At 40.8% G+C, this 230686-nt stretch carries 178 protein-coding genes, 4 tRNA genes and 1 pseudogene (2 of these 183 running past the window's edge); 117 read left to right on the top strand and 66 right to left on the bottom strand.

Annotated features, from left to right (window positions below; all coding sequences use genetic code 11):
* Positions 1-1130 carry the 3' portion of a SusC/RagA family TonB-linked outer membrane protein gene (locus ACZ41C_RS09965; protein ID WP_154917204.1) on the top strand. Its footprint begins 2068 nt before the window's first position, so only the last 1130 of its 3198 coding nucleotides appear in the window; the start codon falls outside the window, past its left edge; it ends in the stop codon at positions 1128-1130.
* Between the two features lie 25 nt (positions 1131-1155).
* Positions 1156-2910 carry a RagB/SusD family nutrient uptake outer membrane protein gene (locus tag ACZ41C_RS09970; protein ID WP_154917203.1) on the top strand — a complete coding sequence of 585 codons (1755 nt, stop codon included), beginning with the start codon at positions 1156-1158 and terminating at the stop codon, positions 2908-2910.
* A gap of 482 nt (positions 2911-3392) precedes the next feature.
* Here ACZ41C_RS09970 and ACZ41C_RS09975 read toward each other — a convergent pair whose 3' ends face one another.
* From ACZ41C_RS09975 to ACZ41C_RS09990, 4 genes are all read right to left on the bottom strand, one after another.
* Positions 3393-4289 carry a helix-turn-helix domain-containing protein gene (locus ACZ41C_RS09975; protein ID WP_464561110.1) on the bottom strand — a complete coding sequence of 299 codons (897 nt, stop codon included), beginning with the start codon at positions 4287-4289 and terminating at the stop codon, positions 3393-3395.
* Positions 4290-4313: 24 nt separating this feature from the next.
* The gene (locus ACZ41C_RS09980; RefSeq protein ID WP_464561112.1) at positions 4314-5276 is read right to left on the bottom strand and encodes a tetratricopeptide repeat protein; all 963 of its coding nucleotides are present in this window, start codon (positions 5274-5276) and stop codon (positions 4314-4316) included.
* Between the two features lie 543 nt (positions 5277-5819).
* Positions 5820-5990 carry a hypothetical protein gene (locus ACZ41C_RS09985; protein WP_161598196.1) on the bottom strand — a complete coding sequence of 57 codons (171 nt, stop codon included), beginning with the start codon at positions 5988-5990 and terminating at the stop codon, positions 5820-5822.
* A 455-nt stretch (positions 5991-6445) separates the two neighbouring features.
* Positions 6446-7684: a 3-deoxy-D-manno-octulosonic acid transferase gene (locus ACZ41C_RS09990; RefSeq protein ID WP_464561115.1), complete on the bottom strand. Its 1239-nt coding sequence runs from the start codon at positions 7682-7684 to the stop codon at positions 6446-6448.
* Positions 7685-7775: 91 nt separating this feature from the next.
* On the opposite strand from ACZ41C_RS09990, the gene ACZ41C_RS09995 reads away from it, so the two are divergent.
* The 4 genes from ACZ41C_RS09995 (at position 7776) to ACZ41C_RS10010 (ending at position 11711) form a co-directional block, all read left to right on the top strand.
* Complete coding sequence (locus tag ACZ41C_RS09995; RefSeq protein ID WP_464561117.1) at positions 7776-8930, top strand: DegT/DnrJ/EryC1/StrS family aminotransferase; 1155 nt, start codon at positions 7776-7778, stop codon at positions 8928-8930.
* A 41-nt stretch (positions 8931-8971) separates the two neighbouring features.
* Positions 8972-9988 (top strand): UDP-glucose 4-epimerase GalE, encoded by a 1017-nt coding sequence (galE, locus tag ACZ41C_RS10000; RefSeq protein WP_464561119.1) that lies wholly within the window; start codon positions 8972-8974, stop codon positions 9986-9988.
* A gap of 74 nt (positions 9989-10062) precedes the next feature.
* On the top strand, positions 10063-11343 hold the full coding sequence (locus ACZ41C_RS10005; protein ID WP_464561121.1) for a metal-dependent hydrolase family protein: 1281 nt from the start codon (positions 10063-10065) through the stop codon (positions 11341-11343).
* A 17-nt stretch (positions 11344-11360) separates the two neighbouring features.
* Positions 11361-11711: a hypothetical protein gene (locus ACZ41C_RS10010; RefSeq protein ID WP_464561123.1), complete on the top strand. Its 351-nt coding sequence runs from the start codon at positions 11361-11363 to the stop codon at positions 11709-11711.
* Positions 11712-11713: 2 nt separating this feature from the next.
* On the opposite strand, the gene ACZ41C_RS10015 is transcribed toward ACZ41C_RS10010, so the two are convergent.
* Complete coding sequence (locus ACZ41C_RS10015) at positions 11714-12226, bottom strand: alpha-ketoglutarate decarboxylase (RefSeq protein WP_464561125.1); 513 nt, start codon at positions 12224-12226, stop codon at positions 11714-11716.
* Between the two features lie 120 nt (positions 12227-12346).
* On the opposite strand from ACZ41C_RS10015, the gene ACZ41C_RS10020 reads away from it, so the two are divergent.
* A complete protein-coding gene (locus tag ACZ41C_RS10020) occupies positions 12347-15142 on the top strand; it encodes a 2-oxoglutarate dehydrogenase E1 component (RefSeq protein ID WP_464561127.1) in 2796 nt (931 codons plus the stop codon).
* 31 nt (positions 15143-15173) lie between these two features.
* Positions 15174-16451, top strand: coding sequence for a 2-oxoglutarate dehydrogenase complex dihydrolipoyllysine-residue succinyltransferase (odhB, locus tag ACZ41C_RS10025; protein WP_464561129.1), 1278 nt, complete (start codon positions 15174-15176; stop codon positions 16449-16451).
* 54 nt (positions 16452-16505) lie between these two features.
* Here odhB and ACZ41C_RS10030 read toward each other — a convergent pair whose 3' ends face one another.
* Positions 16506-16952 (bottom strand): retropepsin-like aspartic protease family protein, encoded by a 447-nt coding sequence (locus tag ACZ41C_RS10030; protein WP_464561131.1) that lies wholly within the window; start codon positions 16950-16952, stop codon positions 16506-16508.
* 81 nt (positions 16953-17033) lie between these two features.
* On the opposite strand from ACZ41C_RS10030, the gene ACZ41C_RS10035 reads away from it, so the two are divergent.
* From ACZ41C_RS10035 to ACZ41C_RS10070, 8 genes are all read left to right on the top strand, one after another.
* Positions 17034-17801, top strand: a complete 768-nt coding sequence (locus ACZ41C_RS10035) for a TatD family hydrolase (protein ID WP_464561133.1) — start codon at positions 17034-17036, stop codon at positions 17799-17801.
* 15 nt (positions 17802-17816) lie between these two features.
* A complete protein-coding gene (locus tag ACZ41C_RS10040; RefSeq protein ID WP_464561135.1) occupies positions 17817-18842 on the top strand; it encodes an asparaginase in 1026 nt (341 codons plus the stop codon).
* Positions 18843-18913: 71 nt separating this feature from the next.
* Positions 18914-19001, top strand: a tRNA-Ser gene (locus ACZ41C_RS10045).
* 76 nt (positions 19002-19077) lie between these two features.
* Positions 19078-19827, top strand: coding sequence for a MotA/TolQ/ExbB proton channel family protein (locus tag ACZ41C_RS10050; RefSeq protein WP_099545962.1), 750 nt, complete (start codon positions 19078-19080; stop codon positions 19825-19827).
* A 30-nt stretch (positions 19828-19857) separates the two neighbouring features.
* Positions 19858-20289 (top strand): hypothetical protein, encoded by a 432-nt coding sequence (locus ACZ41C_RS10055; RefSeq protein ID WP_138258813.1) that lies wholly within the window; start codon positions 19858-19860, stop codon positions 20287-20289.
* 10 nt (positions 20290-20299) lie between these two features.
* Positions 20300-20920 carry an ExbD/TolR family protein gene (locus tag ACZ41C_RS10060; protein ID WP_154917189.1) on the top strand — a complete coding sequence of 207 codons (621 nt, stop codon included), beginning with the start codon at positions 20300-20302 and terminating at the stop codon, positions 20918-20920.
* A gap of 23 nt (positions 20921-20943) precedes the next feature.
* Positions 20944-21426 carry an ExbD/TolR family protein gene (locus ACZ41C_RS10065; protein ID WP_125221272.1) on the top strand — a complete coding sequence of 161 codons (483 nt, stop codon included), beginning with the start codon at positions 20944-20946 and terminating at the stop codon, positions 21424-21426.
* A gap of 171 nt (positions 21427-21597) precedes the next feature.
* Positions 21598-22278, top strand: coding sequence for a porin family protein (locus ACZ41C_RS10070; protein WP_464561138.1), 681 nt, complete (start codon positions 21598-21600; stop codon positions 22276-22278).
* Here the strand turns inward: ACZ41C_RS10070 and ACZ41C_RS10075 are convergent.
* The 6 genes from ACZ41C_RS10075 to pyrH form a co-directional block, all read right to left on the bottom strand.
* On the bottom strand, positions 22273-22878 hold the full coding sequence (locus ACZ41C_RS10075; protein WP_464561140.1) for a hypothetical protein: 606 nt from the start codon (positions 22876-22878) through the stop codon (positions 22273-22275). The two genes, ACZ41C_RS10070 and ACZ41C_RS10075, sit on opposite strands and share 6 nt — an antisense overlap.
* A complete protein-coding gene (gene rpoN / locus ACZ41C_RS10080) occupies positions 22878-24335 on the bottom strand; it encodes an RNA polymerase factor sigma-54 (protein WP_464561142.1) in 1458 nt (485 codons plus the stop codon). The genes ACZ41C_RS10075 and rpoN overlap by 1 nt, the downstream gene beginning before the upstream one ends.
* Positions 24336-24373: 38 nt before the next feature.
* Entirely contained in the window at positions 24374-25807 is a 1434-nt protein-coding gene (asnS, locus tag ACZ41C_RS10085; RefSeq protein WP_464561144.1) for an asparagine--tRNA ligase, read from the bottom strand.
* A gap of 82 nt (positions 25808-25889) precedes the next feature.
* Positions 25890-28277 (bottom strand): efflux RND transporter permease subunit, encoded by a 2388-nt coding sequence (locus ACZ41C_RS10090; RefSeq protein WP_464561146.1) that lies wholly within the window; start codon positions 28275-28277, stop codon positions 25890-25892.
* Between the two features lie 211 nt (positions 28278-28488).
* Positions 28489-29043 (bottom strand): ribosome recycling factor, encoded by a 555-nt coding sequence (gene frr, locus ACZ41C_RS10095; protein WP_138258806.1) that lies wholly within the window; start codon positions 29041-29043, stop codon positions 28489-28491.
* Between the two features lie 39 nt (positions 29044-29082).
* On the bottom strand, positions 29083-29790 hold the full coding sequence (gene pyrH, locus ACZ41C_RS10100; protein WP_138258805.1) for a UMP kinase: 708 nt from the start codon (positions 29788-29790) through the stop codon (positions 29083-29085).
* Positions 29791-29964: 174 nt separating this feature from the next.
* Between pyrH and ACZ41C_RS10105 the strand changes: the two genes are divergently transcribed.
* Positions 29965-31836, top strand: coding sequence for a M61 family metallopeptidase (locus ACZ41C_RS10105; RefSeq protein ID WP_464561148.1), 1872 nt, complete (start codon positions 29965-29967; stop codon positions 31834-31836).
* 74 nt (positions 31837-31910) lie between these two features.
* On the opposite strand, the gene tsf is transcribed toward ACZ41C_RS10105, so the two are convergent.
* The 4 genes from tsf to rplM form a co-directional block, all read right to left on the bottom strand.
* The gene (tsf, locus tag ACZ41C_RS10110) at positions 31911-32735 is read right to left on the bottom strand and encodes a translation elongation factor Ts (protein ID WP_464561150.1); all 825 of its coding nucleotides are present in this window, start codon (positions 32733-32735) and stop codon (positions 31911-31913) included.
* Positions 32736-32797: 62 nt separating this feature from the next.
* On the bottom strand, positions 32798-33931 hold the full coding sequence (rpsB, locus tag ACZ41C_RS10115; protein ID WP_138258802.1) for a 30S ribosomal protein S2: 1134 nt from the start codon (positions 33929-33931) through the stop codon (positions 32798-32800).
* Between the two features lie 246 nt (positions 33932-34177).
* A complete protein-coding gene (gene rpsI / locus ACZ41C_RS10120; RefSeq protein WP_138258801.1) occupies positions 34178-34564 on the bottom strand; it encodes a 30S ribosomal protein S9 in 387 nt (128 codons plus the stop codon).
* On the bottom strand, positions 34564-35019 hold the full coding sequence (rplM, locus tag ACZ41C_RS10125; protein ID WP_138258800.1) for a 50S ribosomal protein L13: 456 nt from the start codon (positions 35017-35019) through the stop codon (positions 34564-34566). Before rplM ends, rpsI begins: the two co-directional genes overlap by 1 nt.
* A gap of 699 nt (positions 35020-35718) precedes the next feature.
* Between rplM and ACZ41C_RS10130 the strand changes: the two genes are divergently transcribed.
* The 3 genes from ACZ41C_RS10130 to ACZ41C_RS10140 all read left to right on the top strand — a co-directional run bounded on the left by ACZ41C_RS10130 (position 35719) and on the right by ACZ41C_RS10140 (position 39986).
* Positions 35719-36216, top strand: a complete 498-nt coding sequence (locus ACZ41C_RS10130) for a lipocalin family protein (protein WP_161595359.1) — start codon at positions 35719-35721, stop codon at positions 36214-36216.
* A 157-nt stretch (positions 36217-36373) separates the two neighbouring features.
* Entirely contained in the window at positions 36374-37564 is a 1191-nt protein-coding gene (locus tag ACZ41C_RS10135) for a DUF4249 domain-containing protein (protein ID WP_464561153.1), read from the top strand.
* Positions 37565-37574: 10 nt separating this feature from the next.
* Positions 37575-39986 (top strand): TonB-dependent receptor, encoded by a 2412-nt coding sequence (locus ACZ41C_RS10140; protein ID WP_464561155.1) that lies wholly within the window; start codon positions 37575-37577, stop codon positions 39984-39986.
* Here ACZ41C_RS10140 and ACZ41C_RS10145 read toward each other — a convergent pair whose 3' ends face one another.
* Positions 39987-40316: a T9SS type A sorting domain-containing protein gene (locus tag ACZ41C_RS10145; protein ID WP_464561157.1), complete on the bottom strand. Its 330-nt coding sequence runs from the start codon at positions 40314-40316 to the stop codon at positions 39987-39989. It lies immediately after the preceding gene.
* A 294-nt stretch (positions 40317-40610) separates the two neighbouring features.
* Here ACZ41C_RS10145 and ACZ41C_RS10150 point away from each other — a divergent pair, with 294 nt between their 5' ends.
* Entirely contained in the window at positions 40611-41171 is a 561-nt protein-coding gene (locus ACZ41C_RS10150) for a hypothetical protein (RefSeq protein ID WP_464561159.1), read from the top strand.
* A gap of 69 nt (positions 41172-41240) precedes the next feature.
* Here the strand turns inward: ACZ41C_RS10150 and polA are convergent, their stop codons facing one another.
* Positions 41241-44075 carry a DNA polymerase I gene (polA, locus tag ACZ41C_RS10155; RefSeq protein ID WP_464561161.1) on the bottom strand — a complete coding sequence of 945 codons (2835 nt, stop codon included), beginning with the start codon at positions 44073-44075 and terminating at the stop codon, positions 41241-41243.
* Between the two features lie 73 nt (positions 44076-44148).
* Entirely contained in the window at positions 44149-45144 is a 996-nt protein-coding gene (locus ACZ41C_RS10160) for an isoaspartyl peptidase/L-asparaginase family protein (RefSeq protein WP_464561163.1), read from the bottom strand.
* Between the two features lie 40 nt (positions 45145-45184).
* Here ACZ41C_RS10160 and ACZ41C_RS10165 point away from each other — a divergent pair, with 40 nt between their 5' ends.
* From ACZ41C_RS10165 to ACZ41C_RS10175, 3 genes are all read left to right on the top strand, one after another.
* Complete coding sequence (locus tag ACZ41C_RS10165; protein WP_464561165.1) at positions 45185-45907, top strand: copper homeostasis protein CutC; 723 nt, start codon at positions 45185-45187, stop codon at positions 45905-45907.
* A 57-nt stretch (positions 45908-45964) separates the two neighbouring features.
* Entirely contained in the window at positions 45965-47194 is a 1230-nt protein-coding gene (locus ACZ41C_RS10170; RefSeq protein WP_464561167.1) for a metallophosphoesterase, read from the top strand.
* A 92-nt stretch (positions 47195-47286) separates the two neighbouring features.
* Positions 47287-47583 (top strand): thioredoxin family protein, encoded by a 297-nt coding sequence (locus ACZ41C_RS10175; protein WP_138258789.1) that lies wholly within the window; start codon positions 47287-47289, stop codon positions 47581-47583.
* Positions 47584-47614: 31 nt separating this feature from the next.
* On the opposite strand, the gene ACZ41C_RS10180 is transcribed toward ACZ41C_RS10175, so the two are convergent.
* Positions 47615-50968, bottom strand: coding sequence for a glycosyltransferase family 117 protein (locus ACZ41C_RS10180; RefSeq protein ID WP_464561169.1), 3354 nt, complete (start codon positions 50966-50968; stop codon positions 47615-47617).
* Positions 50969-51136: 168 nt separating this feature from the next.
* Here ACZ41C_RS10180 and ACZ41C_RS10185 point away from each other — a divergent pair.
* The 8 genes from ACZ41C_RS10185 to ACZ41C_RS10220 all read left to right on the top strand — a co-directional run bounded on the left by ACZ41C_RS10185 (position 51137) and on the right by ACZ41C_RS10220 (position 66029).
* A tRNA-Gln gene (locus ACZ41C_RS10185) sits at positions 51137-51207 on the top strand.
* Between the two features lie 649 nt (positions 51208-51856).
* Positions 51857-54532: a substrate-binding domain-containing protein gene (locus tag ACZ41C_RS10190; RefSeq protein ID WP_464561171.1), complete on the top strand. Its 2676-nt coding sequence runs from the start codon at positions 51857-51859 to the stop codon at positions 54530-54532.
* A gap of 240 nt (positions 54533-54772) precedes the next feature.
* Positions 54773-56092: a sugar porter family MFS transporter gene (locus ACZ41C_RS10195; protein ID WP_464561173.1), complete on the top strand. Its 1320-nt coding sequence runs from the start codon at positions 54773-54775 to the stop codon at positions 56090-56092.
* Positions 56093-56157: 65 nt separating this feature from the next.
* Positions 56158-57762 carry a glycoside hydrolase family 32 protein gene (locus ACZ41C_RS10200; protein WP_464561175.1) on the top strand — a complete coding sequence of 535 codons (1605 nt, stop codon included), beginning with the start codon at positions 56158-56160 and terminating at the stop codon, positions 57760-57762.
* Between the two features lie 16 nt (positions 57763-57778).
* Complete coding sequence (locus ACZ41C_RS10205) at positions 57779-60937, top strand: SusC/RagA family TonB-linked outer membrane protein (protein WP_464561177.1); 3159 nt, start codon at positions 57779-57781, stop codon at positions 60935-60937.
* A 16-nt stretch (positions 60938-60953) separates the two neighbouring features.
* A complete protein-coding gene (locus ACZ41C_RS10210; RefSeq protein WP_464561179.1) occupies positions 60954-62699 on the top strand; it encodes a RagB/SusD family nutrient uptake outer membrane protein in 1746 nt (581 codons plus the stop codon).
* 643 nt (positions 62700-63342) lie between these two features.
* Positions 63343-63720, top strand: a complete 378-nt coding sequence (locus ACZ41C_RS10215; RefSeq protein ID WP_464561181.1) for a plasmid mobilization protein — start codon at positions 63343-63345, stop codon at positions 63718-63720.
* Between the two features lie 5 nt (positions 63721-63725).
* On the top strand, positions 63726-66029 hold the full coding sequence (locus tag ACZ41C_RS10220) for a relaxase/mobilization nuclease domain-containing protein (RefSeq protein ID WP_464561183.1): 2304 nt from the start codon (positions 63726-63728) through the stop codon (positions 66027-66029).
* An 86-nt stretch (positions 66030-66115) separates the two neighbouring features.
* On the opposite strand, the gene ACZ41C_RS10225 is transcribed toward ACZ41C_RS10220, so the two are convergent.
* On the bottom strand, positions 66116-66688 hold the full coding sequence (locus ACZ41C_RS10225; protein ID WP_464561185.1) for a tyrosine-type recombinase/integrase: 573 nt from the start codon (positions 66686-66688) through the stop codon (positions 66116-66118).
* Between the two features lie 46 nt (positions 66689-66734).
* Positions 66735-67340: a phage integrase SAM-like domain and Arm DNA-binding domain-containing protein gene (locus tag ACZ41C_RS10230; RefSeq protein WP_464561187.1), complete on the bottom strand. Its 606-nt coding sequence runs from the start codon at positions 67338-67340 to the stop codon at positions 66735-66737.
* A 363-nt stretch (positions 67341-67703) separates the two neighbouring features.
* Between ACZ41C_RS10230 and ACZ41C_RS10235 the strand changes: the two genes are divergently transcribed.
* The 5 genes from ACZ41C_RS10235 to infB all read left to right on the top strand — a co-directional run bounded on the left by ACZ41C_RS10235 (position 67704) and on the right by infB (position 73133).
* Positions 67704-68102: a response regulator gene (locus tag ACZ41C_RS10235; protein WP_464561189.1), complete on the top strand. Its 399-nt coding sequence runs from the start codon at positions 67704-67706 to the stop codon at positions 68100-68102.
* A 103-nt stretch (positions 68103-68205) separates the two neighbouring features.
* A complete protein-coding gene (locus ACZ41C_RS10240; RefSeq protein WP_138258786.1) occupies positions 68206-68535 on the top strand; it encodes a hypothetical protein in 330 nt (109 codons plus the stop codon).
* A gap of 167 nt (positions 68536-68702) precedes the next feature.
* Complete coding sequence (rimP, locus tag ACZ41C_RS10245) at positions 68703-69164, top strand: ribosome assembly cofactor RimP (protein ID WP_138258785.1); 462 nt, start codon at positions 68703-68705, stop codon at positions 69162-69164.
* 12 nt (positions 69165-69176) lie between these two features.
* Positions 69177-70409 carry a transcription termination factor NusA gene (gene nusA, locus ACZ41C_RS10250; protein WP_138258784.1) on the top strand — a complete coding sequence of 411 codons (1233 nt, stop codon included), beginning with the start codon at positions 69177-69179 and terminating at the stop codon, positions 70407-70409.
* A gap of 42 nt (positions 70410-70451) precedes the next feature.
* Positions 70452-73133 carry a translation initiation factor IF-2 gene (infB, locus tag ACZ41C_RS10255; RefSeq protein WP_464561192.1) on the top strand — a complete coding sequence of 894 codons (2682 nt, stop codon included), beginning with the start codon at positions 70452-70454 and terminating at the stop codon, positions 73131-73133.
* Positions 73134-73176: 43 nt separating this feature from the next.
* On the opposite strand, the gene ACZ41C_RS10260 is transcribed toward infB, so the two are convergent.
* Positions 73177-73548 (bottom strand): SPOR domain-containing protein, encoded by a 372-nt coding sequence (locus ACZ41C_RS10260; protein ID WP_138258782.1) that lies wholly within the window; start codon positions 73546-73548, stop codon positions 73177-73179.
* A 231-nt stretch (positions 73549-73779) separates the two neighbouring features.
* On the opposite strand from ACZ41C_RS10260, the gene ACZ41C_RS10265 reads away from it, so the two are divergent.
* The 9 genes from ACZ41C_RS10265 to ACZ41C_RS10305 all read left to right on the top strand — a co-directional run bounded on the left by ACZ41C_RS10265 (position 73780) and on the right by ACZ41C_RS10305 (position 86550).
* Positions 73780-75162: a cytochrome c3 family protein gene (locus ACZ41C_RS10265; protein WP_138258781.1), complete on the top strand. Its 1383-nt coding sequence runs from the start codon at positions 73780-73782 to the stop codon at positions 75160-75162.
* Positions 75163-75194: 32 nt separating this feature from the next.
* Positions 75195-78308, top strand: a complete 3114-nt coding sequence (locus ACZ41C_RS10270) for a TAT-variant-translocated molybdopterin oxidoreductase (protein ID WP_464561195.1) — start codon at positions 75195-75197, stop codon at positions 78306-78308.
* Between the two features lie 31 nt (positions 78309-78339).
* On the top strand, positions 78340-80088 hold the full coding sequence (gene nrfD / locus ACZ41C_RS10275) for an NrfD/PsrC family molybdoenzyme membrane anchor subunit (RefSeq protein WP_464561197.1): 1749 nt from the start codon (positions 78340-78342) through the stop codon (positions 80086-80088).
* A 3-nt stretch (positions 80089-80091) separates the two neighbouring features.
* Positions 80092-80622: a DUF3341 domain-containing protein gene (locus tag ACZ41C_RS10280; RefSeq protein ID WP_138258778.1), complete on the top strand. Its 531-nt coding sequence runs from the start codon at positions 80092-80094 to the stop codon at positions 80620-80622.
* A 2-nt stretch (positions 80623-80624) separates the two neighbouring features.
* Positions 80625-81185, top strand: coding sequence for a c-type cytochrome (locus tag ACZ41C_RS10285; RefSeq protein ID WP_272636273.1), 561 nt, complete (start codon positions 80625-80627; stop codon positions 81183-81185).
* A gap of 15 nt (positions 81186-81200) precedes the next feature.
* Positions 81201-82532, top strand: a complete 1332-nt coding sequence (locus tag ACZ41C_RS10290) for a quinol:cytochrome C oxidoreductase (protein WP_464565746.1) — start codon at positions 81201-81203, stop codon at positions 82530-82532.
* A 31-nt stretch (positions 82533-82563) separates the two neighbouring features.
* On the top strand, positions 82564-83625 hold the full coding sequence (locus tag ACZ41C_RS10295; protein ID WP_464561199.1) for a cytochrome c oxidase subunit II: 1062 nt from the start codon (positions 82564-82566) through the stop codon (positions 83623-83625).
* Positions 83626-83664: 39 nt separating this feature from the next.
* On the top strand, positions 83665-85497 hold the full coding sequence (locus ACZ41C_RS10300; protein WP_464561201.1) for a cytochrome c oxidase subunit I: 1833 nt from the start codon (positions 83665-83667) through the stop codon (positions 85495-85497).
* 225 nt (positions 85498-85722) lie between these two features.
* Positions 85723-86550 carry a GIN domain-containing protein gene (locus ACZ41C_RS10305; RefSeq protein WP_464561203.1) on the top strand — a complete coding sequence of 276 codons (828 nt, stop codon included), beginning with the start codon at positions 85723-85725 and terminating at the stop codon, positions 86548-86550.
* Here the strand turns inward: ACZ41C_RS10305 and ACZ41C_RS10310 are convergent.
* Positions 86547-88811 carry an acyl-CoA dehydrogenase family protein gene (locus ACZ41C_RS10310; RefSeq protein ID WP_464561205.1) on the bottom strand — a complete coding sequence of 755 codons (2265 nt, stop codon included), beginning with the start codon at positions 88809-88811 and terminating at the stop codon, positions 86547-86549. The genes ACZ41C_RS10305 and ACZ41C_RS10310 overlap by 4 nt on opposite strands.
* A 95-nt stretch (positions 88812-88906) precedes the next feature.
* Here ACZ41C_RS10310 and ruvB point away from each other — a divergent pair, with 95 nt between their 5' ends.
* The 29 genes from ruvB (at position 88907) to tsaB (ending at position 124638) form a co-directional block, all read left to right on the top strand.
* The gene (gene ruvB / locus ACZ41C_RS10315; RefSeq protein WP_138258772.1) at positions 88907-89929 is read left to right on the top strand and encodes a Holliday junction branch migration DNA helicase RuvB; all 1023 of its coding nucleotides are present in this window, start codon (positions 88907-88909) and stop codon (positions 89927-89929) included.
* 54 nt (positions 89930-89983) lie between these two features.
* Positions 89984-92842: a hybrid sensor histidine kinase/response regulator transcription factor gene (locus ACZ41C_RS10320; protein ID WP_464561208.1), complete on the top strand. Its 2859-nt coding sequence runs from the start codon at positions 89984-89986 to the stop codon at positions 92840-92842.
* 155 nt (positions 92843-92997) lie between these two features.
* The gene (locus tag ACZ41C_RS10325) at positions 92998-93564 is read left to right on the top strand and encodes a hypothetical protein (protein WP_138258770.1); all 567 of its coding nucleotides are present in this window, start codon (positions 92998-93000) and stop codon (positions 93562-93564) included.
* A 35-nt stretch (positions 93565-93599) separates the two neighbouring features.
* Complete coding sequence (locus ACZ41C_RS10330) at positions 93600-94181, top strand: c-type cytochrome (RefSeq protein WP_138258769.1); 582 nt, start codon at positions 93600-93602, stop codon at positions 94179-94181.
* Positions 94182-94219: 38 nt separating this feature from the next.
* Entirely contained in the window at positions 94220-95146 is a 927-nt protein-coding gene (queG, locus tag ACZ41C_RS10335) for a tRNA epoxyqueuosine(34) reductase QueG (protein WP_464561211.1), read from the top strand.
* Between the two features lie 172 nt (positions 95147-95318).
* The gene (locus ACZ41C_RS10340) at positions 95319-96638 is read left to right on the top strand and encodes an MFS transporter (protein WP_138258767.1); all 1320 of its coding nucleotides are present in this window, start codon (positions 95319-95321) and stop codon (positions 96636-96638) included.
* Between the two features lie 103 nt (positions 96639-96741).
* Positions 96742-99036 carry an NADP-dependent malic enzyme gene (locus ACZ41C_RS10345; RefSeq protein ID WP_138258766.1) on the top strand — a complete coding sequence of 765 codons (2295 nt, stop codon included), beginning with the start codon at positions 96742-96744 and terminating at the stop codon, positions 99034-99036.
* Positions 99037-99103: 67 nt separating this feature from the next.
* On the top strand, positions 99104-99685 hold the full coding sequence (gene ruvA, locus ACZ41C_RS10350) for a Holliday junction branch migration protein RuvA (RefSeq protein ID WP_138258765.1): 582 nt from the start codon (positions 99104-99106) through the stop codon (positions 99683-99685).
* 5 nt (positions 99686-99690) lie between these two features.
* Positions 99691-106908 carry a T9SS outer membrane translocon Sov/SprA gene (sov, locus tag ACZ41C_RS10355; protein WP_464561214.1) on the top strand — a complete coding sequence of 2406 codons (7218 nt, stop codon included), beginning with the start codon at positions 99691-99693 and terminating at the stop codon, positions 106906-106908.
* 88 nt (positions 106909-106996) lie between these two features.
* A complete protein-coding gene (gene gcvH / locus ACZ41C_RS10360; RefSeq protein WP_138258763.1) occupies positions 106997-107377 on the top strand; it encodes a glycine cleavage system protein GcvH in 381 nt (126 codons plus the stop codon).
* 34 nt (positions 107378-107411) lie between these two features.
* Positions 107412-107768, top strand: a complete 357-nt coding sequence (locus ACZ41C_RS10365) for a VanZ family protein (RefSeq protein ID WP_262710140.1) — start codon at positions 107412-107414, stop codon at positions 107766-107768.
* Positions 107769-107830: 62 nt separating this feature from the next.
* On the top strand, positions 107831-108535 hold the full coding sequence (locus ACZ41C_RS10370; protein ID WP_138258761.1) for an energy transducer TonB: 705 nt from the start codon (positions 107831-107833) through the stop codon (positions 108533-108535).
* 173 nt (positions 108536-108708) lie between these two features.
* Positions 108709-109608, top strand: coding sequence for a heme o synthase (cyoE, locus tag ACZ41C_RS10375; RefSeq protein WP_464561216.1), 900 nt, complete (start codon positions 108709-108711; stop codon positions 109606-109608).
* Positions 109609-109614: 6 nt separating this feature from the next.
* Positions 109615-110196 (top strand): cytochrome c oxidase subunit 3, encoded by a 582-nt coding sequence (locus ACZ41C_RS10380; protein ID WP_464561218.1) that lies wholly within the window; start codon positions 109615-109617, stop codon positions 110194-110196.
* A 99-nt stretch (positions 110197-110295) separates the two neighbouring features.
* Positions 110296-111270, top strand: coding sequence for a cytochrome c oxidase subunit 3 (locus tag ACZ41C_RS10385; protein WP_138258758.1), 975 nt, complete (start codon positions 110296-110298; stop codon positions 111268-111270).
* A gap of 30 nt (positions 111271-111300) precedes the next feature.
* Positions 111301-111684, top strand: coding sequence for a cytochrome C oxidase subunit IV family protein (locus tag ACZ41C_RS10390; RefSeq protein ID WP_154917149.1), 384 nt, complete (start codon positions 111301-111303; stop codon positions 111682-111684).
* A gap of 301 nt (positions 111685-111985) precedes the next feature.
* Entirely contained in the window at positions 111986-112618 is a 633-nt protein-coding gene (locus ACZ41C_RS10395) for a hypothetical protein (protein ID WP_138258756.1), read from the top strand.
* Complete coding sequence (locus ACZ41C_RS10400) at positions 112618-113343, top strand: SCO family protein (RefSeq protein WP_464561221.1); 726 nt, start codon at positions 112618-112620, stop codon at positions 113341-113343. Before ACZ41C_RS10395 ends, ACZ41C_RS10400 begins: the two co-directional genes overlap by 1 nt.
* Position 113344: 1 nt before the next feature.
* Complete coding sequence (locus tag ACZ41C_RS10405; protein WP_464561223.1) at positions 113345-113881, top strand: DUF420 domain-containing protein; 537 nt, start codon at positions 113345-113347, stop codon at positions 113879-113881.
* An 18-nt stretch (positions 113882-113899) separates the two neighbouring features.
* On the top strand, positions 113900-114151 hold the full coding sequence (locus tag ACZ41C_RS10410; protein WP_464561225.1) for a hypothetical protein: 252 nt from the start codon (positions 113900-113902) through the stop codon (positions 114149-114151).
* Between the two features lie 114 nt (positions 114152-114265).
* Positions 114266-115516 carry an ABC transporter permease gene (locus ACZ41C_RS10415; RefSeq protein WP_464561227.1) on the top strand — a complete coding sequence of 417 codons (1251 nt, stop codon included), beginning with the start codon at positions 114266-114268 and terminating at the stop codon, positions 115514-115516.
* 38 nt (positions 115517-115554) lie between these two features.
* Complete coding sequence (locus tag ACZ41C_RS10420; protein ID WP_464561229.1) at positions 115555-116811, top strand: ABC transporter permease; 1257 nt, start codon at positions 115555-115557, stop codon at positions 116809-116811.
* Between the two features lie 112 nt (positions 116812-116923).
* Entirely contained in the window at positions 116924-118039 is a 1116-nt protein-coding gene (locus ACZ41C_RS10425) for an efflux RND transporter periplasmic adaptor subunit (protein ID WP_138258751.1), read from the top strand.
* Positions 118040-118138: 99 nt separating this feature from the next.
* Positions 118139-118840 (top strand): ABC transporter ATP-binding protein, encoded by a 702-nt coding sequence (locus ACZ41C_RS10430; RefSeq protein WP_138258750.1) that lies wholly within the window; start codon positions 118139-118141, stop codon positions 118838-118840.
* Positions 118833-120062: an ABC transporter permease gene (locus tag ACZ41C_RS10435; protein ID WP_138258749.1), complete on the top strand. Its 1230-nt coding sequence runs from the start codon at positions 118833-118835 to the stop codon at positions 120060-120062. The genes ACZ41C_RS10430 and ACZ41C_RS10435 overlap by 8 nt, the downstream gene beginning before the upstream one ends.
* 1 nt (position 120063) lies before the next feature.
* A complete protein-coding gene (locus ACZ41C_RS10440) occupies positions 120064-121326 on the top strand; it encodes an ABC transporter permease (RefSeq protein ID WP_154917142.1) in 1263 nt (420 codons plus the stop codon).
* 25 nt (positions 121327-121351) lie between these two features.
* Entirely contained in the window at positions 121352-122488 is a 1137-nt protein-coding gene (locus tag ACZ41C_RS10445; protein WP_154917141.1) for an efflux RND transporter periplasmic adaptor subunit, read from the top strand.
* A gap of 29 nt (positions 122489-122517) precedes the next feature.
* Positions 122518-123885, top strand: coding sequence for a TolC family protein (locus ACZ41C_RS10450; RefSeq protein WP_464561232.1), 1368 nt, complete (start codon positions 122518-122520; stop codon positions 123883-123885).
* Between the two features lie 75 nt (positions 123886-123960).
* Entirely contained in the window at positions 123961-124638 is a 678-nt protein-coding gene (tsaB, locus tag ACZ41C_RS10455; protein ID WP_464561234.1) for a tRNA (adenosine(37)-N6)-threonylcarbamoyltransferase complex dimerization subunit type 1 TsaB, read from the top strand.
* 11 nt (positions 124639-124649) lie between these two features.
* Here tsaB and ACZ41C_RS10460 read toward each other — a convergent pair whose 3' ends face one another.
* The 4 genes from ACZ41C_RS10460 to ACZ41C_RS10475 all read right to left on the bottom strand — a co-directional run bounded on the left by ACZ41C_RS10460 (position 124650) and on the right by ACZ41C_RS10475 (position 127787).
* The gene (locus ACZ41C_RS10460; protein ID WP_464561236.1) at positions 124650-125309 is read right to left on the bottom strand and encodes a hypothetical protein; all 660 of its coding nucleotides are present in this window, start codon (positions 125307-125309) and stop codon (positions 124650-124652) included.
* 105 nt (positions 125310-125414) lie between these two features.
* A complete protein-coding gene (locus ACZ41C_RS10465) occupies positions 125415-126239 on the bottom strand; it encodes a mechanosensitive ion channel family protein (protein WP_464561238.1) in 825 nt (274 codons plus the stop codon).
* A gap of 366 nt (positions 126240-126605) precedes the next feature.
* Positions 126606-126806 (bottom strand): dodecin family protein, encoded by a 201-nt coding sequence (locus ACZ41C_RS10470; protein WP_138258742.1) that lies wholly within the window; start codon positions 126804-126806, stop codon positions 126606-126608.
* A 72-nt stretch (positions 126807-126878) separates the two neighbouring features.
* Entirely contained in the window at positions 126879-127787 is a 909-nt protein-coding gene (locus tag ACZ41C_RS10475) for a NifU family protein (RefSeq protein ID WP_464561240.1), read from the bottom strand.
* Between the two features lie 215 nt (positions 127788-128002).
* On the opposite strand from ACZ41C_RS10475, the gene ACZ41C_RS10480 reads away from it, so the two are divergent.
* The gene (locus tag ACZ41C_RS10480; protein WP_464561242.1) at positions 128003-129031 is read left to right on the top strand and encodes a PorP/SprF family type IX secretion system membrane protein; all 1029 of its coding nucleotides are present in this window, start codon (positions 128003-128005) and stop codon (positions 129029-129031) included.
* Between the two features lie 54 nt (positions 129032-129085).
* On the opposite strand, the gene ACZ41C_RS10485 is transcribed toward ACZ41C_RS10480, so the two are convergent.
* Positions 129086-130261 carry a vWA domain-containing protein gene (locus ACZ41C_RS10485; RefSeq protein WP_464561244.1) on the bottom strand — a complete coding sequence of 392 codons (1176 nt, stop codon included), beginning with the start codon at positions 130259-130261 and terminating at the stop codon, positions 129086-129088.
* Between the two features lie 305 nt (positions 130262-130566).
* Between ACZ41C_RS10485 and ACZ41C_RS10490 the strand changes: the two genes are divergently transcribed.
* From ACZ41C_RS10490 to ACZ41C_RS10520, 7 genes are all read left to right on the top strand, one after another.
* The gene (locus ACZ41C_RS10490) at positions 130567-132768 is read left to right on the top strand and encodes a tetratricopeptide repeat-containing sensor histidine kinase (protein WP_464561246.1); all 2202 of its coding nucleotides are present in this window, start codon (positions 130567-130569) and stop codon (positions 132766-132768) included.
* Positions 132765-133496 carry a LytR/AlgR family response regulator transcription factor gene (locus ACZ41C_RS10495; protein ID WP_138258737.1) on the top strand — a complete coding sequence of 244 codons (732 nt, stop codon included), beginning with the start codon at positions 132765-132767 and terminating at the stop codon, positions 133494-133496. Before ACZ41C_RS10490 ends, ACZ41C_RS10495 begins: the two co-directional genes overlap by 4 nt.
* 15 nt (positions 133497-133511) lie before the next feature.
* Positions 133512-134027: a gamma carbonic anhydrase family protein gene (locus tag ACZ41C_RS10500; RefSeq protein WP_138258736.1), complete on the top strand. Its 516-nt coding sequence runs from the start codon at positions 133512-133514 to the stop codon at positions 134025-134027.
* A gap of 68 nt (positions 134028-134095) precedes the next feature.
* Entirely contained in the window at positions 134096-134980 is an 885-nt protein-coding gene (fabD, locus tag ACZ41C_RS10505; protein WP_464561248.1) for an ACP S-malonyltransferase, read from the top strand.
* Between the two features lie 153 nt (positions 134981-135133).
* Positions 135134-139597 (top strand): Calx-beta domain-containing protein, encoded by a 4464-nt coding sequence (locus ACZ41C_RS10510; protein ID WP_464561250.1) that lies wholly within the window; start codon positions 135134-135136, stop codon positions 139595-139597.
* A 6-nt stretch (positions 139598-139603) separates the two neighbouring features.
* Complete coding sequence (locus tag ACZ41C_RS10515) at positions 139604-140590, top strand: PorP/SprF family type IX secretion system membrane protein (protein ID WP_464561252.1); 987 nt, start codon at positions 139604-139606, stop codon at positions 140588-140590.
* A 10-nt stretch (positions 140591-140600) separates the two neighbouring features.
* Positions 140601-142520, top strand: a complete 1920-nt coding sequence (locus ACZ41C_RS10520) for an OmpA family protein (RefSeq protein ID WP_464561254.1) — start codon at positions 140601-140603, stop codon at positions 142518-142520.
* Positions 142521-142523: 3 nt separating this feature from the next.
* On the opposite strand, the gene ACZ41C_RS10525 is transcribed toward ACZ41C_RS10520, so the two are convergent.
* The 10 genes from ACZ41C_RS10525 to ACZ41C_RS10570 all read right to left on the bottom strand — a co-directional run bounded on the left by ACZ41C_RS10525 (position 142524) and on the right by ACZ41C_RS10570 (position 155415).
* Complete coding sequence (locus tag ACZ41C_RS10525; RefSeq protein ID WP_138258731.1) at positions 142524-142715, bottom strand: hypothetical protein; 192 nt, start codon at positions 142713-142715, stop codon at positions 142524-142526.
* A 96-nt stretch (positions 142716-142811) separates the two neighbouring features.
* Complete coding sequence (locus tag ACZ41C_RS10530; RefSeq protein WP_464561256.1) at positions 142812-144005, bottom strand: NRAMP family divalent metal transporter; 1194 nt, start codon at positions 144003-144005, stop codon at positions 142812-142814.
* Positions 144006-144101: 96 nt separating this feature from the next.
* On the bottom strand, positions 144102-144680 hold the full coding sequence (locus ACZ41C_RS10535) for a SanA/YdcF family protein (protein WP_464561258.1): 579 nt from the start codon (positions 144678-144680) through the stop codon (positions 144102-144104).
* A gap of 300 nt (positions 144681-144980) precedes the next feature.
* Entirely contained in the window at positions 144981-146561 is a 1581-nt protein-coding gene (locus ACZ41C_RS10540; RefSeq protein ID WP_464561260.1) for a carboxylesterase/lipase family protein, read from the bottom strand.
* 235 nt (positions 146562-146796) lie between these two features.
* On the bottom strand, positions 146797-148206 hold the full coding sequence (locus tag ACZ41C_RS10545; RefSeq protein WP_464561262.1) for a purine-cytosine permease family protein: 1410 nt from the start codon (positions 148204-148206) through the stop codon (positions 146797-146799).
* Between the two features lie 19 nt (positions 148207-148225).
* Positions 148226-149377 carry an alpha-hydroxy acid oxidase gene (locus ACZ41C_RS10550; RefSeq protein ID WP_464561264.1) on the bottom strand — a complete coding sequence of 384 codons (1152 nt, stop codon included), beginning with the start codon at positions 149375-149377 and terminating at the stop codon, positions 148226-148228.
* Between the two features lie 6 nt (positions 149378-149383).
* On the bottom strand, positions 149384-150754 hold the full coding sequence (locus ACZ41C_RS10555; RefSeq protein ID WP_464561266.1) for an FGGY-family carbohydrate kinase: 1371 nt from the start codon (positions 150752-150754) through the stop codon (positions 149384-149386).
* A 3-nt stretch (positions 150755-150757) separates the two neighbouring features.
* Positions 150758-152038, bottom strand: coding sequence for a sugar isomerase (locus ACZ41C_RS10560; protein WP_464561268.1), 1281 nt, complete (start codon positions 152036-152038; stop codon positions 150758-150760).
* Positions 152039-152112: 74 nt separating this feature from the next.
* Complete coding sequence (locus ACZ41C_RS10565) at positions 152113-154218, bottom strand: bifunctional aldolase/short-chain dehydrogenase (RefSeq protein ID WP_464561270.1); 2106 nt, start codon at positions 154216-154218, stop codon at positions 152113-152115.
* A 174-nt stretch (positions 154219-154392) separates the two neighbouring features.
* Entirely contained in the window at positions 154393-155415 is a 1023-nt protein-coding gene (locus tag ACZ41C_RS10570) for a GntR family transcriptional regulator (protein WP_138258723.1), read from the bottom strand.
* 178 nt (positions 155416-155593) lie between these two features.
* On the opposite strand from ACZ41C_RS10570, the gene ACZ41C_RS10575 reads away from it, so the two are divergent.
* The 6 genes from ACZ41C_RS10575 to ACZ41C_RS10600 all read left to right on the top strand — a co-directional run bounded on the left by ACZ41C_RS10575 (position 155594) and on the right by ACZ41C_RS10600 (position 166361).
* On the top strand, positions 155594-159211 hold the full coding sequence (locus tag ACZ41C_RS10575; RefSeq protein WP_464561272.1) for an alpha-L-rhamnosidase: 3618 nt from the start codon (positions 155594-155596) through the stop codon (positions 159209-159211).
* 108 nt (positions 159212-159319) lie between these two features.
* Positions 159320-160021, top strand: a complete 702-nt coding sequence (locus ACZ41C_RS10580) for an NUDIX hydrolase (RefSeq protein ID WP_138258721.1) — start codon at positions 159320-159322, stop codon at positions 160019-160021.
* A gap of 46 nt (positions 160022-160067) precedes the next feature.
* Positions 160068-160985, top strand: coding sequence for a sugar phosphate isomerase/epimerase family protein (locus tag ACZ41C_RS10585; RefSeq protein ID WP_464561274.1), 918 nt, complete (start codon positions 160068-160070; stop codon positions 160983-160985).
* A gap of 9 nt (positions 160986-160994) precedes the next feature.
* Entirely contained in the window at positions 160995-162362 is a 1368-nt protein-coding gene (locus tag ACZ41C_RS10590) for an FAD-binding protein (RefSeq protein ID WP_464561276.1), read from the top strand.
* A gap of 52 nt (positions 162363-162414) precedes the next feature.
* On the top strand, positions 162415-164025 hold the full coding sequence (locus ACZ41C_RS10595) for a carboxylesterase/lipase family protein (RefSeq protein WP_138258718.1): 1611 nt from the start codon (positions 162415-162417) through the stop codon (positions 164023-164025).
* Between the two features lie 20 nt (positions 164026-164045).
* Complete coding sequence (locus tag ACZ41C_RS10600; RefSeq protein WP_464561278.1) at positions 164046-166361, top strand: glycoside hydrolase family 3 protein; 2316 nt, start codon at positions 164046-164048, stop codon at positions 166359-166361.
* A gap of 73 nt (positions 166362-166434) precedes the next feature.
* On the opposite strand, the gene ACZ41C_RS10605 is transcribed toward ACZ41C_RS10600, so the two are convergent.
* On the bottom strand, positions 166435-166944 hold the full coding sequence (locus ACZ41C_RS10605; RefSeq protein WP_138258717.1) for a PepSY-associated TM helix domain-containing protein: 510 nt from the start codon (positions 166942-166944) through the stop codon (positions 166435-166437).
* A gap of 384 nt (positions 166945-167328) precedes the next feature.
* Here ACZ41C_RS10605 and ACZ41C_RS10610 point away from each other — a divergent pair, with 384 nt between their 5' ends.
* The 3 genes from ACZ41C_RS10610 (at position 167329) to ACZ41C_RS10620 (ending at position 170610) form a co-directional block, all read left to right on the top strand.
* Positions 167329-168564, top strand: coding sequence for a tyrosine-type recombinase/integrase (locus ACZ41C_RS10610; RefSeq protein ID WP_464561280.1), 1236 nt, complete (start codon positions 167329-167331; stop codon positions 168562-168564).
* 117 nt (positions 168565-168681) lie between these two features.
* Positions 168682-170160, top strand: coding sequence for a hypothetical protein (locus tag ACZ41C_RS10615; protein ID WP_464561282.1), 1479 nt, complete (start codon positions 168682-168684; stop codon positions 170158-170160).
* 153 nt (positions 170161-170313) lie between these two features.
* Positions 170314-170610 (top strand): helix-turn-helix domain-containing protein, encoded by a 297-nt coding sequence (locus ACZ41C_RS10620; RefSeq protein ID WP_464561284.1) that lies wholly within the window; start codon positions 170314-170316, stop codon positions 170608-170610.
* A 66-nt stretch (positions 170611-170676) separates the two neighbouring features.
* Here ACZ41C_RS10620 and ACZ41C_RS10625 read toward each other — a convergent pair whose 3' ends face one another.
* Positions 170677-171603, bottom strand: a complete 927-nt coding sequence (locus ACZ41C_RS10625) for a hypothetical protein (RefSeq protein WP_464561286.1) — start codon at positions 171601-171603, stop codon at positions 170677-170679.
* A gap of 146 nt (positions 171604-171749) precedes the next feature.
* On the opposite strand from ACZ41C_RS10625, the pseudogene ACZ41C_RS10630 reads away from it, so the two are divergent.
* Positions 171750-171866 (top strand): annotated as a pseudogene (locus ACZ41C_RS10630) (IS3-like element ISLbl2 family transposase); the annotation flags it as partial.
* Positions 171867-172512: 646 nt separating this feature from the next.
* Here the strand turns inward: ACZ41C_RS10630 and ACZ41C_RS10635 are convergent.
* Entirely contained in the window at positions 172513-173163 is a 651-nt protein-coding gene (locus ACZ41C_RS10635) for a peptidylprolyl isomerase (RefSeq protein ID WP_464561288.1), read from the bottom strand.
* 186 nt (positions 173164-173349) lie between these two features.
* Here ACZ41C_RS10635 and ACZ41C_RS10640 point away from each other — a divergent pair, with 186 nt between their 5' ends.
* Positions 173350-174405 (top strand): IS110 family RNA-guided transposase, encoded by a 1056-nt coding sequence (locus ACZ41C_RS10640; RefSeq protein ID WP_138259787.1) that lies wholly within the window; start codon positions 173350-173352, stop codon positions 174403-174405.
* A gap of 346 nt (positions 174406-174751) precedes the next feature.
* Here the strand turns inward: ACZ41C_RS10640 and ACZ41C_RS10645 are convergent, their stop codons facing one another.
* Positions 174752-175444 (bottom strand): hypothetical protein, encoded by a 693-nt coding sequence (locus ACZ41C_RS10645; protein ID WP_464561291.1) that lies wholly within the window; start codon positions 175442-175444, stop codon positions 174752-174754.
* A 349-nt stretch (positions 175445-175793) separates the two neighbouring features.
* Here ACZ41C_RS10645 and ACZ41C_RS10650 point away from each other — a divergent pair, with 349 nt between their 5' ends.
* On the top strand, positions 175794-176756 hold the full coding sequence (locus tag ACZ41C_RS10650; protein WP_464561293.1) for an IS110 family RNA-guided transposase: 963 nt from the start codon (positions 175794-175796) through the stop codon (positions 176754-176756).
* Positions 176757-176799: 43 nt separating this feature from the next.
* Here the strand turns inward: ACZ41C_RS10650 and ACZ41C_RS10655 are convergent, their stop codons facing one another.
* Both ACZ41C_RS10655 and ACZ41C_RS10660 read right to left on the bottom strand, forming a co-directional pair.
* Positions 176800-177144, bottom strand: a complete 345-nt coding sequence (locus ACZ41C_RS10655) for a hypothetical protein (protein ID WP_464561295.1) — start codon at positions 177142-177144, stop codon at positions 176800-176802.
* A gap of 159 nt (positions 177145-177303) precedes the next feature.
* Complete coding sequence (locus ACZ41C_RS10660; protein ID WP_464561297.1) at positions 177304-177669, bottom strand: hypothetical protein; 366 nt, start codon at positions 177667-177669, stop codon at positions 177304-177306.
* Positions 177670-177862: 193 nt separating this feature from the next.
* On the opposite strand from ACZ41C_RS10660, the gene ACZ41C_RS10665 reads away from it, so the two are divergent.
* On the top strand, positions 177863-178918 hold the full coding sequence (locus ACZ41C_RS10665; RefSeq protein WP_138259787.1) for an IS110 family RNA-guided transposase: 1056 nt from the start codon (positions 177863-177865) through the stop codon (positions 178916-178918).
* A 386-nt stretch (positions 178919-179304) separates the two neighbouring features.
* On the opposite strand, the gene ACZ41C_RS10670 is transcribed toward ACZ41C_RS10665, so the two are convergent.
* Positions 179305-179796 (bottom strand): hypothetical protein, encoded by a 492-nt coding sequence (locus tag ACZ41C_RS10670; protein ID WP_464561299.1) that lies wholly within the window; start codon positions 179794-179796, stop codon positions 179305-179307.
* A 215-nt stretch (positions 179797-180011) separates the two neighbouring features.
* On the opposite strand from ACZ41C_RS10670, the gene ACZ41C_RS10675 reads away from it, so the two are divergent.
* Positions 180012-181067, top strand: coding sequence for an IS110 family RNA-guided transposase (locus ACZ41C_RS10675; protein WP_138259787.1), 1056 nt, complete (start codon positions 180012-180014; stop codon positions 181065-181067).
* A 342-nt stretch (positions 181068-181409) separates the two neighbouring features.
* Here ACZ41C_RS10675 and ACZ41C_RS10680 read toward each other — a convergent pair whose 3' ends face one another.
* The 4 genes from ACZ41C_RS10680 to ACZ41C_RS10695 form a co-directional block, all read right to left on the bottom strand.
* Positions 181410-181913, bottom strand: coding sequence for an Imm63 family immunity protein (locus ACZ41C_RS10680; protein ID WP_464561301.1), 504 nt, complete (start codon positions 181911-181913; stop codon positions 181410-181412).
* Positions 181914-182061: 148 nt separating this feature from the next.
* Positions 182062-182421, bottom strand: a complete 360-nt coding sequence (locus ACZ41C_RS10685; protein ID WP_464561303.1) for a hypothetical protein — start codon at positions 182419-182421, stop codon at positions 182062-182064.
* A 747-nt stretch (positions 182422-183168) separates the two neighbouring features.
* Positions 183169-183699, bottom strand: a complete 531-nt coding sequence (locus ACZ41C_RS10690; protein ID WP_464561305.1) for a hypothetical protein — start codon at positions 183697-183699, stop codon at positions 183169-183171.
* Positions 183700-183832: 133 nt separating this feature from the next.
* A complete protein-coding gene (locus ACZ41C_RS10695) occupies positions 183833-184651 on the bottom strand; it encodes a tetratricopeptide repeat protein (protein WP_464561307.1) in 819 nt (272 codons plus the stop codon).
* 375 nt (positions 184652-185026) lie between these two features.
* Between ACZ41C_RS10695 and ACZ41C_RS10700 the strand changes: the two genes are divergently transcribed.
* The gene (locus ACZ41C_RS10700) at positions 185027-185995 is read left to right on the top strand and encodes an IS110 family RNA-guided transposase (RefSeq protein WP_464561309.1); all 969 of its coding nucleotides are present in this window, start codon (positions 185027-185029) and stop codon (positions 185993-185995) included.
* Between the two features lie 130 nt (positions 185996-186125).
* Here the strand turns inward: ACZ41C_RS10700 and ACZ41C_RS10705 are convergent, their stop codons facing one another.
* Entirely contained in the window at positions 186126-186494 is a 369-nt protein-coding gene (locus tag ACZ41C_RS10705; protein WP_464561311.1) for a hypothetical protein, read from the bottom strand.
* A gap of 198 nt (positions 186495-186692) precedes the next feature.
* Here ACZ41C_RS10705 and ACZ41C_RS10710 point away from each other — a divergent pair, with 198 nt between their 5' ends.
* Positions 186693-187748 carry an IS110 family RNA-guided transposase gene (locus ACZ41C_RS10710; protein WP_138259787.1) on the top strand — a complete coding sequence of 352 codons (1056 nt, stop codon included), beginning with the start codon at positions 186693-186695 and terminating at the stop codon, positions 187746-187748.
* A gap of 342 nt (positions 187749-188090) precedes the next feature.
* Here ACZ41C_RS10710 and ACZ41C_RS10715 read toward each other — a convergent pair whose 3' ends face one another.
* From ACZ41C_RS10715 to ACZ41C_RS10740, 6 genes are all read right to left on the bottom strand, one after another.
* Complete coding sequence (locus ACZ41C_RS10715; protein WP_464561313.1) at positions 188091-188645, bottom strand: hypothetical protein; 555 nt, start codon at positions 188643-188645, stop codon at positions 188091-188093.
* Positions 188646-188793: 148 nt separating this feature from the next.
* Positions 188794-190146, bottom strand: a complete 1353-nt coding sequence (locus tag ACZ41C_RS10720; protein ID WP_464561315.1) for a TlpA family protein disulfide reductase — start codon at positions 190144-190146, stop codon at positions 188794-188796.
* Positions 190147-191489: 1343 nt separating this feature from the next.
* Entirely contained in the window at positions 191490-193238 is a 1749-nt protein-coding gene (locus tag ACZ41C_RS10725) for a S41 family peptidase (RefSeq protein WP_464561317.1), read from the bottom strand.
* A 157-nt stretch (positions 193239-193395) separates the two neighbouring features.
* Complete coding sequence (locus tag ACZ41C_RS10730) at positions 193396-193986, bottom strand: SUKH-4 family immunity protein (protein WP_464561319.1); 591 nt, start codon at positions 193984-193986, stop codon at positions 193396-193398.
* Between the two features lie 123 nt (positions 193987-194109).
* Complete coding sequence (locus tag ACZ41C_RS10735; protein ID WP_464561321.1) at positions 194110-194853, bottom strand: phytanoyl-CoA dioxygenase family protein; 744 nt, start codon at positions 194851-194853, stop codon at positions 194110-194112.
* A 152-nt stretch (positions 194854-195005) separates the two neighbouring features.
* Positions 195006-195455 (bottom strand): hypothetical protein, encoded by a 450-nt coding sequence (locus ACZ41C_RS10740; protein ID WP_464561323.1) that lies wholly within the window; start codon positions 195453-195455, stop codon positions 195006-195008.
* Positions 195456-195641: 186 nt separating this feature from the next.
* On the opposite strand from ACZ41C_RS10740, the gene ACZ41C_RS10745 reads away from it, so the two are divergent.
* A complete protein-coding gene (locus ACZ41C_RS10745; protein WP_138259787.1) occupies positions 195642-196697 on the top strand; it encodes an IS110 family RNA-guided transposase in 1056 nt (351 codons plus the stop codon).
* Between the two features lie 342 nt (positions 196698-197039).
* On the opposite strand, the gene ACZ41C_RS10750 is transcribed toward ACZ41C_RS10745, so the two are convergent.
* Both ACZ41C_RS10750 and xerA read right to left on the bottom strand, forming a co-directional pair.
* The gene (locus tag ACZ41C_RS10750) at positions 197040-197447 is read right to left on the bottom strand and encodes a hypothetical protein (RefSeq protein ID WP_464561325.1); all 408 of its coding nucleotides are present in this window, start codon (positions 197445-197447) and stop codon (positions 197040-197042) included.
* 238 nt (positions 197448-197685) lie between these two features.
* Entirely contained in the window at positions 197686-198813 is a 1128-nt protein-coding gene (xerA, locus tag ACZ41C_RS10755) for a site-specific tyrosine recombinase/integron integrase (RefSeq protein WP_464561327.1), read from the bottom strand.
* A gap of 64 nt (positions 198814-198877) precedes the next feature.
* Between xerA and ACZ41C_RS10760 the strand changes: the two genes are divergently transcribed.
* The 4 genes from ACZ41C_RS10760 to ACZ41C_RS10775 all read left to right on the top strand — a co-directional run bounded on the left by ACZ41C_RS10760 (position 198878) and on the right by ACZ41C_RS10775 (position 202572).
* A complete protein-coding gene (locus ACZ41C_RS10760; protein ID WP_464561329.1) occupies positions 198878-199258 on the top strand; it encodes a hypothetical protein in 381 nt (126 codons plus the stop codon).
* Between the two features lie 341 nt (positions 199259-199599).
* The gene (locus ACZ41C_RS10765; protein ID WP_464561331.1) at positions 199600-199956 is read left to right on the top strand and encodes a BfmA/BtgA family mobilization protein; all 357 of its coding nucleotides are present in this window, start codon (positions 199600-199602) and stop codon (positions 199954-199956) included.
* Complete coding sequence (locus ACZ41C_RS10770; protein ID WP_464561333.1) at positions 199953-200864, top strand: DUF5712 family protein; 912 nt, start codon at positions 199953-199955, stop codon at positions 200862-200864. The genes ACZ41C_RS10765 and ACZ41C_RS10770 overlap by 4 nt, the downstream gene beginning before the upstream one ends.
* 4 nt (positions 200865-200868) lie before the next feature.
* Positions 200869-202572 carry a type IV secretory system conjugative DNA transfer family protein gene (locus ACZ41C_RS10775; protein ID WP_464561335.1) on the top strand — a complete coding sequence of 568 codons (1704 nt, stop codon included), beginning with the start codon at positions 200869-200871 and terminating at the stop codon, positions 202570-202572.
* A 28-nt stretch (positions 202573-202600) separates the two neighbouring features.
* Here ACZ41C_RS10775 and ACZ41C_RS10780 read toward each other — a convergent pair whose 3' ends face one another.
* Together ACZ41C_RS10780 and ACZ41C_RS10785 are read right to left on the bottom strand one after the other, a co-directional pair.
* Complete coding sequence (locus ACZ41C_RS10780; RefSeq protein ID WP_464561337.1) at positions 202601-204145, bottom strand: Fic family protein; 1545 nt, start codon at positions 204143-204145, stop codon at positions 202601-202603.
* A 67-nt stretch (positions 204146-204212) separates the two neighbouring features.
* A complete protein-coding gene (locus ACZ41C_RS10785; protein WP_464561339.1) occupies positions 204213-204554 on the bottom strand; it encodes a hypothetical protein in 342 nt (113 codons plus the stop codon).
* A 40-nt stretch (positions 204555-204594) separates the two neighbouring features.
* Between ACZ41C_RS10785 and ACZ41C_RS10790 the strand changes: the two genes are divergently transcribed.
* The 5 genes from ACZ41C_RS10790 to ACZ41C_RS10810 all read left to right on the top strand — a co-directional run bounded on the left by ACZ41C_RS10790 (position 204595) and on the right by ACZ41C_RS10810 (position 213461).
* Complete coding sequence (locus ACZ41C_RS10790) at positions 204595-205038, top strand: JAB domain-containing protein (RefSeq protein WP_464561341.1); 444 nt, start codon at positions 204595-204597, stop codon at positions 205036-205038.
* A 116-nt stretch (positions 205039-205154) separates the two neighbouring features.
* Complete coding sequence (locus ACZ41C_RS10795; RefSeq protein WP_464561343.1) at positions 205155-205286, top strand: hypothetical protein; 132 nt, start codon at positions 205155-205157, stop codon at positions 205284-205286.
* A gap of 381 nt (positions 205287-205667) precedes the next feature.
* Positions 205668-211688, top strand: coding sequence for an AAA-like domain-containing protein (locus ACZ41C_RS10800; protein ID WP_464561345.1), 6021 nt, complete (start codon positions 205668-205670; stop codon positions 211686-211688).
* A gap of 319 nt (positions 211689-212007) precedes the next feature.
* Complete coding sequence (locus ACZ41C_RS10805) at positions 212008-212529, top strand: hypothetical protein (RefSeq protein WP_464561347.1); 522 nt, start codon at positions 212008-212010, stop codon at positions 212527-212529.
* Positions 212530-212531: 2 nt separating this feature from the next.
* Positions 212532-213461, top strand: coding sequence for a hypothetical protein (locus ACZ41C_RS10810; protein ID WP_464561349.1), 930 nt, complete (start codon positions 212532-212534; stop codon positions 213459-213461).
* Positions 213462-213908: 447 nt separating this feature from the next.
* Here the strand turns inward: ACZ41C_RS10810 and ACZ41C_RS10815 are convergent, their stop codons facing one another.
* Positions 213909-214430, bottom strand: coding sequence for a hypothetical protein (locus ACZ41C_RS10815; protein ID WP_464561351.1), 522 nt, complete (start codon positions 214428-214430; stop codon positions 213909-213911).
* Positions 214431-214724: 294 nt separating this feature from the next.
* On the opposite strand from ACZ41C_RS10815, the gene ACZ41C_RS10820 reads away from it, so the two are divergent.
* The 5 genes from ACZ41C_RS10820 (at position 214725) to ACZ41C_RS10840 (ending at position 222676) form a co-directional block, all read left to right on the top strand.
* Positions 214725-215669, top strand: a complete 945-nt coding sequence (locus tag ACZ41C_RS10820) for a HamA C-terminal domain-containing protein (protein WP_464561353.1) — start codon at positions 214725-214727, stop codon at positions 215667-215669.
* The gene (locus ACZ41C_RS10825) at positions 215662-218331 is read left to right on the top strand and encodes a DEAD/DEAH box helicase (protein ID WP_464561355.1); all 2670 of its coding nucleotides are present in this window, start codon (positions 215662-215664) and stop codon (positions 218329-218331) included. Before ACZ41C_RS10820 ends, ACZ41C_RS10825 begins: the two co-directional genes overlap by 8 nt.
* A 232-nt stretch (positions 218332-218563) precedes the next feature.
* Positions 218564-219376, top strand: a complete 813-nt coding sequence (locus ACZ41C_RS10830; RefSeq protein ID WP_464561357.1) for a toll/interleukin-1 receptor domain-containing protein — start codon at positions 218564-218566, stop codon at positions 219374-219376.
* A gap of 842 nt (positions 219377-220218) precedes the next feature.
* Positions 220219-221199 (top strand): hypothetical protein, encoded by a 981-nt coding sequence (locus tag ACZ41C_RS10835; protein WP_464561359.1) that lies wholly within the window; start codon positions 220219-220221, stop codon positions 221197-221199.
* A gap of 31 nt (positions 221200-221230) precedes the next feature.
* Positions 221231-222676: a DUF1573 domain-containing protein gene (locus tag ACZ41C_RS10840; RefSeq protein WP_464561361.1), complete on the top strand. Its 1446-nt coding sequence runs from the start codon at positions 221231-221233 to the stop codon at positions 222674-222676.
* A gap of 1147 nt (positions 222677-223823) precedes the next feature.
* Here ACZ41C_RS10840 and ACZ41C_RS10845 read toward each other — a convergent pair.
* The 3 genes from ACZ41C_RS10845 to mutS all read right to left on the bottom strand — a co-directional run bounded on the left by ACZ41C_RS10845 (position 223824) and on the right by mutS (position 226816).
* Positions 223824-223907: transfer RNA gene (locus ACZ41C_RS10845), tRNA-Leu, on the bottom strand.
* A 59-nt stretch (positions 223908-223966) separates the two neighbouring features.
* Positions 223967-224039 (bottom strand) — tRNA-Gly (locus ACZ41C_RS10850).
* A 194-nt stretch (positions 224040-224233) separates the two neighbouring features.
* Positions 224234-226816: a DNA mismatch repair protein MutS gene (gene mutS, locus ACZ41C_RS10855; RefSeq protein ID WP_464565748.1), complete on the bottom strand. Its 2583-nt coding sequence runs from the start codon at positions 226814-226816 to the stop codon at positions 224234-224236.
* A 141-nt stretch (positions 226817-226957) separates the two neighbouring features.
* Here mutS and ACZ41C_RS10860 point away from each other — a divergent pair, with 141 nt between their 5' ends.
* The gene (locus tag ACZ41C_RS10860; protein WP_464561363.1) at positions 226958-227488 is read left to right on the top strand and encodes an RNA methyltransferase; all 531 of its coding nucleotides are present in this window, start codon (positions 226958-226960) and stop codon (positions 227486-227488) included.
* A gap of 111 nt (positions 227489-227599) precedes the next feature.
* Here the strand turns inward: ACZ41C_RS10860 and folK are convergent, their stop codons facing one another.
* On the bottom strand, positions 227600-228745 hold the full coding sequence (gene folK, locus ACZ41C_RS10865) for a 2-amino-4-hydroxy-6-hydroxymethyldihydropteridine diphosphokinase (RefSeq protein ID WP_464561365.1): 1146 nt from the start codon (positions 228743-228745) through the stop codon (positions 227600-227602).
* Positions 228746-228816: 71 nt separating this feature from the next.
* On the opposite strand from folK, the gene sppA reads away from it, so the two are divergent.
* Both sppA and ACZ41C_RS10875 read left to right on the top strand, forming a co-directional pair.
* Complete coding sequence (gene sppA, locus ACZ41C_RS10870; protein ID WP_464561367.1) at positions 228817-230577, top strand: signal peptide peptidase SppA; 1761 nt, start codon at positions 228817-228819, stop codon at positions 230575-230577.
* A gap of 1 nt (position 230578) precedes the next feature.
* On the top strand, positions 230579-230686 hold the beginning of the coding sequence (locus ACZ41C_RS10875) for a queuosine precursor transporter (protein WP_272636321.1). It continues 603 nt past the right edge of the window; 108 of the gene's 711 nt are visible here — the first part of the coding sequence; the start codon lies at positions 230579-230581; the stop codon falls past the right edge of the window.

A 230686-nucleotide genomic window follows, 5' to 3' on the forward strand; every position in this document is an offset into this window, starting at 1 on the left:
ACGGCAACCCTTCATCCCCTGCGATTGGTTTTGCGCCCCAGGCCTTTGGTAACCCTAACGCAAAATGGGAAACTACGACGACCAATAACATTGGTTTGGATCTTACTGCTTTGGATAGCAGACTTTCCTTTGAAATTGATGTTTATAACAGGGTTACGACGGATATGTTGTTCCAGATTCCTCCAACCTATACAGCTGGACAAGCGGATGCTCCGCGTTTCAACGTAGGTGGTATTACCAATAATGGTGTAGACTTGGCTCTGGGCTTTAGTGACAAAAAAGGTGATTTTGGCTATAGTATCAATACAAATTTTTCACACTATACAAATAATGTTGACAAATTAGATGATAATCCTTCCACTAGATTCTTAGGGGGTTCCAGAAGGGTGCCATCGCTTACCGTTACTCAGGCAGGATCTCCACTTTCTTCCTTTTTCGGATTTAAAACTGTTGGTATTTTCCAATCACAGGCAGAGGCGGATGCTTGGCCGGAATACGGCACCTATAATGCTCCAGGTAAGTTAAAGATTGCGGATATAAATGGAGATGGCGTTATAAATGATGACGATAGAACAGTAATAGGTAATCCACATCCGGATTTTGTTTACGGTATCAATTTGGATTTCACCTATAAAAATCTGGCCTTGAACATTTTTGGAAACGGATCTCAAGGCAATGATATTTACAACTACGTACGGTACTTCGCTGATTTTAACACCTTCCAAGGTAACCGCTCAAGAAGGGCTTTATATGATGCTTGGCAGCCTACAAATCCTCAAGCAGATCCATCTACTTGGGTTGCTGCCAATCCAGGTGCCACCGTTCCCATAATGGATGCAAACGATCAAGTAAGTAGCCGCCCATCTTCTTATTTTGTTGAAGACGGTAGCTACTTTAGGATTAAGAACGTACAATTGACTTACAATTTCACGGACAATCTGTTGAATTCACTTCCGGGAGTTTCCAGGGCTTCAGTATACATTCAAGGACAAAACTTGGCTACTTGGACAAAATATTCAGGTCTAAATCCCGAAATTCAAACACCAAATAGTATAGATATTGGTTACGACGGAGGTTTCATGCCTGTAGCAAGGACTTTCTTATTGGGACTTAATGTAACTTTAAATTAAAAAAATTATGTTAGATATAATTAATATGAAAAAGAGAAATTTTATTCTTAGGGCCGTCATAGCCTTCCTGGTAATAGCGACAGGCTGTAGTGACGATTATTTGAACAGGGAACCGGAGGGTCGGTTCAGTGAAGGTGATGTTGCGACTCCAGAAGGGGTTGAGGGTCTTTTAATTGCTACATACACAATGGTTCCAGGCGGAGGACTTACTGGTCAGACCTGGCACAATGATATTCATAATTGGGTTTTCAACATTGCCTCAGATGACGCTTTGAAAGGTACTGACGCCGGTGACCAGCCGGAACAGTCCTTTATTGAGGCTTACGATTTTCAAGCCTTCAATGTGCATATTCGAGATAAATGGAGAGGACTTTATAAAGGAGTTGCTGGAGCCAATAATGTAATCAATACATTGGCACTTGTTGAAGAAGGAATAACAGATGAAAGAAGAGCACAAATTGTTGCAGAAGCAAGGTTTTTAAGGGGACTCTTTCATTTTGAGGCAAGAAAAATGTGGCGTATGCCCGTTTACATCAGTGAGGAAAACTTCGTCCTTAACGATTTAGAAAGCACCAAGATTCCTAATGATCGTGAAATATGGCCATTAATTGAGGCCGATTTTGAAGCGGCTGCTGCCGTATTGCCGGATACACAAGGTGATGTAGGTAGGCCAACTAGTTGGGCTGCTAAGGCATTTTTGGCAAAAGCAAAAATGTATCAGGGATGGGATGACAATGGTGTTGCAAACACTGCTAAATTGGGTGAAGCGAAAATAATTCTGGATGATATCATTGATAATGGGCCATTTCAGTTGGTGGATAAATTTGAAGACAACTTTTTGGTGGCCACACGAAACAATGCAGAATCTATCTTTGAAGTTCAATATGCTATAAATAGTGCTACTGGTGATGCTGCTAATAGAGGCATTGGTCTGGCGCACCCCTATACAGACCCATGGGGTTGTTGCGGTTTCTATCAAGTATCACAAAACTTGGTCAATGCCTACCAAACCGAGAATGGCTTGCCATTATTGGAAACATTTGATGATACAGATGTTTCACCAGATACTAATGCCGATGGTTCCTCAGTAGTGACCACTACATTAGACCCAAGAGTCGACCATACTGTTGGAAGGCCAGGGATTCTTTATAAAGGCTTTAAAATCTATCAAACCGATTTTGTACGTGATCTTTCCTATGCGGGCCCATGGTTTTCCATGAAACATGTTGCGGAGCCCGAGGCATTCGGTCAAGGTGGCTGGCAAAACCTTTCTGCCAATAACTATCGCATCATGAGGTTGAGCATGATTTATTTGTGGCTAGCTGAAGCAGAAGTTGAATTAGGTAACTTAGAGAGGGCGAGAGAATTGGTAAATGCTATAAGGAGTAGGGCTGCTAATCCGGAAGGTTTCGTACCTAATGCCATTCAAGGTGTAGAAAGAAACGATTTTACCATTGAAGAAGGTACGCCGGCCGCCAATTACGATATTGCAACCTATGACGACCCTTGGACCGATCAAGATTTGGCCCGACAGGCAGTACGTTTTGAGACGAGACTGGAGTTCGCAATGGAGGGTCATAGATTTTTTGATCTTCAACGATGGGGTGTGTCAGCCGAGGTATTAAACGCCTACATTGCAAGTGAGTCACAACATCGTGCCTACCTGCAAGGTCGTTCTTTTACCGCTGGAAAGCATGAGTTCTTTCCAATACCCTTGGAAGCTATAGATCGTTCCGCATTGGATGGGCAGCCAACATTGACCCAAGATCCAGCATATTAGAAAGTATTTTTTTAAGTTAATTGTTTAAAATGCCCGAAGAAACATTTCCTCGGGCATTTTTCTAGTTTTGGGTTACAGTATTAAGAGTAGGTATTAAAATTGTCCTTAACTATCTGTTTGATTGATTTCTGGATATTTCATGGAACGGATAGCCAATTTTATCGACTATTAAAGAGAATAAGTTTCTTTCTGAAAGATACTATTAGAATGTTTCTTTAAAACTCTTGTTCATACATAGGAAAAGCGTTTTATGCTGCTATGCCAATTGACTATTATTTTGGTCGTTCCTTTAATAATTCTTTTCTCTTTCTAAAATTCATGAATTTTACAGAATTGCCCTCTATTTTCAAGTTAAGTGACTGGTTTTTAACGTAAATTGTATATATGTAGTTTAGGGCTACAAAAATGTTAGAGTTAGTTTTTTTAATTTCAAAAAGGTAGTACTGGTTCCCGTACTACCTTTTTCTTTTTTTAAAATTGTCTTAACCTTTTTGTGTTTCTTCGTTTAACTGTTTTATGAAGAACGACGGTAATATGCCCTGTCTCTTTTTAAAGGCTGAATTAAAGGTGTTAAGATTATTATAACCTACTGAGGCTGCTATATAACTAAGTTTTCTATTACGGAATTCTTCGTCCTGTAAGAGTTTTGTTAGGAGATGATTAATCCTAAGTTCATTTATGTAATTGTTGAAGTTAGAGCCTTTTTCAATATTGATTACTTGAGATAAGTATTTGGGATTTGTCTTGAGCTTTTCAGACAATTGATGTAGATTACAATCAGAATCTATAAAGAAAAGCTCTTCTTCCAGCTTTTTTAATCTTTTTAGTATTATGTCTTTTATGTTATCGTCTATAGTTGTAACAGTTTTATCGTCGTTTTTTATCTCTGCAAGTTTAGTGGGAATCTTTTTATTTTCTGTTCTTAATTGCGCCTCAAGATTTTCAATTGTTCGTCTGTAAATTACCTTGTTTTTTTCCTTGAATTTAACGTAGACGATAACGACGAACAAACCAAATACCAGAATTAAGACCAAAGCTCTTATAATGGCGGTTAATTCAGCTCTTTGTGACATGTTCTCTAATTCCAATGCCTGCTGCTTTAAGCCAGCTTCCTTTATCTTCCTTCTAGCTTCCAAAATAACGATGCGTTGCTCCTTTTCATTGTTGAATAAAGAGTCTCGAATGGCATCATACATTGTCTTATTCTCAATTACTTTATCCGGTTCACCTACTTTATCATATAAATCCATTAGAACCAAGCTATTGGATTTTATAACATCGAAAGCATTTATGTTTTCTGCAGCATCCACACTCTTTTCATAGGTGAGAATGGCGCTGATTGTATCCTTCGTTTTAAGAAATAGCTCCGCCTGTATCATCAGTGCTCTAGGTAGTCTGAATCTCTAGTTGTTGGCGTTCACCATAGTTATTGCTTGTTCCAGGTAGTTTTTAGATCGTTCGTACTCCCCAGTTGATAGGTAAATGTCTGCCATGTTCATGTAGACCACGCTTTGAATATAACTGCCTGGGGAGTAGAGATTTTTTTCCAATTTTAAATAAAAGTCGTAAGCCTTTAGGGCAGCTTCTTTATTCCCGAGTTTTGCGCACATTCTTGCTATTTCATCTACTTTTTGAAAAATGTAGTGGGTGTCCTTCTGTTCAATAATATAATCTAGTCCTTTCAAACAGTGCTCCAAAGCTTTTTGATAGTTTTCCAAACGGAGATAATAATGGGACAAAGCTGCATGGGCTTTGGATAAGATGAATTTATTTTTGGTAGTTTCGGCTATATCTAAGAGTTTCAGTCCTGTTTCCAAAGCCTTATCATATTCCCCTCTTTCGGTATATATGTCGGCTTTTAGGTTTTCAAATTCAGCGTACGTTTGTGGATATCTGCTATAATTGATTACTTTTTGTAATCCATTGATGACTTCCATGGAACGATTGAAATTTCCTTGGACAAACATGAGATAGGCCATATTGTATTTGGCCTTATAAATTCCGTGTTGATAATTCAATTGCTCGGATACGGCCAGTGCTTCTTGGTTATAGTTGTTTGAGATTTCAATGTTACGGTATTTATAGAGGTGACATAATTGAAGAAGGATATCGGCTTTTTCCTTGCCAAAAGCATTGTCCTTCATCGCTGTTAATGTATTGATTTCCTTATATTTATTTTGATTTTTTGTTTCGGAAACCAATTTTTCAATTCGAGTAAAATACCCCGTAATACTGTCTATTCTTTGTTTTTGGGAAAATACTGATGCGTGTATTGTAATGAAAACAATAACGAATATTTTGGAGCTTCTGTTCAAACCGTCATTATCTATCTTAGAGAACTCTAAAATATTAAATTTACTGGTCAAATACTATTTCTGTTTTGCCCTATATTATTAAACTCATTTGATTTTCTGTAATTATTTAAAAGTTAGATAATTGAGAGATCAAGGGCTTTGTACTCTGAATAATGTAATAGAAGAACATAAAAAAACCCTCCATAAGGAGGGTGAATTAGAGATTGTAGATTTTAATCTATAATTGAAGGATTTAACGGTTTAAATTAGGCCAAACAAGGCCAATAAGGATCCTACTGCAACTACTGCCAAAAAAGCGTTCATCGCAATAATCAGAATTGACAAGTAAGCGTCAACCCCAGTTTTAAATGATAAATTGTTCATAACATTACCTACTTTAAAGTTATTTACAATAAATTACGCATAATTAAATCTTTAATTGTATTTGTTGTTGTCTAACAGTGGTTTAGCGTTGTGTAAGACATAAATTTTGTAGTTGGACATCTTGAAAATTAGGCCTTTTGTCGATAATCTCGAACGTTTCGCCGATGTTATAAACAAAAAAGGATGGGCCCCATCACGGTGCGCATCCCAAATTTACATTTACTGTAATTACTAATCGATAATGCCCAACCAATCCAAAATTAGAGCTATTGGAATGGCCACCAAAATTCCTATCAGGCAGGCAATCATAAATTTTAAAAAACCATTGAGGAGTTTCACCCCAAAAGATAGTTCCTGTTCCATATTCTTATTAGCGTTCTTTTCTCGATAATCGAGATTCATACAAGCCAACTTCACGGCGGTTGTATAAATTTAGTTTTAATATAATCTCTTAGTTACTTTACTCTGAAAGTCTTCTCAATATACCGATTTTAAAACAAAGTTTCTGAAAAACAGGGGCTTAATTCGATTAAGGGAGGAAAATGCTCTTTAAAAAACTATAACACTGCCATACCTTCAATTCAAAATTCAATCTTTGGTAAGCAGATGTATCATGGCAATTCCAGGTTTTAATGTGTCCAAAGCTTTGTTCCGTTTGGGCTTGATTTGTTTTTCAGGAGGTCGGGTTTTTAAAGAACTGGAATCAATTCTTATAGAGTCCATTTCCTGAGGGGCTTTCCTATTCTTGTTATCCCTCGAATTCACAAAGGAATCCCAACAAGAGCTAAAAATAAAGGGGATGAGAAGGAGTAAAGGATAGATGATTTTGGGGCATTTCATCTGTTCTATGACTTTGATTACTTTAAATATGTACGGATTCCTTCCATGATTTGGACGCTAGCCCCTTTATTATTTAAGATATATTGTGAATTTATCTGTCCTATTTTTTGGGAGGTTATTGCATCCTGAAGCAATTTGTCCGCAACACTTTTAAATCCTTTTTCATCCTTAATGGGAAGTATACCTCCCAGTTTTACCAAATCCTCTGCTTCCAAAAAACCCTTATAATTAGGGCCGATAATTACAGGAATCCCAAAAACGGCAGGTTCCAAGGTATTGTGCAGGCCCGTGGCAAATCCACCCCCCACGAAGGCCACTGTTGCATAGCTATAAATTTTTGTCAATACACCTATGGAATCTATAATCAATACCTGCGTGTCATCTTTGGTTTTTTGTGAAATACTGGAATATAGTTCGGCCTTTTTTTGAATGGATTGAAAGAGATGGTTAATAGGGCCTTTTTTTATAGTATGGGGCGCGATTATGAATTTTAGGTCCTTTGGTGCATGGTTGATGTAGTTTGTCAGTATCCGTTCATCATCGGGCCATGTACTGCCCGCAACAAGGCATTTATTTTGTCCGCAGAAATTCTCAATAATTTCCAAGGTATTGTCCCTTTTCAAGATTTTGGATACACGGTCCAAACGCGTATCCCCCGCAATACTCACATTTTTTATGTTAATTCCTTCAAGTAGCTCCAAGGATAGTTTGTCTTGTACATAAATGTGCGAAAACCTGTAAAGGGCCTTTCGCATGAATCTACCGTAGTTTTTAAAATAGATTTTATCGGCACTGAACCTAGCAGAAATCAGGAGAATTGGGATTCCCCTACTTTCCAGGGCAAAAAGATAATTGGGCCAAATTTCGTATTTGATAAAAATGGCCATCTCCGGTCTGGCGGCATCCAAAAATGAGCGCACGTTCCGTGGAGTGTCCAAAGGCAAATACGTGGTGAGGTCCGCTGGAGAAGCGTTCTTTTTCACTTCGTATCCAGAGGGTGAAAAAAAGGTCAGTAGTATTTTGTGCTGGGGATTTTCCTTTTTCAATTCTTCCAAAATGGGAAGTCCCTGTTCATACTCCCCCAAGGAGGCCGCATGTAACCAGATAATTCTATCGTTTTTGGTGAATTGAACTTTAAGCGACTTCACAACCTCTTTACGCCCATTTACGAATTTTGAGATCTTTGGATTTACAAAGCCTACCAATTTTAGGATTTGCCAAGTTAGTACGACTATAAAGGAGTAGAGATGGCGCAATTTGATTTGTTTGCGACTAAATTACGGTTCTTTCCAGAAAATCATTGTGGCACGTTTCGTATTTTTGCCCTGCTTCATATAATACCAAAACATGAAAAAGATACAAATGGTAGACCTTGGCGGTCAGTATCAGGAAATAAAGGAACAGGTCAATGCGTCCATTTCCCAGATATTTGAATCCACTTCCTTTATTAATGGTCCGGAAGTCCATGCGTTTCAAAAGGAACTGGAGGAGTATTTGGGAGTGAAGCATGTCATTCCTTGTGCGAACGGAACCGATGCCCTACAAATAGCCATGATGGGACTTGGCTTGAAACCAGGGGATGAGGTCATTACGGCCGATTTTACCTTCGCTGCTACCGTAGAGGTAATCGCCCTGTTGCAACTTACGCCGGTCTTGGTGGATGTAGATCCCGAAACCTTTAATATAGATATAAAGGCCGTTGAAAGGGCCATTACTCCAAAAACCAAGGCAATCGTTCCCGTGCATCTCTTTGGGCAATGTGCCAATATGGATGCCATCATGGCCTTGGCGGAAGAACATAATTTGTTCGTAATCGAGGATAATGCACAAGCCATAGGAGCGAAATATTTGTCGGCCGATGGAACAAGGAAAATGGCCGGAACCATTGGACACGTTGGGGCAACCTCATTTTTCCCTTCAAAGAATTTGGGCTGCTATGGGGATGGTGGGGCCATTTTCACCAATGATGACGATTTGGCGCATACCTTAAGGGGCATCGTAAACCATGGTATGTACGAGCGCTATCATCATGATGTAATTGGGGTAAACTCCAGGCTGGATTCCATTCAGGCCGCTGTGCTTCGGGCAAAGCTCCCAAAATTGAATCGGTATTGCAATGCCCGTAGAACGGCCGCCAGGAAATATAATGCGGCTTTAAAAGGCCATAAGGATATTGTACTCCCAAAAACGGTCAATTCCTGTGAGGGTATTTGCGAAACCTGTGATTGCCATGTGTTCCATCAGTACACAATACGGATAACCAATGGACAGCGTGATGGTCTGGTCAAGTTTTTGGCGGAAAACGATATTCCCTGTGGAATTTATTACCCTATTCCCTTACATCGCCAAAAGGCATATTTGGATACAAGATATAACGAGGCCGATTTTAAAGTGACCAACCAATTGGTGAATGAGGTTATTTCCCTACCGATGCATACGGAATTGGATGATGAACAAATCGCCTTCATTACCGGGAAGGTTATCGAGTTTATGAACGATTAAACAAAAACAAAGAGTACTTTTCGCACTTGTAAACTAAAATTATGAAAATACTCGTAACCGGAGGTCTAGGTTTTATTGGTTCCCATACGGTTGTGGAACTTCAGGCAAAAGGATTTGAGGTCGTCATCATCGATGATTGCTCCAATGCCGATGAAAAAGTGCTTGAAGGCATCGAAAAAATATCGGGGAAAAAACCAATCTTTGAGAAATTTGATTTAAAGGAACGGGAGAAGGTAAAGGACTTCTTTCAACGCTACCCAGATGTGGAGGGAGTTATCCACTTTGCGGCTTCCAAAGCCGTGGGCGAAAGCGTTGAAAAACCTTTGTTATATTATGAAAACAATATTGGCACCTTGGTCTACATTCTCAAGGAATTGAGCAAAAAGAACAAGGCCAGTTTTATATTCAGTTCTTCGTGTACGGTTTATGGGCAGGCGGATACAATGCCCATTACTGAAAACGCCCCTGTAAAGGAAGCGGAGTCACCTTATGGTAATACAAAGCAAATGGGCGAGGAAATCATTAGGGATACCTGCAAGGTAACCCCTAATTTAAATGCCATTGCGTTGCGCTATTTCAACCCCATGGGAGCACATCCCAGTGCCGAAATAGGGGAGTTGCCCATTGGGGTGCCACAAAATCTGGTGCCTTTCATTACCCAAACGGGTGTTGGGCTTAGAAAGGAACTTTCGGTTTTTGGGGACGATTATCCCACGGAGGACGGAACTTGTATCAGAGACTATATTTATGTCGTTGATTTGGCAAAGGCACACGTGGTAGCTTTGGAACGTTTGTTGGCCGGGAAGAATACCGATAATTATGAGGTCTTTAATGTAGGTACGGGAAAAGGAAGTTCGGTTTTAGAGGTTATTGGTAGTTTTGAACGAATTTCAGGCAAAAAATTGAACTATAAGATCGTAGGAAGAAGACCGGGCGATATCACAACGGCCTATGCCGATACCACTAAAGCCAATTCCGTGTTGGGTTGGAAATCACAATATACTTTGGACGAGGCTATGAAATCAGCCTGGGATTGGGAACAAAAAATCAGAAAATGATTTCCTGAGTAAGGAATCGGTTCTAAGGGGAAATATGGTTATATTTCCCCTTATTTATTTTAGACACGTATCGTATGAAGAATCTACTGGTATTTTTAATGTTTTTGATGGTAGGCCTGGTGAGCGCCCAGAACACCTACCTGCAATGTGGAAAAATTTTGGATGTAACATCCGGCAAGCTGCTTGAAGAAAGGACCATTGTTGTTTCCAACGGATTGATTAAAAGTATCCAAAATGGCTTTGTTTCAGGCACCAATGCCGATAAGGTAGTGGATTTGAAATCAAAGACCGTCCTACCCGGTTTTATTGATATGCACGTGCATATTGAAAGTGAATCCAGCCCTTCCCGATACTTGGAGCGATTTACCAAGAACGAAGCCGATGTTGCCTTCCAGTCCACCATCTATGCCAAGAAAACTTTGATGGCGGGATTCACCACCGTTCGTGATTTGGGTGGTTCTGGCGTGAACATCGCGCTAAGAAATGCCATCAATAAGGGCACAATCGTGGGGCCAAGAATATTTACGGCCGGTAAGTCCATTGCCACTACGGGTGGTCATGCAGATCCTACGAACGGCACTCGGGATGACCTTATGGGGGATCCGGGTCCAAAGGAAGGCGTCGTAAATTCCCCGGAAGATGGTAGAAAGGCAGTGCGCCAGCGCTATAAGAATGGCGCGGATGTCATCAAGATTACGGCAACAGGGGGCGTGCTGAGCGTCGCCAAAAATGGGCAGAACCCCCAGTTCACTGTTGAGGAGGTACGGGCGATTACGGAAACGGCCAAGGACTATGGAATGCTCACCGCCGCACACGCACATGGTGATGAGGGTATGCAACGGGCCATAAAAGGGGGAATCAAGACCATTGAGCATGGAACGTTAATGTCTGAGGAAACCATGGAATTGATGATTCAATACGATGCGTATTTGGTCCCAACAATTTCGGCAGGTCAGGAAGCGGCACGGTTGGCGAAGATACCGGGATACTTTCCGCCGGTGGTGGCCAAGAAAGCCTTGGAAATTGGCCCTTACTCGGAGAAGACCTTTGCCAAGGCCTATAAAAAGGGAGTTCCCATTGCCTTTGGTACGGATGCGGGTGTTTCGCCCCATGGGGATAACGGGAAGGAGTTTGGATATATGCATCGGGCTGGCATGCCCATACTTGAGACCTTGCAGGCGGCAACGATTACCAATGCCAAACTTTTGGGGATGGAGACTTTAGGACAGATAAAGGAAGGTTTTATTGCCGATATTGTCGGGGTCAACGAAAATCCATTGCAAAATGTGGGCACCTTGGAAGATGTCGTTTTTGTAATGAAAGAAGGTGAGATCTTCAAATCGGTATCTGAATAGGTAATTATACGGAGAAGGTGGAGGAAAAGAAGGTATTGGAATTATTGCAAAGCTCACAGGAAGAAGGGCTTTATCTGGATTTGTTACAGCAAGTACAGAAGGATTTTCTCTTGGCGAACTGCAATTTAAAACTGGAAGATGCTATTTCTCCCCAAAAACTGTCCCTCCTGATTAAGGAAAAATTGTACGTATTACTCATGGAGCGTTTTGATGAGTACCTAAACCTGCTGTATGTCATCGATGTCCCTGAACATACACTTCGACAAATAGATGCCATGGATGCCGTAGAGGTCGCGGAGCAAGTATCTTTTTTTGTTTTGGAAAGGGAATTGAAAAAGGTACGATCAAAAAGGCGTTACGGAAACTGACCTTAAAAAAACACACGAATGAAGGGCAATAAAGCATTGGCATAAATACTTCTATCCTCATCGAATAGGAGATTATACCTTAATCCTACCGTTACATTATACGTACTGTATCCAATTCCTAAAAATAATGCCGGGGACCAATAATTATCCTTTATAGTGTTGGGAAAGGCTTCAAAGGTTCTATTAATTCTCAATTGCTCCAATTCTGCGGAGAGCTGTATTTCCGGAATGGGATTGTAAAGGGAAAGAAGACTGCCTCCATAAGCCAGTAGTTCGTCATCGTCGAATTTCGCATAGTTGAAATTGAGACTCGTCCCGGCAGAAAACCGGTCGCTAAATGGATAAATAGCACTAGGCGATACGGAAGCATTGAAACCACCGCTAAAAAAGTTAAGTCCAAGACTTCCCCCGTACCTAACATCCCGCCAAAAATTGTTGGTTCTTTGGGTATTTTGGGAATAAATAAAAGACAGGGCGCACACTGAAAGACAAGTCAAAAGGATTTTTTTATCCATTGATTTTAAAAATTTGTTTGAAACCTTAAAATTTTCCAATAATACCAATCAGCATTCCGTTAGATATTGTAAATGTTGTATTTTTGTACAAATTTCTTCTAAAGATACAGAAAGTAATTCATGGATAAATATTCCTTTTTGAATGCTGTTCATACCTCCTATTTTTCCGAGTTATATGATAAGTATTTGATCAATCCGGATAGTATTGAACCAAGCTGGCGTGCCTTTTTTCAAGGTTTTGATTTCGGTATTGAAAGTTCGTTGGACGAATTGGATATCGACCCAGAAAACAGAAGTACTGTTACCATTAACGGCAACCAAGTGGAAATGCCAGAATCCTTGCAAAAGGAGTTTCAGGTCATTAGGTTGATAGACGGTTACAGGAGCAGGGGGCATTTGTTTACAAAAACGAACCCCGTTAGGGAAAGAAGGCAGTACGAGCCCACATTGGACATCGTGAACTTTGGTCTTACGGAGGCTGATTTGGATACGGTCTTCAATGCCGGCGATATTATTGGTATAGGGCCCAGTACGCTTCGCGAGATAATCGCCCATTTAACCAGTATTTATTGTGACTCCATAGGTGTGGAGTATATGTATATCAGAAAGCCGGAACGGATCAAATGGATTCAGAATTGGATAAATGTAAACGACAACCACCCCAATTTTAGTCCGGAGCGTAAAAAGCATATTCTAAAGAAATTGAATCAGGCCGTTTCCTTTGAGGGCTTTTTGCATACCAAGTACGTAGGCCAGAAACGATTTTCACTGGAGGGTAACGAATCCTTGATTCCCGCGTTGGATGTCATAGTGGAGCGTGCCGCGGAAATGGGCGTGAGACAATTTGTAATGGGAATGGCCCATAGGGGAAGATTGAACGTACTAACGAATATTTTCGGGAAATCCGCAAAGGATATTTTTAGCGAGTTCGATGGAAAGGATTATGAGCAGGAAATATTTGACGGGGACGTGAAATACCATCTGGGCTGGACTTCGGACCGCATGTCCGATAACGGAAACCAGATCCGTATGAACATCGCACCAAACCCATCGCATTTGGAAACAGTAGGTGCCGTAGTTGAGGGTATTGCCAGGGCGAAGCAGGATGCCCATTATCAGGACGATTTTTCAAAAGTGCTGCCTATTGTGGTGCACGGCGATGCCGCCATTGCAGGCCAAGGCTTGGTCTATGAAGTGGTCCAAATGGCCAATTTGGATGGCTATAGGACCGGAGGTACCATACATATTGTAGTAAACAATCAAATTGGTTTCACCACAAACTATTTGGATGCCAGAAGTTCCACCTATTGTACCGATGTTGGTAAGGTAACTTTAAGTCCCGTACTCCACGTTAATGCCGATGATGCGGAGGCCGTAGTCCATGCCGCTTTGTTTGCCCTGGAATATAGGATGCAGTTCGATCAGGACGTATTCTTGGATCTTTTGGGATATAGAAAATATGGCCACAACGAAGGTGACGAACCTCGGTTCACCCAGCCCAAACTATATAAGGCCATCGCCAAGCATATGAATCCACGGGATATTTATGCAGAACGATTGATCAAGGAAGGTGTTATAAACGAGGGTTATGTGGCCGAGCTTGAGAAACAGTATAAGGATAGTTTGGAGGTAAAACTGGAAGATTCCAGGAAAGAGGACAAGACCATTATTACGCCGTTTATGGCCGATGAATGGAAAGGTTTTGAGAATGTGCGCGAGTGGGAGATGATGGACCCTGTCGATACCACCTTTGAAAAGGAAAAACTGACTGAGATCGCCAAGGTCATAACCGAATTGCCAAAGGGTAAAAAGTTTTTACGCAAGGTGGAGAAGTTGGTGAAAGACCGACATAAAATGTACTTTGAGGACGACTCCTTGGACTGGGCAATGGGAGAACTATTGGCCTACGGGACCCTACTACAGGAAGGTTTTGGGGTCCGTATGTCCGGTCAGGATGTTGAGCGGGGAACTTTTTCGCACAGGCATGCGGTCATGAAAGTGGAGGAAAGTGAGGAGGAAGTGTTGCTTCTGAACAATATTTCAAAGGAACAAGGAAGGTTTCAAATATATAATTCGCTCCTATCAGAATATGGTGTGGTAGGCTTCGACTATGGGTACGCCATGGCAAGTCCCAATACCTTGACCATTTGGGAAGCCCAATTTGGAGACTTCAGTAACGGGGCCCAGATAATGATCGACCAATATATATCGGCGGCGGAGGATAAATGGAAGCTTCAGAACGGTCTGGTAATGTTGTTACCACACGGTTATGAAGGTCAAGGCGCGGAACACTCTTCGGCCCGTATGGAAAGATATCTCCAGCTATGTGCAAGGGACAATATGTATATCGCCGATGTAACCACCCCGGCCCAAATGTTCCATATCCTTAGGAGACAAATGAAAGCGAATTTTAGAAAACCGCTTATTATCTTTACTCCAAAGAGTTTGTTGAGACATCCAAAGGCGGTTTCTACGGTGGACGAGCTGGCGAATGGTAGTTTTAAGGAGGTGATAGACGATGCTACGGCAGATGTCAAGAAAGTAAAAAGCTTGGTTTTCTGTACCGGTAAGTTCTATTACGACCTTCTTGCCGTTAAGGAGGAATTGAATCGGGATGATGTGGCCTTGGTCCGTGTGGAGCAATTGTTCCCACTGCCAGACCAGCAGATGAAGGACATTATCGCAAAATATAAAAATGCGGACGATATTGTTTGGGCACAGGAAGAACCAAGAAATATGGGCGCATGGAGCCACTTGATGATGCATTTTAGCGATGTGGGTAAATTTAGGGTGGCCTCCAGAAGGTTTTATGCCGCCCCCGCCGCCGGTAGTGCCGTTAGGTCTAAAGCTAGGCATCAGCAAGTAATAGACTATGTTTTTGATAAGACCAAGGATAATATGTCCAAACCAAAATAACAAGAATTAAGAATAGCAAATAATAGAAAGAATGATTCTAGAAATGAAAGTTCCCTCACCTGGGGAATCCATAACGGAAGTTGAGATAGCGGAGTGGTTGGTTGAAGATGGCGATTATGTAGAGAAGGACCAAGCCATTGCCGAGGTCGATTCTGACAAGGCAACCTTGGAATTGCCGGCGGAGGCAAGTGGGACGATAACCTTAAAGGCAGAGGTTGGGGATGCTGTAGCCGTGGGTGCCGTTGTGTGTCTTATTGATACTAGCGCCGAAAAGCCGGATGGGGCAAGTAAAGCTGCAAGTTCCGCGTCGGGTGGGGACGAAGGCTCCTCAAGTAATGCCGCAAAGGATTTGGATAAACAACGAGAGGAAAAGGATACGAAAAAGGAAAGCGAAAAGGCGCCACAGCCCCCTCAGGCAAAGGAAACCTATGCTTCTGGAGTGGCTTCACCAGCTGCAAAGAAAATTTTGAACGAAAAGGGAGTTGAGGCTTCTAACGTTACAGGAACCGGAAAGGACGGAAGAATTACCAAGTCAGATGCCATGAACGCAAAGCCATCCATGGGCTCACCGGTTTCTGGAGGTAGTAGGGGCGAGACCCGATCTAAGCTATCCATGCTGCGAAGAAAAGTGGCGGAACGTTTGGTTTCGGCAAAAAATGAAACGGCCATGTTAACCACTTTCAACGAAGTGGATATGTCCCCAATATTCGAGTTGCGAAATAAATACAAGGATGATTTTAAAGAGAGACACGGTGTAAGTCTAGGGTTTATGTCCTTCTTTACCAAAGCAGTCGTAAGGGCATTGGAAATGTACCCTGCCGTTAACTCCATGATAGATGGTAAGGAAATGGTGTCCTACGATTTTTGTGATATAAGTATTGCGGTATCAGGTCCAAAAGGATTGATGGTTCCTGTAATCAGAAATGCGGAAAATCTTTCCTTTAGAGGTATTGAGGCCGAAGTAAAACGTTTGGCGATACGCGCAAGGGAAGGGGAGATAACGGTAGATGAAATGACAGGCGGTACCTTTACTATTACCAATGGTGGCGTGTTTGGTTCCATGTTGTCCACCCCTATTATCAACCCGCCACAAAGTGCCATTTTGGGAATGCATAACATCGTGGAGCGTCCCATTGCTAGGGATGGTGCCATTGCCATAGCCCCGATAATGTATGTAGCATTGTCTTATGACCACCGAATTATTGATGGTAAGGAATCCGTCGGGTTTTTGGTGGCTGTAAAAGAAGCCTTGGAGAGTCCGGAAGAATTATTGATGGGCAATGATGTTAAAAGGGCATTAGAAATGTAATTCCATATGTACCTAAAAATAAAAGCACCGAAATATCGGTGCTTTTTGCTTTTATCACTTTTTGACCTTTAGGTACAGTGCCTTCTTTTTGTAATCGATTATGGCTTTACCTTCGTTCAGCACATCGGCACCAATGATGCCATCAACAGGTTCCGCATCATGACTTATAAGGGCAGTATTGACGTGAACAAGATCGAACAACACTATTTTCAGCTTCTTGTGGCGCCATTTGCCAATATCTATAGTGTTTTTTTTGGAGGTGAGCGTTTCCATGTCGGTGGCCCCGGCTCCGGCCGCTTTTATTTTGGATTCTTTGGATTTCAAATTAAAAAAATCGATTTTGTCAAAGCCGATACACGTATTGGAAGCTCCTGTATCCAGAATAAATCTTCCCGGTGTACCATTGATAATGGCAGAAAACTCCAAATGATTTGTTTTGGTAAGGGTCAGGGGAATTTCGTCATATCCCTTTTTCTTTAGGTATTTTTTTAGGGAGTGCATAGAAGTATAGTTTACGTCAAATGATGGGGCGAATACTTGGATTAGGCTTAAAAAAGTCAAAGATAAACCTATTTTTGCGGTATGATTATAACGGACACCCATACACATTTGTATAGTGAAGCATTTGATGGAGATAGGGAAGGCATGATGCAAAGGGCCATGGACCAAGGAGTCAGCCGATTTTTTGTTCCGGCCATTGATTCCACGTATACGGAGCGAATGTTGCAATTAAAGGACCGCTTTCCTGAAAATGTTTTCTTGATGACGGGGCTTCATCCAACACATGTTAAAGAAAATTTTGAAGAGGAACTTCGCCATGTGGAAGAATCGGTAAAGATGCACCAATATTATGCAATTGGTGAGATCGGCATCGACCTGTATTGGGACAAGACCTATTTAAAGGAGCAACAAGAAGCTTTTGCCAGGCAGATACGACTCGCAAAAGCGATGGAGTTACCAATCGTTATTCATTGCAGGGATGCCTTCGATGAGGTTTTTGAAGTATTGGAGCAAGAAAAAGGAGAAGGGTTAAGAGGGATTTTTCACTGTTTTACCGGAAATTTGGAACAAGCGGAGCGGGCATTATCATACGATATGAAGTTGGGAATAGGCGGGGTTGTAACGTTTAAGAATGGAAAAATCGACACATTTCTACATCAGATCGACCTGAGGAACATCGTTCTTGAAACGGACGCACCTTATTTGGCGCCTGTGCCGTATAGGGGAAAGCGAAATGAAAGCGCCTATGTTGTGAACGTCCTAAAAAGGGTTGCCGAGATCTATGGTATGGAGGAAGCGGAAGTCGCCACTGTGACTACTGAGAATTCAAAAGAAGTATTCGGGATTTAATTTATAAGTTAAGGTTTGGACACAAGAAAAATTCTTTTGATGTATACGGGGGGAACCATAGGAATGGTAAAGGATTACCAAACCGGGGCCCTAAAATCCTTTGATTTTAATAAACTTTTAAAGCATGTTCCGGAACTGAACCAATTGGACTGCACCATAGAAACCATTTCCTTTGAAAATCCATTGGATAGTTCGAACATGAATCCAGCCGAGTGGATACGAATTGTCATCCTGATCGAGGAGCACTATGAAAATTATGACGGTTTTGTAATCCTGCACGGAAGCGATACGATGAGCTATACGGCATCGGCATTGAGTTTTTTATTGGAAAACCTGGATAAGCCTGTCATCCTTACCGGTTCGCAGTTGCCCATTGGGGATTTACGTACGGATGCCAAGGAGAACCTGATAACATCCGTCCAGATTGCCGCCCTTCAAAAAAATGGAACATCGGTCATTAGGGAGGTGGGCTTGTATTTTGAATATAAATTATATAGAGGGAACAGGACCACTAAGATTAATGCAGAAAACTTTAGGGCTTTTGCATCATTAAACTACCCGCACTTGGCGGAATCCGGAGTACATTTGAATGTGTTTTCGGAATATCTTTTGCCTTCGAAACGCAATAAAAATTTGATAGTTCATAAAAAAATGGACGAAAATGTGGCTTTGGTCAAATTATTTCCGGGAATGAACAGGTTCGTATTTGAAAATATATTAAAAACCGATGGGCTGAAGGCACTCGTCTTGGAAACCTATGGGTCCGGAAATGGTCCTACTGCAGATTGGTTTTTAGGTTCGCTAAAAAAATCTATAGCTGATGGCTTACATGTCATAAACGTTACGCAGTGTTCTGGGGGCAGTGTGTTGATGGGTAAATATGAGACCAGTTCCGCGCTAATGGACATGCAAGTAATTAATGGTAAGGATATTACCACGGAGGCGGCAATTTCAAAGGCAATGTACATGCTCGGGAGTGGGGTTTCAAACAAACACTTTAAGACAGTTTTCGAGACTTCATTACGTGGAGAAATGCACTAAAATTAACGGGTAATATTTTATTGTCTAATATTTTTTTTGTTATTTGCCCCACCTTAAAAAAGGCGAAAAATAGAGAGGTGGCCGAGTGGTCGAAGGCGCACGCCTGGAAAGTGTGTATACACCAAAAGTGTATCGAGGGTTCGAATCCCTTCCTCTCTGCGAATAAGTTTTACTTTTTTTATATTGATTTTTTTTATCTTTAACCCTATTAACTAACTAATTTAAGTTTGAAAAAATGAAAAAATTATTTCCAAGCCTAGCTGTTGCTGGGGCGTTTGTAGCAGGTACAAATATGGTAAGTGCAAAAGTGGCGGCGGTAGCTTTGCTTGTTCAAGACGCGGCTCCTGAAGCGGATAGAGGATTTACCCAAGTGTTGAAAGAGCAGTTCATCCAAGGTGGTGCTGGCTTCATGGGGATTGTACTTTTGTGTTTGATTCTTGGTTTGGCCGTTGCTATTGAAAGGATTATCTATTTGAATATGGCCAGTACTAATACTGCCAAATTAAAACAACAAGTTGAGGATGCATTGGCATCTGGTGGAGTTGAGGCCGCTAAAGAAGTTTGTAGAAATACAAAAGGACCAGTTGCTTCTATATATTACCAAGGTTTGGATAGGGCTGGAGAAAGTGTTGAATCTGCAGAAAAAGCTGTTGTGGCATATGGTGGTGTTCAAATGGGTCAGTTGGAGAAGAATGTATCTTGGTTGTCCTTATTTATCGCCATTGCACCGATGCTTGGTTTCATGGGTACGGTAATTGGTATGATTCAGGCCTTCCAAAAAATCGCTGCGGTTGGTAACTTGAGTGCCTCTCTTATTGCAGGTGATATTCAGGTGGCGTTATTGACTACGGTATTCGGTCTTATTACGGCTATCATACTTCAAATCTTTTATAACTATATTATCGCCAAGATTGATAGTATCGTAAATGATATGGAGGATTCATCGATCACTTTGATTGATATGTTGGTAGACCACAAAAAATAAGTTCCACATTCAATACCTAAAAATAGTATCATGCAAAAAATAATAAAAATAGCATTGATTGTCATAGGCTTACTAAGTGCGGTACTTTGGTATATGTTGCCAAGTAGTGACATGCCGGCAGCCGAGGCAGCTCAAAGCGGAGCAATGAACGGAATGTTCGTTATCACATATATTCTTTTAGGAATCGCTGTGGTAGCTGCATTGTTGTTCACCTTAAAAAATTTGTTTTCTAATCCTCAAGGCCTAAAAAAGACGCTATTTGTAGTTGTTGGGTTGGCAATAGTCGTTGGTATTTCATACGTACTTTCAAGTGGTACGGATGTAGCACCTGAGTACATGGCTATGTCCAGCGAGTCTACGGTGAAAAAAATAGGAATGGGATTGAACGTGTTTTTCATTTTGACTGCAGTTGCAGTTGTTTTGATGGTTCTTCCTGGGGTTAAGAAACTATTTGGTAAATAAAAAATAAGTTATGGCTAGAAGAGCAGGAGCACCAGAAGTAAATGCAGGTTCCATGGCGGACATAGCGTTTCTACTGCTCATCTTTTTCTTGGTAACTACTACTATAGAAACGGATGCAGGTTTGGACCGTATGTTGCCTCCAATTGAACCGCCTGATCAAGATGTTGTAATTAAGCAAAAGAATATCTTTCAGGTAAACATCAACAAAAATGGTCAGTTACTGGCTGATGATGAGTTGATAGAAATTTCGGATTTAAGGGAGAAGGCCATGGCGTTCTTGGACAACGGGGGAGCACCTCAAGGCAGTCCCGATTATTGTAGCTACTGCAAGGGGTCTAGAGACGCATCTTCATCTGACAGTCCGGCAAAAGCGATTATCTCCTTAAAGAACGATAGGGAAACAAAGTATTCTACCTATATCACCGTTCAGAATGAACTAGTGGGGGCCTACAATGATTTAAGGGATAGGGAAGCACAAAGATTATATGGTAAGAATTTCGTGGAGATGGAGGCAGAATACCTTAATCCTGAAACTTCGGACGAAGCGAAGGAGGAGCTTAAAGAAAAAGTGCAGCGTATTCAGGAGTTATTTCCTCAAAAATTATCCGAAGCTGAAACCACTACCAATTAATAAAGAAGAAAAACTGAAACACTATGTCTAAATTTGCAAAGAAAAAAGATGGTGAAGTACCTGCGGTCTCAACCGCATCGCTTCCTGACATTGTATTTATGCTTTTGTTTTTCTTTATGACGGTAACGGTTATGAAGGATAGTTCCCTAAAGGTCGAGAATGTGTTACCCAATGCCAATGAGGTCAAGAAATTGGAGAAAAAGGATAGGGTAATTTACATATACGTAGGTAAGCCAACCAGGGAGTACGAAAAGGTATATGGAACGGAGCCTCAAATACAATTGAATGATAAGTTTGCCAAGCCATCTGAGGTAGGTGACTATATCTTAATGGAAAGAGCCAAGAAACCTCAAGAATTACAGAACGTATTGACCACTGCTTTAAAAGTTGATAAAAATGCCAATATGGGTCTTATATCAGACATTAAGCAAGAGTTACGTAAAGTGAATGCATTAAAAGTAAACTATACAACGTATGAAGGGGACGCCTTTAGGAACCTTCAATAGTTTGTAATTTTTCAAACTTATAGAAAGCGCTTCAAATTTTTTTTGAAGCGTTTTTTATTCGTATCAACAAAGATATTAATACCATAAGGCACGAGCAGCTTGCAAAAAGCAGGTTTCTTTGTTACAATCTTAATTCTCATTTAAAGTATTTTTCGTGAATAATTTTGGAGTATGAGGCTTTTCATATTTGTGTTGACTTTCATTTTTGGCTTGGCATGTTTTGCCCAAGACACCTCTTCTGAAAACAGGGAGCGGTACTTTGAAGATCAATTTTATCTGGGTATTACGTACAACTTTATTCGGAATCGACCGCAGGGCTTTAATCAAAGAAACCTATCCTATGGACTCCAAGGTGGTATTATAAAGGACGTGCCATTGAATGAAAGAGGAACGAAAGCGCTTGGAATCGGCTTAGGTTTTGCCTTGAACACCTATTACTCCAATTTAGTGGTTTCAGAGCTTCTTGACGGCTTTTCCTATAATTTTGGAGGTACTATCCCGGGTTTTAAAAGAAGTAAGGTGGAGACGCATTTAATTGAGTTTCCTTTGGAGTTTAGATGGCGCAATTCCACCTTGGAGGATTACAAATTTTGGAGAATATATGCAGGAGTGAAATTTGGATACGTGGTTGGGGCCAGGTCTAAATTGGTAACTTCCGAATATAGGGATGGCTTTTTCAATACAGATGTAAATAGTTTTCAATACGGACCAACTTTTAATGTTGGTTATAATACCTTTAATGTACACATTTATTATTCGTTGACAGAATTATTGGGGGATAACGCAATTCTAAATAATGAGTCTATTGATATTAAGCCGTTAAGGGTCGGTTTAATTTTCTACATTCTATAACCAAAACTTTACCGTAAGAAGTTGGGACAAAAGTCCGATCAACAAACCTACAATAATTTCTAGTTTTGAATGTGCCTTAAGGTACAACCTAGCGGAAACAACAATACCTGTCATCAAGGTCATAAGGCCAATGGCGATAATGATGTTTATCTCAAAATGGATGCTAAGGTTGATTAGGTACATGAGTATACCCGCAATCCCAACCGCATGTAAACTAGTCTTAAAATTGAAATAAATCAGCAATAAGCATGCAAATGAGGCTCCCATAAGTCCCACGAAGTAATAGTACAGTTCCGCGATGTAGTTGTTGGGGATTACCTTGAACAATATCAATCCCAGTAAGATGATATGTATGAATAAAGGGTACCTTCTTTCGTTGACAGAGTTTAAAAAAATGGAATTGGTTACCCCCAGGTTTTTTAGGATTAAAAAGGTTATTATTGGGATAATAACCGTTAGGATAAATATGGGCAGGATATTGCCGCTTTGTATTTCTAGGGGACTGTACTTTGGGGTGGTCAAGAAATAGGCTGCAGTACCCGCAATCGGTACAAAAATTGGATGAAAAATATAGGATATTGTATGAAAGAAAAGTTTCATCAAATTTCCTTTCTCAATCTGGCAACCGGAATATCCAATTGTTCTCTATATTTTGCAACCGTCCTCCGGGCAATAGGATATCCTTTTTCCTTTAGGATAGCCGCAAGTTTGTCATCCGTCAGAGGTTTTCTTTTTTCCTCATTTTTGATGACCGTTTCCAATATTTTTTTGATTTCCTTGGTAGAAACGTCTTCCCCCTGATCATTTTTCATGGATTCTGAAAAGTATTCCTTGATCAATTTTGTTCCATAGGGGGTGTCTACGTACTTGCTATTGGCCACCCTGGAGACGGTACTCACGTCCATATCTATTTCATCGGCAATATCCTTTAGGATCATAGGGCGCAGGTTTCGCTCGTCCCCGGTTAGGAAATACTCCTTTTGATACTGCATAATGGCGTTCATGGTAATGAACAAGGTCTGTTGGCGCTGTCTGATAGCATCTATGAACCATTTGGCGGCATCCAATTTTTGTTTGATAAAAAGGACCGTATCCTTTTGGGATTTGGTTTTGTCTTTGGATTCCTTGTAGCCTTTGAGCATGTTGCTGTACTCCTTGGATACGTGCAATTCCGGTGCGTTACGTCCATTAAGACTAAGTTCGAGCTCCCCTTCCACTATGCGGATGGAAAAATCCGGCACTACATGTTCAATGATTCTAGTATTACCAGAATAGGATCCACCCGGTTTTGGGTTCAATTTTTCTATTTCAGAGATAGCATCCTTTAATTCTTCTTCGGTAACATTGTGCTTTTGGATAAGCTTTTTGTAATGTTTTTTGGTGAATTGATCAAATGACTTTTTAAGAATGGCCTTTGCCAACTCGATACTTGGGGTAAGCTCTTTCCGTTCCAATTGAATAATAAGGCATTCTTCCAAAGACCTGGCCGCTACCCCGGGAGGATCCAATTCCTGTACAATGGACAACACTTTTTTTATCGTTACCTCGTCCGTAAAGACATTTTGGGTAAAGGCAAGGTCATCCAAAATATCCGAAATTGGTCTTCTAATGTACCCGCTTTCATCCACACTGCCCACTAGAAATTCGGCAATCGCCCATTCCTCGTCGTTCAGGTACACCGTGTTCAGCTGATTGATCAAATATTGATTGAACGTTGTTCCGGCAGCATAGGGAACACTCTTTTCATCGTCGTCAGCACTATAATTATTGGATTGTGTCCTATAATCCGGGACTTCATCATCACTAAGATAGTCGTCTATGTTGATATCATCGGCAGCTATAGTCTCACTATCGGATTCGTTCTCGTACATGTCGTCATAATCGTCCGTAGCAATGTCCAGATCTTCCTTACCGCTTTCCAACGCGGGATTCTCCTCCAGCTCCTGTTTTAAGCGTTGCTCGAACGCCTGTGTGGGTAGCTGAATCAACTTCATCAACTGAATCTGTTGAGGAGATAACTTTTGGGAAAGCTTAAACTGTAAGTGCTGTTTTAACATCTCTTTTATTCACTATCTATAAAAATAACCAAATACGCTTAGAATTCGGCATTCTGTGGTGTTCTTGGGAAAGGAATGACATCCCTTATGTTACCCATTCCAGTTGCAAATAACACCAAACGTTCAAACCCCAAGCCAAAACCGCTATGAACCGCGGTACCGAATTTTCGTAAATCCAGATACCACCAAAGTTCTTCCTCGGGGATATCCAAGGCGGCCATTTTCTGCTTAAGAACATCCAAGCGCTCCTCCCTTTGCGAACCGCCAACGATTTCCCCAATACCGGGAAAAAGGATATCCATGGCCCTAACGGTCTTCCCGTCCTCGTTTAAACGCATATAAAAGGCCTTTATTTTTGCCGGATAATCAAAAAGGATGACAGGGCATTTAAAGTGTTTTTCAACTAGATAGCGCTCATGCTCGCTTTGTAGGTCAGCTCCCCATGCATCGATTAAATATTGGAATTTCTTCTTTTTGTTGGGACTGCTATTCCTTAAGATTTCGATGGCTTCCGTATAGGTAACACGTTTAAAATTGTTGTCCGTAATAAACTTCAATTTTTCGATCAGGGCCATTTCACTACGTTCCGCCTGTGGTTTTGTTTTCTCTTCATCCAGCAATCGGGTTTCCAGAAACTTCAGGTCCTCTTCACAATGATCTAGGACATAGCGAAGAACGTATTTGATAAAATCTTCGGCCAGATCCATATTGGCATCCAGGTCATAAAAGGCCATTTCCGGTTCGATCATCCAAAATTCCGCCAGATGCCTGGAGGTGTTCGAATTTTCTGCTCTAAAAGTAGGTCCAAAGGTGTACACCTTGCCCAATGCCATAGCGTATGCTTCGGCCTCCAATTGCCCTGAAACTGTGAGATTGGTTTCCTTTCCGAAGAAATCTTCCTTAAAGTCGACCGTTCCATCTTCTTTTAATGGGGGGTTCTTTTCGTCCAATGTGGTTACCCGGAACATCTCGCCTGCACCCTCGGCATCTGAGCCGGTAATAATAGGGGCATGAAAATAATAAAATCCATTATCCCTAAAATACTGGTGGATTGCGAAGGCTAGGGCAGAACGTACGCGCATCACCGCGCTGAACGTGTTGGTGCGAACCCTTAGATGTGCCTTCTCCCGTAGAAATTCCAAAGAGTGCTTTTTGGGCTGAATGGGATAAACCTCTGGATCGGCACCTCCATGAACGAAGATATCCCTTACCTGGATCTCAACACTTTGTCCCTTACCCTGACTTTCCACCAAGGTCCCTGTAATCTTTAGGGCGGCACCTGTATCAACTTGCTTTAATATGGCATCGTCGAACTTTTCAAAATCCACAACACATTGAATATTATGGAGTGTGGAACCATCATTTAGGGCGATAAACCGATTGCTTCTAAAAGTTCGTACCCATCCGTTCACGGTAATTTCCTGTAATAATTGCTTTCCTGTTAGGAGTTCTTTGATGCTTACTGAGCGCATTATAAATCGATTGAAAATTAAAAGCCAAAGATAGGTTTTTGACCCAAAAGAATAAATGAATAAGCATCGGTTTTAGCGGTACCTAATCGTTTTCCTCGTCCTGTGGCAGTATATCTATTTGTGGTTCCTTCAGGGTATTCTTGTTGGCGATGCTTTTCTCCAGGGAGAGCAGCAGGGAAGGTAGCAAAATCAAGTTGGCCAACATGGCGAACAATAAGGTGGCCGAAACAAGGGCCCCCAAAGCGACCGTTCCCCCAAAATTGGAGATGATGAACACTGAAAATCCAAAGAAAAGTACAATGGATGTGTAGAACATACTAACACCTGTTTCGCGTAAGGCCGCGTACACGGATTTTTTGATCTGCCATTTTTTGGCCTCCAGTTCCTGTCTATACTTGGCCAAGAAGTGTATGGTATCGTCTACGGAAATACCAAAGGCTATACTGAATACCAAAATGGTTGAAGGTTTAATAGGTACACCAATGAATCCCATGATGCCCGCGGTAACGATTAATGGCAACAAATTGGGTATGAGTGATATTACGATCATCCTAAAGGACCGGAATAGATAGGCCATAAAGAGGGCAATTAATCCAATGGCCAGCGCAAGTGACATTACCAAGTTTTTAACGAGGTACTTGGTTCCCTTCAAAAATAGGAGGGCACTACCGGTCATGTAGACGGAATAACGTTCTTCGGGAAATATTTTAGTGATATTCTCCAAAAGACGTTCCTCGATCTGTTCCATGCGGCTAGTCTTTACATCGCGCATGTAGGTAGTCATACGGGCCACTTGTCCTGTGCTGTCCACAAAACTATCCAGCAGATTGCTCTCATCCGATGATTTCCGGGCCACATCCATGATAAAGGTATTTTCCTGGCTGGTGGGTAATTGATAATACTTTGGGATTCCGTTGTAAAATGCCTGTTTGGAGTACTTCACCAGATTCACTACGGATAGGGATGGTGAAAGTTCCGGGATTTCGGCAATCACTTCACCAAATTGGTCCATTCTTCGTAGGGTGGCCGGCTTCATGACGCCTTTGGGATTCTTCGTGTCCACCACAATTTCAACAGGCATAATACCATCAAACTCATTTTCAAAAAAGCGTATATCCTTAAAAAATTCGGCCTTTTTGGGCATATCCTCAATGGGGCTTCCTGAAATATCTATTTGATAAATTCCGATGATGCTCACCACCAACAAGCAAATGGAAATGATATAAACGGCGATTCTTCTGTTACGGACGATATTTTCCATCCAATTTACGAAGGCATCGATCCATCTTTTGTTCAGGTGTTTTAAATGCCTGGTTTTAGGAAGGGACAGAAAGCTATAAACGATGGGTATAATCAAAAGTGACAATATGAAAATCCCGATAATATTGATGGAGGCCACAATACCAAATTCCTTCAGTAACTTACTATCGGTTATGATGAAGGTGGCAAAACCGGATGCCGTTGTAACATTGGTCATAAGGGTGGCATTTCCGATCTTGGAAATTACCCGTTGAAGTGATAAAGCCTGATTTCCATGTTTTTTGACTTCCTGTTGATATTTATTTATCAGGAAAATACAATTGGGGATGCCAATTACGATGATCAAGGGAGGAATCAATGCCGTAAGAACGGTTATCTCATATTGTAAAAGGCCTAATACCCCAAAGGCCCACATCACCCCAATTATAACAACACACATTGAAATGAAGGTAGCCCTGAAACTTCTAAAGAAAAAGAAGAAGATGAGTGAGGTCACCCCAAGCGCGGCCAAGATAAACTTGCCAATTTCGTCTATGATATTCTGGGAATTCATCGTACGCACGTATGGCATTCCAGAGATACGAACGTCAAAGTTGGTATCTTCCTCAAAGGTTTTGATCAGTCGGCTCAGGTCTTGTAAAATGAAATCCTTTCGGACACTGGTATTCACAATATCCTTGTCCAGATACATAACTGTTCTTATGGTGCCGGATTCTTTGTTGTAGATCAGGTTTTCGTAGAAAGGAAGTTCATTGAAAAGGTGCTGGGCGATACGATTGACCTCAGCCCTGGAATCCGGGGTTTCCTCGATCAAAGGGCGCATCACGAATTTCTGTTCAACGGTATCCTTGACAAGTTCTTTCAGGTTATCCGTAGAAAGGACAAAATCGACTTCGGGGAAAGCCTCCAATTGCTTGCTTAGTTTGTTCCACCGATTGAAATTTTCCGGAGTGAACAAGGCGGAATCCCTGATGGCGAACACTACGGCGTTGCCTTCCTCGCCAAACTGATCCAGAAACTCCTGGTATTCCAAATTTATGGGGTGGTCGTCCGGAAGAAGATTGGCCTGGGAATTGGAAAAACGCATGTTATCCCATTGCATGGCGAGAAATATGGTAATTCCAGCAACCAAACATAAAATAAGAATCCTATTCCTCAGTATTATCCTGGCCGTTATTGGCCAAAATCCTTTGGTAAGTTTAGCAACCATACTTGTTTTTAGGCGATTGCAAAGGTAACCATTGTGGTTAATTGAACCTAAAAAGTATTGGAAGAATATAAATACGAAAGAGAGCGGACCACTGGTCCGCTCTCTTTGCTTCATACTTTTAAAAATAGATTAATAACTGGATTCTTAATCAATTCTTTTTGTAGCGGCATTTAACTTACCATAAAAAATCCCTCGATGAAAGCAGGTTTAATTAAACCTTCATTATCTCGGCCTCTTTTGCGCTCAGAAAATCGTCGATTTTCTTAACGTATTTGTCCGTTAGTTCCTGCACATCTGCGGTAGCGTTTTTTTCAAGGTCTTCGGAAACGTCCAAATCCTTGATTTCCTTATTCGCATCCTGCCTAGCACTTCGTACGCCTACTTTTGCGTGTTCTGCTTCGGCCTTTGCCTGTTTGGTCAATTGGACCCTGCGTTCCTCAGTAAGTGGCGGCACGTTGATTATGATAAGGTCGCCATTGTTCATAGGGTTGAAGCCAAGGTTGGCGTTCATAATCGCCTTTTCTATTTCGGGTAGCATTCCTTTTTCCCAAGGTTGTACGGAAATCGTCCTACCATCCGGTGTATTGATGTTGGCTACCTGGGACAATGGTGTTTGTGATCCATAATACTCTACCAATACGGAAGATAGCATCGCAGGACTGGCCTTTCCTGCCCTGATTTTAACAAAAGCCCTCTCCAAATGGGCCACTGCGGCATCCATACTTTCCTTGGCGGAGTCCAAAACAAATTGTATTTCTTCGTTCATATCAAAATTTTGTATTCAAAAGCACAAATTATACCAAAATTACATGTTCACGGTAGTTCCCACCGCTTCACCATCTACAATTTTCAATAGGTTTCCTTTTTTGTTCATATCGAACACAACAATGGGAAGTTCGTTTTCCTGACTTAGGGTAAAAGCCGTGGTATCCATAACCTTTAGTCCTTTTTGAAGAACGTCCTTAAACGAGATGGTATCAAATTTGGTGGCATTTTTATCCTTTTCTGGGTCCGAGGTATAGATTCCGTCCACCCTGGTTCCTTTTAAAATGACATCGGCTTCAATTTCAATGGCCCGTAAAACAGCCGCGGAATCCGTTGTGAAATATGGGTTTCCAGTTCCGCCCCCAAAGATAACGACGCGTCCCTTTTCCAAATGACGCATCGCCCTTCTTCGTATAAAAGGTTCTGCGACCTCGTTGATTTTAATGGCAGATTGTAATCGGGTCTGAACCTTCTTCATTTCCAAGGCACTTTGTAATGCCAAACCGTTGATAACTGTGGCCAGCATACCCATATGGTCACCTTGTACCCTGTCCATTCCGGTAGCGGCTCCGGCCAGCCCTCTAAAGATGTTGCCCCCGCCAATAACAATGGCCACTTCGATACCTTTATCCACTACTTTTTTAATCTCTTCGGCATATTCATCCAATCTTTTGGCATCTATACCATACTGTTTTTCGCCCATCAGGGCTTCACCGCTAAGTTTTAAAAGTATCCTTTTGTATTGCATTGTTTGATTTGTTTCAGAGCAAAAATAATGAAAAAAATCTATGGTGGACATGGTGATAACGGGGCCCCTAAAACATAATTATTTACTAATCGAAACGGCTATCATTGGTATTTTTAATATCCTTGCAGGAGGATTTGATTTTTTGACTAATAATTTGTTTTAATGATAGAAAGAATGAAAAAAGTATTCTTTTATGTAATTGCAATAGCCTTTCTTTATGGTTGTGGTGCTGGTAAAAACTTAACGACCATTGATAAGGGGCCTGTCCAGGTCTTCATGGATTTGGTCAACGTTACCAATGATCAAGTGAAAGTAATAGTGGATCCCGGTGCCTTTACGGTAGATCAAATATCTTTTAGAATTCCTAAAACGGTTCCTGGTACCTACAGTGCCGATGATTACGGACAATATATAGAAGGTCTTGTTGCGTATGATTACTCAGGGAATCCTATGCAGGTATCAAAATTAGATGTAAACACGTGGAACATTTCCAACGCCACGATGTTGGACAAGATATCTTATTTTGTAAACGATACCTATGATACCGAAAACGAAGTGGAGGATGCCGTTTTCTCGCCGGCTGGAACGAACATAGAAAAGGACTCCAATTATATGCTGAATTTGCATGGATTCGTAGGTTATTTTGATGGATATAAGGAAATACCCTACCGATTAATCATCGAAAAACCTTTCGGTTTGGAAGCGGCTACTTCCTTGAACCAAGTTGTATTGGACGATGCTATCGAAAATGGGGATGTATTTATGGCAAATAGGTATTTTGAAATTATTGATAACCCAATTTTCTACACCAAACCGGATAAGGAGACATTCAAGGTAGGTGGGATTGAAGTTACTTTAAGTATATTTTCACCAACGGGAGCCTACCTAGCTAGTGATTTACGGAATCGAATGGAGGGCATGATGAGCGCACAAAAGGCATTTTTGGGAGATATTGATGCTACAAAAAGATATAATATTTTATTGTACCTGTCTACTATGGAGGATACGGATGCCAGGGGCTTCGGTGCCTTGGAACACCATACGTCTACTGTCGTGGTTTTACCTGAGGCGATACCTCAGGACAGATTGGAACAGGCCATGGTAGATGTGGTTTCCCATGAATTCTTTCACATTGTGACACCACTTTCCGTGCATTCCAATGAGATTCATTACTTCGACTACAATGACCCTAAAATGTCGCAACATTTATGGATGTACGAAGGAACTACAGAATATTTTGCCAACCTGTTTCAGGTGCATGAGGGGCTAATAGATGAAGCGGAATTTTATGAAAGGATGCGCACTAAAATGGATAATGCAAAAGGCTATGATGATGCCATGTCCTTTACCACCATGAGCATGAATATCTTGGAAACACCCTACGAAAGTAACTACGCGAATGTCTATGAAAAGGGAGCATTGATCAATATGGCTTTGGACATTTTAATCCGTGAAAAAAGTAATGGGGAAAAGGGAGTGCTTTGGTTGATGAAGGAACTTTCAAACAAGTATGGGGTAGATGCCCCTTTTGAGGACGACAAACTTATTGATGAGATTGTATCTATAACATACCCCGAAGTACGGGATTTTTTCAATAAGCACGTAATAGGGAACAAACCCATAGATTATTCCGTATACCTTGCTAAAATGGGATTGACCCTAAACGAAGTAGAGGAGAAATCAGGTTATTTTTTGCAAGGTGAAATACCTTATATCGATGTGGATCAATCCAATAATGACGCTATTTTCGTTCGAAAGGGAATCGAGTTAAATTCTTTCTTCAAAGGTTTGGGCGTTCAAGGAGGGGATGTTATCAAAAGCATTAACGGAACGGCCATAAACCTAGAGTCGATCAGACCAATTATAGGACAGAGTTTTGGATGGGGTCCTGATACGATGATAAAATTGGAATTGGAAAGGGATGGAGAAGTCGTAACGGTAGAAGGTGCCGTTGGAACCCCTACGATAGTTGTGAATAAGATTACCCCTATTGAAGATGTTTCAGATGAAATCAAAGCACTTAGAAACGCTTGGCTAAAAGGGTAGTGTCTGAAAAATTATGCAATAAAAAAATGCCGGACCAATGTCCGGCATTTTTTATTATTAGAGGGAATCGATGCTTATCCTAGCGCAACTCGCTTAAATCCGGTTACTTCTAAATTTGAGTCTACCGATTTTACATACTGGGCAACACTTTGCTTGCTGTCCTTGATGAAATCCTGGTTCACCAAGGTGTTATCCTTGAAGAACCTGTTCAATTTTCCTTTTGCGATGTTGTCCAACATAGCTTCAGGCTTACCTTCTTGACGAAGTTGATCCTTTGCGATTTCTATTTCTTTGTCGATAATGGACTGATTAACACCTGCCTCGTTCAATGCAACAGGGTTCATTGCCGCTGCCTGCATGGACACATCCTTGGCAACAACGTCTGCACCTTCAACTGCCGCTGAAAGACCTGTTAGGACGGCAATCTTGTTACCGGCATGTATGTATGATCCAACAAAAGGAGCGCTTAACCTTTCAAAACCTCCTATTTCGATTTTTTCGCCAATGACGCCAGTTTGCTCTGTCAATTTATCCTGAACGGTCATTCCTTTAAAGTCCGCAGCTAAGAAAGCTTCTTTGGTATCATAGCTTATAGCCAAATCAGCTAATTCGTTGGCCAAAGTAACGAAAGAATCATTTTTGGCCACAAAGTCGGTTTCACAGTTAAGCGATATGATTACACCGCTTGTGTTGTCATCGTTTACTTTGGCGATGGCGGCACCCTCTGAGGAATCCCTGTCGGCTCTATTTGCAGCGACCTTTTGTCCCTTTTTACGAAGAATTTCGATGGCTTTGTCAAAATCACCTTCGGCTTCAACCAAGGCTTTTTTGCAGTCCATCATACCAGCACCTGTTGTTTGTCTTAATCTGTTTACTTCTGCGGCTGTAATCTTTGCCATTTTCTATGTTTTTTGTTCCCTTTAAAGGGAGGTTTAATTATCAATTATTTATAAGAGTGCCTTTATTCAATACCACCTTTAACACTATCCTGCCATTCCTTAAGCTCGTCCCATTGACCGTCCGCGGCCATTTGAGCCTGCTTTGGCCATGAAGTTGGGTCTAAATGCGCCATTCTGGAACTTGCTTCTGTCAAGATTTCTTTCATTTCATCAGCATCGGCTTTGGCAACTTTTGCATAGGTATCCAAACCGGCATTTACAAGAGCCTCGGCAGCTTTTGGTCCCACACCTTCAATTTTGGTAAGGTCATCGGCCTCGGCCTTTTTATCCTTCTTTACCGCTTCCTTTGTCGCCTCAACGTCAACAGTTACGTTAGGAACCTTGTCTACAACAGGGGTTGGTTTGGTGTCCACGTTGTCTGGAGTTGGCTCTAGTTTTTCCTTAGCTTCTTTCTCTTTCTTTTTGGAGCTTTTCTCTTTCTTTTCTTCTGAACCTTCCGCTTTTTCAGATTTGCGTTCGGCTAGACCTCCGGCAACGGCCTCGGTTACCTGGGCCATAATGATTTCAATGGATTTTGAAGCATCGTCATTGGATGGAATAACGAAATCCACATCCCTGGGGTCCGAATTCGTATCGACCATGGCAAAAATTGGAATGTTCAATTTTTGGGCTTCTTTCACTGCAATGTGTTCCCTCATGGTATCCACGATGAACAACGCACCTGGTAAACGGGTCATTTCAGAAATGGAACCAAGGTTCTTTTCCAATTTAGCCCTTAAACGGTCTACTTGTAGACGCTCTTTCTTGGATAGGGTGTTGAACGTGCCATCTTTTTTCATCCTGTCAATGGAAGCCATTTTTTTAACGGCCTTACGGATGGTTACAAAGTTGGTCAGCATACCACCTGGCCATCTTTCAGTGATGTAGGGCATGTTTACGTTCGATGCTTTCTCTGCAACGATGTCCTTCGCCTGCTTTTTCGTAGCAACGAAAAGAATTTTCCTTCCCGATGCAGCAATTTTAGCCAAAGCCTCATTGGCTTCGTCCAATTTCGCAACAGTTTTGTAAAGATTGATTACGTGGATACCGTTACGCTCCATGTAGATGTAAGGAGCCATGTTGGGGTTCCACTTTCTGGTAAGGTGGCCAAAATGCACACCTGCTTCTAATAATTGTTTTACTTCGACTTTCGCCATTTTTAAATTTAGTTTACGTTCTTTTGAAATAGCAATGACAAAGTGGTATCCTAATTTAAAGAAGGAAGCCTTCATCATTTAGATGCTAAACTAAGTTACCTTCATTTTAAATGGAATGAAGGATTTTTAAGTGTCCGAAAAGCGGACTTTCAATGAACTTGTTAATAAAAATACCGGAATTGCACCGGCAAGATTAATATAAACAAGCATCCGCCAAATGACGGATGCTTTGAAAAAATCGTTGGATTAACGCTTGGAGAATTGGAATTTCTTACGGGCTTTCTTCTGACCGAATTTCTTCCTTTCAACCATTCTTGGATCCCTTGTCAACAAGCCTTCGGGTTTCAAGATTGTGCGGTTTTCACTATCCACATCGCAAATGGCTCTGGAGATTGCTAATCGAATCGCTTCGGCTTGACCGGTAATTCCTCCGCCAAATACGTTTACCCGTACATCAAAGTTATCCGTAGTATCCGTAAGTGTAAAAGGTTGTTTTACCTTATATTGTAACGTAGCGGTTGGAAAATAAACGTTTAAATCCTTGTTGTTTATAGTAATAGTTCCATTTCCTTGGGAAAGGTAAACTCTGGCAACAGCAGTTTTTCTTCTACCTATTTTGTGAATCACTTCCATTACTTAATATCTTTTAAATTAACCGCAGTTGGTTTTTGTGCTTCCTGACCATGTTGGGCACCAGCATACACCTTAAGGTTTCTGAAAAGGTCCGCGCCCAATTTGTTCTTTGGAAGCATGCCCTTAACAGCTTTCTCGATAATGGCAGTTGGGTTTTTGTCCAACAAAACCTTCGCATTTGTGAAACGCTGTCCTCCTGGATAACCCGTATACCTTTGATACGTTTTGTCTGCCCATTTATTGCCGCTTAGGGTAATTTTCTCAGCATTGATGACTACAACATTGTCACCGCAATCAACATGTGGAGTAAAACTTGGTTTATGCTTTCCTCTCAATAAATTAGCCACTTTTGAAGACAAACGACCTAACGTTTCTCCTTCGGCATCTACCAACAACCATTCTTTGTTTACGGTTGATTTGTTGGCGGATATGGTTTTATAACTTAGTGTATCCACTGCTACTGTTTTTAACTATTATTCTATTCAATCCCGTGAAATGGGCTGCAAATGTACAATTATTAAAATGAATTGCAAATACTTGTTTCTAAATATTTTCAGATTTTTCCACGACTAATTTTTGATTCGATAGGAAAGGATAAAAATAGTTGTTCCCAGTACTTGGAAGAAAATGATATTTGGCAAATTATGTTAATTTAAATTTGAAAATTAAAGCGTTAAAGCTTTGTGAGGGTAACCCTGATACTTTCGCCGGAACTGAAATATTTTTGAATGGAAGACTTTAATTGTTTCCGGGAAAATATTCTATCAACTTGGACGTTCTAAACTTTGGATTACGTACTCTTGACATGATGTTATTATATGTACTTAAAGAATTAATAATCAATTAGGTGAAATTTTAGTTCAAGCAAGGTGTTAATTGGAAAAAATGAGATGGATATATTCGATTTAATTGCTTCAGGTAGAAAGCGTTCCATTTAATAGCAAAACCAACGTACATAATAAACAAAAAATAAAAGATATGTAGTAAGCTATTACAAGTCTTAATACCCACTGAGATGTCCCGATAAGCTTCACGATGGCGAAATCGAAGATTCTTGAACACCCATGCTAAACAAATGAAATGATGTGAATAATTACAACCCTGTGCTGAACGTAGCCAAAGCATGATCTATGACAAACAATAAAAATAAACAAATGAAAAAGACGTATTTGACGATTCTTACAACAGCCTTTTTGGCCATTTCCTGTAGTTCCGACAAAGGGAACGGCTCAGATATTGATGCAACTGCAAATATTGTGGGTGCCTGGGAGGCGACCGAGCTTCGTGTCGATGAAAATACGGCAAGTGACAATGCCATTTTTGCCAGGGAAGCCCTTGCATACCTAACGGATCAAAACTGTACTATTATAACGTTACAGTTTAATGCCGATTTGACGGCATCGGCAACAAATTCAACCGACTATCTTGAAATTGATACAACCTCTGGTTTCGATATTCCATGCCCCACAACCTTTGAAACCGAGACAAGTACCTATACCTACGAAAATAATGTGGTAAGTTTTGTGAACGTAAATGGAGAGGTAGTGGAAGTCAATGTAACCATTAACGGGGATACCATGCTGGTAGATGCCGAGGATCTCCAAATCCCGGAATTTGATGAGGAAGGACAATTGGTCTTTCAACGACGATAAATAACAAATCTCGATGCTAAAACCTTCCAAGAAATTGGAAGGTTTTTTTATTTTGGTCTGAAGGATGATCAGGTAATTATGAGAGCTTATTATTTAAAATGGTATCTTTCCCTTATTTGCAGTAGTGAAAGAAAAAGTTTGATTTTACAATTTTAATATGATACCCATTCGGTCGCTCACATTCAAAAGTAAATTTTTCAACAGTATTTTTTTTGATTTTGTTGTGAGGCCCCTTACCGGAATCCTGGTTTTTTCTTTTTTTCTTGTTGGATGCATCGATCCAGTTTCTCCGGAATTTGATTATGAGGATGGGCTTATTTTTATAGAGGGTTTTGCCAGTTCCAATGCCGGTTCTTCCTATGTTGGCATAAATGAATCTGTCACGGAATTTGGGGTTAGGGGTTTGGAATTCATAACCGGGGCTTCGGTACATGTGGAAAACCAGGATACGGGGCGAACTGTTAGTTTTTTTGAATCTGAAGATGCATACCTCTCACCTCAGGATTTTAAGGTGGTACCTGGGGAACGTTGGAAGCTCATTGTTGTCATGCCCAATGGCACTATATACGAGTCTGAGCCTGAGATTGTTTTAACCCCTGTGCCCATAACCGTTGTTTCAATCGATTACGATCCTGAGTTGGAGTTTAGGCCCTCGGCAAACCGATTTATACCTGGGCACAAGATTTCAGTCAGTTTTGACGATCCTTCAAATTCCGAAAACAATTACTATTGGAGTTATCGCTCCTTTGAAAATCTGGACTATTGCATACGTTGTAACGAGGGTATATATAGAGAAGGAGGCTGTGTCCCGTATGATTTGAGTGGTAGATTGTACAGATACTTCGACTATATCTGTGAAACGGAATGTTGGTCCATACGTTACCCTGAATCTGTCAACATCTTTGATGATACATTTTCGAACGGGAAAACGGTTACCGGTTTGGAAGTGGGTTCTTTACCATTGTATACAAAGGAAAACATGGTGGTAGAAGTACAACAATTCTCCCTGACCCCCGCTGCCCATAAATATTACAAGGTCTTGAAGGATATTGTGGACAATGCCTCGGGGTTTAATGCCCCGCCGCCAGCGGCCTTAATTGGTAATCTTTACAATGCTGATGATTCTCAGGAAATTGTATTGGGCAGGTTTACCGCGGCCGCTTCTTCTATAGTCAATGTGTATGTAGAAAGGGAACTTATCAACGAAGCTGCTATTGCGACCAGACAGCCACCAGCCGTTTCCTTGGAACCTACCATAGGTTCACCCTATCCCCCTCCTGCCACCAATTTGGCCCCATGTGAAGAATCGAGATATAGAACCGCAATTGAACCGGAGGGTTGGCAGTAAAACAAAGCAAATGAGACTAAAAAACCAATCCATTTTATTTGTAGCGATATTCTTTTCAGCTTTCCTAGCCCATGCCCAAGATTTCACCTTATCCCTAATAGTGCTGAACGAGGAGACCTATCTTCCCATGGAAAACGCACAGATTTCCATAACTCCATGTAATTGTGGGGGAATAACCAATGGGGCCGGTAGGTTTTCAATTGATTTGCCACGTGGGGATTACACGGCAACCGTAAATTATATTGGATTTACCAAAGAGGTTTTAAACATCGGTCTAAATCGAAGCCAGGTGGTTACGGTTAAATTATGGCCGCAGGAAGAGCAGCTCTCGGAGGTTGTTGTACGTGCCAAACGAATTTTGGACAATTTGGAAACCCCGCAAATGGGCGCGTTGGAACTGAATGCCCAAGAGCTTAAAAAAATACCTGCCGCGATCGGGGAGTTTGATGTGCTGCGAGGTATGACATTGTTAGCTGGCGTAAACAACGCTGGGGAACTTAGTAACGGACTATCGGTACGGGGCGGTTCCTTGGACCAAAACCTATTACTGTATGATTATGCGCCTGTTTTTAATCCCACCCATTTATTCGGTTTGTTTTCGGTATTTACTCCAGAATCGGTTTCATCCGTAGATTTGTATCGGGCAAATATTCCTTCCCGATATGGAGGAAGAACAACTTCCGTATTGGATGTAAAGGTCAAAAATCCGTATACGAATAAATTTAAATTGAGCGGCGGAGTTGGTATCATTTCAAGTCGGTTGGCCATTGAAACTCCATTGATAAAGGATAAATTGATGGTGAGCCTTGGGGGCAGGGCGGGTTTTACGGATTTCCTGTTGCCACTATTTTCTGAACGTTTAAAGAATACCAAGGCCAATTTTCAGGATGCTACCCTAAAACTATTGTATTTGCCCACGAAAAAGGACCAGATATCTTTTACGGGCTTTTTCACAAAGGATTTCTATCAGTTGGATCTGATAACCAAGATCCAAAATATCAATGCGGAAAATAACCAATTTGATTTTAGGACATTGAACGGCACCCTTAATTGGACACATAGTTTTAGCAATGACCGTATTCTTAGGACCTTGTTGGTGATGAGCGATTATAATCCCAAAACCATTTTTCCAGAACAACAGAGCGATAATGAAATAGAGTTTGACTCTGGCATTAATTATTTAAGCTTTATTTCGGAATTGACAAATACCATAAATGAAAAGGTCGATTACTACGCTGGGGTCCAAATCAATAAGTACACCATTCAACCTGGCAATCTAGACCCTGGCAATGGCAATAGTATTTTGCCCGTTGATTTGGCGCAGGAGAATAGTTATGTTTTTTCGGGCTATGGAAATCTGAATTGGTTGTTGGGTGAGCGGCTTAAATTTTCCGCAGGCCTGCGTTTTAATCATTTTGTGTTTGTGGGTCCTTATACCCAGGGTTCTTTTGATGATATTACGGGAGAACTTTTGGGAACCACCTTTTTTGAGAAAGGTGCCGGTGTAAAAACGTATAATGATTTGGAACCACGATTGGGGCTCAACTATAAACTTGGGGAGGTAACCTCCATCAAGGCGAGTTTTGCTAGATTGAACCAATACCTACAAAATGTGTATAATTCAACGACCCCTTTGCCTACCTCACGTTGGAAGACTTCGGACCCCAATATCGTTCCCCAAAATAGTGATACCTATGGTTTTGGAATTTATACCGGGGTAGCGGATAATACCATTGAACTCGGTTTGGAGGGCTATTATAGGACCTCGGATAACAATCTTACCTATAAACCGGGTGCCGACTTCTTTTTGCAGGAATATTTGGAGCGGGATATCGTTCAGGCAGAAGGAAAGGCGTACGGGGTAGAATTGAGCTTTAGGAAACCCAAGGGTAAATTCAATGGATGGTTCAACTATACGTGGTCCAGAAGTTTATTACGGTCCCAAAATGAACGTTTGGCGGATAGAATCAACAATAACGAATGGTTTGCATCTGATTTTGACCGACCTCATGTATTCAACGGAACGGTTAATTTTGAGGGCGATCCCTACAATACATGGAGTTTCAATTTTACCGCACAAACAGGTAGGCCCTATACGGTAGCCAACAGCGTTTTTAAAATCGAGGATTTGGACGTCCCTATATTTTTGGAAAGAAATAATGCCCGATTACGCCCGTACCACAGGCTGGATTTTTCATGGAAGGTATCCTACGGTAAAAACCCCAACAGAAAATGGAAAGGGGATTGGATTTTTACCATTTACAACGTGTATGGCAGGAGAAATCCATTTAATGTGTACTACACACAAAGACAGGGCGCCGAGGATGGTGCGGTATTTCTGGATAGTCCATTGGGGTCTTACGAACTTTCCGTTCTGAATAGCCCCTTACTGGCACTGACCTATAATTTTGTTTTCGACTAATTATTGCTTTACGAACTTCTTCTGAACCTTTTGTTCCGGTGAAATGATGGAAAGCAAGTAGATCCCGGGGTCGAGGTTTGCAACCGGAATGTTCAAGGCATTGTTCTTTATTTCCCACTGATAACTATTCTGTGTATTTCCATACGTGTCCGATAGAACAATGGAAGCCTGTGGTGCGTTCTTGAGGCCAAGGACATTTACGACCGTAGTAGCGGGATTTGGGAAGATTATTATTTCCTGTACGGCAGATGCATCGTCCACAGCCTTTTTCTGTTGTGAAAACAGCAAGGTGCTAAACAAACAAAGGGAAACAAAAATCATTCTTTTCATGGCACTGCCAACCTTTAGAAACAATACCTAGAACGCCTTACAAATTCAAAATAGTATCTTTTTAAGAGTAATTAACTTTTTGATTTGATGGCTCTTGGGATACACCTTAATCATCAGTAAACTACCTCGGGGTATTAAACCCTTTGGCGATGCCAATAAAATGTTATTTTGACCTAATATCTTATTAAAATAGAGCACTCAGGTTAATATAGCATAGAAATATGTGAAGATTCTTGTTTTGGCCCCCAAAAACGATTCTGAATTTTGTACCGTATAATTTTAATATACAGCGTTATGAAATATAGAAGAGTATACCCAACAATTTGGCAATCGATACCATTCTCTTTGGATATGATGGATCAATGGGACAACAAAGGAAATAGGATTGAAGAATTGACCTTAATAAGTGACATAGCCATGAATAGGGGCGTGTCCGAAATGTTATTGAACGTTTCCCATATCTCCGTTTTGGACAATGCGGGCAAAGAACATGAAATGCCCAATTTCAAGGGCAACAAGGCTTTGAACCTAAAGGGGATGCATACAGGTTTGTATTTAAAGACCAAGGAGGCTTTGGAACTTCCTGTTGGGAATTATAGTACATTCCGTTTCTACCTAAATGGAAAAGGAAATTATTTTTTCAATAAGGAAAAGGATATGGAGGCGGTTTATGTATTTCCGTATATGGATTTCAAAATACAAAATGGATTGGCCATCACCGGAAACGATTCCAAAAAAGTTATCCTACGATTCGATTTTGAACCATATTCCTTGGCCAGTTATTTTAAACCCTTTTTGAACCTTTTCAAAAGGTCCAAAACGATGTCCCATAAGTGGGCCAATAGTTTGAACTAAGACTTTCGGAAAAAATAAATAGTAAAGGCACCTTAGCAGGGTGCCTTTTTGTTTCTATATCTACCGATTTTAATGGGCTACCAGCCAGTTTTCTCCCATACCCAGTTCAACATCCAGGGGAACGGCCAATTCATAGGCGTTCTCCATTTCGGATTTAATTACCTGCTTTAAGGTTTCCAATTCGGGCTTGTAAATGTCAAAAACCAATTCATCGTGTACCTGAAGCAGCATTTTGGATTTGTATCCGCCCTCGATCAATTTCTTATGGATATTGATCATGGCTATTTTAATGATATCGGCCGCGCTTCCTTGTATGGGGGCATTCACGGCGTTTCGCTCGGCGGCTCCTCTAACAACCGCATTGCTTCCGTTGATATCCTTTAGATAGCGCCTACGGCCCAGAACGGTCTGTACGTATCCGTGCTCACGGGCAAAATCCACCTGTTCGCTGATATAGTTTCTAAGCTTCGGGTAGGTTTTATAATAGGTATCTATCAAATCTTTGGATTCTGAACGCGATAGGTCCGTCTGATTGCTTAGCCCAAAGGCCGAAACCCCATAAATAATTCCAAAGTTTACGGTCTTGGCATTGCTTCGTTGCTCCCGGGTTACTTCTTCCAAGGGCACGTTAAAAACCTTGGAGGCCGTGGATGCATGGATGTCCTCCCCATTTTTAAAAGCCTCGATCATGGTATCCTCTTGGCTTAGGGCGGCAATGATGCGCAATTCTATCTGGGAATAATCCGCTGCCAGTAAGGTATAATCCCCATTTCTTGGGACAAAGGCTTTTCGTACCTGTCTACCCCTTTCCGTTCTAATGGGAATATTCTGTAGGTTGGGGTTGTTGCTGCTCAAACGTCCGGTGGCCGCAACGGTTTGCATATAATCCGTATGTACCCTGCCGGTAGAAGGTTCTACCTGTTCCGGCAAGGCATCCACATAGGTGCTCTTTAGTTTGGTAAGCCCCCTATAATCCAGCACATTCCGAATGATTTCGTGATCCTTGGCCAGATAGGAAAGTACGTCCTCTGCCGTGGAATATTGCCCCGTCTTGGTTTTCTTCGGTTTGTCCACCAACTTCATTTTGTCAAAAAGGATCTCGCCCAGCTGTTTGGGCGATCCAATATTGAATTCTTCCCCGGCGGCCTCATAAATTTGTTGTTCCAGATTGGCGATATCGTTTTCCAGATCTTTGGAAAGGGACTTTAAAAAATCGATGTCCAAATTGATACCTTCCAGTTCCATATCGGCCAAGACCCTTAACAAGGGTATTTCGATATCCCCGAAAAGTCCGTCCGTTTTGGCTTCCGCCAATTCCGGTCTAAAATGTTGGGCGAGTTGAAAGGTGATATCCGCATCCTCCACGGCATATTCCGTTTGTTTTTCCAACGGCACTTCACGCATGGAAAGCTGGTTTTTACCTTTTTTGCCGATGAGCTCCGTTATAGAAATGGGGGTATAGTTCAGATAAGTTTCGGAGAGTACGTCCATATTATGGCGCATATCCGGATTGATTAGGTAATGGGCCAACATCGTATCAAAAAGTCTACCGTGAACCCTGATATTATACTTGTCCAAGACCTTAATGTCATATTTTAGGTTCTGGCCGATTTTTTCAATATTCTCCGATTCAAAAAACGGGCGTAACTCCTCGATTAGTTCTTGGGCCTTGTCCCGGTCCTTTGGAAACGGCACATAAAAGCCCTTGGTGGCCTCCCAGGAAAAGGCGATACCTACCAATTCCGCCTCCAAAGGATTGATGGAGGTGGTTTCCGTATCAAAGCAGACGGAGGTCTGTTTCATTAAATTCTGTAGGAACAACTTCATGGCCATTCCCTGGGCCACACTCTGATACACATGGGGAACATCGGCTATGGTATTTCGACTGGAAGTATCCTTGATAGTTGCAGGGGAAGCTCCATCCCCACCAAAAAGAGAAAATTGGCCACTACCTGCGGAGGAAGCTATTTTTTGGGCCGTTTCCGTGCTGGTTACTTGGGTTTCCGTAGTTTCCTCTTCCCCTGAGAATATTTTGATGAATTGCTCCTTTAGTCTTCGAAACTCCAGTTCCTCGAATATTTTTTGGACGGCCTCGCTATCCGGAACGGAAAGTTCATAGTCTTCTGCATTGAAGGTAACGTCGCAATCCGTGCAAATGGTAGCCAGTTTTTTGGAGAGTCGGCCCAACTCGGCATTTTCAATGACTTTTTCCTTCATTTTGCCTGTCAACTGGTCCGCATTTTCCAAAAGCCCTTCCAAGGATCCGAACTGCTCAATGAATTTTTTGGCCGTTTTGTCTCCTACACCGGGCAGGCCGGGGATATTGTCACTGGCATCGCCCATCATGCCCAGGTAATCGATTACCTGTTCCGGGCGTTCTACCCCAAAGCGTTTTTGGACCTCTGGAATTCCCCATATCTCGATTCCGTTGCCCATACGTGCGGGTCGGTACATAAAAATATTTTCGGATACCAGCTGCCCAAAATCCTTATCTGGAGTTACCATAAACACTTTATAGCCTTCTTTTTCGGCCTGTTTTGATAAGGTGCCTATGATATCGTCCGCTTCCCAACCTTCCAAAATAACCGAAGGTATATGCATAGCTTTTAGGATATCCTGGATATAGGGTATCGCAATCCGGATGGCATCGGGAGTTTCGTCTCGGTTTGCTTTGTATTCCGGGAAAAGTTCCGATCTCTCAGTACTGCCACCTTTGTCAAAACAGACGGCCAAATGGTCCGGTTTTTCACGCTTTATCACATCGAACAGGGAATTCATAAAACCCATGATGGCACTGGTGTCCATCCCCTTGGAATTGATTCTAGGGTTTTTTATCAGGGCATAATAGCCTCTAAAAATTAACGCATAGGCGTCCAGTAAAAACAGTCTTTTTTGTTCCGACATTTTTAAAAATTATAGGTGAGGGGTTAAAAGTACGAACTTTGTATTGAAAGCTTATAGGCACAACCAACAGGGCCTAGGATTTTAAATAACTACCCGAAGGATTATTCAAATGCCCATCTTTGGTATAGGTTCTATAGGTAAATCCTGGATGTATGCAATAGGCACCCGTTTCCCCTTTTTTATTGATGGCGATAAACCCAATTTGGAAATCCTGCTTGTACTTGTTCTTGGCAATGATACGTTTTACGCCTTCCTCACAGGCTTCTTGGGGCGATTTTCCCTGGCGCATCAGTTCCACTATCAAAAAACTGCCCACGGTCCGTACCACTTCTTCGCCCACCCCCGTGGCCGTGGCCCCACCCACCTCGTTATCCACAAAGAGTCCGGCACCTATGATGGGGGAATCGCCCACGCGCCCGGCCATTTTATAGGCCATGCCGCTCGTGGTACAGGCACCTGCGATATCTCCCTTTTCGTCTATGGCCAACATGCCTATGGTATCGTGGTTCTCAATATTGATGATGGGTTTATACTGCGATGTTTTTTTCCATTCCTTCCATTCCATTTTTGATTTTTCGGTCAAGAGATTTGTCCTTTCAAAACCTTGTTCGTAGGCGAACTGTTCCGCACCTTTGCCCACCAGCATTACATGGGGTGTCTCCTCCATGACCTTACGCGCTACGGAAATGGGATTGGCAATATTTTGAATGGCCAAAACGGCCCCGCAATTGGCATCCTTGTCCATGATACAGGCATCCAGTGTTACGTTTCCATCCCGGTCCGGCCTGCCACCATTGCCCACAGTTTGATTATCCAGATTGTTTTCTTCAACCATTACGCCTTGGTGAACGGCATCCAGGGAACTTCCTCCGGCACTCAATACTTCCCAGGCCTTTGCCGTGGCATTGCCAAAATCCCAGGTGCAGATGGCGATGGGAATGGTAGCGTTTGATTGGGTGTCGATTGGTTTTTGGTTCTTTTCATGGTCGCTGGGTGCCGCTATTATGGGAGTTGCCAACATGCCTGCAGTAAGGGCCCCGGAATTTTTTAAAAACTTTCTTCGTTGCATTGGTTCGGTTCTTTACTTTTAAGAAATTAAATATAAGAAGATGCTAGTAGAAGTCTGTGCAAATTCCGTTGAATCTGCCATCAATGCGGAACGGGCGGGAGCCGACCGAATTGAACTGTGTTCCGAATTGGCCGTTGGCGGTATAACGCCTTCCTATGGATTGCTGAAAACGGTAAAGGAACGGATTTCCATCCCGATACATGTATTGATCCGGCCCCGAAGTGGCGATTTTACCTATTCCGATGTTGAATTCAAGGTAATGCTGGAGGATATTGCCTTGTGCAGGAAAATGGGTGTTGAAGGTATTGTATCGGGTGTTCTACATACTGATTTTACCTTGGACGTAGCACGGACGGCCGCGTTGATGAAAGCCGCGCGAGGGATGAAGTTTACCTTTCACAGAGCTTTCGACTGGGTGAAAAATCCCAATAGGACGATGGAAACACTTACGGATTTGAAGGTGGATTATGTGCTTACTTCCGGTCAGGGGAAGTCCGCCCTGGAAGGAATGGACCTTTTGAGGGATTTGAAAAGACTATTTCCAAATGTGGCGATCATACCAGGTTCCGGTATTAACGAAGGAAATGTCCGGTCCTTTCTGGAAGCGGGCTTTGAGGCGATACATTTGTCCGGGACCAAGTTCAGACAGTCGTTGGCCGCACCGCCTCCCATCTCCATGAACTCGGCATCCTTTTTGAACGATGATAAGCTGGGTGTTTCAAACTTTGAAACGATAAAAGCCGTGGTCGTTAAGGTTAAATAAAATCCAAATGCACCACTTTCCCGTCGTGCATAAAATATATTTGTAAAAAAGAAAGGAATGTTCCGCTGGATAGTTTTTGTACTGATTTACCTAGGACTGAGTTTTTATATTGTTCAGGCCTTACGGACCTTGTTCAGGCAACCTTGGGTTTATCTGGTTTATATTTTGGTTTCACTGGCCATCCTGGTCAATTTTATTTATCAGTTTACCGCAGGGGAGGAGGCGGGTCGTGTGTTGAGCAGGCCTAAAAGTTATGCCTTTGGCTTTTTACTGACGATGTTGTCCTTTAAGTTGGTCATCATACTCTTTTTGTTTTCCGAGGATATTTTCAGAATCCTTTCTGGTGTATACCAAAAACTCTTTGGGGCATCCAAGGAGTTCACCCTCCCTGAAAGGCGCAGGTTTTTGGGTATGATCGCCTTGGGGATAGCGGCTTTGCCTTTTGGCGCACTTTTGTATGGGATGTACAAGGGCAAGTATAATTTCAAGGTGCTGAAGTATACCTTGGAATTCGAGGATCTGCCGGATAGTTTTGATGGTTACCAGATCACCCAAATATCGGACATTCATAGTGGTAGTTTTGACGACCGAAAAAAAATAGAATATGGTGTAGACCTAATCAATAAACAGAAGAGCGACCTTTTACTTTTTACAGGGGATATGGTGAACAACAAGACCGAGGAAATGTTGCCTTGGGCCGATTTGTTCAGCACCTTGGAGGCCAAGGATGGTAAGTTTTCCGTGTTGGGCAACCATGATTACGGGGATTACATCGCATGGGAAACGGAGGCCTCTAAACAGAAGAATTTACAGGATTTGAAGGACTTGCAACGGAATATGGGGTTTGACCTTTTGCTCAACGAACACAGATACCTCCAAAAAGGGAAGGACCGTATTGCCTTGGTTGGGGTGGAAAATTGGGGAAAAGGTGGTTTCAAAAAAGCCGGCGACCTTAAAAAGGCTTCAGCACAAATACATCCTAACGATTTTACCATTTTAATGAGCCACGACCCTTCCCATTGGTCCGAAGAAGTATTGCATGACGAAAAGCACTATCATTTGACCTTAAGCGGGCATACGCATGGTATGCAATTTGGGATAGAGATTCCCGGCTGGGTGAAATGGAGTCCCGTCAAATGGCGCTATCCACATTGGGCGGGAATCTATAAGGAGTTGGGCCAGTTTATTAACGTCAATAGGGGCTTCGGGTTTTTGGGCTATCCTGGAAGGGTGGGCATCTGGCCGGAAATTACGGTACTCACCCTTAAAAAAAAGACCTTAACATGATTTTAACTCGGCCCGTTCTACACAATACATGGGGCCGGCGTTGTATTTTAACATTTTTTACTACATTTGGCTTGTAACGCAAAGCCGATTCTATGTCTAAATTTGGTGAACTTATAGACTTGAACGTTCCCGTGCTGTTGGATTTCTATGCAGAATGGAACGAACAATCCACTGCCATGCATCCCGTATTGCGCGATGTGGCCGCTGCCTTGGGAGACAAAGGTAAGGTCATAAAAATCGATGTGGACAAAAACAAGGAACTTTCCCAGGCATTGCGTGTTAAAGGTCTTCCCACCTTAATGATCTATAAAAAGGGCGAAATGGTCTGGCGCCAAAGTGGCGAGCAAGACGCAAAAACCCTCATAGGCATCCTAAACGAGTACGTTTAGCGGCAGTTTTTAATTTTCCTTCACCCCATTTTTATTCGATCGGGTTGCCAATGGTATCCTGCAGTAAATCGGTCGTAGTTTTATCCGTACTGATTGTATCGCTCATGGGCAAGGTATCTATTATCATATCCGGGTCGTCCTGATATTCGCCTTCGGGCATTTCAAAACTATCCTCGTCCTTGTAGAAATGTTGGAATTTGTCTATGTACTCGTTGAATATCAAAGTCTCTTTTTCCGCAAAATCCTTTTCATCGTTGGCGATTACGGTATCGATGTTTCTTCGGTAGGCTTCCATATCGGCTATGATATCGTCAATATTACTGTATTGTTCGTCCAAACTTGTGGAAGCATAGTACTCCAAACGTTCCTGATATTTTTTCTTTAAGACCCCGAACAACTCTCGAGCCTTGGTAGTTTCCCCAACTTTGTAATAACCATCCACAAAAGGCTCAACCAGTGAATAATAACCAAAAATTTCTACGGGCATGTTGGTCAAGGAAATTTCGATAATTTCCTTGGCCCTGTCCATCTTGTTCTCTTTAATTAGGGCTTCCATCAATCGGGCGAGGTTTCCTCTGTAACTTACACTTTGAATCCTCGTTTGGGTGTCATGGTAAATATTCTTGTCGCCGGCGTTGCCCCAGTCCCATTTTGTTACGATGTCGTACATCAAATCTGTATCAATACGGCCCATTTCAAAGGAGTTGGGTCTTTCGGTTCTAATAGGAACCAATTTATAGGCCAGGCCGTCCAATTGCAGATAGTCCTTCATCCAAAGGTATTCCGCATCGTCAAAACTTCCTCCAGAGAAATAGAGGGGTCTTTTCCAGTCATTGTTGGCAAGGATGTCCAACATCATCATGCTCTTTTTGGTAATGACACTGGGTAAGTTAATATCGATATAATCCACGATTACGGCGGAATCCTTCGGTTTTACCAAACCACTTTCCAAAACATTCTTTTTGTTTACGGGAACACGGATTTTGTTCGTTGGGTAGTATACCATGTTCTGGGTATTTTCTGAATAGTTACTTAAATCAGCACCCTGTTGTTCTAATAAATAACCCAATTTTGTGCGCGGTTTGTCACTATCGATCCAATTGATGAAATCCTTAATGGGCCACCTGTTTTCCGTAATACCTTGATGATATAAAACATCCCTGGAACCAAATCGATATTTGTCATGTTCAATCTGTGAAGGAATTGGGTCGCTATCGTAGGCCTTTCGCTTCATTTGATCTATGTACCAATCCGTTTCGAACAAGCTTGTACAAACGATACGGACATCCGTACGGTATTTTTCTATTTCTTGGGCGTACCATAACGGGAAGGTGTCATTATCCCCGATGGTGAACAAAATGGCCCCGGCATCTTCCTGGCAGGAGTCCAAGTATGATTTTGCGGATGAATTTGCCGTAAACCTGTTGGAGCGGTCATGGTCGTCCCAGTTCTGAACGGCCATCACGGTGGGAACCGAAAAAAGACACGCCACCACGACCACAGGCGCCAAAATCTTTGGTGTGATCCAATCCTTGAATCCGTCGTAGAGTCCATATACGCCGAGACCTATCCAAATAGCGAATACATAAAAGGACCCTACCAAGGAATAGTCACGTTCCCTAGGCTGAAAAATATAGGGATTGGTGTAAAACTGTATGGCAATACCGGTAAAAAGGAAAAAGACCATGAGCACCCAGAACTGTTTGGGGTCTTTGGACACTTGAAAAACCAATCCAATGATTCCCAAAAGGAGCGGTAAAAAGAAGTAGGTATTCCTGCCCGGATTGTTCAGGATGTCGCTTGGGAGATTGTCTTGGCTACCCAATCTTGCGCTATCGATAAAATTGATACCGCTCAGCCAGTTTCCGTTGTCATTGTATCGGCCTTGGACATCGTTCTGTTTTCCAACAAAGTTCCACATGAAATAGCGCATATACATGTAGTTGAACTGGAATTCGAACATGTATTTAATGTTGTCCCAAACCGTAGGTGGCTGTACTTCAATATAATCGCTGAATCTTTTTATAAAGCTTATGTATTGGTCCGCATCTATTTCACCATTTTCAAAGCCTGTCTTCACTTGATTGATGGCTTCGGCCAAATCTGCATTGTATTCCGTCATCTTAAAATCCAACGGGCCAAAATACTGCATGTAGTTGGAAGCATGCTGTGAGCTCCACATTCTGGGTAATAAGCCCTGATGGTCTGGATTGGGACCCTGTTCAGAATTTTTGTATTTGTTTACGATAATATATTTCCCCAAGGTATAATCCTTTTCATACTTGGGGGTGCCGTCCCTATCCTCACCTGCGGGAGCGAACATATCTGAATAATACGAACCGTAAACAGGGCTGTCCACCCCGGGATATTGCTCCCTGTTGTAGTAGGCCAAAAGTGCCCGGGCATCCTCCGGATTGTTTTCATTGATGACCACCTGTGCATTGGCACGTATGGGAAGCATCAACCAAGATGAGAACCCCAGAAAAAGAAACATCAGGCAAAGCACTATGGTATTTGCAACCTTGTAATTGTTCTTTCTTGTGTAATTAAGGCCGAAATAAAAGGCCCCTATAAACAAAAGTCCGATAATTATGGAACCCGAATTGAATGGGAGGCCAATGGTATTGATGAAGAACACCTCGCCCCACCCGAAAAACATCAGCACATAAGTAAGGGAGAATTTATAGACCAACATCAAAATGGCGATAACGATGATATTGGCCAAAAGGAAATTTTTAACAGTGGTCTTTTTATAGGTCTTAAAATAGTAAAGTAGTCCAATGGACGGTATGGCCAAGAAGCCCATGAACTGCACTCCAAAGGTAAGGCCAACAACAAAGGAAATTAGCAAGAGCCAACGGTCGCCCCTAGGGTCGTCCAGGTTGTCTGTCCATTTAAGTCCCAACCAAAGTAAAAGTGCCATGATTAAACTAGCGGATGCATACACTTCGGTCTCCACCGCATTGAACCAAAAGCTATCTGAAAAAGTAAAGGCCAAGGATCCAATAAGACCACTTCCCAATATGGCAATTGCTTTGCTATTGGTCATGGGTTCATTACCGTCCAATAATTTTTGCGCTATATTGGTAATGGTCCAAAACATGAACAGGATCGTAAAGGCACTTGAAACCCCGGAAACTAAATTGACCATCATGGCAACTTGGCTGGGTTCCATGGCGAACATGGAAAAAAAAGCACCGATCATCTGTAACAACGGTGCCCCAGGAGGATGCCCTACCTGTAATTTAGCCGATGTGGCTATATACTCCCCGGCATCCCAAAAACTATTGGTTGGCTCAACGGTAATAAAGTAAGTTATGAAGGCAATAAAAAAGACGGACCACCCAAGAAGGGTGTCCCATTTTTTGAAGTTCTTTGAAAACATGGAACCTTGGTTAAAGCTATCCGGCGAAAATACTAATTTATATAGATACCCACCCATTATTTTTATAAACCTTTAACAGGCAGGGAAATAGGTATTTTTACTTATTTGGCTTAAAAAATGTTTGTTCAAACCAAACTTTGTTTTAAATTTGCACGCTCTTAAAGGTATTGGCCCATGGTGTAATGGTAACACTCCGGTTTTTGGTACCGTCATTCTAGGTTCGAGTCCTAGTGGGCCAACAAGCAAAGCCCCCGATTTTGTTGAAATCGGGGGCTTTTATTTTTTTTAGGTACAACATAGGTACAACAAATACCATTTTAATAAAATTGGTCAAGATTAGTTTGGTGGTGGGTAAAAGAAAATTATTGAATCCAAATAATCAATAATTCAAGTGACCTTTTGTTATTTGTCTCTCTACTTTTCCGTTTCAAATTTTTTAGTCCCGGGATATTACCCATGATAATTCATGGATGGTAGTATTTGCATATTTGCTTTATTTGCAAAAATTATACATAGGTAATCTATTATATTTTAATAAATTGTTTTTAAAGATTCAGAATACTCTGTACATATCTTTTCATTTTTTAAAAGAATTTTTAAACAATCGTATTTATCGTATTTAATTAGAGACTACTCAAAATAAACTAATTCTTTTCTATAAAATTTGGCTTAATTTAATTTTTTCTAATTCAGAAATCGTATAATTTTTAAATGTAAGACTGCAGTGAAATTTAAAATGCGTCAGAGTTATATAAAGCTCTTCAAATAATCCAATCTAAATCTAATTTATGTTTGTGTAATTCCGAATAAAAAATGATTATCCAAAAGTACATTTCATATATCTCTGTGCTATTCACGATTTTATCGATTGTTTCTTGCACTAATGATATGAAAAGGGACGAGATCCGTATTGGATTTTCGCAATGTTTTGATGACCATCCATTCCGGTCAAAAATGAATCAAGAAATGCGGATTAAGGCATCCCTCCTCCCTAATGTACACCTTACGATAAAGGAAGCTAGGGGTAATCTTAAAACACAGGGTGAGGATATTAAAAAATTTATTAGCGATGGGATGGATGCTATCATCGTATCGGCAGTGAACGGAGATTCCATTACTGATGAGATAGATTTGGCAATGGCAAATAATATTCCTGTAATTGTTTTAGACAGGAAAATTAAAGGTTCAAACTTCACGGCATATTTGGGTGCGGACAATATGGAAGTTGGTGAAAATGCGGCCAAATACATACTTTCCAAATCAATGGACAGTGTAAAAGTCATTGAAATCCGGGGAGGAGGACAGTCTTCCGCAGATTTGGAAAGAAGTCAAGGTTTTAATGAGGTAGCAGCTACAAATAAAAGGTTGAATATCGTTGCCAGTTCAATAGGGGATGCCACCGGAATTGTTGAGGAAGAGGTTCATCAACTCTTTGACTCCATTCCTAAAAACGAAATCTTTATGGTTTATGCCTTCAGTGATAGAATGGCCTTTGAAGCTTGGTCCGTGGCGCGCGAATTGGGCGTTGAAAGAAATCTACGTTTTATTGGCGTGGATGGTCTAAGTGGTGAGAACAATGGAATCGATTTGGTAATGAAAGGTATTTTGGAAGCCACGGTGCTTTATCCAACAGGAGGTCAAGAAGCTATAGAATTGGCTGTAAAGGCTGCTAAAGACGGTGAAATAACCAAAATGAACAAATTACCCTCCACCATTATTGATATTACCAATGCGGATATCATGAAAAATCAATACGATAAGATAAATGAACACCAGGAAGATATTGAAAAGCAAGCATTGGCCATAAAAGAGCAAGAAATACTGTATGCCAGTCAAAATAACTTATTGAAAATGATGATAGCCCTATTGGTCGTTGTGCTAAGCCTAGCTATCTATAGCGTATATTCAATAATAACGATTGGAAAAAAGAACCGGCAACTACTCACCACCAATGAAAAGATTATAGCCCAAAGAAACGAAATTGAGCGTATAGCCAAAGAAATCAAAGAAAACAATGAGGCTAAGTTCAACTTTTTTACGGGTCTTTCCCATGAATTTAAGACTCCTCTTACCTTAATTATGAGTTCAATCGAGTCCGTAGGCGATATATTTAAAGGAAAAAAATCCGAGATTCAAAATGAGATAGAATTAATCAAAAATAATTCCAATAGATTATTGAGGCTTATGAACAATTTGTTGGATTTTAGGAAGTCTGAAGACCAAAAATTTAACATTAGGGCTTCCAAGACAAATATCTATTTTTTTAGCAAAACAATATTCAACGAGTTTAGAAGGGAAGCACAAAAGAGACAGATCCAATTTGAAATAGAAACGGATGATCCGGAAATGATGCTTTTTATCGATAGAAACCTCATGGACAAGGTGTATTTTAATTTACTGTCCAATGCATTCAAATTTACACCTGATAATGGAAAAATAAGGTTGACTATTGACACCCACCCAGAAAAAAACTATGTATCCATCAAAATAAAGGATAATGGCATTGGAATCCCAAATAATGAAATTGCCCATGTCTTTGAACCTTTTTTCAAGGGCTCCAACAACCGCAAGAATAGCACGGGTATCGGTTTGCACCTGAGCAAGCAATTCGTACAGCTACACCTTGGAACCATCGATGTAAAATCCTATCACGGTACAGAATTTGAAATAAAATTATTTAAAGGTGATAAGCACTTTAACGAGGATCAGCTAACTGTGGAAACAGTCTTGGAGGAAACAAGTTTCATAAATCTTGAGACGGAAGTCGATTTCAATGATTCCTACATCGCCAATATTTCAAATGAGGACCAGGAAAGGTATTCAATTTTAATCATCGAAGACAACAGAGATTTGTCCCAATTTCTTCATAATAAGTTGCTAGGTGAATACAAGGTTTATTTATCGTACGGTCCCGATGCCATAGCACAAGCCATTGAACAGATTCCAGATATTATCATATGCGACGTAAATCTGCCTATTAAAAATGGCTTCGAGATCTGTTACGAATTAAAGAACGATTTAAGAACTTCCCACATACCTACGATTTTATTAACAGCCTTGAGCGATAAGGAATCATACCTGAAAGGACTACAAGCCGGTGCAGACCTCTACCTGACAAAGCCCTTTAGTTACTCTATTTTGATCCAGTCCATAAAATCGTTGATGTACAATAGAGAAAAACTACGATTTTATTATACAAGCAATATTCATAAGATTGAAGACTCGGATTCCTTTGGTAATATGGAACAAAAGTTCATTACCAACTTAAATTCCCTTATTCATAACAACCTAGCAAACTCCAATTTTTCGGTAGAAAACTTGGCTGAAAGCCTAAATGTCTCCCGTGTTCAGCTATATAGAAAAGTAAAGGCCATAATGGGCATTAGTGTGAGTGATTATATAAGTTCCATACGTTTGAACAAAGCAAAATCCTTACTTGAGACTACCAAACTCAGTGTTTCCGAAATAGCTTATGAAACCGGATTTTCATCGCCCAACTATTTTTCAACCGCTTTTAAGAGCCATTATGGCGTATCTCCGGGTGCGTTCCGAAAATCTTTATAATCCTTACTATTGCTTTTTTCTTTAGGGTACCAAAAGTTTGTATCAATATTATAACTCGTGTTACCTAAGTATACCTTTGTAGTTTACTTATATGTTAAAAATTTATCATAACTAATTGATTTTCATTATGTTAATTAGTTATTGCTCTTTTTGAACAAAACCACACATATTTGATACATCACCAAAATAAGTGCGTGATATTTAAGAATATTTTAGTAGTCAGCAAGAATAAATGCGATTATGAAAAATATTTGGATATGGTCTATTGCTGCGGCCTTGGCCGGTTTCCTTTTCGGGTTTGATACTGTCGTAATCTCCGGAGCTGATAAGAAATTACAGAGTCTTTGGGGCTCTTCTGATGTTTTTCATGGTACGGTTGTTATGGCAATGGCATTGTGGGGCACTGTCATAGGCGCTTTTTTTGGTGGTGTGCCTACAAACAAATTAGGACGTAAGCGTACTTTATTTTGGATCGGAATACTCTACACAATTTCCGCCCTTGGTTCCGCATTGTCTAACGACCCCATCACCTTTGCTATTTTTAGGTTTATAGGCGGTTTGGGCGTTGGAGCTTCCACCATAGCCGCTCCCGCATACATCTCGGAAATAGCACCAAGTAAGGATAGGGGAAAATTGGTGGCCCTCTATCAATTTAATATCGTTTTTGGGATTTTGGTCGCATTTTTTTCGAATTACCTATTAAACGGTATTGGCGAAAATTCATGGAGATGGATGGTTGGGGTGGAGGCGATTCCCGCCATTATTTATACCCTGTTTGTCCTGAAAATCCCAAGGAGTCCAAGATGGCTTTTGACCCAATCCAGAAAAGAGGAGGCTGTCCATGTACTAAAACTGATAAATCCAAATGAGGATGTCCAACCAATACTCTTGGAGATTGAAACTGAGCAAATGAACCAAATACCCGGGGAGCACATTTTTCTTAGAAAATATAGATTCCCCTTGATTTTAGCCTTTTTGATTGCCTTTTTTAATCAATTGTCCGGCATCAATGCCTTTTTATATTATGCGCCCCGCATCTTTGAAGAAGCGGGTCTGGGGGAAAGCACCGCGCTTTTAAGCAGTATCGGTATAGGAATTACCAATTTGGCATTTACACTTTTAGGTGTGTTCCTTATAGATAGGTATGGAAGAAAAAAGCTTATGTACCTCTGTTCATTTGGGTATATCATTTCGCTCTCTTTGGTAGCCTTCGCCTTTTTTCTAGATTGGAACGAACTTAGTGTACCCATTTTTCTATTTCTTTTTATTGCGGCCCATGCCATAGGACAGGGCACCGTAATATGGGTATTTATTTCGGAGATTTTTCCTAACCACTTAAGAGGGGCAGGCCAATCTTTTGGGAGTTCCGTTCATTGGGTTCTTGCTGCGGTAATACCCTCATTGATCCCTATTCTATTTACAAAAATAGGACCTGGAACAGTATTCGCATTTTTCGCATTCATGATGTTCCTGCAATTACTATTCGTAGCCTTCCTAATGCCGGAAACTAAAGGTATATCCCTAGAAGAGTTAAGTAAAAAGTTAATTAGGAAACAATAACGAATTAAATGCAAACAAGGAACATGAAATATAACAACAGTTTATACAACCTTAACCTAAACTAAATGAGAAAAATTATACAAAGGAATCTTATAGTCATCTTGACCTTGGCCGTAGTTTCATGTAAAAGTGAATCCAAAAATAATATGGTAGTAGCCAAGGAACAAAAGAGCGATACGATCAATAACGTTGAAAAACAATATCGCCCAACGTTTCACTTTTCCCCTAAAAACGGATGGATGAACGATCCCAATGGCATGTTTTATTATAACGGTTACTATCATCTATATTTTCAACATTATCCAGATGACAGTAAATGGGGCCCAATGCATTGGGGCCATGCCATTAGCATGGATATGATAACTTGGAAAGAACAACCAATAGCTTTATATCCGGATGATTTGGGCTATATTTTTTCAGGAAGTGCTGTTGTGGATATTGAAAATACCTCAGGTCTTTCAACTGAAAATAAAATTCCCGTGGTTTCCATATTCACACATCATGATATGCTTGCAGATAAGGCAGGTAAGGTAATTGATGAGACCCAGTCCATTGCCTATTCACTTGATGAAGGCGTAACATTCAAAAAATATGAGGGAAATCCGGTAATAGAAAATCCGAGTATTCCAGATTTTAGAGATCCCAAAGTTAGCTGGCATGAAGAAAGCAAACAGTGGATTTTGGCCTTGGCAGCGGGACAGGAAGTTATGTTCTATGCTTCCAAGGATTTGAAAAAATGGGACTTTGCATCAAAATTTGGACAAGGAATAGGGAACCACGATGGTGTATGGGAATGTCCAGACCTTTTTCCTTTACCGGTCCAAAATAAGGAGAACACCAAATGGGTCTTACTGGTGAGCATTAATCCCGGTGGCCCAAATATTGGCTCAGCTACTCAGTATTTTGTAGGTGATTTTGATGGCAAGACCTTTACAATTGATGAAACCTTTCAGCAAGAACAGTCCAGTGAACATAACTTTTGGTTGGATTATGGTCCAGACAATTATGCAGGGGTTACTTGGTCCAACGCTACCACCTCAAAGGGAGGAAAATTGTATATCGGTTGGATGTCCAATTGGTTATATGCCAACGAGGTTCCCACAGAGCACTGGAGGGGCGCCACCACCATTGCACGTGAGCTTGGCCTTATCCATGATGGCAAGACCTATCGACTTATCTCAAGCCCCGTTAGGGAACTTGAGGGGTATAGGTCCAAAAAAGTGGCCGATACCAATATTTCCGTTGAGGGCAAAACGGTGTTGACAACTGCTAAAACGATTAGTCTATCCAATACTGAAATCAACTTCAACATTGAAAATGTGATGCAGGGTAATTATACATTTACCTTGGCCAATACACAAGGGGATGAACTTAAATTTGGTTTTGATGCAGAGGAGGGCCTTTTCTTTTTAGATAGGAGCAATTCTGGTAAAACCGATTTTTCCGAAAATTTCACAACCCTAGCCAGGGCTCCAAGAACATCTAGTTCCAACAACCTGGACGCCAAAATAATACTGGACAAGACGTCCATTGAACTATTCTACGATGAGGGTCAAACAGTAATGACAGGCATTTTCTTTCCAAATGCTCCTTTTGAAACATTGACCATAGAATCGAATATTGACAAATTTACACTTACGAATCTTGAAATGCACGAATTGAAATTTTAACTAAAACTCAACAATTATGAAATTAAAACTCTTATTCTATCTATTTATCCTTGCCCCCATTGGTATTATGGCACAAGGACAAATAACCGGTACGGTGACTTCCGCTGATGATGGGATGCCTCTCCCAGGAGCATCCATTGTGGTCAAAGGAACCACCTCAGGTACCACGACTGATTTTGATGGTAATTATACACTGGACAACGTACCATCGGATGCCACACTAATATTCAGCTATATCGGTTTTACGAGAAGCGAGGTGCCAGTGAACGGTCAATCCGTTATTGATTATGCCATGCAGGCAGATGCACAACAACTTGAGGAAGTTGTACTTACAGGATACGCCACAGAGCGAAAAGCGGATTTAACCGGTGCCGTAACGGTGGTTGAACTAGGTCCTGTGGAAGGTCAGAGCATGAGCTCCGGTAGTGCCGTTCAATCCTTACAAGGTCGAGTACCCGGACTTTTTATAGAGAAATCCGGTGACCCAACGGGGAACAGCAACAGGATACTAATACGTGGTGTAACCACTTTGGGCAACAACGATCCGTTATATGTAATTGACGGGGTGCCTACGGTGCGTCAAGAAGTGTTTTCAAGTTTGAACCCAAGTGTAATAGAATCCGTTCAGGTATTGAAAGATGCTTCCGCATCATCCATTTATGGTGCTCGCGCAGGTAATGGTGTTATTATTGTGACAACCAAAAATAGGGCCCGTATCACCGATGGTGAAAAACTCAGCATTTCTATAAACTCAAATGTTTCCGTTCAATCGGAAAAGCAACAGCGATATGATATGCTAAATGCGCAGCAAAGGGGAGAGATTCTGTGGCGGGCATCCGTTAACGACGGTGCAGATCCAACCGGAGGTTATGGTGAAATCTACAATTTTGATTGGAACAATGATTTTAACAACCCTGTACTAAACAGTGTTACCGTGCAGCCCTTTGTTGGAGGTGACAATAACGTACCTGCAGGCGATACGGATTGGCAGGATGAAACATACGAAACTGGTTACGTACTTAACAATGATGTTAGTATTTCCGGTGGAACGGAAAATTCCTTCCATTTATTAAACGTTGGATATTTAAAGAATACCGGTGTACTCAAATACACGAATTATGACAGGTACTCCGCAAAACTTAATTCCAATTTTAATTTATTCGACAATAAACTTCGTATTGGAGTAAACACGCAGTTTTATACATCGGACGAAACCTTGGCCTCTCCTGATGTGGGAAGTGCCCCAACACCTAGCATAGCCATTACTTTAGCTCCTACCATACCATTAAGAGATGCGAACGGTGATTTTGCCGGGCCAATAGGTGCAGGCTACTCTGATAGGAACAACCCGGTTTTGATGCAATTTCTAAATAGGTGGGACAATACGGAACGTACCACCATTTTTGGAAATGTCTTCGCAGAGCTGGACATTATCAAGAACCTTACTTTTAGAACTAGTGTAGGTCTTGATTATAACGATTTCAGAAGAAAGGATATAGAGCCAACGGTTAACAATGGTTTCATTACCAGGGGAAATAATAGGTTGATAATAGATACCAACAGGTTTACGAGCGTGGTATTTACCAATACCCTTAATTATCAATTGGAATTGGGCGATCATAGATTTGGAGTCTTGGTTGGTACGGAATCCGTGAAAAACGATTTTGACGCAGTTCTTTCCCAAGCGGATGGTTTTGCAGTTGAAACGGAAACCTACTTTGTTTTGGGAGCTGCCACGGGTGCAAGGACCTCTAACGGTCGCTCTAGTGGAAGCCGATTGCTTTCCCAATTTGGTAAGCTAAACTATTCCTTTGGAAATAAATACTTGGCATCGGTAACGGTACGGCGAGATGGTTCATCAAGATTTGGTCCGGACAACAGGTACGGGATTTTTCCTGCATTTACCGCAGGATGGAGAATTAGTGAAGAGGAATTTTTTCCAAAAGACAGCTTTGTAAACAATCTTAAACTTAGAGCGGGCTATGGAGAGGTAGGAAATCAGAATATAGGTGATTTGGCACGTTTTGGAATATTTGAGGCCCGCTATGGCGATAATCAATTATCTGCCACCGGCGACAACTTCTTCTTCAATACCTTCTACAATGTAGGTACGGCCTATGATTTGAACGGGAACAATGGTGGAACACTGCCATCAGGCTTTGTTTCTACACAGGCAGCGAACCCGGCATTAAAGTGGGAAACTACCAAAGAATTGAATTTAGGGGTCGATTTTTCGCTATTTAAGAATTCCGTAGTAGGTACATTTGATTACTTTACAAGGGATACGGATGATATTTTGACCACCCCCCCTATTGCATCCGTAATTGGAGAAGGGCAACAGCGCGTTTTAAACGGAGCATCCACAGAAACGAAAGGATGGGAACTATCCCTAGCGTACTCCAAAACTTTTGATAGCGGACTATCTTTTGGAGTATCGACCAATTTTGGGGCCTTTAAGGATAAGATAACCTTCCTTCCAGAGGAAGTTCGAGCCGCCTTTCCGGGTACGGCAGAGAATTCCATCGTAGGACAGTCTCAATTCTCAATCTTTGGTTATAAGACTGATGGCCTTTTCGTAGATCAGGCAGATGTTGAGAGTTCCGCTGATCAGGTTGGGGCGAGACCTGGAGGTCTTAAGTTTCAGGATTTGAATGGCGATGGTACCATTGACGCTGATGATCGTGACTTTATTGGCAACACTTTACCCGATTTGGAGTACGGTATTCGAATAGATTTAGGGTACAAAAACTTTGACTTTTCAATATTTGGCTCCGGAGTTTCAGGAAGAATAGGCCAAGACCCGTATATCTTTTGGAACAATTTTGCTTCCGGTAGGGAAAATGGCGGTCTAGGACTTTTAGACGCTTGGACTCCCACCAACACGAATACGGATATCCCGGCTTTGTCCTTAGCATTGAACGATACAAGAACATCGGATTATTTGTTCAGGAACAATTCCTATTTCAAAGTGAGGAACCTACAAATTGGTTATTCACTTCCAAAAGACCTCATTAATTCATGGGCCGGTATGAGCAACTTGAGGATTTACCTGCAAGGAGAAAATCTCTTTTGGTTCACGCCCAAAGACTATATTGGAGCTGATCCAGAACGTACCGATGTAAATCGTATACCTGTCCCCACAGTGGTATCATTGGGACTAAATGTAAACTTTTAATAAAAAATTGATGATCATGAAATATATTAAATCACTAAAGATGGGAATGATAGCATCGTTGTTCCTAGTATCTTGCTCCGATGATTTTTTGGAGTACGAACCTGAAGGTGTACTATCCAATGAAAATGTGGCTACCGCGGACAATGCAGAATCCTTGGTTGTGGCCGCATATGCCGGAATTGCCAATGACGATATGGTAGGGCCACTTACCCAAATGTGGGTATATGGTAGTGTTAGGTCCGATGATGCCTATAAGGGCGGTGGCGGACGTAGCGATGTGGATATCGTTGACAAATACGAACAGTACAACCTTACAGAGGCGGATAATGGTACGGATTGGATGGGACCTAGGACCTGGACAAATTATTATGCCGCTATTTCAAGGGCAAATTTTGCCTTATCGGTAATCAATGATATTCCGGATGCAGATTATCCCAACAAGACCTTGAGACAGGCAGAACTGCGATTTTTAAGGGCGCATTCCCATTTTATAATGAAACAGTTGTTCAAGAAAATACCGTACATCACGGAGGACTTGACACCTGAAGAAATTGCAGAAGTCTCGAACGATATTCCAAATGAAGAGCTTTGGAATAAGATAGCGGACGATTTTCTTTTCGCATACAACAACCTTCCTCAATCCCAAGAGCAGCCTGGTAGGGCAGATAGGAATGCTGCTGCGGCCTATTTGGCAAAACTTCGTCTGTACCAAGCGTATGAACAAAACGAAACGCATCAGGTAACCAACATAAACACGGCTAGATTGGAAGAGGTCATTTCGTATGCTGATGAGGTCACCGCAGGTTTGGAAACGGATTATGGAAATAACTTTTTGGATGGTTTCGATAATGGTCCCGAATCCATTTGGGCCGCGCAGTTTTCCATTAATGACGGAACCATTGTTAGTAGGGTAAGTTTCGTGACCGGATTGAACTCTCCACATGGAACTGGTCTTTATGGCTGCTGCGGTTTTCATTTGGCCAGTCAAAATATGGTGAACGCTTTCAGAACGGATGAAAATGGCCTTCCCTTGTTGGATACCTTCAATGATGAGGACATTCTTAATTCAGTAGAGGGCGATGGTACGGTTACGCCACAGCCGGGTCTCACGGTAGATTCAAGGATTGACCATACGGTAGGAATTCCGGGAAGACCTTTCAAATATAGAAATACGGTAAACGAAGCTGGAGATATGATCTATAACTTTAGTTGGGCAAGGGATCCCGGAGTGTACGGTTATTTTGGGAACATGAAGGAACAGCAAGCGCCGGACTGTTCATGTTATGTAAAGGAAGGACCTTTTGTGGGTACGTCTAAAAATGTGGATTTTATTCGTTATGCGGATGTTCTTCTATTCAAGGCCGAAGCCCTCATCCAACTGGATAGATGGGAAGAGGCACTTCCAATAATAAACCAGATTAGAACCAGAGCGGCAGCGAGTACCGCAAGGCCGTTAGCTGCGGGTGCAACCGATATTTACAATGTAGGAACATATGATGCTTTCCCTAGTAAGGATTTTGCCTTGAAGGCCTTAAAATTCGAAAGAAGATTGGAGTTTGGAATGGAAGGCCCTAGGTTCTTCGACCTTGTTAGATGGGGCGAGGCTGCGGAAGTTTTAAATGCCTATCTAGCGGTTGAGAAAACCAAGAGGGACTTTTTGACTAATGCCGCATTTACGGCGGGAAGGGACGAATATTATCCCATTCCACAAAGGGAAATAGACTTTACAGGTGGTGTGTATGTTCAAAACCCTGGATACTAGCAAAATGATATTAAAATTAATTCATTAGGTTGAATTAGGTTGAGTTGTTAGTTTAAGAGCACGGGCGTAACACCCGTGCTTTTTAATTTTAATAGCTCTCTCTCCTTTTTAAATTCATAATTTTTTCATGTTTTCTCTTAATAATCTCGGGAGAATTCAAGCTTGGAACCTTGTTTTGATAGATTCCTTATAAATTGAAATCTACTTTTGTCCTAAATAATATATTTTATCTGCCCTCCGGAAGTCGGCCAGTCCTTCCGTTCAAATCCTCCCATGCGGACACGCTTCGCCAGTCCGCAACTGTCGTTTTTCCGCTACAGATCGGCCGACCCCCTCGGTCGGCTCGAAAGAACAAGCGGCGTTCTACGCCCCTTGACCTTTCCTTCCCCTACCCACAAAACCTTCTTCAAAGTAATTTTTCAGGATATCGAAATCCCAGATTAGGCCAAATAAAACATCGGTTTGGCCCTATTTGCCTCTATGTGGTTTCATATGTTTTTATTACATAAATAACTGATAATAAATTAGTTATAATATAAATTCTTCACTTATATTTATCCGTGAAACGGATAGCGAGGTGTATTCTAAGTAACTTAGAATTGGTTACTTCTGACGAAGTGTTCTTCTTAAAAAAGCATCGAAAATGGATTCTGGAAAAAGTGGAAGGAAACGATTGGGAAACAGGAAGCGATACCATAACGTAATGCTCAGGTTCAACGATGCCGAATATGAAAAGCTGAGGGCCATTTGCGAGTCCTATAATTTGGATATATCCCAAAGAGGGGTCATCAGCCCATTGCTTCGAAGAATGGTCCTGAACGGCAAAACAGAAGAAAGGGAAAGGCTGCCCGATACCTCGGGCATTGCCTACCATATCAACAGGATAGGGAACAACATTAACCAACTTGTAAAGTTGGCACATCATAAAAATCTAAGAAACCCCAATGTGAACCTCGGACCGGAAATCAAAAGGACCAACGAACTACTGTACGAACTCTTGGAGATTACAATGAAAGCATAAACGATATGATTGCCAAGATAATTTACGGACATACATGTAGGGGAACCTTGGACTATATCCTCGGCAAGGAGGGCATGCAGGTACTAGGCTATGGCAACACGTTTTCCCAGGACATATCGCCAAAGTTTTTTGAAAGCCTGCTCCATTTTCAGGGACAGCGCAACGCGACCAAGAACCGCTATGCCCATATCAGCCTGAACCTGCCCCACAACGAAGATGTCAATGACAACACCTTTTTTGAAATCTCGAAAGAGTACATGGAAAAGATGGGCTATGGCGAGCAGCCCTTCATCGTAGTAAGGCACAATGATACCAAGCATGAACATGTGCATATCGTAAGCACCAATGTCAATGACAAGGGACAAGTGCTAAGTCTCTACAATAGTAAAAGAAGGAGCATGGCCACCACAAGTTATCTCGAAACGAAATACGGCCTTGAACCTACCCCTAGGACAAAACAGGAGAAGGAACTACCGATTTTTCGGTTACCGGAACCAAGAACCGACAACGAAGATACCCAAGGGACACGATATTATATACAGGACGTACTGAACCGAATCCTACAGAAATATAAGGTCAGGAGTTTCGAGGAGCTTGCCCGACACGTCCAACCCTATCACGTTGAAATACGCAAGACCCAAAATACATCGGGAAGGGTAGGGGTAGCCTTTGGACTGGACAACCGACAAGGATACCGAACACGGTTCATCAACGGTTCCCAGGTACACCGACAAATGAGCGGCCCGAAACTGCAAAAGGTCTTTGACAGTCATAAAAGGTCGAAGCTTTTGCCGATGCACCGGAATCGGCTTTTGAAACAAATAGGGACGACCTACGATTTATTCAAGACCATCCGTCCTCACGATTTAAAGGAAGTGCTTGAGGAATACCAGGGCGTGGATATCGAACTGGATATAAAGAAGGATACCATTGAAGGATATACCATCTATGATAAGTCAGGATATGTCTTCAGGGAAAAGGAGCTGAGCAAACATCTCAGGATGCAGGAGCGGCTGGATATTTTCGGGAACGGTAATGTCCCGACCCAAATTGATACCCAAAGCAAACAGTTCCAACTTGAAAAGGAAAAACTGATTAGGGAAGCGATTCAAACATCACACCTGACATCAAAACAACAAAAAGTACTTCTATCGGAACATATCGAAACCCTCAGGTTTAAGAATATCGTTCCAATCCTATTGGAATCTGAAAAGCACAGATTCCTTGAAAAGTATATGTCAAGCGAGGAGAAACATACATTTAGGAAAAACCTAAAAGAAACCTTTCCCCAAATCCAAAAAAGGATACATGAAACAGAAACCAGAAAGGAGAGGGAAGTCCTTCAGGACAAGTTCGATTTGATAGGGGATGTATTGAGAAAAGGTGTTTTCAATGTAGGAGCAACGGATGGGAGCGTTAGGCACCTGTTCCAATCCTTAGGTGTCAAGTACCAGAACAACAAACTCTTTTTCAACGATTCGGACAAATATTCCGTTCCCGTTCCCTTGGGAAAATTGCCCTTTCCTAAAAATATGCAAGAACATGTATCTAATGGATTTGTCCGCCAGAACCATCTGATGTTGGAAATGCTGACACAGCAAGAAACTGATATCTTATCCAAACAAACCGCAATTTCCTTTTTTCTTCCCATGGTCTTTCCGGGACTCTTCGAACGTATACACCCCGATTATAAACGGGGATATGAAAGCCTGGCCCTAGGTGCTTACCTAAGACATGCGGAACGGATTCATGCATCGTTCGAGAAATCCCCAAATGATTACATCTCGTTTTTCAATGCCAAAGGATTCTATTTTGAGAAAGGAGATAACGGTATCGATATAAAGTCGATTTACACTGACAACGGTTCAAGTTATAAACTACCAAAAAGGACAAACCGTTATTTAAGTTCCATCCCCAACTTGGGAACGACCTTAAAGCAACAGCAACCGGTTTTGGAAAATCTTATCAAAACTAAAAGGAATAGCCTGAAAAACCTATGGGCCGCCCATTTGATGGAACTGGGCCAATATGAAAGGGTAGCATATATGCTAACAAATGATAATGTATACCCGAACCTTCACCGAGAAGTAGTGGAATATCATATGGATAAGGGACTCCGTAAAACCATACAGGAGCGGATAGCACGTAAAAACACCTTCCAACAAAACCGCTTACTCAGAAAAGGAGCTTACGCCATAGTCTCACTAATGGAGAAACCGACAGGGAACCATCAGGAAGATTACAACGGGTTTAAGGACGAGCTGACTGACTACACCAAGCGAAGGAATGATAGGGGAATTTCATTTTAGTGGCAAAGGGGACTAATCGGCAAGGAATCTACACAGGATTTTTTGTGGTTAGGGGAGAAAGAAATTTTAACCGTAATTTAAATGATTTAAAAATTTATCACAGCATCCAAAGCTTCATCAGCTTCTTTATGGATGAAATTGGCCTGGTAATTTATGGTCGTCTTCAAGTCACTGTGCCTGTAAAGTTTTTGAAGCATCATAGGATGAATTTTATCCCCTGCAATATTACCAAAGGAATGACGTGCAATGTGCATGGTCAATTTTTTGTTCACAGCTGCCTTTTCTGCAACTTTTTTTAAATGTTTGTTGAATTTTAGAGTAGCATTTTTAGTACTTCGCAGCATACGCTTCGCATTGTTGTGATTAACACTTCTTAATTCTGGAAAAATGTAATCATCTGGTCCAAGATTTGGACTAGAATATTGGTCAATTATCTTCTGAAGTTTATCCGATACCTTTAATGAAACAACCTTGCTATTCTTGTTCATCTTATAATAAAGCCGACCTTCCTGTATATCTTTCCACTTTATTTTTAAAACATCCGCAATACGCATTCCTGCCAAGTAAAAGCTAAACAACCAAACATTTCGAGCATGATTTTGCGGTTTATGTTTAGAAATGTCTAAGATTTCGATACGCGCGATCTCTTCACTGGTCAAACCTATTTTAATAGATTGAGGAATTTTAATTCTGATTTTGCCTTTTTCAGGTCCGAAAGGATAAGATTCTTTTTTTTACCAGTTTTTCTTGTATCGCCCTATTATATAGGGTACGGATAAACATTAGGATATTGGCAATACTTCGATCGCCTAGTGTGCCACGGGCCTCTAAATGACTTCTAAGACCTCTTAGAAAAGAAACGGTAATTTGATCAAAATGTAATGTCTTATCACCAGTATAGTCCTTAATGCGGTTCAGAAGCGGCCGTTCACTATCGATTCGGGAAAGTTTTTTGCTTTCCTCCAATTGTTTAAAGTGTTTTTCGGCATATTCAAAAAATGAGTGCCCAGCTAGTGTTGTTGTCAGTTGTGATTTCAGTTCCTTAACGGAAAAATGGTCACCATCCTTTGCTGAAGTATCCAGTAGAATTGCATTCGCTTCCGCTTGCTTCATGGCAATAAGATTATTCAATCGTGAAGAATTAGGATGTGATTTTTTGACCCGTTGTTTTGTCTCGTCCCAAAATTTTGGATCAAGATACTGGCCTGTATAGAGGTAAGTCGATTTTCTATCCTTTGTTACGCGAACTGAAATGGGAAAAAGCCCTTTTTTGTTACTCTTTTTTCTTAATATTACATTAATGGTTGCCATGTTTTCCTCCTTTAATCGGAATAAGATACAAAAAACGGGTACAACATAGGTACAACAATTAATGGTTTTTCTTGGTTTTATATGGTCTTATTTACTCTACAAATTATCTTAAAGTACACGTTTTCAGTCATATAAATATTTATGAATTTAAAAGTATAAAAGTTCGAGTCCTAGTGGGCCAACTAATAAGAATATGAAATCCCAGCGTCCTAGATGTTGGGATTTTTTTAATTTATCACTTGAATATGTTGTTTAAATTTTCACGCAAACCAACCTTTGATGCATATAATTTGGTAGTTCACCTTTAAAAATTATCTGGTTGGTTCAAAACGGTTAAGTTCACGGTCTCAAATCTTGAATTGTATGCAGATACACCTTGTGATCCTAGATGATTCCAATATATGGTTGAATATTGCGGAAAGATTAGCACAGTCTAACCCATTGATAGCAAGCGTCTCAAAATTTAATGATCCCATGGACGCTTGGATATATTTACAGACTTCGCATGCCAATGTATTGATGACTGTCACAGAAATGCCCATGTTGGATGGATTCTCTTTTGTAACCATGTTCGGAAGAAAATTGCATATCATTTCAAGTTCCACTAGGGAGGAATTTGCCAGCTATATAATGAAATTGGGATGTTCCAACTTTTTGTCGAAACCATTTTCCAAGGAGGCGTTTGATACCGCTATCGCAGATATATATCAAAAGGCGTCCACCAGTAAACATTCAAGAAAAGTGGTAAGGACTTTTGGTTGATATTTCGTACATTGTCCATTGATTGCATCAATAAAATATTGGAAAAACGACCGCGCCTTAAAGGTTGCCACTTAGCTTTGTACCACCCATAAAACTAAATGTTATGAAGTTGACCACAAAAAGTTTAAAGATCATTCTCATAGTTGTGTTGCTTGGTTTTGGGGTGGGTATTTACCTTCAGGATTTACAGCATGGAAAGAGTACCCAGCATGCCTGGAAGGCCAATAGGTATAATCTATCTAGATTCGATAAAATTACCGAGTACAACAAAAAAATGAACGCCGGTAACTGGCAGATGATGCGCGATAGCATTCAAGGTCAATTGGATACCTTAATGATATTAAGGTTTAGAAGAGAGGTCGATAGTATTAATAATCTGAATAGTCAGGATGGGAAACCGCAAACGGCTCAATTTTTGGGAGGATTGAGGTGAGAATAAAACTATTTCCACTATAATATGTGTGGGGTTTTCTTAAATTATTTGATTGAATTCTAACATCTTATTGCAAACAACAAAGAATATTGTATATTTGCAGCACTGAAAGAATAAAAGTATTCGTGAGGGGACAATTTGTCCCCTCTTTTATTACTTGGTTTTTTATGTTGAAGGAAAAGGTTAAGGAATTACTGGAAATGGGATTAGAAGAAGATCCTTCGTTATTTTTAATCGATTTTACGGTGTCCCCTGATAACAAAATTAAGGTAGTGATCGATGGTGATGCCGGTGTGACCGTAAATGATTGTATCAAGATAAGTAGGGCCATTGAACATAATTTGGATCGGGAAGAGGAGGACTTTTCCCTTGAAGTTGCTTCTGCCGGGGCAACGGCGCCCATGGTGATGCCAAGACAATATAAAAAGAATATAGGAAGAAAATTGGAGGTTGAGACTTCTGGTTCGTCATTCGAAGGTAAGCTGACACAGGCCAATGATGAATATATCGTTTTGGAATGGAAAGCTAGGGAACCCAAACCTGTTGGTAAGGGAAAAGTTACAGTGCAGAAAAGAGAGGAGATTCCCTTTTCTGATATTAAAAAAGCGAAAGTTGTATTAAAATTTTAATTGTAATAACCAATGGAAAATATTGCGTTAATCGAATCTTTCTCGGAGTTTAAGGATGACAAGTTCATAGACAGGGTAACACTTATGGCAATTTTGGAGGATGTTTTTAGGAACGCCCTTAAAAAGAAGTTTGGGTCCGATGATAACTTTGATATCATTATTAACCCGGACAAGGGAGATTTGGAGATTTGGCGTAACCGGGTGGTGGTCGAGGATGGCGAAGTGGAAGACCCCAATGAGGAGATATCTCTTTCTGAGGCACGCAAGATAGAACCGGATTTTGAAGTAGGCGAGGACGTGTCTGAAGAGGTGAAGTTGATTGATTTGGGGAGACGGGCTATTTTGGCACTCCGTCAAAATTTAATCGCCAAAATCCATGAGCACGATAATACCACCATATACAAGCAGTTTAAAGATCTTGAGGGAGAGATTTATACCGCTGAGGTGCATCATATCCGTCACAAGGCGGTTATTTTGTTGGACGATGAGGGCAATGAAATTATTCTTCCAAAGGACAGACAGATCCCATCGGACTTTTTTAGAAAAGGGGACAATGTTAGGGGTATCATTGAAAGTGTAGAGTTGAAAGGTGCCAAGCCCACTATTATCATGTCCCGAAGCTCTCCCTTGTTCTTGGAACAGTTGTTTTTTCAGGAAATACCGGAAGTTTTTGATGGTTTGATCACCATTAAGAAGGCGGTGCGTATCCCCGGTGAAAAGGCAAAAGTGGCGGTAGATTCATACGATGACAGGATAGACCCTGTAGGGGCCTGTGTAGGTATGAAGGGGTCGCGGATCCATGGAATCGTTAGGGAGTTAGGCAATGAGAACATTGATGTAATCAACTGGACTTCCAACCCCCAATTGTTGGTTACAAGGGCTTTAAGCCCTGCAAGGGTGTCCTCAGTGAAACTGGACGATGAAAAAATGACCGCCCAGGTATACTTAAAGCCAGAGGAAGTGTCCAAGGCTATTGGTCGAGGAGGTCATAATATTCGCCTGGCAGGTCAATTGACCGGTTATGAGATCGATGTGTTCAGGGAAGGTGTTGAGGAAGATGTGGAGTTGACAGAGTTCTCCGATGAAATCGATGGTTGGATCATTGAGGAGTTTAAGAAAATAGGGTTGGATACGGCCAGGAGCGTTTTGGAACAGGACGTGGACGATTTGGTAAAACGTACCGACTTGGAGGAAGAGACAATTATAGAAGTTGTACGTATCCTAAAAGAAGAATTAGAAGATTAGCTATATATTAGCGGATAAATAAAAGAACGGGAATCAGTATTTATGGCAGATAATCCAAAAATAAGACTTAATAAAGTTCTTCGAGAGCTTAATATTTCCTTGGACAGGGCGGTAGATTACTTGAACAGCAAAGGACATGATGTGGACGCAAGGCCGACTACAAAAATCTCCGATGAGGTATATCAAGTGCTATTGGACGAGTTCCAGACCGATAAGAGCAAGAAAGTTGCTTCAAAAGAGGTAGGGGAGGAAAAGCGAAAGGAGAAGGAAGCCATACGGGTCCAATTGGAGCAGGAGCAGGAAGAACGAAGATTGGCACGTGAAAAAAGAAATGCTGCCCAAGAAGAAAATAGACTTACGGGAAAAGTGGAGCTTGCCGGACCCAAAACGGTTGGTAAAATCGACCTGAACCCTAAGAAAAAGGAAGAGCCTCCTAAACCAAAGGAGGAAGAAAAGGTACAGGAACCGGAAAAGGTATCCGAAGAAAAGAAGGAAGAAATAAAACCGCAAGCCGAAACACCTGTAGCTGACAAGCCGAAGGAGGTAGCGCCTGAAATTAAATCAGATGAGCCCGAAACCTTGGAGACCCAGTACAAGAAGTTATCCGGACCAAAAATTACGGGCGATAAAATAGACCTTTCCAAATTCCAGAAGCCGAAAAAGAAGAAGGAAGAGAAAAGTAGTTCGGACAGTTCAGACCGTAAGAAGCGTAGAAAGCGTATTGTAAGTAAAAATACATCGGGTCCCGGTCAATCTAAGGGTGGTAATTCCAACGACCGCAAGGGCAATAGACGCTTTGCGGCTTCCAAGGTAGAGCCTACTGAGGAAGATGTTCAAAAGCAGGTGCGTGAGACCTTGGAGAAACTGCAAGGAAAATCCAAAAAAGGCAAAGGTGCCAAGTATAGAAGGGATAAGAGAGATCAGCACCGTCAGCAAACGGAAAAAGACCTGGAGCAACAAGAACTGGAAAGTAAAATCCTTAAGGTTACCGAATTTGTTACCGCCAGTGAGGTTGCAACGATGATGGACGTTTCCACTACAGAGATTATTTCGGCCTGTATGTCATTGGGTATCATGGTTACTATGAACCAGCGATTGGATGCGGAAACACTTTCGATTGTTGCGGAAGAGTTCGGCTATGAGGTAGAATTCGTAACGGCGGATATTGAGGAGAGTATAGTTGAGGAAGCGGATGCTCCCGAGGATTTGGAGCCTAGGGCACCTATTGTTACGGTAATGGGACATGTGGACCATGGTAAGACATCTTTGCTTGACTACATTAGGGAAGAGAATGTAATTGCTGGTGAAAGCGGAGGTATTACCCAACATATTGGGGCCTATGCTGTCACCTTGGACAATGGTCAAAAAATTTCATTTTTAGATACACCGGGTCACGAAGCTTTTACGGCGATGCGTGCAAGGGGTGCTCAGGTGACGGACATTGCAATTATTGTAATTGCCGCGGATGATGATATTATGCCGCAAACTAAAGAGGCCATAAGTCATGCGCAAGCTGCAGGTGTGCCTATTGTATTTGCTATCAATAAGGTCGATAAGCCAACGGCAAATCCCGATAAAATTAAGGAAGGACTTGCCCAGATGAATTTATTGGTGGAAGATTGGGGCGGTAAAATTCAGTCACATGACATTTCAGCCAAGACAGGGCAGGGTGTTCAGGAGCTTTTGGAAAAGGTATTATTGGAGGCCGAATTATTGGAATTAAAGGCCAATCCCAACAAATTGGCTTCTGGTACGGTAGTAGAGGCGTTTTTGGACAAAGGAAAAGGATATGTATCGACAATCTTGGTGCAGGCTGGTTCCTTGAATATTGGGGATTATGTATTGGCCGGAACAACCAGTGGAAAGGTAAAGGCCATGCAGGACGAGCGAGGAAAGAGCGTTACCAAGGTCGGCCCATCGCAGCCTATATCCATCTTAGGTTTGGATGGTGCGCCACAAGCAGGGGATAAGTTCCATGTCCTACAAGATGAGCGTGAGGCCAAGCAGATTGCGGCCAGAAGGTCCCAATTACAGCGGGAGCAATCTGTTAGGACACAACGTCATATCACATTGGATGAAATTGGAAGACGTATAGCCTTGGGCGAATTCAAGGAATTGAACATTATACTTAAAGGTGATGTGGATGGTTCCGTTGAAGCTTTGACTGATTCGTTCCAGAAACTGTCTACCGATGAGATCCAGGTGAACATTATCTACAAAGCTGTTGGGCCTATTACGGAGTCCGATGTTTTATTGGCCTCCGCCTCGGATGCTATCATCATAGGATTTAATGTTAGGCCGATGGGCAATGCCAAGGCCATGGCCGAAAATGAGGAGATAGACATCAGGATGTATTCCATTATTTACGACGCCATAAATGATTTGAAAGATGCGATGGAAGGCATGCTTTCCCCGGAAATGAAAGAGGAGATTACCGGTACTGCCGAAATCAGGGAGACCTTTAAAATATCCAAAATTGGCACCATTGCAGGCTGTATGGTAACAAGTGGAAAAATATTTAGGAATTCCAATATTCGCCTAATTAGGGACGGTGTAGTAATTTACACGGGTGAACTGGCATCCTTGAAGCGCTTCAAGGATGATGTCAAGGAAGTTTCCAAAGGGTATGATTGTGGTCTCCAAATCAAGAACTACAATGACATCAACGTAGATGATATCGTGGAAGCCTTCCAAGAGGTAGCCGTTAAAAAGAAGTTGAAATAAAGCGATACGGATTGATTGAATAATAAAATAAAAAATCGGCCTTTTAGGTCGATTTTTTTGGTTTTAAGAGCATGGCATTGGGGTATTTTTTCCGCACCTCGTTGAATTTGCGCTCAGCCTCCAATTTAGATTTAAATTTACCAACTCGAATTCTGTATGTAGGTGAGTCGAAATCAATTTGTGAGGGTAGATCTGGGAAGTCGATTTCCACATTGCTTTTAATCTCTTGGGCCTTTTCGTTATTGCTTACAAAACCAACTTGAATCCTGTAATAATCGTTCTTGTCCAAGGTTTTCTTGTAAAGCTCCAACAATTGTGTTATTTGAACATCCTGATCAATGGAGATAGTACCTTCCTGGGCGTTCGCAAAGGTTGCAAAAAGTAAGGTGAACGCTATGTAAATGACATTTTTCATCTAAAAATGGGATGTTTTAGTTCCCTTTGCAAATGTAAATTTTTAAGGAATAAAGGGTTAGCATTTTTAACTATTTAGAATAATTATAAATTATAAGGTATAAAGACATTAACCTTTTACCAAATAAAGTCTATGTCGTATTTTTGCCATCGATTAAGGCATTTTTTTTACCGTTTGTCGTTAAAATGCGGGCTAAAATCGTGCCAAGATTCCGATTGAAATATTCTATGTATGAAAAAGGTACCGTACCGCAATCAATTTTCTAAAGTCTTTGTTTTTAGTTTAGTAGTTAGCCTACTTTTTTCAGTTTCTTTATCGGCGCAAGACGCTGCTGCGGAGTCTGCTGATGTTTCTGTAGAGTCAACAGAGGCTGCTTCGACCGATGGTGATCCGGCTGCCGGTAAGGCTTTGTTCAATCAAAATTGTGCGGCTTGCCACGCATTGAATCGCAAGATGACTGGCCCTGCCCTGGCAAACGTCGAAAGCCGTTTGGCCGAAGAAGAGGGGTTGGATAGGGAATGGTTGTACGCCTGGATAAAAAATAGTCCAGGGGTGATTAAGTCCGGGGATGCTTATGCGGTAAGGATTTACAACGAATACAATCAAGCGGCTATGACCGCTTTTCCTACCTTGACCAACGAGGATATCGACAATATATTGGCGTATACCGCTGCTCCGCCACCGGCTCCTACAGCCCCGGCTGCCGGAGAAGCTGCTGCGGTTACGGCGGGTGCTGCTTCCGGGGGCATTTCCAATGAAATGATTTTAGGTGCTTTGGCCCTCGTTTTCGCTTTATTGGTCGTAATGTTGTTTTTGGTAAATAACACCTTGCGAAGAATAGCCGAGGCGAATGGAATTTCCATAGAAAAGGAAAGGGCTGAAAAGAGGGTTCCAATTTGGAAGGCCTTTGCGCAAAACCAGTTCTTGGTACTGGTAACCGTAATTTTTCTACTGTTAGGTAGTGCTTATTTTGCGTACGGATGGATGATGCAGATCGGTGTCGATCAGGGATATGCTCCCATCCAGCCCATTCATTATTCCCATAAAATACACGCGGGCGATAATAAAATCGAGTGTAAATACTGTCACTCGTCAGCAAGGGTATCCAAACACTCCGGAATTCCTTCCTTGAATGTCTGTATGAACTGTCATAAATCCATTTACGAGTACAAGGGTAATCCTGAGGGGCCTTCGGCTGAGGATTTGGCGAACGGTTATACCAATGAGTTTTACACCAAAGAAATCAAGAAGTTGTATAAGGCTGTAGGTTGGGACGAGGAAAACCAAAAGTATACGGGTGAATCACAGCCTGTGGAATGGGTCCGAATCCACAATTTGCCTGATTTCGCCTATTTTAACCATTCCCAGCATGTTTCCGTAGCCGGTGTCGAGTGTCAGACATGTCATGGTCCGGTTGAGGAAATGGAGATAATGTATCAATACTCTCCTTTGACCATGGGATGGTGTATCAATTGTCACCGCGAGACAAACGTTAAAGTCGAGGGTAACGAGTATTACGAAAAAATTCACGCAGAGCTTTCCAAGAAATATGGTGTTGAGAATTTGACAGCGGCCCAAATGGGTGGTTTGGAATGTGGAAAGTGTCACTATTAATTTATATAAGAAGCTAATTACAGATATTACGTATGGCATCAAACAAAAAATATTGGAAAAGCGAAGCGGAGTTAAACCCTAACGATTCCATTGTTGAGGCACTAAGACAGAATGAATTTGTGGAACAGATTCCTGCGGATGACTTTTTGGGTGATAAACAAAATTTGTCGTCAACAAGTACCAATAGAAGGGATTTCCTAAAATATATTGGTTTCAGTACCGCCGCGGCTTCCTTGGCCGCTTGTGAGGGGCCCGTTATAAAGTCCATTCCCTATGTGGTTCAACCAGAGAACATTGTTCCCGGCGTTGCTAATTACTATGCCACCACCATAGCAAATGGATTTGATTTTGCCAGCGTACTTATCAAGACCCGTGAAGGTCGCCCAATTAAAGTGGAGAACAACACCTTGGCCAAAGTAGGCGGTGGCGCTAATGCTAGGGTTCAAGCTTCGGTACTTTCTTTGTACGATAGCACGCGACTACAAGGTCCTATGGCCAATGGAGAGCCAATTGAATGGGATGCCTTGAACTCAGCGGTAACCGCAAAAATGAATAGTCTTAAGGGTTCTTCGAAAAAGGTTGTTTTGCTTACGCAGACGTATGCAAGTCCTTCAACGGATCGTTTGATTATGGACTTGATGACCGCTAATGAAAATGTGGAGCACGTATCCTATGATGCTATTTCAGAGGATGCTGCACTAACGGCCTTTGAGCAGGCTTATGGTGAGCGCGCTTTGGCGGATTATGATTTTGAAAAGGCGGATTTGATCATTTCCTTTTCTGCTGATTTTCTAGCGGATTGGCAAGGAGGAGGATATAGTTCTGGATATTCCAAAGGACGTGTTCCAAAAAATGGAAAAATGTCCAGACATGTACAGTTGGAGGCGAATATGTCCCTAACGGGTGCAAATGCTGATAAAAGATTTCCTTTGACGCCAACGGCGCAAAAGGTCGTTCTGGCAAAATTATATGGTAAATTAAATGGAACCTCAGTAGGAGGAAATACGTCTGAGTACGATGCCATTGTGGACCAAATTGCTGCCGAGGTTAAGAAAGCGGGTTCCAATGCAGTTGTCTTGACCGGTTTGGATGATGTAAATGCACAGTCCGTTGTTTTGGCGATAAACAAAATGTTGGCAAGTAAAGCATTTGACCCATCAGCTCCTAGATACATTAGGAAAGGAAGCGTTAAACAATTGGAAAGTTTGATTTCCGATATGAAATCCGGTAGGGTTGGGGCTTTGATTATGGATGGTGTAAACCCAATGTATTCCCTGCCTAATGCGGCCGACTTTAAAGAAGGTCTTGAGAAAACAGATCTTTCAGTTTTGTTTACTACCAATTGGAACGAGACTGCGGAAGCGGTTCAATACACAGCGGCTTCCAACCACTATTTGGAGTCCTGGGGAGATGCCCAGTTCAAAAAAGGACATTACAGTTTAATGCAACCCACCATCAAGGAGTTGTTCGATACAAAACAGTTCCAGTCAGCCTTATTGACTTGGATGGGGAGTGAAAGTTCTTACTACGACTACATTAAGGATACATGGAGTGCCAATATCCTTAACGGTTCAAGTTGGAACCAAGCATTGCAGGATGGGGTGTTTGTCGCTCAAGCCACTGCAATAGATATTGAAGGTGAACTGGTTGCGGTTGAAGAAGAAACAGAAATCGAAACTAGTGCAGTGCCTATTGCCTCTGCTGTGCGAAGTTTGGCCAATGCCACTAGTGGCGGTATGGAACTAACATTGTACTCAAAAGTAGGTATGGGTGATGGGCAGCAGGCAAGCAATCCATGGTTGCAAGAATTTCCGGATCCAATCACAAGAGTTTCCTGGGATAACTATGTCACTATTTCAAAAGCGGACGCAGAATCCTTAGGAGTTAAGAATGTGAATGTTGCCAATGGCGGTATGGATGGCGATTATGTCAACCTAACCGTCAACGGTGTTACAATTCAAAATGTGCCCGTTGTCGTTCAGCCCGGTCAAGCAAAAGGATCTGTGGGTCTCTCTTTTGGTTACGGTAAGACCGTAGGAATGAAAGAAGAGATGCAAACCGGTGTCAATGCTTTCAAACTGTACCAAGGATTCAATGCAAATCAGGTGGTGACAGTAGAAAAGACTGGTGGTAACCATGAGTTCGCATGTGTCCAGCTGCATAAAACCTTAATGGGTAGGGGCGATATTATCAAGGAGACTACTTTAGAAATATTCAATACAAAGGACCATGCGGAGTGGAATCACGTTCCCCAGGTTTCTTTGAACCATCAGGAGGTTCCTGCAACTTCCGTCGATCTTTGGGAAAGTTTTGATCGTTCCATTGGACATCATTTCAATCTGTCCATCGATCTGAATGCCTGTACGGGATGTGGGGCTTGTGTGATTGCGTGTCACGCCGAGAATAACGTGCCTGTAGTAGGTAAGAAAGAGGTGAGGGTTTCTAGGGATATGCACTGGTTGCGTATCGACAGATATTATTCTTCAGAAGATTCTTTTGAGGCGGACAATACTAAAAAGGAGGAATTGGATGGACTTTGGGGTGACAATGGTTCCCTAGGAGGTTTTGGTGAAATGGAAGATCCATCGGATAATCCTCAGGTAGCCTTCCAGCCGGTTATGTGTCAGCATTGTAACCATGCTCCTTGTGAAACGGTTTGCCCTGTTGCGGCTACGTCACATGGTAGACAGGGTCAGAACCAAATGGTCTATAATAGATGTGTAGGTACCAGATATTGTGCCAACAACTGTCCATATAAGGTGAGAAGGTTCAACTGGTTCTTGTATAACAACAATGATGAGTTCGATTTCCACATGAACAATGATTTGGGTAAAATGGTATTGAATCCAGATGTAAATGTTCGTTCAAGAGGGGTCATTGAAAAATGTTCTATGTGTATTCAAAAGACACAAAAAACAATTTTGGATGCCAAGCGTGAAGGAAGAACAATCCAGGATGGAGAGTTCCAAACTGCTTGTTCCGCCGCCTGTGATAATGGAGCTATGGTATTTGGTGACATAAACGACGAGAGCAGTAAAGTGGCAGAACTAAAGGAAAGTAACCGTATGTACCATTTATTGGAGCATGTTGGGACAAAACCAAACGTTTTCTATCACGTAAAAGTTAGAAATACCAACGAAGCATAACAATACTAGAAAGTAATTATAATAGAAGTCTATGGCGTCGCATTACGAAGCACCTATACGAAAACCCTTAGTACTTGGAGACAAAGGATACCATGATGTAACCGTGGATATTGCAGCTCCTGTAGAGGGAAGGGCCAATAAGCATTGGTGGATTGTTTTTTCCATTGCCTTGGTGGCATTTCTTTGGGGAGTAGGTTGTATTATTTATACCATATCAACAGGTATCGGAACCTGGGGATTGAACAAGACAGTTAACTGGGCTTGGGATATTACAAACTTTGTATGGTGGGTAGGTATCGGTCATGCAGGAACCTTGATTTCTGCGGTACTGTTATTATTCCGTCAAAAATGGAGAATGGCTATCAACCGTTCGGCGGAGGCCATGACCATTTTCTCCGTTATCCAGGCTGGTCTTTTTCCAATTATCCACATGGGTAGACCCTGGTTGGCCTATTGGGTATTGCCAATTCCAAACCAGTTCGGGTCCTTGTGGGTAAACTTCAATTCGCCGCTTCTTTGGGACGTATTTGCGATTTCGACGTATCTATCCGTTTCCTTGGTGTTTTGGTGGACAGGTTTGTTGCCGGATTTTGCCATGTTACGCGATAGGGCCATTTTACCCTTTCAGAAAAAAATATATAGCTTATTAAGTTTCGGTTGGAGCGGTCGTGCAAAGGATTGGCAGCGTTTTGAGGAAGTTTCCTTGGTTTTGGCAGGTCTTGCAACACCCTTGGTACTTTCGGTACATACCATCGTATCGTTTGACTTTGCTACATCAGTAATACCTGGTTGGCATACGACCATCTTCCCTCCATACTTTGTTGCAGGGGCGATTTTCTCCGGGTTTGCCATGGTAAACACTTTATTGATTATCATGAGGAAGGTTTGTAGCTTGGAGGCCTATATAACGGTACAGCATATCGAGCTAATGAACATCGTAATCATGATTACAGGGTCAATCGTTGGTTGTGCCTATATTACCGAGTTGTTCATGGCATGGTATTCTGGAGTGGAATATGAACAATATGCCTTCTTGAACAGGGCTACCGGACCTTATTGGTGGGCTTATTGGGCCATGATGACCTGTAACGTGTTCTCACCTCAATTCATGTGGTTCAAGAAGTTAAGAACAAGTATAATGTTCTCCTTCTTTATTTCCATTGTCGTAAATATTGGTATGTGGTTCGAGCGTTTCGTGATTATCGTTACCTCCTTGCATAGGGACTATCTTCCATCCTCCTGGACTATGTTCTCTCCAACATTCGTGGATATTGGAATTTTTATCGGAACAATAGGATTCTTCTTTGTACTCTTTTTATTGTACTCGAGAACCTTCCCGGTTATAGCACAAGCGGAAGTTAAGTCGATACTTAAATCATCTGGTGAGAAATATAAGAAACTAAGGGATGCCGGTCAGCCGCTTTATCAAATCTCAACGGACAGGGTTATTGTTAAGGAAGAGCCCGTTGTCACCCAGGATGTGGTAATGGGCGAAGTTGAGCCAACCAAGGGCGACAAAGTTGGGGTAAACGAGCTATTAAGCAGCATTGGAACCTTTGATGCTACCAAAGAATCTCCAGATGACCTTAAAAAGGTCAAGGGAATAGGACCTCAGATGGAGGCGACTTTAAACGAAATCGGTATCTATACCTTTGCCCAGGTGGCAAGAATGACTGAAAGGGAGTATGATTTGTTGGACTCGATTACTGGTTCCTTCCCTGGAAGGGCGCAGCGTGATGATTGGGCCGGACAAGCAAAAATTTTAAATAACAAAAAGTAGGCTATGGCATCTAAAGTTATACAAGCATTTTACAATGATGATGATGTGCTAATGCATGCTGTCAAAAAGGTTAAGGCTGCCAAACATCACATTGAAGAGGTCTACTGCCCCTTTCCGGTGCATGGTCTTGATAAGGCGATGGGATTGGCACCTACCAGAATAGCCATTACTTCCTTTTTATATGGCTGTGTGGGTCTGACCGTTGCCATCGTAATGATGAACTTTATTATGATCAAGGATTGGCCACAGGATATTGGTGGAAAACCAAGCTTTAGTTATATAGAGAACATGCCGGCTTTTGTGCCCATCATGTTTGAGCTTACGGTCTTCTTTGCTGCGCACTTGATGGTAATTACCTTTTATCTGCGCAGTAGGTTATGGCCTTTCAAGAAAGCTGAAAATCCCGATGTAAGAACTACCGATGACCATTTTGTTATGGAAATTGAAATTCATGGGAACGAACAGGAGTTGAAGGATTTGCTTGCGGGTACTGGTGCGGTAGAAATTAATATATCAGAAAAAAACAGTCATTGAATATGAACAGTTTTCTAAGAATTACGGTCATAGGATGTTTATTGGTAGTTATTGCCGCTTGTCAGGATAAGCGTAAACCAAATTACCAGTACATGCCAAACATGTATGAACCGGTAGGTTATGAAGCTTACAGTGAGGTGGATATTTTGCCTTCAAACCAAGAGGCAATGGTTCCACCTGCAAATACCATCAACAGGGGTTGGTTGCCTTATGAATTTGAGAATTCCCCAGAAGGCAAGGAGCTTGCGAGGTTAAATTCCAGTCCATTGGATTCTTTGGCCAAGGACGCCAATTTGGCTGCGGGAGCGGAAATGTATACCATTTACTGCGCAATATGTCATGGTGATAAAGGCGATGGTCAAGGGACTTTGGTAAAAAGGGAAAAAATACTTGGTGTGCCCAGCTATGATGATCCGGCAAGAAACATTACTGTTGGTACGGCATATCATGTTCAGATTTATGGTTTGAATTCAATGGGATCGTACGCATCCCAAATGAACACGACAGAAATGTGGCAGGTAGCCGAGTATGTAATGAAGCTGAAACAAGATTTAACCAAATAATAGGTGAACAATACTATGTATACGTTTTCGAATAGACTAAAATTAGGTTCCATCATATTAATGGCCGTAGGGTTATTAGGAATTATTGGTGGTTTTGTTATGGCTCCTGGTACCGTTGAGGAAGCAAAGGCCATGGTTGCCGCCCACGATGATGGACATGGGGGTGGACATGAAGCCGCTGCTTCGCACGACTCGGAAAATTCCCATGCTGCTGCAGCGAGTCATGAAGGTGACCATAGTGCCTCACATGATGAGCATTTATTAGATCAGCTTAAAAATAGGCCTTGGGCGGCCTTGTACGTAGCGGCCTTTTTCTTTATGATGATTGCCTTGGGCGTGTTAGCCTTTTATGCGATACAAAGAGCGGCACAGGCAGGTTGGTCCCCTTTGCTTTTTAGGGTTATGGAGGGAATCACAGCTTATTTGGTTCCTGGCGGTATTATCGTATTCGTAATTTTGGTGCTGTCCGTACTTCACATGAACCACCTGTTTATTTGGATGGACGCAGATGTGGTTGCCCATGATGAATTGTTGCAAGGGAAATCAGGTTATTTGAATCCTACCTTCTTTTTAATTAGGGCGGCTATCTTTTTAGGTGGTTGGATTGCCTACCGGGAATATTCTAGAAAATTGTCCTTGAAACAGGATGAATCCAATGATAACTCAAACTTTAAAATGAATTTTAGGATTTCCGCTGCATTTTTGGTTTTCTACCTTATTTCGGAATCCATTATGTCTTGGGATTGGATTATGAGTGTTGAACCACATTGGTTCAGTACCTTGTTCGGTTGGTACATATTTGCAAGTATGTTCGTCTCGGGTATTACCGTAATAGCCATGGTTACTATCTACTTAAAATCCAAAGGATACCTACCCGATGTAAACGATAGTCATATTCACGATTTGGCTAAATTTATGTTCGGTATCAGTATTTTCTGGACCTATCTTTGGTTTTCCCAGTTCATGCTAATTTGGTATTCCAATATTCCAGAGGAAGTCACGTATTACGTAACAAGGATCGAGGATTATAAATTACCTTTCTTTGGTATGGTAGCAATGAATTTCGTGTTCCCATTATTACTTTTAATGAATAGTGATTATAAACGTATCAATTGGTTCGTTGTAATGGCGGGTATTGTTATTTTGGCCGGACATTATATGGACATCTTTAATGCCATCATGCCGTCTACCGTGGGAGATCAGTGGTTTATTGGTATTCCAGAAATTGGGGCTATATTGTTTTTTGCTGGATTGTTCATTTTCTGGGTGTTTAGGGCGCTTTCAACCGTACCCTTACAACCGAAGCGAAATCCGTTTATTGAAGAAAGTAGACACTTTCATTATTAGTGAGTTTTAAAGTATAATATCAATACATACAATGACTACATTATTGACTTTAGCTGTTTTAGTTCTCGTGGCAATTGCCATTTGGCAAATGACCAAGATATTTGAGTTGTCACAGCTTAGAACAGATAATTCAGAGGTTGCCAATGACAAGGATAACAAGAACAACGGATATCTTATGTTCGCTTTTCTCGTCTTTATTTATGGCATTACCATTTTTAGCTTTGCAAAGTATGGTAAGGTACTTTTGCCTGAGGCCGCTTCGGAACATGGGTCCGATTATGACACGTTGATGTTGATATCCATGGTAATTATCTTTATCGTTCAGATAATCACGCAGGCGCTTTTGCATTATTTTGCTTTTAAATATCGTGGAGAGAAGGGTAAGAGGGCGTTGTTTTATGCCGATAATAACCGTTTGGAGTTTATCTGGACTATTATTCCCGTAATCGTACTCGCTGGTTTGATTCTATACGGTCTTTATACTTGGACCAACATTACAGATATAAATGATGAGGACGATCCATTAATCGTTGAGCTTTATGCGCAACAGTTCAATTGGACAGCGAGGTATGGAGGAGCTGATAATACACTAGGAAGCGCCAATGTTCGAATGATCGATATTGACAAGGCGAATGTTCTAGGATTGGATGAATCAGATCCCTATGCAAGTGACGATGTTATTGTCAAGGAACTTCATTTGCCAGTCGGCAGAAAGGTAAATTTTAAAATGAGGTCACAGGACGTGCTTCATTCCGCGTACATGCCGCATTTTAGGGCTCAGATGAACTGTGTTCCTGGAATGATTACGGAGTTTTCGTTTACACCGGTTTACACTACCGAGCAAATGAGGCAAAATCCGGATATTGTGGAGAAGGTAAAGCGAACCAATCAATTTAGGGCAGAGAAATCTACTGAAACCGGAGAGGTAATTGATCCATGGGAGTTTGATTACATTTTGTTATGTAACAAAATTTGTGGTAAATCTCATTATAACATGCAGATGAAAATCATTGTAGAAACTGAAGAGGAATACAATGCTTGGATGGCGAGCCAGCAGACATTTAAGAATACTGTAATGGCCAGCGCAGAATAAAGAAAAAATTGTCTATACTATAAAAGAAAAAGTTCGATTATGTCAGCAACAGCACATTTACACGTAGATGATCATGCTCATGATGATCATGGGCATCATCATCACAAAGAAACATTTATAACTAAATATATATTTAGCCAAGATCACAAAATGATAGCAAAACAGTACTTCATTACTGGGGTGCTTATCATGGGTTTTATAGGTATCGCTATGTCACTTTTGTTCAGGATGCAATTGGCCTGGCCAGGTGAATCTAATGTCTTCTTTGAGGCATTATTGGGTAAATGGGCACCAGGTGGGGTTATGGATGCTGATATTTATCTAGCTTTGGTTACTATGCACGGAACGATTATGGTGTTCTTTGTGTTGACGGCAGGTCTAAGTGGTACTTTTAGTAATTTATTGATTCCACTTCAAATTGGTGCCAGGGATATGGCTTCTGGCTTTTTGAACATGGTTTCCTTTTGGTTGTTTTTTGTCTCCTCTGTTATAATGGTTCTTTCCCTTTTTGTTGAGGCAGGACCGGCAGCAGCTGGATGGACAATCTACCCACCTTTGAGCGCACTTCCAATGGCGCAACCCGGTTCTGGGATGGGTATGACCCTTTGGTTAGTTTCTATGGCCATATTTATTGCCTCTTCGCTATTGGGTTCCTTGAACTATATTGTAACGGTTCTGAATTTGCGTACCAAAGGAATGACCATGACCAGGTTGCCATTAACAATTTGGGCATTCTTTGTAACCGCAATAATCGGTGTAATCTCGTTCCCGGTTTTACTATCCGCAGCACTATTGCTTATAATGGATAGAAGTTTTGGAACATCGTTCTTTCTGTCGGATATCTTCATTCAAGGCGAGGTGTTACATTATCAGGGAGGCTCCCCTGTGTTGTACGAACATCTATTCTGGTTCCTAGGTCACCCTGAGGTATATATTGTATTATTACCTGCCTTGGGTATTACTTCAGAAGTGATGTCTACAAATGCACGTAAGCCGATATTTGGTTATAGGGCTATGGTTGCTTCTATTCTGGCAATTGCATTCCTTTCAACCATAGTATGGGGTCACCATATGTTTATTTCAGGTATGAACCCATTCTTAGGTTCCGTGTTTACCTTCACTACCTTATTAATTGCCATACCATCTGCAGTAAAGGCATTTAACTACATAACAACATTATGGAAGGGCAACTTGCAAATGAATCCGGCGATGCTGTTTTCTATTGGCTTAGTGTCTACCTTTATTACTGGAGGTTTAACGGGAATCATATTGGGAGACAGTACGTTGGACATTAATGTGCACGACACCTATTTTGTTGTGGCACACTTTCATTTGGTAATGGGTATTTCTGCATTGTATGGTTTATTTGCTGGTATCTATCATTGGTTCCCTAAGATGTTTGAGGGTAGGATGCTTAACAAGAATTTGGGTTATGTACATTTTTGGATAACCGCAATCTGTGCTTACGGTGTTTTCTTCCCAATGCACTTTGTCGGTATGGCCGGTGTTCCAAGGAGGTATTATGAAAATACAGCTTTTCCAATGTTTGATGAATTAGCGGATGTACAGGTTTTGATGACTGTCTTTGCTTTAATTGCCGGGGCAGCTCAGTTGATATTTGTTTACAATTTCATTTACAGTATGTTCTATGGTAAGATAGGCCCTAAAAATCCTTGGAGTTCAAATACTTTGGAGTGGACTACTGAAATAAAACATATTCATGGAAATTGGGATGGTGCAATCCCTGAGGTACATCGTTGGGCCTATGATTATAGTAAAGTGGATGTTAATGGAGAATATATAATACCTGGACAGGATTTCGTCCCACAGCATATCCCGCTAAGGGAAGACGAAGAAGAATTAAATCATTAACTCAACGACCATCTAATATAAAATGCCTGACTAGAGTCGGGCATTTTTTTTGCTTTAAACGTTTTGGGTTTGCTACTTGCTAATTTATAATATCTTTATGTAGCAAAGTGCTTAGTATTATGTATTCTAATATCTTGAAATGAATCTAAACCATGCTTAATACCTGCTGAGATGATTATAGGCGAATTTCGTCGGACGTTTAAAAGGTACATAAAAGAAAAACAGATGAAAAAGTTATTGTTTATAGTTTTTGCCCTAGTATTTGGGATTCAGGCTTATGGTCAAAGGAAACCAAAAATAAAGGGAAATAGGAATGTGGTCGAGGTTAGGGAAAGCCTTCCCGCTTTTAATGCAATACAACTGGATGATGATTTGAAAGTATACCTGAAAAAGTCCTCCAATGAGGGTTATTCGTTGGAACTGGATGATAATTTGGTCGATGTCCTAAAGTTCAAAGTGGAGGATAGTACCTTGTTCATTTCTTCGTTTTATAATATCACTTCAAAAAGAAAGCTTGATATAACCGTTAATTTCACAGAACTGAATAAAATCACCATGAACAATGGTGAAATAAGTATGGAGGATGTTATCTCGGGCGATCGCTTGGACGTCCTAACAAGGGAAACATCCCGTTTGGAACTTAATGCCACGGCCGATATTATCAACATACATATGGAGGGTATTAGTTCTGGCGACTTTAATGTGGCCAGTGATTCCCTTGTAATGAACCTCAAGGACCGTATCGATGTAAGAGTATATTCGGCGGGAGCTACAAATAATCTGTTCATGTATGAAAATGCATCGGCAAAGTTGGAGGGTGCCACGGATCTTTTTATGGTCAAATTATACGGAAAAAGCACCCTAAAAGGAGAGCAATTGGAGGCGAAACAGGCTATCGTGATCCTGGAAGACTCCCCCGATGCCCGAGTGAATGTTTTGGAGGATTTTCAATTGTCATCAAGAGGTTCCTCCAAAACAAGTCTGTACGGAAATCCCAAGATTACCATTTTGGATTTTCTAGATACTTCACAACTCGACAAGGAAAATAATTAATTGGCAATAGGTGCTGTCAAACAATTGTCCGGAATGCCAAAACCGTCCACAAGTACATGTATATGTGGCCTAAGTTCCGTACACAGGCGCTCCACACGCTGTCGTATGGCCTTTGATTTTGTGCCGCCAATGTAACCTTGTTCCAAATACCAAGAGGCATCCTTTCTTATTTCGTAAAGAGCGAATAACGTACCCAGTTTTTGAAATAGGGCCCTATGTTTTTCATTTTGAATGTTCTCTGTGAATTGGAAGTAGGTATTATAAGCCAATTCAATGCTATAGGCTTTTCCCAACGCCAATAAATGCGTTTGGACCTTAAGAAATGCTTGATAGGACGGCACTCCCTTTTTAATGTAATCCCTAATGCGCATCGCCAAGGTATACGTCAATCTGCGGGTTCTATAATCAAAGGCGTGCTTGTGGAATTTGGGGTTGTATAAATGTTCTGTATCCACCTTATTGGAGTAAATGGGATTTACCGTGGCCAATTTATCCGATAATTGCTGGCTCAACAATTTTAAAACGGAAGAGAACCCTGCACTGTTGAATTCCGATTTAAAATCTGAGAGGACTCCCTTGGCCGCCAGTTGCAAGAGCACGTTGTTGTCCCCTTCAAAGGTGGTAAAGATGTCCACATCGCCTTTGAGGTCGGCAATACGGTTTTCCAAAAGGTACCCCTTCCCACCACAGGCTTCCCTACACTCCTGGATGGTATTGTTGGCATACCAGGTAATAATGGATTTGAGTCCGGCTACTTGGGTTTCCACCTTGCGTTTGTCCGGCTGATTCTCATCGCAATAAATCTCCATCATTTTATCTAAGGTGGCATGATAAACATAGGCACTGGCAACCAAGGGAGTCAAACGTAATTGATGGGTAGGATAGTCCATCAACAGGTCTTCCTGTATTTTGATGCTGTCATTGAACTGCCTTCTCTTTAGGGCATGTTTAACGGCGATTGTCAATGCCATTTTGGCCCCGCCCAGACCGGCACGCGCCACACAGATGCGACCTCCCACCAATGTTCCCAACATGGTAAAAAAGCGTTTGTTTGGATTATCGATTTCCGAATAATAGGCACCATCGTCTGTAATGCTACCGTACTTGTTGAGCAAATTTTTTCTGGGCACTTTCACTTGGTTGAACCATATCTTTCCATTGTCTACCCCGTTCAAACCCAACTTGTAACCGTTGTCCTCTATCCGGATTCCCGGGAGCAGTTCATGCTTTTCATTTCTTAGTGGGACAAGAATGGCATGTACCCCTTCATTTTTGCCATCAACAATGAGTTGTGCAAAAACAGAGGCAATCTTGGAATGCAGAGCGTTGCCTATGTATTCTTTGTTGTCGTTCTCACCAGGAGTGTGAATAATTAGGCTGTCATCTTCCTTTCTATAGGTTGCCGTGGTTTTGATGCCCCTAACATTGGAGCCATGTCCCGTTTCCGTCATTGCAAAACATCCCAAGAGGGTTGCCTTTCCGGCATCGGTTAGATACGTGTCGTGATGATATTTTGTGCCCAGTTTTTGGATACTTCCTCCAAAAAGTCCGAATTGAACCCCAAATTTTATAGTCAAACTACCATCCACGTACATTAGGTTTTCAAAAATAGTTGCATACCCTTCCATGTCGCCCGTACCTCCGTATGCACATGGATACGCCATGGCGCCATATCCGTTTTCTGCCAAAAACTTCACTTGCTCCAGAACTACCTCCCTAAAATCTTCTTTTTGTCGATGAACGTCCCAATCGAAGAGGGAATGTTGAATGAATTCTTGAAACCGGTCAATGACACGGGCATGTTTACCCTTAAGGATGACAGAAAGTTCTTCGGCTACATACGTATTGGCACTGGCGATGTGTTCAACTTCCACCTCAAACAAATGATTGTAGTGATTGGGCTGGATGCCCAAGTTGACTTCAATATTTTTTAGATGCTCGTTAAAGGGGCAGGTTTCGTGATAATGACAGACTACTTTTTGACTGAAGGTTGTCAATGGATAGGTTTCCCCTTCCAGTAATTTGATGCCCGAATTGGAGATGGTCTGTTTCCAATTTTTGAATTCCTCATTCTTAGGAGGGTTTTTAACCTGTAACCAAGAGTTCAAAAGAACCTTTTCCATATCCGATAGGCTCTCATCCTTTTCGATAGCTCTTTCCACAACGTTTACCTCGGAAGCGGATACGAGGTCATCGGACCAAATAACATAAAAAAAGGGAATGTATTGAAGGATTCCCGGGGTGTAAATTTTCTTTTCCATTTTTTGAAAATACAAATTTCTCCCTGAAATTCTATGAATAAAGAAAACAGTGGTTCAAAAAAAATTAACAAGTGTTTGCCTATCTTTGTTGGTGTATGAATGAATACCTAGACCCGTCCAAAAACGGTTTTTCCGATGCCGAACTAGATATAGAGAGGGCTTTGCGCCCCGTAAGTTTTGATGACTTTACGGGTCAGGAGCAGGTCTTGGAAAACTTAAAGGTTTTTGTGGAGGCGGCCAATCGAAGGGGGGAAGCCTTGGACCATACACTTTTTCATGGTCCTCCCGGATTGGGTAAAACCACCCTCGCGAATATTTTGGCCAATGAATTGGGCGTTGGTATCAAGATAACCTCTGGTCCCGTGTTGGACAAGCCAGGTGATTTAGCGGGACTCTTGACCAATTTGGATGAACGGGACGTACTTTTTATTGATGAGATCCATAGGTTGAGTCCCATTGTGGAGGAGTATCTCTATTCCGCGATGGAGGATTACAAAATCGATATCATGATAGAAACGGGCCCCAATGCCCGTTCGGTCCAGATAAACCTGAACCCGTTTACCTTAATTGGCGCAACGACCCGATCGGGACTCTTGACCGCTCCCATGAGGGCCAGGTTCGGTATTCAAAGTCGGTTACAGTATTACGATACGGAATTGCTTTCTACCATTGTTCAAAGAAGTGCGGATATTTTAAAAGTTCCAATCACCAATGAGGCGGCCATAGAAATAGCGGGAAGAAGTAGGGGAACCCCTAGAATATGTAATGCCTTATTGAGGAGGGTTCGAGATTTTGCACAGATAAAGGGCAACGGTAAAATAGACATCGAAATTTCCAAATTCGGTCTAAAGGCCTTAAATGTAGATGCCAATGGTTTGGACGAGATGGACAATAAAATATTGACCACCATCATTGATAAATTTAAGGGAGGCCCGGTAGGAATAACCACGTTGGCCACGGCCGTATCGGAAAGTGCAGAAACCATTGAAGAGGTCTACGAACCTTTTTTAATCCAACAAGGTTTTATAATGCGCACGCCTAGGGGTCGGGAGGTGACCGAGTTGGCCTACAAGCACTTGGGAAGGATAAAAGGGGGTATACAGCCTGGTTTATTCTGAAGTTTCGTTTTTCTTTTTATCTTGTTACAGACCTAATTAATCGGTTTGCAATAGATGCGTTTCTTTCAGTATACCCTTTTTCTTTGCCTTATCAATTCAGGATTAATCTTTTCACAAGAAAACGTCTATGTGCTGGACACATTATATCCGGTCCATTCCCTCGATCACGTTCTAAAGGTGTATCCGGATATCAATGATGTTTTTACACCCAAAAAGATTGTTGCCGATACCACCCTCTCTTTTCTCCAAGGAGATGAATTGCCCCGATATCTAGAGGTTGGAACCACCTATTGGGGAAAACTCAGCTTAAAAACAAAAGAACCATTAATTGGCTGGACCTTGCATTTTGAAGATAAAATGATCGGTCCACCGGCATGGACTAAAAGTAATGGAACCGTTGACGTCTATGGGTATGTAGACAAGGAATTTATATTCCATCAAAAAACGGGAGTCGAATATCCAAAGAAAGAAAAGACATATAAGGGTAATTGGATTATGAATGCGATTACCTTAGATTCACTGCCCGTCAATAAGGTTGTAGAAGTGATAATCAAGGTTAAAGGCAATGCTATGGGATATCCGGCCTATTTCAATTTGACTGCTAGAAGCCCTGATCAACCCTATTACCATCAGTTTAACCAGTACCACAGTAGTTTCAATATTTTTTTATTTGGTGTTACGTTCATTATATTGCTTTATCATTTTTTGCAGTACATCTATTTGAGGGAACCTATTTTTCTTTGGTTCTGTATCTGGTTGGTTTTTTGTACCCTAACCCAGGCTATGACCGTAGGTTTTATCATTGGTGGTTTGGCTAAGTTTCGCTACATAACATGGTTACTAATAGCAAATGGAATTTTTTATTCATTTTGGTTTTTTGGTAGGGCGTTTATAGATTCCAAAATCAAATTTCCAATATTGGACAGAGTGATGCTAGGCCTAGCATTGTTCATCTTGGTGGAGATACTTTTAACAACTGTTTACGTTCTATTATTAGAACCCCAAACATCCTTCACCGGGGTAGGTTTTCATTATGTTTTTCTAAATGTTTATGCCGTTGCTAGCTTGATAGTGTCAATTGTTATTGCGCTTAAGAATGATGCATTCGCCAGATATTTTGGAATTGGTTCTATTGTCGCCAGTATTGCTCTCGTAATAGGAACACTTTGGTCAATGGACTTGATGAATCCCCCATTTAGACTTGACCCTTATTCCACGGGTATTTTTTTACAAATTATTATATATTCCTTCGGTATTGCGTATAGGCGTCAAACTATAGCCAAGCGAAATGAAAATGAAAGAGTGGAAGCGGAAAAATCGCGTTCTGAGATTCTTCGTATGAAGGATTTAGATGAGCTAAAGACTCGATTTTTTACCAATATTAGTCATGAGTTCAGAACGCCGCTAACTTTGATTCAGGGGCCCCTAGAGAATGCCAAAAGAGTGCAAAAGGACAATGGGGTACAAGGTGTGACCTTAAGTGAAACGGAATTTAATATTGTGCAAAGAAATTCCTCCCGTTTGCAATCCTTGGTCGATGAACTATTGGAACTTTCCAAATTGGAGAGTGGGAAGACAATACTTTCCCTAACTAAAAATGATATTATACCATTTTTAAAATTGATGGTCTATTCATTTGAAAGCACCGCGGAACGTGCCGGTATTTTCTATGAGGTAACGTTCAGCTCAGATTCGGAAATTGGCTATTTCGATGCTGATAGGTTGGAGAAAATAGTCAACAATCTGTTATCCAATGCATTCAAGTATACCAGCCAAGGAGGAAAGGTTACCGTCAATGTTGATTTTAATAACGGCAATCTTGACTTTTCTGTTTCAGATACTGGTAATGGAATCTCAAAAGAAGATATTGGCAATGTTTTTGATCGGTTTTATAGAGTGGAAGGCTCTGAACGTAATGGTTCTGGAATCGGGCTTGCATTGACAAAGGAGTTGGTCGAATTGCATCAGGGAGAAATAAAGGTAGAAAGCTCCTTAGGGAAAGGCACCGCATTTTACTTAAAAATACCCATTACTTTGGAAGGTCTCCCCAAATCAGCCATGATAGTTGAGGCCCAAGCACCAACAGATACTGAAGAAGGGTATTTTGAAACATTTACCACGCTTAGTGAAAAAGGAAGTAATAGGTCCAAAAGGGATTTGCCAATTGCATTGATCGTAGAAGATAATGAAGATTTAAGAAGTTATGTGGGCTGCATTTTAGAGGGACAATATGAAATTTTACTTGCTAAGGATGGGGAGGAAGGTGAGAGGATTGCTACGACTGAAATACCGGATATTATCATTAGTGACGTCATGATGCCCAAAAAGGACGGATTTGCCTTATGTGACACGTTAAAGACGAATAGCAAGACGAGTCATATCCCCATTATATTACTGACCGCCAAGGCCGGCCAGGACAATAAGATGCAAGGACTTTATCAGGGTGCCGATGCCTATTTAACCAAACCTTTCGCTTCCGATGAGCTTTTGGTACGTATCAAAAATCTAATAGGTTTAAGAGAAAAGCTTTGGATAAAGGTGAAGGAGTTAGATGGTCTCCTGGTGGACGACCTTTCCTTAAATTCAATGGAGGATGAATTTCTTAAAAAGGTTTTTAAGGTCATCAACGAACACCTGGAAGATTGTTCTTTTTCCGTAGAGCTACTTGCCAGCTCTGTGGGTTTTAGTCGTGCCCAACTACATCGCAAATTAAAGGCGTTAACAAATAAATCTGCCAATCAGCTTATATCCGAAATTCGTTTGAATAGCGCATTTAAACTTTTACAGAATTGTACTGGTAATGTTTCTGAAGTTGCGTATAGTGTTGGTTTTTCCAATCTCTCATATTTTGCCAAGAGCTTTAAGGAAAAGTTTGGAATCTCTCCAAGCGAAGTGACTGTCATTAGAAATTAGAGGTTTTTAAGCTATTGATAATCAATGTTTTTATTTAGGTGAGACAAATCTGTTAAGATATGCGACATTTTTGTCAAACACATATGTAGCTTCTTTTGACCTTAGCGATACTGTTCCCCAAAGGACAAATAATATTTCATTTAAATCGTATCGTTATGAAAACATTAAAAGGCACAATTGCAAGTTTAGGAAGTCTATTATTACTCATAGTAGTTACTTCCTGTTCAAAAGAGGAGACTACTACTACAGAAAACGAGCTTGAATTGGTATCCGTTAAAGCAAAGAAGGAAACATTAGAATCCCAATTGAAAAAAGTTAATAGAGCAACCATGCGCTATCACAGCTTTGAACAGGCGAAAAAGGCAGGCTATGCCGATCCTTATCCATTTAATCCATCTATATATGTTCCCAACATGGGCTTCCATTATATCAATGTAGGACTTATCGATGGTGAATTTGATATGGAAAAACCAGAAATTCTCCTGTACGTGCCCAATGAACAAGGTCAGCTAAAATTGGTAGGTGTCGAGTACGCGGTTCCAAAGGCTATTTCTCCTACACCTCCAGAAGGTTTTGTGGGAGACGCGGATCACTGGGATGACAATCCCAATGTGGCGGGAGGTTCATGGACACTGCACGCCTGGATCGTTGAAGAGAACCCCAATGGAGTATTTGCAGAATTTAACCCTAATGTGCCTTTTAGTGACCCTTCCGATAATTAGGCCTATACGGATTTAACAACCAAAAAAGAAAGAAGATGAAAAATAAATTAATCGCGATCATGACCTTTTCGGTATTGATATTGGCCTCGTGCAACCGGCCTAAGGAAAAGAAGGTCGCAGTAATAGAGGAAGCAAACGTTAAAACGGTGAATTTAGAAGAGCGAGGTGAGTATTTGGTAAGTATAATTGGCTGCGCAGATTGCCATACGCCCAAGAAAATGACTGAAATGGGTCCTGTGCCGGACATGGACCGTTACATGATGGGATTTGACAGTTCCGGAGCTTTACCGCCAATCCCTGAAAATGTTCCTTTAGGCCCTTGGGCTTTGTTTGCAGGGGATTTAACGGCTGCAGTTGGACCTTGGGGAACCAGCTATGCCGGTAACCTTACGCCTCATGAAACAGGTATAGGAAGCTGGACATTAGACCAATTCAAGAAGGCAATTAAAGAGGGAAAATATAAGGGACTGGATGGTTCTAGACCAATTATGCCTCCAATGCCCGTAGAGGCCTACAGAAGTATGAATGATGAGGATGTCGAGGCGATTTTTGCCTATCTAAAATCTTTAAAACCTATTGAAAATGTTGTGCCGGTCTATATACCGCCTACTTCCTAATTAACTATTTTAAATTAAAATTAATGTACCTTCGGAATATGAACCGAAGTATATTGTCACAGCGAATAAAAACCGAAGCCAAGCGCCTCGGTTTTTTGTCTTGTGGTATATCCAGGGCAGAGTTTCTTGAACAGGAAGCCCCAAGACTGGAGCGCTGGTTGAAAAAAAACATGCACGGGGAAATGGGGTACATGGCAAACCATTTCGATAAACGACTGGACCCTCGCTTGCTGGTGGACGGGGCCAAGTCAGTGATATCCTTGTTGTTGAATTACTTTCCACAAGAAACTCAAGAAAAAGACACCTTTAAGGTTTCCAAATATGCATATGGTGAGGATTATCACCATGTGATCAAAGGCAAACTAAGGCAATTGCATGATTTTATATCCGAAGAAATCGGTGAGGTGAAAGGGCGTGCCTTTGTTGATTCAGCACCGGTTTTGGACAAAGCGTGGGCAGCAAAAAGTGGTTTGGGATGGATTGGGAAGAACAGCAACCTATTGACGAAAGAGGTCGGTTCCTTTTATTTTATAGCAGAGCTTATTATCGATTTGGAATTGGATTACGACACACCTGTTACGGATCATTGCGGGACCTGTACGGCCTGTATCGATGCCTGTCCCACCCAAGCTATTATAGAACCCTATGTCGTGGACGGCAGTAAATGTATTTCCTACCTTACGATAGAACTCAAAAATGAAATTCCGACCGAGTTCCAAGCTAAAATGGACGATTGGATGTTTGGCTGCGATGTTTGTCAGGATGTATGTCCATGGAATAGGTTTTCAAGACCACATAAGGAACCTTTGTTCAATCCGCATCCGGAGTTGTTGTCCATGACCAAAAAGGACTGGGAGGAGATAACGGAAGACGTTTTTAAAAAAGTGTTCAAAAAATCGGCTGTGAAAAGGACCAAATTTTCTGGATTGAAAAGGAACATTGAATTTCTACAAAAAGAGTCCTAAACCACTACAACGTTATAGCTGGGTTTTGATTTCTAATTATCCTTCTATTTATATTTACTTTTCGTTAATTATACTATATTGCTAGACGACTTTTTATGAGGATTCAAAAAAAGGGATTGTTGTATTTTGTCAATCCCGTAATTACTTTCTATAAAATCAAATATCAGATTGTATGCAACTAACCAAACCAAGTCTTAGCTTCTGGCAGATATTTAATATGAATGTGGGATTTTTAGGCATTCAATACAGTTTTGGCCTTCAACAAACCGCTATCAATCCCATCTTTCTCTACTTGGGGGCGCCAGAAGAAATGTTGCCGATATTGAACATCGCAGGACCGGTAACAGGATTGGTGGTTCAGCCAATAATTGGCGCCATGTCAGATAAGACCTGGTCTCCAAGATGGGGAAGACGAAAGCCTTACTTTTTGATAGGCGCACTCATTGGAAGTATATGTTTGTTCATGTTTCCTTCAAGTCCGGTTCTTTGGTTTGCTGTAGGCCTTCTTTGGATTTTGGATGTGGGAAATAACATGGCCATGGAGCCCTATAGGGCTTTTGTAGGGGACAAGCTTCCAGAAAAGCAGTTCAGCCTTGGATATCAGATGCAAAGTTTGTTTGTAGGTGCAGGTATTTTATTGGCGAACGGGTCCATCGTTCTTTTTCAATATTTGTTCGGGGATGAATCGGTAGAAGTAGCGGGTTCCATTCCTACTTGGCTGTATTATTCCTTTTACATTGGAGGTATCCTTTCGATTACCACCATTTTATGGTCGGTATTGAAAACTCCGGAAATACCGCCATCGGACGAAGAACTGGAGGAGATAAACTCCGCCAAGAAGAAACCTTTGGCAGCCCGTATTGCTACACCTTTTGCCGAAATAAAGGATGCGGTAAAAAACATGCCCGTTTTCCTATGGAAACTCGGGGCGGTTTATCTGTTCCAATGGTATGCTTTATTTGTTTACTGGCAATATATTACCCCCTTGTTCAAAAGCACTATGGGGTATTCCACTTCGGAAGCTGCTTCGCAGTCGGCACAAATGAGCCTTACCTACAACATAGTAACCATGGTGGTAGCTCTGGGATTGGTGCCCTTGACTTTAAGATTTGGAGGCAAAAAGGTATATGCCTATAGTTTGGTCGGAACCGCCATTGCCCTGTTTTCCATTCCGTTTATTAATGACCCGTTACTGGTATTGGCGCCCATGGTATTGTTCGGAATTGGATGGGCGGCCATGATGGGCATACCTTATACAATGGTTTCTAAGGTAGTGCCTCAGGAAAGAAGGGGAGTCTATATGGGGATTTTAAACATGATGATCGTTATCCCTATGGGTATAGAAACGCTCACTTTCGGTCCAATTTATAAATACCTATTGGGAGGTGAGGCAATTAACGCAATGCTTTTCGCAGGTACCTTTTTTATCATTGCAGCTTTCTTGGCTATGCGATTGAATGTAGGGAAAGCAAAAACCCTTGTCGATTTATAAATTAGGGATTCATTTATTAATCTATAATACTTTCGATAAAAAGGCCTCTTTTTCATCAGGTTTTCTGTAATACCTTTACATTTGTTATTTAAATTCCCAGAAAATGAGCAAGGAAAAGCAACGAAGGGAGGCATTGGTCTATCACGCCAAACCACAGCCCGGTAAGATTAAAATAGTACCCACAAAACCCTATAGTACGCAGCGCGATCTTGCATTGGCCTACTCCCCTGGAGTAGCGGAGCCTTGTCTCGAAATTGCTAAAAACAAAGAGAACGTCTATAAATACACTTCAAAAGGAAATTTGGTGGCCATTATTTCCAACGGCACCGCTGTCTTGGGATTGGGCAATATTGGGCCGGAAGCCTCCAAGCCCGTAATGGAAGGTAAAGGACTACTCTTTAAGATTTTTGCCGATATAGACGGAATCGATATCGAGGTGGATACGGAGGATGTGGATAAGTTCATCGAAACCGTAAAAATGATTGCCCCAACTTTTGGGGGAATAAACCTTGAAGATATTAAGGCTCCCGAAGCCTTTGAAATCGAGAGAAGGTTAAAGGAGGAACTCGATATCCCCGTAATGCACGATGACCAGCACGGCACGGCCATAATTTCCGCGGCCGCTTTCCTGAACGCCCTCGAACTTGCAAAGAAAAAAATTGAAGACGTAACCATCGTGGTCAGTGGGGCAGGGGCGGCCGCCGTATCCTGTACAAAGCTTTACAAGGCCTTTGGGGCAAGGGCGGAGAACATAGTTATGTTGGATAGCAAGGGGGTTATTAGAAAGGATGCCGAAAACCTTTCGGAAGCCAAGAAGGAATTCGCTACGGATAGAAAAATAGACACTTTAGAGGAAGCGATGGTTGGGGCCGATGTATTTATCGGGCTTTCCATAGCAGATATTGTAACTCCGGAAATGCTACTTTCCATGGCGGACAACCCCATTGTATTTGCCATGGCCAATCCTAATCCGGAAATCAACTATGACCTGGCCATAAAGACCCGAAAGGATATCATCATGGCCACGGGCCGTTCCGATCACCCCAATCAGGTGAACAATGTGCTGGGATTCCCGTTTATTTTTAGGGGCGCTTTGGATGTGCGGGCAACTGGGATCAATGAAGAAATGAAGATGGCGGCCGTAAAGGCCTTGGCCCGACTCACAAAACAGCCCGTACCGGAACAGGTGAATATCGCCTATGGGGAAACCCGACTCACCTTCGGAAGGGACTACATCATCCCAAAACCTTTTGATCAACGATTGATACACGAGATACCACCGGCCGTGGCCAAGGCCGCTATGGATAGTGGTGTGGCCAGGGCACCCATTGAGGATTGGGACAAGTACAGGGAAGAATTGATGCTGCGTTCAGGAAACGATAACAAAGTGGTTCGTTTGTTGCACAGCAGGGCACGATCAAATCCCAAAAAAATCGTTTTTGCCGAAGCGGATCATTTGGATGTCCTAAAAGCGGCACAGATCGTATATGAAGAAGGTATCGCGGAACCAATTCTACTTGGTAGAAAGGATATTATTTTGGAGTTGAAGAAGGAACTGGAATTTGATGCCGATATTCCAATTGTAGATCCTTTATCCGACGAATTTGACGAGCGGCATATTAGATATGCCACAAAGTATTGGGAAAGTAGAAAAAGGAAAGGCACTACCTTGTATAGCGCTAAAATAAAAATGAGGGAGCGGAATTATTTTGGCGCCATGATGGTACTGGAAGGGGATGCGGATGGTATGATTTCAGGATATTCCAGGGCCTATCCTACCGTAGTGAAACCTATTTTGGAGGTAATTGGTAGGGCGACTGGTGTTAAGAGGGTTGCCACAGTAAACATTATGATTACGGAAAGAGGACCGCTTTTTTTGGCGGATACTTCAATAAATATCGACCCAAATGCGGAAGAGTTGGCCGATATTACGCAAATGACCGCCAATGTGGCCACTACCTTTGGGTTTGATCCCGTAATCGCACTTTTGAGCTATGCAAACTTTGGTTCTTCGCCACATCAAAACGCCATAAAGGTGCGTGAGGCGGTACGAATTCTACATCAAAGTAATCAAGATTTAGTGGTCGATGGTGAAATACAAATGGATTTCGCATTGAACAAGGAGCTTCATGAAAGTAAGTTCCCTTTCTCCAAACTGGCGGGCAGAAAGGTAAATACTTTGGTCTTTCCAAATCTTGAATCGGCCAATATAACCTATAAGATGCTGAAGGAATTGAACAAGGCAGATTCCATCGGCCCCATTATGGTGGGATTACGAAAATCTGTACACATAATGCAATTAGGTGCAAGTGTTGAGGAAATAGTGAACATGACGGCCGTTGCGGTCATTGATGCCCAAGAGAGGGAAAAAAGAAAACAGGCTAAAATAACAAAATAAAGGTTTAATAATTACTTGGTCTCTGAGGATATAATTTTCAGCGGATAACAACCAACAACCAAAATAAATGATTCACCATTTAAAGGGGAAATTAATAGAAAAGAACCCTACCCATATAATTGTTGAATGTAACGGGGTGGGCTATTTCGTAAACATATCCTTGCATACTTTTTCAAAATTGCCGGATGCCGAATTGGTGAATATTTATACCCATCTTCAGGTCAAAGAGGATTCCCATACCCTTTTCGGTTTTTCGGAAAAATCGGAACGGGAAATTTTCAGGTTGTTGTTATCCGTTTCTGGGATAGGATCTAGTACGGCCAGAACTATGTTATCCTCAATGTCACCCGTCGAAATCAGGGATGCAATAGCCAATGGGAACGTGCCGGCTATCCAGGCCATAAAGGGCATCGGTGCCAAGACTGCGCAACGTGTCATTCTGGACCTGCGCGACAAGATTTTAAAAGTCTACGATATAGATGAAGTTTCCTTAACTCCAAACAATACAAATAAGGATGAAGCGTTATCTGCTTTAGAGGTTCTGGGTTTTGCTAGAAGACAGGCTGAAAAGGTAGTAGATAAGGTTATTTCCCAAGACCCCTCTTTAAGCGTAGAGAACATTATAAAACTGGCGCTGAAAAATTTATAGCAAGTTTGAAACAAGGGGCATTTAAACAACTTAAAAATTCTTTTAAGGGTATTTTCCTATTCATTGTATTCATTGGCTTTGTGGAACGTTCCATGGCCCAGGAAACGGATGAACAGGAATTGGATTCGGTAAAGACAGGCTACGATCTGGGAAGAATCGTATTGGAGAATCCAGACAGTATCGTTTCCAAATATATTTATGATCCAAATTTGGACCGATATATCTACAATGAAAGTATCGGCGATTTCAATATTGGCTACCCTATAATCCTTACCCCTGATGAATACTATGAACTTGTCCGGAAACAAGGAATCAAAAGTTATTTCAAGGAAAAATCCGATGCGTATTCCGGTAAGAAGGCCGGAAGCGAGGAAGCCCGAAGAAACCTTTTGCCCAACTTTTACATCAACAATGATTTTTTTCAATCGGTTTTTGGCGGGAATACGATTGAGGTAATCCCGCAAGGTTCCGTTGCCATGGATTTGGGTGTCATATGGCAAAAAAATGATAACCCCTCCCTATCGCCTCGTAATAGGACAAACCTGTCCTTTGATTTTGATCAGCGCATCAGTCTAAGTATGTTAGGCAAGATTGGGGAGCGTTTACAGGTAAATGCCAATTATGATACAGAGGCAACTTTCGATTTCCAGAATATCGTAAAGTTGGACTATACCCCAACCGAGGATGATATTTTAAGAAAAATAGAAGTAGGTAACGTCAACATGCCTTTGAACAGCTCCTTAATACAAGGGGCACAAAGTCTTTTTGGGGTAAAGACGCAATTACAGTTTGGTAAAACAACGGTCACCGCCGTTTTTTCAGAACAGCGCTCCCAGAACAATACTGTAGTGGCCCAAGGCGGTGGTACCATCAATGAGTTTTCCTTAACCGCTTTGGATTATGACGAGGACAGGCACTTCTTCTTGGCGCAGTACTTTCGGGATAACTATGACAGGGCTTTGGAAAAGTATCCCTTTATCCAGAGCAAGATACAGATTACCCGTTTGGAAGTTTGGGTCACCAACAGGAGTCAGCAAACATTGAACGTACGTAATGTGGTAGCGTTGCAGGATTTGGGGGAAACTAGGTTTGGAGACCCACTTTCTGATGCAACCGATGAGGAAAAGACTAGAATAGGATTGATTGCAGGGGACGCATCCAGCGGATTTTTTACATCCTCTTTGAACGGTCTACCTAGAAATGGGGCAAATGCCTATGACCCTACTTTGATCACAACAGGTGGAGGCGCGTTGAACGACAATATTCGGGAAATAGCCACGGTCGAGCAAGGCTTTAATTCGGTTGTGGCGGGCTATCAGGCCAATCAAGGGTTTGATTACGCTATTTTGGAAAATGCCCGCAAACTGGAGCAGGGACGGGATTATGATTTCAACACCCAATTGGGATACATTTCCTTGAACCAACGGTTGAGCAACGATGAGGTGTTGGCAGTCGCCTATCAATACACCTTTGACGGTAACGTTTATCAGGTAGGTGAATTTGCTAACGGAGGCGTGGATGCGACCACCATTTCAGGTGGGGCTACGCCCATAATTGAGAACAATACCTTGGTGTTAAAACTTTTGAAAAGTAATATTACCAATGTCAGCGATCCTATTTGGGATTTGATGATGAAGAATATTTATGCCACGGGAGCATTTCGGTTGAGCGAGGATGATTTTAAGATGAATATCCTGTATTCCGATCCTACACCAAGGAACTATATTACTCCAGTGGTACAAGGGCCAGGGTCTGGTTGGCCGGAAGGTCTGGAAGACCGCATCCTTTTGGACGTGTTCAATTTGGACAGATTGAATGTCTATAATGACGTACAGCCTGGCGGGGACGGATTTTTTGATTTCTATCCAGGTATAACGGTGGATATTCAAGGAGGCCGAATCATTTTTACCAAGGTGGAACCTTTTGGGGAGTACCTGTTCGAAACCTTGGACAGCGGTACGGGAGATTACGAAAATGCTGGTTCCTATAATGACAATCAGGAGAAATATGTCTTCAGGGATATGTACGAATCCACCAAGGCGGCAGCGCTACAGGATCCCGAGAAAAACAAGTTCTTGTTAAAGGGTAGATACAAATCCGAGGGGAACAACGGTATTCCCATTGGTGCCTTCAACGTGCCCCGAGGTTCCGTGACGGTTACGGCCGGCGGTAGGCAATTACAGGAAGGAATCGATTATACGGTGAACTATCAGGCAGGAACCGTGCAGATCTTAGATCCAAGTCTGGAAGCTTCCAATGTGCCCATCAATATATCGGTAGAGAACAATGCGGTATTTGGCCAGCAGACAAGACGTTTCACAGGGGTCAATTTGGAACATCAGTTCAACAAAAACTTTGTACTGGGGGGAACATTATTGAATTTGAATGAACGTCCCCTGACCCAAAAGTCGAATTTTGGAATAGAACCTGTAAACAATACCATTTTTGGGCTTAATGGTAATTTTTCGACCGAAGTACCTTGGTTGACCAGAATGGCGAACAAATTACCCAACATCGATACTGATGTGCCTTCCAATGTATCGGTTAGGGCAGAAGTGGCATGGTTAAAGCCCAATTCGCCCAAGAATGCGGATTTCCAAGGGGAAACCACCACCTACCTTGATGATTTTGAAGGGGCCCAAGCCTTGATCGATATCCGGGGTTCCTTGGGGTGGACCTTGGCCAGTACCCCTTTGGAATTTGTGCCCGGCGGGCAGTTGATAGGAACTTCACCGGAAGATCCGGCAAACCTTGAAAACGGCTACGGCCGAGCTAAAATGGCTTGGTATACCATCGACCCTATTTTTTATACGAACCAAAGACCTTCCGCCATTACGGATAACGATATTTCTACCAATCCTACGCGTAGGGTATTCATAGATGAGGTTTTTCCTCAAATAGACATAGCCCAAGGACAGACTACGGTTCAGGGAACTTTGGATATGGCCTATTATCCTAATCAAAAAGGCCCGTATAATAACAATCCGGACTTTCAGGGTACCCAAGCGGATCAAAAATGGGGGGGTATTATGCGTTCCTTGAGCAGTACCAACTTTGAACAGGCCAATGTGGAATTCGTGCAGTTCTGGGTGTTGGACCCGTATGTGGACGGGGAGGCAACAAGTCCCGGGGAGTTGGTGTTGAACTTGGGAAATATATCCGAAGACATTTTACGGGACGGCAAAAAACAATATGAAAATGGATTACCCGGTGTGGAAAGTAATGATTTTGTAGCGCCTACTAGTTGGGGCGAGGTGCCCGCAACCCAATCCTTGGTGTATGCCTTTGATGCGAGCGAAACGAACAGGACCTTACAGGATTTGGGATTTGATGGGTTGAACGATGAAGCCGAAGCCGCCATTTACGATGCCAATCCAGGACCGGATCCGGCCTTGGACAACTATCAGTACTATTTGAACCGGGAGGGCGGTATTTTGGAGCGGTATCTGGATTTTAATAACCCCGATGGAAACTCGCCCGTACAAGTCACCAATACCAATAGGGGGTCTACCACATTGCCCGATGTAGAGGATGTGGACCGGGATTTGACCATGAATACGGTTAATAGTTATTATGAATACCGTATACAAATCAAACCGGGAACGACCATCGATGATAAATATGTAACCGATATCAAAGAAGGCATTACCCCTGAACTTCCCAACGGAACACAATTGAACAGAAGATGGATCCAGTATAAAATACCGCTGACCGATTTTACCGATGCCGTAGGCGGTATAACGGATTTCAGGTCGATCAGTTTCATGCGTATGTATATGACAGGATTCACGGGACCAACCGTACTTCGGTTTGCGACGCTGGATTTGGTACGTGGGGATTGGAGAACATACTTAAAGACATTGCAAGATCCGCTGGTCGATGATAATCCCGCGGACGATGGGACCACCTTGGAGGTTAACACCGTAAATATAGAGGAAAACAGCGGAAGGATTCCTATTCCCTATGTATTGCCTCCAGGTGTTGCCAGGGAGCAATTGAACAACAACAATACCATCATCAGGCAGAACGAGCAGTCTTTATCGTTGGTCGTGGAAGGATTGGAACCTCGAGATTCCAGGGGAGTGTTCAAAAATTTGAACGTCGACATCCGTCAGTATCAAAAGATTAAAATGTTCATGCACGCGGAGAAGATCGTGGATAGCGATTATGCGGACAGTTCCACACCTCTAGTAGGTTTCTTACGTATTGGTACGGACTTTACCCAAAATTATTACCAAATAGAACTACCGTTGCAGTTTACTCCGTTTACAGCGGCTTCGGAGAGTGAAATATGGCCGGATGTCAACGAAATGAATATTGCCTTGAGCGATTTGAACAAGGTGAAGTCGGTTTGGATACAAGGGGGCGATTTGAGCGAGGTGCGCTATTTTGAGGTGGAAAACGGGGAAGTCGTTCCCGTAAACGAGTTTGATGACAGGGCACCGGGTAGCTTGCGTATCGGAATTAAGGGAAATCCGTCCTTGGGTAGTATCCGTAGTATGATGGTAGGTATCAAAAACCAGGATATTTTACCGGCAAGGGGAGAAGTTTGGTTCAACGAACTTCGTTTGGCCGGATTGGACAACAATGGTGGTTGGGCCGCTATAGCCGCTGTAGATGCGAACATGGCAGATTTTGCGAACGTCACGGCAACGGGCAGTAAAAGTACCTCAGGGTTTGGGTCCATTGACCAAATGCCGAACGAAAGGGCCCGGGAGGACGCCACAAGTTATGATGTGGTGACCAATGTAAACGTGGGCCAATTATTGCCCAAGAAATGGGGCATACAATTACCCTTTAATTATGGAATATCGGAGCAGTTGATTACTCCGGAATTCGACCCGGTCTATGATGACTTAAAGTTGAACGATTTAATCGATGCAGCACCAGACCAGCAAACGGCGGATGAAATACGTGAGCAGGCCGAGGACTATACCAAGCGGACCAGCATCAACTTTATAGGGGTTCGAAAAGATCGAGGTGAAGAGGCCGATGCCAATTTCTACGATGTGGAGAACTTTACCTTTAATTACTCCTACAACGAAACGGAGCATCGGGATTTTGAAATTGCGGAACTTAGGGATCAATCCGTTAATGCCGGTTTTGTCTATAACCATAGTTTCGACCCGGTGGAGGTAGCTCCCTTTGCCAAAAAGGATTCCCTGTTTACGGGCAAGTACTGGAAATGGTTAAAGGATTTGAACTTGAACCTGCTACCGGCAAGTTTTTCGGTGAATTCCAATATCAATAGACAGTTCAACGCCCAGCGATTTAGGGACGTACGGGAAGAAGGCGTGGATAGATTACCATTACCGGAGTTACAACAACGGAACTACCTTTTCAATTGGCAGTACGCGGTCAATTACAACCTAACCAAGTCCCTGCGTTTCAATATGACGGCATCGAACAATAACATCGTCCGTAATTATTTTGAAGAAGATGGGAATCCACGGTCTGAAATAGACAAGACCCTTGAACTATGGGACGGCTTTTTTGATTTGGGCGAGCCAAATAGACATTCGCAGCAGATACAGTTGAACTATGAAGTGCCCTTTGCCAAAATACCGGCTTTGGACTTTATCAATGCGCAGTACAGCTACACCAGTAATTTTGATTGGCAACGTGGCGGGGACGCCCTTGCTGAGGTTGCACAGGAAGCATTAAATGATCCCAATGCCCGTATCAATACGGTTCAGAATGCCAACACCCACGCATTGACCGCTTCCTTGACCATGCAGAAGTTCTATGATCTCATCGGCCTGAAGAAGCGGGAGGCCCCAACGGCCCAAAGAGGTGCACCTCCCCGTCCAGGTATCCTGGACCAAGCAGAAAAGGTAGAGGAAAAGGTAAAGCCAAAAACGAGTGGCTTGTTCAATACGGTGGTGGATGTAGTTACGATGGTAAAACGTTTGAACATCAACTACAACGAGAACAATGGAACCGTGCTTCCCGGTTATACCCAGTCAATCGGTTTTATAGGGACTACCAGACCTACGCTCGGTTTTGTTTTGGGTAGCCAGTCGGATGTACGTTACGAGGCCGCCAGAAATGGTTGGTTGACCGCTTTCTCGGATTTTAATGATCAATTCATCCGCAGGACCAACAAGCAATTGAACATTACGGCCACGGCCCAGCCTACTAGGGATATCACCATCGATTTGGTAGCCGATAGGCAGTACTCCAGTAGCATACAGGAGAATTATGATTTGGAAGCCTTGTTGGACAATAGGACCGGACTCCAGAACCAATTGGGCAGTTTTAGTATTTCTACCATGATGATAGGCACAGCCTTTGGCAAGAGTGATGAGTTTGATTCGGCCACATTTGAACAGTTCAAGGAAAACAGGCTTACCATTGCGAATCGGTTGGTATCGGATCGGGGTGAGAATCCTGGCACTCTGGACGAGGATGGATTCCCACAGCGGTACGGAAAGACCCAACAGGATGTATTGTTGCCGGCCTTCTTTGCGGCCTATACAGGTCAGGATGTGAACAGGGTTAACCTGGATGTTTTTAGGCAGATTCCCATTCCCAATTGGAACGTTAAGTATACGGGACTCATGCAGAACAAGTGGTTCAAGAAAAAGTTCAAGCGTTTTTCCATCCAGCATGGGTATAGGGCCTCGTACAGTATCAATTCCTTCCAGACCAATTTGGAGAAGGAGCAATTGATAAATGATGGTATTCCCGCAATTGACACTGAAAATCAGGATGTGCTTCCAGATTTGATTCTGAACAATGTGGTTCTCACCGATCAGTTCAATCCCTTGGTGCGACTGGATTTTGAAATGCAGAATTCCGTTAGTGTATTGGCGGAAGTCCGTACGGACCGTACGCTCTCCTTGAGTTTTGATAACAACCTGATGACGGAAATAAACGGTCAGGAATACACCGTAGGTTTGGGCTATAGGATTAAGGATGTGCAATTTGTGACCAACATAGGAGGGAACAAGACCCGTCTAAAAGGTGATTTGAACTTAAAGGCCGATGTTAGCCTTAGGGACAATATTACGATTATTCGGAATTTGGATATTGACAACAACCAGATTACATCTGGTCAGAATTTATTGTCCATTAAATTTGGAGCGGACTACGCGTTAAGCAAACAATTGAACGTTTTGTTCTTTTACGATCACAACTTCTCACAATTTGCCGTTTCTACGGCCTTCCCGCAGACTACTGTGAATGCCGGGTTTACATTGCGGTATAACTTTGGCAACTAGGCAAACCGAGATATTTAGTAACTGAAATTATTTTTTTGAATTCCTTTAGGGAATCATTTACATTTGTGCCCTATCAAAAATTAGGATTATGAATATACCCGCAGAATTAAAGTATACCAAGGACCACGAATGGGTTAGAATCGAAGGCGATGTTGCTACGGTGGGCATCACGGATTTTGCCCAGGGAGAATTGGGGGACATTGTTTATGTAGAAGTGGATACCTTGGATGAGACTTTGGATAAAGAAGCTATTTTTGGAACCGTTGAGGCAGTAAAAACTGTATCTGATCTTTTTTCTCCCTTGTCCGGAGAAATCATTGAATTCAATACAGCGTTGGAAGATGAACCCGAAGTCGTAAACAAAGACCCCTACGGAGCGGGTTGGATGGTGAAAATAAAATTTTCAGATAGCTCAGAAATAGAGTCACTTTTAAGTGATACCGAGTATAAGGAAGTGATTGGTGCTTAAGAAGCTCTTTTATAAAGTACTTTTTATAAGCTGGATGGTGTTCGTCACTTTTTCCAGCTTATTTTCTTTTGAAGGCATGAAAATGGGATCCTTCGCCCTTAGGATTCCCCATCTTGATAAGCTAGTCCATTTTGTATTTTATTTGGTCATGTTCCTGACAGCATTTTTCGCGGTAAAGGACCAATTTTTGCCAAAGTTGAAATTATGGACCGTACTGTGGGGAGTGCTTTCTTTTACTATTATCTACGGCATGATTATTGAGGTGTTACAGTATACCCTTACCGTAAACAGACAAGGAGATATCATGGATGCTTTGGCCAATTCCATGGGGGCGATTGTAGGATTGATGCTTACAAAAGGCCTTATTTATAAAGGTGGGTCGTTAAAATGAAAATTTTAATTGCATCTTTAAGGATTAATTAATTAAATTAGCAAACACTAAAATGATGAGATATGGAACCTAAAAAGAATCCAAAGGCGGATTTGACTAAAAACAGCAGCTTATACTTTGTTATAGGTCTTTTCGCTGTTATGTTACTTACTTATGTAGCATTTGAATGGAAAACGTACGACGAAGTAAATAATTATGACATCTCCATGAATGTGGATGATTTGTTGGATGAGGAAGTCCCGATGACTGAGCAAATCAAGACACCGCCACCGCCACCGCCACCAGCGGCTCCTGAAATCATTGAAGTTGTGGAAGATGAGGAAGAAGTTGAGGAAACCGTTATCGAGTCTACTGAAACCAGTCAGGAAGAGGAAATCATTGAAGTGGAGGATGTAGTGGTAGAGGAAGAAGTGGAAGATGTGGACGTTCCTTTCGCTGTAATTGAAGATGTACCTATTTTCCCAGGTTGTGAAAATGAAAGCGACAAGAGGGCCTGTTTCAACTCAATGATCCAGAAACACATCAGTAAAAACTTCCGTTATCCAGAAATTGCCCAGGAAATGGGTATACAAGGTAGGGTAAGCGTAATGTTTACAATCCAAAAGGATGGAAGTATTGGTAATATTAGAATGCGTGGGCCGGATAAAAATTTGGAGGCAGAGGCTGCTAGAATCATAGGTAAATTACCTAAAATGACTCCCGGTAAGCAGCGAGGTAGAGCGGTTCGTGTACCTTTTAGTATTCCTATTAACTTTAAGTTACAATAACAAGATATAAAAATCATTTTTAGGTCCGAACTTAGTTCGGACCTTTTTTTTGGGATTGAATCAAATCTTTCAATCAGTATTTGATACAGTTCTAAGTTTTCCTTAAAATCCATATCAGGGTTTGCAGGACAATGATTGTCAGAGTATCTTTGCATTCCAATTTTTGTGTAAGGATGAAGACCGCGGTCCGTATGGCAAAAGACAATACACTGGCAGTGATTTTTGCTGACTTTAAGGAGATTACCAAAGTAAGACTGGCGGTTAGTGTAGTGTTTTCCTCTGTTGCCGGTTATTTTTTAGGTGCCTACGAAGTAACCATTAGCGCTATTTTCTTATTGGCCTTTGGAGGATATTGCATGGTAGGGGCGAGCAATGCTTTTAATCAGGTCATTGAAAGGGATTTGGATGCCTTGATGAAACGGACTAGGAACAGGCCCATACCAGCGGGAAGAGTGTCGGTTTCTATGGCGATGACCATTGCAGTTGCACTTACCCTGTTGGGAATCGTAACTCTATACCTTCTCAATCCTAAAACGGCCATGTTCGGGGCTATTTCTATTTTCCTGTACACAAGTGTATATACCCCTCTAAAGACCAAAACGCCTTTGGCTGTTTTTGTAGGAGCCTTGCCGGGCGCCATTCCTTTTATGTTGGGTTGGGTCGCCGCTACGAACGAATTTGGAATCGAGCCGGGAACCTTGTTCATGATTCAGTTTTTTTGGCAATTTCCCCATTTTTGGGCCTTAGGCTGGATGTTGCACGATGATTACAAAAAAGGGGGTTTTAAAATGTTGCCTACAGGTAAAAAGGATGCGGGTACGGCATTACAGATTATCATGTATACCGTATGGATGATGGTCATATCCGTAATCCCCGTATTTGGGATTACAGGAAGACTGTCCCTTTCCATTCCGGCTGCAATACTCATATTTCTTATGGGCGGGGTAATGTTGTTTTTTGCGTTTAGGCTGTATATCAAAAGGGATACGGCAACCGCTAGAAAACTAATGTTGGCAAGTGTAAGCTATATTACACTAATGCAAATAATATATGTAATCGATAAATTTATTTAGTCTGATATGGATTTGACCACGGGTACTGAAAAGGAAAAAAGGGACCGTTCCAAAAAGATGATTCTTTGGTTCGGGATGGTGAGCCTGTTGATGGGTTTTGCTGGATGGACCAGTGCGTATATTGTTAGTAGCTCCCGAGAAGATTGGGTGAGCAGCCTCCATCTTCCTTCGGCTTTTTATGTAAGTACGTCCATAATCATCACCAGTAGTGTCACCTATATATTTGCAAAAAATGCGGTAAAGCAAGGTAATGGTAAAAGGGGCACCACTTGGCTATTGGCAACGTTGGCCTTAGGTATCGCTTTTATAATTATGCAGTTCTATGGGTTTTCCCGGATGGTGGCCGAGGGCTATTATTTTACGGGGCCCACAAGTAACATTAAGATGTCCTATGTGTTTCTAATAGCCATGGTGCATATTGTCCATGTAGTGGCGGGCCTTATTTCCCTTTTGGTGGTTTTGTACAATCAATACAAAGGGAAATATTCAAAAGATGAATATTTGGGAATTACCTTGGGTGCCACTTTTTGGCACTTTTTGGACCTGCTATGGATTTACCTTTTGTTGTTTATGATCTTCGTAAAATAATATTTTGAAACAAAATTGGTTTTGAATCTGATTCAAGCTTTTATATAGCTGAAAAAAATGTAAATTTGCCAATGTTTTATTAAAACGATTTATAAATCTATGGATACGACAGTTACTACGGAAATTAAAGAAAGCGTGTGGGGAGGTGGCAATAGGCCTTTGGGCGCTAGCTACGGGAAGTTGATGATGTGGTTCTTTCTGGTTTCGGATGCGCTTACTTTTTCTGGTTTTTTGGCGGCATATGGTTTTTCCCGCTTTAAGTTTATGGAAACCTGGCCCATTGCGGACGAAGTATTTACGCACGTTCCTTTTTTCCATGGTAATTACCCAATGATTTATGTTGCCTTCATGACCTTTATTTTGATCATGTCTTCCGTAACCATGGTTTTGGCCGTGGATGCAGGTCATAGAATGAAGAAAAATGCGGTTATATGGTATATGTTCGCAACGATTATTGGAGGTGCCATATTCGTAGGTTCACAAGCTTGGGAATGGGCGACCTTTATAAAAGGGGATTATGGTGCTATTGAGACCAAGGGTGGCCGAATTTTACAGTTTGTGGACGCCGAAACGGGAAAAAGGGTTGCTTTGGCCGATTTCGCCAAAAGTATTGCAAGCGAGCGTGTCGCCCATGAGGAAAGTAATGGTATCTGGTTCTATGGAGAAGGGACTATGCCAAGTTTCACTGTAAATGAAGTAATTGAAGGATTTAAGGCGAATCCCGGTTTGGCGATTAAAACGGAAACAATTAATGAAGAAGGTGAGAAAGTTGTTTTAAGCCGACAGGAATCCCTTTCAAAATTGGCCGATGCCTCCCAAGTTGTAGAAGGTGCCAATTTGATTCACAACGAATACGGTAGCCGTCTCTTTGCCGATTTCTTTTTCTTCATTACGGGCTTTCATGGCTTTCACGTATTCTCTGGCGTAGTTATTAACCTTATCATTTTCTTCAATGTCATTTTGGGAACCTATGAAAGAAGGGGACACTATGAAATGGTAGAAAAAGTTGGTCTGTATTGGCACTTTGTAGATTTGGTTTGGGTATTCGTATTTACCTTCTTTTATTTGGTTTAAAAATTTTCAGGTTAAGTTTAGATAGATATTATGGCACACGAACATAAATTAGAGATTTTTAGGGGGTTATGGAAGTTTAAGTCCAATACCCAGAAAATTTGGGGCGTTTTGGCATTTCTTACTCTTGTGACTGCGGTAGAAGTTGTTTTGGGTATTTTCAAACCTGAGTTTTTAACCGACACCTACGTACTTGGTATGAAATTGTTAAACTGGATTTTTATCATCCTGACCTTGGTAAAAGCTTATTACATCTCTTGGGATTTTATGCACCTAAGAGACGAAAAAAGTGCTTTGAGAAGAGCCATTGTTTGGACACCCGTTTTTTTGGTCCTTTATCTGGCTTTCATTTTATTGGTAGAGGGGAATTATGTGTTCGATGTGTACAAGGATGGATTTGTAAAATGGAACTTCTAACGATTGCCTTAGAATTTAATTAACAAAATTGAAAGACGGTTTGCCAACCGTCTTTTTTATTTTTGTATTGTTTTCAAAATGGGTTTTACCCAAATTATGCATTAGGACATCGTCATGAGTGTTCAAAATACAATAAACAGAGGTGTTTTCTTAATTTTAGCATAGCATCGCTATGGTTAAATTAAAAAACAGCTAAAACAGCGTGTGTTTGAAGTAGTTTGAAGCCGTAATAGATTTTCTATTGCATATTTTGGGTTTAACCAATGGTTCACCTAACATAAGATCTGTTTATATCGGTTGCATGAAAAAGACTTTTGTTCTTGTTGTGTTGTTCGTTTTACCCATCGTGGCCTATTTGTTCTTTGCCAGCGGGGTCACCAATTTTGGTAGGTTGCCATCACTTAAGGAGGGTATCATGGAAATCCCGCTAAATAGTGGAAATCCCATGTTTTCGGAAAAAATCTCCGTATTGGGCTTTTTAGGTAAAAATGTTGAGGGTAGAAAGGGTAATGCCTTCAATTTGAACCAGAAAATTTATAAACGTTTCCATGAGTTCGATGATTTTCAGTTTTTAATGGTTGTCCCTAAAGGAACCGAAGTAGCGGTTTCAAATTTAAAAAAGGAGCTGTCCAACTTGGATGAAACTGATAAGTGGAATTTCGCTTTTTTGGACGATCAAGACATTACACGTTTATTCGAAAGTTTGGGAACGGATAAAAAACTTGAAAGCGATCTTAGTTCTCCATTTGTGTTTATAGTGGACAAGCAGTTACATCTGAGAGGAAGGAACAATGATGAGGACGAGGGCTTTAAATATGGGTATAACACCGCTTCTGTTGCCGATTTGAACAATAAGATGGTCGATGATGTAAAGATTATCTTGGCGGAATACAGGATGGCCAGAAAGGAAAACAACCTACAGGGAAAAAACTAATGAACAAAAAATATACCTACGTTTGGGTTTCGCTTATCATACTGATATTCGGGATAATATTTATCCCTAAAATTGTCAATAGATTAAAATCAGGCGATGTGGTGGAAAATGATCGCATGAATACCGCTTCGGCAGAGGGAACCTTAGGGTATGTATTATTGAACGGTGAAAAGCGTAAGGTGCCTTCCTTTCAATTTATAAATCAGGATAGTTTGGTAATAACCGATAAGGACTATTTGGGAAAGGTATTCGTTGTCGACTTCTTTTTCACAAGATGTCCCAGTATCTGTCCAATTATGACCAAAAACTTGGTCGTATTACAGAATGAATTTCAGCAAAATGAAAACTTTGGTATAGCCTCGTTTAGTATCACCCCAGATTTCGATACGCCACAGGTATTAAAGGAATATGCCGAAAAGTATGGCATTACCCATATGGATTGGCATTTAATGACCGGAAACAAGGAAGCGATTTATGACTTGGCCAATAGCGGATTCAATATCTTTGCAGCTGAAATGCCCGATGCCCCAGGTGGATTTGAACATTCCGGGTTGTTCGCACTAATCGATAAGGAGGGATATATACGCTCCAGAAAAGATGCCTTTGGAAACCCTATTGTGTATTACCGTGGTGCAATTACTGAAGCCATGGGGGAAAATAGCGAAGGAGAAAAGGAACAGATGAGTATTTTGAAGGAGGACATAAAACGATTATTGGAGGAGTAACATGGAGAATAATATCGCACTTAAGGAGAAAAAATTTAATAGGATGATTACCGTTGTATCTGTGGTGATTCCTATTGTGGTAGCATTGCTTTTTGGGATTAAAATTCCCAATGTGGCCCCGTTAAAATTTCTGCCACCCATTTATGCGACCATAAACGGACTTACGGCAGTATTGCTCGTTGTGGCCGTTTGGGCGATAAAAAATGGCAAACAGTCCCTTCACCAAAAGCTAATGACAACCAATATTGGATTGTCGCTTATTTTCTTGGTCATGTATATTCTGTATCATATGACTTCGGACTCAACACCTTATGGGGGAGAAGGTGTACTTTCCTATGTTTATTATTTTATATTGATTACCCATATTATATTATCCATTGCCCTGATTCCCTTGGTATTAAGGACCTATGCCAAAGCATATTTGGGTCGTTTTGAGGACCATAGAATATTGGCCAAATATACATTTCCGATTTGGTTATATGTTGCCGTCACCGGTGTTGTGGTGTATCTGATGATTTCCCCTTATTATACTTCCTAATTTCAATAAAGGCTTTCCATGGAACCGCATAGACATATAAATTTGACAAAAACCAGTATCAAGGCCCTCTTTGTTATTTTGGTGATTGGATTGGCACTTTTCCCTTCACAACTGGAGGCCCAATGTGCCATGTGCCGTGCCGTACTGGAAAGTGAGGAATCTGGGACGGCGGCAGAAGGCATCAATAACGGTATCGTGTATCTTATGGCGATTCCCTATGTGCTTGTAGCGGGCGTATTCTATTTTGTATATCGCAAAATGCGTTCTTAACTCAATTTTAAGGATTTAACATTTTTTTTGGTTCTATTGTGTAACATTGTAGGTATTCTATAGTCTTATCCATAGTAATACTTGTATTACGTTCATCAATCAAAACTAATCAACATGTTCGACTTAGAACGATGGCAGGAAATTTTCGATACTATTCGAAAAAACAAGCTTCGTACCTTTCTAACGGGACTTTCCGTAGCTTCGGGCATATTCATCCTCGTAATCTTATTGGGATTTGGTCAAGGCATGCAAAATGGCATTGACAATGAGTTTAAGGGCGATGCTGCTACCAGTATCTGGGTTTGGCCACAACGCACGACCATGGAGTATAAAGGTCTGAATCCCGGTCGGCGGATCCAACTTAGAAACGAAAACTACGAGACGGTCTCAAAAGTTTTCGATCAAGATTTTGAAAAAGCTTCCGTTTTGTATTTTCCAAACGATGTTCAAGTAGTCTATAACAATGATCTACTGGTATACAATGTGGCCGGTACCAATGGAGACCTTCAGGTAATCGAGAACGAATTTTTATCGGAGGGAAGGTATATCAACGAAAAGGATGTTCGGGAAAATGCCAAGGTTGCGGTAATCAGCAACAAAATTAAAAGAGAGGTATTCTCAAATTTGGAAACTCCTGTTGGGGAGTACATCATGATTTCAGGTGCCGGTTTTAAGATTGTGGGTGTATACGGAGAGTACGGTAGGAATGAAAGTGAAGAGGAGCGAATATTTATTCCGGTAACGACCGCACAATTGGCCTTTAATGGTGCGGATAAGATCAATAACCTGAATTTTATGCTTCCGGAAATGGATTCTTTTGAAGAGACCGTTGCCATGAACGATACCTTTACGACCAAGTTATTGGAATATCTAAAATTGTACCACGGTGTGGCCCCTGAAGATGACCGCGCCATACGGCTATACAATCCCATACAGGAGGCCAAACGATTCTATACCTTGGGAAAGGCCATTGAGCTCTTCTTTTGGGCCGTAGGGTTTTTGACATTGATCGCAGGTGTGGTCAGTGTAAGCAATATTATGTTAATCGTGGTTAAGGAACGCACCCGCGAAATTGGGATTCGGAAGGCACTGGGTGCCAAACCTTGGTCCATTGTTGGGATGATCATGCACGAGGCCATATTTGTTACTGCCGTGGCAGGATGCACAGGGCTTATTTTTAGCATGGCTTTGTTGGAATTTGTTGGGCCAAACATTGAGGTGGATTATGTTATGAATCCTTCCGTGGACTTTAATGTGGCATTATCTACGGTGATCCTATTAATTTTTGCCGGGGCAATCGCGGGTTTCTTTCCGGCATGGAAGGCGGTGAACGTACAGGTAATCGAAGCATTACGGGATGATTAGGATGATGGGAAATCAATTAAATAATATTCAGGGAATTTATGTTCAATAAAGATCGTTGGAACGAAATTCTGGAGGTAATGTCCAGTAATGTGGTACGGACCATTGCTACGGCTTTTGGTGTGGGCTGGGGTATCTTTATCCTCATTATATTATTGGCGGCTGGGAAAGGACTGGAGAATGGTATACGGCAGGACTTCAACGGAGTGGCCACCAACACCATGTTCATGTGGACCGAAACGACTTCCATGGCCTATGCCGGGCTACCTGAAGGGCGGACATTCAATTTTAAACTGAGCGATGTAGAACTGCTCCGTCAAAACATTCCGGAACTACGGATTATTTCCCCGCGAAACAGCATACGCTTGGAAGAAGGGGACAATGTGGTACGGGGGACGGAGACCGGGAGGTATCGGGTCTTTGGCGATTACCCAGAAATTATCGAGCAAAATCCCATGTACGTTGCCCACGGGCGTTTCTTTAACCATAACGACATCAAGGAAAAAAGAAAGGTCGTGGTCATAGGGAACCGCATTCGGGAGGAACTTTATGAGGAGGACGAAGAGGTGCTGGGTACCTATCTTAAGATAAGTGGCATCAATTTTATGGTCGTTGGCACCTACAAGGAAAAAACGAGCAACGGGGGAGGAGAGAACAGTGAACGCCAGATTTTTATGCCATTTACAACTTTTTCCCAAGCATTCAACCGTGCGGATAACGTGGGGTGGATGGCCATAACGGCCAGAGACGGTAGCTCTATCAGTAATCTCACCGAGAAAATCGTTAATACCGTAAAACAAAGTCGAAAGGTGCACCCCAAGGATGAACGGGCCATTGGTTTTTTTGATCTGTACGAACAGTTTAATCGGGTGCAGAGTTTGTTCGGTGCCTTAAGGTTTGTGGCGTATTTCGTTGGGATTTTGGTTTTGATATCGGGAATTATCGGGGTAAGTAATATTATGTTGATTGTCATCAAGGAACGGACCAAGGAAATTGGAATTAGACGCGCTTTAGGGGAGAATCCATGGTCCATACGTTTGCAAATACTCATGGAATCGGTCTTTTTGACCATTATGTCAGGAATGATCGGGATTATTTTTGGGGCACTCATTATTTACGGCATAAATATTTTGTTGGACTCCGTGGGCCCTGTGGATATGTTCTTGAACCCAAGTGTTAGTCTAGGCGTGGTGGTGAGTGCCTTATTGATTTTGGTAGTATCGGGATTGTTGGCAGGTTTTTTACCGGCCAATAGTGCCATTAAGGTAAGGCCCATAGAGGCATTGAGGACGGAATAATTAAAATGATCAAAAAGTTAAAACTGATTTTAGGAATTTTAGCGGTTATTCTATTTGTAATAATCAGGCTTTCCTGTAATCATCAATCATAAATAATACAAAACCAATCAACATGAAGAAATCGGTCACAATTAGTATACTTGCTTTAATCGTGGTACTTTTCGGTGGTGCCATGTACTACCTTTATCAAAAGAATTCAGAAGACCCCGTGGTGTATGAAACGGATACCCCTTCCAAGCAAACGATCGTTCGGAAAACGATGGCCACCGGGAGTATACTTCCTTTGGAGGAAGTGCTCATAAAACCGAATATTTCCGGCGTAATCGAGGAAGTATATGTGGAAGGTGGCGATTATGTCAAGACTGGCGATTTGTTGGCCAAAATAAAGGTGGTGCCAAATTTAAGTGCGGTAAACGATGCCCGCGATGCCATCGATAGGGCAAAAATAGACTTGGACGATCAGCGAAGAAATCTGGACAGACAACGAACATTGTTCGAAAAAGGCGTAGTTTCTAAAACCGACTTGGAACGTGCGGAGGTAGCACATGACCAGGCTAAACAAACCTACAATGCGGCCATGAAACGGCTGGACATCATCAAAACGGGTACCGCCAGCGGATATGGGAACGAGGCCAATACCTTAATTCGGTCTACCGTTACGGGAATGGTGTTAGACGTACCTGTTGAGAAAGGGAATCAGGTCATTGAGAGCAACAATTTTAACGAAGGAACCACGATTGCCGCGATTGCCGATGTGGAGAAGATGATTTTTGAAGGCAAGGTCGATGAATCCGAAGTGGGAAAGATTAAGGAAGACCTACCCTTGGAAATTACGGTGGGCGCTATTGAAAACCAAGTGTTCGATGCCGTTTTGGATTACATAGCACCAAAAGGCAAGGAGGAAAACGGGGCCATTCAATTTGAAATTAAGGGCACCTTGAAAAAGCAGGATACTACCTTTATAAGAGCGGGTCTAAGTGCAAACGCCTCCATTATTTTGGCCAGGGCAGATAGTGTTTTGGCGATTAAGGAAGCCTTGGTCCAGTTTGATGATAAGACCAAGAATCCTTTTGTGGAAATTGCTACGGGTGAACAACAGTTTGAACGAAGGGATATTGAATTGGGGATCAGTGACGGTATTTACGTGGAGGTGAAGTCCGGTATCACCGAGGAAGCCAAAATCAAGGTCTGGAACGAAATAGAAAAAGATGAACTGGCACAAAACTAAATAATGGGGAGATATTTTATTTTTTCCTGTAACAAAATCAGCGAACTTAAGTCTAACCAGTAGATCTTACTAGATTAAAGGTCTAAAACCAAAACCAACATGATTGAAATTAAAAATCTTCATAAGTCCTATAAAATGGGCAAAAACTCCCTGCACGTGCTCAAAGGAATCAATTTCTCAGTCGAAGAAGGAGAATTGGTCGCCATTATGGGATCGTCAGGTTCGGGAAAATCCACCTTGTTAAATATCCTTGGGATGTTGGACGAGTTGGACGAGGGTACCTACACCCTTGATGGTGTGCCCATCAAAAATTTGAACGAGACGAAAGCGGCCCAATATAGAAACAAGTTCTTGGGGTTTATCTTTCAGTCCTTCAACTTGATAAACTATAAAAGCGCTGCGGAGAATGTGGCCTTGCCCTTGTATTACCAAAGGGTAGGAAGGAAGGAACGACAGGAGAAAGCATTGAAATATCTAGAACAAGTGGGCCTTAAACAATGGGCGACGCACTTGCCCAGCGAGCTTTCCGGTGGACAGAAACAGCGCGTGGCCATTGCCAGGGCCATGGCCGCGGAACCAAAAGTATTATTGGCGGATGAGCCTACAGGAGCTTTGGATAGTAAGACTTCTTATGAAGTAATGGACCTTATCCAGAAAATCAACGATCAGGGCAATACCATTTTGGTGGTGACCCATGAGGAGGATATCGCCCATATGTGCAAACGAATCGTGCATCTAAAGGACGGTGTCATCGTAGAGGATAAAAAGGTGGAACAGGTAAGGGCCGAACAATATGTTTAGTAGGGACAACTGGAAGGAAATATTCGAGACCATACAGAAAAACAAGTTAAGGACCTTCCTTTCCGGGTTTACTGTGGCCTTGGGTATCTTGATATTCGTTGTACTTTATGGTTTTGGAAACGGACTTATTAACACCTTCAACGAATTTTTTGAGGATGATGCCACGAACACATTTTTTGTGTTTCCGGGTAGAACTTCAAAACCCTACAAAGGATATAAATCCAACAGGCAAATAGAGTTCGATAATACCGATTTAGCCGATATTGAGGAGTCTTTCCCGCTGTTTTTGGAATATATTTCACCCAGGGTGGATCGTAGCGGTATGGTAAAATATAAAAACGAATCGAACAATTACACGACCCGGGGTGTGAGTGATGCTTACCAGTTTGCGGAAAAGACCGTCATAATGAAAGGTAGGTACCTCAATCGAGTGGACATAGAGGAAAAGGCCAAATACGCAGTGATAGGTAGGTTGGTGGAGCAGGATTTGTTCAAAAATGAAAATGCGCTAGGAAAATATATTGATATTACGGGAAGTGCCTTTAAAGTAATAGGGGTTTTTCAGGATGAAGCTGGGGACGATGAGGAACGAAGGATATACATACCTTATACTACAAGACAATTGATAGAAAAAAATACAGATAAGGTAGACCAAATCGTGATTGGCTTCAAAACCGAAATAGGATATGCCGGGGCCATGACTTTTGAGCGGAAGTTGGGGGACTTTTTGAGGGAGAAAAAATTCATTGACCCAAACGATGAAAGAGGTTTCTTTATCAGAAATGTGGCGGATCAGTTGAAGCAGAACCAACAATTTGCCGGGGTATTGCAAATCATCGTTGCATTTGTGGCATTTGGGACTATCATTGCCGGGATAATTGGAATCAGTAACATTATGGTGTTTGTGGTCAAGGAACGCACCAAGGAAATAGGTATTCGTAAGGCCTTGGGCGCAACCCCTAGATCCGTTATAAGTACTATACTTTTGGAGTCGGTTTTCATTACTACCATTTCGGGTATTTTCGGGATGATTGTAGGGGTGGCCATGTTAAGTTCCTTGGGGGATACCCTGGAGGACTATTTCATAACAAATCCATTCATTAATATGGGAACCGCTATATTTTCGACCATTGTCCTGATTTTCTTTGGAGGTTTGGCCGGATATATACCCGCTAGAAGGGCGGCAAGAATAAAACCAATTGTGGCACTAAGGGACGAATGATATGAAGTTTATTTTCGACAGAAATACGTGGCAAGAGATATTCGGTTCTATCAGTAAGAACAAGACCAGGACCATCATTACCATTATTGGGGTTCTATGGGGCATATTTATCTATATAGCCTTGTCAGGAGCCGCCAAAGGAATGGACAATGGTTTTGAAAAGGTATTTGAAAGTGTTTCCATGAACAGTATGTTCGTATGGGGACAGAATACAAGTATGCCCTACGAAGGATTTAAAACGGGCAGGCCCATGCAATTGAAATTGGGTGACGCGGCCATGTTGGAAAATAGAATACCGGAAATCAATTATATAGCACCCAGGATCAATTTGGGCAATTTTGGAACGGAACCCGTATTTACGGTCAGAGGTCAAAAATCGGGAACGTATCCGGTAAATGGCGACTATCCCATCTATACCAAAATTGCCACCAAACAGATTTTTGATGGTGGTAGGTTTATTAATGACGAGGACATCGCCCAGGCCAGAAAGGTCTGTGTAATAGGGGAAAGAAATGTACAGGAGCTTTTTGATAAGGATGAGGAGCCCATTGGTCAGTACATAAGAATCGGGGACGTGTATTTTCAGGTTGTAGGGATACATAAACTTTCACAAGGCGTAAGCTTTGATAGCGATGCGGCGATTTTTATACCTTTTACAACCTTCAGAAAACTTTACAATACCGGCGAAAATGTGGATTATTTCTGTATTGCGGCCTATGATGATGTGGATGTGGTTCAAGTGGAGAAGGATGTTAAGGCCTTGCTTAGAAATATCCATCGGGTAAATCCAGAGGATGAAAGGGCCTTTGGTTCCTTTAATTTAGGTGAAGCCTTTGCAAGGGTGTCCGGGTTTGCCAAGGGCATGACCTTTTTGAGCTTGGTTGTTGGTTTGGCAACGATTCTTGCGGGGGTCATCGGTATCGGAAATATATTATTGATATCCGTAAAGGAGCGGACCAAGGAATTGGGTGTAAGGCGTGCCTTGGGTGCGACGCCTGCCGAAGTCAGAAACCAGATTATTCTGGAATCCGTTTTTCTAACTATGATAGCCGGAATTATGGGAATCATACTGGGCGCAGGTGTATTGTCCATCATAAACAATCTTACCAAGGATTTGGATTTTCCATATACAAATCCAACAGTACCAATCCCTTACGTGCTTGGGGCACTTTTGATTATGGTGATCCTTGGAACCCTGATCGGATTGATACCGGCGCAACGAGCAGTAAGTATAAAACCAATAGATGCATTAAGAGAAGAATAACAACCATTTAAATAAACACTTAAAAATGAACAAAATCGTAAAATATATTTTAATAGGAGTTTTGGTGCTGGGAGCACTTTGGGCCGCGGTGTTCTTTATTAAATCGAACAGCAAATCTGCCATTACCTATGATACCAGCCAACCTTTTATTTCCAGTATTGAGAAAAAGACGGTGGCTACCGGAAAGGTTGTTCCGGAAGAGGAAATTGAAATAAAACCGCAAATATCAGGGATTATCGAGAAAATATACCTGGAAGAAGGAGCCAAGGTAAAGGCCGGCGATTTGATTGCCTTAATAAAGGTCGTTCCTAACGAACAAGCCTTGTTCCAAGCACGTGGCAGGGTAAACAATGCGAAGGTTGCTTTGGGCAACGCAGAACTCGATTTTAACAGAAACAAGACCTTGTTCGATAAAGGTGTGGTTTCCGCACAGGATTTCCAGAACATCCAGTTGACTTATGACCAGGCAAAACTGGAACTTGAAAATGCGCAAAACGATTATCAGATAATCCTTCGTGGTTCTGCAGGTGGATCATCCACCGCCAATACCAATATTAGGGCTACCGTGGACGGTACTATTTTGGAAATTCCCGTGGAAGAAGGAGATCAGGTTATCCAAAGTAACAATTTTAATGATGGAACAACCATTGCATCGATTGCAGATCTGGGCAAGATGATTTTTGAAGGAAAGGTAGATGAAGGAGAAGTTGGAAAATTGCAAGTTGGGACACCTTTGAAGATAAGTTTGGGAGCCGTTGAGGATGTTGAGTTGGATGCTAAATTGAAGTTTATAGCACCAAAGGGTGTTGAGGAGACAGGTGCCGTACAGTTTAAGATAGAAGGCGATGTAGAGGAGAAAGACGATGTCTTTATCCGTGCAGGGTACAGTGCCAATGCTTCCATCGTACTGGAGAAAAAGGATAGTATTTTGGTAATACCAGAGGCGGTTTTACAATTTGACAAGGAAACCGATAAACCTTATGTAGAGGTAGCGGTAGGCTCCGCCGAAGAGCAAAAATTCGAGCGAAGGGATATAGAAACCGGTATTTCAGATGGGGTGAATGTGGAGGTGATATCCGGATTGACCAAGGATGACAAAGTAAAACACTGGAACAAAACAGAGCCTATCAAGAAAGGTGAGGAAGAAACAGAAACAGAATAATCATCATCAATCAAAATAAAAATCAAAAAATGAAGTATACGATAACCACACTACTACTGCTTTTGGTAGCAGGTACTTCCATGGCTCAAAACAAAAAATGGACCTTGGAGGAATGTGTCACCTATGCAGTGGAAAATAACTTATCCGTTGAGCAGTTTGAACTGGATTTGGAGAATGCGAAAATCAATGAAAAGGATGCTTTTGGAAATTTTCTGCCAAACCTAAATGCCAATACCTCTTTTTCAAGTAACACTGGTTTCTCTATTAATCCAACAACCAACTTACCGACAAATAGCACTCAAAATAACGTAAATGCCGGTATCACCACGGGTGTAAATCTATTTAATGGTATGAGGGACGTGCATCAAATGAACAGATCTAAATTGAATACCATTGCCAATCAGTATCGATTGGAAGATTTAAAGGACGACATTCGATTAAATGTTGCAAATAACTACTTGCAGGTAATTTCGAACAAAGAAAGTCTTAAGGTAGCCCAGGCTCAATATGCGGTAACAGAGCAAGATTTAAAACGTACCAAAGAATTGGTGGAATCTGGCGTAGTGCCTATGGGAGATCTCTTGGATATTGAGGCCACTGCGGCCAATCAGGAGCAACAAATTGTAAATGCTGAAGGACAAGTGTTGATATCCAAAATTGCCTTGGCACAATTAATGCAAATCACGGATTACGAAAATTTTGATACGGCCGATGAGTCGTATGAAGTACCCCCTTCAGAAATATTGGCGAATTCACCAAGTAGCATCTTTGCAAAAGCCTTGGAATTTAGGAATGATATTAAATTCTCCAAAGCAAATGTAGAAGTAGCTGAAAAAGACCTTCAAATTCGGAAAGGTGCTTTATTGCCCACTATAGACGCATTTGCCAATTATGGAACTAGATATTCAGATGTTGCTCAATTACCCGTTGCCGGTCTTCCACCTGGATCTCCACCCGAATTCTTTACGCCCAATTTCACGGATCAGTTGTGGATATTCGATGGTGTTTCCTACGGTGTACAGCTGAGCGTTCCTATTTTCAATGGATTTAGCACTAGGAATAATATTGATAGGGCGAAAATAGATGTGGAGCGTGCAAAGTTGCAATTTGAACAGGATAAGTTAGATCTTGAAAATACGGTTAACCAAGCCTACGTTGCGGTGAAAACTTCCGCAAAGGCATATGAGGCTGCTGAGAAAACCCTAGAGGCAAGAAGATTGGCCTTTGAATACGCCAAGGAGCGTTTTGAAGTAGGTCTTATGAATTCCTTCGATTATAGTCAGGCGCAGGCCCGCGTGGACAATGCCGAAGCCGATGTTATACGGACCAAATATGACTATATTTTCAGGATTAAGATATTGGAATTTTATTTTGGGCTCCCAGTTGTCTTGAACTAGTAGACTGACCCATCATAAAAAAACCTGTAATATTGAATTGCAGGTTTTTTTATGGTTATTATCTACCTTTGGCAAATGGCATTGATTTTAAACTTGGAAACGGCTACTACCAACTGTTCCGTGTGTTTGTCCTTAAACGGTGAAATGGTTTCCATAAAGGAAAACAACACACCAAGCTACTCCCATGCGGAACAATTACATGTTTTCATTAAAGAAAGCATGGATGAGTCCGGGTACGAAATGAGTGATTTGGATGCCGTTGCCGTGAGTATGGGTCCTGGTTCCTATACAGGCCTTAGAATTGGTGTTTCAGCGGCCAAGGGGCTTTGTTTTGCCCTTGATATTCCCCTGATTTCCATTGCAACCTTAAAAAGCTTGGCTGGCCAACTGGATGTAACCAAGGGAGATTCTATCGTCTCGGTTTTGGATGCCAGAAGAATGGAGGTCTATTCAGCAGTATTCGATGCGGATTTGAACCAAATAAGGGACACACAGGCTGAAATTGTAGATTTGGAATCCTTCCAAGACTATCTTTCAAAAAGTAAAATCCATTTTATTGGTTCCGGTGCTGAAAAAATAAAGCAAACACTACCCAATGTCAATGCCGAATTTTATATGGATGCTGTTCCATCAGCTAAGGAAATGGCAAAACTAACTTATGAAAAGTATAAGAAATTTGAATTTGAGGACGTTGCGTATTTTGAACCCTATTATTTAAAGGATTTTTTGACAACATCGACTAAAAAACAATAAAAAATACCGTTTTAAAGTTCTGGTTTTAAATCACTTTTAAGAGTATTGAAAAATTGAATCAATTGAATGGCATCCTTTTGATTTCTAAGATTTAGTTCCTGTGTCGAAATATAATCTTTCAAAGTTTTTTCGTATTGCCCTAGCGCCTTTATTATAGCTCTTTTGGAAAGATTGATGTATTCTGCCGGATTATTCCCGAATTTAAGGTAGTAAGAAGAAACATCCTTGTATTTAGGTGGGGAGAAACTATCGTAGCCGTTATCAGGGTTTTCAGCTTGTAAAAATACCTTTTTTGGCCTAAATAAAAGTTTGACGTCACCACTGTTCAAAGGATTGAAATAGGCCATTTTCGTTTTCTCACCTTCCATATATTCATCTACTTCATATATCAAATTATCAAAGGTGACCTTTATATTATTTTGTCGAAAAAGTTTTCTTGGCTTACCATTTTCATTTAGAATTTCAATTGCCTCGTTTACCGCATCGAATCGCATTAAGGCCTCTGATCTCACAACGCCGTTAATGTAAATTTTTCCGCTTTTATATATATCATTTATGTAGGCGCTACCTTCAATAGGTACTTCCCTGTAAACAATACCCACTTGAACATCAGTAGTAATACCATCACCATTACCTATCACCTGTCCATATCCTAAGGACAAAAAAAACATAAATAAAAAATATAACTTATTCATCTTAAGAAAGATAGTTAATTATTTTTCAAGTATCAACTTTTTGTCCTGTTTCTAAAATTCCTTAAAATAGATTTAGACGGTTTATAAAGAGGTTCCGTGAACAACCCTTTGTGGAAATGGAATTTCTATACCTTCCGCATCGAACCGGTGTTTTATTTCTTCCATCACATGGAAATGTGCCTTCCAGAAAACGTCATTATTGGCCCAGAAACGGAGTGTTAAATTGACAGAACTATCAGCTAGTTCCCCAACATATACTTCAGGTGCGGGATCTTTTAAAATCGTATCGGTTTCTATACAAATTGCCAAAAGTATATCCTTGGCTTTTTTGATGTTGGAACCATAACCAATACCTACGTCTATTTTGTCCCTTCGGGTGTCCTCGGCATTATAATTTATGATGTTGTTGTTCGATAATTGACCGTTTGGCACAATTGCAACCTGATTTCCAAAAGTCTTTAGCTTGGTAGTAAAAATCGATATCTCCTTCACCGTGCCATCAACTCCTTGTGCGGAAATAAAATCCCCCACTTTAAAGGGCTTGAACAACAAGATAAGTACTCCACCTGCAAAATTGGCAAGGGACCCTTGTAGTGCAAGACCAATGGCCAAACCGGCAGCACCAATGATGGCGACCAAAGATGAGGATTGCACACCGAGTTGGGTGATAATCACTACAAAAAGTAGAATCTTTAGGGCAATGGATATTAGACTTTGAATAAAGGATTCCAATGAAGGGTCATAATCTTTTTTTGCAAAAAATTTGCGGACCATCTTGTTCGTAAATCGGATTACGTACATGCCTACAAACAGGAGAATGATGGCGGCAATCAAATTTGGGAGTGCATCCCAGAACCATTTAATGGCATTATCCAGATGTTCTTGATAGTTGGTGAATTGTTCCATAGTTGTTTTAAATAGTTTTGGCGACAACTTAAAAATTTGGAACAGTCCAATCAAAAATATTTCATTAAACTAATGTTAATGCGGTTGGTTTTAAACCAGACGAGTCAAAGGTTGTTTTTTTTGAGTCAAAATCAATTATGAAGGTTGAAATTTTTGAACAATCTTCTTATACTCAGAGAGGGGATGATTCTCAATTATAAACAAAAAGAGACTGTCTAAAAAGTCTTATTTGGCTTAGTTGTCAGGTTGAACCTGTCGAAACCGATTTTTAACTTATCAGTATTTTATAATATTTCGACACGCTCAATATGACATTCAGAACTACTTTTTAGACAGCCTCTTCAATAGTGGTCAAATGCAAAAAACTTATTGCACCTCAAAGGTGATCTTTACATTTACCCTGTAGGTTACCATTTTTCCATCCTCTACGGTTGCACTTTGTTCGTTAATATACACCGAACGAATGTTCTTAACCGATTTTGAGGCCTGGGCCACTGCATTTTTTGCGGCGTCTTCCCAGCTCTTATCGGAATTCGCCAATACTTCAATAACTTTTAAAACTGCCATGATTTAGTGTTTTTTATGTTTCTCCTAAATTTAAGGATTCTTGGGAAGAAACTCCGCCCTTAGGGCTGTTTTTTATCCGTTTAGGGCAACAACTTCGTTTACTCGGTCACCCATCATATTTTTTAACATGGTTTCGATTCCATTTTTCAGGGTAAATGTTGACGAAGGACATCCACTACAGGCACCTTGAAGAATGACGTTTACTGTTCGGCTGTTGGGCTCATAGGACTTGAACAGAATATTCCCACCGTCACTCGCCACCGCGGGCTTTACATATTCCTCCAAAATATCGATGATTTCCAACGAGGTATCGTCCAATTCATCTTGGATGATATTCTGGGTGGGGTCCGCTGCTTGGTTTCCTTGTATGGGTTCCGCATTCGTGGTTACAATATCCCTGCCTTCCGCTATAAAGTTTCTAATAAGTTCCCTTAGCTCCATTGTAATATCGTCCCATTCGGCAACTTCGTATTTGGTAACCGAAACGTAGTTGTCATCAATAAAGACCTGCTTCACAAAGGGAAATTGAAACAACTGTGTGGCCAAAGGGGAGTCTTTGGCTTCATCTATATTCTTGAACTCGAACATAGAACCTACGATTTTTTTACTGGCCACAAATTTCATGGTGGCGGGGTTTGGGGTAACCTCAGCGTATACGGTCACGGCAATGGGCTTGTCGGTTTCGGCTTCAATGACCACGGGCTCCCCGGCATTTAGGTATTCCACTAACTGCTGTGCCACTTCGTCCTTAACATCCTCCCATTCGACAATATCGTACCGTTCCATACCAACGAAATTCCCTGAAATGTATACCGTTTTGATAAAGGGTAGGTAAAAAAGTTGTTGTGCCAATGGGGAATTTTTGGCCTCGTCTATATTTTTGAATTCATAGTTTTGCCGTTTGACCAACATGTGGTTGGATTCAAACTTCAATATGGCAGGATTCTTGGTTTTTACGACCGTTATATTGTACTCTTTCATGTGTTCCAATTTTATAATACGTTTAAATGGATGTCAATAATCTGATAATTAGTAATTACCTTTTGTTATAGTATTTAGCTAACCATACCAAATCCCTCGATGCGGGTTTCAAAAATACGAAGGAATTCTAAGTTTATACCTACATAATAATGTACTGTTTGTACCGTTATCCATTATATTTAGTGTCATGTACACTATTACCCCAAATTATTGACATGAGATGTAAGTTGTTCCTGTTGTTCTCCTTCCTATTATTTGGATTAAAATCCAATGGTCAAGAAGGGATTCCGGTATATTTTGATTATTTGGCAGATAACTATTATCTCGTATTTCCATCCATGGCTGGTTTTACGGAATGTGGCCAAATCAGGGCCACGGCGAGACAGCAATGGTTTGATGTGGATGATGCCCCAAACTTACAGACCTTAAACGGGCATTTTAGGTTGGGAGACTCCCCCAGCGGTTTAGGGGCCATCATTTTTAACGATGCCAATGGCTACCATTCCCAAACTGGATTCAAAGGAACCTACGCCCATCATTTGCGCATGGGTGGTGACGATGTGCGGGTATTGAACCAACTTTCCTTTGGTTTGAGTGGAACGGTGCTTCAAAGTAGTTTGGATGAAACAGAGTTTCGTTCCGTAGCATTTGATCCTGCTATTTCAGGGATTAAGCTCAATGAGACCTATTTCAATGTGGATTTTGGAATGTCCTATGCCTATCAGGAGTTTTATACGCATTTTGCCGTCTTGAATGCACTTTCTTCGAGGCGAAACATATATAGGATAAATCGAGCTGATGACCCGGATAATCTAACGGTTCCCAGGGTGGATAATCTTAGAAGATATCTCATTTCGGCAGGATATGTATTTGGCAGAAGCGAATGGCAATTTGAACCCTCCGTGCTTTTTCAATTGACGGATTTCACCAAGGAAAAGACCGTGGACATTAATGCGAAGCTTTACAAGGATGTTGATTTTGGTCGGATTTGGGGCGGTGTTTCCTACAGAAGGAGTTTTGATGGTGCACAGTTTCAAACGGCAACCAGTTTTGGGGAGCAACGCCTTCAGTTGATTACACCAATTGTAGGGGCAAATTTTAATAAATTTATGATCTCCTATAATTACTCCTACCAGATGGGCGATATACGTTTTGATAATGGGGGCTTTCACCAGATAACCTTAGGTTTCGATTTTTGCAAGCCCGAAAAAAGGTACGATTGTTACTGTCCCGCCGCGAATTAAAAAAGGGCCTTTTACCTTCTTAAAAGACCCGAATAAATCCGATTTTCGTTTAAGCTAATCCCATGTGTAGTTCTTTTGAGCCGCTTGTTTCTTGATAGCCTTGAGCATAGCACTTTCCAGTTCCCCTTGGGTGTTTTCCTTTTGATTTTCGCGGATATAACGTTCCCTTTTACTATTTAGTTCCGCAATTTCGGCCTGTATACGTTCCCTTTCCTTGCGTTTTTCTTCAACGTAGGATATAATTTCTTCATCCGATTTTCCTTTTAGTTCCTCGGGCAAGCTTTTTCGGTCCATTTCCTTTAATTCAAAATCTGCATCGGCCGATGCATCCACCAAATCCCATGATTTATTATTGTAAAGTCGGGAGCTTTTGCTAACGGCTCGTTTGATAGCCACACCGTATCCCACACTCATGGCATTTTCATCCTGTGAGGCTTGGTTTTCCTCATATTCGCTCGCCCTGGCACCGTATGAAATGTACGTTTTGTTCAACCTTGAATTCAATTTGATGATGATGTCGTCATACGGTGTGTTGATATGTACCACTTCCCTATTATGGTCTATGGCCATATATTCACCACCTGTCAGTTGAGCTCCTTTTTTCCATTGCGTTTCAATGCCCAGTTCGTAGTTTCCACAGAATATGGTGTTTACGATAACATCATGTTCTTTGGCATTGGTTAGGGCATCCTTGTAGTGAAGCCTACCTTGAGTGAAAGGTTCGTTGCCAGCAATGAATATCATTCTCAAGTTATCTGGATCTTTGCCCCATTCCAATTGTTTCAAGGAGGTTTGGATTACCTCGCCGCAATACTCCTCTCCTCCATTGGTGGTCAATGAAAATAGTTTTTCTGATATCTCGTCCAGGTCACTGCTAAAATTCAGAACTTGCTGTATGTAACCTTCCCTATAGGAAAGCGCGTCATTGCCATATTGGTACAAAGCGATTTCAAGTTCCGGTCTAGTTTCGTTTCCGCTCTTGGCCCTTGTGAATTCGTTGACGATGTCCCATAATTGGGATTTCGCCTGATTTATCAATCCGTCCATACTGTTACTGGTATCCAATAACAGGGCAATTTTAACAGTCCGTTTATTTGATTTATTGGAAGGTTCGACCCTTTCCGCCAACAGGATTTGTTTTTCCTTTTTCGGTTCGTTTTTACATCCATAGCTTACCGCCATGGATAGTACCGAAAAACCTAGGGTCATTATTTTTTGATATTTTTTCATACGTTTTGAATTAAATTAAAAGCTTGATTTTTAAATAGTTCCTTTTGTAGAGGAATTACTCACTATATCAAATCCCTTGATGAGGGTTTCATCGTTTTATTGATTTGATTACGCTGTAAACCTAGAATGAAACTTTTTGGATACATAACCGTTTTTAGGGAACGTGCCATTTGGATGAGGTAACCAAACCTTTCTTTTAGCAAAGTGAGAAAGCACGGTGGAAATTCAGGTAATATCCTAAAATCCACATTTTTTAGTGTGCTAGGAATCATCTAAGTTTACAGTCATATGATCAGAAAAAATAGATGCGGTCATCCCTTTTACATATAATCATTCCATTTCTTTTCGTGAGTGTTTTGGGCTTGGCCCAAAACAACGGAACCCCAAAATTTGTACTCAAGGGCTTGGTGGAATCCCAAAAATCCAATAAACCCATTCAGGGTGTATCCGTATCCACAAGCTCCGGGCAGTTTACGTATACCAATGGTATGGGGGAATTCAGGATTTCCGTTTCCATTGGTGAGCGGTTGATTTTGGAACACCCCAGTTTTGAGACTGTTAGGCATCAAGTGACCAGCAGGGATGATATCAAACTACAGGTGGTTGAAGAAAGTAAAAAGGATGATGCCCTAAGTAGGTCCTCAATGTCCAGAAATAGGGTCCTGAGCAACCAGGCTTTTTTGGATTCCGCGGAATACTATAAGAAAACGGATATTGCCAGAAGCATCGATTTTGTGGCCCAAAGCTTGGAGGTTTTGGGTACCGATGGCGATAAGGACCAACTGGCAAAATCCCTGACCAAATTGGGGGAAATCTATTTACATCACAAACAATATGATTTGGCCATCGATAATTTTGAGGACGCCTTAAAGGCCAATAAAACCATAGCAACATCCTTAATGTTGGCCAGGACCTATGAAATCACGGATCAATTTGATGCGGCCGAAAATGTGTTGAAATCGCTTGAGAGACTCAAGAATATGGTGCCCTACCAACGAGTTGAACTCTATGAGATTTTTGGGGATATCAAGAAAGGAACCGGCGATACTCCATTGGCGGTAGACTATTACAACGAAGGTTTAAAGGTGGCCTCCCAGAACCAGATTACCCCCAAGATGACCGATCTAAATTCCAAAATCGCGGATGCCTATGCGCAGGATAATAAGGTAATGGAGGCCGAGGTCTATTATGGCAATTCCGTAGAACTGGCCAGCAAAATGGCCCCAAAGAGGGTACTGCAGGAGCGTGAAAAAGTCGCCGATTTCTACAACAAAAGGAACGAGTATACCGAGGAAATAGCCATCAGAAAGAATAGTTTGGAGGCCTTGGGCAAGCTGAACATTTCTGAAGCAGATGGAACAATGGATCTGGGCGATACCATCACAAGCCAGCGCATCAATTATAAGATTGCGAACGCCTACATCGCGCAGGACAAATATGAAGAGGCGATACCCTATCTACAGAAGAGTATCGTTCAGGCGGATTCCGATAACGATTTGGTCGTGCAAAAGGATGCCACGAGGAAACTATCCGAAGTATATGAATTCAAGGGCGAGTACAACAGGGCCCTAGAAACCTATCAGGACTATGTGGCCCTTGTGGATACCTTGTACATACGCAAGGAACAGGAAATTTCCAGGGCGGCACGTTTCAATAGGGAAATTGCCGTTACCCAGAGTAGGATTTCCGGCTTGGAACAGGAGCGGGAACTGTCACAAAGTAAATATGAATTGGCCTTGACGGAACAGGAATTGGCCGAGGAAAGTTACAAGCGGCAACGATACATTATTTATTCCCTGATATTCGGATTATTGCTTACCGGCTTGGCGGCGTTCTTTTTTTACAGGAGCAACCAACAACAAAAGTTAGCCAACAATCTACTGGCCTTGAAATCCTTACGGTCCCAGATGAATCCGCATTTTATTTTCAACGCCCTTAATTCTGTCAACAATTATATTTCCAAGAGCGATGAGCGAAGTGCAAACAGATACTTGAGCGATTTCTCAAGACTGATGCGGTCCGTGCTGGAAAATTCAGAGGAGGATTTTATACCCTTGACCAAGGAGTTGGAACTTTTGGAATTGTATATAAAATTGGAACATTCCCGCTTTCCGGATAAATTCGATTATGTACTTCAAGTCGATGAAAACCTGGATGTTTCCACGTTTCAGATTCCGCCCATGTTACTCCAGCCGTATATAGAAAATGCGATTTGGCACGGACTCAGGTATAAGGAAGAAAAGGGCCGATTGGAATTGAAGGTCCAGGCAAAAAATGAAGATGAACTAGAAATATTGGTGTCTGATGATGGCATCGGCAGGAAAAAATCAGCCGAACTTAAAACGGTCAACCAACGGAAGCAGAAGTCAAAAGGAATGGGAAATATAAAACAACGAATCGCCATTTTGAACGATATGTACGGCGATAAGGTGTCGGTTTCCATTTCCAATTTAAAAACAAACGGTGAGGGTACCCAAGTACTGTTTACCTTAAAGAAGGACAAATGACCTTAAACGCAATTTTAGTAGAGGACGAGGCCAATAGCAGGGAAATCCTTGGCAATTATATACATAAATATTGTCCGGATGTCAACCTGGTGGGCATGGCGGCCTCCATAAAGGAAGGTTTGGAACTGATCGAAAACAATGATTTGGATCTGGTATTTCTGGATGTTGAGATGCCTTTTGGCAATGCCTTTGATCTGTTGGACCAAGTTCCGGACCGCAGTTTTGAGACCGTATTCGTAACTGCATATGACCACTATGCGAAGGATGCCTTGAACCACCATGCGGCCTACTACCTGACCAAGCCTATAAATATTGATGAGCTGGTAAAGGCGGTGGACTATGTACAGGAAGTAAAAACCAAGGAAAATCGTTTGCAGGAAAAGGTGTTGAATACCAATGCCAAAAGTATCCAAGGAAAACTGACACTTCCCCAACAGGATGGTTTTCAGGTACTCAATGTGGAAGAAATCCTATTTTGTAAGGCCGATGATAACTACACGGAAATCTATTTGGAGAAAAAAAAGATCTTGGTGAGCAAAACACTCAAATATTTTGAGGATGCTTTGGCCGAATTCCATTTTGCAAGGATACACAAATCCTATTTGGTCAATGTGAACGAAGTGGTGAAATATAGGAAGGGAAAGGGAGGTAGTGTGGTATTGTCAAATGGAAAGGAATTATTGGTTTCGGCCTCCAAAAAGAAGGATTTATTGTCCTATTTTGACTAAAATAAAAAGAAGACTATGATCAAAGAGGTTAATGGAAAACACCCAAAAATGGGAGAGGATTGTTTTATTGCCGAAAACGCGACCATTGTTGGCGATGTCACCATGGGAAATCAATGCAGCGTTTGGTTCAATGCCGTCATTCGTGGCGATGTACATTACATAAAAATCGGGGATAAGGTCAATGTCCAGGATGGAGCGGTCATCCATTGCACCTATCAAAAATCGCCAACAACTATAGGAAACAATGTTTCAATAGGCCATAATGCCATTGTGCATGGCTGTACCGTCCAGGATAATGTGCTGATCGGGATGGGAAGCATCGTCATGGACGATTGTGTGGTGGAAAGCAACAGTATCATTGCTGCGGGTGCCGTGGTGACGAAGGGGACACATGTGCCATCCGGTAGTGTTTTTGCGGGTATGCCCGCAAAGAAAATCAAGGATATTAGTCCGGAGTTGAGCGCCGGGGAAATCAATAGAATCGCTGAAGCCTACATACTGTACTCCGGCTGGTTTAAGGAAAATAATTGACTTGATTGACCAACTGAATGTACCTTTCGACGATTATCATTACTTTTGCCCAACCTAAATTTAAAACGATGAACGCTTACATTTTTCCCGGACAGGGCGCACAGTTTGTGGGTATGGGATTGGATTTATACCAAAAGTATCCCGTTGCTAAAGATATGTTCCATACCGCCAATGAAATACTTGGTTTTCCAATTACAGAAACCATGTTCCATGGAACTGCCGAAGGCCTAAAGGAAACGAAGATTACCCAGCCCGCCATTTTTCTGCATTCCGTTATTTTAAGCAAGGTGATGGGCGACAGTTTTAGGCCTAATATGGTTGCAGGCCATTCTCTTGGGGAGTTCAGTGCCTTAGTGGCCAACGGCACCCTTACTTTTGAGGACGGGCTTCAATTGGTATCCAAGCGGGCATTGGCCATGCAACGAGCCTGTGAGATACAGCCCAGTACAATGGCCGCCGTGTTGGGATTGGACGATGCGACCGTTGAAAAAATCTGCACGGAAACACCGGGAATCGTGGTCGCTGCGAATTACAACTGCCCAGGGCAATTGGTTATTTCAGGGGAAGTGGAAGCTGTGAACCGCGCTTGTGAAAAATTGAAGGAGGCTGGTGCCAGAAGGGCCCTTGTCCTACCCGTGGGCGGTGCTTTTCACTCACCATTGATGGAACCTGCCAGGGAAGAATTGGCCAGTGCCATAGAAGGAACCCATTTTGCCGCTCCAAGTTGCCCTATCTATCAGAATGTAACGACCACTGCGGTAAACGATGCTGATGAAATCAAGAAAAACCTGATTTCCCAACTGACGGCTCCCGTAAAGTGGACCCAAAGCGTGCAACAGATGATTGCTGATGGTGCAACGATCTTCACGGAAATCGGACCGGGAAAAGTACTTCAGGGATTGGTCAAGAAGATAGATGGTTCCGCAGAGACCTTATCCCCAGAGTTGGATTAGAACGCGTACACCATAAAAAAGGTAGTTTATCAAGAAAATAGCTTTTTAATCTGTTAATTAAGGGTTTAGGAGCAATTTTTTGGTATTATTGGCTTCTGTTTTTGTCGTATTGGGCATTTTTGGAACACTGTCCAATGTTTTATAAGTAACGCTATGAATTTGAATAATAACCTCCGCACTTTACGCAAAGTCCCAAAACTTTCCTTTCATAATTGGGTCTTTTTTATGGTACTCTTCTTCACTTTAGGTTTTATGGGTGGGGATGTGTACGGACAAACGGTTTCCATATCGGCCTCGCAACCCAATGCCGATGAAGATGGTCCTGTAGATGGACAGTTTACTGTAAGTGTAACTGGAGGCGGAATTGGTAATAATTATATTATTGGGTTGGGTCTAGACGGAGCAAGTACTGCGACATCTGGAGCTGATTTTAATCCAATCCCCGCTCAAGTAGCAATAACAACCGGTATTTTTGGAACCGGATTTGCCATTGTTGATTTGGAAGTTCTGGACGATTTTTTTGTTGAGGTTACTGAGAATGTAATAGTGAATATTACAACTGTACCTTCAGGCACTACTATTGGAACTGGCAGCGCAACGGTCAACATTGCTGACGATGATGTTGCCGGTGTAAATGTTACTCCTACTATCGGAACTACCACAGAAGCTGGTGGCACTGCAACTTTTACATTCACACTAACAAGCCAACCAACTGCAAGTGTTACCATTCCGATAAATAATTATGATGCGACCGAGAACTCTGGGCCAGCGAGTGTGGTCATTCCGCCAGCACAATGGAACACTGGCGTCGATTTGACTATAACCGGATTGGATGATGCAATTGCGGACGGAGACATTACCACAACGATAAATACCGGTAACGTAACTTCTCCAGATCCCAATTATGATGCTTTAAGTGGAGCAGATGTGGCCCAATTAACGGTTACCAATGAGGATGACGATGCAGCTATATTGACCATTGAAGATGTTTCTCAAACCGAAGGTCTTTCCATGCAGTTTACGGTTACTTTGAATAATGCGGTGGCAAATCCTTTTTCTGTGAATGTGAATTTTGGAGGAGGAACCGCTCAAGGTGGAGCTCCTCCTTTAGTTGCGCCCGAGGACTATAATAATGTTCAGCAGACGTTAAATTTTAATGGTACAGCTGGTGAAACTAGACAATTCAACGTTTCGTCTTTAAACGATAATATTTTGGAAGCAGATGAAACTTTTATAGTCTCATTAACAGCGTCGGACCCTTTGATTGATGATTCTGATACCGCAATAGGCACCATTCTAAATGACGATGTGGGACAAGTTACGGTGGTGACAGAACCTGGTAGAGAGACCACGAACGAAGAAGGTGGAGGTGGGGGTAATAGAGGAAGATTTCAGATAAACCTCAGTCAACCCAATACCACAGGAAGTGATATCACTGTAACATATTCATTTGGCGGTACTGCAACGGCTTCTGGGCCGGGGCAGGATTTCAATGATAGTGGGAATGGTACGGCTGTCTTTGGAAACAACGATGATTCCATAGATATTAATATTACCCCAATAAATGATACTGCAGTGGAAGGCGATGAAACGGTAGTACTCAATTTGGGTACGGTCAGTTCATCGGCCTATGCCATAGGCGCCCCTAATTCGGCTATCGTAACCATATTGGACGATGATATTTTTACGGCAACCATTACTGCAACGGATGCCACTGCTGCAGAAAACACTCCTGCCACGGCAACCGGACTTTTTACCATAGACTTGGGGTCGCCGAATACAACAGGTGGACCTATTGTCGTTACCTACAATATTACGGGAACGGCAATTAATGGAACGGATTATAACAATATAGGTGCTAGCGTTAGCATACCAAACGGAGAACGATCTAGAACGGTTTCCATAACACCCATAGATGATCAAATACAGGAAGGTACCGAAACCGTAATTTTAACTTTGACCGATAGTTCCCCTGATTACGATTTGGGAACGGCGGGGACAAGATCTGCAACGGTAAACATTGCTGACAATGATCAAGCAACTTTAACCATTTCTGATGTTACGGCCAATGAGAATGTCGCTTCAGGAGAGATGGTTTTTGAGGTTGTACTGGATATTGCGGTAGCTGGGGGGACCACTGTTTCTTATACTATTTCTGATGGTACGGCAACAGGGGGTGGCGTTGATTACACGGCCTCAGACGGTAATTTGTCCTTTACAGGTACGGCCGGTGAAGTAGAAACGATTACAGTGACCTTAGTAGATGATCAACTATTGGAGGATAGTGAAACCTTTACGGTTCAATTGGGTTCACCTACCAATGGAGTTCAGTTTACAAATGGGGGTACGGCCATAGGAACCATCAATGACGATGATAATTGTGTGGCGGCACCAGAACTGGATACAAGCTTGGAAACAACGTTTTGTGGCGTGGAATCAACCTCAGGACCCACACCCATTTTTCAGAATACAACGATTTCTAGTTTGGATGATTATACAAGCACAACGCCCCCTGCCGGACGGGTAGGTTCCACAAGGTTAGTATGGAGTACCAGTAATGACCCGTTAAACGAGAATGCCTATTTATTACCGGCCGAGGTTGACAATCCTACTTTGGAAGGTTCTTATTTTGGATTTTTCCTAGACGATAACGGTACGCCCAATAATTTTGCCGATGACTGTGCCAGTGGAACGATTGAGGTACAACTTACCTTGAATATCATTCCTCAAATAATTCAAACAAATAATGGTGAGGCTTGTGGACCCGGAACAGTAGAGCTTTCGGCTGAGGCCAGTGGAGGAGCTTCCCTAAGCTGGTACACTTCTCCAACTGCGGTTACACCTATTGGGGCCGGTGAAAATTTCACTACCCCCAATATTTCATCGACAACCAGTTTTTATGTAGAAGCCGTTTCCAACGGATGCGTTTCCGAAAGGGTTGAGGTGGTTGCTACCATAGGTAATGAGCCTACTACGGGTACCATTGTTGCGAATGGAGGCGCCTGTAGTGTTGCCGCCTTTGGTAATACGGTCGTTGATTTGGACAGTAGATTGGTAGGTGCAAGTGCTGGAACATGGACGGCAAACGGAAATACCTTGGTCATAAATGCCGATAACGAAGTGGATTTTGAAGGCGTTCCCAATGGCCCCTATACCTTTACCTATACCACCAATGTGGCCACAGCACCTTGTACCGATATCTCCGTAGATGTGGTAATTACCGTAAGCGACTGTAATGTGGACGATGATAACGACGGATTGTTAACAGGTGAGGAATTTGCACTTGATTTAGATCCAAATAACCCAGATACTGATGGGGATGGAATCTTGGACGGGGAGGAAGTTGGTCCCGATATTCAAAATCCTTTGGATGAGGACGGAGATGGTATTATCGATGCCTTGGATTCCAATATCTTGGATTCTGATGGTGATGGTGTCAATGATCAGCAGGATCCTGCTAACGATAATCCATGTATTCCCGATAATTCTAGCCCGGACTGCCCAGTTGATTTGGAAATTACCAAAGTAGCCGATCGTGAAAATGTAGCTCCGGGAGAAGAAATTACGTTTACCATAACGGTAAGGAACCTAACAGATAAACCAGTGGATGAGGTCATCATAGTTGATGATTTGACCGGTACGGGATTTGACTATGTGTCCAATACAACGTCTTTAGGAGAATATAGCCCACTTGACGAATCATGGACATGGACAATGGTCAATTTACCGGCATTGGGAACAGCCACTTTGGATATTAAAGCGATAGTGCTGGAGGATGGAAGCTACACGAATATGGCGGAATTAATTACTTCAACGCCATTGGATGATAATCCTGAAAATGATAAGGCAATCCTTTCAATAGAAACACAAGTATACGAAGGCATAGATTTGGACATAGAAAAGTCAGTGAACAATGAAACACCTTTGGTGGGAGAACAGATTACGTTCACCATCAAGGTAACCAATCTTACCAATGCATCGGACTTTGCGGAAGCCATTGAAAATATCATAGTACGCGATAGTATCGAGGTGGGGAAAGAGTCCCTTTTTGAATATGAATCCAGTAGTGCAAGCATCGGTGTATATGCTGAAGAAACTGGTATTTGGACAATACCTTCATTACTGGCCGGTGAGCAAAACGCGGTGGAGCTTCAAATTACAGGTAGGGTTACCGCAGTGGGTAGTTTCAGGAATACGGCCATCATAGACCGTTCGTCGCCCAGGGACAGTAAGGATGCCACCAACAATCAAAGTACGATAGCGGTCACCATAAACGAACGGACATCCGCTGACCCCGGTTTTCTCTTCAATCAGTTTTCACCCAATGGGGATGGAACCAACGATGTATTGCGTCTAAATCTGGAGGATGCGGACAACAATCTTGTGGGAATCCAATATACCATTTCGATTGTGGACAGGTATGGAAATACGGTTTTTGAGGGGGCGGATACGGTACAAAATGGAAGCCAATCCGTTGCCGATATTTGGGACGGTACTTTTAAGGGCAAGGAAGTGCCCAAAGGGACGTATTTCTATGTTTTGGAATATACTTTGATGGATGCCTTTGGTCCCATGGAAAGTCAGACGGATAAAGGTTGGATCCAATTAATTAGATAGATTGCAATGGAATACCTAAAGAACAGAGCAACATTCGGTAGTATCCTTGGGTTCGTCCTAGGTGTATTTCTCGTTTCAAATACGGTTTTCGGTCAAAAGGAACCGCAGTACACACAGTATATGTATAACATTGGGAGTTTCAATCCGGCGTATGTGGGGACCGTTGAAACACCCGAAATCGCTGCCTTGTACCGCGCACAATGGATCGATATTCCCGGAGCACCTCGAACAATCAGGATTGGTACAAACCTTCCATTGAGCAACGAAACGATGGGGCTGGGATTCAACGTGGTCAATGACCAGCTTGGCCCTGTGACCCAGACCTATGCGGACCTATCCTATTCCTATCAGGTAAATCTATCGGATGAGACAAAATTGTCCTTTGGTATGGATGCGGGCGGCTCTTTTCTGAATGTGGATTTTTCCAAAGGAACCTTTGAAAACCCCGGTGAACCTTTAAATCAGGAGCAAATTACCAGATTTTATCCCACTATAGGGGCCGGTCTGTTCCTGTATGCAGATCAATGGTATTTGGGAGCATCGGTGCCCAATTTTCTAACGGAGGGCATTTATAATGACGATGTGGCCTCCATCGTAGAGGACAAGCTACAGTTCAACTTTATTGGGGGCTATGTTTTTGACCTTTCGGACGGACTCAAATTTAAACCGGCATTTTTGGTCAATACCTTGTCCGGAGCTCCGGTGAACATCAATATTTCCACCAATTTCCTAATAAGTGATGTACTCACCTTGGGCGCTTCGTATCGGGTGGACAATGCGTTCAGTGGCTTGGCAGGCTTCCAGATTTCCAATGGTACTTTTATTGGATATTCATACGATTACAATACCAATCCGTTGGGGGAGTTCAACAGCGGTTCCCACGAGGTCATACTTAAGTTCTATCTGGGAAGAGGTTCTGGTGGCTCCGCCGATAAGGAATCGAAAGGTGCCAAGGGTAAACCCAAACAAATTGATTCTCCAAGATTTTTCTAATATGAAGAATATGAAGGTTACAACATATATTTTCTTGTTATTCATTGCCCTTCCCAGCTTATTATTTTCGCAGGGCAAAAATTCCAAGGGCGATAATTATTTCTACGGATATCAATATCAAAAGGCGATAACAGAATACCAAAAAGAACAACAAAAAGGTTCCTTGAGCAATTCGCAATTGTTGAATTTGGCCGATTCCTATTTTAAGGTTGGGAATTATAAAAATGCATCGGAAATCTATCAGGAAGTCAATAAAAAGGACTCCATAATGACCGTGCTTCAATTCAACCAATTATTGCAAAGCTTGTCAAAAACTTCCAACAAGGAGCGCGTACAGACTTTCCTGCGGTCAAAATCCCCGGTGTTGTCCAATGAATTGATGGACAACGCCGAGTTCAACTTTCAAATATTGGAAACGGGTGCCAATAATGCCAGTACCGTAAACCTTGTCAACCTGCCCATCAATTCCCCACAGACCGATTTTTCACCCGCCTTTTACAAAAACAAGCTTTTGTTCAGCAGCAGCAGGCCTTTAAAGTCAAAAGGCGTGTACGTGCCTTCTGGAGAATCTTATTTGGATATTTATGAAGTTGCCATAAGCGATACCGGTAAAACAGGAGTTGTACAGTTGTTCGATCAAGTGCCCGATTCCAAGTTCCATAAATCCACACCTTTTTATTCCGAGGAAAACGAAAGACTCTTTTATATTTTGTCCAATGCTGAAGAAGGAGAGTTGACCTATGATGAAAACGGGAAAAATTCACTCGCGATGGGGATGTCCTATAACTCTGGGCAGTTCAGGTTTTTGCTAAAGAACCTAAGTACATCATTCTATTATCCTTTTTTTGATGATGCAACGGACCGACTCTATTTTGCCGCGAATTTTGATGATAGTTATGGAGGTACAGATCTCTATTACGTATCCACGAACAACGGCCAGGTAATGTCGGCACCTGTGAATCTGGGTCCCCGGGTCAATTCTCCTGGGAACGAAATCGCGCCTTTCATTTTTGACGGCAGTCTTTATTTTTCTTCCGATGTTTTTTATGGCCTAGGGGGTATGGATGTCTATAAATCCAGAATCCAAAGTCGGGATGTATACGGCATACCCGTAAATCTGGGTGAGGGCATCAATTCCAAGGAAGACGATTTTGGGTTCATCATCAAACAGGAAAACGATACGTATATGGGGTATTTGGCCTCCAATAGACCCGGCGGAAAGGGTGGTGACGATATCTATGCCTTTCGCATGGATGCTATGCCCGGACTTAAGACGTTTGCTCTCCGAGGAACTGTGGTGGACGCTTCCTCCAACCAAGGAATCGGTAAGGCACAGATCAAACTATTGGACAATGAAGGGAATGTCTTAAAGGAATTGTATAGTGCAGAAAATGGCGATTTTACAGTAGAAATACCTTGGCAGGATGAAATCACGGTACAATCTGGAAAAGGGGAGTTTTCCGCATATTCAAAATCCTATTCTGGTAAGCAATTGGAAGAAATCCAAAAAAGCCCATATAGCATAAGCTTACTTCAATTGGAAGACCTGGTGGAGGAGACTGAAGGTAAAAAGGTCGTACGACTTAAAAAGTTTTATTTCCCCAAAGGCAATAGCACCTTGACCCCCGAAATTACCATGGAGCTGGACAAGGTAGTGGAAGCGGTACAAAACTTTCCCGATATTAAGTTACGCATAGAGACCCATACGGACAGTAGGGGCAGTAATGCCACCAACCAAAAGTTGTCACAGGAAAGATCGGATGTCGTTCGTGATTATTTGGTAAGCAAGGGCGTCCCTTCAGAAACCATTTTGGAATCCATAGGATATGGTGAGGAAAACATCAAGAACAACTGTACCAATGGGATGTATTGCTTGGACTTCCTTCACAAACAGAACGAACGGACTTTGATCGAGGTAGTAAGTAATTAGGGCTTAGTTCGCCAATACGCAATCGTCACACTCCTTTATTTTACCGTAGTAGGTACCTCTGTATTTTCGGAGTGTCTTAAAGGGAATTCCTACGGCGTATTTTTTAATGTAGGTCACATCGGTGTAAAGAACGCCCATCTTTTGCGTGTACCTTCTTTCTTTTTTTGTTCTTCTTCTAATGGAAATAAGCTTCATGATTTCTTTAGCATTTGTCAGGTGCAAAGGTCTAAAAATCAAGGATAAATCGCAAATCGTCCCAAAACACTCCTATTTAAAAGGGTCCAGGTGGTTTTAAAAAATCACGATCCAGAAGTAGTAAAGGGAAAAAAGCGAAAGAAATAGAATGCCCAAATAGGTTAGGAGACGAAGGGCACTACCAGGTCTAAAGCGTGGGTCGATATCGGCGCTCATTACGTTTTTCAAGTTCATGTAGCCAATGATGGGTGCCACCACAAAGGATACAAATGTGGCCAGCGCCACTAAATTCCCCATGTTTGCTGAAAAAACCGAAATCACAATATAATTTACAACGGCTAATACAAGTACTGTTACTGCAAAATTCAGTTTGGTTTGCCTAGTGGTTTGTTTAGGAAACAACAAGTCCAATATGTCCAAACTAACACGGCTTACGGCATCATGGGCCGTCATACACGTACTGAACATGGTAGCAAATGCGGATACGGCAATGAAAATATAGGCCCAAGGGCCAATATGGGTGGTGAACAATTGGACGACTTGATCCGCAAATTGAACTGAATTATCACTTAATACGGTATTGGTACCATACAGGGTAAACCAACCGATGAGCATAAAGAAAATGGCGAGCAGGCCTGTGAAAAAATAGCCAAGATTAAATTCTTGAAGGGACTCCCTTAGGCTTGGCTTGTCCTGGGTCTTCCATTTTTCGATACTCCAAAGACTTACCCAACTGGACGCCTCTACAGTGGTAGGCATCCACCCCATAAGACCTATCAAAAAAAGGATATCCACCTCGTTAAAAATAGGTGTGGGTTCAAAACCAACGATTGCAGTGGTCTTCCCATTAAAAAGGACAAGGGCCGTAGTTACGATAAGAGCCACAAAAAGAATGCTGATTACAAATTTCAGGCTTATTTCCAAAAATTTGTATTTCCCAACAATTAGTATAGTACTTATAAACACAAAGAGACCTAGAGCCACCATACTTATGGAAATACCTTGCATCTTAAAAAGATTTATAAAGAGTCCGGCAGTTACTGTGTAAAGGGCCGCCAAAATGGTAAACGTGGAAAAGAGTGTGATAAAAGCATAAAACCATAGATAGCCTTTGCCTCGGTTCAAATACCCTTCAATAAGGGTTTTGTTGGTTATGCTCGTATAACGAACGCCAAATTCAAAAAAGGGATATTTGAGTACATTGGCCAAAACGATAGGGATGATCATTATCCAACCATATTGTGCACCTGCCTTTGTGGAAAGTACCAAATGTGATGTGCCTATCGCCATGCTGGCAAAAAGTAAGCCTGGCCCAAGATTCTTGATCAAAATTCGAATTGTCCCCATGAATGAAAAGAACCCAAAATTATTTTAAAACGAATGTAATCATTCGATTTTAATTTTATCCCCTGAAAATTTAGGTCGGGTGTTAAGGGCCAAATCTATAAAGACCTTTACACGGGCAAAGTATTCCCTTAATTGTACTTTTAAACCGGATTCCAAAGAGATGTCCTCGGCATTGAATCCTATGGCGTTCAACTCATTTTTGTGGGCTATGTATATAGCCCGTTCATTATGAAATTTTTGTGAGACTACAGTAACATCATCTAGTCCAAAAACCTCCTTGGCCCTTACCATGGAATCCAGAGTGCGAAAACCTGCATAGTCCAGGAAAATTTTATCGGCTGGGACACCAGATGATACTAGGTCATTTTTTATGGTAGTAGGCTCATTGTAGTAAATACTGCCGTTATCCCCACTTACCAATATAAATTCAATTTTCTTGGCTTTAAAGAGGGAAACGATTGCCTTCAGTCGGTATTCATAATATGGATTGGAACCACCCCCTTTGATGTTCTTGGCAGTACCTAAAATTATTCCTACTTTATTTTTAGGAATGGACGTAAGATTAGAATACGTTTTTCCCTCCGCAAAGGAATTGATCAGGATATTACAGACTATCAAGGATAAAAGTATAATGCCCGCAAAAAAGATTAGAATGGGTAAAAATCTTTTCCTTATACCTGAATATAGATGCTTTATCAATGTAAAGAAATATTGGTACTATCAAAAATAGGTATTCTTTTGAAGCCAACTTCTTTTGGTTATAGAATTACGAAATTCCCTCGATACAATAGCAGTAAATACTGAAATGTCAAAATCAAGAGGGCGAAAGTGGTAACGCCACCTTAAAGATTGTCAAAGGGAACTACGTTAAGTACAATAGTTTTATTAATCTAAACATTACAAAAGGGCCAAAGATTTCTAATTTTTATTACTATACTCTTGGTCGAGAAATTCATAACGAGCATCAGTTTTAGCGTTGATCAACTTACTCTCTGTATCTATGACCATTACCGGTGGGGTATCGTCCTTTCCAGTGGCCGCGTCCCATTGCGGTAAACCTTCGCCATTGGGGTTGCCTGTTTTTATAAAGTTTGCAAAGTAATTCTGCATATCGGCGGAAACCTTAAAATCATCAGCTGTCCAGGCATAGTCATCCACCAAATACAAGTTCCCCATACAATACTCAATTTCACAGGCATGGGGTGCACCCACTGGTTTTGGTGCCGGTGGGACATCCTCACCTCTTTCTACGGTACCGCCTGCCAAACCACTGGCTCTGGTATTGTCCACTAATGGTGGCCTAAGTTTGCTATAGAGATAGCGATATACCGGCTGGTCGCTATTTTTTCTGTGTAAATCGAACCATTTCCAGGTACTGTAGGAAATAAAACGATCGGAGGCCAATGCCGTGGCGGATAGTTCTATTTCTTTCTCCGAACTGGCAGGGTAAAGTTCCAGTACTTCTTTAACGTCTTTTGGATAGGCCTCCTTTACTTTGTTGGTATAGTTTTCTACAGTGTATGGCCCTTGTGTAAATGCCATTCCAGGAATTTCCGCTGAGTTCCATCCCAATAGTAGGGGAACCATGGCTTGTTCCTCATTTTCAAAGATTTCTGGGAGCGTTTTAGGAAGAAAATACCCGTCAAGCACCGCTGGAAAGCCAAATCTTTGGGATTCATTATAAAGTTCGTACACTTCGCGGGTACTCAAACTCCGTAATTCCGCCAATGTTGGATAGCCTATTTTTTCTGCAAACTCCAAACCGATTTTTTCCGCCTCTTCCAAAGAAACGGGTGCCATGGTGGGATGAATTCCTGCTCCGCTTTCGCCAATGGCACCGGCAATCAACCCTTTGGATAGGGGAGAGGCCATTTGTTGGCTTACGCCTATGGATCCAGCAGATTCCCCTGCAATTGTTACGTGATTTGGGTCTCCACCAAAAGCGGCTATGTTTTTCTGTACCCATTTTAGGGCTGCATGTTGATCTAAAAGGCCATAGTTGCCAGAGGCCTTGTAGTTGGCTTCCGCACTAAGTTCCGGATGGGCAAGAAAACCAAAAATATTGAGTCGGTAATTGGTAGTAACTACAACAATTCCTTTTTTGGCCATGCTTTCCCCGTCATAACGAGGTTCGGAAGCATCACCTGCCACGTTGCCACCGCCGAAAAAATAGACCAAAACCGGAAGGTTTTTGGTATCTCTTTTTGCAGGCGTCCATACGTTTAGGTAGAGACAATCCTCGCTTACCCCGTTGGAACGGGATTTCATATCCCCAAAGACCATGGTCTGCATCGGCCTAGGACCAAAAGCTTTAGTTTCCTTAACACCTTCCCAGTTTTTAACAGGTTCGGGCGATTTCCATCGCAGGTCTCCAACAGGAGGTTGGGCGAAGGGGATACCAAAATAGCGCTGAATTCCGGAATGGGTATCATAATTTCCCTCAATGATTCCGTTTTCTATCGATACTTGAACTGGGAATGAGTTTGTTTCTTGGGCCATAAGTAAATTTATAGACGCAAACACTACGAAAAGTGATAAGATATGTTTTTGCATGATTTTAATTTTTCTATTGTCTCAGTGTGATACAATAATACATCGTTTTTCTGAGAACTCTATGACATTCATAATAATTAACAATCAAAAATGCTTATGTGGCAGTGTTTTTATATATAAAATGATAAAAGAGAAAGAAGTGCTTATTCTTTCCCTTTTAAATGTTCAATTTTTTAATTTCTTAGATAGTTCTTTGTGTCCTCTTACTGAGTATTAAAAATAAAATGCCACAACAAATCCAAGCAGGTAAGGTTAAAAAGGACAGGAACACATCAAATTGTACGGATATAAAATAGAATACCCCAAAGCTTATGGCCCATGCCAGTAACACCGATTTATTAAACTGCAAATTCGCCTTTTCGGCATAATCCTGGACGATGCCCATTCTTTCATGGAAGAAATGTTCAAAAACGATGATGGCACCTACGGGAGCGAGTACAAATCCATAAAAAGCAACGAAATCCAATAGTTTCATGGCGAAGGCAGGGAAAAGGCCAGCCAGTGTCGCTACGGTACCGGCCAAAATGGTCACCCAAAATGTAGATGTTTTGGGCATTATGGCCTGAAATGCCAATCCTGCCCGGTAAATGGTAGGGTTGGCCGTTGTCCATCCGGCAAGTACTACGGCTATGATTCCAAATAACCCAATGGCATTATAGGCCAAGGGACCTGGTGCGACGGAGGGTGCCTCGCCCATATTCAATAAATTTTGTGCTTCGGGAGTCCTAATGTAGACCGCATATAGTAGTGCTGCGGCAATCCAAGCCATGTAATGCCCTACATACATACCGGCAGCGGAGGTCCATCCAGAACTTGCCTTTTTTGCATAGCGAAAAACGGATAGGTCGGACATACCTATGTGCATGGCCGCATTCGCAAACCAGGACCAAAAGAACACATGCCAGAAAGTATATTTGATTTGGCCGGGAAATGGGTCACCGCCATCGCCCCATATATTCCAAAAATCAGAAAAACTTTGTACACCCAATTGCTGGAGTGCCACAAAACCACACACTAAAAATGCGAGGACAATTACAGGTGACATCCAGTTTGCGGCCCTTGAAACCATTTCGTAACCCTTGGAGGCGATTAAGGAGATGACTGCCCCAATAATCATTACAATGACTATCCAAGTGATGCCGTTGGGCATGGTATCCGTCAGTTTTGGCATTTCCATATCAAAAGGGATGCCCACCGCCGTTGCCGAAACGGTAATCATAGACCCTGCCAAAAAGCAGAAAAGAATACCGTTGGCCAAATTGTAGGCAATGACAAGTTTTTTGCCACAGATTTTTTCTAGCTGATAATAGAGGGTCAATCTTCTTTTAACGGCTATTTCCGAAGTAAGGAATCGCCAGCTCAATACGGCCATCAGGTTTCCCAGCAATAGGCCAATGATGAGGTCAAAGGCACTGACCCCGGTAGTAAGGAACAAGGGTCCGATTACAAATTCGGTTCCAGCGGCGTGCTCCCCAGCATACATGCCCAAAAAGCTTTTCCAGTTTTTTAATTTGGATTGAGGTACGGGTTCCCTTTCAAACTCACCGCCAGCGATTTCCTCGATTTCTTCCTCAATGTTGAACTGACTCATGAAATATTGTTTAGGTTGGTTATTGTTTAATGAGATGGTTTGGTAAATCCTCGACCCTTTCACAGCATAACTGATCCATCACCTGTTGAAATTGGGTCTTCAGCATACCTATAGTGTGGTCACCCCCTTTTGGCCCCAGTGCACCAACACCATACATAAAGGAACGGCCCATGAAGGTAAACTTGGCCCCACTGGCCATGACCCTTGCAATGTCGGGTCCAGAACGTAGGCCGCTATCCAGCATAATTTCTATTTGGTTGCCATATTTGTCGGCAACGTCCTGTAGGGTACCAATGGTGGATTGTGCGGCATCCAATTGCCTTCCGCCATGATTGGAAAGGATGATTCCATCAAAGCCCATTTTAATGGCATCTTGGGTATCCTGCTCCGAGGCCACACCTTTCAATACCAATTTGCCCTTCCATTTGTCCCGTATGGGTTTTATTTTTTCGGCATTAAGCCGACCAGAAAAGGTCTTGTCCATAAAAGCCCCTAATTGTTTTAAATTCAGCCCTTCTGGCGTATATGGTTTTAAGTTTTCGAAGGTGGGTTGTCCGTATTTTAAGGTATTGAATGCCCAAGTAGGTTTTCCAAAAATTTGTAGGATGTTGGCAATGGACATTTTTGGAGGTAGGGCCAGTCCGTTTTTAAAATCACGGGGCCTGAACCCAAATGTGGGAACATCACAGAGTAATACCAAAACTGGGCAACCGGCGGCTTGTGCCCTATTAATGATATCGTCCCTAATGGCATCATCTACGGGGTTGTATAACTGAAACCAGGCATTGCCTTCGGTCAACTCACTCGCTCTTTCAATGTTCATCGTAGTTACCGTACTTAAAATGAAAGGAATATTGTGTTTGAAAGCTGCTTTTGCCAAAATGGCCGGTGAGTTGGGCCACATCAAACCCTGTAATCCCACTGGAGCAATCCCAAAAGGTGCGTCGAATTCCATTCCCAACACCTTGGTCTTGGTGGAGCTGGTACCATAATTCTGTAAATATCTGGGTTCTAACTGCACCTCGCGGATATCGTTGGTATTTCTTGCCAAACTTACATCCTCGTTACAGCCTCCGTCCAAATATTCAAAGGCAAACCTAGGGACCCTAGATTTAGCTTTGTTTCTTAAATCGTCTACCGAGGGATAATTTGAGTCAAAATTTTTGGCCATTGCTTTTTATTTGGTAATAAAAGGTACGTGTTTTTTTAACGAGTAATTATTCTTTAAAAACTTGGAATTTAATTTCACATCAGAAATTGCGATGGCTGCTCCCAAAGCTGATCCTAAGGAGGAATCCGTTGTTCTGAGTTTCATATCTTTTAAGGCATCGGATAACAACTGAATATAAATTTCATTATCACTGAATCCACCATCAATATATAGTCTTTTGATACTCATAGCCCCTTGGGCCATTTTTATACTTTTCACTTGCAGTTCCACCAATTCCATCATCAATTGGTGGTAGGCCTCTTCAAAAGTATCATAGTTAAGTATGGCTCTAGTAGGCATTTCAGGACTGTTTAAAGCCTTCCATGAAAACCTGTGCTGAAAATCCTTTTTTAACTTCAGATATAATTCCATATCAAATGCAACCGAGGTGTGATATTCTTCGGAAACTTGGTAATGCTCCGATAGGATTTTAATCTGATGACTATACTCGTTTCCTAAAAACAATCGGGTGGATTTCACTGGCTTTCCATTGATCCGCATATAATTGATGCAATCCTGCTTTACTTCAGTTTTAGATAGTACGCCATTTTCAAAAGGGTTTAAGGTAATGCTCCATGTGCCCGTGGAAACCAAGACGAATTTTTTGTTTATGCTTCGAACATAAGGAAGCAAAGCCGCAGAACTGTCGTGGATCCCAACACCAATTTTAATCCGTTTTCCATTATAGTTCATATTGATACTGGTCTCCGTGGAAACGATAGGAGGGAATATTTTATGAAGACCTTCTGCATAAACCCAAGAGTGATAGTCTTTTTTAGAATAATCCCATAAAGCTGTATGGCAACCAATACTGGTATATTCGCTTAGTGGAATTCCCGTAAAAACGTAACTGATATACTGAGGAAGATGTAGAGAGTATCTAATTTTTTTAAAAAGGTCCGGTTTTTTGGTTTTCAGCCAATAAAGTTGCATCCCGGAATTCAGCATCCCTGAATTTGTGGATCCGGTAATGGCTGCAAATTCATCTTCTGGACCGTATTTTTCAAAAAACGATTCAATAATCTCGTTTCCCAAGGGTTTAGTGTAATTATACAAAGGGGTAAGTACTTCCCCATTTTCGTCCAAATGCACCAAGCTGGCACCGTAGGTTGAGAAATTTATGGCGGTTACATTGAACTTCCCTTCGTTAAGTATGCTGTCAAAAACACCTTTTAGCCATCTTTGAAGTGCCAGTAGGTCTTCCGTTGGGTGACCGTCCTCATCTTCAATGGTATCGAATGAAGTATATTCCCGATACACCTCCTGAAAATTGGCGTCGAAAAGGAAAAACTTTTTATTGGTCTTACCAATGTCAAATATGGCCGTTACATTCTGCATAGCTTAAAGTCCCGATGCTACCGAATGAAGACCTCTTTCTTTTATCAATGTTTCCCTTACTTTTAGGTTTCGATAGGTCCGAATAGGTGAGAGGGCTCCGCCTCGTGCCAATCGGGCTTTTTCCAATAAGGGTCTTACATCGGTCCGGTAGGCGGATTGTATAATTTCTTGGCAAAGTGCCACATCATGCGCTGCTTGGGCTTCCCTTAATTTATTTTGATCGATAAGCATTGCTTTCGCATATGCTTCCTGAATGGCTTCCAATGATTGTATCAAGTCCTCTAGCGGATCTTTGATATTATGGCTAGCATCTATCATCCAAGCCGGATAGGGATTTTGGGGATTGTGCTGCATTCCTTGCACCAGTTCATTGAAGATAAGGAAAAGGGCATAAGGCTTAATGGAGCCTACGGTAAGATCATCATCACCATATTTACTATCGTTAAAGTGAAAACCTCCCAATTTTCCCTTTAGCATTAGTGTCGCCACAATTTGTTCTATATTGGTATTGGGCAGATGATGCCCCAAATCCACCAAGGTATACGCCCTATCGCCACAAGCATTGGCCAACATAAACGAAGTACCCCAGTCTTGAATTACTGTACTGTAGAAGTTGGGCTCATAGGGTTTGTACTCAATAAAAAGACTCCAGTCTTCGGGCATGGAATTGTATATCTTTTTTAAGCTATCCTCCGTATGTTGAAGTGCCGATTGAAAGTTGCCCTGTCCCGGGAAATTGATACCATCGGCCAACCAAACCGTTAGGCTTTTGGAACCTAGTTTCTCCCCAATTTTGATGACATCTATATTATGCTGTACTGCTTGGTCCCTTTCGGCATCGCTCGTATTGCTTAATGAACCATATCTGTAACTTTCCTTGGCATCTTTTTGATCTTGAAAAGTATTTGAATTTACCGCATCGAAGTTAAGGTCGTGTTGGGCTGCTTTTTGTTTGATGGCTTCATAGTCTGTTGGTATGTCCCAAGGAATATGAAGCGAGATGGCTCCAGCTGTTTGGGTCAACGAGTGGATGACTCCTACATCGTCCATCTTTTGTTCCAAAGTGCCTGGCTCTCCGCCATGGGAAAAACGGCCAAAGCGCGTTCCTCCTGCACCCAGGGCCCAGCTGGGAATGGCCACTTGGAAGTCGGCCAGTTTATTTACAAGATCATCTACATTAATTTCTGATTTTGCCAAAGAATTGGCCAAAAAATCAAATTTATCTTGATGGTCTTGAAGTGATTTTTGATTATCTGATGCTATATCTGATTTGTTTACTATCATACCTTTTCATTAAATAGAGAAATTCCACAAGCAAAATGCTTGTGGAGATTCCCCTCAACTTAAAATTAACACGATTATCTTACAAATGCATTGGCCATACCCCCATCAACATTGATAATGTTTCCAGTGGATTTGTCCAATATGCCGACTAGGGCAAAAACCCCATTGGCAATGTCCTCTGGGTAGATAATTTCATTGAGTAGGTTTCTTTTGGCATAATGTGCGGGAAGTTCGTCTACTGTAATACCATAGGCCTTGGCGCGTCCTTCGGCCCATTCTCCTTCCCATATCTTACTACCAACGATGACACCATCCGGATTCACGACATTTACCCTAATCTTATCGGAGGCCAATTCTGCCGCCAGTAATCTAGACATGTGTTGTTGTGCCGCTTTGGCGGTTCCATATCCAACATTGTTGGGGCCAGAAACCAATCCGTTCTTACTGGCGATATTTATGAAATCACCGCCCAGACCTTGCTGTCGCATAATGGCCACGCCTTGCTTGGCCAGTTCAAACTGACCTTTGACCAGGACGTTCTGTAAAATTTCCCAATCGGCATCCGTGGTATCCGTTAAGGGTTTGGAAATGGCCAAACCTGCACTGTGGATTACGATATCCACACCGCCAAACTCCAAACACGTCTTTTTAAAAGCCTCCGCAATGGATTCCGTTTTGGTGACATCGCAAACGGCGTAGCTGGCTACGTCCCTGGGATAGATGTCCACGGCATCCTTCAATCGGTCTTCGGCGATATCGCTTAAAATGACGTTTGCGCCTTCTTGGGCCAATTTATCGGCGATCGCCTTGCCTATTCCTCCTCCTGCTCCCGTAACGAAGGCCACTTTTCTGGAAAGCGGTTTTTCCTTGGGCATACGTTGTAATTTGGCCTCTTCCAACAACCAATATTCAATATCGAACGCTTCCTGTCTTTGAAGAGAAGTGTATTCCGATATAGCTTCGGCCCCACGCATGACGTTAATGGCATTTACATAAAATTCATTGGCGACCCGAGTAGTCTGTTTGTTTTTGGCAAAACTGAACATGCCCACTCCCGGGTAAATAATTATGACCGGATTAGGGTCACGCATGGCCGGACTATTGGGCCGTTTGCAATTTTCGTAGTACTCCTTGTATTCCTCACGATATTTTTCGAATGCAGGTTTCAATTTTTTCAATAGGGCATCGGAATCGTTCGTGTCTTCGTTCACATCCAAATCCAGCACCAAAGGTTGGATTTTCGTTCTCAAGAAATGATCGGGGCAGGAGGTACCCATGGGGGCCAATCGGTGCAAATCCTTACTGTTGATGTATTCAAGAACGACATCACTATCGTTAAAATGACCGATCATTCTAGCTTCGGAAGAACAAAGTCCCCGTAATAAAGGCATTAATTGCGCTGCTTTTTCCTTTCGTTCTTTTTCGGGTAGTGAGGTCACTTTTTGTCCCCCGAAAACACTTCCATTCTCCTTGATTTTCTTTTCGATAAATTCAGAGGCCATTTCAATGACTTCCAAGCTATTCATGTAGCATTCGTAGGACGTATCGCCCCAAGTGAACAATCCGTGGCTACCCAATACAATACCACGAATGCCTGGGTTATCGTTCAGGCATTTTTCCAACTGAAGTCCCAAATCAAAACCAGGCCGCTGCCAAGGCACCCATCCCATGGTGTCGCCCCATATTTCCTTGGTCACCTTTTCGCTGTCCTTTGCGGCGGCCACCGCTATGAGGGCATCCGGATGCAAATGGTCAATATGTTTAAAAGGCAGTAGACCGTGGAGCGGGGTATCAATGGACGGTGCCTTGCTATCCAGATCATAGATACAATGATTGAAAAGACCCACCATTCTATCCTCGTCTTCCAAACCACCGTATACATTTTTAAGATTACGAAGTCTTTCCGTATAAAGACCGGCGATTCCGGCCTTGGTCAAGGTTCCTATATCCCCACCGGAACCTTTGATCCACATGACTTCCACATCCTCATTGGTCAATGGGTCCTTTTCTATGGTCTTACAGCTTGTATTTCCACCTCCATAATTGGTGATTCGTAAATCCGCACCCAAAATATTGGATCTATAAAGAAACAAGGCAACCTGATCGTCCTCTAAAGCGGCCGCTTTCTCATCATCCCAGAGGTAGTCTACATGTTTAAACTTTTTCGTATGTGCATTCATTAAAACTTTTTTTAGTACAGGTATTATTATCGTTTTTTTGCCTTACACCTTAGTACCTATCTCTTTAACCTAAGAAAGGATTTTTTCCAGCACAGTACCTAAATGTAATGATTACAAGATTACATAAATCGGTTCTCAAACCTGTTCCGAACTGTTCTGTTACTTTTTTTAGTGTTACAATGACTTTCTGAGAATCACGTAAAATGGATTCTCCTTTTGGTGTTTTTGTTTATTGATGACCAATTTTGCGGCCTCTTTTCCCAATTGTTCAAAATTGGTTGAGATTACCGTAATGCCATCCAGAAGGATTTCTTTTAAGGGGGTATCGTTGTAGGAAATGATGCCTACATCCTTTCCCAGCACAAAATTGGTTTCCTTTATTTTTTTGATGAGGATGACCAAATCGTTTTCCATAAGGTTGATGTAGGCCGTATCCTTTTCAATGGTCTCGTTCTCTATTTCCTCCACAATTTTAAAGTCATAGGCGTATTGTCCGCAGAATTTTATAAAGCCATTCTTTATTTCGATAGGATGATAGGTGCGTTTGCGCAAGAGTAATTTGATCTGTTTGTACTTTTTCAATTGCGGATTCAGTTCGGCAAGGGCTTCGTAAATATTCTTCTCAAAATCCTGGTAAATACATCCTACGGAATCACCTAACTGTTCTACGCGTTTATCAAGAATGACTAATTTTTCCGATGGAATATGGGTCTTTATAAAATTGATGAGGTCCTCGCCGCCTTCCTCAAAATGGCAAATGATGGCATAGTGCGTGTATTCCCTAGATTTGCTGGCCTCGATCAAATTCTTGAACTGCCTGTAATTATTGTCGTAAATAAAGAAATCAATGGTGGCGCTATCCCCTAGTTCCTTGGCGAAGGCATCGTAGATGATTTTCTTATGGGCACTTAGCTTATTGAACAACAAAAAGACCTTGGCCTTAAGGACCAAGTCATCTTTCTTGATGTAATAACCTTTACCGGGAACGGATTCTATGAGCTCCATTTTTTTCAGATAGTCATAGGCCCTTACGATGGTATCCCTGGATATATCGAACTCTATCAAAAGTTCATTGACCGAAGGCAGCTTATCGTTCTTTTTGATGTCGCCATTTTCAATGGCCGCAAACAGGGAATTGATTATCTGCTTGTACTTTGGAACCTTGGAATCTTCAATTATGTCAATGAGATGTAGCATGGAAGGGTATAAATATTTTCGAATATACTAAATTAGGGAAGTGATATCTCTTCACTTTTATAATATATACCTAACAGTACGTAACGGTTGTTTTTAAATTAAGGAATATATTTCCTCACAAATTCTTCACCAAGTTCGAACAAAGAGATTGAAGACTCGAAAATTAAAATTGAATATTTTGAAAAGGATACTATCGCTTGTTACATTGTTTATATCAACGACAATTGTATTTGCCCAAACCCCTACCAAGGAACTTACAGTGGAATATCTGCCCACCCCAATGGGCATAGATGTAGAGACCCCTAGATTCGGTTGGCAAATGGAAACCAATACGGAGTTGGTCGGTCAATTTCAGACAGGGTATCAAATACAGGTGCAAACGGAGGATGGTGAGTTGGTCTGGGACAGTGGGAGGATCGCGAGTGATGCATCCTTGGCCATCCCATATGCCGGCGAAAAATTACAACCAAGAACACGCTATACGTGGAATCTCTCGGTTTGGGACCAGGATGATAAAGTGTCCACAAATGCTTCGTGGTTTGAAACAGGACTTATGGATAACGACCCAAATTCGGGCCAATGGAACAATGCCCAATGGATCGGGGGCGGAGAGGAGGACATGGTCTTATACTCCCATTATTTGTCCGTTTTTAAATTGGAGTACGGGCTACAGCTAGATGAAAAGTCCAAAAGCACGAAGGCTTCCTTTGTGTTTGGGGCGAACGATAGGCGGTTAATGGACAAGGACAAGAACATGCAGGGGGTCGTTTCCGGAAAGGATGAAAGTTTTATTCGTTTTGAACTGGATATAAGTGCCGTTGACGGTTCAGACGCTGGCCTGGCAAAATTCAATGTATATCGGGTGGGATATGACCCTAATGATAGCAATGCCCGGACCTTCCGAAGTTATGACGTACCATTGGAATTGATCAATAACGAGAACAAATATGAAAAGCACACCTTTCATACGGCTTGCAATTTTGGGCTGTTCGAGGTTTTCTTGGATGGTTGGGGCTCCGGCAACAAGATATCGGGAGATGACGACACCACCCCACCACCACGGGGAAGGGTTGGGTTCAACCTAAATCCGGTCGGTAGGGGAAATGATTATATCAGTTTTCCCATGGTTGCGGATATCGGTTTTTATATGGGCGAAAATCAAAAGGCCAATTTTTCGGATATAAAAATCAAAAATTATAGGGCCCCGTCCAATGCGCTATTTTCCGAGGATTTAATGAATGCCGATGCGTATAAAGGAATTTTTAGGGAAGCTGTCCAAAACGATTCCAATTTGGTTTTGGAGTCAGATGGATTGGCTATTTCGGGAGGAAAGGAAGGCAATTTGACGGTGGCCGACCCAAGCAGGAATGCGGCGCCTATGCTCAGAACTACTTTTGAAGTATCCGGTAAAAAAATAGCCAAGGCCCGATTGTACGTAACGGCCAGGGGTATTTATGAACTGTATCTGAACGGCGAACGGGTTGGAAATGACTACTTCAATCCCGGGTTAACGCAATACAACAAGACCCACATGTACCAGACCTATGATGTTACGGATATGCTGGGTAAACAAAATGCACTGGGTGCATGGTTGAGCGAAGGATGGTGGAGCGGGAACATTACCTATAGTGGGGAGCATTGGAACTTTTTTGGTGATCGCCAGTCCTTACTGGCACAATTGATCATTACCTATGAGGATGGTACCGAAAAGGTGGTAACGACCAATGATACCGATTGGAAGCTCTTTACCGATGGACCCATTCAGTATGGTAGTTTTTTCCAAGGTGAAGTATATGACGCGACCAAGGAAGCTTCTATAGAAGGTTGGTCTACAACCAGTTTTGATGATGCATCTTGGAAACCTGCAAAAGAAGTTCCTTTGGAAGGTACCACCTATCCCAACGACGGTCTTACCTATGAAAATCTAAGGATTATGGGCCAAATTGGGGAGAATGTCTCCATTGTTAAGGAAATGCGTCCAGTGTCCATGGAGGAAGTAAGGCCAGGGGTGTATGTATACGACATGAACCAAAACATGGTGGGTTTTGCAGAAATAAAGCTTCCGCCGGGACAACCTGGTGACACCATTACCTTGCGATATGCCGAGGTAAAATACCCAGATTTACGGGAATACGTCCCCAATGTGGGCATGGTCATGTTGGAAAATATTAGGGCGGCCTTGACACAGGACATCTACATTCGAAAAGGTGGGGAGGAATCCATAAGGCCGCGTTTCACCTTTCACGGTTTTCGGTTTTTGGAAATTACGGGGGTCGATACCCCGGTACCCATGGAAAATATAAAAGGGTTGGTCATCAGTTCCATTGATAGTCTTTCATCCAATTATGAAACCTCCAATGAATTGGTGAACAAACTTTGGGAAAACATTACCTGGTCCTTACGCGGAAATTTCCTATCCATTCCAACGGACACCCCTGCTAGGAACGAGCGTATGGGCTGGAGCGGTGATATCAACGTATTTTCAAAAGCATCTACCTACTTGGCGGACGTGGAGCCTTTTTTGGATAGGCATATGCTCGCCATGCGAGATGTGCAACGCGAGGATGGACGCTTTACCGATGTAGCTCCGGTTGGGGGCGGATTTGGCGGGACCCTATGGGGAAGTGCCGGTATTATTGTGGCTTGGGAAGTGTATCAACAATATGGTGATTTGGCTTTATTGGCCGAACATTATGATGCCATGAACCGCTATGAGGCATTTTTAAGTTCAAAAATTAATTCTGAGACAGGAGTTATCAATGAAGGTCCCTTGGGCGATTGGTTGAGTCCGGAAGGATTCAAGAACGAGGATACGGCTTTTTGGACAGCTTACCATCTTAGGGATTTGGAAATATTGACAAAAACCGCAAAGCTGCTCGGCAAAGAAGCCGATGCCGAAACCTTCCAAAGGAAATATGAAGAGCGTAAGAAATTCTTCAATGACACTTATGTTGATAGTGAAACCGGTAAATCATTGCATCTTGGAAACCAAAGCATGCGTTTTGGCCCTCCTTTGCCGGAGGACAAGCGAAAAAAGGCGGGCGATTTTGTGGACACGCAGGCATCGTACGCCATTCCTTTGGGAATGGGTGTTTTGAACGAAACGAATAAGGAAAAGGCGGTTTCCAACTTGGTGGCAACCATCCAAAGAACCAATGAAGATGAACTGGGCATCGTACGTCCGGAGTATTCCTTGATGACCGGTTTTATTGGAACCGCTTCCTTGAACCCTGCACTATCGGAAAATGGAAAAAGTGAAATTGCGTACAGGCTACTGCAACAAACGTCCTATCCATCATGGTTGTATTCGGTAAAGAACGGCGCCACTACCATTTGGGAACGGCTCAATTCGTATACGGTTGAGAACGGCTTCGGTGGAAACAATAGCATGAACTCTTTCAACCATTATTCCTTTGGGGCGGTTGCGGCCTGGATGTACAATTATTCCCTGGGCATACAACGGGATGAGGATACCCCCGGTTTTAAACATTTTATATTGCAGCCTACCCCGGATCCGGATAAGAAAATGACCTTTGCCAAGGGGTATTATGATAGCATGTACGGGCGCATCGGGAGTGCTTGGAAATGGGTCGAGGGCGGTTGGAATTATACCGCAACCGTTCCCGCCAATACCAGTGCTACATTGTATTTGGATACTGATTCCATTAAGAAAGTTTTGGTTAATGGCAAGAAGCTTAAAAAAGCGAAGGGTGTCAAAATTATCTCAAAGGGTGAGACTAGTCAGATACAATTGGAATTGATATCGGGCAGATATATGTTTGAAATAAGTGAGTAGTGGATTAAGGAATCCTTTCAATTATTGTCTCATTTTGTTACAATAATGCTTTGTTTTCTGTCCATTTTGTTCGTTATTTGATACTTTGGGATTTTAAAAGTACTGAATTTGAGTAGTTCAAAAGAAAAGCGGGATTATATTCAGAATGTGTCATATGATTCCGTCATATTCGGGTTTAATGGTAGCCAGCTGAAAATCCTTGTGTTGGAATACCACAATACCGGCTATTTTGCATTGCCGGGGGGATTTGTCAAGATGGACCAAAGTCTGGACGATGCCGTAAAAAACGGCGTCAGTCAGCGTACGGGATTACAGGATATTTACTTGGAGCAGTTTTACACCTTTGGAAGTTTGGAAAGGTCAGACCCAAAGATCATGGAAAAGATCCTTACCGAAAACAAACTGGATTTGGAGCAACACCAATGGATGTTGGGCAGATTTCTTTCCATAGGCTATTACGCCTTGATCAATTATGAGGAGGTGAGTCTAAGGCCCGATGAACTTTCGGATAGTATCAACTGGTATTCCATTGACGAACTGCCTCCACTGATGATGGATCACAAGGAGATGGTGGATAAGGCGCTTGAAGTCCTACGCGTTAATCTGGATCGAAAAATCGTTGGTACCAACCTGCTGCCCCAAAAGTTCACCATGCGGCAATTACAGGAGGTATACGAGGCCATTTTGGGCGAAAAAATACGTCGTACCACTTTTCAACGAAAAATGCTGTCCATGGAAATACTGGTAAGGCACGAAAAACTGTTTCAAGGAAAGGCGCATAAGGCACCTTACTTATACAGTTTCAAATAAGCATTTTGAGTTTAAACATAAATCGATAATTAGTAACAACATGAACATGAAAAAAATAATCTTAAATGTATTTGTATTGGTTGCGGCTGGGTTGGTCTTTTCCTGTAAGGAAAAAGCCGATAAGGCAAGTGAGGCAACGGAGACTCCAGCGACTGTAGTGGAGGAAGAGACTGATTTTGGTGGATTGGCCCTTTATACCGTTCGGGAAGACATGGGTACCGATGCCAAAACCACCCTCAAGGCGGTGGCCGATGCCGGCTATAAAAATATCGAGGCCGCAAGTTATGCCGATGGGAAATTTTATGATATGTCCCCAGCGGATTTCAAGGCTTATTTGGCCGAGGTAGGTTTGACCCCCGTAAGTACGCATCAAGGTTCCGTTACTTTGGAGAATGCCGATCAGATGATGGCCGATGTCAAGGCGGCCGGTTTTGAATACTTTGTGGTGCCCGTTCCCCCAATGGGAATGTTTACCTTCAATATGGAAGATAGGACCATGGGCATGAAAGGTACGGCCCAAGAATTGGCCGATATTTTGGACACCCTGGGCGAAAAGGCGAATGCGGCAGGTCTTAAACTGTTGTATCACAACCATGATTTCGAGTTCAAAAAAGGAGATAACGATGTGGTTATGATTGACTATCTCTTGGAAAACTGTAATCCGGAATTTGTAAACTTCCAAATGGACCTGTATTGGGTGACCAAAGCAGGTGCGGACCCTGTAGCGTATTTTGAGAAATATCCGGGCCGATTCAAATTATGGCACGTAAAGGATATGGACGACCAGGGCAGATTTGCGCCCGTAGGTGAGGGAACCATTGATTTCGGTAGGATTTTAGCGAAAAAGGAGCTGTCCGGTATGGAGTATTATATGGTAGAACAGGATATGACCTTTGACGGACTTAAACCGCTGGAAGCCATTAAAATCAGCCATGAGGGCTTGAAGAAGTTCGGATTTGAATAAACACCGAACATGAAACGTAAAACATTCATCAAAACCACCGCGGCTTTTGCCGCGGTTACCGCTATTAATCCTTTGGCTTCCTGTAAAATGGAAAAGGCCAAGATGTCCGAAGATTTGCCTTTGGATCCTATCCGTAAAAACTGGGCCGGCAATTATACTTATAAAGCGGAAAAACTTCATGTTCCAAAATCGGCCGCAGAAGTTCAGAAATTGGTGAAGCAATTGAGCGCCCAAAAAGCCTTGGGGTCCAAGCATTGTTTCAACAATATTGCAGATAGCCCCTTGAACCAAATTTCGACAGAAAACCTTAAAGGGGTTCTGGAATTGGATGAGGAAAACATGACGGTTACCGTCGGTGCTGGGGCCAAGTATGGGGATTTTGCCCCGGAACTTCATGACAAAGGATATGCCCTGCATAATCTAGCTTCCTTACCACACATTTCAGTTGCTGGAGCCTGTGCTACGGGGACCCATGGTTCAGGTGTAAAAAATGGAAATCTTGCCACAGGTGTCGCTGCCATTGAATTGGTGAACGGAATGGGTGAATTGATTACCTTAAAACGGGGCCATGAAGCCTTTGATGGTGCCATCGTTAATTTGGGTGCCTTGGGCATCATTACCAAAATGACCTTTGATATCCAGAAAACTTTTGAGGTGCGCCAGGACGTTTTTCAAGAACTGCCCTTGGAGTCCCTTCAGGAAAATTTTGAGGAAATTTTATCGGGGGGATATAGTGTGAGTCTTTTTACAGATTGGCAAGACCAAAAAATAAGTCAGGTTTGGGTCAAGAGAAGAACGGATGAAGAAGTAAAGGATTTGGGCGATACTTATTTTGGTGCAAAGGCCGCCACTAGAAACCTTCACCCCATTACGGAATTGTCCGCAGAAAACTGTACTGGCCAAATGGGAGTTCCCGGACCTTGGTACGATCGCCTGCCCCACTTTAAAATGGGCTTTACGCCCAGTAGCGGAGAGGAATTGCAATCGGAATTTTTTGTACCCACGGAGCAGGCACTGGATGCGATTTTGACCTTGGAAAAAAAGAGGGACCTTATTTCTCCGCAATTAATGATTACCGAAATACGTACGATAGCGGCAGATGATTATTGGATGAGCCCTTGTTATCAGCAGGATTGTGTGGCCATCCATTTCACATGGAAACAAAACCCTGAAGAAGTTGGGGCGCTTATTAAAATGATTGAGGCAGAACTGGAGCCATTTAATTACAGACCACACTGGGGCAAACTCTTTACCATATCACGGGAAAAATTAGCCAGTAGGTATAGCAAATTCAACGGCTTTCTGGCATTGGCCAAGCAACATGACCCAGAAGGGAAATTCAAAAATGATTATTTAAACACGAACATTTATTCCTAGTGGTCCTACTAGGATTTTCTATGAATACCAAGTTCATTCAAACACGAAGAAAATGAAAAAATTAGTACTAAATGCGTTGTTTCTGGCAATGACTACTTTGGCCACAATGGCCCAAGAAGTGACCACGGGTAAGGATGTAGCCGTTACGAATACGGAAAGCGGCAAGGTTCGCGGATATATCCAAAATGGAATTTTTACCTATAAGGGAATTCCCTATGCCAAGGCGGAACGTTTTGAAGCATCCGTAAAGCCCGGAGCCTGGGAAGGCGTACGCAGTTCCACCATGTACGGTCCTGTGGCTCCTTTGATGACGCCTACCACTTCGGTTCAGGACGAATCGGAGTTTGTGTTCGATCATGATTGGGGCTATACCAACGAAGATTGCCTTAGTTTGAACGTTTGGACCCCAAGTATTTCGGATAGCAAAAAAAGGCCCGTTATGTTTTGGATTCACGGCGGTGGTTTTACGGCGGGTTCAAGTCATGAACTCCCTTCCTATGACGGGGAGAACCTCAGTAAAAAAGGGGATGTGGTCGTGGTTTCCATCAATCACCGTTTGAATGTATTGGGCTTTTTGGATTTATCGGCCTATGGAGAAAAGTACAAGCACTCCGCCAACAACAGTATATTGGATATGGTCATGGCCCTGGAATGGGTAAAGGCGAACATCGGGAATTTTGGTGGCGACCCCAACAATGTAACCATATTCGGTCAGTCCGGGGGTGGGGCCAAGGTGAATACTTTGATGGCCATGCCCAAGGCAAAAGGACTTTTTCATAAGGCCATCAACCAGAGCGGGGCCATGAGAAGCGGTATTTTGGAGAAGGAAGATACGCAGGCGATAGCGGCGGAAACCATTTCTATTTTGGGATTGGATGCCTCCAACATCGATAGTATTCAAAAGATACCGTTCCAAGTATTGGCCGATGCCAGTGCCAAGGCATTACAAAATGTCGCCCGAAAAATGAAGGATTCTGGAAAGCCGGTCATAGGTTTTGGACTGAACTGGGGGCCCAGCAGGGATGGGGAGGATTTGCCTTATCAGGTAAATTCAGACGAAGCTTTTGAGTTGTCCAAGAACATTCCTTTAATGATAGGAACCGTTAAGAACGAATTTGCACCATTCGCCAATATGCGGTTTTTGGAAGCTAACGAGACCGAAATTATGCAACATATCAAGGATACGTACAAGGATAAGGCCGATGATTACATCGCTGCGGTTAAAAAGGCCTATCCAAATGACACGGACCCTAAGGACTTATTGGACGTGGATACCAGATTCAGACCAGGTGCAGTGGCACAGGCAAATACTAAATCAAGCTTGGAAGGTGGTGCCGATGTGTATATGTACTTATTTACGTGGCAATCCCCGGTTTTTGACGGCAAATACAAATCGCTACACTGTATGGAACTTCCCTTTGTTTTTAATACGGTGGACAAGGCCAACCAAATGACAGGTGGTGGTGCGGAAGCTCATGCCTTGGCCGATAAGATGAGCCAGGCGTGGATCAATTTCGCCACGACCGGAAATCCCAATACGGATAATTTACCGGAATGGCCTGCCTACACGGAAGAGAATACGGCAACCATGCATTTTGATGTTAGCTGCGAGGTGAAGCCCCAATTGGATAAGGAGCTTTTTGAGTTGACATCAAGCCTTTAACCGCACTCAAAATATAAAGTATGCAAATATTTCATAAAATATCGCCTCTGTTACTTTGCAGCCTTGCACTGGTAGTCGCCAGCTGTGAAACGGCTCCCAAGTTTACGGAGGAAGTAGTGGACAGCTATTCCCTGGTTAAAAATATAGGGGGCGCTACCTTGGGCTATCACCCGGAATCTGGAGTAAAACTATTGACCGTTGAAGGTTTTGCATTCAAGGACCTAAACAGGAACGGGGAATTGGATACCTATGAGGACTGGCGTCTGACCGTTGATGAAAGGGCAATGGATCTGGCCAGGAAAATGAGCGTTGAACAAATTGCTGGCCTCATGTTGTACTCGGGCCATCAATCGATTCCAGCAAGGCCGAATGGGTATTTCTCAGGTACTTATAATGGAGAACCCTTTACCGAGGGAAAAACGGATCCATCCGACATTACAGATCAACAGAAACAGTTCCTTGAAACCGATAATCTGCGTCACGTATTGATAACCACGGTACAGTCCCCCGAGATTGCTGCCCAATGGAACAATAAGTTGCAGGCCTTTTGTGAGGGTATCGGCTTGGGCATACCAGCCAATAATAGCTCAGATCCGCGACACGGTACGGTCGCCCGTATGGAATACGATGCCGCTTCTGGCGGGGAGATTTCCATGTGGCCAAGTTCACTGGGAATGGCCGCCAGTTTTAACCCAGATTTGGTGAGGCAATTCGGCGAAATCGCTTCCAAGGAATACAGGGCCTTGGGAATTACTACGGCCCTTTCGCCACAAATCGATATTGCCACGGAGCCCAGATGGGCACGCTTTAATGGCACTTTTGGCGAAAGCTCAAAACTGGCGGCCGATATGGCACGAGCCTATACGGACGGATTTCAATCTTCCCAAGACGGTGGTTGGGGTTTTGAAAGTGTCAATGCCATGGTCAAACATTGGCCTGGTGGTGGGTCTGGGGAAGCGGGTCGGGATGCCCACTACGGTGCGGGAAAATATGCCGTCTATCCAGGTAATAATTTCGATGAGCACATGATTCCCTTTTTAGAAGGTGCCTTTAAACTAGATGGCGGTACTAAAATGGCCTCTGCGGTCATGCCCTATTATACCATTTCCTGGAACCAGGATACCAAGAATGGGGAAAATGTTGGGAATGGATACAATGAATACATAATAAAGGATTTACTCCGAGGAAAATATGGATTTGATGGGGTGGTCTGTACGGATTGGAGCGTGACCCATGAGCATACCGTTATGGACAATTTCATCGATGGAAAGCCTTGGGGACTGGAAAACCTATCCGAAGCTGAACTTCACTACAAAGCCTTGATGGCCGGTGTGGACCAGTTTGGCGGCAACAATAACGCCCAACCCATTTTGGATGCCTATGAAATGGGTATAAAGGAGCATGGGGAGGAAAAAATGCGGGCACGCATGGAAGAATCCGCAGTACGTCTTTTGAGGAATATCTTTAGGGTTGGTGTTTTTGAGAATCCGTACGTGGCACCGGCGGAAACGAAAAAAGTGGTAGGTCAACCGGCATTTATGAAAGCCGGATTCGAAGCACAGCTTCAATCCATTGTCCTTTTGAAAAATATGAACAATGTGCTTCCCTTGAAGGAAAAGCAGAAAGTATATGTGCCTAAGCGCTACGTGGCGGCAAGCCGAAATTTTTTGGGTATGGAAAGTCCGGCCACCAACGACTATCCGGTGAACATGAATTTGGTCAAAAAATATTTTGAGGTGACCGATGATCCAAACGCTGCGGATATCGCATTGGTTTTTATAGAAAGTCCCTCTTCTGGAATAGGGTATGATAAGGCCGATGTTGAAAAGGGTGGTAACGGGTACTTCCCGATAAGTCTGCAATACGGCGATTATACGGCGACCGAAGCTCGGGCGGAAAGTATCGCAGGCGGTGACCCGTTGGAAGATTTTACGAATAGAAGCTATCGAAATAAATCGGTTTCCACAGCAAATAAGTCCGATGCCGAATTGGTAGTGAGAACAAAATCGCTCATGAAAGGCAAACCTGTGTTGACAGTTGTACATACTACCAACCCCATGGTCTTCTCTGAAGTCGAAAAACAATCCGATGCCATTTTAGTGGGCTTTGGGGTGCAGGACCAGGCACTTTTGGAAATCATATCAGGAGAAGCCGAACCATCGGCATTGCTGCCTTTTCAAATGCCGGCAGATATGGCCACGGTAGAAACCCAATTTGAGGATGTACCAAGGGATATGGTGCCGTACACGGATGCTGCTAGAAATGTATATGATTTCGCCTTCGGACTAAATTGGAATGGGCTCATTACCGACGAGCGTGTTTCGAAGTATAAATAAAAAATCAAATAACCAATTGACCAAAAAAAGAACCCGGACAATTGCCCGGGTTTTTTTTAAGGTTGCTAATGGATTACACCATCAAAAGGACTACCGTCAATAAAAATCCAGCAACGGCAAAATAGATACCCTTTTTATAAATGGGCGCTTTTGGATTGATCATAAAAAAGGCGGATACCGAAAAAAACAGCAAACCTATCCCAAATAAGATGGCTAGCCAAAATAAGGGATTCCCCTGGTGCATCTTATGCAGTTTGTTCATTTTTTCGATGACAATGGGCTGACGTTTTTCCGTATAGGATACATCGCCCGTAGCTTTGTTATAGGTGCCATTGCCAAAATAGACAATATCGCCTTCGGTCTTATCGACCTTGAAGAAGCGCATTTTAAGTTCCTCCCCAAGTTTTTCCTCATTGAGGCCTGCAGGTACGGTTTTTGTAATTGTTACCTCCTTTTTTAGGAAATCTGTGTTACGAAAGGTCAGCACAATACCGCTAATGGCATAAACGGCCATTATACCAGCAAGGAAAAAGCCTAGATAGCGGTGAAATTCCCTGAAGGTGTTCTCTGATTTTCTACTCATAATAATATTGGTTATTTAGTGTCTCTAATTTTAGAGGCCTAAAATAGGAAAAGGTTTAATGGGGAAGACTTAATTTTTGCTGGTATTCGAATGATTTTCTAAAAAAATAGAATCCCTATTTTTAAAAGAGGCTTTGGAGACTGCTTATATAAATCGAAATCATAATAATTTAAAAACCCTTGAAAATCAGTTGATTAACAAGGGTTTCTGTACTCGAGGCGGGAGTACCATACGCCCTAAACCTACTTATATGCACTTATATACCTCAGTATCGATGTATATTGGCCTGTTGAAGTTCGATAAAATTAAACTTTTTTAATTTTTACAGAAATATTGCCCCCTATTTTGCCCCCTATTTTATCCAGTTTTATATCTTTACAAAGTATGCAAGTTTCATTTGAGATAAGAAAAGACAAGATAGATAGGCATGGATCAATGCCTGTTAGGGCTGTGATTACCTTCGATGGATTTCGAATAAGAAGAACAGTGGAAGGAGCCAAGTCCAGTGTAAAACATTGGAATGATAAAAATGAACGCATAAAAGCGCCCCTCAAATCCGAACCATACAATTACCATTTGGAATACAATGATAAGATTGAGCGTTTTGAGCAAAAAGCGAAAGAAATATTTCGATTCTACCACCTCCATGAAATGACTCCTAGCCAGGAAGATTTTTTGGCACGATTTGATTCCGATTTAGGCGTCAACGTATCTAAGGATTTTGTGCTTTGTTTTAATGAATTTATCGATTCTGGTAAACTAACGAAAGCAGAGAGAACTATTAAATCCTATGTGACTGCCTTGAACGTTTTTAAGGATTTCAGCAAAAGGAAAAAATATGCTTTGCGCTTTGATACTATTAACAAGGAATTTTTCGCCAAGTTTCAGGAATTCTGTTTTATAGAAAAGAAAACTAAAAACAATTATTTCTCAAGGTTGATTACAACGTTAAAGACATTTATGCGTTGGGCCATGGAAAATGACTTCCATGAAAATTTGGACTTTTTGAAATTTCAAGCTCCCGAAGAGGAAATCGAGGTAATTTATTTGACACTTGATGAATTGATGAAACTATACCATCATGAGTTTGAAAAAGAAAAATTGCGTAGGGTTCGGGATGTATATTGTTTTGGATGCTTTACAGGCCTGCGTTTTTCGGATTTGAAAAACCTTCGGCCATCAAATATCATGGAGAACGAGATAAAGGTAAACATTCAAAAGACGCGGACCATAGATCATAGGATTCCCTTAAACGATTACGCAAAATCCATTTTACAAAAATATCAAGAAACAATTTGGGAACCTCTGCCCATAATCTCTCCGCAAAAATTCAATTCATATGTCAAGGAATGTTGTCGTTTGGCAGGAATTGATTCTCCTACTTCTATAACCCGGTATCGAGGTACAAAACGATTGGATAAGACTGTTCCAAAATATGAGCTTATAACAAGTCATACCGCCAGAAAAACGTTTGTGACAAATAGTCTGGTACTAGGCATGAAGGAAATGGTAGTACGAAATATTACTGGACATAAAAAGGAAGAAACATTTCGGCGTTATGTCAAAATAGCTGAAAACCTAAAGCAGGAGGAAATGTCCAAGGCATGGAACAACATATGACTATTTCTTTTCCCATAATTAAACTCAGAAATCGGCCAAACAGCTCTATTCCAATTGTATATATAAGATTTTTCTAATAATTCCGTTTGAATAAGACTATTTTCAAACGAATCGCTTTTGGCCAAATCCTTAAATATAGAAGAATCCTTTGATTCGATTATTCAGTATTTTTTCAGTGATTTCCAGACGAAAGAGTTTAAGGAATTCACCAGAGGGAAAATTAGGAACCTTAGCCCATATCAATTCTATCATTTACTAGGATGGCTATTGGAAAATATTAAGGATGATATTTTATTGGCCAACCTGGATATCATATTTGATTTTACTGCCTTAAAACCTAAAAAATACCTCCTAACTGAACAAAGAGAAGTCCCTGCTTTCAATGAAATTGTAGATGGAACGCTTCTACCTAACAGATTGAGCAAGGATTGCATAAAATTCTTCCGATTAGGTTATGGAACCATTAAGTATTTAAGTGAAGAGGTAGACTCTAATGAGTTAGTTGATCGGTTCTTGTTTTATTACAAATCCAAAGGATGCCTTATTGAACCTGAAGTGGATTATGAGCGCTTGTTGAATTTAATGTCCCTGGAGGAACGGCTTTGCTTTCCAGTGTACAACTTCCCAGACGAGAATTCGGCTCCCTTCTATGGTCATACTATCAATTACCTTCGTATGAATGTGGAAAGGGAAGTGAGCTTATTAAAATTGTCTATAGACGAGTCTATTTGTATGGTAGGGGAAAAATTAAAGAAGATTTTTTTGGGTAAACCGAAATCTTCTCTCCCAATGTCATTTATGACCAGAGAAGCAATGTTGTTGCCTTTAATAGTGGGTTTCGAACAATGGAAACGACTAGTTTTGGACTCACTTCAGGATAAAAAGTTATTTCCGCTTTTAAAGGCTAGAATATTTTTTTTGTTGGACGAACTTCAACAAATTATCAAAGGCCGTTATTTTCAGGATTTGACCTCCTTTGTAAAAAGAAGGGGACTAATCGTCGAAAATAAGGCGACGGGCATTAAGACATTGAAGTCGCTATCACCTCCATTAGTCAATTCTTATGAATATAGAAAGTGGTTGAAAAATCTCAAATCCTCGGATTTGAATAAGGAGGTAAAAGTAGAAGCTGAGAAACCTTACAAGAATCAAATCATAATTACGAAAACGGGTTCGCAATTAAAGCTTAAAAAGGCTCTACTTGAATTTTTTGCACATATAAAACTTAGAATAGACGAAAAGAGGAATAAGGCGTTAGAGAGCTTTATATATCGAAACTTTTCCTATGAGTATGATGATAAAACGGATTATACCAAGCGAACTGTGAACAACTTTGGGTACAAACCGATGACCTTTATACCCTCGGAACATGCCAAGGACTTCACAAAGTTATTGCTCTACCTATCCGATAAGGACTATTTGGTAAGCAACAAGACCCAGATTATCCGAACCCTTGATGATGATATCCATGAAAAAAATGGTAAGGATGGTTTTAGTTACAGTTCCCTGATACGAATTCCAAATGATGAACACCACCTATTTCCAGATGATACCATTAGAAGGCGGGTTCGTTCCATCCTAAGGATTGACGATTAATTGCACCATCAAAAACTTGAATGTTCTTAAGTACCCCTGTATGTCGGACGTTTAAAAGGGTTAATGCACTAATTCTTGTAGTGCAACCTGGTTTTTCCAAATTGTCCCCAATTTAGGTATCCGGTATTTTCACCCGGCTTAAATTCATTACACATGGGAAATATACTTTTTTACACGCACACAAAGGAAGATTTGAAAAGAACCGTGAAAATGGTCTTAGAAGAACTTCGCAAAACAGAATTAATCAATGAGACCTCAATAAACCCAGAGGACGATAGGCTTACCCAAAAGGAAGCAGCAAAGTTTTTAGGTATCTCTGTAACCTCATTGATAAGTTGGAAAAAGAAAAAAATTGTACCCTATTATCAAATTGGAAGGGCTATTTTCTTTTCAAAAAAAGAATTATTGGACTTGGCTAGAAAAAATGCTTTTATTAGGAGGTCTAGATAGTAATATTGAATTTAGTGATTTTGAAACCTTTAGTTTCCGCCACGATTATTTTTTGTACAGTATTTTCTAATCATAGTATGTTATGGATCGTTCTCCTATTAAATAAGGCCTACCATCTTCATAGATAATCATTTGAGTCCAATTTCCATGTACATCATATTTACTGTATCTAAAAATATACTCATCTCCTTTTCTGAGTGCAACTACACTTTTTTTGTAGTATCCATCTTTATCAAATTCATCATAGTTTTCCGGACCCAAGTATTTTTTTTTCCTTACTCCTGAAGGGTAATACTCATAGTAGATTGTGGGATTACTTTTTTCCAATTTTTTCACCAGATTTCCATCCTTATCATATTCATATGAATAAGAATCATCTTCAGTTTTTAATTCATTCTCATATTTATGGTGGTGTTCCCTTACTTTTGCACGTATACGGATATCGTCACAATCATAATGAACAAATGAACTATCAATCTGTTTTATCAAATCATTATGGTTATTATATTCTAAATTGTATTTACTGGTTAGCCACAATTGATTTTCCTCGCAATAAGAAGCTTCAAAATATCTCGTTAAAACCTCTCTGTTTTCTGTATCGTATTCGCGCTCTATTTTATCTACAAGCACTTCCTTTGAGGGTGTAGTATAGGTGTAGGATTTTGTTACATTTCCATTTGAATATTCATTCGCTACATAGTATGCAGGATCGGTACTTCCATTTTTATAATTTATCAAACCAATCCTTTTGCCTTCTTCATTAAAAATTAGTTTACCACCCCCACCCATTAATGTTAATCCACTGCTGTTCACTAACTCTCCTTTTGTGATATTGCTATCTCTATAATTAGGTTTATAAGTGTTGATTTCAATCGATTTAATAGGACCCTTAAGTATTACATCTCCATCTATTATAATCTGAGCACTGGATTCACACCCAGTTATGATGGCTATTGTAATTAAGAAGCCAAGCGTCATTCTTGCAAGACTCATTCTAATAATTTTAATTTAATTATTGTTGCACAGCGTTTTACTATTTGAATTGCCACAAGTTTTAGAACGTGAATTGTACGTTTGTATTGCTATTTATAGACAAGAGAATTGCTTAGAGAAAATCTCTTGGAACTTAGTATAGCTAACAGCCTCACGATGCCCTAGGTAGAATACCGAAGGTAAAATATGCGGAACTTAATTCTTTTGGGGCTAGCCCCAAAAGAATTAAAAACAATAACTTTAATGAAGTTTTAGAAAACTAAACAGTTCTATCTAGGGGAAGCTTACACATGTATGTTGAATTATTACAAGTATAAATAAGACTCTTTTCATTTATTATTTCAGTTAATTCTGACCAACGTCAAAGCGATATTAATTTTCCTTTACAAAATTTTACTTGTTAGCTTAAGAAATTAATAGAGTTTCTTTATGTTGAGAATTACACACAACGCCGCGCTATGTGAAGTCCGGCGAATTTTATGGAAATATAGTGAAAACCATCAACGATGGTTCGGTTATCTGACCGGTTTCGGATATTGCTAACCGAATCATTGTTCATCGATAAGGCTACGTAGTGGCCGTCTATCGTGGTTTTCACGGTATTGGGAATAAAATTTGTCGACCAGATTACATATAGCGTCCTGATATGTCGAGTAGATAAGCCGTAGCGGCGGTCTTGGCAAAGAAGTCCCTTATCCTACGGCCATTGTAATCTGGCATAGCGCGGCGATGATGTCGACTAGCTTTTGGTGCGGCGATTGCGCCAGCAATGCATCAAAAGTACGCCGCAGGCGTATTCGACATCATCGTCCTTGGCTATGCCTTCGTGGCCGAGCGCAGGCGTTTTTTGGTTTATTTAGAAATTTACGAAAAATAAGCCGAGCGATAGGCTATGAGGTATAGCCGTTGTTAGCTACTGCTCTTTATTTTTAAATAAGTCCGTTCCTTATTTGTCCTATTGTCAAAAGTTTTAAGAGTTACATAATACCAGTTGCGTTCGGGTATGTCAACTGTAAAGATTTCATTCAGTTTGTGTTCCCGAACAGCCATCTCAAATTCTGGCATCATTTGTCCATCCTTGAACCAGCCTAAATCTCCTTTGTTTGGATTGGGATCCATATTATATTCTTCATTCAAATCTTCAAAGCTGGTTCCATCTTGGAATTTTCGAATAATAATAGGTCGCAGAGAATCGATTTCTGTTTTTTTCAGTTTTGTTCCGTCGAGATATATGTAACTCGCTCGGTATTCAATGGTAGTTTTGATATCAATTAGACAGTAAACATAAAATCCATCTTCTTCTTTGGTCGTTAGATATTCAAAACGTTCTAAATCTTTTAATCCTTTTAATTCGGAAGGATATTCTTCGTCGAAAGTCACTAATTCCTTGTTAGTCAAATTGGAGAGAGCCGTCAGAGAATCTGCGGTTTTAAATTTGTCCAGTATTAACTTAATTTCTGTCGTGTCTTTGAAAACTGTTTTCCATTCCGACCGTTGAATGTCTTGCCCAAATGAACAAATTGGTATAAACGATAAAAAGAAGATTAGAGTTCGTTTCATAAGAGTTGTAGCTAACGGTCTCGTATAACCGTCAGTTACGGGTTTATATGCGTTAATTTTCGGTTGAGCACTGACTATAGCAATTCCGAGTGGATTCGGACGTAGTCGAATCCGCCGTAATTGCGGTTAGCATCTATGTAAAAGCAGCGTGTCCTTTATCTTTAAAGTTCTCTAAAACAAAAAGATATGAAAACGGAACACACTGCAAGACCCAAGTTATTCATTGGTATCGACATACACAAGCGCAGTTGGAAGGTACACTGTGCTACGGACCTGTCCTCCGGCAGGACCTTTTCGATGTCCCCGGACCCGGAATGCCTAAGGGAATATGTGGGGCGGCACTATCCGGGCCATGAGGTCTCGACGGCCTACGAGGCCGGCTGTTGCGGTTATCGTGCCCATCGTTGTTTCGAGGGTTATGGCTGGCGCTCGCTGGTGGTGAACCCTGCGGACATATTCAGGCGGGGAAAGGAACGCCACACAAAGACGGACCGTATCGACGCTCAGCTCATAGCCCGTGAACTGAAGGACGGGCGTTTGGGGGGCATCGTGGTCCCGGACCCCCAACGGGAACAGTTGCGAAGCCTGTTCCGCAGAAGGAACGACCTGGTCAAGGACATGCGCCAGATCAAGAGCTACATCAAGATGCAGTTGCTCTATTACGGCATCAAGGTCCCGGAGGAGTTCGACAACGACCACTGGAGCCACGCGTTCAGGAACTGGTTGGACGGTTTGGAATTCGCACACCCGACGGGGAAAGAGGTGCTTGAGAGCCGCATGCGCAGCTTCAGGTTCGTCGACCGGGAGTTCAGGGACGTATCGACCCGGTTGCGCAAATGGACCAAGGAACACTATAAGGAAGACTATATGCTACTGCGCAGCATACCCGGTATCGGCCCCATAGTGGCCAGCGGGATATTGGGCGAACTGGGGGATTTGAGGAGGTTCGGCAACATAAAGCAACTTGCCGGTTACGTGGGGCTTTCCCCCGGGATCTACCAGAGCGGGGATACGGTACGCCACACGGGGGTAAGTATGCGTGCCCATCGGTTGATACGCAGTTATTTCATCGAGGCCTCCTGGCAGGCCATACGCACGGACCCGGTGATGCAGGGATATTACCGCAAGCACCATGGCAAGAACGTGAAATCCGTGATCGTTAAAGTGGCCCGTAAGCTTTTGAGCCGTACCCTGGCGGTGATAAAAACGGGGATTCCCTATGAGATAGGGGTAGTTGAATAGTAAAATTTGGACAGGACATAGCGAAGCTCACGATCAAGGTAGAACGGCCCGTAACACAGAACAATGTAGGTGATCGCGATAGCTATCGGGAATCACACCGGTTAGCAAGTGGCCGGGCCTATTATAGCTTATAATCATACAGATGCCGGTGAACACGGAAAAGAGTGTATCACATATAGGATGCGGAGCAAGTTATATGGTATTGAACGGTTGATAATCCTATCGGAATTATCAACGATTCAACACCCCAAAACCATCATTATGAAGTAATTGAAAATTAAATATTAACTTTAGAGAACTGGACTAGGGCTTTTCATAGGATACATTGTTGTAAACAGTGCTTTTTTCATTTTCTAATTCTATTTACTTTGACATAAAACCAAGGAACAGGTTCAGCGTTCATTGGGTCATTTAGAAATTCCAAAACTCCATTCCAATTCTCGACTTTTTCAAAAAGTCCGAATTCGTTTATTTTAAGTCCAAATTTATCTTTTAAATCATTCTCCAAGTCGTTGCAATGAAAAGAATGGAAGTCTCCACTTATTTCAATTCCGATTATGTCGTAACCTAAAAACTCGTCTTTTTCTAAATCGAGCTCTTTATTTTTAAGTTTGTTATAAATTCCAATTTCTCCGCTATTCGATTCAGTCGGTTTTGTCATTTCCAAAGCTTCGCTCAAATCAGATTCGGGAAAGCTGATACTTAATATTTCAAAGTCAGAATCATTAGGAAAGAACTTTTCTTTGTATTCGGTCAATGTTTTTAAGTCCGAAAACGTATTTATCCAACCGAGTTTTTCTTCTTCCAATTTTTTGTCTGCCCAAAATTGTATTTCCTCAACATTTTTGTCAGTCAGATTAAAAGTTTGTTTAGTTTCTTCTAATTCTTTCTTTTCAGTTGTTGCCCAAGAAATTGCCCACGAGTCAAAAAAAGAGTCGTTAATACAACGACTACAAGTATAAATTTCCGAACCTTTAATCGTTCCGTATTCGATAGGTTTTAATTTAATGAGATAATATGCTCCTATGTAGTATTTCACTCGGTTTTCGGCATTGTTTACAACGGTTCGTGTATGATTAGTTGCGGACTTTTCCAACGGAAAATGTCCGCCTGACTTTAATGTTAATTGATTGCAGGAATTTCCATGTGGAAATTCCGACCGCAATTAATTATACACCACTTAAGTTTGATTCTAGTTATTTTAATGAAATAAACCAGAAAGAAAAAAAGCGTAGAATAAGGTTAATATACACCTAGAAACCTAGATTTCGTCAACATTGATAATCCCTACGCTTTACTACTTGGAATTCGTTCAGTTTTATGAGACCTAGATCTCGCTTTCAAGTTGTGGAATACGCAGTAGCTTTTTCTTTCCAATTCATTTACCTATGATTAAAAATAAAGATTTTGTCGGTATCGATGTTAGCAAGGATACTTTGGATGTTTATGACGGAAGCACTTTTTATCAGATCAAAAACAGCTATGCAGGGTTTAAAAAGCTGATGAAACTTGGTGGAGGGCAGTCGCAATTCGTAATGGAGGCCACGGGATATTACCATTATAAGCTGGCCTATTTTCTTTTGGAAAACGGTAGGGCGGTTTCTGTAGAGAATCCCTTGAAGGTAAAACCTTTTATCCAGATGCAACTCAGTAAGGTAAAGACCGATAAGAGTGATGCCAAACAACTTTTTGAATACGGATCGAGCCAGAATCCAGCTTTATGGAAGGGAGAGAGCAGATCGCAGCAGGAATGTCTGCAAATAGTTCGTTTACTGGCTACTTACACTAAACAGACCACCCAATTAAAGAACAAGCTACATGGTGAAGCGGTTTTGGGAAACCCTTCAAAATTGGTCGTCAACTCTTTAAGACGACAATTGCGCCATACCGAAAAGGAGATTGAAAAACTGGAAGGTGTATTGGAAGAAAAGGTAAGACAGGCCAATGCAAAGGAACTTACCTTGCTTAGATCAATTCCTGGAATAGGAAATAAATCGGCTTTGTTGCTCTTGGTCTTCACAGATGGTTTCAGGCGTTTCGATACAGCAAGTGAACTGTGCAGTTATGCCGGTCTTACACCAACGACCAGGGAATCCGGTTCAAGTATCAAGGGAAGGCCAAGAATAAGCAAAATGGGGAACCCAAAACTTAGAAAACTATTGTTCATGTGTAGCTTTAATGCCTGTAAATACAACAGGGCCTGTAAGGCACTTTATGACCGATTGGTTGCAAAAGGCAAAAGCAAAAAATTGGCTCTGATTGCAGTTTGTAACAAATTGCTCAAACAAGCTTTTGGAGTGGTAAAAAATGGACTGCCCTATGATGAGAACTTTGTATCAACATTGAGCTAAAAAGGCTTGTTTTTTACCTCAGTTCTTTGTTGTGCAACGTTTTTTATTCATTAGGCTCAAATTTCGTCCATTTTCCATTCACAAGCTTTTCCAATTTTCCGAATTCCGGCTGTCCGTTTTCCCGTCCTTTAATTCGGACAGGATTTATCCAATCGTGTTGGCAATGCGGTTCAGGATTTGGAATTTCGTTCCATTCCAATTTCTTAACACCGTATTTTGTCAAAACAGATTCCATTGCGTCATTTTCCGATTCATACCATTCGTCCCATTCCGCTCCACAGTCCTCATTTTTTTTATATCCGAATAGGTAAGTTCCATAATCGTCATTGAAAATCATAAGTCGGACAATTCCGTCTTTCGATTTGGTCAGATTTACGATTTTTCTCATTCAGTTATTAGTTTTGGAAATGTTGCACAACGGTCTATGTATGATCAGTTGCGGTTTTAGAACGGGAATTGCCCGCTAGTATTGCGAATAATTGCTTGCAGGATTTTCCGGAAGGGAAATCCGCCAGCAATTGATTATACATTTTGTTAGCAAATGTTTTTATTTTCTGTCCATTTGAAATTTTCCGACCATTGCCATTATGATACCACTGGCAATCGGTCCATAAGCCAAGATTCCAATTCCTTTGAGGTCGATTAGGCCCGTGAAGGTACCTATCGTCAGAACAAAGCCTGCGACCGCTAGTACCAGACCGCCGTATAACAGATTTTTGCCGTTTGAGTTCACCTCTCTTATTTGGGCAGTTCTGGTAACTTTTTTGTCCACTTGTCGGAAAACGACACTTATTTCGTCCGATTCAAGGCCTTGATTTTCAAGAGCACTTCTTAAGTCCGAAAATTCCATTTGTCCTGAGGTTATCTCGTCTACGAATTTTTTAATCGTTTCAGCTCGGTTGTATTGAATCATTGGTCTTGCAAAATATTTGCTAACGGTTCGTATAACCGTCAGTTACGGGTTAAATGTTAATGATTTTCGGTTTGGAGCTGACGTTAGCAATTCCGAGTGGATTCGGACGTAGTCGAATCCGCCGTAATTGCGGTTAGCATCTATGTAAAAGCAGCGTGTCCTTTATCTTTAAAGTTCTCTAAAACAAAAAGATATGAAAACGGAACACACTGCAAGACCCAAGTTATTCATTGGTATCGACATACACAAGCGCAGTTGGAAGGTACACTGTGCTACGGACCTGTCCTCCGGCAGGACCTTTTCGATGTCCCCGGACCCGGAATGCCTAAGGGAATATGTGGGGCGGCACTATCCGGGCCATGAGGTCTCGACGGCCTACGAGGCCGGCTGTTGCGGTTATCGTGCCCATCGTTGTTTCGAGGGTTATGGCTGGCGCTCGCTGGTGGTGAACCCTGCGGACATATTCAGGCGGGGAAAGGAACGCCACACAAAGACGGACCGTATCGACGCTCAGCTCATAGCCCGTGAACTGAAGGACGGGCGTTTGGGGGGCATCGTGGTCCCGGACCCCCAACGGGAACAGTTGCGAAGCCTGTTCCGCAGAAGGAACGACCTGGTCAAGGACATGCGCCAGATCAAGAGCTACATCAAGATGCAGTTGCTCTATTACGGCATCAAGGTCCCGGAGGAGTTCGACAACGACCACTGGAGCCACGCGTTCAGGAACTGGTTGGACGGTTTGGAATTCGCACACCCGACGGGGAAAGAGGTGCTTGAGAGCCGCATGCGCAGCTTCAGGTTCGTCGACCGGGAGTTCAGGGACGTATCGACCCGGTTGCGCAAATGGACCAAGGAACACTATAAGGAAGACTATATGCTACTGCGCAGCATACCCGGTATCGGCCCCATAGTGGCCAGCGGGATATTGGGCGAACTGGGGGATTTGAGGAGGTTCGGCAACATAAAGCAACTTGCCGGTTACGTGGGGCTTTCCCCCGGGATCTACCAGAGCGGGGATACGGTACGCCACACGGGGGTAAGTATGCGTGCCCATCGGTTGATACGCAGTTATTTCATCGAGGCCTCCTGGCAGGCCATACGCACGGACCCGGTGATGCAGGGATATTACCGCAAGCACCATGGCAAGAACGTGAAATCCGTGATCGTTAAAGTGGCCCGTAAGCTTTTGAGCCGTACCCTGGCGGTGATAAAAACGGGGATTCCCTATGAGATAGGGGTAGTTGAATAGTAAAATTTGGACAGGACATAGCGAAGCTCACGATCAAGGTAGAACGGCCCGTAACACAGAACAATGTAGGTGATCGCGATAGCTATCGGGAATCACACCGGTTAGCAAGTGGCCGGGCCTATTATAGCTTATAATCATACAGATGCCGGTGAACACGGAAAAGAGTGTATCACATATAGGATGCGGAGCAAGTTATATGGTATTGAACGGTTGATAATCCTATCGGAATTATCAACGATTCAACACCCCAAAACCATCATTATGAAGTAATTGAAAATTAAATATTAACTTTAGAGAACTGGACTAGGGCTTTTCATAGGATACATTGTTGTAGTGCGTTTTTTTATTTCCATTTCTATTTTCAGGTCAGATTAAAGTCCGACGTTTTATTTCAGTCCGATTTCGTTAACATTTTGGTCAATTCTTTTCCAGTCAGTTCCGATAAAATTCCTGTAATCATAATTTTCGGATAGCACTAGATAAAAATATTTGGTCAAATAATAGACTTCAGCATTACGTTTCGCATATCCTAAAGCTCCAATATCTTTCATTTGAAATTCAACTTTATGATTTTCTTTATTTTTATTAATTAGTTCAATAGTTTGGGTTTTCCAAGTCGCAATATTGAATAGAATTTTTAAAGGGTTTAAGTAAATCAGTCCAATTATTGTCAAAATTGGGATTACTTTTCTTAAAATCGGTTCGGGCAAATTTCGATTAGCTTTAAATTCCATTATTAGTAAAGGAATCGGTAAAATCATAATTACGTAATAAATACTTGTTTTTAAAAATCCGATTTTTGTTTGAAACAAGTCAAAAATGTCCAATAAAAAAAGTGACAAAACCACATAAAATGTTATTCGGGTTATTTTCAGCATATAGGTTTTCTCAAATGCACTACAACGGTTGGCATAACCGAAGTTACGGGTTTATATGCATTAATTTTCGGTTTAGCACTGACGTTAGCAATTCCGAGTGGATTCAGTTTACCCTGAGCGAAGTCGAAGGGTAGTCGAATCCGCCGTAATTACGGTTAGCATCTATGTAAAAGCAGCGTGTCCTTTATCTTTAAAGTTCTCTAAAACAAAAAGATATGAAAACGGAACACACTGCAAGACCCAAGTTATTCATTGGTATCGACATACACAAGCGCAGTTGGAAGGTACACTGTGCTACGGACCTGTCCTCCGGCAGGACCTTTTCGATGTCCCCGGACCCGGAATGCCTAAGGGAATATGTGGGGCGGCACTATCCGGGCCATGAGGTCTCGACGGCCTACGAGGCCGGCTGTTGCGGTTATCGTGCCCATCGTTGTTTCGAGGGTTATGGCTGGCGCTCGCTGGTGGTGAACCCTGCGGACATATTCAGGCGGGGAAAGGAACGCCACACAAAGACGGACCGTATCGACGCTCAGCTCATAGCCCGTGAACTGAAGGACGGGCGTTTGGGGGGCATCGTGGTCCCGGACCCCCAACGGGAACAGTTGCGAAGCCTGTTCCGCAGAAGGAACGACCTGGTCAAGGACATGCGCCAGATCAAGAGCTACATCAAGATGCAGTTGCTCTATTACGGCATCAAGGTCCCGGAGGAGTTCGACAACGACCACTGGAGCCACGCGTTCAGGAACTGGTTGGACGGTTTGGAATTCGCACACCCGACGGGGAAAGAGGTGCTTGAGAGCCGCATGCGCAGCTTCAGGTTCGTCGACCGGGAGTTCAGGGACGTATCGACCCGGTTGCGCAAATGGACCAAGGAACACTATAAGGAAGACTATATGCTACTGCGCAGCATACCCGGTATCGGCCCCATAGTGGCCAGCGGGATATTGGGCGAACTGGGGGATTTGAGGAGGTTCGGCAACATAAAGCAACTTGCCGGTTACGTGGGGCTTTCCCCCGGGATCTACCAGAGCGGGGATACGGTACGCCACACGGGGGTAAGTATGCGTGCCCATCGGTTGATACGCAGTTATTTCATCGAGGCCTCCTGGCAGGCCATACGCACGGACCCGGTGATGCAGGGATATTACCGCAAGCACCATGGCAAGAACGTGAAATCCGTGATCGTTAAAGTGGCCCGTAAGCTTTTGAGCCGTACCCTGGCGGTGATAAAAACGGGGATTCCCTATGAGATAGGGGTAGTTGAATAGTAAAATTTGGACAGGACATAGCGAAGCTCACGATCAAGGTAGAACGGCCCGTAACACAGAACAATGTAGGTGATCGCGATAGCTATCGGGAATCACACCGGTTAGCAAGTGGCCGGGCCTATTATAGCTTATAATCATACAGATGCCGGTGAACACGGAAAAGAGTGTATCACATATAGGATGCGGAGCAAGTTATATGGTATTGAACGGTTGATAATCCTATCGGAATTATCAACGATTCAACACCCCAAAACCATCATTATGAAGTAATTGAAAATTAAATATTAACTTTAGAGAACTGGACTAGGGCTTTTCATAGGATACATTGTTGTGTAACGTATTTTATTCAGGATATTTTTCATAAGCGAGTTTGTCAATTTCAGATTCGGACAATCCTTTTGCTCTCAATTCTCCGCAATAAGTTGCTCTTAATCCAGCCAAATCATCAAATGGACTGTTCACAAGAATCGATTGGTGTTCTTTCCTTTCTTTTTCTTCCCATTTTTTGTCCAAAATTCCGAGTAATTCTTCCTGTTTTGTAAACATTATTCTTCTACAATCTTTTTCCTCAATTCTGTTTTTCAATTCGTAGTCACAAGCCATCGAAAAAGTCACTGAAGAAAATATCCAGTATAGTAATTCATTCAAGTCAGAAGTCAGTTTTCTTTCATATTCATTTCCTCGTTCCGAAATCACATAATTATAAAGTCCAAAATTGTCAACTTCAACATTCGGTGTTGCATCTCCAATTGGTGAACTAAATGTTGGAAGTAAATAACTCGGTGCATTTATCTTTTCAGCCAATTGCTTTACAGTTTTTTCTATTTCAGCTACGGTTTTTGTCATATGTTGCACAACGGTTTGGCTATGATTCCGTTGCGAGGAAATTCGGCAGAATTTCGGAGTAGGAATCGAGCCAAGTTAAAGGTAATGTTTTTTGGTTTAGCATTTGGCGAGCAATGGATTATAGCCGTTGTTGTGTTTAGTGTTTTTTTTAAATCCGTTGTAATTGTTCATACCAATCTTTATGGTAGTCAAAAGTTCCGTCTCTTAAATAAATAAAGGCATGAGCTAACATAGTATGAAAATCGTCCGCTGTACAATTTTTAAATCTCTCGAAATGATTTTTATTTTCAGATGAGTAATTAAAGGATAAAATTCCGCTGTCGGTCAGTTCGATTCGTGTGTCAATTCCGTTTTTCTTTAAATCTACCACTACAGAATTATTTGAGTCCGTTTTTTCATAGCGATATTTATAATCCATCCTGTTTGCTGAAAACCTGGAACCTAATCCGCTTTGGAATTGGTCAAACCAATGATTGGTAATTAATTCAGTCAGATTTTTGTTTTTCATTTTCAGCGTTCAGATTTTTACATTAAACACAACGGTTCGTGTATGATTAGTTGCGGACTTTTCGAACGGAAAATGTCCGCCTGATTCTAAAGATAATTGATTGCAGGAATTTCCAGCTGGAAATTCCGCCCGCAATTAATTATACACAATGTTAGCTGCTGGCTTTTTTTAAACATAGCTTTTTTACGTCGGATATAAGTTCATCGATTTCAAAGTCCAGTTTATTCCGCCTTACTTTTTCTTTCACCAATCCAAGTTTTTCCAAAATCCGATTTTTTAAGAAGTCCATTTGGCTACTTTTATCCAATTGGAAAAAATTTTGATTATCGAGTATAGTTGGGATTCCAATTGATTTTTCTTTTCTCCTATAACTTCCTATTTCTTTTAAGTTGCCCCGCAAATAGGGGATAGGATTTACATAAAATTCAAATAGAATAAGTACAATATCTGTTCCGTAGTCCTGCCATTTAAGAGATGAGAAATTATTTTTAAGTCCGTCTGTACCCCAAAGAAAGTCTTTAACGAGTTCAATATTCGTTTCCTTCTCTCCATGCCCAAAACTGGCATAAACCCCGATTATATTGTTTTCTGTCTTTTCGATAGAATTAAGTTTTAAGCTTGTAGCTAACGGTTCGTGTATGATTAGTTGCGGACTTTTCCAACGGAAAATGTCCGCCTGACCTTAAAGATAATTGATTGCAGGAATTTCCAACTGGAAATTCCGACCGCAATTAATTGTACACTTTGTTACCTGCTGGCTTTTATCCCGTAACCTCTACGTTTTCTTAAAGCCTTAATTTCATTTGCCAAGACTAATCGATGTATTTTCATATTTTCTAAATAATCGTTTTCAGGAGTTTTTGACTTTTCAGAGGCAAATAAAACTGAACTAATTCCCAGTGCTTCAACTGTATTTGTAACTGGTCTATCGAAAGGTCTACTTAGACCACACATATTCATGGTCAAAAATCCATCTTCCATACTCGCGTAGACAAGCCAAGTTCCTTGTTCCTCAACATAAGGATAACAATTTCTCAAATTTTTTCCTATATAAATATTTCCTTGCAAATCTCCACCGTCTAATGATTCGACCACAGTTATTTTATAAGTCAAATCATCTTTAACCTCTGTAATTTTTCCAATGAAAATACATTCTGAAAATTCCATTTCGCGTTTTTGCGATTCAGCAAGTTTTTTCAAACCGCAATCACATGCCATTAGCTTTAGCGGAATGATTAACAAGACTATTAGAGTTAAAATAAGTTTTTTTAATTCCATTATTTTTCAGCTTGCAGGTAACGTCCCTGGCTATGCCTTCGTGGCCAAGCGTAGGCGTTTTTGGTTTATTAGAAAAGTACGAAAATAAGCCAAGAGAAAAGCCATGAGGCATAGCCGTTGTTGTGCAACGTTTTTAATACCATCTAATTTGATAAGGATATCGTTCATAAATCACATTATCCTCATTAATTGTATTTCCCTTTCTACCATTTATTTCTCCTAATTTTTGTAATTCTTTTGCTTCTTCTGTTTTTCCAATCTTTTTTAAACAATCCGCCTTGAAAATTTGAACTTCGGAAAAGTCCGGATAGCTTTCTAAAGCTTTATCGAAAATTTCGATTGCACCTAGATAGTCTTTTTGTTCATATTTACTAATCCCGAAATAAAATAAGTCCAAATGATGTAGCCAATCTTCTCCTTTGTCCTTTAACTGAAATTCAAGGTCTTTTTTGAATATTTGTTCAGCTTTTTCAAATTCGTTTAATTGTAAGTAAGAAAGTCCAATGTAAAAATCATAGGTGTGGTCCATTACATATCCATTTCCAAACCTTTTTTTGTAGTCTTCGAAATCCGCAATTGATTCTCTATAGGTATTGGCGAATATACATTTGATAAAGGCTCGATAATCTTGCCATCGTTGACGGTCATATTTTACAGCATTATCAATAAATTCCATTCCAACTTCGTACTTCCCTTGCTTAAACATTGGCATTGCTTTTTGCTGCCATAAATAGGCGATAGTACTATCTTTTGCAAGTCCTTTATCGATTTCCTCTTGCCACTCTCTTGAGTAAAGTTCGTGTTTCCAAGCTCCGTTTTTTAGATGTTCATCTATAATCATGTCCTGCTTTTCTTTGTCAACTTTTAATTCGGTCAGTTTGTTTTCAGCTAAATCTTTATCAGATTTGCTTTTTTGTCCACAAGAAAAAATTGTTGCAATAAATAAAAGCATCGATATTTTGAAGCTAATTCTCAATTTTTAGTCAAATGTTGCACAACGGTTCGTGTATGATTAGTTGCGGACTTTTCCAACGGAAAATGTCCGCCTGGTTCTAAAGATAATTGATTGCAAAGGATTCCGATCAAGGAATCCGACCGCAATTAATTATACTCCGCTTAAGTTTGAATCTCAGTAAATTGATAGTATAAACCGGAAAGAACAAAAGAGAGAATTAAGGTTAGTATACACCGTGAAGCTCTAGACTTCGACAACATTGATAATCCTCTCTCTTTTACTACTCGGACCACGTTCAGTTCTGTGAGACCTAGATCTCGTTTTCAAGTTGTTGTGGGCAGAAGTAGCCAGTTCTTTCGTAAATCATTTCCTATGAATAAATATAAAGAAACTTTTGGAGTCGACATCAGTAAGGATGTCTTTGATGTACAAGGTAGTAACAGAGGTCACCACCGGTATAGGAACGATGAAACGGGATTCAGGAAATATCTTAAAGAATTGCCTCAAGGTTCATTGGTCGTTATGGAAGCAACGGGTTACTATCATTACAGACTGGCACAGTTTCTTTACAAAAATGGAGTAGCGGTATCGGTAGTAAATCCCTTATCGATAAAACGGTTCGTTCAGATGAAACTGGCCAAAGTGAAAACGGACAAGAGCGATGCGAAGGCAATCCGTGAGTATGCCTTGATTAATGAGGTCCCTCTTTACAATGCCTTGACGGATACCCAGAGTGAATGTTTACAGTTGTTCAGGTTATTGGACACCTATTTGAAACAACGTACCGCGACCAAGAACAAGATACATGGGGAAGCAGTTTTGGGCATACCCTCAAAGTTTGTCCATAGTTCCTTGGTCCGTAACAGGAAACAGCTTGATAGGGAGGTGGCAGCTATCGAATCAAAGATTCTATCATTGGCAAAAGATAATCAACAAGAACAATTGACCTTGCTGACATCGATACCGGGAATAGGACAAAGGACCGCTCTGTTCTTAATAGTGTTGACCGATGGTTTTAACAAGTTCGAAACGGCCTCACAGCTTTGTAGCTATGTTGGAATAACCCCAACGATACGTGAGTCGGGGAGTAGCGTAAGGGGCCGTGCACGGATAAGCAAGGTCGGCAATAGAAAGCTTCGGAATCTGCTGTTCCTATGTGCCTTTAACGCCTGTAAGCGCAACAAGGCCTGCAAGGAAGTCTATGAGCGTATCGTTAACAAGGGCAAGAGCAAGAAACTGGCATTGCTAGCGGTAGCCAATAAACTGCTAAAACAGTCCTTTGCCATTGCAAGATCAGGTAGACCATACGATGAAACCTACGTTTCAAAGTTGCCCAGGTAATTGATCATGGGATAGAACAAGATATGGCTTGAGAATCTAATTTTTGAATCTATGGGCCTGGAATGACTATGTCTCGAAACAAGGAAGAATTTATTTGTTTTTTACCTCAGTTCTTTGTTGTAAGCAGTTTTTATTTCTTTTTGATTATTGGTTCCAATTCAGAAATTAAACTAACAACTTTGTCAATTCCAATAATCAGGTAATGTTTGAAATCCATTTTATTATCCCTTACATAAGAAAATTGGTCAATCCACTCTGAATTTTTAACTATTAATGTTGTTAAGGGTTTGTTCATATTCTGAGTATTCAATTTTTCCCAAAATCCGAAATAATGTTGTTCCGATCCAACTTCAAAGATTTCTGGAACAACATTCAATTCGAACAAGTCCTGCTCACTATGTTTAATGTGAATTGATAGTTTTCCATTTTCATCTTGGGTTATTCTTTCCAGGACACAATTCTTGTCGCATATTATGGTTTTCCAGACTTTAAACTCCATTTGCATTTAGGTTTGCAGAATTGCTTACAACGGTTTGTGTATGATTAGTTACGGACTTTTCCAACGGAAAATGTCCGCCGAGACTAAAGATAATTGATTGCAGGAATTTCCAAGTGGAAATTCCGCCCGCAATTAATTATAGCATCTATGTAAAAGCAGCGTGTCCTTTATCTTTAAAGTTCTCTAAAACAAAAAGATATGAAAACGGAACACACTGCAAGACCCAAGTTATTCATTGGTATCGACATACACAAGCGCAGTTGGAAGGTACACTGTGCTACGGACCTGTCCTCCGGCAGGACCTTTTCGATGTCCCCGGACCCGGAATGCCTAAGGGAATATGTGGGGCGGCACTATCCGGGCCATGAGGTCTCGACGGCCTACGAGGCCGGCTGTTGCGGTTATCGTGCCCATCGTTGTTTCGAGGGTTATGGCTGGCGCTCGCTGGTGGTGAACCCTGCGGACATATTCAGGCGGGGAAAGGAACGCCACACAAAGACGGACCGTATCGACGCTCAGCTCATAGCCCGTGAACTGAAGGACGGGCGTTTGGGGGGCATCGTGGTCCCGGACCCCCAACGGGAACAGTTGCGAAGCCTGTTCCGCAGAAGGAACGACCTGGTCAAGGACATGCGCCAGATCAAGAGCTACATCAAGATGCAGTTGCTCTATTACGGCATCAAGGTCCCGGAGGAGTTCGACAACGACCACTGGAGCCACGCGTTCAGGAACTGGTTGGACGGTTTGGAATTCGCACACCCGACGGGGAAAGAGGTGCTTGAGAGCCGCATGCGCAGCTTCAGGTTCGTCGACCGGGAGTTCAGGGACGTATCGACCCGGTTGCGCAAATGGACCAAGGAACACTATAAGGAAGACTATATGCTACTGCGCAGCATACCCGGTATCGGCCCCATAGTGGCCAGCGGGATATTGGGCGAACTGGGGGATTTGAGGAGGTTCGGCAACATAAAGCAACTTGCCGGTTACGTGGGGCTTTCCCCCGGGATCTACCAGAGCGGGGATACGGTACGCCACACGGGGGTAAGTATGCGTGCCCATCGGTTGATACGCAGTTATTTCATCGAGGCCTCCTGGCAGGCCATACGCACGGACCCGGTGATGCAGGGATATTACCGCAAGCACCATGGCAAGAACGTGAAATCCGTGATCGTTAAAGTGGCCCGTAAGCTTTTGAGCCGTACCCTGGCGGTGATAAAAACGGGGATTCCCTATGAGATAGGGGTAGTTGAATAGTAAAATTTGGACAGGACATAGCGAAGCTCACGATCAAGGTAGAACGGCCCGTAACACAGAACAATGTAGGTGATCGCGATAGCTATCGGGAATCACACCGGTTAGCAAGTGGCCGGGCCTATTATAGCTTATAATCATACAGATGCCGGTGAACACGGAAAAGAGTGTATCACATATAGGATGCGGAGCAAGTTATATGGTATTGAACGGTTGATAATCCTATCGGAATTATCAACGATTCAACACCCCAAAACCATCATTATGAAGTAATTGAAAATTAAATATTAACTTTAGAGAACTGGACTAGGGCTTTTCATAGGACACATTGTTGTGCAACGTTTTTTATTCAATTTCTACTCCGTTTAAATTCCATTTATAAATTCGATTGTCCCAATCAGTTGCTTTCACAAAATTGTCTTTAACTTCAAAGTCATTTTTTCCATTTTGCGAGACAAATATTTCAGCTCCTCCATTTCGCCATATTATTTTTCCGTCATTATTAATTCGCGTTATTTCCAATTCTCCGTGAATGATAAAACCATTCTCTATTCTGAAAATTTCAAATGCAGTAGCTATATCCACTTTTGTTTTCCAATTCAGATTTAGAGTAGGTAAGTCCAAACAAAAAACTGAATCGCAACAGCATATTAAAATTCGATTAGGTTCAATAATTTGCGAAGTTTCGTGCAGTCCAGTTGCTCCGCCTTCAGCTCCAATTATCGCACTATTTATTTCGGTTCCATTTTCCAATATTTTTATTCCGATTTTGGTCGGTAATTTGAAATCAGATTCCGTTAAAAAGTTATTTAAATATTTATTCAGATTGTCATTAGAGTCTGGATTATAGTCAGATTCGTTTAATAATTCAACTTGGTATTTTCCTATTTCGAATGTCATTTCAAATGTTGCACAACGGTTGGGCTATGATTTCGTTGCGACGATTTCCGGCAGGAAATTGTCGGTAAGAAATCGGGCCGTGTTAATGGTTTATGCGTTTAAATTTAACGATAAAGCAGCAATGAATTATAGCCGGTGTTGTAGCACGTTATTTTTCTTCCAATGCACTTTCAATTTCCTTTTCAACTGCAATTGAAGGTTCATTAATATTCGAGTTAATTATTTTTCCATCTTTTCCAATAAGAATATATCTCGGAATCGATTTAATGTTATAATTATTTCCAAATTCGGTTCGCATACCGCGTTCTATAAATAGATTTTTAGCAAATTCTTTATTTTCCTTATCTAAAAATGATAACCATTTGTCTTTTGAAGAATCTACAGAAACTAATAAAATTTCTACATCATCGTTGTTTTTATATTTTTCGGCAAATTCAAGAACTTTTGGTCTATGGTTTAAACAAGGTCCACACCAAGTGGCCCAGGTATCAATAAAAATAACTTTGCCCATTAGACTTTTTAAATTGAATTGATTTCCAAATTTATCTTCTGCATGAAATAAATATGCCTTTTCTCCATTTTGGGAAACGTAAAAAGATGAAGAAGGTTGTTCTATTAAATTGTAATAAATGTTGGTCTCTTCAGAATTTAAAGTTTGGGTTAAAACCTCTGTATCGAATAATTTTTCGTGTTTTTCCCAATATGAAGGCATCTCAATCAATGCCTTAATGTAATTTGCTTTTAAAAAATCGGCTAACTCTTTGTTGTTTGTCTTTTCTTCAATAAATTTCAAAAAATCAGTGATGCTCTCTATAGACTGATTTTTTCTTAAATACTCAACTTCGTATTTATACAGATAAATGTCGGGAAGGGATTTTAAAGTATTAGAAGCTTCTGGAATCTTTTCAATAAAATTGAAATAACTGTTATTTGGGGGTATTCCTCTAGAGATTCTGCCTAGCCAAAACAAAAATGAATAAATACGTGCATCATTTTGAAAGTAGAGAATCTCAGTTATTTCTGGGCTGAATTGGTCCTTGAATTTGTTTATCTCATTTTCTCTTTCTTTTCTAAAACTCTCAAACAAAATTGGGATAGAATCCGTGTTTTGAGTTGTAAATAAGAATGAACTATTTTCTTGTATGAATTTTAAGTTACTTTTCCATAGATAATTAATTAGAGAATCACTTTTGTTATTTGTTGTTAAGCTAGAATCGGGTAGTATTGATATGTTCAAATTTTTATTTTGGGCCAGTATGGTCAGATATTCTTGGTTATTGATTTTAGAATAAATGTTGGCTACAGTTGGAAAATCTAATTCAACAGTTTTTGTTTCTTTACTCTCATAAACTTTTGCAATCGGTTTTTTAGTAATCAATTCCGAGATGTAGATTGTATCTAATCTAATTTTAGAATTGAGGCTAATGTCAAATCCAGTACTTTTTTCCTTACAGCAATAGAACAAACATAAAGCTGCAAATAATACATATTTTGATTTCATTTAGTAGGTTCTTATAATGTGCTACAACGGTTCGTGTATGATTAGTTGCGGACTTTTCCAACGGAAAATGTCCGCTTGGTTCTAAAGATAATTGATTGCAAAGGATTCCGTTTAAGGAATCCGACCGCAATTAATTATACACTATGTTGTGGTTAGTATTTTTTTCATTATTCGATTCGGTTTTTCAATTCAGATGTTTTGATTTCTTAACACATTCAAGATTACAAAAGACACCGCAATTGCTGATAAAATAACAAGTAGAGTAATAATGTTTTCTGCTTTAGTCATTTTAATTTTTTCAACCAGTTCAAAATTCGGAAATCTCCGATTATAAATAAAAAAGAAGACAAAATAGAGTAGAAAGTAAAGTCCGATTATCCAGTAAATATTTATATCAGATTTTAGGTTTACAAGAACATAAATATTCAGACTAACGATTAGGCTCAAAATCAAGGATGGAAAAATAATCCAAAAGTCCTTTTTTCCACGATAAAATTTGATGTAGAATTTAGATAAAAAAATGAAAGGAAAATATGTCCATTTGACGTTTTCGTTCATATTAATTCAATCATTTTTAAGTCCGTTTGAGTTCAGTCTTGATATTAACCACAACGGTCCGTGTATGATCAGTTGCGATTCTTAGAACGGGAATATTCATTCGGTATTGCCGATAATCGATTGTAGGAATTTCCATGTGGAAATTCCGCCAGCAATTGATTATACATTTTGTTGTGGCCAGTTATTTATGCACAGTCCTAGAATTACCACTTTGGAAAATCCATTGTTCAATATTACCATAAGCTTCATATAGAACTTTGGTCAAGTCGTCAATCCTAGACTTTTTTGTCCATGATTTTTTTCTTTTCCCGCTTTCATTATTGGTACAACTAACTTTAACTCGTCCCCATTTCAGAATTTCAATCCAAATCTGGTATTGTTTTCCAGTATCGTCAACCACATTAAAGGAGCGTATCTTTTCGTCCTAATATTTATCTTGAAGGTGAAGTCCAACTTTCTTTGTCCATTCATTAACAATTCGCTCCACTTTATTATACCTCTTCTCCTTGGCAGAAGAAGACAACCATAACAGATCTAAAAAACCAAGAAACAAATCAGCTAGTCCTTCTAACATGGAGTTTTAATTGGCCACAACGGTTCGTATAAAGAAAGTAGGGCAGGTGGTAGGCGATGGCCTTTCCGCCTCACCCAAGTCAAATCTTTTGCATTTTGTTTTACCTTATTTTTCTAAAAGCCAAAGATTTGGCGACCTCGTAAATAAGCCCGAACGTCTCGGTTTAGCACTTACCTGCCCTATTTTTTTTATACATTGTTAGCAGCTGATTTTATTGAACTAGTTCTATTGCTTTTTCAAGAAATTCATCCCTACCTTCCTTTATTCCTTGAACTGTTTTTTGAACGTAAACATCCGGTAAAATTCCTATTCCAAATAATTGGGAGCCGTCATGCTTTACAACTTTCATTCCGGTCCAATTAATTTTAATCTCACCGGGAAGAATGAATGTATTGTAGTTGCCATTGGTCCCAGCAGTTGGTTGCCCTACTATGGTTGCTAATTTATAAGCTTTAACAAAACCCATTAGACTTTCAGCATAGCTTATGGCTTTTCCATCGGTCAGAACTACCACTTTTTTGTCTCCCAAATATGGTAGTTGGGGTTCAAAAAAACCTTTCCAATTAGCTGTCAAATAGCTTTTAGGTTTTTGGTGGTCTGGATAGACAATTTTCGGAATATACATCCAAGCTTCTGTGGTATCTCCCGTTTTCATCAAATGGGTAATTATCTCACCATTACTATTTGGATATCCTCGTAAATCGAATATCAAACCAGTACTTTTGACAAGTTCAGGAAGAAGATAGTTGAAAGTTTCCAAATCCAAGAGTGTAAGGTTTATATAGTGGACTCCGTCGTCTATCTTTTTATAGGGACTATATGATTTTGAATGACTATAAGGTTCTTGGTCTCTGGTAGCATCGATTATCTCATTATTAGTTTCAATTGTAATTCTTGAACCCTGTTCCCCAAAAAGCGAAATTTTCTCTGATCTATAACGAAGCCTACCTAAAGTCCCTGCTGATATCATCGATTCAATTTCATCAAAGTATTTTTTTGAATCAATTCCATTTATCTTTATTATCTCTTCACCCTTTTCAAGGTTCAAATCATCTTGCCAAACATCTGAAATTATAAGTTTATTACCTATCCATTCCCATACAAAGGGAGGGGTGTAAAAGCTTTCATTAACTCTGTTTGAGCTTATGGATATGTGACCGTCTTTTAAAGGAGAGGTAAATTTTCTGAGTGTAATTAGGTGGTCTTTTAAAGAGGAATCTTTAAATGACCTGATTAGTGCATTTTCCAATTCATTTTCCCAATCCAATTTTAAAACATCGAAATAGGGGAAAAAGTGTTGGAACACATTATAGGTATTTATAATGTTCCCTAGTCTAAACGATAGTGAATTTTCATCTATTTTATATTTATTGAGGCTATATATAAGATGTTCCAATTCCTTTTCACTAGATTTTGGAATTGTCCCCGTTTCATTTACATTAACAACTAAAGGGATAGATAAATATTGATTTTCATTAATACTAACATTGGCGGTCTCGCCATACTTTGGTCGGAATGATATAGAATCGTTTTCAGAGGTGGCAATTATACGCTGACTATAATATGGGCCATTCTGCATTGTCATACCATATCCAACCCCTTGGTGAAACCAGAATTGTTCTCCAAGAACATCAGAATCATTCGAATTTTTTATTATCAAAGTATCACCATTAAAATTAGAAAATCTAATTGAAGGTGCAATTGGAGAAAATAGAGAGTCAATTGTTTTTACAAACGCTTCGTTTGTTTCACATTTCAATACCTTGTTTGCGGCATAAATTGAAAATTTATCCCAATCGAGTGTAAAGGCTTCATCACTTGGGTGAAAATATTTTATATACCCATAAATCTTGGAAAAGGTTTTAAGGTTTTCCATTTTCTGCGAAATATCGGGCAATTCAGATTTTGGCGAACAACAGATAAAAAGAATTATGAGAACTGTTGTTGCTTTTTTAATCATGGTTTTTGAAATTTGCTGCTAACGGTTGGGCTATGATTTCGTTGCGGATAAATCCGGCAGGATTTGTCCGGGAGAAATCGGGCCCTGTTAAAGGTTGATGGGTTTAAATTTAGTGATAAAGCAGCAATGAATTATAGCCGGTGTTAGGCACTGGCTTTTATTTTTCTTTTTTTGCGTCTTCACGTAAATCCAAGTCCATTTGCAATTGAGTAGACCAAAAAGATTCATTTTCTATAACCTTGGTATCGGCAAGTAGAATTTCATTTTTTAGTTTTTCAAACTGCTCGTCCGTAAATACGGAATCTAGATAGGCATCCTCACCATTTTCTTTTAGAATCGTGTCAACGAAGTTTCTATAAGCGAGCAAACTTTTGGCAAGGCCATAAATGTCCGAATTGAAAAATCTGGACGAGAAATAATTTTCATGGTCCAAAAACTCAATTTGGTCGTTCATTTTAGTATTTACAACAATTGGGTCACCATCACCACAGGAACCAATAACAATGTATTTTTCAAATTCTGGTTCCAGGATGTCATAGACCTTATTAAGTTTTTGAATCCCGTTGTATAAGTCCTCAGAGTCTTTCGAAAATGAGAGATATGGAGCAGCGCTATCAGGCAAACCTGAACGTACTAAAAAGTCGATAGTTTTTACAGATAAACCCAGTCCATTCAGTTTTTCGGGACTTATCGGATTGAGCTCGTCCTCAATTGAAATCCATTTTTGCTTAAAATCTTCCGGTGTCATTAGCTTGTGCCTAACGGGTTTGGCTATGGTTTCGTTGCGGAAAAATCCGCTGGGATTTTTCCGATGAATGACGAATATACTAAAAAGCGGTGAATTCCGACTTAGGAATTCAGCCGCAATGAACTATAGCCGTTGTTGTGTGCTGGCTTTTTTTATTCCATAATGTTCTAACCAAGCCAGCGGTTCAGTCAGATGATGTTTATTAAATTCTAAATGTATTACTCGTCTTTTCTTTCCGTTTGTTGTTCTGTTCGAAGCGTGTAAAGTCAGAGGTTTCATTAACATTGCTCCGCCTTTTTCTACTTCACATACAAATTCGTTTTCTAAATTCCAATCTTTTGATTCAGCACGAATTATTCCTTTAAGGTGCGATTTAGGAATTACCTTTAAAGCTCCGTTATTTTTGTCCGTTTTGTCTAAATGAATTCGTATTGTTATAGTGTCTTCCAAAATCTCAATTGGTGGTTGAACTCCGTATTGTCCTTTTTTAAAAGTCCAATTTGTGTAGTTTTCCAATTCCGTTTTTTGGTCAACCGATATGCTCAAATCTTGATGATAAGCAACAAACCAATTGGATTCGCTTGGTTTGTCAAAATAGATTGCTTTGGTTAAAAAATATTCAGATTCGGAAAGGTCAGAGATTAATTCAGTCAGTTTTTCGTTAAACAGCAAATCGGTCAATTCAGGGACGTTTTTGATTAATTGTCTAATCGCAAACAGGTCTTTTGTTTTCATAAACGAACTTCCTTTTTGTTCAGCATTTTCTATACAAGCTAAAATTCTGCTTATTTCGTTTTCCGAATACAAGTCAGCTAAAACAGAAAATCCATTTTCTTCAAGTTCTATTTTATTCTTTTCGTAGTTCATTTCTCAGCTTGCACACAACGGTTCGGCTATGATTTCGTTGCGTGAAAAATCCATCGGATTTTTCCGTACGGAATCCGGCCGTTTTATTTGTTTATAGGTTGAATTTAGTCAAAATGAAGCAATGGATTATAGCCAATGTTAGCAAACGGTTTTTATTTTATTTGAGTCCACTTTCCAATGAGAATTAGAAACTCAGATAGCTCATAAAACGCTAGAACTGTCAAAATGGAAAGTCCATTTTCCGTTTTCCATTTTTTTATCAGAGTCCAGATATAAAGTCCTAAAGGAAGAAGCATCAAAAATCTCAATTCACCGACAAAGGAATATTGGAATAGAGCCCAAATAAATGATAGAAACGCAAAAAGTCCAATCACAAAATTTGTCCATTTTCGATTTGCAGCTTGGTGAACTGAAAACCCAAAGGTTAGCATTCCAAAACTGAAAAATGACAAATCCGTCAATAATTGGTTCTTAAAAAAAGTAAGTCCGAAACTGATAGTGAGTCCAATTAAAATTACTTTTAGAAAAGTTGGTTTGGTTTTAGGAAAAAGCAAAAGTCCAGCCAAGATTCCAATTCCGATTATAACTTTTTGCTGCGTCATTGAACTGTTTGCTAACGGTTTAGTATAACCGTCAGTTACGGGATTAAAGTTAATGATTTTCGGTTTAGCACAGATGTTAGCAATTCCGAGTGGATTCGGACGTAGTCGAATCCGCCATAATTGCGGTTAGCATCTATGTAAAAGCAGCGTGTCCTTTATCTTTAAAGTTCTCTAAAACAAAAAGATATGAAAACGGAACACACTGCAAGACCCAAGTTATTCATTGGTATCGACATACACAAGCGCAGTTGGAAGGTACACTGTGCTACGGACCTGTCCTCCGGCAGGACCTTTTCGATGTCCCCGGACCCGGAATGCCTAAGGGAATATGTGGGGCGGCACTATCCGGGCCATGAGGTCTCGACGGCCTACGAGGCCGGCTGTTGCGGTTATCGTGCCCATCGTTGTTTCGAGGGTTATGGCTGGCGCTCGCTGGTGGTGAACCCTGCGGACATATTCAGGCGGGGAAAGGAACGCCACACAAAGACGGACCGTATCGACGCTCAGCTCATAGCCCGTGAACTGAAGGACGGGCGTTTGGGGGGCATCGTGGTCCCGGACCCCCAACGGGAACAGTTGCGAAGCCTGTTCCGCAGAAGGAACGACCTGGTCAAGGACATGCGCCAGATCAAGAGCTACATCAAGATGCAGTTGCTCTATTACGGCATCAAGGTCCCGGAGGAGTTCGACAACGACCACTGGAGCCACGCGTTCAGGAACTGGTTGGACGGTTTGGAATTCGCACACCCGACGGGGAAAGAGGTGCTTGAGAGCCGCATGCGCAGCTTCAGGTTCGTCGACCGGGAGTTCAGGGACGTATCGACCCGGTTGCGCAAATGGACCAAGGAACACTATAAGGAAGACTATATGCTACTGCGCAGCATACCCGGTATCGGCCCCATAGTGGCCAGCGGGATATTGGGCGAACTGGGGGATTTGAGGAGGTTCGGCAACATAAAGCAACTTGCCGGTTACGTGGGGCTTTCCCCCGGGATCTACCAGAGCGGGGATACGGTACGCCACACGGGGGTAAGTATGCGTGCCCATCGGTTGATACGCAGTTATTTCATCGAGGCCTCCTGGCAGGCCATACGCACGGACCCGGTGATGCAGGGATATTACCGCAAGCACCATGGCAAGAACGTGAAATCCGTGATCGTTAAAGTGGCCCGTAAGCTTTTGAGCCGTACCCTGGCGGTGATAAAAACGGGGATTCCCTATGAGATAGGGGTAGTTGAATAGTAAAATTTGGACAGGACATAGCGAAGCTCACGATCAAGGTAGAACGGCCCGTAACACAGAACAATGTAGGTGATCGCGATAGCTATCGGGAATCACACCGGTTAGCAAGTGGCCGGGCCTATTATAGCTTATAATCATACAGATGCCGGTGAACACGGAAAAGAGTGTATCACATATAGGATGCGGAGCAAGTTATATGGTATTGAACGGTTGATAATCCTATCGGAATTATCAACGATTCAACACCCCAAAACCATCATTATGAAGTAATTGAAAATTAAATATTAACTTTAGAGAACTGGACTAGGGCTTTTCATAGGATACATTGTTGTGCGTAGTTTTTTATATTCCACCGTTTTCAGTCTTTTCATAAGTCAGTTGTCCGTTTTTAAATTCGAACAACACTTTCGTCCAATCACTTAAACTCAAATGCAAATTCTTTCCTCCTTTCAATTCCGCAAAGTATGGAATCAGAGTTATGTCAAACTGTCCATCTGATATTGACAAAGGAAATATTTTTACGTACCTCAATTTGTTTCTATTTTTTCTAAACACTTTCTTTCTGTTGCCAAGTCCGATTTTTTTGATTTCATATCCGTTGATTGAATCAGGTATTTTCATTAAGTAGTCTTGGTATTCAATAAAAATCTTATTCGGCTGTTTTTGGTTAGAATATTTGTTATAAAACGAATCGATTTCCACGATGTATTTTTCAATCGCTATGTAATACAGCGAATCCGTTTCCGTCATTTTAAAGTATTCCGAACTTTGATTTTCATTCTGTCCGATTGCACCGAATGATATTAAAAGGAAGAATATTATTAGTCGATTCATTGATTTATGATTATTTACTCAAATGTATTTTGCTATTTCAAATCTCAAAAATCATAATTAGTAAACTAATGTTTTGGATGAGTAACGAGTTTTTCTCAAATTACGCACAACAATTGTATATAATAACAAGTTACTATATTTTTATTTTACCAAACTAATCTAATGGATTTTTAATGTTCTTAAAAGTATTGGTCGCCACATGGGTGTATATTTCAGTCGTCTTGCTGGAACCATGACCTAAAAGCACCTGGATCTGCCTAAGATCTGTACCTGATTCCAAAAGATGGGTCGCAAAACTGTGCCGTAATACATGTGGGGTGACTGTATTTCTTATGCCAGCCTTTTCTGCTGCCTTTTTGACGATGTTCAATACGCTTTCTGCGGTATATTTCGATGCCTTCCTTCCCTCGAACAAATAATTCTGAGGTTTCCATTCTTTGTAATATAGACGAAGATCATCCAGTGTGGATTTTGATAATAAAGTATACCTGTCTTTATTTCCTTTGGAACCTTCGACCCTGACCAGCATTCGTTTACTGTCTATATCGTTTAGTTTTAAATTCAATAGTTCGCTACGTCTCAAGCCCGAACCGTACAAAAGTTTTACAATGCACCTATGCTTAAGATTATTGGTGTTCTCGATAATCGCAATGATCTCTTCCTTGGAAATGACCTTCGGTAGCTTTGATTCTTTCCGGGGCCTTTCGATCTCATAAAAACGGTTGGGCATTCCCAAGACTACCTCATAATAGAATTTTATTGCATTGATAGCTTGATTTATATAGGAGTTAGATACCTTTTTCTGTATAAGACTCTGTAGAAATAACCTGATATCGCTTTCGTCTATCGTGTTTAGTTCTTTCTCTTTAAAAAAGTTGATGAACATTTCAAAGAAGGACACGTAGGTCTTAACGGTGCTATTTGAATATCTTTTCAACTCCAACTTCAATAGATATTCCTCGGGACAATATCTATAATTGGGAATAGGTTTTCTTTTCCTGAACCAGGACACATCAACAATTTCATTTTTGCTGCTTAAGGGTCTATTGGTGAAAAATCGATTGTAGTTTATCCAGACGACACCTTTGAAGGTATTGAAAATGATTCCAAGATTAGCTTTGGTATTGGGTATGTAGGCCATATTGTATTTTTCGCTCCATTTGGGATTTGGGAGACCCTTTACCAAATTCTGTATAAGTCTATCAGGTAAAAACTTGATGCCTATCATTTTACGATCATCGATCATTAAATGGTAGAGCGTTATCGATTTCATTCCGTTCATACAACAAGTTTACCTAAGTTTCGTAATTTAAACGGTATATTATGTCTATAATATGCGTTTGTAAATGAATAATTTAAAAACTTGTCCGGTTTGTGGTGATTTGGTAATGGGTAGGTCCGATAAAAAGTTCTGCTCCAAGAAATGTAAGTCCATAGACCAATATGAGAATCGACAGAAAACGGAGGTCTTTTACCTTGAGGTCGATAGGCAATTGAAATTGAACAGAAGGATTTTAAAAAAGTACAACAAATCGGGGTGTACGATTATGAGGAAAAGTGAGCTAATTGTGGAGGGCTTCAACCCAAAATATTTTACCCATTATTGGAAGAACAAAAAAGGTGATGTATATCTTTTTGTTTACGAGTATGGTTTTCTGACAAAGAACGAAAATGGAAAGGAAAAATATGTTCTCGTCATCTGGCAGGACTATATGACCCTAAATTGAGGATACTATTTTTACTTGAGGCGAATAAGGTTACGGAGTATCTTTCAAAAAAGAAAGATAGCAAGCGGGAACCATGCGTTGCAGTGGTTCCCGCTTGCGCCTGCGGCGGGCCAACGCAGGCATGGCCTGCTTTAAGAGGCAATACTTGAATTATAGCATATTATAATTTTCTTATAACGAATGGTGCAACCAGTTGATTTTCAAAACGAAATACTATAAAAACCTTACGCACTTCCTAATTTTCTTCATTTATTAAATAATTCTGATACCCAGTGAGTTAGAAGGATAAACCTGCACTATAAACCTTAGTGCAAGGAATTCGGAGTTCCAAAATAGGACATTTGGAAAAAGGAACCGACATGCGGAAGAAGAGCATTATCATCAACGAAAGGAGTCATAGGGAACTCATAAAGCTAGCGCAGGAGCACAATAGGAATATTGGAAAATTTACCGAGGAAATGATCCTCTATTTCCAAAAAACAGGAACAGACCCCCAAGCGATAAAAGGGAAAAACGCCAGCGAGATGATCAAGGTCATCGATAGGCGTATCGTTTCCTTTTTTAAGACCCAGGAATCGGAAATACTTTATCCAATTCAAGCACAATTGAACAAGAACGGGGAGCGTACCGACTTTCTTTTCAAAAAGCTTATCGAGGAACTGAACAAGATTTTTGAACGGGTAAAATTTGGGGGATGATGCCCGTAAGTATCGTTCATACCACTTCCCAAGACAATAAGGGAAGTTGCTCCAAATACGGACATTACCTGAATAAGGAAAATAAGGTTCTGAAGAAGGAGGGCCTAGGACATCGGCAACAATTTTTCTTTGACCAGGAACGAAACACGCTCACGACTCTAAAAGCGATTTCAATGGTCGATGACAATGGAAAGAACAAAGGGTTGGCCAAAAAGCAGGACAGATATTTTACGATGACCTTGAACTTTAGCAAAAAGGAGCTGGCACATCTGACATCAACTTTGGCAAAAAGACCCATCAGGGATATTGCCGAAATGGACGATAGGGAGTTAAAGGATTACAATGAGGTTATAAGATTATTTACCAGAAGGGCCATGCGTAATTATGCGGACAACTTTAACAAGGGAATTACCGAGAAGCAACTCGTTTGGTTTGCCAAGATTGAGCACCGGAGATATTATAAGGGAACCGATAAAGAGGTAATGGTCGGCAAGGCCAAAAGTGGGGAACGTAAAGAGGGGTTACAGACCCATGTACATATTACCGTTTCTAGAATGCACAAGGAACATCGGATAAATCTAAGCCCTATGGCCAATGCCCGAAGTAGCAAGAATCTGGTCTTGAACGGAAGAAAGGTAAATGGGGGCTTTGACCGTTCCAAATGGAAGCAACGGAACGAGGACACTTTTGACGAGATGTTCAAGTACCAAAGACGGCTGGAGGTAAAATTTGAGACGCTTCGGATTTTAAAGCATGGTACTCTAGAAGAGAAAAAGGTGTTGAAAATGGCCATACAACAGGAAAAGAATAAGGCCATTGAGAATAGCTCAATGTCCAAAGAAATCAAGAGACCCAAGGGTATTGAAAAGGAGAGGATAAAAATTAGGAACAACCAAATTACAAGATAAGCACATGGACAAGTCGGTATTTATGGAATTGATGATGGGAGGGACGCACCCCATCATACATCTGTTGATGCGCTTTGTCGCATTTGTAGTCTACTTTCTGTTTTTAAAGCGTGTCTGTAGGATGCACTTTTTTCTGGCGTTCTTTGTTTCTTTTCCCCTAACCATAATTTTTCCATTGGCACTTTTTGTCCCATGTTTCGTCCTGGGCTGGTCCGCCTATCGGATATACGCTTGGTTACGTTCCCTGTTCAAGAAAAGCCAGGTAGTTCTCGATGAGGTTAAGGACGGTGCGGAGGGCTTTTTATTTTCAGCTGGTGGGAAGAACATACTCTTGGAGAATCCATATCGGGGCATTTATATCCAGGGAGGAGCGGGGAGTGGAAAGTCGGTCTCTTTGATACACCCCTTATTAATACAGGCTGTTGCCAAAAACTATTCGGGAATATGTTATGATTTTAAATCCCCCGAATTGACACAATTGCTATTTACTAACTTAAAAAGCGGCGAGGGGACAGTCCGACCTTATTTTATCGATTTCAAGGAAGCCCGAAGAAGTGATCGGACAAATCCCTTACAACCCGAACTGTTACCTAAAATTGCTTATGCCCATGAATATGCCCAGACCCTGATGTACAACCTTTCTCCCAAGAACATCAAGAACGAGGATTATTGGATGATGGAGGCCAAAAGTGTGCTTACTGGGCTTATATGGTATCTAAAATCGGAGCATCCCCACTATTGCAGCCTTCCCCATGTGATAAGTTTGATTTTATATAGCGATATATCGGAACTAGTGGAGCGGATTTCGGGAAACTTGGAAGCTGCAGGGTTTACCGCCAGTTTAAAACAGGCAGTAGAAAACGAGGCATCCAACCAGGTGGCAGGGGTTGTAAGTACCTTACGTACCAATTTAGCGAAGCTGAACACGCCCGATATTTTCTGGATACTCTCAGGAAACGACCTTGATTTAAACATCAACGACCCACTGAACCCAAAATTCCTTTGTATCGGAAACGAAAGCACGCTGTCCGAAACCTATGCCCCTGTAATTTCCCTGCTCATTTCCGTAGCCTTAAAACAGATGAATCAACCGGGTAAACATAAATCGGTGGTATTGGTGGACGAGCTGCCCACCCTTTATATCAACAAACTGGAACAGACCCCTGCCACGGCCCGAAGCAATAAGGTGGCAACGGTTTTGGCCTGTCAGGATTTTAGCCAACTCGTGGACCGATATGGAAGGGACAAGGCCCAGGTTATGCTGTCCAATATGGGCAACCAATTTTATGGTAGAACGGTCAATAAGGATTCCGCACAGATGATAACCCATATATTCGGCAAGGCGGACAAAACGTTTAAGACGACCAGTCATGGGGATAATTATTATCAATCCTCCATTTTTGGAAAGCACACCAATTCTTTGAACAAAAGTACCAATGAAACCGTTCAAGAACGGGACCGAGTAAAAACCACCGATATAATGAATCTTCGACCAGGGGAATTCTATGGTCTAATAGCCGAAGGCAATGAGAGGGAAATCTTAAAATCTGAATTTGGAATCAATAAGAGGTTAGGAGATAGTGGTTTCGATTTTCCAATTAGGGCAAGTGATCTGGACATTCAGGAGAATTACCAAAAGATTATTTGGCAGGCTAAAAGTATCTTCGAACCTATGGCTGAACAAGATGAAAGTTTTATTCGATTTTAGTTTTTCTCTTTGATTGCAATAGATTGAATTAGAAAGTTGAACCATAAAACGCTTCAATAGCCTCAATTTCTTCATCATTCAATTCATCAAACTCCTTGTCCCGCTTATTCTTTGAAAGTTTGCCTTCATTCTGATTTAGGAATTTAATTAGAAGATCGACCTTAGTATCAGGTAGGGTTACAACGGAATTGATATAGTTGGTCATTCGGTCGTACTTTTCTAAAAAGTCCAACTCTTCGGGAATAATCTTTTCGATAGTTTCTTCTACACATTCATAAAGAAATTCAGCTTGACGGGTTGCATCAAAATAGCGGTATAGATCAATCGTTTCATTGGTTATTTCAACGTTATGATCTGGAGTTGGTTTCCATTCGATCAAATCTAGTATAGGAGAGGAGTAGGCCTCCAAAACATCTTGATATTCCCCGATTCGGTTCAGGATAGCCGAGGATACCGGAAAAATCATGTCCCGTTTCGTGTACCCCATTTTGACCAATATATGATGTATCAAATACCTATGGATTCTGCCATTTCCATCGGAAAAAGGGTGTATGAACACAAAGCCAAAGGCAATGCTTGCCGCAGCCAAAACAGGGTCATAATCACTATTTTGAAGTCTATTATTAGTATCGATTAGTCCTTGCATCAGCGAAGTCAAATCACTTGCTTTTGCAGAAATATGATCGGGCATAGGCAGAAAACTTTCCCGGTCATGTTCGCCGATAAAGCCTTCCCCTATACGGATTCCCATATGCTTTAATTTCTTGGTGCCGATAACAATATCCTGTAAGCGCTCTAATTCATTTACGGACAAAGGTTTTTTTCCTGCCTGTCCAATAGCCTTGCCCCAATTTCTTGCTCGCAGGTTTGGGGGATATTCCCCCTCGATGGCAAAGGAGGCCTTGGAATCTTTTAATAATAGAAAAGCGGCCGTTCTTCGGATTAAATCCTTGTTTCTTCCTTTCAAGTCCTTTTCCATAAGTTCAGGAAATTTGGTTGCCGTAAAATTTTCCAATTTCTCGGTCCTTCGAATTAATGGACAAAATTCAGGAGTGCCAGGAAGATTGTTTTTTACGCGATGCCGGGTACTGTTTTCAATTGGGCCCTCATATTGAAGTTTTGGATTTACGATTTCGACATAGTTGCCTACTTTTAAATCGGGAATGTCCAGTTGTTTGCCCAATAGCCATTCATATAGGAACCAAATGCGTCGTGAGTATTGACCGGTGGGTTCGTTCTTCATCATGGTCTTTACAAGGCCGTCACCGGCATAAAGAAAGAATTCCTTTAAGATTAATAAATCAATGCCCTCGTATTTTAACGCAAATGTTACATGGGACATTTCATCTTTTGAGGGCATATAACGATTGGCGAACACTTGCCATTGTTCGGTATTGTAGCGTTGCTGCTTATCAGTAACCAATGCCAGAATATCGGGGGTTGGTAAACGTCTACCTGTTTGCTCTTCCAAAATTTGTAGAAGCCGAGCATAGCCTACCAGCACACCCTCTTCTGGTAAGATTCTACCATGAAAAGTGGTTACTTTGCGTGAAAAACGATTACTTTTTGACATTAATCATGAAATATGATTACAAATATAGCATGCAAAATGATTATTTTCCATGAAAAACAATTACTTTTTATGCTGTATTATGAAAAATGATTAAAGATAGTTTGTATTTAAATGTTTTCCATGTTCCTGCGGAAGTTGAAAAACCTTCACTTTCAATCCTGCCCGAGCGGACACGCCAAGCTGGTCCGCCTTCGGTCGTCTTTCCGGTTCCGATATTTTCAACACCCGCGAAACCGCGCATAAACACAAACGAACACAATTGGTGTTCGTTCGCCTTTATCGTTGCCCTTCCATTGGCCTTAATACGTCTTGTAACTGGGATTCTTTCCTTCCAATCTTGTTCAAGATTTTGCTTTGCAAGCTCCGAATTCCAAATGAAACGCCAAATGCGACGATTTGGCTTATTCATTTAAAATCCGGTGGACGCTCGCCATCAAAATCTTAAAACAATGGAAAGAGCGAACGAAATTCAAATCAGTTACAAAAACAATGGAAGTGCCAATCAATTAAAAATTACCGATGCCACTAGTGCCAACAATATTATAATGGATTCCTGGGACCGAAACACCATTGAATTATTTGAAACCTTTAAGGTGGTGTATCTAAATAACTGCAATACCATAAAAGGAATCTGTACCATTTCCACCGGAGGAATATCCGGCACCATCGTCGATATACGTTTGATATTTGCTACGGCCCTTAAGACCTTGTCCACTGCAATCATCTTAACACATAACCATCCAAGTGGGGTCGTAGTTCCTAGCCAGGCCGATATTCAATTGACCCAAAAAATAGTCAAGGCAGGGGAATTATTGGATATCAAGGTTCTGGACCATATCATCGTCACCCCACATGGCTCATTTTATAGCTTTGCGAATGAAGGGAGGATTTAGCACGACTTTTCTTAGCAGCGTTTTAATCATGACTCTTTACAAAAAGTAGATTTTGAAAGGAGTGCCACTTTTCTGAGATATATTGCATGGAGGTCAACTAACAATCTGAAACAACAATGAAAAGAGGTAGTGTAAAGAGTTCTGAAAAAGAGAATATGAACGTCATTGAGAAGGGTAAGGACTTTCTGAGTGATTCAGAAATCAGAATCCATTTGGAAGCGTCAAAAAAATCAAGATGCCTAAAATGAAAATACCTAACATTCAATTAGACTTTGAATTGGGTTAAAATCTCAATAACTTATCACTATTTGATATACTGACGGATTATGTTTCTTTTTTGAAACATAATTTTCTGCCTTATGTAACCTTACTTTGGTAAATACAAGGATTTCTTCGAAGATTTTCCTCCAAATTTTTCTTCTAAAAGTTTCTTCTCAAAAGTTATGGAACACTTATTATGCGACCCGACGAGCCTGTCCTGAGCGCAGTCGAAGGATAGGAGGGGAGTGTAATGTGTGTGGAATGGTATTTTACTACAATTCTTAATTCTTATTGCTGATTTAAGTAATTCATTCCTTGTTAAATAACTAAATATTTAATTTCTTATAGCTTAAAATATGAAATGAAGTATGAGTGATAGTAATTCGGGCGAAGTTGCAGCAATTTCGGGATATTTTAAGCAATATGAGGTCTTTGCTACCAATATCTATGATAATCTATTAAACAATAAAATTGAGTGGGTTGAATTAGCGAGTAGTAAGGCCGGTAAATTGGATGATATTTTAATAGGATTAGATACTAGAATTATTGCATATCAAGTCAAAAATATTTCTTCATCGAAATTTTCGTTTTCATCTTTCATATCTTCTGAAACTGAAAGTATTATAGAGGGTGCCTTTAAAGGGTGGAAAAAACTAAAAAATCAGTATCCCAATCATAAAATTGATGCCAAATTATTAACCTCGCAAAGCCCTTCGGAAGATGATCGAATAATTTCTTACAAAGGAAATCCTAAACCTTCATTTAAAAAATTCATTACAAATTTTTGGAATAAAATAAAATTTGAAAATTATATTCTCAAGAGCATTCCATTAGCTTGGAAACCAGTTTTTGAAGAGCTTAAGACTATTACGAATGCATCGGACGATGACCTAATTCAATTCATTAAAGATTTTGAGTTTGTTTTTAATTTCGACACAGATGGTAGTCAAATTTTAGATAGCTATACTTGGAATAAAAGGAAAATAGATATTGACAAAATTGCTAAATCAATATTTGAAATTGTAGGGCGAAAGGGCAATATAAAATTAAGCAAGGAGAAAATACTTACTGAATTTGGCCTAGGATATAGGTATGAAACTCATTTTAAACATTCATTTTTCATTGATGAATTACACTATCAACCAATAAATGAGACTCTTGTCAAATTAAATAAGTTAACCGAAGCCAACGGTAGAGGTTATATTGCCTTAATTGGAAATGCTGGTTCAGGAAAATCAACCTTGCTAACAAAATGGATAAGTAGTTCTAACCACGAGATTCTTAAATATTACGCTTACGTCAATAAAGACATGAACTATAGTTCTGGTTTTCGAGGTGAGGCCAAACTTTTTTTGAAAGATTTGTTAGTTCAAATAAGGGAGAAGGGTGTCTCATTACAAGACAGATTACCTTCAAACGATATCGAAGATCTTCAAAAACACTTTAAAGAGGAGCTTGATAAGATTTCATGGAGTGGTTTAAAAACGTTCATTTTAATTGATGGGTTAGACCATATTGAAAGAGAACAAAACATAAATAAAAGTTTAATCTCCATTCTTCCTTTACCTGACCAAATCCCCGAAAATATTTATTTCATTCTTGGTACACGAACTATAGAAAGATTAAACGATCTCCCCCAAAGAATTAAGCTTGATTTATTGGATGGTGATAGATTAATTACAATCGACCCATTATCTGAAGAACAAGTAGATAATCTTACAAAATCATATGATATAAGTCTTGACCAAAATCAATTAGAGAAGCTTTATTCAAATTCCCAGGGGCATCCACTATTCCTAAGATATACAATAGAGGAAATTTTGAGTAAGGGGTTTGATAGATTTGATGAAATTATTACTGCAAATATTTTTAGTGGGGATATTTATAATGAATATCGGATTTTTTGGAATAGTATAAAAGACAACCCAAGGTTTGTTGAATTACTTGGCATTTTATCAAGATTTAGATATTCATATATTGATATTAAGCTTTTGTCAAACTTTTCTTTTACCCGAAAAGAATCTGAAGAAGCAAAAAGAATGTCAGAACATTTCTTTTATAAAAAGGGCAAAATATGGCAATTTTTCCACAATAGTTTTAAGGAGTTTCTTGTTGAGGAAACTTCTAAAGATATATTTTCAGATGAATATGATAGTAATCTAGATAATGGGTATCATTTAAAAATATATGAAGCTATAAAGGACTTAAACGATGAATACAAATGGAACATTATTTACCATCTATTTCAAGCAAAAGAATTTAGGTTAATAAGCGAAACGATTTCTCAGGAATACTTTAGACAGCAATGGTTTGAATATAGACATACTAATTATATAGAAGAAGATATTAAGCTAGTTGCAAAAGCTGGTAGCGTTGTAAAAAATATTAAAACTCTCCTTATTTGTTCTCTATCTGAGTATGAGCTTCGACAAAGGGTAAATAATTTTACCCCGAGCTCGTACTATGAAAGTTTTCATCAATTATCGATGATAGACTTGGCCAATTCTTTCATATATAATAACGTTGAGTTATTTGTGGAAAAAGAAGTTGCTTTGGATTATTCTTTATTGCTATACGATAAAGGATACAAAGAACTAGCGTTCGAAATATTTAGAAAAGCTGAACCTACCTTTATCCTAAATAACATTAGGGAAGTCTCTTCAAGTAAGATTACCAGAGATTCGGTGTATCAAATAGATGAAGTTGAGTTAATATCAACTTGGGCTAAAACTTCAAGCCTATTTAAGCCGATAGGAGAAATTATTGAAAAATTAAGGCATTTCGAGGTCGTAAAAGAATTTCCAGCGGATGAAGGCAGGGATGTTCTTTCAGAGTCGGTTTATGAGATACTACAATTAAGAATTGATAAAAAGGATTGGAAAGGCCTTAAGGAACTTATCCTAGAAGTTGAAAATATAATTATAAAAGAGGACTTGTTTTATTGCTATTTTGACATTGTTTGGAACTTGCAAAATGAAGATGATTTTTACCAATACTGTAAGGACCAACTTTCAAAATGGAAAGTATCAAAAATCAATTCTATTAATCTTAGATTGACACTTTTTGAAGTGCTAATTGCCAATGATATAGAGAAAGGAAAATTGGTTTTCGAAAAATTGACCCAACCAAAGAATATGGACATAGGAACTTCAATTAACCATTCTGGTTTGTACAACTATGTTTTCAATTATTCAAGATTATACTATATAATACATCAAAAATTTTCAACTGATACCAGTTCTTTCGTACCAGGTTTAAAAAGTATTTATTTGAAAGCTTTTTGCAATGAATATGTGGAATTAGGAAAATCATACGCCTATATTCATCATGAGAAAAAAGAAGCTTCAATTGAATTTGTTTATAGACTAAAACAAACTTTTAATTATTTCCATAATCACGTTACCGATAAAGGCTATGAATATTCTATTCATGAAAATAAATCAGACATAATAACTCTAATACTAAAACTATCTCTAAATATTTCAGAAGATATTTTTAACAACATCCTTTCTGAAGTTTCTAAAGAATGGAATAATAATACAAGATATTGGAGAGAAAATAAACAGCAGGAAGTCTTAAAGTGGGTAATAGAGAGTAAAAAGAATAGAGATTGGTGTATTGAACATTTAAAAAGACTAGATAATTCCATTTTTGAAGATGGATATAATACGGAGAGAATTGAAAAAGGTGTATTTCAAATCAAGCTCTGGTCATTACTAGGGAAAATTGAAGAGGGAAAAGATGTTTTAAGTAAGTTGATGGAAATCTCCCTCGATGTTAGAGGAGAAAAAGACCATCAAATTGATTACATAGTCAATTGGTTAGGAAAATTTGAAGAAGTAGACTCAACCGAATTAAAGTTCTATTTAGACAGATTAGATTCCATTTATCAAAAGGTAAATTCTGGTTCACATACCCCAGCCAAAGAAATTTTATCCTATTCACTTGCCAAAGGTAATGGGTTTCAAGTCTTCAAATATTTATTGTTGGAAGGGCTTGTTGAACTTAATGATGGTATGGAAATTTTATTGGAAAACTTTCTCAAGAACTTTCCGAAAAAAAGAACTTTATTAGTCACTTTATACATAAGATTAGTCATAGCATTTGACAACAACCATTATGGTAGAAGTAGTTTCTTTAATAGCTTGTTAAAGCTTGAATTGCCAATTTCAGAAATCAAAAAAATTGTTAATGATGTCGAGGTTTATTCGATTCTGGAATATCGAGATGAATATTTAATTAAACTGAAACGATATTCCATAGAGAAAGGATATGACTTAGATGAAATTGGATTGACTAATGAAATTATTGAAGACAAAAGAGACAACAGTTCACATTTAACACTTCAAGACGGCACGACCTACTCGAAAGATGAGGCAATTGACTTTATCAAAGATTACGATCATTTGGTAAACGCAATAAATAGTGAGCAGGAACACGGATATTTTAGATGGATTAGCGTTATTGAAAATCTTGTAGTGAATTTAAGTTTGGTTGAACTAAAATCGATATTAAAAATTAAAAAATTTGACAGCCCTGATTTGATTAGGCTAGCTGAAATTTTTTATGGTAAAGGAGACTTTGACACAACCAAAAGTCTAATAGAAGACTCGCTTAGTAACTCCACATATAATAGTTGGGATGATGTATATGATGAAGGTCTAAGAGTAAAGGCATATGCTTTATACCATAAAATTGAAGATAAAAATATTGTTCAGGAAAAAGCGCTAAAGGACTTTTCGGAAAATTTTTATATCAAACACGAATCAATTATCGGTAAGTATGATTCCGTTTTTAAACTCATGTCAGATGATGTTATACTTGAAGAGGTATATGCCGAAATTCATAATTATAAAACTGAACTTTTAAAGTCACACTATGTAACAGAAGGTACTCCTGCAATTGATGGTGATTTAACAAAAGAAGAATTACTGTATCAAACTATTATTTTTCTAATGGAAATACCCTGTAGGTTTGATGATTTTATAAATGAAGTATTACTAAACCACTTCCATGAGAATGAGGATTTGATCAAAGAATTGTTGTTAAGATTATATGCAAAGGAATACCACAACACCTTTATTAAACTTGTCGCTGGTATCAGCTTAATTGACGTAGAATATTTAAAATATTTTAAAGATGAGATAACGAAAATGCTAAATCATGAAAGGTTCGATATTCATAATATAGCCATTCGGGTTCTCAACAGAATGGGAATTGACGTCAAGGGCTTGTATAAATTGAAAACAAAGATAGAACCTTTGACTTATACTTTAAAACTGGAAGAGAGAGGTAGTTTGATCCTGAATGAAAAAGAGAGAGTTGAAAGGATTGACAAAACTGGTTATTTGCCAGAAACCGAAAATCCATTGGAATATGTTTGGATATATAAGGGAGAGCTAGAATTAATAAGCGAACGTACGGATTATGATTTAATTAATTTGGCTACAAGAGTAATGCAGAAGTCTAAAAAGATGGTTATTCCAGAGTGGTATAAACTTCTATCAGAAGAAGAATTAAGAAACTTGTTTGACAATAGATTTAGAGTTAGAACCACATATTTAAGACCAAGAAGTCAATCAGTAATAAATGGAATGATGATTGTCTTGAAGGAATTAGTAGAACTAAAAAAAATCGATAATCGATTAGCAAAACATATTTCAAATATTTTTGATGAATCTATGTATTATATAGTACCTCAAAAAAAACCAAAGTTTATATCCTCGATTTTAAAAAATGACAACTACGCACCATCCGCCGATAGAAAATGGGCTCATGAAATTACAGATGATTATTTAGATAAGACGCTTAAGTTCAGTATAAATGAAGACTATATCGTTCTTGCTGAGACCACAATGATAAAGGGGCAAGGTGATGGTTATACGATTGAAAATCGTCAATCATTCATTGATCGGTTTGATAGTAAAGTTGATTCTGATTTAATATTCTCAAGCATACGTAAATGTTATTATGAAAATTATGAATTTGGAGAAACAACAGATAGCATTTGTTATTATAATTGGTTATTGACTTTTAATCATAAAAGAAATTGGCTGGCCTTTAATGCTGATTTAGCAAGGTTTATGGGTTTGAAATTAAGTCCTGATGGCAATTTTCGATGGTTGGATAAAAATGACAAGGTGGTCGTTGAATCAATTCATTGGCAATCTGGAGAAGAGTATAATAATAGTCGGAATTTACATTCAGAAAGTGGAAGTGGCTGGCTGGTATTGATAACAAAAGAAGGATTTGAAAGACTTAAAATAGCTTTAGGAAAAGAAAGATTATACCAACATAAAAGAATTGAGAGAGAATTAAAGTTCGTACAACGAAACTATGATACCTATATTCATGAAATGGATTTTAATTATAACGTGGTGGAGCTATAAAATTACTATACTATTATTACTAGGTTTTTAAAATTCTTTAGGTAGAAACGGCCTAAGAGAATTTTGGTTTAAACAATTGGGGAGAGGAGCGTTCAGAATTTTAGGGTGCTTGATACGATAACTTTTGACTGCTTATATTGGTGGTTTTGTCATGAAGTAGTTTTAATAGTTACAATGGATCCTAAATTCTAGATACGGCCCGTACTTTGTTTTTAAAATTATCTGTAAGACTTGATTTTTGTTACTTTTTTATGAAGAAAAAAATTAAAATATATTTTCTGATTTTTGATAAAATAATATTTAATACTCGAATATTAATATGACTTTTGACACTACGATAACAGTTGATACAATTGTACAAATTATTGGTTTTGCACTAGCAATTATTGGTATACGGTTCACTTACAAGCAAATGGAGGAAACATCAAGAGTTAATCGAGTAAAGTTTATATATGACTTGACAAACGATTTATTTAGTGATGATAAAATACGAGAGTTCTTTTACAAAATTGACTATGAAAAATTTGAGTTCAAATTGGAAGATAAAAAAATTGAAAAGTTCAAAGGAAGTAATGAAGAAAGATGGTTAGATGCAATTCTTTACAGATATGATGTCATTGGAAGGATGGTTAGAACCGAGACAATACCCTTGAATGATATAGAATACGTTCTTTTTGAAATCATACAGGTTTATAAAAATAAGGATGTGAACAATTACCTGAAGTGGTTAGATGGTGAGTTTGATACTCATGGAAAACTCGGAAAAAACAAAAGAAAAAGAGCCCATGATGATTTTAGATGGCTTGCTGAGCAGGTTGAAAAAAGCAGATTATTAGTTTAGATATGCGGAATGACACATATCAATTAGTTGTAATTAATACTCCCGAAGAGCTTTTACCTTTTTTAAAACATTATATCAATCAGGCGGATTCATATTTATGCTCCCCATTTTATTTTTTACTAACAGGTCGTAAAGGATTAAAGGCAATATATAATGGAGATAGCTCAATAATATTTTCAGAACATCCAAATCTAGAAAATGAAACTATTATTTTTCCTCCGTCTACCAAAAGAGAATTAGAGGCCTTAGACGAATTATTAACCTCGTATAGAAGTATTTTGAAAAAAAATCTAAGAATAATTAGATGCAGCAATAATCATATTGACCTTATTAACCATGATATTTTATCAAAGTATAAGTTAGTCAAACAAGATGAATATTTATTAGATTGGAAATTCCCATCTTTATTTATTTCTGTTAAAGATGTTTTAGGTATGAAAGGAAAAAGATATAAGGACTTAAGATATAATTTAAACAGAGTTAACACGAGCGAGATTAAATTTCAAAAATATAATCACCAGCTTCACTTTGAGAATTCTTTACAGTTAATTAAAAAATGGAGTAAAAGAAATACATCTAGATTATTTGATGAATCAAATCTTTCTGGACCATATTTCTACCTCTTAGAACAAATAAAAATTGCTAAACATCTGTCGAGCTATGTTATGTATTACAAAAATCGTTTTGTGGCTTTTAATATACTAGATAGGCCTTTCAATAAAGAAGATGAGTTAACTTCTTTAGCTTTTTTAGCAGATATCGATTTTAAAGGGATACCAAGTTTTATGCGTTATAAGGTATGTGAATCTGTTAATTCACAAGGCATTAACTCAATACATATTGGAGGGTCAGAAACTAATGGTCTATATAAATTCAAAAAAAAACTGTCTCCAACCATGGAATTAGAATTGTATTCTATTACAAACTATTGAAAGTAAGAACAGATTTTATGCCAAATATTTGACATAATGTGTTTTAAAGCTTATGAATGCAGCAAATAATTAACCCAGCGTGTAAAACTGCTTTGACATAATTGATGACCATATAGAACACTGGTGACTCGCTATATCTACAACTATATCAAATACACAGTATGCGCCGTTTTACGCTATAAGCATATTTGTATTATAATGTTCTGCGTTATGTAACTTGAGCTTTGTTAAAAGCGAAAGTTTGTACCGCACTTCCTGAAAAATTTCTTCCGGAAATCTTCTTTAAAAAGGTAATGGAACACTTTTTACACGACCCGAGGTAGGAGGGGAGAGTAATGTGTGTGGAATGATAAAATGATATAAAATTCAACCAGCTTAGTTTAGATTGTATTCTTGGTAAATTTGTAAGCAATATCCGTTCTAGTGCCTTTAGACGTGCAGACAATATCAAAAGAACTCAAATTCACCATTATCCATTTCTTTAATTAGTGTTTGACCATGGCAGTATATCCCTTTTATTCTTTCATTGATTTCTTGAAGATTTTTAAGAGTGTAGTAAGTTTCGGTTCCCATCTGCCATCCTGGATTATCAGGGTCATTCCCCGATGATATTGGGTAAAATTTAGTTACGGTATTATGATAAACTCCAATAACATCATTTCCTAATTTAGAAGATACGAACCAGCTACCATGTATGAAGGAATTACGAAGACTTTTTTGTTCTCTAACCTTGGAGATATAATCTCTTATCGGCTGTTTTTTATGCAGCTCAAACAAAACGGCTTTCTCCAAATGTTGTAGCTTTTTTTCCAAATTATCTTTATCTAAAATAAGTCCAACCAACATATTGTTACTATCACCATGTGTAATATATCGTGCAAGGATTTCTTGAACCTGATGTTCTATTGATGCGAATTGGGTAGATAGTAAACCTATTTGTGCATAAAGTTTCTGTTCAATATCAGTCATCTAAACGTAATTTTTATGTGAAACCAAGGAATTATTTAAAAAAAATCTGAACAAAACTCCTTCAGACTAATTTATCTGCTCAGCTAAAGCTAGTAATGAGCTGTAATCTAACTCAACCTGTATTATTGGTGTCATTAAGGCAGTTTTATCGGAAATTATTACAAATGGTCTATAATTGTACTTTGTTGTAATAAAATACTTGTTAACATTTATTATATTTATTTTCTCTCCCTCAACTTAGCTTTTTCTTTTCTAACGGAATCTATTATCAATAAATAATTTCTTAAATAAATTATGGCTAAAAACCTTAGTGAAATAAACTGGCAAAAACTGTTAAGAGTAGATAAGGATATTTTCTACTCGTGGTTTAATCTAAAAGAAGAAGTTGTATTATCCGAAGATTTGAAAATAAAGTTTTATAGTTTGAAATACATGAACAACAAACCTGATAGTGAGGGATTTGTCAATCATTTATACACACAAGTTGAGAGATACGTTTTCGACGAAAAAACGATTAATGAACTTAAAGAAGACGGCGAAGTTCCCCATGAAAAAGCACTAAGTTATTTTGGTGATATTGACCCTCAAAGTGATGGGAGATACGGGGAGTTGATTTTATATCTATTTGTCGAAGCTGTACTTAAAACCCCACTGGTAGTTCATAAAATTTCACAAACCTACAATAACAATGATCAAGTTAAAGGCTCGGATGGAATCTTTATAGGTAACATTGGAAATAAAGTCACCTTGTTAATTGGCGAATCAAAAATGAGGAACAATTTTCATGTATGTGTCGGTGATGTGATAGAATCACTAGAGCGATATATCAATAATCCCGAAACTACCACTAGAGAATTAGAAGTTGCAAAAAACCATTTGAGTAGTGACTTAAAAAATCTTGATGAAAACGACTTAGACCTTATTTATCAAAGTTTTAGAACCAAACAAGCAGAGTTCCAACAGTACAATTTTTGTTATCCAGCATTTCTAATGTATAAGGAGATAAAAATTAAAGAGTTAATTGATGAAAATTTACCAGAAATAGAGGAGCAAGTACTTGAGTTTTTGAAATCTATAAAAAAAAGAAGGTCAGAATATATCGGTAAAAATTTACCGGAAGTTAAAAACATCAATTTTGAGTTTTTTATGATGCCCGTACAAGATGTAAACACCTTTAGGAAATTGTGTTACAAAACATTTCACAATGGACGAGAATATGTAAAAGCCAGCCATGCCTAATAAAACTATAGAATCTGCCAAAAACCATGCTGTTTTCAAAAAGGTCTTGAACAGTATGATTGCAAATAGGTTTTATTTCGAATTAGGCATTCAGAACAAAGAAGAAATTAATGAAGAAGACCTGGATAAAGCTATTTGGTTGGCGAGTATAATTGCTGCGAGTCCAGAAGAAAATGACAAATATTTGTCCTCTGTATTTGGTATAGCTCTTTTCCTTGAAAAATCAGCTAAGGAGTATGTAAAAGCATCATATATTATTCTTTCTAGGTCAGGTAATTTGATTGCATCCAGATTTTTCAACGAAATAATTTACTACAACACCAAAAATGGAAATATTTCTTTCAGTGATTTTTTTGGTTCCATAGTAGATTATGAATTGGGCTCCAAGATTGCAATAAATGAAATTGAAAATGGAGATGACAAAATTATTGGTTCAGACTATCAGAAATACTTATGGAAAACTTTGACCAAAAGTGATGAAAATGTTGCCATTTCAGCACCTACTTCGGCAGGAAAATCTTTTATTATTCAAAATTATATAAGGAAAGTTTTTCGAGACAACAAAGCTTCCTTTATACTGTACATAGTACCAACTAGGGCTTTAATTTCCCAAGTGTCCGAGGACTTCAAAAGAACATTACAAAATGATGTGAACATTAATACAGCTTTTCTAGAGAATGAGGATTCTACGGCTGAACAATTTGGGCAAAAAGAGCTTTTTATTCTTACTCCGGAAAGGACAATGAAATTGATGCAATATTCTTATGATTATTCTTTTCATCCAGACATAATTTTTATCGATGAAATTCAAAATATTGAAGACGATGGAAATCGCGGCTTTTTATTTGAATTCTTAATCAACGAAATTGAATCTAACTGGTCGCAATCTCGGAAAATTATTGCTGGTCCATTTTTGGATAAACCAAATGAACTACTAAGATTATTATTTAGCGAAAAGAGTGAAAATTTAAAAACGATTTTCTCACCGGTATTCCAACTAAAAATAACTCTAAAGCCATCCAAAAAAGAAAATCATCTTCTGGCGCGTATATATTTTCAGCAAAATTTAATTAATGAAATAGAAGTACCCATTGAATTTAATTATTCTAAGGAAATCAAAAAAAGTAAGCTAAAGTCAACTGTTCGTGTCGTTCTACAGTTCGGAAAAAAAAGTAAAAATATTATCTATTTCCCAAAAACTAATTACGTTGAACAATTCACGAATTATCTAACCGAAGAGATTAATTCTAAGAAAGAAGAAGAAATCAATTTAGGTGAGGGGTTATCTGAGTTGATTGAATTGGTCAAGGAAGAAGTACACCCAGATTATTACTTGGTAGATGCTTTAAAAGCAAAATCCGCTTTTCATCATGGTAAATTACCAGAAATAATACGTACCGAATTAGAATATCTATTTGCTGAAGGGTTATTAGATAATATTGTTTGTACCTCTACATTAATGGAAGGAATAAATCTACCTGCTGAAAAAGTATTTGTTCCGTACCCAAAAAAAGACATCAATGATTTAAGTCCTTTTGAATTTGGTAACATTGTCGGTAGAGCAGGGAGGATACGGGATTCGCTAATTGGCACCGTTATTTGTTTAGAAAGAGGTGAAGAGGATTGGGCCGAGAATTATTATGAAAATGAGCCACAGAAAGAGATTGAACCAGCAATAAATAGAATTTTAAAATATCCATTAGAAGATTTAATTGAGGCAATTAATCAACCTTTAGATAAGAACGACAAAAAAATTGAATTTGGAATAATCTTTTTGAAAAACAAATATCTAAAAGGTGAAAATAGTCTAATCGAATATTTGAAAGATAAAGATGTCAACGAAAAAAAAATTGTGGAAATCGTAACCAACTTATCACAGAGACTCGATAAAATTAATATGCCAAATGACCTATTGAGGTTAAACCCAAGTATTGACCCGGAACTACAAGATAAATTATATAGAAGAATAAAAAAAGAAGGTATAAATGAATGGGTGTTACATAAGAATGAAAATTTCAATGCCAAGTGGACTAAAGAGGTAATAAATAGCAAAGCACATGAAGAAACCAACTTCTTTGGTCAATTAAGTAACATTCTATATAAACTTGATGAAATATTTGATTTTAATGCGGAAGCATTTTTTAAGCACCAGATATCAAGGACACTACCCCAAATGGTATTCTATGCAGTTTTATGGATGGAGAACAAAACATTCAGTGAATTAATTAACAGGGAACTTAAATTTCAATCAGATATTCTAAAGAAAATTGATAGAACAGATAGGAAAGATATAAACAAGACGATTAATGAAATTATCAAAGTTTACTCAACTATTGTAAGCTATGTCCTAGTGAAATACACTAAGTTATTAGCTGATATATTGGAGTTAGTTTTAACTGAGGAGCAGTTAGAAGAACATAAGTTGACTATATCACTACCAACAATGCTAGAATTGGGAACTTATAATTCATTGATTCTACTTTTGATTTCAAAAGGAATGTCAAGATCGATAGCAATAAAAATTCATAAACTAATACCAGAAAATCAACATGACAGTCCGTTGGAATGGCTGGCCCTGCAAAGAGAGCTTGATATTAATAATATTTACAATAAATACCTGAGGCGCAAGGGTTTTCTACTAACAGATCAAGAAGATGAATAAGATTGATGTTTGAATCTTGCAGATTGGCTGGAAGAAAATGCGGGCCAGTAGGGGAGTGAATTTGTGGCTGACACAAAGGGCAATTGCCCTCGGCTTTGTGTTAAAAATGCGTAGCATTTTGTGGGGAAGCCATTAGACACGAAGGGCGCGTGGAAGCATATTTTCTTCTTGATTTTTTGTTTCTTTTTTATCAAGAAAAAAGAAAGATTAACTTATCTCATATTTAATTAATATGAAGTTAACTGATAGATATAAAAGAGATTTTGGAAGTGACTATGATAGTTTTGAATATCAGGTTAGTTACGAAAAAGCTGGTTGGACAAATTATACCTTTTGCTGTGTTTTCAGCATGAAAAATTATAATCAGTTTTCCGTCGTAACAGTAGATACAATTGATAAAGGTTTTGTCAAGATTCCTGAATCATTATTGGCACTAAAGAACTCCGACAAAAATGTCTCTTATAACGTTTTTACATTAATTAAGGAGAAGGAGAATTTTGCTAACATTCCACACACACGAAATGTATACATATACTGTGAAAATTCAGAAATTGATAAAAATGTAATTGTGCAATACTTTCTCAAATATAACTTGAGAGCGATTATTAGAGATAATAAATATTTTGAGATGCAAAGGGCAGATTTTTTTATTTCACATGATTCAAGAGACAAGGATAAGGTAGCTAGGCCACTTTATGACGAATTGACTGAACGAGGTTTTAAAGTATGGTATGATGAGTATTCTCTAAAGATTGGGGATAGCCTCACGGAATCAATTGAGCGAGGTATTTCTGAAAGTAAATACGGTATTATAATTCTTAGTAAAAACTTTTTGTCAAATGAGAAATGGGCAAAGAATGAACTCCAGTCTCTAAAAACTAAACAAATAATTAAAAATCAAAACATAATACTTCCTGTATGGCACCAAATTGAAGAAAAGGACTTAGAAGGTAATTACTGGTTGTTAGATAAACTTGGTGGAAATACAAATAAAGGAATTGGACAACTTGCTGATATGCTAGTTAAAGGAATAAATACAACTTAGAATTAAGATATTAATAATATTGGTTGTCCATATATTATGTCAAATAGAAATAAAAAACGTTTCTTCGGAACACGAAGGGTAGCAAGTGCTAAGAATTTTGCCCAAAGGGAAAATTTTAGCTTTTGCGACAAGCTGACGAGATTTTCCTGAAATTTTTCTTTTCCAAATTCACAAGTAAACCAAAGGTTTCAACAAAAACGAAAAGCTGAGCTTTTAATGGCGTTGGCCGAGCGGCTATTTTGCATAACGGCAAATTATAGATACAGCCGAAAGGTTTGTCGTCTGGGTTGACAAAATTCGAAGTTTGAAATAAAATTTCTTCTGTGTGAAAAATTTTCTCGTAGCTTAAATTAAACAGGTTGATGACCCTGTTGCCACGTTGTATAAAAAGAATGCTTTCGAGGGATATTTTACATAATAGAATTATGACTTACAGCCGTCAAGTACCATTCCAGTAAAACAGCCTTTACATAATGGCTGACGATATGATTCGCTGGCGCGAAGGTCATATCTGCAATTATGTAAAATGCAAGCATGCGCCGTTTTGCACATTAGACCAATCTATATCATAATGTTTCGCGTTATGTAACTTTGCTTGGGTAAAGCAAAGTTTTCTGCACCAATCTCCCCCTAAATTTTTCTTCTAAAAGGTTTCTTCTCAAAAGGTAATGGAACACTTATTATGCGAACCGACGGTGCGAGGGGAGCGTAATGTGTGTGGAATGTTTTTTTGCTAAACAAACTAATTTGGTATGATTATCGTTTTATTTAAAAAAAGATCAATTCCCTAATTAGGTCAGTACTTACCTGTTGGCTCGGATTATTATTAATTTGAGAGTATAATGAAAAAAATAGCCTTAGTCCTTTTTTTAGTCTGTTATGCTGTTTACGCGCAACCTGGCCCTATGACTGGTACCTTGAGGTTTAAAGTTTACAAAGATGGTAATGAAGTTGACCTTTCAGAAAATCTTTGGAAAATAGAACCTAAAAATATCGTGCTATCTGAAAAACAACCGATTTATACTTATCCTGGTTTTTATCGGATAGTACCAGTTGCCACTCCCATGGGTGGTTTAGTGCGTGAGGACTTTTATTTGGATATTATTTTCAAAAAAGACACCATGCGAGTATTCTTACCCGTATTTACTTATTCTAATGTTATTCTTGATAGTATTCCTTTTAGCTCTGGTATTTATAAAATACCAAGCCATATCTACAATCTAATAGGTATTACAAATTCAAAATACAAGAATTACGTGCCCAAAATCAACGGGGACTGGAAATTATTCAAAAGTGACAGATACAAATGTTATATAGAAAAGGTTAAAGATTTGGACTTAATAAGTAGTGAGAATCATTATTCGGGATATAACGACAAATGGGATGAGCTAAGATATTACAAGGCAATGTTAAATATATCTTTTCGAAAGAATGTAATTATTTGGCATTACGATGATGCAGACTATGAAATTTATCAGGTAAAAAATGTCATGGATACTACATTTCTAGGAAACAAAATAAGGGATGACGATTTTGAGGTCAAGGCGCTGTTTATAGAAAATGATGATACATTCGGATTAATTCAGAAAACTTACTCAGGGATTACTTCCTCCGTAGAACGTTCTTATGGTATTTACAAACTCCATTTCGTTTCTAACGGTTTGGATGAAAGCTTTAAGAATGAACTAATAAAAAAACAAATTGAAGAGGATTATGAGGCAGCAATAAAGTTTATTAATATGAAAGATTATGACTGGAAAGAAAAACAATTGAACCTAGTAAGGGATAAATTTAAAAAATCAATGAAAAAGTTTGACAATTGAGTTCAAGTTCATCAAAATAATAAAAATTAGGATGAAAAGGTTTTTTACATTTTACATTCTATTGTTTCTTGCCTGTAACGGGCAAAAACCGAAAGGCGAATTCATTAAGTTCGACCCTAATGATACGACATACGATTTTGGCATCGTCAAAGAATCGGACACATTAAGAACCACGTTTGTTTTCAAAAACCAACTTGATTCCGAGCTAATTATCGAGAAGACTTTTACGAGCCGCAAAAACATGCAAATAATCGTCAAAGATTCGATACTTAAACCGAATGAAACTACGGAAGTTGAAATCACTTTTCTGACACACAACCTAAAAGGAAAACAAAAAGTACCAATTCGCTTAAAAACCAACAATAAAAGTCAAGAATATCTTAATTACTATATAACTGCGGAAATAAAGACACCCATGGCACTTGTTAGGTCTAATTTTTTTGACCTTATTCTTGAAAAGAAACATACTTCAGATTCACTTTCTAAAAAGAAATTTGATTTTTCAAAGAGATTCACAAAAAAAGAAATCGTCGCCCTTGATCTTGATTCCGCACAAATAGGCCCGAATGAGTATTACTTCCTCACCAATGAAAAATTTCTAAAAGAGCAAATTGATTCAATATCATTTTCGATTTATTACAGGCATTTATATGGCTACCAATTAGAAAAGATATTAAGGGTGGAGCGAAAAGATACTGTTGTTGATATTACGCTTTCGATGATTGGTGGAGATGGATTGGATGGTGATGAAACATCGACGGAATTTGAAAATGATTCCTTACTCAGAAAAACTTTTATAAAATCCATTGCATTAGCCGATGACCAATATTACATGGCTGATTGGATTGAGTCGATCGTGACTAAGTACATATATGATAACAAACTTAACATGAAGGTGTTCAAAAAGGATACTTTATATTCGAAAAAAGAGATCTTAATCGATAAAGTCACGGGGGAGAAAAATGTCCAATATGAGACCATCAAAAAGCTTGGCTCAATAAACGAAACTGAATTGTTTTATGGGTTTCATAATTCTTCATCTTCATATACTGATAGAGTTTCACTATACAAGAAGAAAGGTGAAGGATTGGTGAAATTAATAAATTTCGATTCTGGAGGCTCCCTATTGGACGAATCAAAATTGGTTTGGCTAAATCAACATCCGTTTGTTTATTTCAGTTTTTCCGAGACATCAGGACATTCGTATGGAACCTTATATTCAATTGACAAAACCATATCAAGCGCTAATGAAGTAACTTATGATTACGGGGATTCAAAAGTTGCCGATAGTTTAGAAGTACGGAACGGTGTCGGACCATTATTGGTTGAAACCAATAAGTTCTCTTCATTTTCATTACTGATTTCAAAAAATTCAGAAATTAGTTATGGTCTTACACGAGAATTTAAACTGGTCAAAATAGAGGACGATAAATTCGTGTTACAATTATTTAAGCAAAATATAAAAGAGCTTGAATAATAAAAGGTTGAATGGAGGCTTTTCGGCCTAAGAGAATTTTGGCGAAAACAATAGGGGAGAGGAGCGTTAAAAATTTTAGGGGGTCGGTATTAGCTTTTGTTAATTTTTAAAATGTTTCAAAAAGTTCAAGGTGGTCTTTAGGGTCAGCATGGATCCTAAAATTTAGCGACTGACCCGTACATTGTTTCCAAAATTATCTGTAAGCCTTGATTTTTTTGTTTCTTTTTTTATCAAGAAAAAAAGATAGAAATAAACGGTTACGGGTTAGACTGTTGAAATTCTATTTGATATAATGTTATAGGTATCTATAAAAGAAAGCTTAATCAGGGGAGTACTTTAGCAAGTGCACAGAAATTTACTCGCAGAGAAATTTTGTGCTTTTGCGATAAGCTGACGGAATGTTTGTGAAAAATTTGTTGAGGCAAGTTTGAAGCCAGACGAGAATTTGAAGGCAGCTAAAAGGTTTTGTTTTTTTTGGCGTTGGCGCGCGGCAATTTTACATAACGACTAATTATTAGTACAAATAATTTAGCCACGCGCTAGCGTACCGATTTTTTGGTTAATGGCCCTGTTCAAAATTTTAATAGAATGAATTCAGCTGAGGTATATTTTACATAATAGAATTATGACTTACGAATATAAATAAGCCCTACAGTAAAACGGCTTTGACATAATATCAATACCGAAATAATTCCCTTACGCGAAGTTATATCTGATATTATTTCAAATACGCTGTATACGCCGTTTTACAAAACTAACATGTTTGTATCATAATTTTTCTTATGTATAATAGAACCATAAAATTTGACGTATTTGGGGCTTTTAGAAAAGTAGGAATGGTTGCACGAATTGGTAAAAATCGAACAGTATTTTTAGAAAATGGTTCTATTCATTACACAGTTTCGATATAAATTATTTACAACAGTTGAACTTTCAGAATATGATATTTTCGAAAGGCCACTCTTTACAAATCTCACCTTTTATAAATAGATTATATTGAAAAGAAATTAATATCCTTTATAAAATTGGGCATGGTTTATTTGATTGGAATGATTCGATGGTACAGTTTAATACTGAAAATGCCCCCTATTTTGCCCCCTTAAAATTAAAAAACCCTTCAAAATCAGATGATTGAGAAGGGTTTCTGTACTCGAGGCGGGACTTGAACCCGCACGGGCAAATGCCCACAGGATTTTAAGTCCGGCGTGTCTACCAATTCCACCACTCGAGCAGGACTTATTATTTTAAACAAAAAACTCCACCAGGGGTGACTGAGCGGAGTTCAAGTCGAGCGAAAAACGGGATTCGAACCCGCGACCTCCACCTTGGCAAGGTGGCGCTCTACCAACTGAGCTATTTTCGCATTTTTCGAAAATCGCTTCAAGCAACTAAATCTTTGATAAAAAATCTAACGCTCTATTCCTATCCAATACGTATTGGAGAAATGGAATGCTATTTCGAATGTTTATAAGAACGTACATCTCCTAAAAGATGCGGATGCAAATTTAATACAATTCTATAAATGTCAAAGTAAAAAAAGCAAAACTATGGCTTTTCTTAGGAGGTGGCTTTCTTCTTTTTTGATAACAAGCGTTTTATCTCGTTCAATTTCATCAAAGCCTCTACAGGCGTCAGCGTATCAATGTCCAGATGCAGGATTTCTTCCTTGATTTCCTCCAGTAAAGGGTCGTCCAAATTGAAGAAACTGAGTTGCATATCATCGGGCACGGAGCTCATTTTTTCCGTAAGTTCCTCGCTGGAGTGGGATTTCTCCAATTTCTTGAGAATCTTATTTGCTTTTGCGATTACCTGCTGGGGCATGCCCGCCATTTTGGCTACGTGTATACCAAAGCTATGTTCGCTGCCGCCTGGTGTCAATTTTCTGAGGAACAATACGTTATCCTTTAGTTCCTTTACGGAGACATTGTAGTTTTTAATACGGTCAAAGGTGGCCGCCATTTCGTTCAATTCGTGGTAGTGCGTAGCAAATAGCGTCTTTGCCCTCGCTGGATGTTCGTGTAAATACTCCGAAATCGCCCAAGCGATGGATATGCCGTCATAGGTGCTAGTTCCCCTGCCAATTTCGTCCAAGAGGACCAAACTGCGTTCGGAAAGGTTGTTGAGGATGGAGGCGGTCTCGTTCATTTCTACCATAAAGGTCGATTCTCCCATCGATATGTTGTCACTGGCGCCTACACGGGTAAAAATTTTATCCACATAGCCAATTTGAGCAGCTTCCGCCGGCACAAAACTTCCCATTTGGGCCAAAAGCACGATAAGTGCCGTTTGTCTCAAAATGGCCGACTTACCGCTCATATTGGGGCCTGTAATCATGATAATCTGCTGGCCACTGCGATCTAAGGATATGTCATTGGCAATGTAGGCCTCCCCTAGCGGTAGTTGTTTTTCTATGACCGGATGGCGTCCGTTCTTAATGATAATGCCCGTAGAATCATTGAGTTCAGGGGCAACGTATTGATTTTCCTTTGCCAATTGGGTAAATCCGCAGAGACAGTCGAGCTGTGCGATCAAGTGCGCGTTGTTTTGAACGGGCTGTATGTATTCCTGCATCCACACGATCAACTGGGAGAAAAGTTGCTGCTCCAGAGAGTTGATACGTTCTTCCGCCCCTAAAATCTTGGACTCGTATTCCTTGAGTTCCTCCGTAATATAGCGCTCCGCATTGACCAAGGTCTGTTTACGTATCCAGGATTCCGGAACCTTGTTTTTGTGGGTGTTCCGGACTTCTATGTAATATCCAAAAACGTTGTTGGAAGCAATCTTAAGCGAGGAAATACCGGTAGCCTGTGTTTCGCGTTCCAGCATCTGGTCCAGATAGTCCTTCCCACGGGTTGCCAGTCCCCGTAGTTCGTCAAGTTCTTCGGAAAAACCTTCGGCAATGACATTTCCTTTTAAAATGTTTACGGGGGCTTCCTCGTTCAGCATTTCCTTGATCTTGTTTCGCAAAAGATCACAGGAATGCAATTTGTCCCCAATAAATGCCAATGCCTCGTTTTGGGAATTGCTGGTAAGCTGTTTTATAGGTACGACGGACTCCAAGGAATTCTTAAGCTGTACTACCTCCTTTGGATTTACCTTTCCAGTAGAAATCTTGGAAATGAGCCGTTCCAAATCGCCCATATGTTTGATGTTGGACTGTAATTTGTGAAGTATTTCCTCGTTTTCGAACAAGTGTTTTACAACCTGATGCCGACTCTTTATTTTTTGTACGTTTTTAAGTGGTAAGGCCAACCAGCGTTTTATCATTCTTCCTCCCATGGGCGAGAGCGTCCTATCGATAACATCCAACAGCGTAACGGCATTTTCGTTGTTGGAATGGTACAGTTCAAGGTTTTTTATGGTAAAGCGGTCCATCCAAATATACTCGTCCTCGGCGATACGCTGCAGGGTGTTGATATGCTGTAACTGCCTATGCTGGGTTTCGGATAGGTAATGCAATATTACCCCCGATGCAATTATACCCTGTTCCAAGTGGTCCACCCCAAAACCTTTCAGGGATTTGGTCTTAAAATGGTTGGTGAGATTTTCAAGGGCATAGTCTTCTTGATAGACCCAATCTTCCATGTAAAAGGTGTGGAAGCTAGTGCCAAAGATTTCGGCGAATTCCTTTTTATGCGATTTCGCGATAAGGATTTCATTGGGCGAGAAATTCTGTAAAAGTTTGTCCACCTGCTCTTCGTTTCCTTCCGAAGTCAAGAACTCCCCAGTGGAGATATCCGCAAAGGCAACCCCTATTTTTTTTCTTCCGAAGTGAACGGCACATAGAAAATTATTGCTTTTGGAATTTAGGATATCGTCGTTTAAGGCTACGCCCGGTGTTACCAACTCCGTGACCCCTCTTTTTACGATGGTCTTGGTCTGTTTGGGGTCCTCTAACTGGTCACAAATGGCCACACGTTGCCCGGCCTTCACCAATTTGGGCAGGTATGTGTTCAAGGAATGGTGGGGGAAACCGGCAAGTTCCGTCCGGTCACCGCCATTGTTTCTATGGGTAAGAATGATTCCCAGAATTTTGGATGCCTTTACGGCATCTTCCCCAAAAGTCTCGTAAAAATCGCCCACACGAAAGAGCAACAGTGCATCAGGATATTTGGTCTTGATGGTGTTGTACTGTTTCATCAAAGGGGTCACCTTTTTCGTATTTCCTTTCGCTGCCACGGGTTTCTACCTATTTTTGTCGATTCAACACGAATATATGGCATTCCCCATGCGATTTGAATTTTTGTTGATATTTACCGTCGATAGTTGAAAAGTATCATTATGAGAAAATTGAGGAACGAGGAACTGGAAAGACTGGATGTGGACGCGTTTAAGAAAACCGAAAAAATTCCGGTTTGTATCGTATTGGACAACATTCGAAGTCTGAACAATATTGGCTCCGTATTTAGAACCTCCGATGCCTTTTTGGTGGAAAAAATCTACCTCTGTGGTATTACCGCAAAACCGCCCCATAAGGACATCCATAAAACGGCCCTTGGCGCTACCGATAGTGTGGAGTGGGAGTATGTGGAAGAAATTACGGATTTGCTGCCAAGACTTGGTTCCCAGGGCTATCTAAAGTTGGCGATTGAGCAGGCGAAAGGTGCACGGATGCTTCATGAGTTTATGCCCCAAATAACGGGAAAGTATGCGCTGATTTTTGGTAACGAAGTGAAAGGGGTACAGCAGAAAGTAGTGGACGCCTGTGATTCCGTTTTGGAAATTCCCCAATTTGGAACCAAACATTCCTTGAATATCTCCGTGAGCGTGGGGGTGGTAATTTGGGATTTTTGGAGCAAACTTCAAAAATAAAAGCCCGGCATAACCGGGCCTTTCGTATAGTTTGAGTTAGTTAGTTTCTCAAAAGAGCCTACCAAGAAAGTAAATTCATTTCTATTGTGCAAGAAATTCGCCAAAATTGTGTTAATCCCTCTGTTGAAGTGCAAAGCTGGAAATACTTTCTAAGATGGTTTTGTAATCAGTTTGTTTATTTACAAAGTCAAGCTCGGAAACATCCATAATCAATTGGTTTTGTTGTGGATACGTCCTTAAAAAATTGAGATAACCGCGATTTATTTTCTCAAGATATTGGGCGTCGATGCCCATCTCGTAGTCTCTGCCCCGCATTTTGATCTGCTCCAAAAGTCGCTCCGTGGTCTGGTACAGATAGACGTATATTCTGGGTTTTTTGACCTCCTTGTACATGAAATTGAAAATCTTTCGGTAGAGATCAAATTCATCTTTTTGAAGGGTCACCTTGGCAAAGATGAGCGACTTGAAGATATCATAATCACTGACCATAAAATTCTTGAAAAGGTCGAATTGATTGGTATCGTCCATGTATTGCTGGTACCTATCGGCCAAAAAGGACATCTCCAATGGAAAGGCGTACCGCGACTTGTCCTTATAAAAATTTGGCAAAAACGGATTTTCGGCAAAACGTTCCAGAATCAGTTTGGCATTGAAATCCTCCGATATTTTTGTGGCCAAACTTGTTTTACCGGCACCTATATTTCCTTCAATAGCGAGAAACTGTACATCGGAAAACAACTCAATCCTATTTTTAAAGAGTTTGATGGGCAGCTTGGTAATCTCGCTCTTGTCCCTGGTTTCCTGTAACAAATTTCGGGTGTCCTTGTTTACGATGGGATGGTAGAATTGAGGGGCGATATCGGCCAAAGGTTTAAGTACGAATTTACGTTCCGCCATTCTGGGATGCGGAAGGGTCAATTGGTCCGTATCCACCACAAGGGTTTCATAATAAATGATGTCAAGGTCTATGTTCCTGCTTTGGTATCCAGATTCTAAACTTCTTTCACGCCCTAACTGTTTTTCAATGGCCAAAAGTTGCTCCAATACCTCCGCTGGTTTCAAGGTCGTTTGGGCTTCGAGACAGACATTGTAGAAATCATCAGACTCAAAACCCCATGAGGGCGTATTATAAACGCTCGATACAGCGGTGACGTCGCCAATACGCTCCCCAATCATGAATATTGCTTTTTGTAGGTTGTTGCGTTTTTGGCCCAGATTACTGCCTATGGAAAAATAAACTGTTTGGGATTCTGTCATAATATAATGGCAAAATAACTAAAACAAATTCACATTGGTTATCTTTGGAAGCTAATAAAAATTGCGTTTTCATGAAGTTTTTGAGAAACCTTTTAGCGGCAATTCTGGGTACCTTGATTGCTTTGGGAATAGTCTTTGTGATGTTTTTTGTATTCATCGCTTTGCTGGGCAGCGGTGATGATACCGTAAAAGTCAAGGACAATTCAGTTTTGGAAATACAACTGCAGCGACCCATAGCGGATTATACCGGTAGCAGCGAACTGAATCCGTTTTCAGGTCTTTTCGAGGAATCCCAAGGTTTGGACGAAATTCTTCAGGCAATAACGGTTGCCAAGGATGATGACAGGATAAAGGGCATAAGCATCAACAATAATTTTTTACTGGCCGGATTGGCCCAGACCCAAACACTTAGAAAAGTATTGGAAGACTTTAAGGAATCCGGGAAGTTCATATACGCCTACGGCGATTTTTATTCCCAGAAGGATTATTATTTGGCCAGTGTGGCGGATTCCGTTTTCTTGAATCCGGTAGGGGTAATGGATTTTAGGGGACTTTCTTCCGAAGTACTTTATTTTAAGGAATTACAGGAAAAAACAGGTGTGAAAATGGAGGTGATTCGGCACGGGAAATATAAAAGTGCCGTGGAGCCCTATTTGGAAAATGAAATGAGCGAGGCCAATAGGACCCAGATAAAGGAGCTGATCCAATCCCTTTGGGATTCCATGATAGACGATATTTCCATTGCTCGAGGGATTTCAACTTCGGACCTAAATACCATCGCGGACACCTTGGGCGGTAGGCTGCCCAAATATGCCAAACAAAACCGATTGATAGATAACGTTCTTTTTTATGATCAATACGAAAGCGTTATCGCCAAGGCACTCACCGAAGAAGAAAATGAGGATATCAATTATATATCCTTGGACGACTACACCCAATATTCCTCGAAAAAAGTAGTTAGGTCCGGAAACGATAAGATTGCGGTCATTTTTGCCCAAGGCGAAATCCTTTATGGTGAAGGTGGACCGGATATCATAGGTCAGGGAATTATCAACGAGGCCTTGATCAAGGCGCGGGAGGATGAAAAGGTAAAGGCAATCGTGCTTCGGGTAAATTCACCTGGAGGTAGTGCCCTAACTTCGGATATTATCTGGAGGGAAGTGGAACTGGCCAAGGAAGTGAAGCCCGTAGTGGTGTCCATGGGGAACGTGGCGGCCTCTGGCGGTTATTATATTGCGGCCGGAGCCGATAAGATTTTTGCCGAACCTACCACCATTACAGGATCGATCGGGGTTTTTGGAACGATTCCCAATATCGAAGGCCTGGCCAAGGACATCGGTATCAATGCGGAGCAAGTGGGTACCAATAAGAACTCGGTAGAGTATTCCCTATTTGAGCCTATGGGCGAGGCCTTTAGGAACCAAGTGCAGGAGAGTATCGAGGATACATATGAAACCTTTTTATCACGGGTTTCCAATGGCAGGAACATTTCCATGGCCCAGGCCGATAGCATTGCCCAGGGCAGGGTCTGGAGCGGTGTGGACGCACAACGATTGGGCTTGGTAGACGAGCTAGGTACGTTGGAAGATGCCATTGCAGCGGCCGCAGGCATGGCCAAAATAGAAAGTTACAGTATACGCAAATACCCCAAGTACAAATCGGGATTTGAGCGTTTTATGGAAGATATTTCCGGTGCCGGTGCGAAGATGAAGGAAAATATGATCAAGGAGGAAATCGGTGAGGAAACGTATCAAGTACTTAAAGACATTAAATCCTACATGAACCAAAAAGGCATCCAGGCCAGAATGCCCTTTACCCTGAACATCGATTAAAATGGTGCAAAAGGATAAATTGTTGGCCAGACGTATCTATTTGTACCTTGGTGCGCTGTTCATCACTTCGCTGGTAGTGTCCAATCTTATCTTTCAAAAGTTTTTCTAT

The organism is Maribacter sp. C-4077 (assembly GCF_055378385.1).

Excerpts from the sequence above, each read along its gene's own strand:
- ACZ41C_RS09970 (WP_154917203.1), top strand. The coding sequence starts at position 1,156 with ATGAAAAAGAGAAATTTTATTCTTAGGGCCGTCATAGCCTTCCTGGTA.
- ACZ41C_RS09975 (WP_464561110.1), bottom strand. The coding sequence starts at position 4,289 with ATGATACAGGCGGAGCTATTTCTTAAAACGAAGGATACAATCAGCGCC.
- ACZ41C_RS09985 (WP_161598196.1), bottom strand. The coding sequence starts at position 5,990 with ATGAATCTCGATTATCGAGAAAAGAACGCTAATAAGAATATGGAACAG.
- ACZ41C_RS09995 (WP_464561117.1), top strand. The coding sequence starts at position 7,776 with ATGAAAAAGATACAAATGGTAGACCTTGGCGGTCAGTATCAGGAAATA.
- galE (WP_464561119.1), top strand. The coding sequence starts at position 8,972 with ATGAAAATACTCGTAACCGGAGGTCTAGGTTTTATTGGTTCCCATACG.
- ACZ41C_RS10005 (WP_464561121.1), top strand. The coding sequence starts at position 10,063 with ATGAAGAATCTACTGGTATTTTTAATGTTTTTGATGGTAGGCCTGGTG.
- ACZ41C_RS10015 (WP_464561125.1), bottom strand. The coding sequence starts at position 12,226 with ATGGATAAAAAAATCCTTTTGACTTGTCTTTCAGTGTGCGCCCTGTCT.
- ACZ41C_RS10020 (WP_464561127.1), top strand. The coding sequence starts at position 12,347 with ATGGATAAATATTCCTTTTTGAATGCTGTTCATACCTCCTATTTTTCC.
- odhB (WP_464561129.1), top strand. The coding sequence starts at position 15,174 with ATGATTCTAGAAATGAAAGTTCCCTCACCTGGGGAATCCATAACGGAA.
- ACZ41C_RS10030 (WP_464561131.1), bottom strand. The coding sequence starts at position 16,952 with ATGCACTCCCTAAAAAAATACCTAAAGAAAAAGGGATATGACGAAATT.
- ACZ41C_RS10035 (WP_464561133.1), top strand. The coding sequence starts at position 17,034 with ATGATTATAACGGACACCCATACACATTTGTATAGTGAAGCATTTGAT.
- ACZ41C_RS10050 (WP_099545962.1), top strand. The coding sequence starts at position 19,078 with ATGAAAAAATTATTTCCAAGCCTAGCTGTTGCTGGGGCGTTTGTAGCA.
- ACZ41C_RS10055 (WP_138258813.1), top strand. The coding sequence starts at position 19,858 with ATGCAAAAAATAATAAAAATAGCATTGATTGTCATAGGCTTACTAAGT.
- ACZ41C_RS10060 (WP_154917189.1), top strand. The coding sequence starts at position 20,300 with ATGGCTAGAAGAGCAGGAGCACCAGAAGTAAATGCAGGTTCCATGGCG.
- ACZ41C_RS10065 (WP_125221272.1), top strand. The coding sequence starts at position 20,944 with ATGTCTAAATTTGCAAAGAAAAAAGATGGTGAAGTACCTGCGGTCTCA.
- ACZ41C_RS10070 (WP_464561138.1), top strand. The coding sequence starts at position 21,598 with ATGAGGCTTTTCATATTTGTGTTGACTTTCATTTTTGGCTTGGCATGT.
- ACZ41C_RS10075 (WP_464561140.1), bottom strand. The coding sequence starts at position 22,878 with ATGAAACTTTTCTTTCATACAATATCCTATATTTTTCATCCAATTTTT.
- rpoN (WP_464561142.1), bottom strand. The coding sequence starts at position 24,335 with ATGTTAAAACAGCACTTACAGTTTAAGCTTTCCCAAAAGTTATCTCCT.
- asnS (WP_464561144.1), bottom strand. The coding sequence starts at position 25,807 with ATGCGCTCAGTAAGCATCAAAGAACTCCTAACAGGAAAGCAATTATTA.
- ACZ41C_RS10090 (WP_464561146.1), bottom strand. The coding sequence starts at position 28,277 with ATGGTTGCTAAACTTACCAAAGGATTTTGGCCAATAACGGCCAGGATA.
- frr (WP_138258806.1), bottom strand. The coding sequence starts at position 29,043 with ATGAACGAAGAAATACAATTTGTTTTGGACTCCGCCAAGGAAAGTATG.
- pyrH (WP_138258805.1), bottom strand. The coding sequence starts at position 29,790 with ATGCAATACAAAAGGATACTTTTAAAACTTAGCGGTGAAGCCCTGATG.
- ACZ41C_RS10105 (WP_464561148.1), top strand. The coding sequence starts at position 29,965 with ATGAAAAAAGTATTCTTTTATGTAATTGCAATAGCCTTTCTTTATGGT.
- tsf (WP_464561150.1), bottom strand. The coding sequence starts at position 32,735 with ATGGCAAAGATTACAGCCGCAGAAGTAAACAGATTAAGACAAACAACA.
- rpsB (WP_138258802.1), bottom strand. The coding sequence starts at position 33,931 with ATGGCGAAAGTCGAAGTAAAACAATTATTAGAAGCAGGTGTGCATTTT.
- rpsI (WP_138258801.1), bottom strand. The coding sequence starts at position 34,564 with ATGGAAGTGATTCACAAAATAGGTAGAAGAAAAACTGCTGTTGCCAGA.
- ACZ41C_RS10130 (WP_161595359.1), top strand. The coding sequence starts at position 35,719 with ATGAAAAAGACGTATTTGACGATTCTTACAACAGCCTTTTTGGCCATT.
- ACZ41C_RS10135 (WP_464561153.1), top strand. The coding sequence starts at position 36,374 with ATGATACCCATTCGGTCGCTCACATTCAAAAGTAAATTTTTCAACAGT.
- ACZ41C_RS10140 (WP_464561155.1), top strand. The coding sequence starts at position 37,575 with ATGAGACTAAAAAACCAATCCATTTTATTTGTAGCGATATTCTTTTCA.
- ACZ41C_RS10145 (WP_464561157.1), bottom strand. The coding sequence starts at position 40,316 with ATGAAAAGAATGATTTTTGTTTCCCTTTGTTTGTTTAGCACCTTGCTG.
- ACZ41C_RS10150 (WP_464561159.1), top strand. The coding sequence starts at position 40,611 with ATGAAATATAGAAGAGTATACCCAACAATTTGGCAATCGATACCATTC.
- polA (WP_464561161.1), bottom strand. The coding sequence starts at position 44,075 with ATGTCGGAACAAAAAAGACTGTTTTTACTGGACGCCTATGCGTTAATT.
- ACZ41C_RS10160 (WP_464561163.1), bottom strand. The coding sequence starts at position 45,144 with ATGCAACGAAGAAAGTTTTTAAAAAATTCCGGGGCCCTTACTGCAGGC.
- ACZ41C_RS10165 (WP_464561165.1), top strand. The coding sequence starts at position 45,185 with ATGCTAGTAGAAGTCTGTGCAAATTCCGTTGAATCTGCCATCAATGCG.
- ACZ41C_RS10170 (WP_464561167.1), top strand. The coding sequence starts at position 45,965 with ATGTTCCGCTGGATAGTTTTTGTACTGATTTACCTAGGACTGAGTTTT.
- ACZ41C_RS10175 (WP_138258789.1), top strand. The coding sequence starts at position 47,287 with ATGTCTAAATTTGGTGAACTTATAGACTTGAACGTTCCCGTGCTGTTG.
- ACZ41C_RS10180 (WP_464561169.1), bottom strand. The coding sequence starts at position 50,968 with ATGTTTTCAAAGAACTTCAAAAAATGGGACACCCTTCTTGGGTGGTCC.
- ACZ41C_RS10190 (WP_464561171.1), top strand. The coding sequence starts at position 51,857 with ATGAAAAGGGACGAGATCCGTATTGGATTTTCGCAATGTTTTGATGAC.
- ACZ41C_RS10195 (WP_464561173.1), top strand. The coding sequence starts at position 54,773 with ATGAAAAATATTTGGATATGGTCTATTGCTGCGGCCTTGGCCGGTTTC.
- ACZ41C_RS10200 (WP_464561175.1), top strand. The coding sequence starts at position 56,158 with ATGAGAAAAATTATACAAAGGAATCTTATAGTCATCTTGACCTTGGCC.
- ACZ41C_RS10205 (WP_464561177.1), top strand. The coding sequence starts at position 57,779 with ATGAAATTAAAACTCTTATTCTATCTATTTATCCTTGCCCCCATTGGT.
- ACZ41C_RS10210 (WP_464561179.1), top strand. The coding sequence starts at position 60,954 with ATGAAATATATTAAATCACTAAAGATGGGAATGATAGCATCGTTGTTC.
- ACZ41C_RS10215 (WP_464561181.1), top strand. The coding sequence starts at position 63,343 with ATGGATTCTGGAAAAAGTGGAAGGAAACGATTGGGAAACAGGAAGCGA.
- ACZ41C_RS10220 (WP_464561183.1), top strand. The coding sequence starts at position 63,726 with ATGATTGCCAAGATAATTTACGGACATACATGTAGGGGAACCTTGGAC.
- ACZ41C_RS10230 (WP_464561187.1), bottom strand. The coding sequence starts at position 67,340 with ATGGCAACCATTAATGTAATATTAAGAAAAAAGAGTAACAAAAAAGGG.
- ACZ41C_RS10235 (WP_464561189.1), top strand. The coding sequence starts at position 67,704 with ATGCAGATACACCTTGTGATCCTAGATGATTCCAATATATGGTTGAAT.
- ACZ41C_RS10240 (WP_138258786.1), top strand. The coding sequence starts at position 68,206 with ATGAAGTTGACCACAAAAAGTTTAAAGATCATTCTCATAGTTGTGTTG.
- rimP (WP_138258785.1), top strand. The coding sequence starts at position 68,703 with ATGTTGAAGGAAAAGGTTAAGGAATTACTGGAAATGGGATTAGAAGAA.
- nusA (WP_138258784.1), top strand. The coding sequence starts at position 69,177 with ATGGAAAATATTGCGTTAATCGAATCTTTCTCGGAGTTTAAGGATGAC.
- infB (WP_464561192.1), top strand. The coding sequence starts at position 70,452 with ATGGCAGATAATCCAAAAATAAGACTTAATAAAGTTCTTCGAGAGCTT.
- ACZ41C_RS10260 (WP_138258782.1), bottom strand. The coding sequence starts at position 73,548 with ATGAAAAATGTCATTTACATAGCGTTCACCTTACTTTTTGCAACCTTT.
- ACZ41C_RS10265 (WP_138258781.1), top strand. The coding sequence starts at position 73,780 with ATGAAAAAGGTACCGTACCGCAATCAATTTTCTAAAGTCTTTGTTTTT.
- ACZ41C_RS10270 (WP_464561195.1), top strand. The coding sequence starts at position 75,195 with ATGGCATCAAACAAAAAATATTGGAAAAGCGAAGCGGAGTTAAACCCT.
- nrfD (WP_464561197.1), top strand. The coding sequence starts at position 78,340 with ATGGCGTCGCATTACGAAGCACCTATACGAAAACCCTTAGTACTTGGA.
- ACZ41C_RS10280 (WP_138258778.1), top strand. The coding sequence starts at position 80,092 with ATGGCATCTAAAGTTATACAAGCATTTTACAATGATGATGATGTGCTA.
- ACZ41C_RS10285 (WP_272636273.1), top strand. The coding sequence starts at position 80,625 with ATGAACAGTTTTCTAAGAATTACGGTCATAGGATGTTTATTGGTAGTT.
- ACZ41C_RS10290 (WP_464565746.1), top strand. The coding sequence starts at position 81,201 with ATGTATACGTTTTCGAATAGACTAAAATTAGGTTCCATCATATTAATG.
- ACZ41C_RS10295 (WP_464561199.1), top strand. The coding sequence starts at position 82,564 with ATGACTACATTATTGACTTTAGCTGTTTTAGTTCTCGTGGCAATTGCC.
- ACZ41C_RS10300 (WP_464561201.1), top strand. The coding sequence starts at position 83,665 with ATGTCAGCAACAGCACATTTACACGTAGATGATCATGCTCATGATGAT.
- ACZ41C_RS10305 (WP_464561203.1), top strand. The coding sequence starts at position 85,723 with ATGAAAAAGTTATTGTTTATAGTTTTTGCCCTAGTATTTGGGATTCAG.
- ACZ41C_RS10310 (WP_464561205.1), bottom strand. The coding sequence starts at position 88,811 with ATGGAAAAGAAAATTTACACCCCGGGAATCCTTCAATACATTCCCTTT.
- ruvB (WP_138258772.1), top strand. The coding sequence starts at position 88,907 with ATGAATGAATACCTAGACCCGTCCAAAAACGGTTTTTCCGATGCCGAA.
- ACZ41C_RS10320 (WP_464561208.1), top strand. The coding sequence starts at position 89,984 with ATGCGTTTCTTTCAGTATACCCTTTTTCTTTGCCTTATCAATTCAGGA.
- ACZ41C_RS10325 (WP_138258770.1), top strand. The coding sequence starts at position 92,998 with ATGAAAACATTAAAAGGCACAATTGCAAGTTTAGGAAGTCTATTATTA.
- ACZ41C_RS10330 (WP_138258769.1), top strand. The coding sequence starts at position 93,600 with ATGAAAAATAAATTAATCGCGATCATGACCTTTTCGGTATTGATATTG.
- queG (WP_464561211.1), top strand. The coding sequence starts at position 94,220 with ATGAACCGAAGTATATTGTCACAGCGAATAAAAACCGAAGCCAAGCGC.
- ACZ41C_RS10340 (WP_138258767.1), top strand. The coding sequence starts at position 95,319 with ATGCAACTAACCAAACCAAGTCTTAGCTTCTGGCAGATATTTAATATG.
- ACZ41C_RS10345 (WP_138258766.1), top strand. The coding sequence starts at position 96,742 with ATGAGCAAGGAAAAGCAACGAAGGGAGGCATTGGTCTATCACGCCAAA.
- ruvA (WP_138258765.1), top strand. The coding sequence starts at position 99,104 with ATGATTCACCATTTAAAGGGGAAATTAATAGAAAAGAACCCTACCCAT.
- gcvH (WP_138258763.1), top strand. The coding sequence starts at position 106,997 with ATGAATATACCCGCAGAATTAAAGTATACCAAGGACCACGAATGGGTT.
- ACZ41C_RS10365 (WP_262710140.1), top strand. The coding sequence starts at position 107,412 with ATGGTGTTCGTCACTTTTTCCAGCTTATTTTCTTTTGAAGGCATGAAA.
- ACZ41C_RS10370 (WP_138258761.1), top strand. The coding sequence starts at position 107,831 with ATGGAACCTAAAAAGAATCCAAAGGCGGATTTGACTAAAAACAGCAGC.
- cyoE (WP_464561216.1), top strand. The coding sequence starts at position 108,709 with ATGAAGACCGCGGTCCGTATGGCAAAAGACAATACACTGGCAGTGATT.
- ACZ41C_RS10380 (WP_464561218.1), top strand. The coding sequence starts at position 109,615 with ATGGATTTGACCACGGGTACTGAAAAGGAAAAAAGGGACCGTTCCAAA.
- ACZ41C_RS10385 (WP_138258758.1), top strand. The coding sequence starts at position 110,296 with ATGGATACGACAGTTACTACGGAAATTAAAGAAAGCGTGTGGGGAGGT.
- ACZ41C_RS10390 (WP_154917149.1), top strand. The coding sequence starts at position 111,301 with ATGGCACACGAACATAAATTAGAGATTTTTAGGGGGTTATGGAAGTTT.
- ACZ41C_RS10395 (WP_138258756.1), top strand. The coding sequence starts at position 111,986 with ATGAAAAAGACTTTTGTTCTTGTTGTGTTGTTCGTTTTACCCATCGTG.
- ACZ41C_RS10400 (WP_464561221.1), top strand. The coding sequence starts at position 112,618 with ATGAACAAAAAATATACCTACGTTTGGGTTTCGCTTATCATACTGATA.
- ACZ41C_RS10405 (WP_464561223.1), top strand. The coding sequence starts at position 113,345 with ATGGAGAATAATATCGCACTTAAGGAGAAAAAATTTAATAGGATGATT.
- ACZ41C_RS10410 (WP_464561225.1), top strand. The coding sequence starts at position 113,900 with ATGGAACCGCATAGACATATAAATTTGACAAAAACCAGTATCAAGGCC.
- ACZ41C_RS10415 (WP_464561227.1), top strand. The coding sequence starts at position 114,266 with ATGTTCGACTTAGAACGATGGCAGGAAATTTTCGATACTATTCGAAAA.
- ACZ41C_RS10420 (WP_464561229.1), top strand. The coding sequence starts at position 115,555 with ATGTTCAATAAAGATCGTTGGAACGAAATTCTGGAGGTAATGTCCAGT.
- ACZ41C_RS10425 (WP_138258751.1), top strand. The coding sequence starts at position 116,924 with ATGAAGAAATCGGTCACAATTAGTATACTTGCTTTAATCGTGGTACTT.
- ACZ41C_RS10430 (WP_138258750.1), top strand. The coding sequence starts at position 118,139 with ATGATTGAAATTAAAAATCTTCATAAGTCCTATAAAATGGGCAAAAAC.
- ACZ41C_RS10435 (WP_138258749.1), top strand. The coding sequence starts at position 118,833 with ATGTTTAGTAGGGACAACTGGAAGGAAATATTCGAGACCATACAGAAA.
- ACZ41C_RS10440 (WP_154917142.1), top strand. The coding sequence starts at position 120,064 with ATGAAGTTTATTTTCGACAGAAATACGTGGCAAGAGATATTCGGTTCT.
- ACZ41C_RS10445 (WP_154917141.1), top strand. The coding sequence starts at position 121,352 with ATGAACAAAATCGTAAAATATATTTTAATAGGAGTTTTGGTGCTGGGA.
- ACZ41C_RS10450 (WP_464561232.1), top strand. The coding sequence starts at position 122,518 with ATGAAGTATACGATAACCACACTACTACTGCTTTTGGTAGCAGGTACT.
- tsaB (WP_464561234.1), top strand. The coding sequence starts at position 123,961 with ATGGCATTGATTTTAAACTTGGAAACGGCTACTACCAACTGTTCCGTG.
- ACZ41C_RS10460 (WP_464561236.1), bottom strand. The coding sequence starts at position 125,309 with ATGTTTTTTTTGTCCTTAGGATATGGACAGGTGATAGGTAATGGTGAT.
- ACZ41C_RS10465 (WP_464561238.1), bottom strand. The coding sequence starts at position 126,239 with ATGGAACAATTCACCAACTATCAAGAACATCTGGATAATGCCATTAAA.
- ACZ41C_RS10470 (WP_138258742.1), bottom strand. The coding sequence starts at position 126,806 with ATGGCAGTTTTAAAAGTTATTGAAGTATTGGCGAATTCCGATAAGAGC.
- ACZ41C_RS10475 (WP_464561240.1), bottom strand. The coding sequence starts at position 127,787 with ATGAAAGAGTACAATATAACGGTCGTAAAAACCAAGAATCCTGCCATA.
- ACZ41C_RS10480 (WP_464561242.1), top strand. The coding sequence starts at position 128,003 with ATGAGATGTAAGTTGTTCCTGTTGTTCTCCTTCCTATTATTTGGATTA.
- ACZ41C_RS10485 (WP_464561244.1), bottom strand. The coding sequence starts at position 130,261 with ATGAAAAAATATCAAAAAATAATGACCCTAGGTTTTTCGGTACTATCC.
- ACZ41C_RS10490 (WP_464561246.1), top strand. The coding sequence starts at position 130,567 with ATGCGGTCATCCCTTTTACATATAATCATTCCATTTCTTTTCGTGAGT.
- ACZ41C_RS10495 (WP_138258737.1), top strand. The coding sequence starts at position 132,765 with ATGACCTTAAACGCAATTTTAGTAGAGGACGAGGCCAATAGCAGGGAA.
- ACZ41C_RS10500 (WP_138258736.1), top strand. The coding sequence starts at position 133,512 with ATGATCAAAGAGGTTAATGGAAAACACCCAAAAATGGGAGAGGATTGT.
- fabD (WP_464561248.1), top strand. The coding sequence starts at position 134,096 with ATGAACGCTTACATTTTTCCCGGACAGGGCGCACAGTTTGTGGGTATG.
- ACZ41C_RS10510 (WP_464561250.1), top strand. The coding sequence starts at position 135,134 with ATGAATTTGAATAATAACCTCCGCACTTTACGCAAAGTCCCAAAACTT.
- ACZ41C_RS10515 (WP_464561252.1), top strand. The coding sequence starts at position 139,604 with ATGGAATACCTAAAGAACAGAGCAACATTCGGTAGTATCCTTGGGTTC.
- ACZ41C_RS10520 (WP_464561254.1), top strand. The coding sequence starts at position 140,601 with ATGAAGGTTACAACATATATTTTCTTGTTATTCATTGCCCTTCCCAGC.
- ACZ41C_RS10525 (WP_138258731.1), bottom strand. The coding sequence starts at position 142,715 with ATGAAGCTTATTTCCATTAGAAGAAGAACAAAAAAAGAAAGAAGGTAC.
- ACZ41C_RS10530 (WP_464561256.1), bottom strand. The coding sequence starts at position 144,005 with ATGGCGATAGGCACATCACATTTGGTACTTTCCACAAAGGCAGGTGCA.
- ACZ41C_RS10540 (WP_464561260.1), bottom strand. The coding sequence starts at position 146,561 with ATGGCCCAAGAAACAAACTCATTCCCAGTTCAAGTATCGATAGAAAAC.
- ACZ41C_RS10545 (WP_464561262.1), bottom strand. The coding sequence starts at position 148,206 with ATGAGTCAGTTCAACATTGAGGAAGAAATCGAGGAAATCGCTGGCGGT.
- ACZ41C_RS10550 (WP_464561264.1), bottom strand. The coding sequence starts at position 149,377 with ATGGCCAAAAATTTTGACTCAAATTATCCCTCGGTAGACGATTTAAGA.
- ACZ41C_RS10555 (WP_464561266.1), bottom strand. The coding sequence starts at position 150,754 with ATGCAGAATGTAACGGCCATATTTGACATTGGTAAGACCAATAAAAAG.
- ACZ41C_RS10560 (WP_464561268.1), bottom strand. The coding sequence starts at position 152,038 with ATGATAGTAAACAAATCAGATATAGCATCAGATAATCAAAAATCACTT.
- ACZ41C_RS10565 (WP_464561270.1), bottom strand. The coding sequence starts at position 154,218 with ATGAATGCACATACGAAAAAGTTTAAACATGTAGACTACCTCTGGGAT.
- ACZ41C_RS10570 (WP_138258723.1), bottom strand. The coding sequence starts at position 155,415 with ATGCTACATCTCATTGACATAATTGAAGATTCCAAGGTTCCAAAGTAC.
- ACZ41C_RS10585 (WP_464561274.1), top strand. The coding sequence starts at position 160,068 with ATGAAAAAAATAATCTTAAATGTATTTGTATTGGTTGCGGCTGGGTTG.
- ACZ41C_RS10590 (WP_464561276.1), top strand. The coding sequence starts at position 160,995 with ATGAAACGTAAAACATTCATCAAAACCACCGCGGCTTTTGCCGCGGTT.
- ACZ41C_RS10595 (WP_138258718.1), top strand. The coding sequence starts at position 162,415 with ATGAAAAAATTAGTACTAAATGCGTTGTTTCTGGCAATGACTACTTTG.
- ACZ41C_RS10600 (WP_464561278.1), top strand. The coding sequence starts at position 164,046 with ATGCAAATATTTCATAAAATATCGCCTCTGTTACTTTGCAGCCTTGCA.
- ACZ41C_RS10605 (WP_138258717.1), bottom strand. The coding sequence starts at position 166,944 with ATGAGTAGAAAATCAGAGAACACCTTCAGGGAATTTCACCGCTATCTA.
- ACZ41C_RS10610 (WP_464561280.1), top strand. The coding sequence starts at position 167,329 with ATGCAAGTTTCATTTGAGATAAGAAAAGACAAGATAGATAGGCATGGA.
- ACZ41C_RS10620 (WP_464561284.1), top strand. The coding sequence starts at position 170,314 with ATGGGAAATATACTTTTTTACACGCACACAAAGGAAGATTTGAAAAGA.
- ACZ41C_RS10625 (WP_464561286.1), bottom strand. The coding sequence starts at position 171,603 with ATGAGTCTTGCAAGAATGACGCTTGGCTTCTTAATTACAATAGCCATC.
- ACZ41C_RS10635 (WP_464561288.1), bottom strand. The coding sequence starts at position 173,163 with ATGAAACGAACTCTAATCTTCTTTTTATCGTTTATACCAATTTGTTCA.
- ACZ41C_RS10640 (WP_138259787.1), top strand. The coding sequence starts at position 173,350 with ATGAAAACGGAACACACTGCAAGACCCAAGTTATTCATTGGTATCGAC.
- ACZ41C_RS10650 (WP_464561293.1), top strand. The coding sequence starts at position 175,794 with ATGATTAAAAATAAAGATTTTGTCGGTATCGATGTTAGCAAGGATACT.
- ACZ41C_RS10655 (WP_464561295.1), bottom strand. The coding sequence starts at position 177,144 with ATGAGAAAAATCGTAAATCTGACCAAATCGAAAGACGGAATTGTCCGA.
- ACZ41C_RS10660 (WP_464561297.1), bottom strand. The coding sequence starts at position 177,669 with ATGATTCAATACAACCGAGCTGAAACGATTAAAAAATTCGTAGACGAG.
- ACZ41C_RS10665 (WP_138259787.1), top strand. The coding sequence starts at position 177,863 with ATGAAAACGGAACACACTGCAAGACCCAAGTTATTCATTGGTATCGAC.
- ACZ41C_RS10670 (WP_464561299.1), bottom strand. The coding sequence starts at position 179,796 with ATGCTGAAAATAACCCGAATAACATTTTATGTGGTTTTGTCACTTTTT.
- ACZ41C_RS10675 (WP_138259787.1), top strand. The coding sequence starts at position 180,012 with ATGAAAACGGAACACACTGCAAGACCCAAGTTATTCATTGGTATCGAC.
- ACZ41C_RS10680 (WP_464561301.1), bottom strand. The coding sequence starts at position 181,913 with ATGACAAAAACCGTAGCTGAAATAGAAAAAACTGTAAAGCAATTGGCT.
- ACZ41C_RS10685 (WP_464561303.1), bottom strand. The coding sequence starts at position 182,421 with ATGAAAAACAAAAATCTGACTGAATTAATTACCAATCATTGGTTTGAC.
- ACZ41C_RS10690 (WP_464561305.1), bottom strand. The coding sequence starts at position 183,699 with ATGGAATTAAAAAAACTTATTTTAACTCTAATAGTCTTGTTAATCATT.
- ACZ41C_RS10695 (WP_464561307.1), bottom strand. The coding sequence starts at position 184,651 with ATGCTTTTATTTATTGCAACAATTTTTTCTTGTGGACAAAAAAGCAAA.
- ACZ41C_RS10700 (WP_464561309.1), top strand. The coding sequence starts at position 185,027 with ATGAATAAATATAAAGAAACTTTTGGAGTCGACATCAGTAAGGATGTC.
- ACZ41C_RS10705 (WP_464561311.1), bottom strand. The coding sequence starts at position 186,494 with ATGGAGTTTAAAGTCTGGAAAACCATAATATGCGACAAGAATTGTGTC.
- ACZ41C_RS10710 (WP_138259787.1), top strand. The coding sequence starts at position 186,693 with ATGAAAACGGAACACACTGCAAGACCCAAGTTATTCATTGGTATCGAC.
- ACZ41C_RS10715 (WP_464561313.1), bottom strand. The coding sequence starts at position 188,645 with ATGACATTCGAAATAGGAAAATACCAAGTTGAATTATTAAACGAATCT.
- ACZ41C_RS10720 (WP_464561315.1), bottom strand. The coding sequence starts at position 190,146 with ATGAAATCAAAATATGTATTATTTGCAGCTTTATGTTTGTTCTATTGC.
- ACZ41C_RS10725 (WP_464561317.1), bottom strand. The coding sequence starts at position 193,238 with ATGATTAAAAAAGCAACAACAGTTCTCATAATTCTTTTTATCTGTTGT.
- ACZ41C_RS10730 (WP_464561319.1), bottom strand. The coding sequence starts at position 193,986 with ATGACACCGGAAGATTTTAAGCAAAAATGGATTTCAATTGAGGACGAG.
- ACZ41C_RS10735 (WP_464561321.1), bottom strand. The coding sequence starts at position 194,853 with ATGAACTACGAAAAGAATAAAATAGAACTTGAAGAAAATGGATTTTCT.
- ACZ41C_RS10740 (WP_464561323.1), bottom strand. The coding sequence starts at position 195,455 with ATGACGCAGCAAAAAGTTATAATCGGAATTGGAATCTTGGCTGGACTT.
- ACZ41C_RS10745 (WP_138259787.1), top strand. The coding sequence starts at position 195,642 with ATGAAAACGGAACACACTGCAAGACCCAAGTTATTCATTGGTATCGAC.
- ACZ41C_RS10750 (WP_464561325.1), bottom strand. The coding sequence starts at position 197,447 with ATGACGGAAACGGATTCGCTGTATTACATAGCGATTGAAAAATACATC.
- xerA (WP_464561327.1), bottom strand. The coding sequence starts at position 198,813 with ATGAACGGAATGAAATCGATAACGCTCTACCATTTAATGATCGATGAT.
- ACZ41C_RS10760 (WP_464561329.1), top strand. The coding sequence starts at position 198,878 with ATGAATAATTTAAAAACTTGTCCGGTTTGTGGTGATTTGGTAATGGGT.
- ACZ41C_RS10770 (WP_464561333.1), top strand. The coding sequence starts at position 199,953 with ATGATGCCCGTAAGTATCGTTCATACCACTTCCCAAGACAATAAGGGA.
- ACZ41C_RS10775 (WP_464561335.1), top strand. The coding sequence starts at position 200,869 with ATGGACAAGTCGGTATTTATGGAATTGATGATGGGAGGGACGCACCCC.
- ACZ41C_RS10780 (WP_464561337.1), bottom strand. The coding sequence starts at position 204,145 with ATGTCAAAAAGTAATCGTTTTTCACGCAAAGTAACCACTTTTCATGGT.
- ACZ41C_RS10785 (WP_464561339.1), bottom strand. The coding sequence starts at position 204,554 with ATGAATAAGCCAAATCGTCGCATTTGGCGTTTCATTTGGAATTCGGAG.
- ACZ41C_RS10790 (WP_464561341.1), top strand. The coding sequence starts at position 204,595 with ATGGAAAGAGCGAACGAAATTCAAATCAGTTACAAAAACAATGGAAGT.
- ACZ41C_RS10795 (WP_464561343.1), top strand. The coding sequence starts at position 205,155 with ATGAAAAGAGGTAGTGTAAAGAGTTCTGAAAAAGAGAATATGAACGTC.
- ACZ41C_RS10800 (WP_464561345.1), top strand. The coding sequence starts at position 205,668 with ATGAGTGATAGTAATTCGGGCGAAGTTGCAGCAATTTCGGGATATTTT.
- ACZ41C_RS10805 (WP_464561347.1), top strand. The coding sequence starts at position 212,008 with ATGACTTTTGACACTACGATAACAGTTGATACAATTGTACAAATTATT.
- ACZ41C_RS10810 (WP_464561349.1), top strand. The coding sequence starts at position 212,532 with ATGCGGAATGACACATATCAATTAGTTGTAATTAATACTCCCGAAGAG.
- ACZ41C_RS10815 (WP_464561351.1), bottom strand. The coding sequence starts at position 214,430 with ATGACTGATATTGAACAGAAACTTTATGCACAAATAGGTTTACTATCT.
- ACZ41C_RS10820 (WP_464561353.1), top strand. The coding sequence starts at position 214,725 with ATGGCTAAAAACCTTAGTGAAATAAACTGGCAAAAACTGTTAAGAGTA.
- ACZ41C_RS10825 (WP_464561355.1), top strand. The coding sequence starts at position 215,662 with ATGCCTAATAAAACTATAGAATCTGCCAAAAACCATGCTGTTTTCAAA.
- ACZ41C_RS10830 (WP_464561357.1), top strand. The coding sequence starts at position 218,564 with ATGAAGTTAACTGATAGATATAAAAGAGATTTTGGAAGTGACTATGAT.
- ACZ41C_RS10835 (WP_464561359.1), top strand. The coding sequence starts at position 220,219 with ATGAAAAAAATAGCCTTAGTCCTTTTTTTAGTCTGTTATGCTGTTTAC.
- ACZ41C_RS10840 (WP_464561361.1), top strand. The coding sequence starts at position 221,231 with ATGAAAAGGTTTTTTACATTTTACATTCTATTGTTTCTTGCCTGTAAC.
- mutS (WP_464565748.1), bottom strand. The coding sequence starts at position 226,816 with ATGAAACAGTACAACACCATCAAGACCAAATATCCTGATGCACTGTTG.
- ACZ41C_RS10860 (WP_464561363.1), top strand. The coding sequence starts at position 226,958 with ATGAGAAAATTGAGGAACGAGGAACTGGAAAGACTGGATGTGGACGCG.
- folK (WP_464561365.1), bottom strand. The coding sequence starts at position 228,745 with ATGACAGAATCCCAAACAGTTTATTTTTCCATAGGCAGTAATCTGGGC.
- sppA (WP_464561367.1), top strand. The coding sequence starts at position 228,817 with ATGAAGTTTTTGAGAAACCTTTTAGCGGCAATTCTGGGTACCTTGATT.